The organism is Pseudomonas sp. PDM04 (assembly GCF_014851765.1).
GTDB lineage: Bacteria > Pseudomonadota > Gammaproteobacteria > Pseudomonadales > Pseudomonadaceae > Aquipseudomonas.
This window is the reverse complement of the sequence record NZ_JACVAI010000007.1, coordinates 53,979-275,905: the sequence shown is the minus strand read 5'-3', so window position 1 is coordinate 275,905 and position 221,927 is coordinate 53,979. Positions and strand designations below refer to the sequence as shown.

General features: G+C 60.6%; 237 protein-coding genes, 2 tRNA genes and 3 pseudogenes (2 of these 242 cut by a window edge). 129 read left to right on the top strand and 113 right to left on the bottom strand.

The genetic code is table 11. The annotated features are described in order from the left end of the window. From IB249_RS25940 to IB249_RS25905, 8 genes are all read left to right on the top strand, one after another. Window positions 1–1,084 carry the 3' portion of an ABC transporter ATP-binding protein gene (locus tag IB249_RS25940; protein ID WP_192308669.1) on the top strand. It extends 494 nt beyond the left edge of the window, so 1,084 of the gene's 1,578 nt are visible here — the last part of the coding sequence; the start codon falls outside the window, past its left edge; its stop codon occupies window positions 1,082–1,084. Between the two features lie 217 nt (window positions 1,085–1,301). Continuing rightward, window positions 1,302–2,717, top strand: a complete 1,416-nt coding sequence (locus tag IB249_RS25935; protein WP_192308667.1) for a sigma-54 interaction domain-containing protein — start codon at window positions 1,302–1,304, stop codon at window positions 2,715–2,717. A gap of 262 nt (window positions 2,718–2,979) precedes the next feature. Beyond that, complete coding sequence (locus tag IB249_RS25930) at window positions 2,980–4,371, top strand: GntP family permease (protein WP_192308665.1); 1,392 nt, start codon at window positions 2,980–2,982, stop codon at window positions 4,369–4,371. Window positions 4,372–4,378: 7 nt separating this feature from the next. Next, window positions 4,379–5,152 (top strand): 3-hydroxybutyrate dehydrogenase, encoded by a 774-nt coding sequence (gene hbdH, locus IB249_RS25925; RefSeq protein WP_192308663.1) that lies wholly within the window; start codon window positions 4,379–4,381, stop codon window positions 5,150–5,152. A 196-nt stretch (window positions 5,153–5,348) separates the two neighbouring features. Beyond that, the gene (locus IB249_RS25920; RefSeq protein WP_192308661.1) at window positions 5,349–7,304 is read left to right on the top strand and encodes an acetoacetate--CoA ligase; all 1,956 of its coding nucleotides are present in this window, start codon (window positions 5,349–5,351) and stop codon (window positions 7,302–7,304) included. A 99-nt stretch (window positions 7,305–7,403) separates the two neighbouring features. After that, entirely contained in the window at window positions 7,404–8,459 is a 1,056-nt protein-coding gene (locus IB249_RS25915; RefSeq protein ID WP_192308659.1) for a tetratricopeptide repeat protein, read from the top strand. 203 nt (window positions 8,460–8,662) lie between these two features. After that, window positions 8,663–10,165 carry an ATPase domain-containing protein gene (locus IB249_RS25910; RefSeq protein WP_192308657.1) on the top strand — a complete coding sequence of 501 codons (1,503 nt, stop codon included), beginning with the start codon at window positions 8,663–8,665 and terminating at the stop codon, window positions 10,163–10,165. Continuing rightward, a complete protein-coding gene (locus IB249_RS25905; RefSeq protein ID WP_192308655.1) occupies window positions 10,162–11,832 on the top strand; it encodes a response regulator in 1,671 nt (556 codons plus the stop codon). The genes IB249_RS25910 and IB249_RS25905 overlap by 4 nt, the downstream gene beginning before the upstream one ends. A 44-nt stretch (window positions 11,833–11,876) precedes the next feature. On the opposite strand, the gene IB249_RS25900 is transcribed toward IB249_RS25905, so the two are convergent. The 6 genes from IB249_RS25900 to IB249_RS25875 all read right to left on the bottom strand — a co-directional run bounded on the left by IB249_RS25900 (window position 11,877) and on the right by IB249_RS25875 (window position 21,408). After that, on the bottom strand, window positions 11,877–14,747 hold the full coding sequence (locus IB249_RS25900; protein WP_192308653.1) for an RHS repeat-associated core domain-containing protein: 2,871 nt from the start codon (window positions 14,745–14,747) through the stop codon (window positions 11,877–11,879). Between the two features lie 116 nt (window positions 14,748–14,863). Next, window positions 14,864–15,241: a response regulator gene (locus tag IB249_RS25895; RefSeq protein WP_192308651.1), complete on the bottom strand. Its 378-nt coding sequence runs from the start codon at window positions 15,239–15,241 to the stop codon at window positions 14,864–14,866. Window positions 15,242–15,318: 77 nt separating this feature from the next. Continuing rightward, the gene (locus IB249_RS25890) at window positions 15,319–16,500 is read right to left on the bottom strand and encodes a hybrid sensor histidine kinase/response regulator (protein WP_192308649.1); all 1,182 of its coding nucleotides are present in this window, start codon (window positions 16,498–16,500) and stop codon (window positions 15,319–15,321) included. Then, entirely contained in the window at window positions 16,494–17,087 is a 594-nt protein-coding gene (locus IB249_RS25885) for a chemotaxis protein CheB (RefSeq protein WP_192308647.1), read from the bottom strand. The genes IB249_RS25890 and IB249_RS25885 overlap by 7 nt, the downstream gene beginning before the upstream one ends. Beyond that, window positions 17,084–17,917, bottom strand: coding sequence for a CheR family methyltransferase (locus tag IB249_RS25880; protein ID WP_192308645.1), 834 nt, complete (start codon window positions 17,915–17,917; stop codon window positions 17,084–17,086). The genes IB249_RS25885 and IB249_RS25880 overlap by 4 nt, the downstream gene beginning before the upstream one ends. Then, entirely contained in the window at window positions 17,917–21,408 is a 3,492-nt protein-coding gene (locus IB249_RS25875) for a response regulator (protein ID WP_192308643.1), read from the bottom strand. The genes IB249_RS25880 and IB249_RS25875 overlap by 1 nt, the downstream gene beginning before the upstream one ends. A gap of 259 nt (window positions 21,409–21,667) precedes the next feature. Between IB249_RS25875 and IB249_RS25870 the strand changes: the two genes are divergently transcribed. The 11 genes from IB249_RS25870 (at window position 21,668) to IB249_RS25820 (ending at window position 34,285) form a co-directional block, all read left to right on the top strand. Continuing rightward, complete coding sequence (locus tag IB249_RS25870) at window positions 21,668–22,033, top strand: response regulator (protein ID WP_192308641.1); 366 nt, start codon at window positions 21,668–21,670, stop codon at window positions 22,031–22,033. A gap of 92 nt (window positions 22,034–22,125) precedes the next feature. Next, a complete protein-coding gene (locus IB249_RS25865) occupies window positions 22,126–23,418 on the top strand; it encodes a glycosyltransferase (RefSeq protein WP_192308639.1) in 1,293 nt (430 codons plus the stop codon). A 153-nt stretch (window positions 23,419–23,571) separates the two neighbouring features. Continuing rightward, a complete protein-coding gene (locus IB249_RS25860) occupies window positions 23,572–24,432 on the top strand; it encodes a phospholipase (RefSeq protein ID WP_225607197.1) in 861 nt (286 codons plus the stop codon). A gap of 77 nt (window positions 24,433–24,509) precedes the next feature. Then, a complete protein-coding gene (locus tag IB249_RS25855; protein WP_192308635.1) occupies window positions 24,510–25,415 on the top strand; it encodes an AraC family transcriptional regulator in 906 nt (301 codons plus the stop codon). 360 nt (window positions 25,416–25,775) lie between these two features. Further along, window positions 25,776–27,086 carry an ABC transporter substrate-binding protein gene (locus tag IB249_RS25850; protein WP_192308633.1) on the top strand — a complete coding sequence of 437 codons (1,311 nt, stop codon included), beginning with the start codon at window positions 25,776–25,778 and terminating at the stop codon, window positions 27,084–27,086. Window positions 27,087–27,221: 135 nt separating this feature from the next. Further along, window positions 27,222–28,148: a carbohydrate ABC transporter permease gene (locus IB249_RS25845; protein WP_192308631.1), complete on the top strand. Its 927-nt coding sequence runs from the start codon at window positions 27,222–27,224 to the stop codon at window positions 28,146–28,148. A 10-nt stretch (window positions 28,149–28,158) separates the two neighbouring features. Next, on the top strand, window positions 28,159–28,989 hold the full coding sequence (locus tag IB249_RS25840; protein ID WP_192308629.1) for a carbohydrate ABC transporter permease: 831 nt from the start codon (window positions 28,159–28,161) through the stop codon (window positions 28,987–28,989). A 173-nt stretch (window positions 28,990–29,162) separates the two neighbouring features. Next, window positions 29,163–30,266, top strand: coding sequence for an ABC transporter ATP-binding protein (locus tag IB249_RS25835; RefSeq protein ID WP_192308627.1), 1,104 nt, complete (start codon window positions 29,163–29,165; stop codon window positions 30,264–30,266). 15 nt (window positions 30,267–30,281) lie between these two features. Then, window positions 30,282–31,754, top strand: coding sequence for a mannitol dehydrogenase family protein (locus tag IB249_RS25830; protein WP_192308625.1), 1,473 nt, complete (start codon window positions 30,282–30,284; stop codon window positions 31,752–31,754). Between the two features lie 76 nt (window positions 31,755–31,830). Next, the gene (gene xylB, locus IB249_RS25825; protein ID WP_192308623.1) at window positions 31,831–33,327 is read left to right on the top strand and encodes a xylulokinase; all 1,497 of its coding nucleotides are present in this window, start codon (window positions 31,831–31,833) and stop codon (window positions 33,325–33,327) included. Between the two features lie 13 nt (window positions 33,328–33,340). Then, window positions 33,341–34,285 (top strand): carbohydrate kinase family protein, encoded by a 945-nt coding sequence (locus IB249_RS25820; RefSeq protein ID WP_192308621.1) that lies wholly within the window; start codon window positions 33,341–33,343, stop codon window positions 34,283–34,285. 129 nt (window positions 34,286–34,414) lie between these two features. Here the strand turns inward: IB249_RS25820 and IB249_RS25815 are convergent, their stop codons facing one another. Next, complete coding sequence (locus IB249_RS25815; RefSeq protein WP_192308619.1) at window positions 34,415–35,716, bottom strand: OprD family porin; 1,302 nt, start codon at window positions 35,714–35,716, stop codon at window positions 34,415–34,417. A gap of 330 nt (window positions 35,717–36,046) precedes the next feature. Here IB249_RS25815 and IB249_RS25810 point away from each other — a divergent pair, with 330 nt between their 5' ends. Continuing rightward, on the top strand, window positions 36,047–36,304 hold the full coding sequence (locus tag IB249_RS25810) for a DUF2790 domain-containing protein (RefSeq protein WP_192308618.1): 258 nt from the start codon (window positions 36,047–36,049) through the stop codon (window positions 36,302–36,304). A gap of 61 nt (window positions 36,305–36,365) precedes the next feature. On the opposite strand, the gene IB249_RS25805 is transcribed toward IB249_RS25810, so the two are convergent. The 4 genes and pseudogenes from IB249_RS25805 to IB249_RS25790 all read right to left on the bottom strand — a co-directional run bounded on the left by IB249_RS25805 (window position 36,366) and on the right by IB249_RS25790 (window position 40,720). Further along, window positions 36,366–36,635, bottom strand: coding sequence for a DUF1652 domain-containing protein (locus IB249_RS25805; RefSeq protein ID WP_192308617.1), 270 nt, complete (start codon window positions 36,633–36,635; stop codon window positions 36,366–36,368). 338 nt (window positions 36,636–36,973) lie between these two features. Continuing rightward, a pseudogene (gene ilvA / locus IB249_RS25800) lies at window positions 36,974–37,969 on the bottom strand (threonine ammonia-lyase, biosynthetic); the annotation flags it as partial. 245 nt (window positions 37,970–38,214) lie between these two features. Next, window positions 38,215–39,138 (bottom strand): magnesium transporter CorA family protein, encoded by a 924-nt coding sequence (locus tag IB249_RS25795; protein ID WP_192308615.1) that lies wholly within the window; start codon window positions 39,136–39,138, stop codon window positions 38,215–38,217. Between the two features lie 7 nt (window positions 39,139–39,145). After that, complete coding sequence (locus IB249_RS25790; protein WP_225607196.1) at window positions 39,146–40,720, bottom strand: RimK family protein; 1,575 nt, start codon at window positions 40,718–40,720, stop codon at window positions 39,146–39,148. Between the two features lie 92 nt (window positions 40,721–40,812). On the opposite strand from IB249_RS25790, the gene IB249_RS25785 reads away from it, so the two are divergent. Beyond that, entirely contained in the window at window positions 40,813–41,916 is a 1,104-nt protein-coding gene (locus IB249_RS25785; RefSeq protein ID WP_192308614.1) for a GNAT family N-acetyltransferase/peptidase C39 family protein, read from the top strand. A 55-nt stretch (window positions 41,917–41,971) separates the two neighbouring features. On the opposite strand, the gene IB249_RS25780 is transcribed toward IB249_RS25785, so the two are convergent. Beyond that, on the bottom strand, window positions 41,972–43,123 hold the full coding sequence (locus tag IB249_RS25780; RefSeq protein WP_192308613.1) for a PQQ-dependent sugar dehydrogenase: 1,152 nt from the start codon (window positions 43,121–43,123) through the stop codon (window positions 41,972–41,974). Between the two features lie 51 nt (window positions 43,124–43,174). After that, window positions 43,175–43,525: a hypothetical protein gene (locus tag IB249_RS25775; RefSeq protein WP_192308612.1), complete on the bottom strand. Its 351-nt coding sequence runs from the start codon at window positions 43,523–43,525 to the stop codon at window positions 43,175–43,177. Between the two features lie 185 nt (window positions 43,526–43,710). On the opposite strand from IB249_RS25775, the gene IB249_RS25770 reads away from it, so the two are divergent. Beyond that, window positions 43,711–44,580: a Ku protein gene (locus IB249_RS25770; protein WP_192308610.1), complete on the top strand. Its 870-nt coding sequence runs from the start codon at window positions 43,711–43,713 to the stop codon at window positions 44,578–44,580. Between the two features lie 182 nt (window positions 44,581–44,762). On the opposite strand, the gene lpxO is transcribed toward IB249_RS25770, so the two are convergent. Next, window positions 44,763–45,662 carry a lipid A hydroxylase LpxO gene (gene lpxO, locus IB249_RS25765; RefSeq protein WP_192308607.1) on the bottom strand — a complete coding sequence of 300 codons (900 nt, stop codon included), beginning with the start codon at window positions 45,660–45,662 and terminating at the stop codon, window positions 44,763–44,765. 312 nt (window positions 45,663–45,974) lie between these two features. On the opposite strand from lpxO, the gene IB249_RS25760 reads away from it, so the two are divergent. Continuing rightward, window positions 45,975–47,561, top strand: coding sequence for an ABC-F family ATPase (locus IB249_RS25760; protein WP_192308605.1), 1,587 nt, complete (start codon window positions 45,975–45,977; stop codon window positions 47,559–47,561). A gap of 357 nt (window positions 47,562–47,918) precedes the next feature. Then, window positions 47,919–49,106, top strand: a complete 1,188-nt coding sequence (locus IB249_RS25755) for an MFS transporter (RefSeq protein WP_192308603.1) — start codon at window positions 47,919–47,921, stop codon at window positions 49,104–49,106. A gap of 86 nt (window positions 49,107–49,192) precedes the next feature. On the opposite strand, the gene IB249_RS25750 is transcribed toward IB249_RS25755, so the two are convergent. Beyond that, a complete protein-coding gene (locus IB249_RS25750; protein WP_192308601.1) occupies window positions 49,193–50,230 on the bottom strand; it encodes an alpha/beta hydrolase family protein in 1,038 nt (345 codons plus the stop codon). A 240-nt stretch (window positions 50,231–50,470) separates the two neighbouring features. After that, window positions 50,471–51,082: an FMN-dependent NADH-azoreductase gene (locus tag IB249_RS25745; RefSeq protein WP_192308599.1), complete on the bottom strand. Its 612-nt coding sequence runs from the start codon at window positions 51,080–51,082 to the stop codon at window positions 50,471–50,473. A gap of 128 nt (window positions 51,083–51,210) precedes the next feature. On the opposite strand from IB249_RS25745, the gene IB249_RS25740 reads away from it, so the two are divergent. Both IB249_RS25740 and IB249_RS25735 read left to right on the top strand, forming a co-directional pair. Beyond that, window positions 51,211–52,119: a LysR substrate-binding domain-containing protein gene (locus tag IB249_RS25740; protein ID WP_192308597.1), complete on the top strand. Its 909-nt coding sequence runs from the start codon at window positions 51,211–51,213 to the stop codon at window positions 52,117–52,119. Further along, a complete protein-coding gene (locus tag IB249_RS25735) occupies window positions 52,116–52,475 on the top strand; it encodes an MmcQ/YjbR family DNA-binding protein (protein ID WP_192308595.1) in 360 nt (119 codons plus the stop codon). Before IB249_RS25740 ends, IB249_RS25735 begins: the two co-directional genes overlap by 4 nt. On the opposite strand, the gene IB249_RS25730 is transcribed toward IB249_RS25735, so the two are convergent. From IB249_RS25730 to IB249_RS25720, 3 genes are all read right to left on the bottom strand, one after another. After that, window positions 52,472–53,356: a hypothetical protein gene (locus IB249_RS25730; RefSeq protein WP_192308593.1), complete on the bottom strand. Its 885-nt coding sequence runs from the start codon at window positions 53,354–53,356 to the stop codon at window positions 52,472–52,474. The genes IB249_RS25735 and IB249_RS25730 overlap by 4 nt on opposite strands. A gap of 105 nt (window positions 53,357–53,461) precedes the next feature. Then, window positions 53,462–53,884 (bottom strand): DUF1294 domain-containing protein, encoded by a 423-nt coding sequence (locus IB249_RS25725; protein WP_192308591.1) that lies wholly within the window; start codon window positions 53,882–53,884, stop codon window positions 53,462–53,464. After that, on the bottom strand, window positions 53,881–54,711 hold the full coding sequence (locus tag IB249_RS25720) for an undecaprenyl-diphosphate phosphatase (RefSeq protein WP_192308589.1): 831 nt from the start codon (window positions 54,709–54,711) through the stop codon (window positions 53,881–53,883). The genes IB249_RS25725 and IB249_RS25720 overlap by 4 nt, the downstream gene beginning before the upstream one ends. A gap of 296 nt (window positions 54,712–55,007) precedes the next feature. Here IB249_RS25720 and IB249_RS25715 point away from each other — a divergent pair, with 296 nt between their 5' ends. From IB249_RS25715 to IB249_RS25675, 9 genes are all read left to right on the top strand, one after another. Further along, entirely contained in the window at window positions 55,008–56,642 is a 1,635-nt protein-coding gene (locus IB249_RS25715; protein WP_192308587.1) for a methyl-accepting chemotaxis protein, read from the top strand. Between the two features lie 166 nt (window positions 56,643–56,808). Further along, window positions 56,809–57,372: a nicotinamide riboside transporter PnuC gene (gene pnuC / locus IB249_RS25710; protein WP_192308585.1), complete on the top strand. Its 564-nt coding sequence runs from the start codon at window positions 56,809–56,811 to the stop codon at window positions 57,370–57,372. After that, a complete protein-coding gene (locus tag IB249_RS25705; protein ID WP_192308583.1) occupies window positions 57,369–57,893 on the top strand; it encodes an AAA family ATPase in 525 nt (174 codons plus the stop codon). The genes pnuC and IB249_RS25705 overlap by 4 nt, the downstream gene beginning before the upstream one ends. Before the next feature lie 330 nt (window positions 57,894–58,223). Beyond that, window positions 58,224–58,661, top strand: coding sequence for a hypothetical protein (locus IB249_RS25700; RefSeq protein WP_192308581.1), 438 nt, complete (start codon window positions 58,224–58,226; stop codon window positions 58,659–58,661). Window position 58,662: 1 nt separating this feature from the next. After that, a complete protein-coding gene (locus tag IB249_RS25695) occupies window positions 58,663–59,235 on the top strand; it encodes an adhesin (RefSeq protein WP_192308579.1) in 573 nt (190 codons plus the stop codon). A gap of 51 nt (window positions 59,236–59,286) precedes the next feature. Next, window positions 59,287–60,579: a heme utilization protein gene (locus tag IB249_RS25690; protein ID WP_192308577.1), complete on the top strand. Its 1,293-nt coding sequence runs from the start codon at window positions 59,287–59,289 to the stop codon at window positions 60,577–60,579. A gap of 62 nt (window positions 60,580–60,641) precedes the next feature. Next, window positions 60,642–61,322 (top strand): C39 family peptidase, encoded by a 681-nt coding sequence (locus IB249_RS25685; RefSeq protein ID WP_192308575.1) that lies wholly within the window; start codon window positions 60,642–60,644, stop codon window positions 61,320–61,322. A gap of 33 nt (window positions 61,323–61,355) precedes the next feature. After that, a complete protein-coding gene (locus IB249_RS25680; RefSeq protein ID WP_192308573.1) occupies window positions 61,356–62,096 on the top strand; it encodes a hypothetical protein in 741 nt (246 codons plus the stop codon). Between the two features lie 47 nt (window positions 62,097–62,143). Beyond that, window positions 62,144–63,424, top strand: a complete 1,281-nt coding sequence (locus IB249_RS25675) for a hypothetical protein (protein WP_192308571.1) — start codon at window positions 62,144–62,146, stop codon at window positions 63,422–63,424. A 55-nt stretch (window positions 63,425–63,479) separates the two neighbouring features. Here IB249_RS25675 and IB249_RS25670 read toward each other — a convergent pair whose 3' ends face one another. Then, window positions 63,480–64,805 carry a sigma-54 dependent transcriptional regulator gene (locus IB249_RS25670; RefSeq protein WP_192308569.1) on the bottom strand — a complete coding sequence of 442 codons (1,326 nt, stop codon included), beginning with the start codon at window positions 64,803–64,805 and terminating at the stop codon, window positions 63,480–63,482. Between the two features lie 341 nt (window positions 64,806–65,146). On the opposite strand from IB249_RS25670, the gene IB249_RS25665 reads away from it, so the two are divergent. The 3 genes from IB249_RS25665 (at window position 65,147) to nhaB (ending at window position 68,564) form a co-directional block, all read left to right on the top strand. Continuing rightward, entirely contained in the window at window positions 65,147–65,413 is a 267-nt protein-coding gene (locus IB249_RS25665) for a hypothetical protein (RefSeq protein WP_192308567.1), read from the top strand. Between the two features lie 280 nt (window positions 65,414–65,693). Beyond that, entirely contained in the window at window positions 65,694–66,983 is a 1,290-nt protein-coding gene (locus IB249_RS25660) for a hypothetical protein (RefSeq protein WP_192308565.1), read from the top strand. 78 nt (window positions 66,984–67,061) lie between these two features. Beyond that, the gene (gene nhaB, locus IB249_RS25655) at window positions 67,062–68,564 is read left to right on the top strand and encodes a sodium/proton antiporter NhaB (RefSeq protein ID WP_192308562.1); all 1,503 of its coding nucleotides are present in this window, start codon (window positions 67,062–67,064) and stop codon (window positions 68,562–68,564) included. Between the two features lie 55 nt (window positions 68,565–68,619). On the opposite strand, the gene IB249_RS25650 is transcribed toward nhaB, so the two are convergent. The 3 genes from IB249_RS25650 to gnd are packed head-to-tail and all read right to left on the bottom strand — an operon-like array spanning window position 68,620 to window position 71,938. Then, entirely contained in the window at window positions 68,620–69,441 is an 822-nt protein-coding gene (locus IB249_RS25650; RefSeq protein WP_192308560.1) for an HAD family hydrolase, read from the bottom strand. Continuing rightward, window positions 69,438–70,961: a glucose-6-phosphate dehydrogenase gene (zwf, locus tag IB249_RS25645; protein ID WP_192308558.1), complete on the bottom strand. Its 1,524-nt coding sequence runs from the start codon at window positions 70,959–70,961 to the stop codon at window positions 69,438–69,440. Before zwf ends, IB249_RS25650 begins: the two co-directional genes overlap by 4 nt. Next, the gene (gene gnd / locus IB249_RS25640; protein ID WP_192308556.1) at window positions 70,958–71,938 is read right to left on the bottom strand and encodes a phosphogluconate dehydrogenase (NAD(+)-dependent, decarboxylating); all 981 of its coding nucleotides are present in this window, start codon (window positions 71,936–71,938) and stop codon (window positions 70,958–70,960) included. The genes zwf and gnd overlap by 4 nt, the downstream gene beginning before the upstream one ends. Before the next feature lie 271 nt (window positions 71,939–72,209). Here gnd and IB249_RS25635 point away from each other — a divergent pair, with 271 nt between their 5' ends. From IB249_RS25635 to IB249_RS25625, 3 genes are all read left to right on the top strand, one after another. Next, entirely contained in the window at window positions 72,210–72,389 is a 180-nt protein-coding gene (locus tag IB249_RS25635) for a DUF6026 family protein (RefSeq protein WP_192308554.1), read from the top strand. A gap of 195 nt (window positions 72,390–72,584) precedes the next feature. Further along, window positions 72,585–74,330: a phosphoethanolamine transferase CptA gene (locus tag IB249_RS25630; protein ID WP_192308552.1), complete on the top strand. Its 1,746-nt coding sequence runs from the start codon at window positions 72,585–72,587 to the stop codon at window positions 74,328–74,330. 163 nt (window positions 74,331–74,493) lie between these two features. Next, window positions 74,494–74,694 carry a hypothetical protein gene (locus IB249_RS25625; protein WP_192308550.1) on the top strand — a complete coding sequence of 67 codons (201 nt, stop codon included), beginning with the start codon at window positions 74,494–74,496 and terminating at the stop codon, window positions 74,692–74,694. 246 nt (window positions 74,695–74,940) lie between these two features. Here the strand turns inward: IB249_RS25625 and IB249_RS25620 are convergent, their stop codons facing one another. Together IB249_RS25620 and zapE are read right to left on the bottom strand one after the other, a co-directional pair. Beyond that, window positions 74,941–75,522 (bottom strand): DinB family protein, encoded by a 582-nt coding sequence (locus tag IB249_RS25620; protein ID WP_192308547.1) that lies wholly within the window; start codon window positions 75,520–75,522, stop codon window positions 74,941–74,943. Between the two features lie 16 nt (window positions 75,523–75,538). Next, entirely contained in the window at window positions 75,539–76,660 is a 1,122-nt protein-coding gene (gene zapE / locus IB249_RS25615; protein ID WP_192308545.1) for a cell division protein ZapE, read from the bottom strand. Window positions 76,661–76,821: 161 nt separating this feature from the next. Between zapE and IB249_RS25610 the strand changes: the two genes are divergently transcribed. From IB249_RS25610 to IB249_RS25595, 4 genes are all read left to right on the top strand, one after another. Continuing rightward, complete coding sequence (locus IB249_RS25610) at window positions 76,822–77,874, top strand: aldo/keto reductase (RefSeq protein WP_192308543.1); 1,053 nt, start codon at window positions 76,822–76,824, stop codon at window positions 77,872–77,874. Window positions 77,875–77,991: 117 nt separating this feature from the next. Beyond that, window positions 77,992–79,464, top strand: coding sequence for a nucleobase:cation symporter-2 family protein (locus tag IB249_RS25605; RefSeq protein ID WP_192308541.1), 1,473 nt, complete (start codon window positions 77,992–77,994; stop codon window positions 79,462–79,464). A 54-nt stretch (window positions 79,465–79,518) separates the two neighbouring features. Further along, complete coding sequence (locus tag IB249_RS25600; protein ID WP_192308539.1) at window positions 79,519–79,992, top strand: LEA type 2 family protein; 474 nt, start codon at window positions 79,519–79,521, stop codon at window positions 79,990–79,992. Window positions 79,993–80,020: 28 nt separating this feature from the next. Further along, window positions 80,021–80,566, top strand: a complete 546-nt coding sequence (locus IB249_RS25595; protein WP_192308537.1) for a GNAT family N-acetyltransferase — start codon at window positions 80,021–80,023, stop codon at window positions 80,564–80,566. A gap of 141 nt (window positions 80,567–80,707) precedes the next feature. Here IB249_RS25595 and IB249_RS25590 read toward each other — a convergent pair whose 3' ends face one another. Beyond that, on the bottom strand, window positions 80,708–81,631 hold the full coding sequence (locus tag IB249_RS25590; protein ID WP_192308535.1) for a carbon-nitrogen hydrolase family protein: 924 nt from the start codon (window positions 81,629–81,631) through the stop codon (window positions 80,708–80,710). Between the two features lie 84 nt (window positions 81,632–81,715). Here IB249_RS25590 and IB249_RS25585 point away from each other — a divergent pair, with 84 nt between their 5' ends. After that, on the top strand, window positions 81,716–82,624 hold the full coding sequence (locus IB249_RS25585; protein WP_192308533.1) for a LysR family transcriptional regulator: 909 nt from the start codon (window positions 81,716–81,718) through the stop codon (window positions 82,622–82,624). A gap of 9 nt (window positions 82,625–82,633) precedes the next feature. On the opposite strand, the gene IB249_RS25580 is transcribed toward IB249_RS25585, so the two are convergent. Then, window positions 82,634–82,888 carry a hypothetical protein gene (locus IB249_RS25580; protein ID WP_192308531.1) on the bottom strand — a complete coding sequence of 85 codons (255 nt, stop codon included), beginning with the start codon at window positions 82,886–82,888 and terminating at the stop codon, window positions 82,634–82,636. A gap of 162 nt (window positions 82,889–83,050) precedes the next feature. Between IB249_RS25580 and IB249_RS25575 the strand changes: the two genes are divergently transcribed. Beyond that, window positions 83,051–83,368, top strand: coding sequence for a DUF883 family protein (locus tag IB249_RS25575; RefSeq protein ID WP_192308529.1), 318 nt, complete (start codon window positions 83,051–83,053; stop codon window positions 83,366–83,368). Window positions 83,369–83,440: 72 nt separating this feature from the next. Here IB249_RS25575 and IB249_RS25570 read toward each other — a convergent pair whose 3' ends face one another. After that, a complete protein-coding gene (locus tag IB249_RS25570) occupies window positions 83,441–84,481 on the bottom strand; it encodes an Ldh family oxidoreductase (RefSeq protein ID WP_192308527.1) in 1,041 nt (346 codons plus the stop codon). Window positions 84,482–84,701: 220 nt separating this feature from the next. Between IB249_RS25570 and IB249_RS25565 the strand changes: the two genes are divergently transcribed. Both IB249_RS25565 and IB249_RS25560 read left to right on the top strand, forming a co-directional pair. Continuing rightward, window positions 84,702–89,483, top strand: a complete 4,782-nt coding sequence (locus IB249_RS25565; RefSeq protein WP_192308525.1) for a DUF6543 domain-containing protein — start codon at window positions 84,702–84,704, stop codon at window positions 89,481–89,483. Between the two features lie 208 nt (window positions 89,484–89,691). Continuing rightward, window positions 89,692–90,702, top strand: a complete 1,011-nt coding sequence (locus IB249_RS25560) for a FecR family protein (RefSeq protein ID WP_192308523.1) — start codon at window positions 89,692–89,694, stop codon at window positions 90,700–90,702. A gap of 56 nt (window positions 90,703–90,758) precedes the next feature. On the opposite strand, the gene IB249_RS25555 is transcribed toward IB249_RS25560, so the two are convergent. Next, window positions 90,759–93,104: an acylase gene (locus tag IB249_RS25555; RefSeq protein ID WP_192308522.1), complete on the bottom strand. Its 2,346-nt coding sequence runs from the start codon at window positions 93,102–93,104 to the stop codon at window positions 90,759–90,761. 263 nt (window positions 93,105–93,367) lie between these two features. Between IB249_RS25555 and IB249_RS25550 the strand changes: the two genes are divergently transcribed. Then, the gene (locus IB249_RS25550) at window positions 93,368–93,739 is read left to right on the top strand and encodes a fe2+ zn2+ uptake regulation protein (RefSeq protein WP_192308521.1); all 372 of its coding nucleotides are present in this window, start codon (window positions 93,368–93,370) and stop codon (window positions 93,737–93,739) included. A 19-nt stretch (window positions 93,740–93,758) separates the two neighbouring features. Here the strand turns inward: IB249_RS25550 and IB249_RS25545 are convergent, their stop codons facing one another. Then, on the bottom strand, window positions 93,759–93,947 hold the full coding sequence (locus tag IB249_RS25545) for a hypothetical protein (protein ID WP_192308520.1): 189 nt from the start codon (window positions 93,945–93,947) through the stop codon (window positions 93,759–93,761). A 164-nt stretch (window positions 93,948–94,111) separates the two neighbouring features. Here IB249_RS25545 and IB249_RS29955 point away from each other — a divergent pair, with 164 nt between their 5' ends. After that, window positions 94,112–94,237, top strand: coding sequence for a hypothetical protein (locus tag IB249_RS29955; RefSeq protein ID WP_263864733.1), 126 nt, complete (start codon window positions 94,112–94,114; stop codon window positions 94,235–94,237). A gap of 69 nt (window positions 94,238–94,306) precedes the next feature. On the opposite strand, the gene IB249_RS25540 is transcribed toward IB249_RS29955, so the two are convergent. Continuing rightward, a complete protein-coding gene (locus IB249_RS25540; RefSeq protein ID WP_192308519.1) occupies window positions 94,307–94,837 on the bottom strand; it encodes a hypothetical protein in 531 nt (176 codons plus the stop codon). A 336-nt stretch (window positions 94,838–95,173) separates the two neighbouring features. Here IB249_RS25540 and IB249_RS25535 point away from each other — a divergent pair, with 336 nt between their 5' ends. The 7 genes from IB249_RS25535 to IB249_RS25505 all read left to right on the top strand — a co-directional run bounded on the left by IB249_RS25535 (window position 95,174) and on the right by IB249_RS25505 (window position 100,153). Further along, complete coding sequence (locus tag IB249_RS25535; RefSeq protein ID WP_192308518.1) at window positions 95,174–95,620, top strand: DUF411 domain-containing protein; 447 nt, start codon at window positions 95,174–95,176, stop codon at window positions 95,618–95,620. Next, window positions 95,620–96,054 (top strand): YqaA family protein, encoded by a 435-nt coding sequence (locus tag IB249_RS25530; RefSeq protein WP_192308882.1) that lies wholly within the window; start codon window positions 95,620–95,622, stop codon window positions 96,052–96,054. Before IB249_RS25535 ends, IB249_RS25530 begins: the two co-directional genes overlap by 1 nt. An 85-nt stretch (window positions 96,055–96,139) precedes the next feature. After that, the gene (locus IB249_RS25525) at window positions 96,140–97,162 is read left to right on the top strand and encodes an alpha/beta fold hydrolase (protein WP_192308517.1); all 1,023 of its coding nucleotides are present in this window, start codon (window positions 96,140–96,142) and stop codon (window positions 97,160–97,162) included. A 13-nt stretch (window positions 97,163–97,175) separates the two neighbouring features. Beyond that, window positions 97,176–98,129, top strand: coding sequence for a D-2-hydroxyacid dehydrogenase family protein (locus IB249_RS25520; protein WP_192308516.1), 954 nt, complete (start codon window positions 97,176–97,178; stop codon window positions 98,127–98,129). Between the two features lie 185 nt (window positions 98,130–98,314). Beyond that, on the top strand, window positions 98,315–98,845 hold the full coding sequence (locus IB249_RS25515; RefSeq protein ID WP_192308515.1) for a tetratricopeptide repeat protein: 531 nt from the start codon (window positions 98,315–98,317) through the stop codon (window positions 98,843–98,845). Between the two features lie 46 nt (window positions 98,846–98,891). Continuing rightward, window positions 98,892–99,389 (top strand): RNA polymerase sigma factor, encoded by a 498-nt coding sequence (locus IB249_RS25510; RefSeq protein ID WP_201189824.1) that lies wholly within the window; start codon window positions 98,892–98,894, stop codon window positions 99,387–99,389. Then, entirely contained in the window at window positions 99,386–100,153 is a 768-nt protein-coding gene (locus IB249_RS25505; RefSeq protein WP_192308514.1) for an anti-sigma factor family protein, read from the top strand. Before IB249_RS25510 ends, IB249_RS25505 begins: the two co-directional genes overlap by 4 nt. A gap of 36 nt (window positions 100,154–100,189) precedes the next feature. Here IB249_RS25505 and IB249_RS25500 read toward each other — a convergent pair whose 3' ends face one another. From IB249_RS25500 to IB249_RS25490, 3 genes are all read right to left on the bottom strand, one after another. Beyond that, entirely contained in the window at window positions 100,190–100,465 is a 276-nt protein-coding gene (locus IB249_RS25500; RefSeq protein ID WP_192308513.1) for a hypothetical protein, read from the bottom strand. Between the two features lie 108 nt (window positions 100,466–100,573). After that, window positions 100,574–101,875: an ATP-binding protein gene (locus IB249_RS25495; RefSeq protein ID WP_192308512.1), complete on the bottom strand. Its 1,302-nt coding sequence runs from the start codon at window positions 101,873–101,875 to the stop codon at window positions 100,574–100,576. A gap of 4 nt (window positions 101,876–101,879) precedes the next feature. Then, on the bottom strand, window positions 101,880–102,581 hold the full coding sequence (locus IB249_RS25490) for a response regulator transcription factor (protein ID WP_192308511.1): 702 nt from the start codon (window positions 102,579–102,581) through the stop codon (window positions 101,880–101,882). A 266-nt stretch (window positions 102,582–102,847) separates the two neighbouring features. Here IB249_RS25490 and IB249_RS25485 point away from each other — a divergent pair, with 266 nt between their 5' ends. From IB249_RS25485 to IB249_RS25440, 10 genes are all read left to right on the top strand, one after another. Next, on the top strand, window positions 102,848–104,005 hold the full coding sequence (locus IB249_RS25485; protein WP_192308510.1) for an efflux RND transporter periplasmic adaptor subunit: 1,158 nt from the start codon (window positions 102,848–102,850) through the stop codon (window positions 104,003–104,005). A gap of 15 nt (window positions 104,006–104,020) precedes the next feature. Then, window positions 104,021–107,119 carry an efflux RND transporter permease subunit gene (locus tag IB249_RS25480; protein ID WP_192308509.1) on the top strand — a complete coding sequence of 1,033 codons (3,099 nt, stop codon included), beginning with the start codon at window positions 104,021–104,023 and terminating at the stop codon, window positions 107,117–107,119. Window positions 107,120–107,303: 184 nt separating this feature from the next. Then, window positions 107,304–107,945 (top strand): DUF1345 domain-containing protein, encoded by a 642-nt coding sequence (locus IB249_RS25475; RefSeq protein WP_192308508.1) that lies wholly within the window; start codon window positions 107,304–107,306, stop codon window positions 107,943–107,945. Between the two features lie 76 nt (window positions 107,946–108,021). Further along, the gene (locus IB249_RS25470; RefSeq protein ID WP_192308507.1) at window positions 108,022–108,861 is read left to right on the top strand and encodes an AraC family transcriptional regulator; all 840 of its coding nucleotides are present in this window, start codon (window positions 108,022–108,024) and stop codon (window positions 108,859–108,861) included. A gap of 52 nt (window positions 108,862–108,913) precedes the next feature. Then, window positions 108,914–109,522, top strand: coding sequence for a LysE family translocator (locus tag IB249_RS25465; RefSeq protein ID WP_192308506.1), 609 nt, complete (start codon window positions 108,914–108,916; stop codon window positions 109,520–109,522). A gap of 141 nt (window positions 109,523–109,663) precedes the next feature. Further along, window positions 109,664–110,689, top strand: a complete 1,026-nt coding sequence (locus tag IB249_RS25460; protein ID WP_192308505.1) for a LacI family DNA-binding transcriptional regulator — start codon at window positions 109,664–109,666, stop codon at window positions 110,687–110,689. A 102-nt stretch (window positions 110,690–110,791) separates the two neighbouring features. Next, window positions 110,792–111,574: a sugar phosphate isomerase/epimerase family protein gene (locus IB249_RS25455; protein WP_192308504.1), complete on the top strand. Its 783-nt coding sequence runs from the start codon at window positions 110,792–110,794 to the stop codon at window positions 111,572–111,574. Then, window positions 111,567–112,601 carry a sugar kinase gene (locus IB249_RS25450; protein ID WP_192308503.1) on the top strand — a complete coding sequence of 345 codons (1,035 nt, stop codon included), beginning with the start codon at window positions 111,567–111,569 and terminating at the stop codon, window positions 112,599–112,601. The genes IB249_RS25455 and IB249_RS25450 overlap by 8 nt, the downstream gene beginning before the upstream one ends. Before the next feature lie 46 nt (window positions 112,602–112,647). Beyond that, window positions 112,648–113,940 (top strand): MFS transporter, encoded by a 1,293-nt coding sequence (locus IB249_RS25445; RefSeq protein ID WP_192308502.1) that lies wholly within the window; start codon window positions 112,648–112,650, stop codon window positions 113,938–113,940. Between the two features lie 18 nt (window positions 113,941–113,958). Then, a complete protein-coding gene (locus IB249_RS25440; protein ID WP_192308501.1) occupies window positions 113,959–114,936 on the top strand; it encodes a 2-hydroxyacid dehydrogenase in 978 nt (325 codons plus the stop codon). A 114-nt stretch (window positions 114,937–115,050) separates the two neighbouring features. Here the strand turns inward: IB249_RS25440 and IB249_RS25435 are convergent, their stop codons facing one another. The 4 genes from IB249_RS25435 to IB249_RS25420 all read right to left on the bottom strand — a co-directional run bounded on the left by IB249_RS25435 (window position 115,051) and on the right by IB249_RS25420 (window position 120,803). Then, complete coding sequence (locus tag IB249_RS25435) at window positions 115,051–116,238, bottom strand: pyridoxal phosphate-dependent aminotransferase (RefSeq protein WP_192308500.1); 1,188 nt, start codon at window positions 116,236–116,238, stop codon at window positions 115,051–115,053. A 107-nt stretch (window positions 116,239–116,345) separates the two neighbouring features. Further along, window positions 116,346–117,971, bottom strand: a complete 1,626-nt coding sequence (locus tag IB249_RS25430; protein ID WP_192308499.1) for a methyl-accepting chemotaxis protein — start codon at window positions 117,969–117,971, stop codon at window positions 116,346–116,348. A gap of 446 nt (window positions 117,972–118,417) precedes the next feature. Continuing rightward, entirely contained in the window at window positions 118,418–119,557 is a 1,140-nt protein-coding gene (locus IB249_RS25425) for a glycerate kinase (RefSeq protein ID WP_192308498.1), read from the bottom strand. Window positions 119,558–119,693: 136 nt separating this feature from the next. Further along, window positions 119,694–120,803 (bottom strand): sugar diacid recognition domain-containing protein, encoded by a 1,110-nt coding sequence (locus IB249_RS25420; RefSeq protein WP_192308497.1) that lies wholly within the window; start codon window positions 120,801–120,803, stop codon window positions 119,694–119,696. Between the two features lie 170 nt (window positions 120,804–120,973). On the opposite strand from IB249_RS25420, the gene IB249_RS25415 reads away from it, so the two are divergent. The 3 genes from IB249_RS25415 to rarD all read left to right on the top strand — a co-directional run bounded on the left by IB249_RS25415 (window position 120,974) and on the right by rarD (window position 124,576). Continuing rightward, on the top strand, window positions 120,974–122,284 hold the full coding sequence (locus IB249_RS25415) for an MFS transporter (RefSeq protein WP_192308496.1): 1,311 nt from the start codon (window positions 120,974–120,976) through the stop codon (window positions 122,282–122,284). Window positions 122,285–122,411: 127 nt separating this feature from the next. Further along, the gene (locus IB249_RS25410) at window positions 122,412–123,425 is read left to right on the top strand and encodes an aldo/keto reductase (RefSeq protein WP_192308495.1); all 1,014 of its coding nucleotides are present in this window, start codon (window positions 122,412–122,414) and stop codon (window positions 123,423–123,425) included. 269 nt (window positions 123,426–123,694) lie between these two features. Then, window positions 123,695–124,576, top strand: coding sequence for an EamA family transporter RarD (gene rarD, locus IB249_RS25405; RefSeq protein ID WP_192308494.1), 882 nt, complete (start codon window positions 123,695–123,697; stop codon window positions 124,574–124,576). Window positions 124,577–124,700: 124 nt separating this feature from the next. Here the strand turns inward: rarD and hppD are convergent, their stop codons facing one another. Both hppD and IB249_RS25395 read right to left on the bottom strand, forming a co-directional pair. Beyond that, window positions 124,701–125,777 (bottom strand): 4-hydroxyphenylpyruvate dioxygenase, encoded by a 1,077-nt coding sequence (gene hppD, locus IB249_RS25400; protein ID WP_192308493.1) that lies wholly within the window; start codon window positions 125,775–125,777, stop codon window positions 124,701–124,703. 248 nt (window positions 125,778–126,025) lie between these two features. Next, window positions 126,026–126,967 carry a DMT family transporter gene (locus IB249_RS25395; protein ID WP_192308492.1) on the bottom strand — a complete coding sequence of 314 codons (942 nt, stop codon included), beginning with the start codon at window positions 126,965–126,967 and terminating at the stop codon, window positions 126,026–126,028. 76 nt (window positions 126,968–127,043) lie between these two features. Here IB249_RS25395 and IB249_RS25390 point away from each other — a divergent pair, with 76 nt between their 5' ends. The 3 genes from IB249_RS25390 (at window position 127,044) to IB249_RS25380 (ending at window position 130,153) form a co-directional block, all read left to right on the top strand. Further along, window positions 127,044–127,916: a LysR family transcriptional regulator gene (locus tag IB249_RS25390; protein ID WP_192308491.1), complete on the top strand. Its 873-nt coding sequence runs from the start codon at window positions 127,044–127,046 to the stop codon at window positions 127,914–127,916. 115 nt (window positions 127,917–128,031) lie between these two features. Beyond that, window positions 128,032–129,558 (top strand): EAL domain-containing protein, encoded by a 1,527-nt coding sequence (locus IB249_RS25385; RefSeq protein WP_192308490.1) that lies wholly within the window; start codon window positions 128,032–128,034, stop codon window positions 129,556–129,558. A gap of 235 nt (window positions 129,559–129,793) precedes the next feature. Continuing rightward, on the top strand, window positions 129,794–130,153 hold the full coding sequence (locus tag IB249_RS25380; protein ID WP_192308489.1) for a histone-like nucleoid-structuring protein, MvaT/MvaU family: 360 nt from the start codon (window positions 129,794–129,796) through the stop codon (window positions 130,151–130,153). A 167-nt stretch (window positions 130,154–130,320) separates the two neighbouring features. Here the strand turns inward: IB249_RS25380 and IB249_RS25375 are convergent, their stop codons facing one another. After that, window positions 130,321–130,845 carry a DUF4946 domain-containing protein gene (locus IB249_RS25375; RefSeq protein ID WP_192308878.1) on the bottom strand — a complete coding sequence of 175 codons (525 nt, stop codon included), beginning with the start codon at window positions 130,843–130,845 and terminating at the stop codon, window positions 130,321–130,323. A 144-nt stretch (window positions 130,846–130,989) separates the two neighbouring features. Here IB249_RS25375 and gloA point away from each other — a divergent pair, with 144 nt between their 5' ends. Beyond that, window positions 130,990–131,511, top strand: coding sequence for a lactoylglutathione lyase (gene gloA, locus IB249_RS25370; protein WP_192308488.1), 522 nt, complete (start codon window positions 130,990–130,992; stop codon window positions 131,509–131,511). Between the two features lie 188 nt (window positions 131,512–131,699). On the opposite strand, the gene ahpF is transcribed toward gloA, so the two are convergent. From ahpF to galU, 4 genes are all read right to left on the bottom strand, one after another. Continuing rightward, entirely contained in the window at window positions 131,700–133,265 is a 1,566-nt protein-coding gene (gene ahpF / locus IB249_RS25365; protein ID WP_192308487.1) for an alkyl hydroperoxide reductase subunit F, read from the bottom strand. A 126-nt stretch (window positions 133,266–133,391) separates the two neighbouring features. Continuing rightward, the gene (ahpC, locus tag IB249_RS25360) at window positions 133,392–133,955 is read right to left on the bottom strand and encodes an alkyl hydroperoxide reductase subunit C (RefSeq protein ID WP_007975937.1); all 564 of its coding nucleotides are present in this window, start codon (window positions 133,953–133,955) and stop codon (window positions 133,392–133,394) included. Window positions 133,956–134,225: 270 nt separating this feature from the next. After that, a complete protein-coding gene (gene gorA / locus IB249_RS25355) occupies window positions 134,226–135,578 on the bottom strand; it encodes a glutathione-disulfide reductase (RefSeq protein WP_192308486.1) in 1,353 nt (450 codons plus the stop codon). Window positions 135,579–135,708: 130 nt separating this feature from the next. Then, window positions 135,709–136,548 carry a UTP--glucose-1-phosphate uridylyltransferase GalU gene (galU, locus tag IB249_RS25350; RefSeq protein WP_003182953.1) on the bottom strand — a complete coding sequence of 280 codons (840 nt, stop codon included), beginning with the start codon at window positions 136,546–136,548 and terminating at the stop codon, window positions 135,709–135,711. 259 nt (window positions 136,549–136,807) lie between these two features. Between galU and IB249_RS25345 the strand changes: the two genes are divergently transcribed. Beyond that, window positions 136,808–136,996, top strand: a complete 189-nt coding sequence (locus IB249_RS25345; protein WP_192308485.1) for a hypothetical protein — start codon at window positions 136,808–136,810, stop codon at window positions 136,994–136,996. A 198-nt stretch (window positions 136,997–137,194) separates the two neighbouring features. Next, window positions 137,195–137,476, top strand: coding sequence for a hypothetical protein (locus IB249_RS25340; RefSeq protein ID WP_192308484.1), 282 nt, complete (start codon window positions 137,195–137,197; stop codon window positions 137,474–137,476). Window positions 137,477–137,484: 8 nt separating this feature from the next. On the opposite strand, the gene IB249_RS25335 is transcribed toward IB249_RS25340, so the two are convergent. Both IB249_RS25335 and IB249_RS25330 read right to left on the bottom strand, forming a co-directional pair. Continuing rightward, the gene (locus tag IB249_RS25335) at window positions 137,485–137,715 is read right to left on the bottom strand and encodes a hypothetical protein (RefSeq protein ID WP_192308483.1); all 231 of its coding nucleotides are present in this window, start codon (window positions 137,713–137,715) and stop codon (window positions 137,485–137,487) included. Window positions 137,716–137,787: 72 nt separating this feature from the next. After that, a complete protein-coding gene (locus IB249_RS25330; protein WP_192308482.1) occupies window positions 137,788–138,147 on the bottom strand; it encodes a hypothetical protein in 360 nt (119 codons plus the stop codon). Between the two features lie 212 nt (window positions 138,148–138,359). Between IB249_RS25330 and IB249_RS25325 the strand changes: the two genes are divergently transcribed. The 4 genes from IB249_RS25325 (at window position 138,360) to ada (ending at window position 140,667) form a co-directional block, all read left to right on the top strand. Beyond that, window positions 138,360–138,662 (top strand): DUF1883 domain-containing protein, encoded by a 303-nt coding sequence (locus tag IB249_RS25325; protein WP_057400164.1) that lies wholly within the window; start codon window positions 138,360–138,362, stop codon window positions 138,660–138,662. 24 nt (window positions 138,663–138,686) lie between these two features. Then, on the top strand, window positions 138,687–138,857 hold the full coding sequence (locus tag IB249_RS25320; RefSeq protein ID WP_192308481.1) for a hypothetical protein: 171 nt from the start codon (window positions 138,687–138,689) through the stop codon (window positions 138,855–138,857). 11 nt (window positions 138,858–138,868) lie between these two features. Next, complete coding sequence (gene alkB / locus IB249_RS25315; RefSeq protein ID WP_192308480.1) at window positions 138,869–139,534, top strand: DNA oxidative demethylase AlkB; 666 nt, start codon at window positions 138,869–138,871, stop codon at window positions 139,532–139,534. An 86-nt stretch (window positions 139,535–139,620) separates the two neighbouring features. Beyond that, window positions 139,621–140,667, top strand: a complete 1,047-nt coding sequence (ada, locus tag IB249_RS25310) for a bifunctional DNA-binding transcriptional regulator/O6-methylguanine-DNA methyltransferase Ada (RefSeq protein ID WP_192308479.1) — start codon at window positions 139,621–139,623, stop codon at window positions 140,665–140,667. A 1-nt stretch (window position 140,668) separates the two neighbouring features. Here the strand turns inward: ada and IB249_RS25305 are convergent, their stop codons facing one another. After that, window positions 140,669–141,652, bottom strand: a complete 984-nt coding sequence (locus IB249_RS25305) for an MDR family oxidoreductase (RefSeq protein ID WP_192308478.1) — start codon at window positions 141,650–141,652, stop codon at window positions 140,669–140,671. Between the two features lie 260 nt (window positions 141,653–141,912). Here IB249_RS25305 and IB249_RS25300 point away from each other — a divergent pair, with 260 nt between their 5' ends. The 11 genes from IB249_RS25300 to IB249_RS25250 all read left to right on the top strand — a co-directional run bounded on the left by IB249_RS25300 (window position 141,913) and on the right by IB249_RS25250 (window position 150,146). After that, window positions 141,913–142,977 carry an NAD(P)H-dependent flavin oxidoreductase gene (locus IB249_RS25300; RefSeq protein WP_192308477.1) on the top strand — a complete coding sequence of 355 codons (1,065 nt, stop codon included), beginning with the start codon at window positions 141,913–141,915 and terminating at the stop codon, window positions 142,975–142,977. Window positions 142,978–143,118: 141 nt separating this feature from the next. Further along, window positions 143,119–143,871: a molybdate ABC transporter substrate-binding protein gene (gene modA / locus IB249_RS25295; protein ID WP_192308476.1), complete on the top strand. Its 753-nt coding sequence runs from the start codon at window positions 143,119–143,121 to the stop codon at window positions 143,869–143,871. Beyond that, a complete protein-coding gene (gene modB / locus IB249_RS25290) occupies window positions 143,872–144,552 on the top strand; it encodes a molybdate ABC transporter permease subunit (protein ID WP_192308475.1) in 681 nt (226 codons plus the stop codon). Window positions 144,553–144,555: 3 nt separating this feature from the next. Next, window positions 144,556–145,635 (top strand): molybdenum ABC transporter ATP-binding protein, encoded by a 1,080-nt coding sequence (gene modC / locus IB249_RS25285; protein WP_192308474.1) that lies wholly within the window; start codon window positions 144,556–144,558, stop codon window positions 145,633–145,635. A gap of 75 nt (window positions 145,636–145,710) precedes the next feature. Continuing rightward, the gene (locus IB249_RS25280) at window positions 145,711–146,751 is read left to right on the top strand and encodes a DNA topoisomerase IB (protein ID WP_192308473.1); all 1,041 of its coding nucleotides are present in this window, start codon (window positions 145,711–145,713) and stop codon (window positions 146,749–146,751) included. A 70-nt stretch (window positions 146,752–146,821) separates the two neighbouring features. Beyond that, on the top strand, window positions 146,822–147,043 hold the full coding sequence (locus IB249_RS25275) for a hypothetical protein (RefSeq protein ID WP_192308876.1): 222 nt from the start codon (window positions 146,822–146,824) through the stop codon (window positions 147,041–147,043). Window positions 147,044–147,148: 105 nt separating this feature from the next. Next, window positions 147,149–147,379, top strand: coding sequence for a hypothetical protein (locus tag IB249_RS25270; RefSeq protein ID WP_192308472.1), 231 nt, complete (start codon window positions 147,149–147,151; stop codon window positions 147,377–147,379). A 282-nt stretch (window positions 147,380–147,661) separates the two neighbouring features. Continuing rightward, window positions 147,662–147,946, top strand: a complete 285-nt coding sequence (locus IB249_RS25265; protein ID WP_192308471.1) for a hypothetical protein — start codon at window positions 147,662–147,664, stop codon at window positions 147,944–147,946. A 154-nt stretch (window positions 147,947–148,100) separates the two neighbouring features. Further along, a complete protein-coding gene (locus tag IB249_RS25260; RefSeq protein WP_192308470.1) occupies window positions 148,101–148,289 on the top strand; it encodes a hypothetical protein in 189 nt (62 codons plus the stop codon). A gap of 225 nt (window positions 148,290–148,514) precedes the next feature. Next, window positions 148,515–149,495: an alpha/beta fold hydrolase gene (locus tag IB249_RS25255; protein WP_192308469.1), complete on the top strand. Its 981-nt coding sequence runs from the start codon at window positions 148,515–148,517 to the stop codon at window positions 149,493–149,495. A 432-nt stretch (window positions 149,496–149,927) separates the two neighbouring features. Further along, window positions 149,928–150,146, top strand: coding sequence for a hypothetical protein (locus tag IB249_RS25250; protein WP_192308468.1), 219 nt, complete (start codon window positions 149,928–149,930; stop codon window positions 150,144–150,146). Here IB249_RS25250 and IB249_RS25245 read toward each other — a convergent pair. Continuing rightward, a complete protein-coding gene (locus IB249_RS25245) occupies window positions 150,143–150,373 on the bottom strand; it encodes a hypothetical protein (RefSeq protein WP_192308467.1) in 231 nt (76 codons plus the stop codon). The two genes, IB249_RS25250 and IB249_RS25245, sit on opposite strands and share 4 nt — an antisense overlap. A 261-nt stretch (window positions 150,374–150,634) precedes the next feature. Here IB249_RS25245 and IB249_RS25240 point away from each other — a divergent pair, with 261 nt between their 5' ends. Together IB249_RS25240 and IB249_RS25235 are read left to right on the top strand one after the other, a co-directional pair. Then, the gene (locus IB249_RS25240; RefSeq protein ID WP_192308466.1) at window positions 150,635–151,024 is read left to right on the top strand and encodes a hypothetical protein; all 390 of its coding nucleotides are present in this window, start codon (window positions 150,635–150,637) and stop codon (window positions 151,022–151,024) included. 251 nt (window positions 151,025–151,275) lie between these two features. Then, window positions 151,276–151,725 (top strand): carboxymuconolactone decarboxylase family protein, encoded by a 450-nt coding sequence (locus tag IB249_RS25235; RefSeq protein ID WP_192308465.1) that lies wholly within the window; start codon window positions 151,276–151,278, stop codon window positions 151,723–151,725. An 86-nt stretch (window positions 151,726–151,811) separates the two neighbouring features. On the opposite strand, the gene IB249_RS25230 is transcribed toward IB249_RS25235, so the two are convergent. The 8 genes from IB249_RS25230 to IB249_RS25195 all read right to left on the bottom strand — a co-directional run bounded on the left by IB249_RS25230 (window position 151,812) and on the right by IB249_RS25195 (window position 158,589). Next, a complete protein-coding gene (locus IB249_RS25230; protein ID WP_192308464.1) occupies window positions 151,812–152,324 on the bottom strand; it encodes a lysis system i-spanin subunit Rz in 513 nt (170 codons plus the stop codon). After that, window positions 152,321–152,746 carry a cell wall hydrolase gene (locus IB249_RS25225; RefSeq protein WP_192308463.1) on the bottom strand — a complete coding sequence of 142 codons (426 nt, stop codon included), beginning with the start codon at window positions 152,744–152,746 and terminating at the stop codon, window positions 152,321–152,323. Before IB249_RS25225 ends, IB249_RS25230 begins: the two co-directional genes overlap by 4 nt. Window positions 152,747–152,809: 63 nt before the next feature. Next, window positions 152,810–153,502, bottom strand: coding sequence for a hypothetical protein (locus IB249_RS25220; RefSeq protein WP_192308462.1), 693 nt, complete (start codon window positions 153,500–153,502; stop codon window positions 152,810–152,812). Continuing rightward, window positions 153,502–153,789 (bottom strand): hypothetical protein, encoded by a 288-nt coding sequence (locus IB249_RS25215; RefSeq protein WP_192308461.1) that lies wholly within the window; start codon window positions 153,787–153,789, stop codon window positions 153,502–153,504. Before IB249_RS25215 ends, IB249_RS25220 begins: the two co-directional genes overlap by 1 nt. Next, window positions 153,789–156,875, bottom strand: a complete 3,087-nt coding sequence (locus IB249_RS25210) for a host specificity protein J (protein ID WP_192308460.1) — start codon at window positions 156,873–156,875, stop codon at window positions 153,789–153,791. The genes IB249_RS25215 and IB249_RS25210 overlap by 1 nt, the downstream gene beginning before the upstream one ends. Before the next feature lie 58 nt (window positions 156,876–156,933). Then, window positions 156,934–157,521 carry a tail assembly protein gene (locus IB249_RS25205; protein ID WP_192308459.1) on the bottom strand — a complete coding sequence of 196 codons (588 nt, stop codon included), beginning with the start codon at window positions 157,519–157,521 and terminating at the stop codon, window positions 156,934–156,936. A 51-nt stretch (window positions 157,522–157,572) separates the two neighbouring features. Continuing rightward, complete coding sequence (locus IB249_RS25200) at window positions 157,573–157,917, bottom strand: hypothetical protein (protein ID WP_192308458.1); 345 nt, start codon at window positions 157,915–157,917, stop codon at window positions 157,573–157,575. Between the two features lie 111 nt (window positions 157,918–158,028). Further along, window positions 158,029–158,589 (bottom strand): hypothetical protein, encoded by a 561-nt coding sequence (locus tag IB249_RS25195; protein ID WP_192308457.1) that lies wholly within the window; start codon window positions 158,587–158,589, stop codon window positions 158,029–158,031. 159 nt (window positions 158,590–158,748) lie between these two features. Here IB249_RS25195 and IB249_RS25190 point away from each other — a divergent pair, with 159 nt between their 5' ends. Continuing rightward, complete coding sequence (locus IB249_RS25190; RefSeq protein ID WP_192308456.1) at window positions 158,749–159,291, top strand: hypothetical protein; 543 nt, start codon at window positions 158,749–158,751, stop codon at window positions 159,289–159,291. Window positions 159,292–159,312: 21 nt separating this feature from the next. On the opposite strand, the gene IB249_RS25185 is transcribed toward IB249_RS25190, so the two are convergent. The 17 genes from IB249_RS25185 to IB249_RS25105 form a co-directional block, all read right to left on the bottom strand. Continuing rightward, entirely contained in the window at window positions 159,313–160,107 is a 795-nt protein-coding gene (locus IB249_RS25185) for a C40 family peptidase (RefSeq protein WP_192308455.1), read from the bottom strand. A gap of 4 nt (window positions 160,108–160,111) precedes the next feature. After that, entirely contained in the window at window positions 160,112–160,795 is a 684-nt protein-coding gene (locus IB249_RS25180; RefSeq protein ID WP_192308454.1) for a phage minor tail protein L, read from the bottom strand. Next, a complete protein-coding gene (locus IB249_RS25175) occupies window positions 160,796–161,203 on the bottom strand; it encodes a DUF1353 domain-containing protein (protein ID WP_192308453.1) in 408 nt (135 codons plus the stop codon). Then, on the bottom strand, window positions 161,200–161,676 hold the full coding sequence (locus IB249_RS25170; protein ID WP_192308452.1) for a DUF4376 domain-containing protein: 477 nt from the start codon (window positions 161,674–161,676) through the stop codon (window positions 161,200–161,202). Before IB249_RS25170 ends, IB249_RS25175 begins: the two co-directional genes overlap by 4 nt. Then, window positions 161,673–162,851 (bottom strand): hypothetical protein, encoded by a 1,179-nt coding sequence (locus IB249_RS25165; RefSeq protein ID WP_192308451.1) that lies wholly within the window; start codon window positions 162,849–162,851, stop codon window positions 161,673–161,675. Before IB249_RS25165 ends, IB249_RS25170 begins: the two co-directional genes overlap by 4 nt. Further along, entirely contained in the window at window positions 162,848–163,186 is a 339-nt protein-coding gene (locus IB249_RS25160) for a phage tail protein (RefSeq protein WP_192308450.1), read from the bottom strand. Before IB249_RS25160 ends, IB249_RS25165 begins: the two co-directional genes overlap by 4 nt. Before the next feature lie 41 nt (window positions 163,187–163,227). After that, window positions 163,228–166,278, bottom strand: a complete 3,051-nt coding sequence (locus IB249_RS25155) for a phage tail tape measure protein (protein ID WP_192308449.1) — start codon at window positions 166,276–166,278, stop codon at window positions 163,228–163,230. Window positions 166,279–166,305: 27 nt separating this feature from the next. Then, a complete protein-coding gene (locus IB249_RS25150; RefSeq protein ID WP_192308448.1) occupies window positions 166,306–166,578 on the bottom strand; it encodes a DUF1799 domain-containing protein in 273 nt (90 codons plus the stop codon). Window positions 166,579–166,625: 47 nt separating this feature from the next. Next, entirely contained in the window at window positions 166,626–167,009 is a 384-nt protein-coding gene (locus tag IB249_RS25145; RefSeq protein ID WP_192308447.1) for a phage tail assembly chaperone, read from the bottom strand. A gap of 9 nt (window positions 167,010–167,018) precedes the next feature. Beyond that, the gene (locus IB249_RS25140; protein WP_192308446.1) at window positions 167,019–167,666 is read right to left on the bottom strand and encodes a phage tail protein; all 648 of its coding nucleotides are present in this window, start codon (window positions 167,664–167,666) and stop codon (window positions 167,019–167,021) included. Window positions 167,667–167,737: 71 nt separating this feature from the next. Further along, window positions 167,738–168,154 carry a phage tail terminator-like protein gene (locus tag IB249_RS25135; protein ID WP_192308445.1) on the bottom strand — a complete coding sequence of 139 codons (417 nt, stop codon included), beginning with the start codon at window positions 168,152–168,154 and terminating at the stop codon, window positions 167,738–167,740. Further along, window positions 168,151–168,807, bottom strand: a complete 657-nt coding sequence (locus IB249_RS25130) for a hypothetical protein (RefSeq protein ID WP_192308444.1) — start codon at window positions 168,805–168,807, stop codon at window positions 168,151–168,153. The genes IB249_RS25135 and IB249_RS25130 overlap by 4 nt, the downstream gene beginning before the upstream one ends. Then, entirely contained in the window at window positions 168,804–169,175 is a 372-nt protein-coding gene (locus IB249_RS25125) for a hypothetical protein (RefSeq protein WP_192308443.1), read from the bottom strand. Before IB249_RS25125 ends, IB249_RS25130 begins: the two co-directional genes overlap by 4 nt. Window positions 169,176–169,192: 17 nt before the next feature. After that, window positions 169,193–169,696 (bottom strand): DnaT-like ssDNA-binding protein, encoded by a 504-nt coding sequence (locus tag IB249_RS25120; RefSeq protein WP_192308442.1) that lies wholly within the window; start codon window positions 169,694–169,696, stop codon window positions 169,193–169,195. A gap of 3 nt (window positions 169,697–169,699) precedes the next feature. Continuing rightward, a complete protein-coding gene (locus IB249_RS25115) occupies window positions 169,700–170,002 on the bottom strand; it encodes a HeH/LEM domain-containing protein (RefSeq protein ID WP_192308441.1) in 303 nt (100 codons plus the stop codon). A 52-nt stretch (window positions 170,003–170,054) separates the two neighbouring features. Further along, the gene (locus tag IB249_RS25110; protein ID WP_192308440.1) at window positions 170,055–171,023 is read right to left on the bottom strand and encodes a major capsid protein; all 969 of its coding nucleotides are present in this window, start codon (window positions 171,021–171,023) and stop codon (window positions 170,055–170,057) included. An 11-nt stretch (window positions 171,024–171,034) separates the two neighbouring features. After that, entirely contained in the window at window positions 171,035–171,742 is a 708-nt protein-coding gene (locus IB249_RS25105; RefSeq protein ID WP_192308439.1) for a hypothetical protein, read from the bottom strand. 99 nt (window positions 171,743–171,841) lie between these two features. Between IB249_RS25105 and IB249_RS25100 the strand changes: the two genes are divergently transcribed. Continuing rightward, entirely contained in the window at window positions 171,842–172,354 is a 513-nt protein-coding gene (locus IB249_RS25100; protein WP_192308438.1) for a hypothetical protein, read from the top strand. Here IB249_RS25100 and IB249_RS25095 read toward each other — a convergent pair whose 3' ends face one another. The 4 genes from IB249_RS25095 to IB249_RS25080 are packed head-to-tail and all read right to left on the bottom strand — an operon-like array spanning window position 172,355 to window position 176,964. After that, a complete protein-coding gene (locus tag IB249_RS25095) occupies window positions 172,355–173,440 on the bottom strand; it encodes a minor capsid protein (protein ID WP_192308437.1) in 1,086 nt (361 codons plus the stop codon). After that, window positions 173,415–174,875: a DUF4055 domain-containing protein gene (locus tag IB249_RS25090; protein WP_192308436.1), complete on the bottom strand. Its 1,461-nt coding sequence runs from the start codon at window positions 174,873–174,875 to the stop codon at window positions 173,415–173,417. Before IB249_RS25090 ends, IB249_RS25095 begins: the two co-directional genes overlap by 26 nt. After that, entirely contained in the window at window positions 174,875–176,362 is a 1,488-nt protein-coding gene (locus tag IB249_RS25085; RefSeq protein ID WP_192308435.1) for a terminase, read from the bottom strand. The genes IB249_RS25090 and IB249_RS25085 overlap by 1 nt, the downstream gene beginning before the upstream one ends. Before the next feature lie 2 nt (window positions 176,363–176,364). Further along, window positions 176,365–176,964 (bottom strand): hypothetical protein, encoded by a 600-nt coding sequence (locus tag IB249_RS25080; protein ID WP_192308434.1) that lies wholly within the window; start codon window positions 176,962–176,964, stop codon window positions 176,365–176,367. Between the two features lie 75 nt (window positions 176,965–177,039). Here IB249_RS25080 and IB249_RS25075 point away from each other — a divergent pair, with 75 nt between their 5' ends. Next, window positions 177,040–177,243: a hypothetical protein gene (locus IB249_RS25075; protein WP_192308433.1), complete on the top strand. Its 204-nt coding sequence runs from the start codon at window positions 177,040–177,042 to the stop codon at window positions 177,241–177,243. 297 nt (window positions 177,244–177,540) lie between these two features. Here the strand turns inward: IB249_RS25075 and IB249_RS25070 are convergent, their stop codons facing one another. Continuing rightward, entirely contained in the window at window positions 177,541–177,771 is a 231-nt protein-coding gene (locus IB249_RS25070) for a hypothetical protein (protein WP_192308432.1), read from the bottom strand. A 59-nt stretch (window positions 177,772–177,830) separates the two neighbouring features. Beyond that, window positions 177,831–178,163, bottom strand: coding sequence for a phage holin, lambda family (locus IB249_RS25065; protein WP_192308431.1), 333 nt, complete (start codon window positions 178,161–178,163; stop codon window positions 177,831–177,833). 197 nt (window positions 178,164–178,360) lie between these two features. Between IB249_RS25065 and IB249_RS25060 the strand changes: the two genes are divergently transcribed. Beyond that, window positions 178,361–178,543 (top strand): type II toxin-antitoxin system HicA family toxin, encoded by a 183-nt coding sequence (locus tag IB249_RS25060; protein ID WP_085637950.1) that lies wholly within the window; start codon window positions 178,361–178,363, stop codon window positions 178,541–178,543. Between the two features lie 68 nt (window positions 178,544–178,611). Then, window positions 178,612–179,037 (top strand): type II toxin-antitoxin system HicB family antitoxin, encoded by a 426-nt coding sequence (locus IB249_RS25055; RefSeq protein ID WP_192308430.1) that lies wholly within the window; start codon window positions 178,612–178,614, stop codon window positions 179,035–179,037. 299 nt (window positions 179,038–179,336) lie between these two features. Here the strand turns inward: IB249_RS25055 and IB249_RS25050 are convergent, their stop codons facing one another. From IB249_RS25050 to IB249_RS25000, 11 genes are all read right to left on the bottom strand, one after another. Further along, window positions 179,337–180,173, bottom strand: a complete 837-nt coding sequence (locus IB249_RS25050; protein ID WP_192308429.1) for a hypothetical protein — start codon at window positions 180,171–180,173, stop codon at window positions 179,337–179,339. 14 nt (window positions 180,174–180,187) lie between these two features. Continuing rightward, window positions 180,188–180,733, bottom strand: a complete 546-nt coding sequence (locus tag IB249_RS25045) for a hypothetical protein (RefSeq protein ID WP_192308428.1) — start codon at window positions 180,731–180,733, stop codon at window positions 180,188–180,190. Beyond that, window positions 180,730–181,326, bottom strand: coding sequence for a recombination protein NinG (locus tag IB249_RS25040; protein ID WP_192308427.1), 597 nt, complete (start codon window positions 181,324–181,326; stop codon window positions 180,730–180,732). Before IB249_RS25040 ends, IB249_RS25045 begins: the two co-directional genes overlap by 4 nt. Further along, window positions 181,323–181,592: a hypothetical protein gene (locus IB249_RS25035; RefSeq protein ID WP_192308426.1), complete on the bottom strand. Its 270-nt coding sequence runs from the start codon at window positions 181,590–181,592 to the stop codon at window positions 181,323–181,325. Before IB249_RS25035 ends, IB249_RS25040 begins: the two co-directional genes overlap by 4 nt. Next, complete coding sequence (locus IB249_RS25030) at window positions 181,589–182,059, bottom strand: hypothetical protein (protein WP_192308425.1); 471 nt, start codon at window positions 182,057–182,059, stop codon at window positions 181,589–181,591. Before IB249_RS25030 ends, IB249_RS25035 begins: the two co-directional genes overlap by 4 nt. 70 nt (window positions 182,060–182,129) lie before the next feature. Further along, entirely contained in the window at window positions 182,130–182,417 is a 288-nt protein-coding gene (locus IB249_RS25025) for a hypothetical protein (protein ID WP_192308424.1), read from the bottom strand. Beyond that, window positions 182,414–182,914, bottom strand: a complete 501-nt coding sequence (locus tag IB249_RS25020; protein ID WP_192308423.1) for a hypothetical protein — start codon at window positions 182,912–182,914, stop codon at window positions 182,414–182,416. Before IB249_RS25020 ends, IB249_RS25025 begins: the two co-directional genes overlap by 4 nt. After that, complete coding sequence (locus IB249_RS25015; protein WP_192308422.1) at window positions 182,914–183,702, bottom strand: hypothetical protein; 789 nt, start codon at window positions 183,700–183,702, stop codon at window positions 182,914–182,916. Before IB249_RS25015 ends, IB249_RS25020 begins: the two co-directional genes overlap by 1 nt. Further along, a complete protein-coding gene (locus IB249_RS25010; RefSeq protein ID WP_192308421.1) occupies window positions 183,689–184,660 on the bottom strand; it encodes a phage replication protein in 972 nt (323 codons plus the stop codon). Before IB249_RS25010 ends, IB249_RS25015 begins: the two co-directional genes overlap by 14 nt. Before the next feature lies 1 nt (window position 184,661). After that, window positions 184,662–185,468, bottom strand: a complete 807-nt coding sequence (locus tag IB249_RS25005; RefSeq protein ID WP_412548026.1) for a Rha family transcriptional regulator — start codon at window positions 185,466–185,468, stop codon at window positions 184,662–184,664. A 65-nt stretch (window positions 185,469–185,533) separates the two neighbouring features. Continuing rightward, the gene (locus IB249_RS25000; RefSeq protein ID WP_192308420.1) at window positions 185,534–186,154 is read right to left on the bottom strand and encodes a hypothetical protein; all 621 of its coding nucleotides are present in this window, start codon (window positions 186,152–186,154) and stop codon (window positions 185,534–185,536) included. A 63-nt stretch (window positions 186,155–186,217) separates the two neighbouring features. Here IB249_RS25000 and IB249_RS24995 point away from each other — a divergent pair, with 63 nt between their 5' ends. Then, window positions 186,218–186,424 carry a hypothetical protein gene (locus tag IB249_RS24995; protein ID WP_192308419.1) on the top strand — a complete coding sequence of 69 codons (207 nt, stop codon included), beginning with the start codon at window positions 186,218–186,220 and terminating at the stop codon, window positions 186,422–186,424. Here IB249_RS24995 and IB249_RS24990 read toward each other — a convergent pair. Beyond that, entirely contained in the window at window positions 186,421–186,660 is a 240-nt protein-coding gene (locus IB249_RS24990; protein WP_192308418.1) for a transcriptional regulator, read from the bottom strand. The genes IB249_RS24995 and IB249_RS24990 overlap by 4 nt on opposite strands. Window positions 186,661–186,760: 100 nt before the next feature. On the opposite strand from IB249_RS24990, the gene IB249_RS24985 reads away from it, so the two are divergent. The 14 genes from IB249_RS24985 to IB249_RS24920 all read left to right on the top strand — a co-directional run bounded on the left by IB249_RS24985 (window position 186,761) and on the right by IB249_RS24920 (window position 196,181). Further along, window positions 186,761–187,258, top strand: coding sequence for a hypothetical protein (locus IB249_RS24985; RefSeq protein WP_192308417.1), 498 nt, complete (start codon window positions 186,761–186,763; stop codon window positions 187,256–187,258). Then, complete coding sequence (locus IB249_RS24980; protein ID WP_192308416.1) at window positions 187,236–188,111, top strand: hypothetical protein; 876 nt, start codon at window positions 187,236–187,238, stop codon at window positions 188,109–188,111. Before IB249_RS24985 ends, IB249_RS24980 begins: the two co-directional genes overlap by 23 nt. Window positions 188,112–188,275: 164 nt before the next feature. Continuing rightward, entirely contained in the window at window positions 188,276–188,995 is a 720-nt protein-coding gene (locus IB249_RS24975) for a hypothetical protein (protein ID WP_192308415.1), read from the top strand. 445 nt (window positions 188,996–189,440) lie between these two features. Beyond that, window positions 189,441–190,202, top strand: coding sequence for a class I SAM-dependent methyltransferase (locus IB249_RS24970; protein WP_192308414.1), 762 nt, complete (start codon window positions 189,441–189,443; stop codon window positions 190,200–190,202). Window positions 190,203–190,820: 618 nt separating this feature from the next. Next, window positions 190,821–191,126: a hypothetical protein gene (locus IB249_RS24965; protein WP_192308413.1), complete on the top strand. Its 306-nt coding sequence runs from the start codon at window positions 190,821–190,823 to the stop codon at window positions 191,124–191,126. Window positions 191,127–191,147: 21 nt separating this feature from the next. After that, entirely contained in the window at window positions 191,148–191,345 is a 198-nt protein-coding gene (locus tag IB249_RS24960; protein ID WP_192308412.1) for a hypothetical protein, read from the top strand. A 19-nt stretch (window positions 191,346–191,364) separates the two neighbouring features. Next, window positions 191,365–191,793: a hypothetical protein gene (locus IB249_RS24955; RefSeq protein WP_192308411.1), complete on the top strand. Its 429-nt coding sequence runs from the start codon at window positions 191,365–191,367 to the stop codon at window positions 191,791–191,793. Next, a complete protein-coding gene (locus tag IB249_RS24950) occupies window positions 191,790–192,005 on the top strand; it encodes a hypothetical protein (RefSeq protein ID WP_192308410.1) in 216 nt (71 codons plus the stop codon). Before IB249_RS24955 ends, IB249_RS24950 begins: the two co-directional genes overlap by 4 nt. Further along, on the top strand, window positions 192,002–192,205 hold the full coding sequence (locus IB249_RS24945; RefSeq protein WP_192308409.1) for a hypothetical protein: 204 nt from the start codon (window positions 192,002–192,004) through the stop codon (window positions 192,203–192,205). Before IB249_RS24950 ends, IB249_RS24945 begins: the two co-directional genes overlap by 4 nt. Before the next feature lie 356 nt (window positions 192,206–192,561). After that, entirely contained in the window at window positions 192,562–193,665 is a 1,104-nt protein-coding gene (locus IB249_RS24940; protein ID WP_192308408.1) for a hypothetical protein, read from the top strand. Between the two features lie 10 nt (window positions 193,666–193,675). Beyond that, a complete protein-coding gene (locus IB249_RS24935; protein WP_192308407.1) occupies window positions 193,676–194,434 on the top strand; it encodes an ERF family protein in 759 nt (252 codons plus the stop codon). Then, window positions 194,431–195,198: a lambda exonuclease family protein gene (locus IB249_RS24930; RefSeq protein WP_192308406.1), complete on the top strand. Its 768-nt coding sequence runs from the start codon at window positions 194,431–194,433 to the stop codon at window positions 195,196–195,198. The genes IB249_RS24935 and IB249_RS24930 overlap by 4 nt, the downstream gene beginning before the upstream one ends. After that, window positions 195,195–195,719 carry a hypothetical protein gene (locus IB249_RS24925; RefSeq protein WP_192308405.1) on the top strand — a complete coding sequence of 175 codons (525 nt, stop codon included), beginning with the start codon at window positions 195,195–195,197 and terminating at the stop codon, window positions 195,717–195,719. The genes IB249_RS24930 and IB249_RS24925 overlap by 4 nt, the downstream gene beginning before the upstream one ends. 81 nt (window positions 195,720–195,800) lie before the next feature. Further along, window positions 195,801–196,181 (top strand): hypothetical protein, encoded by a 381-nt coding sequence (locus tag IB249_RS24920; RefSeq protein WP_192308404.1) that lies wholly within the window; start codon window positions 195,801–195,803, stop codon window positions 196,179–196,181. On the opposite strand, the gene IB249_RS24915 is transcribed toward IB249_RS24920, so the two are convergent. Next, window positions 196,141–196,752 carry a hypothetical protein gene (locus tag IB249_RS24915; RefSeq protein ID WP_192308403.1) on the bottom strand — a complete coding sequence of 204 codons (612 nt, stop codon included), beginning with the start codon at window positions 196,750–196,752 and terminating at the stop codon, window positions 196,141–196,143. The two genes, IB249_RS24920 and IB249_RS24915, sit on opposite strands and share 41 nt — an antisense overlap. Before the next feature lie 136 nt (window positions 196,753–196,888). Then, window positions 196,889–197,593 (bottom strand): hypothetical protein, encoded by a 705-nt coding sequence (locus IB249_RS24910; RefSeq protein ID WP_192308402.1) that lies wholly within the window; start codon window positions 197,591–197,593, stop codon window positions 196,889–196,891. A gap of 45 nt (window positions 197,594–197,638) precedes the next feature. On the opposite strand from IB249_RS24910, the gene IB249_RS24905 reads away from it, so the two are divergent. Together IB249_RS24905 and IB249_RS24900 are read left to right on the top strand one after the other, a co-directional pair. Beyond that, window positions 197,639–198,250: a hypothetical protein gene (locus IB249_RS24905; protein WP_192308401.1), complete on the top strand. Its 612-nt coding sequence runs from the start codon at window positions 197,639–197,641 to the stop codon at window positions 198,248–198,250. Then, window positions 198,247–199,125: a hypothetical protein gene (locus IB249_RS24900; RefSeq protein ID WP_192308400.1), complete on the top strand. Its 879-nt coding sequence runs from the start codon at window positions 198,247–198,249 to the stop codon at window positions 199,123–199,125. The genes IB249_RS24905 and IB249_RS24900 overlap by 4 nt, the downstream gene beginning before the upstream one ends. Before the next feature lie 25 nt (window positions 199,126–199,150). Here the strand turns inward: IB249_RS24900 and IB249_RS29865 are convergent, their stop codons facing one another. Next, entirely contained in the window at window positions 199,151–199,450 is a 300-nt protein-coding gene (locus IB249_RS29865) for a hypothetical protein (protein ID WP_225607193.1), read from the bottom strand. A 166-nt stretch (window positions 199,451–199,616) separates the two neighbouring features. Here IB249_RS29865 and IB249_RS24895 point away from each other — a divergent pair, with 166 nt between their 5' ends. Genes IB249_RS24895 through xerC form a run of 6 tightly spaced genes read left to right on the top strand, consistent with a single transcriptional unit; the run spans window position 199,617 to window position 203,378 of the window. Then, window positions 199,617–199,928, top strand: a complete 312-nt coding sequence (locus IB249_RS24895) for a hypothetical protein (protein ID WP_192308399.1) — start codon at window positions 199,617–199,619, stop codon at window positions 199,926–199,928. A gap of 4 nt (window positions 199,929–199,932) precedes the next feature. Then, window positions 199,933–200,289: a hypothetical protein gene (locus tag IB249_RS24890; protein WP_192308398.1), complete on the top strand. Its 357-nt coding sequence runs from the start codon at window positions 199,933–199,935 to the stop codon at window positions 200,287–200,289. A gap of 49 nt (window positions 200,290–200,338) precedes the next feature. Further along, window positions 200,339–201,667 (top strand): DNA-methyltransferase, encoded by a 1,329-nt coding sequence (locus IB249_RS24885; RefSeq protein WP_192308397.1) that lies wholly within the window; start codon window positions 200,339–200,341, stop codon window positions 201,665–201,667. 51 nt (window positions 201,668–201,718) lie between these two features. Further along, window positions 201,719–202,102: a hypothetical protein gene (locus IB249_RS24880; RefSeq protein ID WP_225607192.1), complete on the top strand. Its 384-nt coding sequence runs from the start codon at window positions 201,719–201,721 to the stop codon at window positions 202,100–202,102. Window positions 202,103–202,138: 36 nt separating this feature from the next. Beyond that, window positions 202,139–202,345, top strand: a complete 207-nt coding sequence (locus tag IB249_RS24875; protein ID WP_225607191.1) for a DUF4224 domain-containing protein — start codon at window positions 202,139–202,141, stop codon at window positions 202,343–202,345. A 1-nt stretch (window position 202,346) separates the two neighbouring features. Further along, window positions 202,347–203,378 carry a tyrosine recombinase XerC gene (gene xerC / locus IB249_RS24870; protein ID WP_056785289.1) on the top strand — a complete coding sequence of 344 codons (1,032 nt, stop codon included), beginning with the start codon at window positions 202,347–202,349 and terminating at the stop codon, window positions 203,376–203,378. Between the two features lie 82 nt (window positions 203,379–203,460). Here the strand turns inward: xerC and IB249_RS24865 are convergent. Beyond that, window positions 203,461–203,547, bottom strand: a tRNA-Leu gene (locus IB249_RS24865). A 238-nt stretch (window positions 203,548–203,785) separates the two neighbouring features. Continuing rightward, the gene (locus IB249_RS24860; protein WP_412548027.1) at window positions 203,786–204,940 is read right to left on the bottom strand and encodes a radical SAM protein; all 1,155 of its coding nucleotides are present in this window, start codon (window positions 204,938–204,940) and stop codon (window positions 203,786–203,788) included. Window positions 204,941–205,244: 304 nt separating this feature from the next. On the opposite strand from IB249_RS24860, the pseudogene IB249_RS24855 reads away from it, so the two are divergent. Further along, a pseudogene (locus tag IB249_RS24855) lies at window positions 205,245–205,686 on the top strand (SOS response-associated peptidase family protein); the annotation flags it as partial. Window positions 205,687–205,871: 185 nt separating this feature from the next. Here IB249_RS24855 and IB249_RS24850 read toward each other — a convergent pair. The 4 genes and pseudogenes from IB249_RS24850 to IB249_RS24835 all read right to left on the bottom strand — a co-directional run bounded on the left by IB249_RS24850 (window position 205,872) and on the right by IB249_RS24835 (window position 208,964). After that, window positions 205,872–206,534, bottom strand: coding sequence for a hypothetical protein (locus IB249_RS24850; protein ID WP_192308395.1), 663 nt, complete (start codon window positions 206,532–206,534; stop codon window positions 205,872–205,874). A gap of 374 nt (window positions 206,535–206,908) precedes the next feature. Further along, window positions 206,909–207,346 (bottom strand): hypothetical protein, encoded by a 438-nt coding sequence (locus tag IB249_RS30035; protein ID WP_192308394.1) that lies wholly within the window; start codon window positions 207,344–207,346, stop codon window positions 206,909–206,911. Window positions 207,347–207,494: 148 nt separating this feature from the next. Next, window positions 207,495–207,688: pseudogene (locus IB249_RS24840) on the bottom strand (integrase); the annotation flags it as partial. A 58-nt stretch (window positions 207,689–207,746) separates the two neighbouring features. Further along, window positions 207,747–208,964 carry an MFS transporter gene (locus tag IB249_RS24835; protein ID WP_192308393.1) on the bottom strand — a complete coding sequence of 406 codons (1,218 nt, stop codon included), beginning with the start codon at window positions 208,962–208,964 and terminating at the stop codon, window positions 207,747–207,749. Window positions 208,965–209,115: 151 nt separating this feature from the next. On the opposite strand from IB249_RS24835, the gene IB249_RS24830 reads away from it, so the two are divergent. The 3 genes from IB249_RS24830 (at window position 209,116) to IB249_RS24820 (ending at window position 211,061) form a co-directional block, all read left to right on the top strand. Further along, the gene (locus tag IB249_RS24830) at window positions 209,116–210,039 is read left to right on the top strand and encodes a LysR family transcriptional regulator (RefSeq protein WP_192308392.1); all 924 of its coding nucleotides are present in this window, start codon (window positions 209,116–209,118) and stop codon (window positions 210,037–210,039) included. Between the two features lie 158 nt (window positions 210,040–210,197). After that, complete coding sequence (locus IB249_RS24825) at window positions 210,198–210,455, top strand: hypothetical protein (protein WP_192308391.1); 258 nt, start codon at window positions 210,198–210,200, stop codon at window positions 210,453–210,455. Between the two features lie 42 nt (window positions 210,456–210,497). Next, window positions 210,498–211,061, top strand: coding sequence for a hypothetical protein (locus IB249_RS24820; protein ID WP_192308390.1), 564 nt, complete (start codon window positions 210,498–210,500; stop codon window positions 211,059–211,061). 279 nt (window positions 211,062–211,340) lie between these two features. On the opposite strand, the gene IB249_RS24815 is transcribed toward IB249_RS24820, so the two are convergent. From IB249_RS24815 to IB249_RS24790, 6 genes are all read right to left on the bottom strand, one after another. Then, window positions 211,341–211,706, bottom strand: coding sequence for a hypothetical protein (locus tag IB249_RS24815; protein WP_192308389.1), 366 nt, complete (start codon window positions 211,704–211,706; stop codon window positions 211,341–211,343). Window positions 211,707–211,982: 276 nt separating this feature from the next. Continuing rightward, window positions 211,983–212,056: transfer RNA gene (locus IB249_RS24810), tRNA-Cys, on the bottom strand. A 418-nt stretch (window positions 212,057–212,474) separates the two neighbouring features. Beyond that, window positions 212,475–213,821, bottom strand: a complete 1,347-nt coding sequence (locus IB249_RS24805; RefSeq protein WP_192308388.1) for a glutamine synthetase family protein — start codon at window positions 213,819–213,821, stop codon at window positions 212,475–212,477. Between the two features lie 21 nt (window positions 213,822–213,842). Next, a complete protein-coding gene (locus IB249_RS24800; RefSeq protein WP_192308387.1) occupies window positions 213,843–214,397 on the bottom strand; it encodes a helix-turn-helix domain-containing protein in 555 nt (184 codons plus the stop codon). A gap of 26 nt (window positions 214,398–214,423) precedes the next feature. Beyond that, window positions 214,424–215,713, bottom strand: coding sequence for an NAD(P)/FAD-dependent oxidoreductase (locus IB249_RS24795; protein WP_192308386.1), 1,290 nt, complete (start codon window positions 215,711–215,713; stop codon window positions 214,424–214,426). 183 nt (window positions 215,714–215,896) lie between these two features. Next, window positions 215,897–217,099 (bottom strand): NAD(P)/FAD-dependent oxidoreductase, encoded by a 1,203-nt coding sequence (locus tag IB249_RS24790; protein ID WP_192308385.1) that lies wholly within the window; start codon window positions 217,097–217,099, stop codon window positions 215,897–215,899. A gap of 252 nt (window positions 217,100–217,351) precedes the next feature. Between IB249_RS24790 and IB249_RS24785 the strand changes: the two genes are divergently transcribed. Continuing rightward, the gene (locus tag IB249_RS24785; RefSeq protein WP_192308384.1) at window positions 217,352–217,918 is read left to right on the top strand and encodes an RrF2 family transcriptional regulator; all 567 of its coding nucleotides are present in this window, start codon (window positions 217,352–217,354) and stop codon (window positions 217,916–217,918) included. 3 nt (window positions 217,919–217,921) lie between these two features. Here IB249_RS24785 and IB249_RS24780 read toward each other — a convergent pair whose 3' ends face one another. Further along, a complete protein-coding gene (locus IB249_RS24780; protein ID WP_192308383.1) occupies window positions 217,922–218,257 on the bottom strand; it encodes a hypothetical protein in 336 nt (111 codons plus the stop codon). A 91-nt stretch (window positions 218,258–218,348) separates the two neighbouring features. Here IB249_RS24780 and IB249_RS24775 point away from each other — a divergent pair, with 91 nt between their 5' ends. Then, a complete protein-coding gene (locus IB249_RS24775) occupies window positions 218,349–218,618 on the top strand; it encodes a hypothetical protein (protein ID WP_192308382.1) in 270 nt (89 codons plus the stop codon). A 60-nt stretch (window positions 218,619–218,678) separates the two neighbouring features. On the opposite strand, the gene IB249_RS24770 is transcribed toward IB249_RS24775, so the two are convergent. Beyond that, on the bottom strand, window positions 218,679–218,867 hold the full coding sequence (locus IB249_RS24770; RefSeq protein ID WP_192308381.1) for a DUF2188 domain-containing protein: 189 nt from the start codon (window positions 218,865–218,867) through the stop codon (window positions 218,679–218,681). A 213-nt stretch (window positions 218,868–219,080) separates the two neighbouring features. Between IB249_RS24770 and IB249_RS24765 the strand changes: the two genes are divergently transcribed. Further along, window positions 219,081–219,443 (top strand): NUDIX hydrolase, encoded by a 363-nt coding sequence (locus IB249_RS24765; RefSeq protein WP_192308380.1) that lies wholly within the window; start codon window positions 219,081–219,083, stop codon window positions 219,441–219,443. Here IB249_RS24765 and IB249_RS24760 read toward each other — a convergent pair whose 3' ends face one another. The 4 genes from IB249_RS24760 to benA form a co-directional block, all read right to left on the bottom strand. Then, the gene (locus IB249_RS24760; protein ID WP_192308379.1) at window positions 219,444–220,217 is read right to left on the bottom strand and encodes a 1,6-dihydroxycyclohexa-2,4-diene-1-carboxylate dehydrogenase; all 774 of its coding nucleotides are present in this window, start codon (window positions 220,215–220,217) and stop codon (window positions 219,444–219,446) included. Between the two features lie 150 nt (window positions 220,218–220,367). Continuing rightward, window positions 220,368–221,381, bottom strand: a complete 1,014-nt coding sequence (gene benC, locus IB249_RS24755) for a benzoate 1,2-dioxygenase electron transfer component BenC (protein WP_192308378.1) — start codon at window positions 221,379–221,381, stop codon at window positions 220,368–220,370. Between the two features lie 10 nt (window positions 221,382–221,391). After that, window positions 221,392–221,880 (bottom strand): benzoate 1,2-dioxygenase small subunit, encoded by a 489-nt coding sequence (gene benB / locus IB249_RS24750; protein WP_192308377.1) that lies wholly within the window; start codon window positions 221,878–221,880, stop codon window positions 221,392–221,394. Next, on the bottom strand, window positions 221,877–221,927 hold the end of the coding sequence (gene benA, locus IB249_RS24745) for a benzoate 1,2-dioxygenase large subunit (protein WP_192308376.1). It continues 1,314 nt past the right edge of the window; 51 of the gene's 1,365 nt are visible here — the last part of the coding sequence; its start codon lies beyond the right edge, outside the window; its stop codon occupies window positions 221,877–221,879. The genes benB and benA overlap by 4 nt, the downstream gene beginning before the upstream one ends.

The following is a 221,927-nucleotide window of genomic DNA, read 5'->3' as shown; positions in this document are numbered from 1 at the left end:
GGCCTGCGAACCGGAACTGCTGATCGCCGACGAACCGACCACGGCGCTCGACGTCACGGTGCAACGCAAGATCCTGATCCTGCTCAAATCCCTGCAGCAGCGCCTCGGTATGTCGCTGCTGCTGATCAGCCACGACCTCAACCTGGTGCGCAGCATCGCCCAGCGGGTGTGCGTGATGAAGGCCGGGGAAATCGTCGAGCAGGCGCCTTGCGAGACCCTGTTCACGGAACCGCAACACCCCTACAGCTGCGTCCTGCTCAATGCCGAGCCGGAAGGCGAAGCCCTGCCACGGGACGAACGCGAGAAAGTGCTGGAAGTGGACAACCTGCACGTCAGGTTCCCCCTCGGCGGCGGACTGTTGCGGCGCAAGACCTGGCTGAGTGCGGTGGATGGCATCAGCCTGAACGTCCAGCGCGGCAAGACCCTGGGCATCGTCGGTGAGTCCGGGTCCGGCAAGTCGACGCTGGGCCAGGCGATCCTGCGCCTGCTCGATTCCGAAGGCAGCATTCGCTTCCAGGGCGAAGCGCTGGACGGCCTGACGCAAAAGCAACTACGGCCCTGGCGCAAGAAAATGCAGGTGGTTTTCCAGGACCCCTTCGGCAGCCTCAGCCCGCGGATGTCGGTGGCACAGATCATCAGCGAAGGCCTTGAAGTGCACAGCCACTCCAGCCCCGACGAATGCGAGGCTCAGGTGATCCAGGCGCTGTGCGAGGTTGGCCTGGATCCGCAGAGCCGTCATCGCTACCCCCATGAATTCTCCGGCGGCCAGCGCCAGCGCATCGCCATTGCCCGGGCCCTGGTGTTGAAGCCGGCGCTGATCCTGCTCGACGAACCGACCTCGGCCCTGGACCGCACCGTGCAAAAACAGGTGGTCGCCCTGCTCCGCCAGCTTCAGGAAAAACACGGCCTGACGTACCTGTTCATCAGCCATGACCTGGCGGTGGTCCGCGCCCTCGCCCACGACATGATCGTGATCAAGGACGGCAAAGTGGTGGAAAGCGGCGCGAGCCACGACGTGTTCGACTCGCCGCAGCATCCGTACACCAAGGAACTGTTGGCGGCGGCGCATCCGCGCCCGACGTAAATCCGTACGCCTCCTCTGTAGGAGCGAGCTTGCTCCGGGCGGCGTTCCGACGACGGAGGCCGGACCACCACTGGGTGCCAGCCTGCCAGCGTTATCGTTGGCGACCATCGCGAGCAGGCTCGCTCCCACAGGATCGGCTTCGCACGGTCCAATGTGGGAGCGAGCCTGCTCGCGATAGCGCCGGCAGCTACACCAAACAATCAGGATCAGACCACCCATGAACACCACCGAAAGCCTCAAGGATTACCAGCGCGTGCGCCTGTTGGCGATCCGCTCCCTGTTCGAGATCATCGAGCAATCGAGCGAAGGCACGGTGATTGTCGACCGCGACGCCAACATCGTCTGGATGAACGAGCGCTACGCCCGGCGCTTCGGCCTGGAGTCGGCCGAAGGGGCCATCGGCAAGGCCTGCGAAAGCGTCATCCCCGGCAGCCTGCTGCGTGAAGTGGTGCGCACCGGCCGACCGATCCTGCTGGACATGCAGGACACCCCCAAGGAACCGCTGGTGGTCATGCGCCTGCCGATCCACGACGATGCCGGCGTGGTGATCGGCGCCATCGGCTTCGCCCTGTTCGACGAGCTGCGCAGCCTCTCGCCGATGCTCAAGCGCTACATGAGCATGCAGGAAGAACTGGCGTCCACGCGCTCATTGCTGCGGGCGCGGCAGACCAAGTACAACTTCGCCCATTTCATCGGCACCAGCGCCGCCAGCCTGGAAGTCAAACGCCGCGCCCGACGCAGTGCCAGCGCCGACTCCCCGGTGTTGCTGCTGGGAGAGACCGGTACCGGCAAGGAGCTGCTGGCGCAGGCCATCCACGCGGCGTCGCCTCGAGCGCACAAGGCCTTCGTCAGCATCAACAGCGCGGCGATTCCCGAAGCGCTGCTGGAGGCGGAGTTCTTCGGCACCGCACCCGGCGCCTTTACCGGCGCGGATCGCAAGGCGCGTGCCGGCAAGTTGCAGATCGCTCAGGGCGGCACGCTGTTCCTCGATGAAATCGGCGACATGCCGCTGCCGCTGCAAAGCAAACTATTGCGGGTATTGCAGGAAAAGGAATTCGAACCGGTCGGTTCCAATGAAGTGATCCAGAGCGACGTGCGGGTGATCGCCGCGACATCGACCGACCTTGAAGCGGCGATCAAGCGCGGCGAGTTTCGCGCCGACCTGTATTACCGGCTCAACGTGCTGCCGATCCAGGTGCCGCCGCTGCGTGATCGCCTCGATGACCTGCCGGCCCTGAGCGAGGCCATTCTCGAAGAACTGCGCAGCCAGCACGAAATGAACCCTGAAGCGCTGGCCCTGCTGGCCCGGCACGCCTGGCCGGGCAATATCCGCGAATTGCGCAACGTATTGGAGCGTGCGGCGTTGCTCAGTGATGACTTGCAGCTCAATGCCCAGGACATCCGCGCAGCGATCGGGACGTTTGCCCCCGTGCAGCGCGCGGCGCCCCTGGCCCTGGAGGCGGTTACTCACGAAACGTTCAGCCAGGCACGGGAGCGTTTCGACCGGCAACTGATCGAGTCTGCCCTCGCGCAATGCGGCGGCAAGGTGACCGAAGCGGCGGCACGGCTGGGGCTGGGGAGGTCGACGCTGTACAAGAAGATGGTGGCGTTGGGCATAGCAGAGTCTCAATAAAGAGACATCAGTCTCAATTTGTAGATAAGCCATCGCGAGCAGGCTCGCTCCCACAGGAAAGCGAAATCCAACTGGGGGCGAGCCGGCTCACGATAGGCCGGCATGCCCGAAACGTCTCAAATCAGAGACAAATATCCGGAAACGCCACCCAACCAGACAAAATATCCTTATATTTCAATATGTTGTCGCAATGGCACGAAACTCGCTATAGCCCTTCCCCACAGCTTCACCCCACAAAAATAACAATCCCAGGAGACACACCATGAGTGTGATCATTGCCTTGGCAGCCCTTGCGCTGCTGATGCTCGCTGCCTACCGCGGCTACAGCGTTATCCTCTTCGCACCCATCGCCGCCCTCGGCGCCGTGCTGCTCACCGACCCTTCCGCCGTTGCCCCTGCCTTCACCGGGGTGTTCATGGAAAAAATGGTCGGTTTCATCAAGCTGTACTTCCCGGTGTTCTTGCTCGGTGCGGTATTCGGCAAGCTGATCGAGCTGTCGGGCTTCTCGCGCTCGATCGTGGCTGCAGCCATTCGCCTGCTGGGCACCCGCCAGGCGATGCTGGTGATCGTGCTGGTCTGCGCCCTGCTGACCTACGGCGGTGTCTCGCTGTTCGTGGTGGTGTTCGCGGTCTACCCGTTTGCCGCGGAAATGTTCCGTCAGAGCAACATCCCCAAGCGCCTGATCCCGGCGACCATCGCCCTCGGCGCATTCTCGTTCACCATGGACGCCCTGCCCGGCACCCCACAGATCCAGAACATCATCCCCAGCACCTTCTTCAACACCACGGCCTGGGCGGCGCCGTGGCTGGGGCTGATCGGGACGATCTTCGTGTTCTGCGCCGGCATGCTGTTCCTCCAGCGCCAGCGCAACAAGGCCCAGCGCGCAGGCGAAGGGTATGGCACCGAGCTGCGCAACGAGCCGGAAACCGCGCCTGACATCACGCTGCCCAACCCATGGATCGCTTTGTCGCCCCTGCTGGCGGTGGGCATCATGAACCTGCTGTTCACCCAGTGGATTCCCCAGTGGTATGGCAAGACCCACAGCCTGGCGCTGCCGGGCATGGCCGCGCCGGTGACCACCGAAATCGCCAAGCTCACGGCGATCTGGGCGGTGCAGGCGGCGTTGCTGGTCGGCATCCTCATGGTGCTGCTGTTCGGCTTCAAGGCCATTCGCAGCAAGCTGGCCGAAGGCAGCAAGAGCGCGGTCAGCGGTGCGCTGCTGGCGGCGATGAACACCGCCTCGGAATACGGCTTCGGTGCGGTCATCGCTTCGTTGCCCGGCTTCCTGGTGCTGGCCGACTGGCTCAAGAGCATTCCCAACCCGCTGGTCAATGAAGCCATCACCGTGACCCTGCTGGCCGGCATCACCGGCTCGGCGTCGGGCGGCATGAGCATTGCGCTGGCGGCCATGGCCAACGACTTCATCGCCGCAGCCCATGCCGCCAACATTCCGCTGGAAGTGCTGCACCGGGTGGCCGCGATGGCCAGCGGTGGCATGGACACCCTGCCGCACAACGGCGCGGTGATCACCTTGCTGGCCGTCACCGGCCTGACCCACCGCGAAGCCTACAAAGACATTTTCTGTATTACGCTGATCAAGACCCTGGCTGTTTTTGTCGTGATCGGTGTTTTCTACGCCACTGGCATTGTGTGAGGTATTCATGACGACTCTTTCCGGCAAGACCGCACTGGTTACCGGCTCCACCAGCGGCATCGGCCTGGGGATCGCCCTCAGCCTGGCCAAGGCCGGGGCCAACCTGATTCTCAACGGTTTCGGCGACGCCTCCAAAGTCATCGCCGAGGTCGAGCAATTCGGTGGCAAGGTCGGCCATCACGCCGCCGATGTCAGCGACCCGGCGCAGATCGCCGACATGATCGCCTATGCCGAGCGCGAGTTCGGCGGCGTCGACATCCTGGTCAACAACGCCGGCATCCAGCACGTCGCTGCGGTGGAAGACTTCCCCGTCGAGCGCTGGGATTCGATCATCGCGATCAACCTGTCGTCGGTGTTCCACAGTACCCGCCTGAGCTTGCCGGGCATGCGCAAGAAAAACTGGGGACGAGTCATCAACATCGCCTCGGTGCACGGCCAGGTCGGTTCGGTGGGCAAGGCGGCGTACGTCGCCGCCAAGCACGGGGTGATCGGCTTGACCAAGGTGGTCGGCCTGGAAACCGCCACCAGCAATGTCACCTGCAACGCGATCTGCCCGGGCTGGGTGCTGACACCCCTGGTGCAAAAGCAGATCGACGACCGCATCGCCAACGGCACCGATCCGCAGCAGGCGCAGCACGATCTGCTCGCGGAAAAGCAGCCCTCCCTGGAGTTCGTCACCCCGCCACAGCTGGGTGAACTGGTCCTGTTCCTGTGCAGCGAAGCAGGCAGCCAGGTGCGCGGCGCGGCGTGGAATATCGATGGGGGGTGGTTGGCGCAGTAGCCTGCCACCGGACCGCGCTATCGTTCTTCGCGAGCGGGCTCGCGCCCACCGATTCCGGATTCGACACACCCCCTGCAGGAGCGAGCTTGCTCGCGATGGTCGTGAACGATGACGCTGGCCACCTGAAACCGTGCGGTGCCTTGGCGTTCCTCGCGAGAGGGCTCGCTCCTGCAGAAGAAAAAGAAGAGGCAAAACCATGTCCGACATCCTCTGGCAACCCGACGCCACACGCATCGCCAAGACCCGCCTGGAAGCCTTCCGGCAGTTCATCAATCAGCGTCACACGCTCGACATCAGCGATTTTGCCAGTCTGCACCAATGGTCCATCGATCAACGGGCCGACTTCTGGCAGGCCATCGTCGATGGCTTCGACATCCGTTTCCACACGCAACCGGACGCCGTGCTGCTCGAAGGCGAGCAGATGCCCAGCGCCCAATGGTTTCCCGGCGCCACCCTGAATTTTGCCGAGCATTTGCTGCGCCGTCGCGACGATGCCGTGGCGGTCATCGCCATCGCTGAAAACGGCCAGCGCGAACAGTTCACCTGGGCCGAGCTGGCCGAGCATGTCGCCGGTCTGCAAAACAGCCTCAAAGCCGCCGGCGTCGGCCTCGGCGACCGCGTGGCCGCTTGCATGCCCAATACCTGGCAAACCCTGGCGGCCATGCTCGCGACCACCAGCCTCGGGGCCATCTGGTCCTGTTCCTCGCCGGACTTCGGCACCCAGGGGGTGATCGACCGTTTCGGCCAGATCGAGCCGAAGGTGCTGATCACCTGCGCCGGTTACCGTTACGCCGGCAAGGACATCGACCAGCGGGCCAAGGTCAACGAAATCCTTGAGCGCCTGCCGACGCTGCAACAACTGATCGTGGTCCCCTATGCGCGTCCAGGGGTACGCATCGACGACTTCCAGACCCAGGCCGACGTCGCGCTCTGGGATGACTTCTACGAACCCGGCGGCGAGCCGGATTTCGTCGCCGTGCCCTTCGACCATCCGCTGTACATCCTCTATTCCAGCGGCACTACCGGCGTGCCCAAGTGCATCATTCACAGCACCGGCGGCGTGCTGCTGCAACACGTCAAGGAACATAGCCTGCATTGCGACCTCGGCCCCGGCGACCGCCTGTTCTACTACACCACCTGCGGCTGGATGATGTGGAACTGGCTGGTGTCGGCCCTGGCCGTGGGCAGCGCGGTGGTGTTGTACGACGGTTCACCGTTTCACCCCGGCCCCGAGCGTTTGCTCGAGCTGATCGACGACGAGCGCATCAGCGTCTTCGGCACCAGCCCGAAATTCCTCGCCACGCTGGAAAGCGCAGGCGTGAAACCCCGGCAGAGCCATGACCTGGACAGCCTGAAAACCCTGCTGTGCACCGGCTCCGCGCTGTCGCCGCAAAGCTACGACTACGTCTATCGCGACTTCAAGACCGACCTGTGTCTGGCGTCGATGTCCGGCGGCACCGACATTATCTCGTGCTTCGTCAACGGCAATCCGTGGTTGCCGGTGCGTCGTGGCGAAATCCAGGGCAAGAGCCTGGGCATGGCGGTCGAGGTCTGGAACGATGCCGGCCAAGCGGTGATTGGCGAAAAAGGCGAGCTGGTGTGCACCCGTCACTTCCCGGCAATGCCCGTCGGCCTGTGGGACGACCCCACCGGCGAAAAGCTGCGCGCCTCCTACTTCAGCCAGTTTCCGGGCGTCTGGGCCCAGGGCGATTACGCCGAGCAACTGGCCCATGGGGCGATGATGATTCATGGTCGTTCGGACGCCGTGCTCAACCCGGGCGGTGTGCGCATCGGCACGGCGGAAATCTACCGGCAGGTGGAGAAAATCCCGCAGGTGCTCGACAGTGTCGCCATCGGCCAGCAATGGCAGGACGACGTGCGGGTGGTGCTGTTCGTGCGCCTGCAAGAGGGCGTCGAACTCGACGACGCCTTGCAACAGCAGATTCGCCAGGTGATCCGCGCCAACACCACGCCCCGGCACGTGCCGGCGAAGATCGTCGCGGTCAACGACATTCCGCGCACCATCAGCGGCAAGGTGGTCGAGCTGGCGGTGCGCAACGTGGTGCATGGGCAGCCGGTGAAAAATACCGACGCACTGGCCAATCCCGAGGCACTGGCGCAATTTCGCGACCGCAAGGAGCTGCTCGAATGAACCTGCCGGCGCCCTTTTCAAGGCCGGCAGGTTTGACTCACGACCCTGCCTGAACGAAGCTGGCACCCTTGTAACAGTCTGCCAGCTCCCGGATCCTGCATGCCCCAGTCCCGCCGCTACCTGATCATCGCGCTCTGCGCCCTGCTTGCCATCGGCCTGGCCTGGTGGTTCCTGCGCAGCACCACACCGGTGGTGCCGGAGGCGATCAGGCGTGGCTACAGCGAAGCGCTGACCCAGGCCCGGGCCGGTCAGCCAGGGGCGGCGCGGGTGCTCTATCAGCAATTGGGCCGTCCCGACCTCTCCCCCAAGCGCCGGGTGTGGCTGCACGCCGAACTGCCGAACTATCCCAGCTCCGTGGCCTTGAAGTTGGCGGACGCCGACCTGCAACACAAGGCGCCCGAAGTCCGGATCGCCGCCATCAAGAGCATCAGCGCCCTGGTGCCCAACGGCCAGCGCAGTCTGTTGCTGGGGCCCATGCTAGATGACAGCGAGCAAAGCGTCCGGCTGGCGGCGGTGAACGCCTTGCTCGGGCTGTCTCCGGATGAGCTGGGTTTGTATTTCGGACCGTTGGAACAAGCCATCGACGCATGGGAACAGGTCCTCCTGCAGGCCCCCGAAAGCGCCGACAACCAATACCAACTGGCCCGGCTGCACCTGCACAATGGCGAATACAAAGCGGCGCAACAGGCGCTGGACAACACCCTGCGCCTGGCCCCGGACAATCTGCCGGCGCTGGTGATGCAGATCGAAGTGCTCGACAAGCAGGGCCAGAGCGAAGCGGCGCGCCTGTTGCTGGCCAAACAGCTGAAAGCCCAGCCCGATTCCGCCTACCTGCAACATGCCCTCGGCCTGTGGCTGTTGCACCACGGCCAGAGCGAGTACGCCCTGCTCGGCCTGTCCAAGGCAGTGGAACTGGAGCCGGACAACAAGGACTACCGCTACGACCTGGCAACGACCCTGCACGGCGAGCAGGAACTGGAAGCGGCTCAGAAACAACTGCAGGAGATCGTCCAGCGCCACCCGGCCGATCGCAAGGCGCGGGTGCTGCTGATCAATTACTGGAAGGAAAGCGGGCAACTGCAGAACGTGCAGATCCTGCAGGCGCAGCTGGAACAGCTCAACCCCGACGACCCGGCCTTGCAACAAGGCCTTTGAACCCGCCCTGCGCGATATTCGTGGGCGCGAGCCTGCTGGCGATGAGCGTCACCGCGCAATCCCCGAGACGCCTGCAAAAAAGCCCGCAAGTCCCGCGCAAAACGTTGGAACCCCCGTCACGACCGATGGTCAAGTGATCAGGCAGTCTCTTCAGGCACATCAGACCTGCTGCCTCGCTTCCCCTAGTCATCAGAGGGCGTTTTTTGAATACATCTAACGAGTTGACCAGTGCAAAAGCCGCTACAGGCATCGAAGGCCTGGACGACATCCTGGCCGGTGGCCTGTCACGCGGTCATGTGTTTTTGCTGGAGGGTGAACCCGGTACCGGCAAAACCACCGTCGCTTTGCATTTTCTCCTGGCCGGCGCCCGAGCCGGCGAGCGCTCGTTGTACATCACGCTATCGGAAACCGAGCGCGAATTGCGCCAGGGCGCGTTGTCCCATGGCTGGGATCTGGATGACAACATCCATATTTTCGAGCTGACGCCGCCGGAAAGCCTGCTCAATGCCGAGCATCAGCAAAGCCTGTTGTACTCCTCGGACCTGGAGCTCGGTGAGGCCACAAGGCAGATCTTCGAAGTGGTCGAGCGGGTCAAGCCCACCCGCGTGGTACTCGACAGCCTGTCCGAAATCCGTTTGCTGGCCCAAAGCTCGTTGCGCTACCGCCGGCAGATTCTCGCGATCAAGCACTACTTCGTACGCTATGACGCCACGGTGGTGCTGCTGGATGACCTGACCACCGAGTCCCTCGACAAAACCGTGCACAGCGTTGCCCACGGGGTGATTCGCCTGGAAGAACTGACCCCCGACTACGGCGCGGAACGGCGCCGGCTGCGGGTGGTGAAATATCGCGGGCAAAAGTACCGTGGCGGTTTTCACGACTTCACCATCATGGGCGACGGCGTGCACGTTTTCCCGCGCCTGGTCGCCGCCGAACATCGCGGCAAATACCTGCGCACGCAACTCACCAGCGGCATCAAGGAAATGGACGCGTTGCTGGGCGGCGGTATAGAAACGGGTTCCAGCACGCTGATCCTTGGCCCGGCCGGTACCGGCAAATCGCTGATCTCGATGATTTTCGCCGCCGCCGCCGTGGCCCGTGGGGAAAAGGCTGCGCTGTTCATTTTCGACGAAGAGCTTGGCTTGCTGTTCGAGCGCATGAACAACATCGGCATTGATCTTCAAGCCCTGCAGGCCACTGGCAACCTGCTGATCGAGCAGGTGGACGCAGCGGAGCTGTCCCCCGGCGAATTCTCCCACCGGGTGCGCCGTGCCGTGGACGAACGGGGCATCAAGACGGTTGTCATCGACAGCATCAACGGCTACCAGGCGGCCATGCCCGAAGAGAACGCCCTGGTGCTGCACATGCACGAATTGCTGCTGTACCTCAATCGCCAGGGTGCCGCGACGTTCATGACCGTCGCCCAGCACGGACTGGTCGGTGACATGCAAGCGCCGGTGGACATCACCTACCTGGCCGACACCGTGATCCTGCTGCGTTACTTCGAAGCACTGGGCAAGGTGCGCCGGGCCATCTCGATCATCAAGAAACGCACGGGCAGCCATGAGTCGACCATCCGCGAATACCGCATCAGCTCCCATGGCATGACCATTGGCGAACCCTTGGAAGCCTTCCAGGGCGTATTGCGCGGCGTGCCCACTTACGTCGGTGAAGGGCAGCCCCTGCTCCAGAGTGAAATACCTTGAATGTCCTTGAAGCGACGTCCGAGCGCGCGATCATTCTCGCGCCGCTGGGACGCGACAGCCAGATTGCCCTGATGATGCTCAAAGAGGCCGGGTACGACGGGGTCATCGCCCGCGATCTGGCGGGCCTTTGCACTGAACTGGAAAATGGCGCCGGCCTGCTGTTGATCGCGTCCGAAGCGTTGCTGGGCAGCGACATCGAACCGCTGTTCGGCCTGATCGAACAGCAACCGGCATGGTCCGACCTGCCCATTGTGTTGATGACCCACCACGGTGGTCCCGAACAGAACCCTGCATCGCGCATGGGCCCGCAATTGGGCAACGTTACGTTCCTCGAACGTCCCTTCCATCCTGTCACCCTGATCAGCCTGGTGACCACCGCCTTGCGCGGACGTCGACGACAGTACGAGGCCAGGGACCGGCTGATCGATCTGAGCCAGAGCGAGCTGCGCCTGCAAACCACCCTCGAAACCCTGGAACAGCAGGTCGAGGAGCGCACCACCGAACTTCGCCACAACGAAGAAGCGCTGCGCCAGTCGCAGAAAATGGAAGCGGTCGGCCAACTCACCGGCGGCATTGCCCACGACTTCAACAACATGCTGACCGGGATCATCGGCAGCCTGGAGCTGCTGCGCCGACGCCTGGCCCGTGGGCGCATCGACGACCTGGACAGCCTGATCGACCTGGGAGTGACCTCGGCCAACCGCGCGGCGGGCCTGACCCACCGCCTGCTGGCCTTTTCCCGACGCCAGTCGCTGGACTCCAAACCCGTGGAGATGAACGCTCTGGTGACGTCCATGGGCGAACTGCTGCAACGCAGTATCGACGAAAGCATTCACCTGGACATGCAACTGAGTCCGCAACTGTGGGTGGCCGAAGCCGACCGCAATCAACTGGAAAGCGCCCTGCTCAACCTGGTCATCAATGCACGGGACGCCATGCCCGACGGCGGCAAACTGGTGGTGCGCACCTCCAACCGCCACCTGGACCGCGACTTCACCGAAGCCCACAGCAACCTTGAACCGGGTGACTACGTGGTGCTCAGCGTGACCGACACCGGCTGCGGCATGCCACAGAGCACGATCAACCGCGCCTTCGACCCGTTTTTCACCACCAAGCCGATTGGCCAGGGCACCGGCCTGGGCCTGTCGATGATCTATGGCTTCAGCAAGCAATCTCGCGGGCATGTCGCCATCGACAGCGAGGTGGACAAGGGCACCACCGTCAGCCTGTTCCTGCCGCGTTTTGGCGGGGATGTGCCATTGGACAGCCCGGCAGACGTCACCCACGCCTTGTTCGCACAGGACGGCGAAACTGTGTTGATCGTCGAAGACGATCCGGCGGTACGGGTGCTGGTGAGCACCGTGTTGAGCGACCTGGGTTACGCCTTCGTTGAAGCCGCCGACGCCGATGGCGCGCTGCCGATCCTGAACTCGACGCAGCGGATCGACCTGATGATCAGCGACGTTGGCCTGCCTGGCATGAATGGCCGACAACTGGCGGAGATCGGCCGGCAATACCGGCCCGATCTGAAGGTGCTGTTCATCACCGGCTACGCCGAACACGCGGCAGTCCGGGGCGGCTTCCTCGACTCCGGCATGCAAATGATCACCAAACCCTTCACCTTCGATTTGTTGACGGCGAAGGTGCGGGAGATGATTCGTGTCTGAGTCAAGGGCGCAGCGGTTTGACGAGCGCACTCAGGTTTACTGCGTCAGACCACGATGACTGGTTGAACCAGGGGGTTTCGGGAGGGCGCGGCCAGATCGAGTTTCGGCGTCCTGTAGATGTGTTCACCGATTGCGCCGACCTCGTTTGCCAACTTCATTGTCCCCAGTCCCCCTCGCCATAGCGAGCCGCCCTCATCGGGCCCAATGACTTGTGTCAGACCTTTGTCTATTTCCGCATTAGCCATTTGGTACACCAGGTCCGATGCGGCGTTTTGCGCAAAGGACACTCCCGCACCCATGACATCGCTGGCAGTTGGCAACCTGAGGGTGGAGTGTTTGCTCTCCTTGTACCGAGAGCCCACACCTCCCACCGCGCGAACCATCAAGCCCACTGTGTTTTCCATCACGACACCGGCGACCGTTTGCAGCATCGGAGGAACAACACTCGGCATGATCCTGGGCACGATACCGGTGACCACATTCCCACTTACGTTGGCGAGGGTATTGACTGCCAACGCTCCTCGCGTCTTGATTTTCGCAGGCAGGGACGGTCCGATACCGGAGATCGCGCTCCCTACCACACTTAAGCCAAGGTTTTCCGCAGCCTCGTGAATCATTCCAAGCGGGTCAGATGTTGTGAATCCAGCGGCGGCACCGACACCGAAACCGACGACGGCCACCCCGGCTACCGTCAGTTTTGCCAGGGCTCCGTGCTGCCCGTGACTGGCCAGGACCGCCGCAGCTGTCCTGGCCCCCACATACGCTGTCGCCACACCGGACACCATCGCCAGCGGATACCTGACCGACTGCCCCAACGCACCTTGCAAGACCCTTTTCGCCAGCCGTTTCGCGCCGTCACCGGCGATCGCTGCGACGGAGCCTCGGGCAATGCCGGCCAGGGCCGCTTGAGTACGTTGCCTGAGCGTGGCGCGGACTTTGGCCAACCCATCCAGATCAACGTATCCCACCGGATCCCCCCCTACCATCCGATACAGGTTCAAGCCATCCACCAGCCCGCCCGGGTCTGCATTCAACCAGCGTTGTCGCCACGGCAAGTAATAGCGTTGGCCAAAGTAGTACAGCCCGGTCGCGTCTCGCTCCCGATGGCAGTAGCGACGGGTTTTGTAGCCGGCCTCGACGCCGTCCCTGCCGGCCCACCAGGCTGTACCGCCATAAGGGTAGTAATGCTCCTGACTGACCAGCGCGGCATTCTGGTCGAGTTCCAGCGTTCCCGAGCCCAGATGATCGGTCAGGCTGTAGCGCCACTGATCCTGTGCAATGCCCTCGGGCCGGCCATTGTCCCAATGCAGGAGTTGCACCGTGCATCGGCCGGCCTGGAGGCTGATGACGTGCAAGACGTCTTCCGCGTCCGAACGGATTTCCAGTCCGGGCAGGTAACGGGTTTCATGAATACGGTTCAGCGTCGCCGTGGCCGTCGTGCGGACTTTTCTGAGCCGCTGACCTTCACCATCGTAAACATACCGTTCCACATCGCCAGGCTCGGCGTGTCTGACCACCTGAGTCGCCTCACACAAGCGATTATGGACGTCCCAGGCCAGCTTCTGCCCTCGCTGAAGCGTGCGCAGATTGCCGCAAGCATCATGAGCGGCCTCGATCTCGTCGTCTGACGGTGCTTGCCCCGTCTCGCCCCAAGGCAGGCTGCGGTTGCTCGACATCGAAATCGCCATTCGCTCGGTCCGGTCGCCGCTGCCAGCATGGTGACTCAGGGTGTGCAGGTTGCCACCGGCATCGTAGTCGAACGCCTGCCGATACTGCTCCATCTGGCTCGGGTCCGGCGGCGAGACAAACCCCGGCAATGCCGGTCCATACGCCACGTTGACCCGCTGTCGTCCCGTGGCTTCGATGAGTTGCCCAAGGGTGTCGTATCGATAGGTGCTGGTTGCAGCAACGCGTTGCTGGCGGAAAAAAACTGCGGGTTGGGCGCCGTCGCTGATTCGCAACAGGTTACCCACCGGGTCGTAGGCGTACGCCAGGTCTTGCAAGAGCGCTTCACCCGCCAGGTGGGTTTGCAGGGTTTGCAGCGAACCCGTCTCGGGTTCGAAGGTGGCGTGGGTGATCAATCCGTTGCCGGCCGTTTGCTGCTCAATCTCTGCAAAAACGTTGTAACGAATGCCTGTAACCAGCGGGACTTCGTCACCGCTCGCCGCCCGTTTCAAACAAACTTCGGACACCGCCCCGGCGACCGTCTGACGCTGGATGTGCTGATTGCCCATGGCGTCAACCAGCCCTGTCAGCTCGCCGACAGCGTTGTAGCGCAGGCGGGTGGTGGCCGATTGAGGCTCCAGTAACGCGTTACGCCCGGCTTCACTCTCTGGCCAGTCGGGCACTCCGACCTGCTCGAGGAAGCGCCGGCTCTGCTCAAGGCAAGCACCCAGCAGGCTGAACTGTGTAAAGTGCAAGGTCCCCGCGCTGTCGTCAGCCCGGATCAATTGACCGCAGCGATTGTGCAGGGCGGACTCGACATCGGCACCGGCATATGAAAAGCACGCGGTGCGCCGCTGCTGACCCGGGGTCGCCTCCTCCCCGCTCACGGGGCGCATCAAGGCATCGTAGGTGCTCCACAGATGGTTGAGCTTCTGGTCCCAGTCTTCCAGGCTCTGGCCCGCCGCCCCGGCCAGGGCCAGGCGCCAGCCCGCGTCCACGTTGTCGGAGAGCAACACCCTGGAGGTCAGACTGAACACCGTGTTCTGGTTGGCGAATTGGGAAACCGCACCCCCTTGACGCGCAAAAAACCGCGAATCGCGGCTTTGGACAAGACGATTGAGCGCGTCATGCAGATGATGGTTGACGCGTGGCTGGGGAGCGTCCTGATCCGACCGGCGATGATAGGCAACATCGCGGACCAGGGAGCCACGCGGGTCGATCGCGGCGAGGGTCGGTGTATGTCGGTGCATGGCGCGGTCCCGATGTCGGCATGTGAACACACGCCGCAGACTTCGAACCATTTATTGCCTTTGCACCGCGACCGTCAACTGACAGAAATAACAGGTACAGCAAAACGGCAGGCCGGTTACGACAGCATGTCCTGCATCAATTCCTGCAAAACATCCAGGTCGAACGGCTTGGCCAGGATCGGCGCCTTGCGGGTGATCGGACTGTCGGTCTCACGGATTTCCTGCGGATAACCGCTGATGAAGATCACCTTCAGCTCCGGTCTCAGCTTCACGGCAGGCTCGGCGATCTGTACCCCGGAGATCCCGCCCGGCAGGCGAAAATCGGTGATCATCATGTCCAGGTGCGGTTTGCTCGCCAGAATCTCGAAAGCCTGCTCGCCGTTTTCGGCCTGCAGCACCCGGTACCCCTCACCCGACAGATAGGCCGCCAGCACCATCAGGATCGAGGGGTCATCTTCGACGATCAGTACGACGTCTTGTGCATCTTCACTCATGGGAAGCCTTTGTTCGGTCAATAGCTGCTGATACGACCGTGGGGTCGATCAGAGGTTGCGTTTATCCGGCTGTTTTCCTACAGCGGCAGACAAACGCGAAACAGGGCGCCTTCGCCAATCCGGCTGTCGACGGTTATGGTGCCGCCATGGGCGGTCACAATCTGTTCTGAAATAAACAACCCCAGGCCCAGCCCGGCGACAGCATGCTTGGCCGTCACCCGTTCGAACTGCTGGAAAATGCGCTTCTGGTTCTCCTCGCCGATACCGATTCCTGCATCGCGCACTTCCACCCGTGCCTGGTTCTGCTCACTGTACACCTTCACACTGATCGGGCTCTTGGCACCGTAACGCAAGGCGTTGGTCAGCAGGTTGGAAATCACCTGTTCAATGCGGAATTCGTCCCAGTTGCCCAGCACCGGCTGCTCGGCGTCCAGGGAAACCGTGCATTCGGCGGCGTCGATCTGCGGCGCGAAATTCTGTAACAAGTTACGAACCAGCGCCGACAGATCGAAGCGTGTCGGACGAATCGACAGCTTGCCGGTGCGAATGCGCGACACATCGAGCATGTCTTCGATCAGGCGGATCAGGCTCTTGATCTGCCGTTCGTCGCGATCGACCATCGCCTGCATCTTGTCCAGGGTGAACGCCCCGGCGTTATCCCGAGCCAGGTGCATCTTGCGCAACTGGGTTTCGAGGATCAGGCCATTGAGCGGTGTGCGCACCTCATGGGCGACGATCGACATGAAGTCGTCACGCATGCGCACCGCCTGCTGCAATTCCAGCTGCGTGCTTTGCAGCTGCTTGAGCAGCGCCTCCTGCTCCCGGCGACTCTGCTCCAGCGCTTCGACCTGCTGTTTCATGGCCTTGCGCTGACGATAGAGCTCGACGAACACATTGACCTTGCTCTTGACCGCGTGGATATCCAGCGGCTTGTGCAGGAAATCCACGGCACCGCTTTCGTAGCCCTTGAACGCATAGTTCAGCTCACGGCCGGCGGCACTGACGAACACAATCGGGATGTGCTTGGTTTTCTCCGTGCCGCGCATCAATTCGGCCAGCTCGAAGCCGTTCATGCCGGGCATCTGCACGTCGAGGATGGCCATGGCGAAGTCGTGTTGCAGCAGCAACGACAGGGCCTCGTCGGCGGACAAGGCTTTGTAGACCAGACGGTCCTCGCGCTTGATCAGCGCTTCAAGGGCCAAGAGGTTTTCCGGCAGATCGTCGACGATCAGCAGTTTGGCTTGGATGTCACTTAACATGCGATTCGTTCCAGCTCTGCAAGCAGACGGCCAATGCCGTGGATAGGGAGGACATGGTCAGGCTGATGAGTCTCCAGCGCCGCCAGGGGCATGGTTGCGACCTGGGCTTCGCCAGGGTCCTGCACGACGGTCAGGCCACCGCGCCGCTTGACCTGCGCCAGGCCCCTGGCGCCGTCGCGGTTGGCACCGGTGAGGAGCACCGCCGCCAAGGCCGGCCCATAGGCATCGGCCGCCGACTCGAACAGAAAATCGATGGCCGGGCGGGAGTAGTGCACGCGGTCTTCCTGACTCAGGGAAAAGCTGTGGTCCTGCTCTACCGACAGGTGATAACCCGGTGTGGCGAAATACAGCGTGCCTGACTCGACCGGGGTCTTGTCGCCAGCTTCCTCGACGCGCATCGACACCCGTCGGGAAAACACCTCGGCCAACTGGCTGCGACGCTCGTCCGGCAAGTGCAACACCACGATGATCGGCAACCTGAAACCTTTGCGCAAAGGGCCGAGGATGCCCAGCAAGGCTTCCACGCCGCCGGCTGACGCGCCGATCACGACCGCCTTCACGCGAGGTAAATCCGCTACGCTGCTCATGATTTACGGTAGATCCGTTCTTGTTTCACCAACGGCTCGAACTGGTTGCCGAAGCTGGAAAAGTCCGGGGTCTCCTTGCTGCCCAACACTAGGAACCCGCGATGGCACAGGGATTCGTGAAACAGCCCGAACGCACGATCCTGAAGTTTTTTATTGAAATAAATCAATACATTACGACAAGAAATTAATTGAGTTTCTGAGAATACGCTGTCGGTCGCCAGGCTGTGGTCGGCGAAGGTCACGTTTTCACACAGGCTCTTGTCGAAAATCGCGTAGCCGTAGGCCGCAGTGTAGTACTCGGCGAACGAGCGCTGGCCACCGGCCTGCTGGTAGTTGGCCGTGTAGGCGCGGACATTTTCCATGGAGAAGATCCCCTGCTTGGCCTTCTCCAGCGAGCGCGGATTGATGTCGGTGGCGTAGATGATCGTGCGATCGAGCAGGCCTTCCTCGCGCAGCAGAATCGCCATCGAATAGACCTCTTCGCCGGTGCTGCAACCGGCGATCCAGATCTTGATCGAGGGGTACGTCTTGAGCAACGGCACCACTTCCTGGCGTATGGCCAGAAAGTGCGAAGGATCGCGGAACATTTCGCTGACCGGAATCGTCAGCAATTGCAGCAGCTGCATGAACGCCGTCGAGTCATGCAGCACTTTCTCCTGCAGGGCCGAAATGGTGGCGCATTCGAACTGGCTCAGCGCATGCAGGACGCGACGCTTGATCGACGCCCCGGAGTAGTCGCGAAAGTCGTAGCTGTACTTGAGGTAGATCGCCTCGATCAACAGCCGCAGCTCGATTTCGCTGTTGGGCTCCACTGAGTAAATACGTTCCACTAAATGCGTTCCATTTTCGGTAACCACACGCGAATGAGCGAGAACAGGCGATCCAGGTCGATCGGCTTGGCCAGGTAATCGTTGGCGCCCGCCTGCAGGCAGCGCTCCTGATCGTCCTTCATGGCCTTGGCCGTCACCGCAATGATCGGCAACTTGCGCCAGCGCGGGTCCTGGCGGATCAGGCTGGTCGCCTCGAACCCGTCCATCTCCGGCATCATCACGTCCATCAACACCAGATCGATGTCCTCGACTTCGTTGAGCTTCTCGATCGCCTCGCGACCGTTGCGGCCAATGACCACGACGGCGCCCTTGTGCTCCAGCGCGCTGGTGAGGGCGAAAATGTTGCGCACATCGTCATCCACCAGCAGCACCTTGCGACCCTCGAAGACCTTGTCGCGGCTGCGCGCGGTCTTGAGCATCGTCTGCCGTTCATGGGACAACTTGGATTCGACTTTGTGCAGAAAGAGTGTGACCTCATCGAGCAATCGTTCTGGCGAACGTGCGCCCTTGATGATGATCGAGCGTGAATACTTGCGCAGCTCGGCCTCTTCGTCGCGGGTCAGGTTGCGTCCCGTGTAGACGATGACGGGCGGGAACGAGCAGATTTCCTCGGTGGACATGCGCTTGAGCAGGTCGTTGCCGAGCATGTCCGGCAGTTTCAGGTCGATAACCATGCAGTCGTAGACCGTAGTGCGCAGCAGTTCCAAAGCATCCTGGGCCAGGCCGACCGCGGTGATTTCGATGTCATCGTCGCCGATCAGGCGGGCAATGCTGTCACGTTGCAAGTCGTCGTCCTCCACCAGCAGCACGCGCTTGACCTTCTGGGTCAGCTTGGCTTCCAGGCGACCGAACACGTCCTTGAGCTCTTCGCGAGTGGTGGGTTTGACGGCATAGCCGATGGCGCCCATGTGCATCGCCGCCTCGACCCGGTCCTCGACCGAAATCACGTGCACGGGAATGTGCCGGGTCTGCGGGTTCTCCTTCAGCCGTTGCAGGACGGTCAGGCCGGAATGATCCGGCAGGCGCATGTCGAGCAGGATGGCGTCGGGCACATACCCACTGGCCAGGTCATAGCCTTCATCGGCGCCATGGGCCACCAGGCAGTGATAATCCAGCTCGTGCGCCAGGTCGAAGAGGATGTGCGCGAAGTTCGGCTCATCTTCCACCACCAGGATACAGCGGGTATTGAAGGGGGCCTTGTCGCGATCGTCTTCGAAACGCGGGGTATCGACCTCTGCAATCAGCGGCTCCAGGGTGGCCACAGGGGTCCGCGGCACACTGGCGACCGGCACGGGCAGCAACGGCTCGCGCGGCGTATCGCCCGGTTCGGCGTACTGTTGCGGCAACACCAGGGTAAACACACTGCCCTGCCCCGGTTCGCTGGTGACACTGATGTTGCCACCGAGCAATGCCGCCAGGTCACGGGAAATCGACAAGCCCAGGCCCGTACCGCCGTAGCGGCGATTGGTGGTGCCATCGGCCTGGCGGAACGCTTCGAAAATACTTTCCTGCTGATCGGCGGCAATGCCGATCCCGGAGTCCCGGACGATAAACGCAATCGCGTTGTTCGGCTGGCTGGCCACGGTCATGCTGACCGAACCGCGTTCGGTGAATTTCACCGCGTTCGACAGCAGGTTCTTGATCACTTGTTCCAGACGCTGGCGGTCGGTGAAGATCATCGCTGGCGAACCGGGCTGCAGATCGATCTGGAAGTCCAGCTGCTTATCCGCTGCCAACGGCTGGAACATCCCGCGCAGCCCTTCCAGCAGGCGTGTCACGCTGGTGTTCTCCGGGCGCATTTCCAGCTTGCCGGCCTCGACCTTGGAAATATCGAGAATGTCGTTGATCAGGTTGAGCAAATCGTTGCCGGCCGAGTAGATCGACTCGGCGAACTTGACCTGTTCGGCGCTGAGGTTGTCCTGGGGGTTTTCCGCCAACAGCTTGGCCAGGATCAACGAGCTGTTGAGTGGCGTGCGCAGTTCGTGGGACATGTTGGCGAGGAATTCGGATTTGTACTTGCTCGAGCGCTGCAACTCTTCGGCGCGCTCTTCCAGTTGCGCCTGCGCCTGGTTGAGTTCGGTGTTCTTCAGATCCATGGCGTCGCGCTGGTCGGCCAGCGTCTGCGCCTGCTCGGCGAGCTGTTCGTTGGTCTGTTCCAACTCGACCTGCTGGGTTTCCAGGTGTGCCTGGGATTCCTTGAGAATCCGCGACTGCTCTTCCAGCTCTTCGTTGGCGGTCTTGAGTTCTTCCTGCTGCACCTGCAACTCTTCGTTGAGCTGCTGGGTTTCAGCCAGGACTTCCTGCAACCGCTGGCGATAGCGCGCCGCCTCGATGGAGGTGCCGATGTTGCCGGCAATCAGGTCGAGCAATTCGATGTCGCGCTCGTCCAATGGGCGCAGGAAACCCAGTTCGATCACGCCGTTGACCCGCTGGTCGTCGCTGGTCGGCACCACCAGCACGCTGTGCGGCAGGCCTTCGCCGAGGCCGGAGCTGACTTTGAAATAGTCGTCCGGCACCGAGTCCAGGCGGATCAGCCGGGCCTGTTGGGCCACCTGGCCGACAATCCCTTCGTCGCTGTAGATCTGCTGATCGCGTTCTTCCTGTTCGCGGGATAACCCGTAGGACGCCACGCGCTTGAGTCCGCCGTGTTCCTCACGGACATAGATGGCGCCGACGGCGGTGCCAAGGTATTGCGCACAAAATTGCAGGATGTTGCGACCCAGCGCATTGAGGGACAGTTGCCCCAGCACTTGCTCGGCCAGCTCGGTCTGGCCATTGCGCAGCCACGCCTGCTGTTCCAGGCGACGGGCACTGGCATGTTGGGCGGCGAGGTTGGCTGAGTAGTTCTGCGACAGGCCGATCAGATCCCGCCGGCCAATGTAGGCCAGCAAGGCGCTGATCGCGCTGATGAACAGCAGATAGAGGGTGATGCTCCAGATCGTGGTGCTGCGCACGTCGGCGTTGCGCGTGGCGCGCAATTGCTGCTCGGTGTCGACCACTTCCTCGAACTGCTTGCGGACTTCATCGGTCAGGCGCTTGCCGCGACCCGCCTTCACCGCGTTGCGGTAATCGCCCGATGAACGCTGCAAATCGATCATTTGCTGGGCGTACTCCCTCCACTCCTTCTGCAAGGCCTGGATCTGATGCAGGCGATCCGTCTGCACCGGGTTATCCGCGGTCAGCTCAAGCAGGGTGTCGACCACCACCACGAGCTTCGGCCTGGCCGTTTCATAGGGTTCGAGGAATTTCTCGTCACCACTGAGCAGGAAGCCGCGCATGCCGGTTTCCTGGTCGACCGTCAGCTTCAGCGCCTCATTGGCGTTATTGATCACCCGGTCGGTGTGCTCGACCCACTGGATCACCGACAGCAAATAGGTGATCAGCCCTACGAAGAAGACGGCGCTGAGCACGCCAACGCCCAAGGGCAGGCTGACGTTACGGCTCAGCAGTTTACGGAAGCGTTGTTCATCAACCGAAGACGCTGTGGTCATGGGAAGGCCTTGTCGTCTATTGGAAACCCGTGAGTTTGCCCCAAATGAGCCCTGTGGATCCATTTTTCTGACGTATTTGAGCGCAAAATCCTACATTCAGCTGTTCCAGCGCCACGGAGCGGTTATCCTTTATCACGCACCCGCCACGATTCTTTTCCTGCGCACCCGGGAACTTGTCGGGTTGCTCAACTTACTCATGCTATAGCCCGGCGTTTCTGATCGACCGGACACTGCGAATCCAACTTTTGAGAGCCCCATTATGTCCACCGAAAAATCCACCATCCTGGTCGTCGAAGACGACGACATCGTGCGCATGCTGATCGTCGATGTGCTGGATGAGCTGGAATTCAAGGTGCTGGAGGCCGATGGCAGCGAACAGGCGCTGGAGTTTCTCAACGACAGCGACCAGGTCATCGACCTGATGATGACCGATGTCGGACTGCCGGTGATGGACGGCCGTGAACTGGCCACCCAGGCACGTCTGATACGCCCCGCACTGCCGGTGTTGTTCGCCAGCGGTTATGCCGAAAGCATCGACGTGCCCGCCGACATGCATGTCATTGGCAAGCCGTTCTCCATTGACCAGCTGCGCGACAAGGTCACCGGTATCCTCGTCAACGCTTGATCCGAGTCGAGCAGGGCCGGGGATCCTGCGCGGTTGTGGTTTAATTGCGCCCCTTTTTTCGCCCTGCCCCCACGTTTCAAGGAACCCCCTGCATGAATCAGCCCCGCGCCACCCGCGTTCTGGTCATTGGTTATGTCTGGCCCGAACCCAAGTCGTCGGCGGCCGGCGGGTATGTGATGCAACTGCTCGGGACGTTCCTGCAACAAGGCTGGGACGTGACCTTCAGCAGCCCGGCCGGGCCCGGCGAACATCAGGAAGACCTGACCGCGCTGGGTATCCGTGAAGTGCCGATCGAGTTGAACAACAGCAGCTTCGATGCTTTTGTCAGCCAATTGGCCCCGGATATCGTGCTGTTCGAACAATTCATGATGGAAGAGCAATTCGGCTGGCGCGTGGAAAAGCACTGCCCCGGGGCCTTGCGTGTGCTGGGCACCCAGGACCTGCAAAGCCTGCGGCATGCCCGGCATCAGCGGCTCAAGGATCGCCTGAAGGCCAGCGACGACGACAATGACTTCAGCGACCTGTTTGCACCGGCCCTGCGCGAAGAATTCGAGCTGATGGCCGAAACCGATATGGCCAAGCGCGAAATCGCCGCGCTCTATCGCTGTGACCTGAACCTGATGATTTCCGAAGTGGAAATCGAGTTGCTGGTCGAACAGTTCAAGGTGCCACGCAGCCTGCTGCACTGGTGCCCGCTGACGGTCGAACCGTCCAGCGCGCCATCGGCCCCCTTCGAGACCCGTGCGCACTTCCTCAGCATCGGCAACTTTCGCCACGCACCCAACTGGGATGCGGTGCTCTGGATGAAAACCACCGTCTGGCCGTTGATTCGCCAGCAGTTGCCGACCGCGCAACTGCACATCTACGGGGCCTATACGCCCCCCAAGGCCACCGCCCTGCACAATGCGGCCCAGGGCTTCCACGTGCTGAACTGGGCGCAAGATGCGCTGCAAGTGATGACGGCGGCGCGGGTGCTGCTGGCGCCGCTGCGTTTCGGCGCGGGCATCAAGGGCAAGATTCTCGACGCGATGATCTGCGGTACGCCGAACGTCACCACCCCCATCGGCGCCGAAGGCATGCACGGCGAGGCGGCCTGGCCCGGCGCGGTGACCCGCACGGCGCAAGCGTTCGCCGATCAGGCCGTGCAGTTGTACCGGGATGAAACACGGTGGCGGAACGCCCAGCAACTCGGGCTGGCACTGTTGTCCGAACGTTATCGGCAGACGATCCACGGGCCGGCCCTGATCGAGCGGCTGATGCAGATCCGGCAACACCTGGAACAACTTCGCCGGGACAACTTTACCGGCAGCATGCTGCGTCACCACCAGCACAAAAGTACCCAGTACATGGCGCAATGGATCGAAGCCAAGAATCGCCCGGTGTAAGGGATACTTCCTGTAGCAAGCTGGGGCTTGGCTTTGGCTGTCCCAGTGCTTATACCTGTGCACGCCCCTGTAGGAGCGAGCTCGCGCCTACAGGGCCGGTGCTCTGTCAACACGTGTTCCCAAGGCCGGGAACCTTCGAACAAAGGAATGTATATGCCACTGAACAAACAAGCCTGGATGAGTCACGTCCCCGACATCGACAAGTTGCGACTGACCGACATCATCTGGCCCGGCGCGCACAACGCCGGCATGGACAAAAAAGCTCCCAACCATGAAGTGGTCTTCGGCAACTGGGTGACCTGCCAGAACGATTCCTTCGCCTGGCAGCTGGATAACGGCGCGCGGGCGTTCGATTTGCGCCTGGGTTTCAAGCAGGCCAGGGACCAGCCGATCTTCTATTTCCATCACAGTGGTCACCAGTCCCATCGGGTGCTCGATGATCTGATCGAAGCCGTCCTGAACTTCCTGGACCGCAACAACGACGAATTCATTGTGCTGGACTTCCACCAGCTGGGCGATAACAAACCCTTCGACTCGGTGCAACTGGGCGAGGTCCTGCTGCGCCGGCTCGGGCACCGCGCCCTCTCCTGCTACGATGCAGCAAAAACCGTGGGCGAACTCAAGGAGGCCAGCGCGCTACGTCGCATCGTCATGGCCGCGCCACCGCTGTCTGGCCTCGACGGCGAATTCTTCTGGCCGCGCATCCCGCACAAATGGTCGGGCAAACCATTCACCGATACCGAGCAGTTGCACCGCCATATCAAGGACACCCTGGAAGACGCCTATTACGAGCGGTTCCTGTGGTCGCTGTCGGCGACCAGCTACACGTTCCTCGGCGGGCCGCAACACATCAAGACCCAGATCAACGACTGGTTCAACTCCTCAGGGGAATGGATCATGCGTTGCAGCATCATCAATACCGACTTCTTCGACGAGTCGCAGATCGTGCGCTACTGCTGGAGCGCCACGGCCGAGAAGGCCCTCGAGGCCGAGAGCCTGCACGAAGTGCGCTGAGGTTGCGCGCCTGCACTGGCGTCAGGCGCCGGGAAAGAGGCATGATCGGCAGGCGATAACAAAAAAAGCGCCCCGCCATGACCCGAACCGCCCGAGTGACCGACCCCTCCTACGAACTGATGGACGACCACAACGGCTTGTCCATCATTTATCGCCAGCACGGCTTCCCCTGCCCGCTGGTGCGCTGGCACTTCCACAAGGAATACGAGCTGCACCTGATCGTCGCCAGCTCCGGCAAGGTGTTCATTGGCGACTACATCGGCAACTTCTACCCGCAAACCCTGTTCCTCACCGGCCCCAACCTGCCCCACAACTGGATCAGCCAGGTCGGCGAGGACGAAGTGGTGCCCAAGCGTGACATGCTGGTCAACTTCACCGACGAGCTGTTCGAGAGCGGCCATCAGGTGTTTGCCGAACTCAAGACCCTGGCACCACTGCTGGAGCGCGCCCAGTACGGCATCGAGTTTCGCTGCAAGCACACGATCGGCCAGGCCATGACCTTGATGCAGCGCATCGCCGACACCCAGGGCGTGACCCGGCTCGGGCATTTTTTCATTCTGCTGGAACTGCTTGCCAGTACCGACGATTACCAACTGCTGTCCGGGGCGACGACCGCGCAACTGGCGGACGAACACAACGTCGATCGCACCAACCGCGCGGTGGATTACATCTTCGCCCACTACGCCCGCGAACTGCCGCTGGAGGAAGTCGCCGAGCACCTGGGCATGAAGCCGACCTACTTCAGCCGCGTGTTCAAACAGGCGACGGGCCGCTGTTTCATCGAATTCGTCAACCGGCTGCGCATCAGCAAGTCCTGCGAGTTGCTGGCCGACGGCGACAAACCGGTGACCGACGTGTGCTTCGAGTCCGGCTTCAACAATATTTCCAACTTCAACCGGCGATTCCAGCAGCTCAAGGGCATGACGCCCTCCCACTACCGGCGCCTGGCGGTGCAACGCCTGACCGAGCAGAACCTGGGCTGATTCCCTGCAATCTCCCTGTGAATGAGGTCCCTGTGGTAACGAGCCTGCTCGCGATGAGAGAGTGTCAGCTCACAATCATGCGCCTGACACACTGCTATCGCGAGCAGGCTCGCTCCCACAAGTAGGGCCTCTTGGCCACAAAACCTGTACAGATCCGATACCCCTCAACCGCCACAAAGCCCTTCCCTGCGTCTCCCTCAGCAAACCCCAGTGCAAAATAGTATCGATTCAAGTGCGATGAATGATTTGTTTCATCATCGATTGAAGGCTGTAATCAGCGCAGATTCTTCCTGTCGTCGGAAGACACAAAAACAATAACTGTCCTTCTGCCACCCGCCGGGCGCAGAAAAGGAGTGCACGATGCAACCTTCTGTAAAAGCTCTGCTAGCCCTCACCTGCATGACCCTCAGCAGCGTCAGCCTTGGCGCCCAGACCCTGACCATCGCCACCGTCAACAACAGCGACATGATCCGCATGCAGAAGCTCTCGAAGACCTTCGAGGCCGAGCACCCGGAGATCAAGCTCAATTGGGTGGTGCTGGAAGAAAACGTCCTGCGCCAGCGCCTGACCACCGACATCGCCACCCAGGGCGGGCAGTTCGACGTGCTGACCATCGGCATGTACGAAGCGGCACTGTGGGGTGCCAAGGGTTGGCTGGAGCCGATGAAGGATTTGCCGGCCACGTACGAACTCGACGACGTGTTCCCGTCGGTGCGTGAAGGGCTGTCGGTCAAGGGCTCGCTGTATGCGCTGCCGTTCTACGCCGAAAGTTCCATCACCTATTACCGCACCGACCTGTTCAAGGAAGCCGGCCTGACCATGCCCGAGCGTCCGACCTGGACCCAGATCGCGGAGTTCGCCGGCAAACTCACCCACAAGGACAAGGAACAGTACGGCATCTGCCTGCGCGGCAAGGCCGGCTGGGGCGAGAACATGGCCTTGATCACCACCGTCGCCAACGCCTATGGCGCACGCTGGTTCGATGAAAAATGGCAGCCTGAATTCAACGGCCCCGAGTGGAAAAACGCGCTGAACTTCTACGTCGACACCATGAAGAACGCCGGCCCGCCCGGCGCCTCCAGCAACGGCTTCAACGAAAACCTGGCGCTGTTCAACAGCGGGAAATGCGCGATCTGGGTCGATGCCAGCGTCGCCGGTTCGTTCGTCACCGACAAGACCCAGAGCAAGGTCAGCGACCACGTCGGCTTTACCTACGCCCCCCACGAAACCACCGACAAAGGTTCGGCCTGGCTGTATTCCTGGGCGCTGGCGATCCCCACCAGCTCCAAGGCCAAGGACGCGGCGAAAACCTTCAGCGCCTGGGCCACTTCCAAGGAGTACGGGGCCCTCGTCGCCAAAACCGATGGCATCGCCAACGTACCACCCGGCACACGCGCCTCGACCTACAGCGCCGACTACATGAACGCCGCACCGTTCGCCAAGGTCACGCTGGAGTCGCTCAAGGCCGCCGACCCGAGCAAGCCTGGCGCCCGTCCGGTGCCGTACATCGGCATTCAACTGGTGACCATCCCCGAGTTCCAGGCGGTGGGCACCCAGGTCGGCAAGCTGTTCTCGGCGGCGCTGATCGGTCAGACCACGGTCGACCAGGCCCTGGCCGCCGCCCAGCAAACCACCGAACGCGAGATGAAGCGTGCCGGGTATCCAAAATAACCCGCACTTTTCCCTGAGGGAGCGAGCCTGCTCGCGATGGTCTTGCTGTTGCGGCGGTGTCCACTGACACCTTGTCGCGAGCAGGCTCGCTTCCACGAGGGTTCTCTATAGGTCTGCAGGACTCGGTCAAACGCCATGAATACCTCTACTGCCAAAACCCACATGGACATCCCCCAGCCGGTGCGCAAAAGCCGGCTGGCCAATCCCGGCTGGTTTCTGGTCAGCCCCTCGGTGGCGTTATTGCTGCTGTGGATGATCGTGCCGCTGGGCATGACCCTGTACTTTTCGATGATCCGTTACAACCTGCTCTACCCCGGCGAAAACGAATTCGTGGGGCTGGAGAACTTCACCTATTTCCTGACCGACTCCGGGTTCATGCCCGGCGCCACCAACACCCTGTTGCTGGTGGGCAGCGTGCTGCTGATCAGCGTGGTGTTCGGGGTGCTGATCAGCGCCCTGCTCGAGGCTTCCGCGTTTTTCGGTCGCGGCATCGTGCGGGTGATGCTGATCTCGCCGTTTTTCATCATGCCCACCGTCGGGGCGCTGATCTGGAAAAACCTGATCTTCCATCCGGTGTCGGGGATCCTGGCCTACGTCTGGAAGCTGTTCGGCGCGCAACCGGTGGACTGGCTGGCGCATTACCCACTGCTGTCGATCATCATCATTGTCTCGTGGCAATGGCTGCCTTTCGCGATCCTGATCCTGATGACCGCCATGCAGTCGCTGGACCAGGAACAGAAGGAAGCCGCGCGCCTGGACGGTGCCGGCCCCATCGCGATTTTCTGGCACCTGACCCTGCCGCACCTGGCACGCCCGATTGCCGTGGTGGTGATGATCGAGACCATCTTCCTGCTGTCGGTGTTCGCCGAGATTTTCACCACCACCAACGGCGGCCCCGGCTATGCCTCGACCAACCTCGCCTACCTGATCTACAACCAGGCGCTGGTGCAGTTCGACGTCGGCATGGCCTCCGCTGGCGGGTTGATCGCGGTGGTGATTGCCAACATCGCGGCCATCGTGCTGGTGCGCATGATCGGCAAAAATCTGACAGACAAAGCCTGAGGCCTGCGCCATGACCCTTCAACAATCCCGTCGCCTGCAAAGCCTGCTGCTGGGCACCCTGGCCTGGGCCATCGCGATCCTGATCTTCTTCCCGATCTTCTGGATGGTGCTGACCAGCTTCAAGACCGAGATCGACGCGTTCGCTACCCCGCCGCAGTTCATCTTCATGCCGACCCTGGAGAACTACCTGCACATCAACGAGCGCAGCGATTACTTCAGTTTCGCCTGGAACTCGGTGGTGATTTCGTTCAGCGCCACCGCCCTGTGCCTGCTGATTGCGGTGCCCGCCGCCTACTCCATGGCGTTCTACGAGACCCAGCGCACCAAGGGCACGCTGCTGTGGATGCTCTCGACCAAGATGCTGCCGCCGGTGGGCGTGCTGATGCCGATCTACCTGCTGGCCAAGAGTTTCGGCCTGCTCGATACACGCATTGCGCTGATCGTGATCTACACCCTGATCAACCTGCCGATCGTGGTCTGGATGGTTTACACCTACTTCAAGGACATCCCCAAGGACATCCTCGAAGCCGCCCGCCTGGACGGCGCGACCCTGGCCCAGGAAATGCTCCGGGTGCTGCTGCCGATCGCCAAGGGCGGCCTGGCCTCCACCGTGCTGCTGTCGCTGATCCTGTGCTGGAACGAGGCGTTCTGGTCGCTGAACCTGACCTCGTCGAAAGCCGCGCCCCTGACCGCCCTGATCGCCTCGTACTCCAGCCCCGAAGGGCTGTTCTGGGCCAAGTTATCGGCGGTCTCGACCCTGGCCTGCGCGCCGATCCTGATCTTCGGCTGGATCAGCCAGAAACAACTGGTGCGCGGGCTTTCGTTTGGTGCCGTGAAATGAAGACTTGCCCAATTCCTGATCCAACACAAAACCCTGTGGGAGCGAGCCTGCTCGCGATGACGGCCTGTCATTCAATATTGATGTATCCGACACACCACCATCGCGAGCAGGCTCGCTCCCACAAAAAAATCGCGCCCGATTCAACTGAATAAAAACAAGCGGAGGCCCACCCCATGGCCAACCTGAAAATCAAGAATCTGCAAAAAGGCTTCGAAGGCTTTTCCATCATCAAGGGCATCGACCTGGAAGTGAACGACAAGGAGTTCGTGGTGTTCGTCGGCCCGTCGGGTTGCGGCAAATCCACCCTGCTGCGGCTGATCGCCGGCCTCGAAGAAGTCAGCGGCGGCACCATCGAACTCGATGGCCGCGACATCACCGAAGTCAGCCCGGCCAAACGCGACCTGGCGATGGTGTTCCAGACCTACGCTTTGTACCCGCACATGAGCGTGCGCAAGAACATGTCGTTTGCCCTCGACCTGGCCGGCGTGTCGAAAGCCGAAGTCGAGAAGAAAGTCGGCGAGGCCGCGCGCATCCTGGAACTGGGGCCGATGCTCGAGCGCAAGCCCAAGCAACTGTCCGGCGGTCAGCGTCAGCGGGTGGCCATCGGCCGGGCGATTGTGCGCAACCCGAAAATCTTCCTGTTCGACGAGCCGCTGTCCAACCTCGACGCGGCGCTGCGCGTGCAGATGCGCCTGGAGCTGCTGCGCCTGCACAAGGAACTGCAGGCAACGATGATCTATGTGACCCACGATCAGGTGGAAGCCATGACCATGGCCGACAAGGTCGTGGTGCTCAATGGCGGCAAAATCGAGCAGGTCGGCTCGCCCCTGGACCTCTACCATCATCCGGCCAACCTGTTCGTGGCGGGCTTTCTCGGCACGCCGAAAATGGGCTTCCTCAAGGGCCAGGTGGTCAGCCTCGACAGTCAGCGCTGCGAGGTGGCGCTGGACGCCGGCACCCGCATCACCCTGCCGTTCAGCGGCGCCCACCTGAGTGTCGGCGCGGCGGTAACCCTGGGCATCCGCCCGGAACACCTGGAGCTGGCCAAACCCGGCGATTGCACCCTGCAGGTCACCGCCGACGTCAGCGAACGCCTGGGCAGCGACACCTTCTGCCACGTGCTGACCGCGTCCGGCGAAGCCCTGACGATGCGCGTGCGCGGCGACCTGGCCAGCCGCTACGGCGAAACCCTGAGCCTGCACCTGGACGCCGACCACTGCCATTTATTCGATGCCGACGGCGTTGCGCTGGCCCGTCCGCTGCGCGCGGCGGCCTGAACGAGAGACTTTGCGATGAAACTGAACACACACAACCTGAACCACCTCGCTCCCGAGGTGATCCTGCCGGGCTATGCCCTGAGCGACACCCGCCAGGGCATCGCCCACATCGGCGTCGGCGGTTTCCACCGCGCCCACCAGGCGTATTACACCGACGCCTTGATGAATACTGGCGCCGGGCTGGACTGGGCGATCTGCGGCGTCGGCCTGCGCGCCGAGGACCGCCGTGCCCGCGATGACCTGCGGGAGCAGGACTATCTGTTCACCCTGTTCGAACTGGGCGACACCGATGACACCGAGGTCCGGGTCATCGGCTCGATTCGCGACATGCTGCTGGCCGAGGACGGCCCGCAGGCGTTGATCGACAAACTGGCGAGCCCCGAGATTCGCATCGTTTCGCTGACCATCACCGAGGGCGGTTACTGCATCGACGACAGCAACGGCGAATTCATGGCGCACCTGCCGCAGATCCAGCATGATCTGGCGCACCCGGACGCCCCGACCACCGTGTTCGGCTTCCTCTGCGCCGCCCTGGCCAAACGCCGCGCCGCCGGCACCCCAGCGTTCACCCTGATGTCCTGCGATAACCTGCCACACAACGGCGCGGTCACCCGCAAGGCACTGCTGGCCTTCGCCGCGTTGCGCGATGCCGAGCTGGGCGAGTGGATCGCTGGCCACGTGAGTTTCCCCAATGCCATGGTCGACCGCATCACGCCGATGACCAGCACTGCCCATCGCCTGCAACTGGCCGACAAACATGGCGTCGACGATGCCTGGCCGGTGGTCTGCGAACCGTTCGTGCAATGGGTGCTCGAGGACAAATTCGTCAACGGCCGCCCGGCCTGGGAACAGGTCGGCGTGCAATTCACCGACGACGTCACGCCCTACGAGGAAATGAAGATCAAGCTGCTCAACGGCAGTCACCTGGCGCTGACCTACCTGGGCTTCCTCAAGGGCTACCGCTTTGTCCACGAAACCATGAATGACCCACTGTTCGTGCGCTACATGCGCGCCTACATGGACCTGGACGTGACCCCGCAGCTGTCGCCGGTGCCGGGCATCGACCTGGGCGACTACAAGGACACCCTGGTCGAGCGTTTCTCCAACCAGGCGATTGCCGATCAGCTGGAGCGCGTGTGTTCGGACGGCTCGTCGAAGTTTCCCAAGTTCACCGTCCCGACCCTCAACCGGCTGATTGCCGACGGCCAGGAAACCAAACGGGCGGCGTTGGTGGTGGCAGCCTGGGCCCTGTACCTGAAGGGGGTCGACGAAAACGGCGACACCTATTCGATCCCCGACCCACGGGCGGCGTTCTGCCAGGCCCTGGTGGCCGACGATGCGTTGATCACCCAGCGGTTGCTGGCGGTCGAGGAGATCTTCGGCACGGCGATTCCACGTTCGGCCGAGTTTGTGGCAGCGTTCGAGTGGTGCTGCAACAGTTTGCGGGAGGTGGGGGTTTCGCGGACGCTGGAGCGGGTGTTGGCTTGAGCGAGGCGGTGCGACGATTCGACCTGCTCGCGAAAAGCTTCACCCTGGATCGAACTGACATCCCAAGGATCTTTGCATGCCAACCCAACCACTTTTCCTCGGCATCGACTGCGGCACCCAGGGCACCAAGGCCATCGTCCTCGACGCCGCCAGCGGCCAGGTCCTGGGCGAAGGCGCCGCCGCGCACACCCTGATCAGCGGTGCCAATGGCCGGCGCGAACAGGACACCGCGCAATGGCTCGAGGCTTTTACGCTGGCCACGCGCCGTGCGCTGATCGCCGCCAACGTCGACGGCCAGGCCATCCTCGGCCTCGGTGTGTCCGGCCAGCAACACGGCCTGGTGCTGCTCGACGACGAAGGCCGGGTGCTACGCCCGGCCAAACTGTGGTGCGACACCGAAACCACGGCGGAAAACGATCGCCTGCTCAAGCACCTGGGCGGTGAAAAGGGCTCGCTGGAGCGCCTCGGCGTGGTCATCGCACCGGGCTACACCGTCTCCAAACTGCTCTGGACCAAAGAGCAGCACCCCGAGGTGTTTTCGCGGATCGCCCATGTCCTGCTGCCCCACGATTACCTCAACCACTGGCTGACGGGCCGCCGTTGCAGCGAATACGGCGACGCGTCGGGCACCGGTTATTTCAACGTGCGCACTCGCCAATGGGATGTGCAGCTTCTGCGCGACATCGACCCCAGCGGCCGCTTGCAAGCGGCATTGCCGGAGCTGATCGACGCCCATCAGCCGGTCGGCACGCTCCTGCCGGACATCGCTCGACAACTGGGCCTGAACCCGCAGGCGCTGGTGTCCAGCGGGGGCGGCGACAACATGATGGGGGCCATCGGCACCGGCAACATCCAGCCGGGCGCCATCACCATGAGCCTCGGCTCGTCCGGCACCGTATACGCCTATGCCGATCAGCCACGGGTCAGCCCCGATGCCTCGGTCGCGACCTTCTGCTCCTCCAGCGGCGGCTGGTTGCCGCTGATCTGCACCATGAACCTGACCAACGCCACCGGCGTCATTCGCGAGCTGCTCGACCTCGATGTCGCGCAGTTCAACACGCTGGTTGCGCAGGCGCCCATCGGGGCCGACGGCATCAGCATGCTGCCGTTTCTTAACGGTGAACGCGTCCCCGCCTTGCCCCACGCCACCGGCAGCCTGTCGGGCCTGACCATGACCAACCTGACCCGGGCCAACCTGTGCCGCGCGGTGGTCGAGGGCACCACCTTCGGTTTGCGTTACGGGCTGGACCTGCTGCGTCACAATGGCTTACAAAGCCGCAGCATCCGTTTGATCGGTGGCGGCTCGAAGAGCCCGGTGTGGCGCCAGATTGTCGCCGACATCATGAATACGCCGGTGGTCTGCACCCGGCACAGCGAAGCCGCCGCCCTCGGCGCGGCGATCCAGGCGGCGTGGTGCACGTCGCGGGCAAACGGTGGTGAAGAAAGCCTGGCGGATGTGTGCGAGCGTTGCGTGACACTCGACCCGGCCAGCGAAACCCTGCCGATTGCCGCCAACGTGGCGGCCTCTCAGCAGGCCTATGAACGCTATCAACAGCATGTCGCAACCCTTTAACGAGCGAACAACTATGTATCTGGTGTGTGGCGAAGCGCTGTTCGACTTCTTCAGTGAAGATGACGCCAGCGGCCTGGCTTCAAAAGTGAATTTCAAGGCGATTGCCGGTGGCTCGCCGTTCAACGTCGCGGTCGGCCTGCGCCGCCTGGGCGTGGACGCGGCGCTGTTGGCCGGGCTGTCCACTGACTACCTGGGCCGGCGCTTGCGGCAGGTGTTGCAGGAGGAAGGCGTGCGCGCGGACTACCTGGTGGATGTCGCCGCGCCGACCACCCTGGCCATGGTCGCGCTCGGCGCCAACGGGTCGCCGCAATACAGCTTCCGTGGCGAAGGCTGCGCAGACCGGCAGTTGCGCATCGAGCACCTGCCAGACCTCGGTGCCGAGGTGCATGGCTTGCACATCGGCTCGTATTCGCTGGTGGTACAGCCCATTGCCGACACCCTGCTGGCCCTGGTGCAGCGCGAAAGCGGCCAGCGCCTGATCAGCCTCGACCCGAACGTGCGGCTCAACCCCGAGCCCGATATCGAGCGCTGGCGTTCACGGGTGGCGACCCTGGTGGAGTTGGCCGACCTGATCAAGGTCAGCGACGAGGATTTGCACCTGCTGTATCCGCAGCAGGACCCGGCGCAGGTCATCGACGGCTGGTTGCAGCATCGTTGTCAGTTGGTGTTCCTGACCCGGGGCGGCGACGGCGCGACGGTGTTCAGCCGCCGACATGGCACCTGGTCGGTCCCCGCCGCTGCGGTGAAGATCGCCGACACCGTGGGCGCGGGCGACACCTTCCAGGCGGCGCTGATTACCTGGTTGACCGAACACGGGCTGGATTCGATCGAGGGTGTGCGTTCGCTTGAGCGCGAACACATCCACGGCATGTTGAAATTTGCCGTGCAGGCCGCAGCCTTGACCTGCAGCAAGACCGGGCCGGACCTGCCGTATCGGCAGCAGCTGGGTCTTCGCTGAGCCAGAGGGCTCCCTCGCGAGCAGGCTCGCTCCTACATTTTGACCGAGTTGATTCAGGACGAATACGGTCGAAATGTGAGAGCGGGCTTGCTCGCGAAAGCGGCCAGCATCACACCTTCAACTTTGCAGTCACAACACCGAAAAGTTATAGCTGACGATCAACCGCGTCTCATCCACATCCCGGGCAAACTGCTCGTAGTTGGTCCGGTATGTCGCATTGCGCAGGCGCAGGCTGACGTCCTTGAACGTCCCGCTCTGCACCACGTACTTGAGCTCGGTGTCGCGTTCCCATTCCTTGCCTTCCTGATCGCTGCCCAGCACCTTGATGTGGTCGCCGTTGACGTAGCGGGCCAGGAAACTCAGGCCGCTGAGGCCGACTGCCTTGAAGTCATAGTCATAACGCACCTGCCACGAACGCTCCTGCGCGGCGGCGAAGTCGTTGACCTGCACATAGTTGACCAGGTACGGGTTGGTGCCATCCAGGTACGGCATCGAATTGTCGCCGTTCATGCGCTGCCAACCGGCGCTGAAAGTGTGCCCGCTGAGGGCATAGGCGAGCATGCCGCTGAGCGCGCGGTTATCGATGGACCCGGCGCGCTCGGCACCGCTGTCGGCACTTTTGAGCAGGCGCACATCGGCCTTGAGCACGCCGTCACCCAACGGCTGGCTGGCCAGCAGGCCGACAAAGTGCTGACGGTAAATGTCCTCCAGTTCCGCGTAGTGATACTGGGCCGTCAGGCGTTCGTTGATCTTGTAGTCAACGCCATACATGTCGAAATGATCGGCGGTGATGTTGCACGCATAGCGCTTGTTCTTGCAGTGCACGCGGATGTCCTGGGCATCGGTGGAATCCCGCGCGGTGTACTGGTCCAGCCGCGCGGCCATGAAGGTCAGGTTCTTGATTTCCTTCGAGGTCAATTGCGCACCGTTGAACATCGTCGGCAGCAGCCGGCCATCGTTGTACTTGAGCAGCGGCACATCCGGCAGCAACGCGCCGTACTTCAGCACACTCTCGGACACCCGCACCTTGGCGGTCAGGCCGAGCTTGGCGTACTGGTCCACCGAACCGCGCGGATCGTGCCCCGTGGACGGCAGCAAACCGCTGTTGCTGCTGTCGGCGCTGGAGTCGAGCTTGATCCCGAGCATGCCCAATGCATCGATACCGAAACCCACCGTGCCTTCGGTGTAACCCGATTGCAGGTTGAGAATGAAGCCCTGCGCCGACTCTTCACGCTTGGACGCGCCCTGCTCCGTGGACGTGTGCCCATCGCGAAAATCACGATTGAAATACACCGTGCGCGATTCGACTTTCGCCGTGGTGTCCTCGAAAAACCCGCTGGCTCGCGTCTGGACGGAAAAACTGGCGCACAGGGCCAGGGCGCCAAGGCCGAATGCCTGGCGGGCGGTGATCAATTGAAAGGGGGGACGCATGAAAAAGCTCCAACAGTGCAGCGTTTGCGCAAGGCGCAACAAGCCAAAAAAAGCGTCATCCCGGACAGAAACTGGCCAGGATGAGAAGAACACGCGGGGTGTAGGGCAATGATGGCAGAGGGCTTTTATGCGCTACAGACGACTTTAGTCGGAACGCGTCTGGCAAAATCGCCCTGCGCGACAGGCGGCATTCAGCCGGTTTAACCATCGCTTAACGCTGCGGTCCAATACTTCACTGGACCGCACGCCCTCAGGTCCCCCCTGACGCCCAGTGCGGCTGGCTCGACGCCTTGGCATCGAGTTGACTCGCCTCTGCACTGGAGAACACCCATGAACACCCGCACATTGCTGATCACCACCGCTCTCGCCTGCAGCGCCTTCGCCGGGCTGGCCCAGGCCAACGACACCCAGGCGGTGCCTTATCAATACGGCATGCCGCTGCACGTGGCCAAAGTGGTTTCGCTCAGCGAACCCGAAACCGTGGAATGCAAAGTGGTGACAGCGGACATGAAGTACATCGATGCGGCGGGCAAGCCTGCAGAGATCACCTACCGCAAACTGTCGCAAGCCTGCAGTCAACAAAACTGACGGTGTGATGGGAACGACAACGGGTCTGGCGTGTGCCAGACCCAGCAGGAACGACCGCGCGTTACAACGCCTGGCGATCGGGGTGCAGCGGTTGCATCTCGGCACGCTGTTGCATGTCCGTACGCAGCCCGGCAATCAGGTTGTTGATTTCCCGAGAACTGGTGAGCGACTTGGCATCGATGCCGGTGGCCAACAGGTCCACTTGATCGGTCTGACCGTCGGCGAATACTTTCACGGACATCAACAGATCGGGCGACAGCGAGCATTGGCAACGTTTGGGCAGGAAGCTGCTTTCAATGATATTGCGAAGTTCCAAGGCAGACAGAAACATGACGACCCTCTCCTGAGTGTGCGACAGCCAGCTAATAATTGGGTACTGACTCTGTAAGACCCGGCCAGTTTTTACAGACAGGTACAGCATAAAACATGCCCTGAATTTCGCCGTGCAGCTCATCGGTAAATCAAGGGGTTAGCCAACTGATCCGTTATTGAGCCCATGCAATTTGCAATAACGCCGGTTTTTACGCCTGCAAATTGCAACGCACGGAGTCCAATGTGGGAGCGAGCCCGCTCGCGATGAACGCAGGGTCGCCGTGATTATCGTTGGCGACCATCGCCAGCAAGCCGGTCGCTTCCATGGGAAATTCCGGATCGTGATTACACGGCCTGCAGCGCCGCGCGCTCGGCCACATGCCGCAAGCTGTCGAAATTGATGTTGGCGCCGGAATCGATGGCGATCAGGGTCTTGCCCTTGGCGCCCATTTGCGCCACGTACTTCTTGATTCCGGCCACCGCCAGCGCGCCGGAAGGCTCGGTGATCGAGCGGGTATCGTCGTAGATGTTCTTGATCGCGGAGCACAGTTCGTCGTTGCTGACGGTCAGGACCTCATCGACGCAGAAGCGGCAGATTTCAAAACCATAGGCGCCGATCTGGGCGACGGCGACACCGTCGGCGAATGTGCCGACGCTGGGCAGGATGGTCCTTTCGCCCACCGCCATCGCCGCTTGCAGGCAGGCGGAATGCTCCGACTCGACGCCGATGATGCGCACCTCCGGCCGCAGGTACTTGACGTAAGCGGCGATGCCCGCGATCAAGCCGCCACCGCCCACCGGAACAAAGATCGCCTCCAGCTCCCCCGGGTGCTGGCGCAGGATTTCCATGGCCACGGTGCCTTGCCCGGCAATCACGTCCGGGTCGTCGAACGGCGAGACGAAGGTGCGACCGCTGCGCTCGGCCAGTTCCAGGGCGTGGGCCAGTGCAAAGGGGAAGCTGTCACCGTGCAACACCGCTTCGGCACCGCGACTGCGAACCCCGAGCACCTTGAGTTCCGGGCTCGTCGAGGGCATGACGATGGTTGCGCCAATTCCCAGCTCCCGTGCCGCCAACGCCACCCCTTGAGCGTGATTGCCGGCGGACGCGGTGATCACGCCACGGGCCTTCTGCTCATCACTGAGTTGCACCAGCTTGTTGTACGCGCCACGGATCTTGAAGGAAAAGGTCGGCTGCAAATCCTCGCGCTTGAGCAACACCCGGTTGCCCAGCGCTTCGGACAACGCCGGTGCAGCCTGCAACGGCGTACGCACCGCCAGCTCGTACACCGGCGCGGCGAGGATCTTTTTGACGTAATGCTCAAGCAAGGTCTGCTGGGCGGGCGAGTGGTTCATGGTCGTCTCCTGACGCTGATCAAAACCCCGGAGACAGAAAGTGAAAACCCGCCTCTAGGGCGGGTTGGGTGCTGCAGTCGTGAGCTAGCCCGCCAAATGAGGAATGGCGGTAATAATGCTTGGCTGGCAGCGCAGTACGGTGAAAGTCATGGCTGGAAATTAGCCGGGCGCGCCGGGCAAGTCAATGATCAATTGCAGATCGCCTTCGCGAGCAAGCCTGCTCCCACAGGAGATTGGCAGGCAGATCACTTCGCCAGCCTCCGCAGCCCCAGCACCATCACTCCGGCGCCTGCCATCATCGCGCTGAGGAACAACGGGTACGACACCCACCACGGCGTGCCGGCGGTCATCATGCTGAATTCGGACATGCCGCCGATGCTCGCGATCAGGTTCAGCGGCAGGAACACCACGTTGATCAGGGTCAGTTTGCGCAGCAGGTTGTTCATGCTGTTGTTCATCAGGTTGCCACGGGCCTCGATCAACCCGGAGAACACCGTGGAATAGATTTCCGCCTGCTTGTAACACTGGTTGTTTTCGATGATCAGGTCGTCGATCAGGCTGATGGCCTCGGCGCTGAAGCGCTGTTTTTCCGCGTGGTTGCGCAAACGGGTCAGGACCGCGCCGTTGCTGTGGATCGCATTGATGTAATAGATCAGGCTCTCGCTGAGATTGAACATCTGGATCAGGTGCTGGTTCTGCATCGAGCGGTTGAATTTCTGCTGCAACTCGCGCGCAACCAGCTTGATCACCTTGAGGTGGCCCAGGTAGTGATGGATGTTGTTGAACAGCAGGTCCAGCAGCACATCCAGTGGCGTATTCAGACGTTGCCGGGTGCCGAGACCGTGCAGCGGCGAATCGTCGGTGGCGATCACCAACAGACGCTGGGCACAGAACAGCAGGCCGCAGGACGACACTTCAAAGGCCAGGCTATCGGCACCGGAATAGTTTTCCGGGCGCTTCCAGATCAGAAACAGATTGTCGGGATGAAACTCGATACGCGACACCTCGTCCGGGTCCAGGGCCGAGGCCAACGCGTGTTCATCGAGCTTGAAATGGCTGTGCAGCAGGTCACGCTCGGCGGCATCGGGATTGCTGAACAGCATGACTTCAGCGTCCAGCCGCTCGACCGCCTGCAACACCCCGTTGTTCAGTTGAAAGCTCTTGATCATCGGCCGCTTACCAGGCCTGGCCGCGACGTTTGAGTTCCAGCCGACGCACGAACTCCTCAAGCACCAGCGAGTACAAGTCGTCCTGCAAATAGGCGTCCTCGATGCCGGCGTCCATGTTCGGGTTGTCGTTGACTTCGATCACCACCACCTTGTCGCCGGACTGTTTGAGGTCCACGCCATAGAGGCCGTCGCCGATGAGATTCGCGGTCTTCACCGCCAGCTCCACCACGGCCCGCGGTGCTTCGTGGACCGCCAGGGTGCGGCATTCGCCGTTGATGTCCTGACCCTTGGCCTTGTGGTTGTAGATTTGCCAATGGCCCTTGGACATGAAGTACTGACAGGCAAAGATCGGTTTGCGATTGAGCACGCCAATCCGCCAGTCGTATTCGGTGTAGAAAAACTCCTGAGCCAGCAACAGCACCGAGTGTTCGAACAATTCGGCGGTCGCCTCAAGCAGGGCCTGCTGGCTTTCCACCTTGATCACTCCCCGGGAGAAACAGCCGTCGGGGATCTTCAACACCAATGGGAAACCCAGGCGCTCGCCCACACGTTCAAAGTCCTGCGGTCGTTCCTTGTAGAGGATTTCGGTGGCCGGCATGCCCAACTGATGGCTCTTGAGCAGGTCGGTGAGGTAGACCTTGTTGGTACAGCGCAGGATCGAGGTCGGATCATCCATCACCACCAGCCCTTCGCTCTCGGCTTTCTTGGCAAATCGGTAGGTGTGGTTGTCGACACTGGTCGTCTCACGGATCAGCAGACCGTCGTATTCGGCGATGCGCGCATAGTCCTTGCGCTCGATCAGCTCGACATCAATGCCCAGTGTCTTGCCGACACGAACGAAATTGTCCAACGCTGCGGGGTTGGAAGGCGGCAGCGCTTCCTGCGGGTCGTGCAGGATCGCCAGGTCGTAACGGGCCACCCGTCGTGAACGCGGCAGGCGCCAGATCTTGCGACTGAAACTGTCGAGCGAGTGGGCGAACTGATCTTCCTGATCTTCCCTCAACTTATGCAGGGCGCCTGACTTTATGCCCTCGATGTGCCAACCGTTAGTTCGACGAAAGTCAACCAGCAATATCGGACAGGCGAACACTTCAAATAACTGCCGCGCCAGATCCTGCAGCGGTTCTATATGGGTCTGGCCAAAGTAAAGCGTCAGGGTAAAGCCTTCGGTGTCACTGTAAAGATGATGACTGAGGGCCTTTTCCAGGGTTTTGTCCAGGTCGTCCAGGGCGAGGCCGTACAACGACTTGCGGGTCAATTCACTGATGGTACGCACCGACGGAATGACCTTGTGCCCTCGCGCTTCGGCCAGCAGCGAGCAGTAATAGCCGTGCCCCAGGTACTTGTAGCTGCGGCACAGGTTGATGACCTGAACCCGCTTGCCCTGCTCGTTCCCGCGTGTTTGCTCAAGGTATTCCTGGGCGCTGACGATGTCTTCGCTGGGAAAATAGGACGCCCAATCTTCCTTGCGTTCGACGATGATTATCAACTGACTGGAAGTTCTGACACCCGCATTTAAATAAGTTGCCGCCGCTAAACTTTGCTCGGATACTTCGCGCCAATGACCCTGTACCGCTGACATAGAGATTGATCCGTTGGAGAACAAGACCTTTTCTATTAAGCACGAACTTTTTCGAAAGTCCCGTTTCGTTACGCAACTTTTACGGCGGTCATATGAATACTGTCTTTCGCCTGGCGGTAGTTGAGGATTTACCTGAACTGCTGGCCCTTGAACAGCAATGCTTCACCACGGACCGGCTCACCAGTCGCAGCTTTCAGTGGATGATCAACCGCGCCCATGGGCAGCTCTGGGTGGCTGACCGGCACGGGCAATTGCTGGGTTACGCCGTGGTGCTGTTTCATCGCGGCACATCGCTGGCCCGCCTGTACTCGCTGGCTATCGCCGAACAGGCCCGCGGCAGCGGGTTGGGCAAACAGTTGCTCGAACGCATCGAAGCCTGCGCCCTGGCCCATGACTGCGCGTACTTGCGACTGGAAGTGCGCATCGATAACCCGGCGGCGATTGCCCTGTATGAACGCAATGGGTATCGACGCTTCGCCCTGATCCACGACTACTACCAGGACCACGCCGACGCGTTGCGCCTGGAGAAGCGCATCCTTGAGCACCGCGATTCGCGCAACATCAAGGTGCCCTGGTACGGGCAGACCACCGATTTCACCTGTGGCCCGGCATGCCTGTTGATGGCCATGGGCGCATTGCAGGCTGCCCGCGTGCTGGAGCGACGAGAAGAGCTGCAGATCTGGCGCGAGGCAACCACCGTGTTCATGACCTCGGGCCATGGCGGGTGCAGCCCGCAGGGCCTGGCGCTTGCAGCCGCGCGGCGTGGCTTCCGGGTGCAGCTGCAAGTCAGCATGGCCGGGCCGTTGTTTCTCGAAGGTGTGCGCGACGCGCATAAAAAAGACGTCATGCGCCTGGTGCACGATGAGTTCATGGCCCAGTTGAACGTGACACCTGTCGAACAGTTGATAGGCGTCCCGCTGGACCTGCCACGCCTGCTCGCCGATGGCGGCCAGCCGCTGGTGCTGATCAGCAGCTACCGGCTGACCCGCTCGAAATCGCCCCACTGGGTGGTCGTTACCGATTGCGACGAAGAATTCGTCTACCTGCACGACCCCGATGTGGATCATAGCCAGCATCGTCAGCCCATGGATTGCCAGCATTTGCCGGTCAGCCAGGCCGAGTTCCAGAAGATGTGCAGCTTCGGACGCGGCAAATTGCGGGCGGCGGTGGTGCTCTACCGCACTGAGAACGATTGACCGCCCCCCTGTCGCCGCAGGCCTGCCTGCGGCGACAGGGCTCGGGTCGGGACGATTACTTCAGACCGACCTTGTACAACACGCCGTCGCTCTCATCAGTCAGCACGTACAGGTAGCCATCCGGCCCCTGCCGCACATCGCGAACGCGCTTGTTCAGCTCTCCCATCAGGCGCTCTTCGTGAACCACGCGGTCACCGTCGAACTGCAAGCGAATCAGTTCCTGCGTCGCCAGCGCTCCGATAAAGACGTTGTGCTGCCAGGGCTTGAAACGGTCTGCATCGTAGAACGCCATGCCGCTCAAACCGGGGGATTTTTCCCAGACGTGGTGCGGCGCAAGGGTGCCTTCGGCTTTCTTGCCCTTGGCCTCGGGGATCGGTTGCCCGGAATAGTTGATGCCATGGGTCGCCAGCGGCCAGCCGTAATTCTTGCCGCGTTCGATGATATTGAGTTCATCACCCCCCTGGGGGCCGTGCTCGTTTTCCCAGAGCACGCCGGTCCACGGATTGAGCGCCATGCCCTGCGGATTGCGCTGGCCATAGGACCAGATTTCCGGGCGCACGCCGGACTGGCCGACGAAGGGGTTGTCGTCCGGCACTTTGCCGTCAGGGTAGATCCGCACGATCTTGCCCTGCAGTTTGTCCAGGTCCTGGGCCGTGGGTCGGTCGTTGTTTTCACCGAGCGAGATAAACAGGTAGCCATCGCGGTCGAACACCAGCCGCGAGCCGAAGTGATTGCCGGTCGACAGTTTCGGCTCCTGGCGGAAGATCACCTTGAAATTGCGCAGGGCGGTCAAGTCTTCCGACAGTTGCCCGCGACCGACCGCCGTGCCGGCCTTGCCCCCTTCTCCCCCGCCTTCGGCGTAGGACAGGTACACGGTGCGATCCTCCTGGAAGTCGGGCGACAGCACCACGTCCAGCAATCCGCCCTGACTTCTGGCCCAGACCTGCGGCACACCGCTGATCGGCGCCGACAGCTTGCCCTCGGTGCTGACCACGCGCAGGTTGCCGGACTTCTCGGTGATCAGCATGCCCTTCTGATCCGGCAGAAACGCCAAGGCCCAGGGATGGTCCAGACCCTTGACCACCGGGGTGACTTCGAGGGTGCCCTGCTCGCTTTTCAGTTCCTGAGCGGGTGCGGCGAACGCTGGCATGACGGCGCCAATCAATGCGCTGGCACAGAAGGTGGCCAGGAGGGTTTTACGCAACATGCACGATTCCTTATGTCGTTTGGACGGCTGACTGCCGGGGCGTACCACCGCTTAACGGGTGTTCGCATCGCGGGACGGAGGGTTGGGGATGAACTTGGGTGGGCTGGCAGGCGCCGTCCGATCCTGGGGATAGCGGTTGCCAATGCCACCATTGTCCAGCGTCGGTGGCCTTGGCACCGGCACGGTATTGGGTCCGCGAATCGCCGGAGCGCTGGGCTGCGTGCCTTGCATGCTGTTGGGATTGGCCCGGCGAATCGGGCTGTTGTAAGGATTGCTGGCGGCACCGGTCGGGCTTTGCGCCAGCAGCAAGGGGTTGGCGGGCGACGGGGTTTCAGCCAGAGCGAGATGGCTCAGCACGCCACTCAATGCCATCGTAAAAATGCCTAGCGCCAATCGTTTCATAGGCTGCCTCTCCAGGTGATAGAGCCTTCGATTGCACGCTACGCCCAGGGTTCGGATTTGTTAATCAAAACCGCTCCGCCAAGATGTAACACGAAGTTGAGCCCACGGCCGGAGCGGGCTGCACGCCGCTGAAACTTTTGCGTCGCAAGGCAGGTCACCTGATCATCACTCGCGAGTAGACGACCATGGCACGGGCAATCTGGAAAGGCGCAATCAGTTTCGGGCTGGTGCATATCCCTGTGGCGCTGGTCTCGGCGACGTCTTCCCAAGGGGTGGATTTCGACTGGCTCGACAGCCGCAGCATGGACCCGGTGGGCTACAAGCGGGTCAACAAGGTGACCGGAAAGGAAGTGACCAAGGAACACATCGTTAAAGGCGTGCAGTACGAGAAGGGTCGCTACGTGGTGCTCAGCGAAGAGGAAATCAAATCAGCGCATCCGCTGTCGACGCAGACCATCGACATTTTTTCCTTCGTCGACAGTGAACAGATCCCGCTGCAGAACATCGACACACCCTACTACCTCGCGCCGGATAAACGCGGCGGCAAGGTGTACGCGCTGTTGCGTGAAACCCTGACCAAGACCAACAAGGTCGCCCTCGCCCATGTGGTCCTGCATACCCGTCAGCACCTGGCCGCGCTGATGCCACTGGAGTCGGCGATGGTCCTGGTGATGCTGCGCTGGCCGGCGGAAGTGCGCAGCCTCGACACGCTCGAACTGGGCAGCGAGGTGACCAAGCCGACGCTGGCCAAGGGTGAACTGGACATGGCCAAGCGTCTGGTGCAGGACATGAGCGGTGACTGGAGCCCCGAGGACTACCGCGACAGCTTCGAAGACAAGATCATGGCGCTGGTCGAGAAGAAGGCCCATGAAGGCAAGATCGAGGACGTGGAGACGGCGACCGGCGAGGAAGAGCGCAAGACGGCGGACGTGATCGACTTGACCGAGTTGCTCAAACGCAGCCTGGGGGGCAAGGCGCCGGGCAAAGCGGCGGCGAAACCAAAAGCCGCGACCAAGCCGGCCGCCAAAAAAACCGGCAAACGGTCAAGCGGTTGAAGGGTGCTGCTTTTCTGTAGGAGCGAGCTTGCTCGCGAAAGGCGCCCAGACGACGCAGGCATCCTGACACCCCGCGTCATCGTTGATGACCATCGCGAGCAAGCTCGCTCCTACAGCGGTAGACCATCTTCCCCTGTGGGAGCGAGCCCGCTCGCGATAGCGCATTCAGCCACAACGCACAATCAGATCAGTACAAACACCGCCAGCAAGCCAGCAAAAATCGCCCACTTCTCCAGGTAATACAGCTTGCGGTTTCGTTTCTTCAACGCCTTGCCGCGCAGGCGGACCTTGTAGATCCGGGCAAACAGGCGGTTGAGGGCACCGGTGCGGTCCCCCACATCGTTGGGCGCACCGGCGGCCGACATCACGTTGCGGCTGAACCAGCTGTTGAATGCCGCCGCCCAGCGGTACTTCATCGGCCGCTCGATGTCGCAGAACAGGATGATACGGTTCTGGTCGGTGGTGTTTTCCGCGTAATGAATGAAGGTTTCGTCGAACATCACCGCTTCGCCATCGCGCCAGTGATAGCTCTCGCCATCGACGTTGATGTAGCAACCCGCGTCGTTCGGCGTCTCCAGGCCCAGGTGATAACGGTACGAACCGGCATACGGATCGCGATGACGCACCAGTTTGGAACCGGGCGGCAACTCGGCAAACATCGCAGCCTTGATCGAACCGATGCCCTGCACCAGTTCAGTGGTGCGCGGGCAGAGCTTCATCGCCGAAGGATGGCTGTCGCCGTACCACTTGAGGTAGAAACGCTTCCAGCCGGTCTTGAAGAACGAGTTGAAGCCGACATCGTCGTACTGGTTCGACCGCTTGATCTCCCCGGCCCGCAGCAGGTTCTGGCCCTCGGCGCGGATTTCTTCCCAATGCGCCTGCAACGGACTCAGGTCCGGAAAATCGGCCGGATCGAGGTACGGCTGGTTGGGCTTTTTCGAGAACAGATAAAGGAAACAGTTGATCGGCGCCAGGAACGACGAGTGATCACTCAACTGTCGGCCCAATTTGTGACGCACGCGACCACGCAGGTGGACGTAGACAATGGAGACAACATAAATAGCGGCAATGATGAGTTTCACGGAATCGTCACACGTCAAAAGTGAACAAAATGCGTCCGCGCCTGTCGGCATCAGTCGAAGACGGCATTTTAGCCACTATTTGTAACCAATAGTTAACCTGCAAATGCGAAAAACGCTCCGCTGATAGCGCCAACGCATCGGCGGGCCTCAATGCCCTATCGTTTAAAGAGCCAGACCAGTACAATCGCCGCCAAACTTTACGCGCCCCTTGGTTGATGACGGGAATGTCCCCCCGCTTCAGCGCAATTCGACTCGGGCCAAGCGCGGTACTGCCGCACCCTGGCCACTCTGAATGCTTCGCAGGAAAAACCTTTGATCTCTACAGCTAACATCACCATGCAGTTCGGCGCCAAGCCGCTTTTCGAAAACGTTTCGGTCAAGTTCAACGGTGGCAACCGTTATGGCTTGATCGGCGCCAACGGTTGCGGCAAGTCGACCTTCATGAAGATTCTCGGCGGCGACCTCGAGCCATCCGGCGGCCAGGTCATGCTCGAGCCGAACGTGCGTCTGGGTAAATTGCGCCAGGACCAGTTCGCCTACGAAGAATTCACCGTGATCGACACCGTGATCATGGGTCACGAAGAGCTGTGGAAGGTCAAGGCCGAGCGCGATCGCATCTACTCGCTGCCGGAAATGAGCGAAGCGGACGGCATGGCCGTGGCCGAGCTGGAAACCGAGTTCGCCGAAATGGACGGTTACACCGCCGAATCACGCGCCGGTGAACTGCTGCTGGGCCTGGGTATTCCCCTGGAACAGCATTTCGGCCCGATGACCGAGGTCGCGCCAGGCTGGAAACTGCGGGTGTTGCTGGCCCAGGCACTGTTTTCCGATCCGGAAGTGCTGTTGCTCGACGAACCGACCAACCACCTGGACATCAACACCATTCGCTGGCTGGAAACCATTCTCACGGCGCGTAACAGCACCATGATTATCATTTCCCACGACCGTCACTTCCTCAACAGCGTCTGCACCCACATGGCCGACCTGGACTACGGCGAATTGCGCCTGTTCCCGGGCAACTACGACGAGTACATGACCGCGGCGACTCAGTCCCGCGAGCAACTGCTGTCGGACAACGCCAAGAAAAAAGCCCAGATTGCCGAGCTGCAGACCTTCGTCAGCCGCTTCTCGGCCAACGCCTCGAAAGCCAAGCAGGCCACTTCCCGCGCCAAGCAAATCGACAAGATCCAGCTGGCCGAGGTCAAGCCATCGAGCCGCGTCAGCCCGTTCATCCGTTTCGAACAGACCAAGAAACTGCACCGCCAGGCCGTGACCATCGAGCAGATGTCCAAGGGCTTCGACGGCAAGACCCTGTTCAAGAACTTCAGCTTCACCGTCGAAGCCGGCGAACGCGTGGCGATCATCGGCCCGAACGGTATCGGCAAGACCACCCTGCTGCGCACCCTGATGGGTGAGCTGACTCCGGATGCCGGCACCGTCAAGTGGACCGAAAGCGCGGAGCTGGGCTACTACGCCCAGGACCACGCCCACGACTTCGAAGACGATGTCAGCCTGTTCGACTGGATGGGCCAGTGGACCCAGGGCGAACAGGTGATTCGCGGCACCCTGGGCCGGATGCTGTTCTCCAACGACGAGATCCTCAAGTCGGTCAAAGTGATCTCCGGCGGTGAGCAGGGTCGTATGCTGTTCGGCAAGCTGATCCTGCAAAAGCCCAACGTCCTGGTGATGGACGAACCGACCAACCACCTGGACATGGAATCCATCGAGGCACTGAACCTGGCGCTGGAAAACTACCCGGGCACGCTGATCTTCGTCAGCCACGACCGTGAGTTCGTATCGTCCCTGGCCACCCGCATCATCGAGTTGAGCCCCAACGGCGTGACCGACTTCAGCGGCACCTATGACGACTACCTGCGCAGCCAGGGTGTGGTGTTCTAAAAGCCGCGACGAGGTTTTTGCCGCGCGCTGCCAATCGAAAGCCCTGTCCGTTGTGACGGGGCTTTTTGCATTTCATGACCGGTGCCAACGCCCTTTGAGGGCAACCCTACCCCACAGGTGTCCGCGCCTTTTCTGTGGGGAGCGAGCCTGCTCGCGACGGGCATCAACGAAAACGCGGACGGCCTGAATGAACCCGTTGCCGGGGCGCTTTTCGCGAGAAGGCTCGCTCCCACAGACGTTCCCGCCACAGGAGGCAGGGTGAGCCCCGGACCAGAGAAATATAGTTAGCCTGCTTTCATTTATTGCACACCCGCGCCATGATGCAGGTCTCCCACCGCCGCCCGCGAACGAGCCCCCATGTCTGCGCAGCAACTGCCACCGCAAAGCTCCATGGCGATCACCCTGCAGATCGTCTCCATCGTTTTCTATACCTTCATTGCCTTCCTCTGCATCGGCCTGCCGATTGCGGTGTTGCCGGGTTATGTCCATGGGCAATTGGGTTTCAGTGCGGTCGTGGCGGGGTTGACCATCGGTTCGCAGTACCTGGCCACCCTGCTCAGCCGCCCGATGGCCGGGCGCATGTCAGACAGCGTCGGGACCAAGCGGGCGATTGTCTACGGACTGAGCGGGATCGTCCTCAGCGGCGTCCTGACGTTGCTGTCCACATTGTTGCAGAGCTTTGCGCTGACCAGCCTGTTGATCCTGATTGCCGGCCGCCTGTTGCTGGGGATCGCCCAGGGGCTGATCGGTGTCGGCACCATCAGTTGGTGCATGGGCCAGGTGGGCGCCGAGCACACGGCGCGGTCGATTTCATGGAACGGCATCGCGTCCTATGGCGCCATCGCCATTGGCGCACCGCTGGGTGTGGTGATGGTGGCTGAATATGGCTTTGCCAGCCTCGGCATCGCGTTGTCGTTGCTCGCCGCGCTGGCGCTGCTGCTGATCCGCAACAAACCCTCGGTGCCGGTGGTTCGCGGCGAGCGCCTGCCGTTCTGGGCGGTCTTCGGGCGCATTGCACCGTTTGGCGCCAGCCTGAGCCTGGCGTCGATCGGCTACGGCACCTTGACCACCTTTATTACCCTGTATTACGTCAGCCGCGGCTGGACCGGCGCCGCCTACTGCCTGACGGTATTCGGGATCTGCTTCATCCTGGCGCGCCTGCTGTTCATTTCCAGCATCAGCCGCTTCGGCGGGTTCACCTCGGCCATTGCCTGCATGAGCATTGAAACCGCGGGCCTTGTGCTGCTGTGGCTGGCCCCTTCTACGGGCTACGCATTGTTCGGCGCGGCCCTCGCCGGGTTCGGCCTGTCGCTGGTCTACCCGGCTCTGGGCGTGGAGGCGATCAAGCAAGTGCCCAATTCCAGCCGTGGCGCCGGGCTGAGTGCCTACGCCGTGTTCTTCGACCTGGCGCTGGCGATCGCCGGGCCACTGATGGGCGCGGTGGCGTTGAACCTTGGGTATTCGTGGATTTTCTTCAGTGCGGCGATGCTGTCCGTGACCGGACTGGCCCTGACCCTGTTGCTCAAGCTTCGCGCGATGGCCTAGCAACGCGGCACTCCGTCGGCCTGTTGATGCAGAGGTTGGCTGACAGGACGCCTTCGCGAGCGAGCCCGCTTCCACAGGGTGTCTGATTACTGATCGGCCGTCTGCATGCCGGCGCGGGTCGGCTTGCCCAGGGTCCGGGAGAAGAACCGCCCGGCCTCCGAGATCATGTTGCGGTGGATGTCTTCCCGATCGACGCCATCAGCATCGGTGCACAACGCCGGCATGGCGGCGATCTGTTCTTCGTTGCAGGGTGCCATGAAGACAAAATGCCCTGCCCCGGCCAGCAACTTGAAGTCAGGCGCGGTCGGCAGTTTGCGCGCCAGCGCCGCCGCGTTTTTGTCGAACGCCACCAGCTTGTCGCCATCACCGCTGTACAGCAGCACCGGCACATGCACATCGGCCAGGGTATGACGGCCGAACTTCAGGCTCAGCGGCGCCATCAGCAACAGCGCATGCACCCGAGGGTCCGCGACCGGTTGCAGGTCATCGCGATCGACAATCAACTCACCCTGGGTGTTGCACGCGTCGTGGTCGTCCGGACGCTCCTGGCAATAGCGGCGCAGGCGATCCAGGTCCGGCGTCGCCCCGGACAGGATCAACGCCGTCTCCCCGCCCGCCGAATAGCCGATCACCCCGACCTGATCGGCGTTGACGAATGGCGAGAGCATGCGGTCGCCCAAGGTGGCGGTAATGGCTTCGGAAATCTGGATCGGGCGACCGTACAGGTTGCTCATGGTGCCGAGGCGGCTGTGGTCCCTGGAGTTGTCGCCGGGATGAATCACCGCCACCACCACGAACCCTTTGCGTGCCAGCGAGGTGGCCAGGTCATGCAAGGCCAGCGGGGTGCCGGTATTGCCGTGGGACAGCATCAGCATCGGGAACCGCCCGATGGCGACTCGGGTGTCCTCCCCCGCCTCCACGGTGTAGCCCTCGAGTTTGCTGACGTGCTCGCGGTCGCTGGAAGGATAGAAGGCGATGGCGCGCATCGGTTGCAGGTCCAGCGGATCGAGAAAGCTCAGCTCGTGGAAGCCGACGCTCCAGTGAGGGTGCGGCGCAGGCGCGGCGTGCACTGAATTCAGGCTGCTGAGCAGGCAAATCAGTAACGTTGCACAAAGACGCACCATCGGATGCCCCACCTCTGTTACTTTTCCGGAAAGCCCGTTCTCCTGCATAACCATGAGGAAGCGGCCTTGTACCGCGATTGCGGCCACCTTGCAGAACGGGGACGTTAACCCTCGACTGCATAACCTGGGCCACAATACGAAGTATTCAGAAACAAAAAACTCCGTACCTGATACTTGCGCAATCAGAATACAGAGTTTTTTGAGGTGTTGCCCGAGCGGATTTACATCTTTACGCAGGCCTTACGCAGCCGCGAACAGTTGCTCGCTGATCTGTGTGTGGGCGTCGCTCATCGCTTTGTTGCGCACTTCGTCACCGTAGGCCAGGCCGTGTGCGCGGACGAATTCGATGTCGGTAATGCCGAGGAAACCGAACATCACCTTCAAGTATTCTTCATGGGCAACGCCGGTGGCCTGACCGGCATGCAGGCCGCCGGACGTCGACACGATCACCACCTTCTTGTTACCGCACAGGCCTTCAGGGCCGGCTTCGGTGTAGCGGAAAGTCTGGCCGGCGACGGCAATGCGGTCGATCCAGGCCTTGAGCTGGGTCGGGATGGTGAAGTTGTACATCGGTGCGGCAATCACCACGGCATCAGCGGCGAGGAATTCAGCCAGGGTCGAGGCGCTCAGCTCGGCTTCGTGCTGTTGGGCGGCATCGCGCAGCTCGGCGGTGGTGCCGGCGGCGACCAGGGTAGTGGCCGAGAAGTGGCTGATGGCGTCGCTGGCCAGGTCGCGGTAGGTCACCACGGCGCTCGGATCGGCGGCTTGCCAGGCTTTGACGACTTCGCCGCTGAGCAGGCGGGAAGCCGAGTTGTCGCCAAGAATGCTCGAATCGATATGCAGCAGTTTCATGTGGAGTCTCCAGTTGAGGACCGCGACGGGGCGATCTGATGGAGAGGATCCTACAAGCGAAACCAATAGCTGATTAGAGGGCAACAATGCGATAGTTTGTCTCACTGATAGAACAATCGAGCGATCACATGCAGGACCTCAACGATCTCTTCTACTTTGCCAAGGTGGTCGAAGCCGGCGGTTTCGCGGCAGCGGGCCGTCTGCTGGGCATTCCAAAATCGCGGCTGTCGCGACGCATTGCCGAGCTGGAAGAACGCCTGGGCGCGCGCCTGCTGCAGCGCACCACACGCCAACTGAAGTTGACCGCCGTGGGCGAACGCTACCTGCGTCATTGCCAGGCAATGCTGCTGGAAGCCGAAATGGCCGACGAGGCGGTGGCCAGCATGTCCAGCGAACCCCGAGGACGCTTGCGGGTCTCGAGTCCCGTCGGCCTGGCCCATGAAATGCTGCCTTCGGTGATCAGCCGGTTTCTCGACAAATACCCGCAGGTTCAGTTGGAAGTGATGCTGGTCAACCGACGCGTCGACCTGGTGACCGAAGGCGTCGATGTCGCTCTGCGGGTTCGCGAACCCGGCGACGAGGACCCGTTGCTGGTCACCCGACGCCTGCGTCAGGCACAGATGCTGCTGGTGGCCAGCGCGGACTTCCTCCAGGGCCGACAAGTCAATCATCCCGAAGACCTCAAGCGCCTGCCGGTGCTCGGTGCTCTCGAGGCCGATCGCATGGTGCACATCCGCCTACTCGATCAACAGGGTAAAAGCCAGGAGCTCTCGCTTGAGGCGCGACTGGGCATCGACGACTTTATCGTGCGCAAGGCGTGCACGCTGGCGGGCCAGGGCTTCACCCTGCTGCCGATGATGTACTGCGAGGAGGAACTGCAAAGCGGCGCGCTGGTGCAGTTGTTACCCGACTGGTCGCTGCCCGGTGGCTGGTTGCAGGCGGTGTACCCTCATCGACGCGGGGTGATGCCCGCCGTGCGCGCCTGGCTCGACCATTTGATCGAATCATTCAATGCCTGCGGAGACCGATTGATATGAAGGCTGGACGCATGAGCGAAGAAGACGTCGCGCAATTCTGCCTGGCTCTGCCGGGCGCGCGGGAAGATTACAAATGGGGCGGCGTGCGGGTGTTTTCGATTGCCGGAAACAAGATGTTTGCCCTACAGAACCTGCGGGGCGAATCCCTGGCCTTCAAGGTCGACAAGGACCTGTTCCTCGGCCATTGCGATCGCCCCGGCATTCATCCCGCGCCTTATCTGGCGCGGGCACAGTGGGTGATCATGCAGACGCCCTACCCGCTCGGTGCCCAGGAGTTGCAAGCCCTGTTGCAGCGCTCCCACCAATTGGTGGTGAGCAAATTGCCCAAGCGCACCCAGGTCGGGCTGTTGCTTTAGAACTGACGCAGGTCGAGGCGCCCTTGCGTGTGCAGAAGGGACAAGGCGTTAAAGATCAGCACGGTATAGTTGTCGGCATTATGGGTATCGTTGGCTGACAGACTGGCCATTGAATAGACGTCGAATTCACTCACACCCTTCATGCCGGCAAACACATAAGCGGTGTCATTGGTGTAACGCAGCAAGTGCGTTAGTTCATGCAGCACCAGATACATGAAAAACTCATGGGTAAAACCTTTGACCCTGGGTGTGTAAGTTTCATTAACCCTCAGGCCCGCAGAATGAATCAACAAACATGACTCTACCCCCATGAACATCGGAAACGCGAGAGCGAATGGCGCCTCCAAACCTTTGACGAACGTGTCAAGTACTGGAAAATAGAGCTGTTTATAAGTCTTGGCATCCGTGCGAATGACTTCACAGACCAGTGCCGGGTTCCTGATCGCCGCACAAATGAGTTCCAGCTGCTCGCGCAAGTAGACCCTGTCGGCGAACAATGCATCGATGGCTTTGTTCAACGCCTGGTCATAAAGGGACGTCAGATCAGCGCCGGGCTGAAGTGCCCGCAGAATCGACTCGATACCTGTCGGAACAGCGACATTGAAAAATTCATTGGTTTTTGCCACAAGGTCACGATCGAGGATCAGTCCCGGTGTGACCGCGCACTTCACTTGTTCAAATCGATCAATATATTGCTGCATACGGCGCTCAACCGACTTCAGGGAGTCAAGTAGAACGTGATCGGAAAAACCACTCAAATCTTCGCCTCTAACGACCAGAGAGCGCTTCCTGATATAAGCTAATTTTTCCGCAGGTGCATAAGCCATGAATACCGCCAACTTGCTCATGGCACTTTCAGTGGTGATCGTTTTAAATTTCATTGTCAGGCTCCAGACCGTTAGTTTGTCGAAAACTAACACGCCCGGAATTCAGACACGATCGCACAGTTGTAAGCCGATCTTCCGGCAATAACCGTTAACAATCCGTCAATCAAACCACTGAGTTTGGACAAACAACTGATCGATCCAGAATACTTGGTGCAACAACACAATGACCCAGAACAATACCTGGAACGACACTTTGCGCGTCTTGTGCCGAAACACCTGCTGGGCCAGCAAGGCGCCGGGCCAGCCGCCGGCGAGTTCCACGGCGTGCAGGACATTTTCCGGTGTACGCCAGCGGTCGCTGCGGGCCTTGCGCTTGTCACTCCAGTAAAGGAAGAACGCGAGGACGCTGACGAGGCCGTAGGCCGCCAGCGGTATCCACGAAATGCCCTTCAGCCCGAAGGACAACGAGCCGAACAGCGGCAGCGCGCACACCACCGCGAACACCAGCAGCTTCAACCGCAGGTGCTGCAGCGGACCTGCCGAGGGGCGTCCGGGCGGGCGGCGCGCGCGGCCATCACTCATGACTGGGCAGCGCTCCAATCGACCCAACCGAACTGCCAGGTGGCCAGGATCACCAGGCCAAAGGCGATGCGGTACCAGGCGAACACGGCGTAGCTGTGGCTGGCGATGAACTTGAGCAAGCCCCTGACGGCAATCATCGCGAAGATGAACGCGGTGACGAAACCGATGGCGAACACCGGCAAGTCAGCTGGCTCGAACAGATGACGGTACTTGAAGCCCGAATACACGGCGGCCGCGACCATGGTCGGCATGGCCAGGAAAAACGAGAACTCGGTGGCGGTCTTGCGCGACAGGCCGAACAGCAAGCCACCAATGATGGTGGCGCCGGACCGCGAAGTACCGGGAATCATCGCCAGGCATTGGGCAAACCCGACTTTCAAGGCGTCTTGCCAGGTGATCTCGTCGACGGTGTCGGCGTGCACCTGGTGCTGACGCTTTTCTGCCCACAACATGATGATCCCGCCCACGACCAGCGCCGCCGCCACCGTAATCGGGTTGAACAGGTAATGGTGGATCAGATCGGAAAAGATCACCCCCAGCACCACCGCAGGCATGAAGGCCACCAGCAGGTTGACAGTAAACCGTCGGGCGCCGGGTTGCGTCGGCAGGCCGGTGACCACATCCAGAATCTTGCGGCGAAACTCCCACACCACCGCCAGGATCGCGCCCAACTGGATAATGATGTTGAACGCGATGGCCCGCTCTCCCCCGAAATCGAGCAGGTCGGCCACGATGATCTGGTGGCCGGTGCTGGATATCGGCAAGAACTCCGTCAGCCCTTCCACAACCCCAAGTATCAATGCCTGCAAGGCGGTCCAGAAATCCATCAATCCCCCAGGAAGCGATGCGCGACGGCATGCTTCGATAGTATTTATTGCAAAACGTTGACTGTAATCAGCGCGGTTGGAAGTCCGCGCGCACAGAATCGCGACGGAGCCGTAAAAAATCCGTGAAAAATCAGCTTGAATTCAGGTTTTTCCGTGCGGGGCCGAAATCCTATCAGACAAGCCTCGATAACGCTGCCACGTTATTGGACTTGGGTCGGATATGCCCGATCGACAAAGTGTGATGAGATTCTGGCGATCATTTATTACAAGAAGAAAAACACCGGAGTGACAGTGCTATGAACAGCTTGCGCAGTATGTCGATCAGCCGCCGCTTGTGGCTCATCTTGGTCGTAGCCGTCATGATGCTCTTGACGCTCGGCGTGTTGATGCTCAAGCAGATTCACGATGACCTCTATCACGCCAAGGCGCAGAAAACCCAACACGTCGTGCAAACCGCAAGCGGTATTCTGACGTACTACCACGGCCTGGAAACCGCCGGCACACTCACCCGCGAAGCCGCACAGAAGCAAGCGTTGAGCGCCGTTCGTGGCCTGCGTTATGACCAGAACGAGTATTTCTGGATCAACGACCTCACGCCCGTGATGATCATGCACCCGGTCAACCAGAAGCTCGATGGCCAGAACCTTTCTGCCATCCGCGATCCCGACGGGTTTGCCGTCTTCAATGAAATGGTGGCTTTGGCCAAGGCCAAGGGCGCCGGTGCGATCGACTATCGCTGGCCGAAGCCCGGCGCCAGCGATCCCGTGGAGAAAACCTCCTACGTCAAACTGTTCGAACCCTGGGGCTGGGTGATCGGTTCGGGCGTGTACATCGACGACACCCAGGCCGAATTCATGGCCCAGGTGTGGAAAGCTTCGGGCGTTGGCCTGGGGATTGCCGCCATCATGGCGTTGCTGGTGATCCTGATCGCCCGCAGCATCGTGCGGCCCCTTCAGGAAACCGTGAATGCCATGGCCAACATTGCCAGCGGCGAAAGCGACCTGACCCGCAGCCTCGACACCCACGGCCAGGACGAAGTCACGCAACTGGCCCATCACTTCAACGCCTTTACCGCCAAACTGCGCGGCGTGATCAGTCAGTTGCAAGTTTCCGCCAGTGCCCTGGGCCAGTCGTCCAGCGAACTGGGCAACGATGCCGCCCAGGCCCAGCAACGCAGCCAGCAGCAGTCCCAGCAGATGGAGCTGGTGGCCACCGCGATCAATGAAGTCACCTACGGCGTACAGGATGTGGCGAAGAACGCCGAGCAGGCCGCGAGCGAAATGCGCGATGCCGAATCCCAGGCGCAACAGGGCCAGGTCAACATCGACAGCAGCCTGGAACAGATCGACAAGTTGTCGTCCACCATTGATCAGGCCGTGGAGGTCATCCGCACCCTGGCGACCGAGAGCACCCAGATCGGCAGCGTGCTGGAGGTGATCCGCTCCATTGCCGAGCAGACCAACCTGCTGGCGCTCAACGCCGCCATCGAGGCTGCCCGGGCGGGCGAACAGGGGCGCGGATTTGCCGTCGTGGCTGACGAAGTACGCCTGCTGGCTCAGCGCACGCAGAAGTCCACTGCTGAAATCCAGTCGATGATCGAACGTCTGCAAAGCCATTCCGAAGCAGCGGTCAAAGTCATTGGCGACAGCAGCCGTGCCTCCCAGCTAACCATCGAGCAAGCCGGCCTGGCCGGTGCGAGCCTGAACGCCATCGGTCAGGCATTGCGCAATCTCAACGGCCTGAACACTTCCATCGCCAGCGCGACCCTGCAACAGGCCCACGTGGTCGAGGACATCAATCAGAACGTCACCCAGGCAGCCGGCTTGTCCCACAGCACTGCAGTGGCGGCAGAACAGTCGAGCGTGGCCAGCGTTCGACTCAAGGACCTGAGCGAGCAACTGAACGGGCTGCTCAAGCAGTTCCGGGTGTAAACAGCGCACGGCAACGGCACGTTCAACAGTGGGAGCAGGCCTGCTCGCGATGAGGCAGGCACCGGCAGCATAGGCGCCTGACCCTCCGCCATCGCGAGCAGGCTCGCTCCCACCTGCCGCTGCCGGTACAATCCGCCTCCCTCTCTTTTGCCTCCAGGGTTCCTACATGTCCGGGCTTGAACTGTTTGCCGCCACCCTCGGCGTGATCGCCGTCTGGCTGACGGTCAGACAGAACCCCTGGTGCTGGCCGATCGGCCTGATCATGGTGCTGCTCTACAGCTGGATCTTTTTCGAGGTGAAGCTGTATTCGGACATGCTGCTGCAAGTGATCTACGCCGCGCTGCAACTCTACGGCTGGTGGCAGTGGACCCGCGCCGGCCACGAGCATCAGGGGCGTGATGTCAGCCGGCTGGGCGCGCGGGCGCTGGCGACCGGCCTGACCCTCGGCGCGATGGGCAGTCTGTTGCTGGGAGCGGCCATGGCCCACTGGACCGACGCCGCCCAACCCTGGCTCGATGCCGCCCTCACCGCCTTCAGCCTGGTGGCGCAATTCTGGATGGCGCAAAAGCGCTTGCAGTGCTGGCCGCTGTGGATCGTCCTGGATTGTATTTTCGTCGGTCTGTTCATCTATAAGGGGATGTACCTGACGGCCGCCCTGTATGGCGTTTTCACCGTGCTGGCCATTCAAGGCTGGCGCACCTGGCGCAGCGACCCGCTGCTGTGCCCATGAAAGTCTTGGTGCTGACAGGGCCGGAATCGAGCGGCAAAAGCTGGCTTGCGGGTGAGATTCACGCCAATTTTGGCGGCATAGTGGTCGAAGAGTACGTTCGGTATTTTATCGAGAGACACGCCCGCGAAACCTGCTACGATGATATTGCATCAATAGCACATGGCCAGCTGGCCTGGGAGGATGAGGCACGGGCCAAACGACCGTCACTGCTGATTCTCGACACCCATCTGCTGAGCAACATCCTGTGGAGCCGCACGCTGTTCGGCGACTGCCCCGACTGGATCGAGCAAGCCTTGCGAGAGCGGCATTATGACCTGCATCTGCTGTTGAGCCCTGAAACCGTGGACTGGCATGACGACGGGCAGCGCTGCCAACCGCAACTGGCCGAACGCCAGGCATTTTTCCAGGCCGGCCGCCAATGGCTGGACCTTCACCGGCAGCCCTTTCAGGTGCTGCAAGGCGACTGGAAAGAGCGCAAGGACGCAGCCTTCGATGCTGTGCAGCGCTTGCTCAAGACCTGAGCCGGACGCCCGATCCGCGCAAAAGCGTCCATTCCTGTAACACACGACCCCACGCAAACCCGCGAATCAGAGCGGTCAAGGCGTTCCACAGAAGATTTGTTGCGCCACTGATACAACCTGCCTGCTTTGACCTTGACGAGCAATACCGCCCGTATTGACGAGGTCTCCCCGCACCTTTGTCTCAACGACGTTACATACGTTCCTCCCTCTCTCGAATTACTAAATCCAACCTCTTGTTTTGAAAAGAAAAACCAAACTCGGCACAGCTTCTGCTCTCTCCTTCGCAACGCTCGTTCGGGCCAGCGATCCAACTACAGAAGGAATTGCGCCGTGGGGAAGTTTGATAGAGGCATCTTCAGCCTGCTGCTGGCCGGATGCGCACTGGGCTCTACCCTCAGCCTGACTGCCCAGGCTGACAACGGCATCATCGTGATCAAACGTGACGTGCAACCACGCATGGCCACCCGGGCACCGGTGGCTCCCGACCCGAACCCCACGACCGTCAACGCTAACCCTTCCCAGTATGTTCTTCAGCAAACCAACGAATTGAGTGACGGCGACTTCGCCAACGTCGCCAGCGGTGCAGGCATCACCCGCCTGGTCAATCTGGGCGCCAACAACATGGGCGGCAATATCAGCACGCAGAACCAGTTGGCCAATCAACCCGCCGGACGTTCGACCGGGGCTGGCAACGGCATCGCCAACATGGTCAATTCCAGCGTCCAGCAAGGCATGGGTGCTCTGAAAATCATCACGGGAGACCGTTGAGATGAATCGCACGCTGCTGATCCTGTCCCTGCTTTGCAGTGCATCGACCTTTGCCCAATCCCCGGTCGTCGACGACGCCAGCATCGACAATTCGGGGACGCGCTACCAGGGCAACTTCGCGGTCAACCAGGCGGCCGGTGATCTACAGCAACAGGCCAATGCCCGGGCCATTGCCATTGGCCACGACGCCAACGCCACGACGCAGATTCGCCAACGGCTGCAATCGCAAATGAACCCCGGGATCGACGCCCGGGCCAGCATCCAGGGCAACTCCTTCAGCAACGGCAACGGCGTACTGGGCGTCAACCAGAGCGCCGGGGCCAGCACTCAACAAGCCAACGCACTGCACATCACCCTCAGTGCCCAGCCACAAAGTCTCGACGACAGCGTCCTCATGCAACAGAACGTGGCGCTGCTCAACAACTCCGGTCCAACTGACTCCACACCAGGCTCTCGCCAGGTCGCTACCAGCGACCAGGCTTTCACCGGGAGCCGCGGAGTCATTCAGTTGAACCAGAGCGCAGGGGTGGGAAACCGAATGGCCAACACCTTCAGCGTACGGGTCGCGGATTGACCCCAACAGGTAAAAACAACACTTAACCTAAAACAAGTACGGAGAATCACCATGAAACCTTCGATGGCACTCAAGCCTCTGGTTTTCGCAATTGCTGCGCTCATGGCTGTTGCTGTACAAGCTGGGCAGGACGATCGCCGTGGGCACCACAACGGCAATAACCACACCCCTCCACCTACGAAAATTCCTGTCTACGCCACTGCCAATGCCAACGACAGCCAATCCAGCACCGGCAACCGCATCCTCAACCAAGGCACTCAAAACTCAGCCGAGATGAGCAGTTCGGCCTCGGGCGCCAGCGGTAACGTCGGTGTCAACGTGGCTGCAGGTAACGGCAACCAGCAGGATAATGCCGCGGCCATTGCCAACGCCTCTTCGGACTCGAGCCTGGATAACAGCTTCGTGTTCGGCACGGCTTCTGCCACTGCCAACGTCACGCAATACAGCAACAACAACCGGGTCGACAACTACTCCACCACCAACTCTGCCGTGATGAGTGGCTCGGGTAACGGTGGCAGCGGCAACATGGGGATCAACATTGCCGGTGGCGACCTGAACCAACAGAAAAACACCATGGCGATTGCCAACTCCAACTCGCCACTGGGCAGTGCAACCGCAACCGCCTCGGCCAATCAAAACGGCCCTGGCCTGGTCGTGAACAACAACGCCGACCGGACTTACAGCCTGGATACGGTGACGTTGACCACCACGCTCAGCGGTACGTCCTCTCGCAGTCACGACTCCAACCTGAGCGTAGACAAGAGCGCTTCGAGCAACTGGGCTGCCAGCGGCTCCAACGCCTTTGATGCCAGTGGATCAAAAAGCCACGATTCCAGCGGTTCCGCCAGCACCGATTCGAGTGCCAGCAGCGCTGCTTCCATTACGGCTGACCTGACCGCTGCCGCGAATGCTGCCAGTTCTGTCACCTGGAACAACGGCAATGGCGATCGGACCCGTAGCCGCAGCGCCGAAGGTTCGCTGACCGCCTCGCTTGATGCTTCAGTGGAAACCTCGAACCAAAACTCCACCGACTCTTCGTACACGAACTCGCACGACTCCTCCTTCACCAAGTCGTTTGAATCTTCGTACGCCAAAGCTGGCGAGAAATCGTCCGCCTCGACGAAAGACATCACGAAGAGCTACAGCGAAAGCAGCGCGTTCGAGCTGAGCAACACCGTGTCCTATCAGGTGCTGACTCCAATCGGCTGGGCTAACCCTGTGACCAACACCGCAACCCTGAGCGGTTCGGTCAATGGTGGCAGCGGCAACCTCGGTGTCAACGTGGCGGCGGGTGTAGGCAACCAACAAAGCAACTCGTTGGCCATCTCCAACCAATCGTTCTAATGGCTGTCTCCGGAGGCCCCCTGACGGGGGCCTTCTTCAACGCAACCGGAAGGCGTCCCACCATGCGCATTATCGCCTTGGCATTATTGCTATGCGTGGCCAGTGTGATCGAGGCTGCCCAAATGCCGCTGTCCGTCCTGCCGGGCGGCGCTGTCGTTTACAAGCCGATCCAGAGCGTACGCGAGCGTAAATTTGCCGACCTGGTGCAACAGAAAACCGACTTCAGTTGCGGCGCCGCTGCGCTGGCAACCATCCTGCGTCAGGCCTACTGGCTGGACGTGAATGAAGATCAGATCATCGAGGGCATGCTGGCCCACGCAGACCAGGACCTGGTCCGGACCCAGGGCTTCTCCATGCTCGACATGAAGCGTTACGTGGAAAGTCTCGGCATGCGCGCCCGTGGCTACCGGGTCGCCCAGGAAACCTTGAACGACATCAAGATTCCGGTGGTGGTGCTCATGGACGTGCGTGGCTACAAGCATTTTGTAGTCCTGCAAAAAGTCCACAAGAACTGGGTGTACATCGGAGATCCGGTACTGGGTCACAAACGCTACAAAGTCGAAGACTTTGTCAAAGGCTGGAACGGCATCATCTTTGCCATCATCGGCCAGGGTTATGACAAAGCCAACGCGTTGCTCGACCCGCCACTGCCTTTGACTGCCAAAAGAAGCATCGACAGCTTCCACCCTGTGCAAGACGCAGAGCTGTTGGATTTCGGCTTCATCCGAAGTGACTTCTTCTAATAATAAGGGAGCACGAGGCTCCGGGAGCATCCAATGAAAACGCCCACCTGGCTAGCAGTGGTCTGCATGGCCGCCAGCCTGCCGATCCAGGCAGAGATATTCAAACCCATCGAACTGAAGGATCAGGAACTGGCGACCCTGCGTGGCCGCTACGTGATGCCGGGACGAATCGTCAGTTTCGGCATTGTCATGACCAGCACCTGGCAAAATGCCAATGGCTCGGTAATCGGCGCCACCTCCTCGCTGATCGTCCAGCAAAACACCATCAAGCCTCAGTTCTATGTGTCAATGATCAACGAAAACGGCACTGGCACATCGAACGCGCAAGGCACCGGCAGCGTGACCGGCGGCGGCGGCCTCAACAGCACCGGCGGCGTCACTCAGGTGGTGCGTGCCGCCGGCGACAACAACACCGCCTATAACGATGTCGGCATCAACGTCACCCGGGGCAACCAGGCACCCGTGACGCAACAACAGGGCGAGGTACTGGCCTCGGGCTCGACGTTGTCGGGCGCCAATGAAGCGGGTTCGCTGAGCGTTTCCTCGACCGGCAGTGGCGTGCAGCTCAACATCGTGGCCAACCACAACCAGGGCAGCACCATGCAACGCCTGGCCCAGGGTGGCCTGATGCAGAACACCACGCTGCTGGGTGGTGGCAACCAGGTCCGCAACATCACGTCGCTCAATGTCGTGATGCGTGACAACGTGCCCACGGGCGCGGCGCTGAACGGAAATCTGGACCAGCTCAAAGGTCTTCGCACTATCGGATTTTGATCTACGCTCAGTCTCATCAGATGTAGTCAGAAGGGACGGCTAAACCCATGCACCGATCTACAACGTTCAAAGTTGTCGTTTGTCTGAGTAGCCTGGCCCCGGCCACCTTTTTGTACGCAGCACCGGACCCCCAGGTAGAAGCACTAAAACAAGAACTCATGGAGCTCAAGCAACGTTACGAAGCACAACAGAACGCGTTGATGGTCCTCGAGCAGCGCGTCCGCCAGGTGGAAGAGACACCGGCGACGCCTGCTCCCAAACGCCTGACCAAATCCCCCGCCGAAACCACCCGCAGTGGCCAGACGGTGGCCGCTGGCGCACCCGGCACCACAGGCAGTTCATACGGCGAGTCACTCAAGGATGATTCCGAGCCGGCGCAAAGCGTTTCCAACCTCTACGACGAAGCCAGCGGCTTCTTCGGCGGCGGCAAGTTCAGCGTCGAGACCGGCCTGACCTACACCCACTACGATACCCGCGCATTGACGCTCAATGGCTTCCTGGCACTGGATTCGATTTTCCTCGGCAACATCAACCTCGACCGGATCAAGGCGGACAACTGGACCCTGGACCTCACCGCCCGCTACAACCTGGCACAGCGCTGGCAATTCGATATCAACGTCCCCGTGGTCTATCGCGAATCGACGTACTCCTCCGGTGGCGCCGGTGGCGCAGGCCCGGTGACGTCGGACGCCACCGTCACCCGCGACCCGACCATTGGCGACGTGAACGTTGGCGTGGCCTACAAGTTTCTGGATGAGACCGCCGACCTGCCGGACGCAGTCTTTACCCTGCGGGTCAAGGCCCCCACCGGCAAGGACCCCTACGGCATCAAGCTGGTCGAAGACCCGAACAACGACAACCTCGCCGTTCCCGAGGACCTGCCCACCGGCAACGGTGTCTGGTCGATCACCCCGGGCATCTCGCTGGTCAAGACGTTCGACCCGGCCGTGCTGTTCGGCACCCTGGCCTACACCTACAACGTGCAGGATTCCTTCAGCGACATCAGCCCTCAGGTCGGCTCCAAGGTCAAGGGCGACGTGAAGCTGGGGGACTCCTGGCAAATCGGCGCCGGCATCGCCTTCGCTCTGAACGAGAAGATGAGCATGTCGTTCTCGTTCACCGACCAGTTCGCCAGCAAGAGCAAGATCAAACCGGACGGCGGCGATTGGCAATCGATCACCAACAGCGACTACAACTCCGCCAACTTCAACATCGGCATGACCCTGGCGGCCACCGACAACCTGACGATCGTTCCCCAACTCGCCATTGGCCTGACCGAGGACGCGCCAGACTTCTCCTTCAGCCTGAAATTCCCGTATTACTTCTGAAACGCCCCCCCCACAAAAAAACCGCCGTCCTGGCGGTTTTTTTGTGGCCGGTGGATCAGCGGATCTGATGCTTGTGCAACAAGCGGTAGAAGGTCGGCCTGGAAATCCCCAGGACCTTGGCGGCAATGCTCAGGTTATCGCTGTGACGGTTGAGTACATCGCACAAAGCCTGGCGCTCTGCCCGCAACTTGTAGTCCTCCAGCGTGCTCATCGGTGTCGCAACCCCTTGGTGACTGATCAGCCCCAGGTCCCGCGCTTCGATCTGCCGGCCTTCAGCCAGTACCAGGCCGCGCCGAACCCGGTTGGCCAGCTCGCGCACATTGCCTGGCCAGTCGTGGTTACCCATGGCAATCAGGGCGTCTTCACTGAAACTGCGAGGACGGCGGCCGGTTTCATGGCTGTAGAAATGGGAAAAGTGGTTGGCCAGCATCGCCAGGTCGCCATTGCGTTCACGCAGCGGCGCGGTCACGACCTGCAACACGTTCAGGCGGTAATACAGGTCTTCGCGAAAACGCTGCTTGGCGATCGCGGCCTCCAGATCGACGTGGGTGGCGGCCAGCACCCGCACATCCACTGGAATCGGCTGGCTGCCGCCCACCCGCTCGATGTGTTTCTCCTGGAGAAAGCGCAACAGGTTGGCCTGCAGCTCCAGGGGCAAATCACCGACCTCGTCAAGAAACAGCGTGCCGCCGTTGGCAGCCTCGATCCGTCCGATCTTGCGCTGGTGGGCACCGGTAAATGCCCCCTTCTCGTGGCCAAACAGCTCGGACTGGATCAATTGTTCCGGAATCGCACCGCAATTGATCGCGATGAAAGGCTTGCTGTGACGCTGGGATTGCCGGTGCAGGGTGCGGGCGACCAGCTCCTTGCCGGTGCCGCTTTCCCCGCGAATCAGTACGGGCGACTCGGTGGGCGCCAGTTTGCTCAACAGTTTGCGCAGCTCGCGAATCGACTTGCTGTCACCGAGCAACTCGTGTTCGGGCTGTTCGATGTGCACCGTGCCCTGCCCGCGCAAGCGCGCCATGCCGAACGCCCGGCCCAGCGTCACCTGAACCCTGGACACATCGAATGGCAGGGTGTGGAAGTCGAAAAACCACTCGCAGACGAAATCCCCGACATTCTGCAGCCGCAGGACTTCCTGATTGAGCACGGCGATCCACTCCGCACCGCTGCGGCTGATCAATTCCTTGACGGCTTCGGGGCGTTCCAGATGAAACGGCTGCAGACGGAGCAGGCCGACGTCACAGGGTCGGTCGAGGGCATTGTCGAGGCTGCAGCTGTCGACGTCCCAACCTATGGCGCGCAAACCTGGCAACAAACGATGGCAGTCGTCACAGGGATCCACCACTAATAGGCGTCTTGATGCGGGCGCTTCAATCATGACTATTCCTTGGCGCCAAATCATAGGATTTTTATTAAAAACAGCCATTTGGCAAGCCCGACTGTAACGTTAGCAAGAATTTGACGCGGGCCTGGACCGTTGGTCTAAAGGTCTTGGATTCAACACTTATAAAAGGAGAGTTCATTAGTTGGCGAACGAGTTGAACCTTTCACCCGGCTTTCAAAAACCGCCTGAATAGACGACCCGGGAAAAAAAGTTGAAATTTCGTTTAATTATATGTGACCCACCCCCGGGTAACGGGCATCAGTACAAGTAACCAGCCGAACGGTAAGCCCAACCGACGGCACATCACTTGATTGGGCACACAGAGAGAAGACCCCATGACAGCCCCGCTCCGTATCAACGAAGCTCTTTTGATTGCCGACCGCGCGTTCAAGCCATTTCAATGCGTGGCCTGGGCCCCACAAGACGGCAACGGTGAGCTCAGCCTGACCGTCATCGACCGCACCAATACTCGCATCGGCCGCACGCAGATCCCCTGCAGCGCCTACACCGACCCTGCGCAACTTGAGCATGTTCTGGAAGAGGCGCGCAAAGAGCTGAGCCAGGAAGGTTACGCACTGCAATCGTGGTCCATGCCGCACTAAGTGTTTTGCGGATTACTTCAAAGTAATCCGCACCCTCCTGCCGATCGTTAGTTGCCCGGCGTTATCCGCCGGCGGTGACTTCGATTGCCATTCATTCGAACTTTTACACGCCCGTTTGTTTACCTGGCTTAGCACTGGTTCGAAAAGACATCGTTCTGGCACACAGCGACCCTCCGCCTGTTATTTCTGCCAGTTGTGCATCTGGCCATTCAGGGGTTGAATGTTTCCCCAGTCGCCACACCCAGTCCTGGATAACGACGACTCGCAAGGAGATGCGTGCATGTCAGTCCAGACCGCTATGGATTTACCCCCGACGCAGACCGATGCCGGCGAACTCGATAAGACCTTTGCCGGCACAGGCGTCACCCAGGTCTATTTCGCCGGCAGTCTCAGCAGCATGACCAACGGCGTCGCGCTCGATTCGGCAGGACGCTTGCTGATTGCGGCGAAGGTCGGCACGCCGGGCGGCAGCCGTTTTGGCCTGGCCCGACTGCTGGCCGACGGCTCGGCGGACCTGGCGTTCGGCCAACAGGGCAGCGTCATCAGTCAATTCGAACCGGGCTTCGAGGCCATGGCCGGCAACGTCCGGGTACTTGCCGATGGCTGCATTTTGCTGGCCGGCCTGCACTATGAAGACGCCAACCACACACTCCCGGCCCTGGCGCTGTTCGATCAGCACGGCAAACCGGTGCGATCATTTGCCGACAATGGACGTTGCGTGGTCCGTCTGCCCGGCCATCTTTCCCGTGGCGCACGCGATGCCTGGTTGCCGCCAGGCGTGCCCGGAGCCGAAGTCTGTGGTCTCCAGGTACAGCCAGACGGCAAGATCCTGCTGCTGGCCAACCATCATTTCGAACAGGCCGATCACGTTGGCCTGCTGATCCGGCTCACGGCTGACGGCGCGCCGGATGAGAGCTTCAACGGTCGCGGCTTCGTGCTGGTCCGGCACCTGCTGATGAACACCTGGCTCGGCAGCCTGCTGCTGCAACGCGATGGGCGGATACTGGTGGGCGGCTCGATCAACTTTCCTGAAGAAGGCCTGCTCGCGCGCTATCACAGCGACGGTTCGCTCGACGACCGCTTTGCCGTGGACGGCTTCATGAGTTTCATGGCCCAGGGGCGTCGGGCCCAGGTCAGCCAGATCGTCCAGCAGAACAACGGTGACGTGCGCTGCTTCGGCAGCAGCCGCGACCCGATGCATTGCATGGCCCTGACGCTCCACAGCAACGGCCGCCCGGACATTCACGACAACGGCGGTCAGCCGCGATTACTGGAGATTGGCCGCAGTGGCTGCCAGTGGACCGCCGCCCACGCCCTGGCGGACGGCAGCGTGCTCACCGCCGGAGCCACGATCGGGGGTGTCGAAGCGGATTTCATCCTGGCTCGACACTTGCCCGACGGGCAACTCGACAAGCATTTTGGCAATGGCGTGGGCTGGGTCCGCACCCGCCTGAGCCGCAGCCCCGATACCGCGACATCGCTCGCCGTGCAGGCCGATGGCAACATTGTCGTGGGCGGCTTTTCGCTGGATGGCAATTACCGGGCGATGGTCGCGCGGTATCTCGGGTAATCACTCCGATTCTTCCTACGCTTGATCTTACCTTCGGCTTACGGCAACTTGCGCGCTTCTAACGATAAGGAGTCGCCAATGTCCGCTTCAATGGCCCAGGCGTTCGCGCATAATTTTCTCGGGCAATCACCTCGCTGGTACAAGATCACCCTCATCGGCTTTCTGGTGCTCAATGCCTTGGTGTGCTGGACCGTGGGCCCGGTCGCTGCCGGTTGGCTGCTGGTGCTGGAATTCATCTTTACCCTGGCCATGGCGCTCAAGTGTTACCCGCTGATGCCCGGCGGTTTGCTGCTGGTCGAAGCCCTGCTGCTGAAGATGACCACACCCCAGGCGCTCTACGACGAACTGCTGCACAACTTCCCGGTGATCCTGCTCCTGATGTTCATGGTGGCGGGCATTTACTTCATGAAGGACCTGCTGCTGTTTCTGTTTTCCCGTCTGCTGCTCGGCGTTCGTTCCAAGGCGATGCTGGCCCTGATGTTCTGTTTCCTGTCGGCGTTCTTGTCGGCGTTTCTCGATGCGCTGACGGTGACCGCCGTGATCATCAGCGCGGCCGTGGGGTTTTATTCGGTGTATCACCGGGTCGCTTCGGGCAATGACCCGCGCCAGGACAGCGAATTCAGCGATGACCGGCATCTGCCCAGGCTGCACCATGACGACCTCGAACAGTTCCGCGCCTTCCTGCGCAGCCTGCTGATGCACGGCGCCGTCGGCACCGCACTGGGCGGCGTCTGCACCCTGGTCGGCGAGCCGCAGAACCTGCTGATCGGTCACGAGATGGGCTGGCATTTTTCCGAGTTCTTCCTGAAGGTCGCGCCGGTTTCCCTGCCGGTACTGGTGGCTGGCCTGGTGACCTGCGTGCTGTTGGAAAAATGGCGCTGGTTCGGTTACGGCACGCTGTTGCCAGATAACGTGCGCGCCGTGCTGGCCAATTACGCCGCCGAAGACAACGCCGAACGCACCTCGCGCCAACGCGCGGCGCTGATCGTTCAGGGCCTGGCCGCACTGATCCTGATTGCCGGCCTGGCCTTCCACATTGCCGAGGTCGGCCTCATCGGCCTGATGGTGATCGTGCTGATCACCGCCTTCACGGGCATCACCGATGAGCACCGCCTCGGTAACGCCTTCAAGGACGCCATGCCGTTCACCGCGTTGCTGGTGGTGTTCTTTGCCGTGGTGGCGGTGATTCACGATCAGCAGTTGTTCAGGCCGCTGATCCAGTGGGTGCTGGCTCTGCCGACGGATCAGCAACCGGGCATGCTGTTTATCGCCAACGGTTTGCTGTCAGCCATCAGTGACAACGTGTTCGTCGCCACCATCTACATCACGGAAGTCAAACAGGCATTCCTGTCCGGTCACATCAGCCGCGAGCATTTCGACACCCTGGCGATTGCCATCAACACCGGCACCAATCTGCCGAGCGTGGCGACCCCCAACGGCCAGGCGGCGTTTCTCTTCCTGCTGACGTCGGCGATTGCACCGCTGATTCGCCTGTCCTATGGGCGCATGGTGTGGATGGCGTTGCCCTACACCGTGGTGATGGGAGGACTGGGGTGGTATGCGGTGAGTTACTGGTTGTAGGCCCGAAGAAAAAGGTGGGAGCGAGCCTGCTCGCTCCCACCTTTTGTTTGCGTGTTTATCGGGGCAGGATGTACCGCTCGATCGCCTGCGCCGCGCCCTCTTCGGTATTGGCGCCGGTGACCACGTCGGCCTGGCGCTTGACCGCCTCCTCCGCCTGCCCCATGGCAATCGACAGCCCGGCACGCTGAAACATCGCCGGGTCGTTGCCGCCATCGCCCATGGCCGCCGTCTGTGCCAGCGCGACGCCGAGGAACGTGGCCAGCGTTTCCAGCGCCTCGCCTTTGTTGGCTTGCATCGCGGTCACGTCCAGGTACACCGGTTGCGAGCGCGACACCTGCGCCTGACCCTCGACCTTCGGCAGCAATTGCGCCTCCAGTTCGATCAACAGCTGCGTGTTGTTGCTCGCCGCGACGATCTTGTCGATGCGCTGCAGGTACGGCTCGAAACTGTCCACCACCACTGGCGGATACCCCAGACCGTGCTGTTCCCGAGGCACCATTGGCCCCTTCGGGTCCTTGACCAGCCAGTCGCCACCGCTGAACACCCAGACCTCGATGTCCGCCAGGTCGGCGAACTGCGTCAGCGTGGTCAACGCCACCGTGGCGGGCAGGTAATGCGCGACCAGCAGGCTGCCATCGGGATGCACGATCGTGCCGCCATTGAACGCCGCCGTCGGCAAATCGACGCCCAGGGCTTCGATTTGCTGCAACATGGCCTTGGGGGGACGCCCGGTCGCCAGGCTGAACAGGACGCCCGCCTCGCGCAACGAACGCACGGCGTCGAGGGTCTTTTGGCTGAGACTGTGGTCGGGCAGCAACAACGTACCGTCCATGTCACTGAGCAGAAACCGGATGGGTCGTGGCGTGGCGTCACTCATCCGAGGCCATGCCAGACGCGGCCATCGCGGGTCAGCAGGTCTTCGGCGGCGCTCGGCCCGTCTTCGCCGGCAGCGTAGCTCTGCACACTCGCGTCCTGTTGCCAGGCATCGAGGAATGGCTGCACCGCGCGCCAGCCGTTTTCAATGTTGTCGGCGCGCTGGAACAGCGTCTGATCGCCCGTCAGGCAATCGTAGATCAGGGTTTCGTAGCCGGTGGACGGCTGCATTTCGAAGAAATCCTTGTAGGCAAAACCCAGTTCGATATTGGCCATTTTCAACGCCGGTCCAGGGCGTTTGGCCAGCAGGTCGAACCACATGCCCTCATTCGGCTGAATCTGGATCCGCAGATAGGTCGGCTGCAGCTCATCGACCTCGGTGTCGCGGAACTGCGCGTAGGGCGCCGGTTTGAAGCAGATGACGATCTCGGTGTCGCGCACGCTCATGCGTTTGCCGGTGCGCAGGTAGAACGGTACGCCGACCCAGCGCCAGTTGTCGATCATGACCTTGAGGGCCACGTAGGTTTCGGTGGTGCTGTCGGGCGCGACGTTGTTTTCCTGGCGATAACCCGGCAACGACTTGCCCTCGACCTCGCCAGCGACATATTGGCCGCGCACCGAGTTGGCCCGCGCCTCTTCGGTGGACCAGGGACGAATGGCCCCCACCACCTTGGCTTTCTCGCCCCGAACCGCATCGGCGCCAAAGGCTGCCGGCGGCTCCATGGCCACCATGGCCAGCAACTGGAACAGGTGATTGGGCACCATGTCCCGCAACGCGCCCGTGTGCTCGTAAAAACTGCCACGGGTCTCCACGCCGACGGTTTCGGCGGCGGTGATCTGCACGTGGTCGATGTAATGATTGTTCCAGAACGCTTCGAACAGGCTGTTGGAGAACCGGCTGATCAGAATGTTCTGCACGGTCTCCTTGCCCAGGTAATGGTCGATCCGGTAGATCTGGTTTTCCGTCATCACCTTGAGCAGGCAGGCATTCAACGCTTCGGCGGTGCGCAGGTCGGAACCGAACGGTTTTTCGATCACCACCCGCCTGAAGGCTTCCGGGGTTTCCTGCAGCAAACCGGCAGCGCCGAGGCGGCGCACCACTTCGCTGAAGAAGCGCGGCGCGGTGGCCAGGTAAAACACCGCATTGCCGGTGCCGCTGGCGGCGATTTTCTCCGCCAGCGCCTGATAGGTGCTGTCGTCCAGGAAGTCGCCCTGGACATAGCTGATGCCCTTGGCCAGTTGGGCCCACAGTTGCGGATCGAGGGCCTGGTCGCCCTTGCCGACCTTGCTGGCCACTTCGGCGCGAATGAAATCCTCGAGCTTTTGCGCAAAGGCCTCATCGGTGATGGCGTTGTGGTCAACGCCGACGATCCGCAACCCATCCCCCAGCAGGCCGTCGCGACTCAGGTTGTACAGCGCCGGCATCAGCAGGCGCTTGACCAGGTCACCGTGGGCACCGAACAGGAACAGCGTGGTCGGTGGTGCAGGTTCTGCCTTGGATTTGTTGCGGATCAGTCGGGTCATTTTTTCGCCGTCTCCACGTGACCACCGAAGCCGAAGCGCTGGGCCGAGAGGATCTTGTCACCGAAGGTGCCCTGCCCGCGCGAACGATAGCGGGCAAACAGCGAGTTCGACAGCACCGGCACCGGCACCGCCTGTTCCATGGCCGCCTCGATGGTCCATTGACCTTCGCCGCTGTCCGCCACGGAGCCGGAGAAATTATCCAGCTGCGGATCGGCCGCCAGGGCATCGGCGGTCAGGTCGAGCAACCACGACGAGACCACGCTGCCACGGCGCCAGACTTCGGCGATGTCGCCGACGTTCAGGTCGAAGCGCTGGTCTTCCGGCAGTTGGGTGCTGGACTTGGTCTTGAGAATGTCGAAGCCTTCGGCGAAGGCCTGCATCATGCCGTACTCGATGCCGTTGTGGATCATCTTGACGAAGTGCCCGGCGCCCGCAGGGCCGGCGTGGATGTAGCCGCGCTCGGCACGGTCGTCTTCGGATTTGCGGTCCCGGGTGCGAGGAATATCGCCCATGCCCGGCGCCAGGCTGGCGAACAGCGGGTCAAGGCGCAGCACGGTCTCGGCGTCGCCACCGATCATCATGCAATAGCCGCGCTCCAGGCCCCAGACACCGCCCGAAGTGCCTACGTCGATGTAGTGCAGGCCTTTTTCCGACAGCGTCTTGGCACGACGGATGTCATCCTTATAGAAGGTGTTGCCGCCGTCGATGATGGTATCGCCCGGTTCGAGCAAGGTGCTCAGGGTGTCGATGGTGTCTTCGGTCGGTGCGCCTGCTGGCAGCATGACCCAGATCGCTCGTGGCTTGGACAGACCGGCAACCAGGGCCGGCAGGTCGGCCACGCCGCTGGCGCCTTCGGCGGCGAGCGTATCGACAAAGGCGGTATTGCGATCGTAAACAACGGTGGTGTGCCCGTTGAGCATCAGGCGCCGCGCGATATTGCCGCCCATGCGGCCCAGTCCAATAATCCCGAGTTGCATGTGCTGATGCTCCCTACTACAAATAAAGTGTGTCAATGGTTATAGCCCAACGCGACTAATGGGGGTTAGTCCAGAGCGTCGGCATGAAGTTTCCGGGCATTGTGCCCGATCCCGATGGATAACGTCGGGAATCGTTGCAAAGACACAACGACCGTGAAAAATAAAAAAGTTCCCTTCCCGGGCAAAAGAAATCAAAATTGGCGCCGATAGTAGATCTGTACCCGATGTCGGGGCAGTTTTACAGTTGAGGCAGCCATTTGCGAGGTGAGCAATGGGCACAGTACAAGCAGCACGGCCAGCACAAACCCTTTACGTCACGATCCGCCGCGATGAATTGCGCCAGTTGAAAGACGAACGCGACCAGTTGAAGCAGGAAGTTGAACAATTGCGCCTGCTGACGCAAGGTCTCCAGGCTCCGAAGCCGGTCACCCTGCGCGCTCCCCACGCCTGATCCCCGCCTGACTCGGAAACAGCCCCGGCGCTGTTTCCGAACGCCATCACGATTCACCCACGCAAAGCTCACGAAACTTTCACAAGCGCTTGTCGATACTCCGCCCCTTTAGGGTCGCCCGGTATCCGAGCGGCACCCGTTCGTCGGCGACTTTGCGGTCCCGGCGGTGGAACGTGATTTCGGCTGGAGCACGCAATGGCTTTGTTTCAACGCAGCAGTTCGACTGAGAAAGGATTCGATTGGCCAGGGTTTCTCTGGCTGTTCCTGTTCTTCTGGTATTTCTCGGGCATCACTCAACTGCTGATCCAGTTGACCGGCACCTCGGGCTTCACCGGGTTTCGCCAAGCCTTCGTGATGAGCGCCGTCTGGCTGGCGCCAATGCTGCTGTTCCCGAAACAGACCCGGGTCATGGCGGCGGTGATCGGCGTGGTGCTGTGGGCCTGCTCCATGGCCAGCCTCGGCTACTTCTTCATCTATCAGCAGGAATTTTCCCAAAGCGTCATCTTCATCATGTTCGAGTCGAACGTCGCTGAAGCCGGCGAGTACATGACCCAGTATTTCGCCTGGTGGATGGTGCCGGCGTTCCTGGCCCATACGCTGTTCGCCTACTTCCTCTGGACCCGGTTGCGCCCGGTGTACCTGCCACGCGGTCGCGCACTGGTGGCGGCGACGGCCATCGTGGTCGCCGTGGTCGGTTATCCCTTGATCAAGCAAACTCTGCGCACCGGCAGCCTGGCCGACGGCTTCGAAAAATTCGAAACCCGCATCGAACCCGCTGTGCCGTGGCAGATGGCCGTGGCCTATCACCGCTATCTCGATACCCTGGCCGGCATGCAGGACATGCTTACCAGCGCCAGCCAGGTTCCCCCTTTGCGCAACCTGAAGGACTCAACGGCCAACCAGCCGGCCACCCTGGTGCTGGTGATCGGTGAATCCACCAACCGCCAGCGCATGAGCCTCTACGGCTACCCGCGCCAAACCACGCCGGAACTGGACAAGCTCAAGGACCAACTGGCGGTCTTCGATAACGTCATTACCCCGCGCCCCTACACGATCGAGGCGTTGCAGCAGGTGCTGACCTTCGCCGACGAGGAAAACCCCGACCTGTACCTGTCGACCCCGTCGCTGGTGCGCATGATGAAACAGGCCGGCTACAAAACCTTCTGGATCACCAACCAGCAGACCATGACCAAGCGCAACACCATGCTCACGACCTTCTCCGAACAGGCCGACGAACAGGTGTACCTGAACAACAACCGCAACCAGAATGCCGCCCAGTACGATGGCGATGTGATCGAGCCGTTCAACAAGGCCCTGGCCGATGCGGCGCCACGCAAGCTGATCGTCGTGCACCTGCTGGGCACGCACATGAGCTACCAGTACCGCTATCCGTCGAACTTCGACAAGTTCCAGGACCGCAACGGCGTACCGGCCGGCGTACGTGACGATCAGTTGCCGACCTACAACAGCTACGACAACGCGGTGCTGTACAACGACTTCGTGGTCTCGAGCCTGATCAAGGATTACGCCAAGTCCGACCCGAACGGCTTCCTGCTGTACCTTTCCGACCATGGCGAGGATGTTTTCGACTCGGCGGGTCACAACACCCTGGGACGCAACGAAGCCAAGCCGACGGCGCCGATGTACACCATCCCGTTCATCGCCTGGGCCTCACCGAAATGGCGTGAAAGCCACGACTGGAACTTCGTCGACGACCTGGACCGTCCCTACAGCAGCTCGCACCTGATTCATACCTGGGCCGATCTGGCGGGGCTGAGTTTCGATGGCCTGGACCGCAGCAAGAGCCTGGTCAGTGCCGACTTCAAGGCACGCCCCTTGATGATCGGCGACCCTTATGCACGCGAGCAGAAGGCATTGATCGACTTCAGCCTGATCAAGCCCAAGGTGAAGCCGGACCCGGCGGAAGTGGTGGTGAAGTAATCCTGTCAGGGGCCGGTTCCGGCCCCTTTTTTCTGCGTCTGCCGCGCCGAATGTCCGAACATGGGTGCCGTTAATTCCCGTTTAACGAAGTCGGGCGGACAATTGCCTTTCGACATGGCTTCATGGATGGAAGGCACCCGTTATCCGTTATGGGAGACGCACCATGAAACGCACACCCGTGATCATGGCCGGCCTGATGACCTTCGTTTCGGTCGGCGCATCGGCCGAAGGCGGCGCTGAACGCATGCGCTACTACTACGAAAGCCTGAGGGCCGGCCAACAGGCCCAACACACCCGGCAAACCACCGAGCTCAAGGTTCCAGACGATCAAACCGCGCAGGTGACCGAGCGCTACAAACCCTGATGCAAACCGCCTTGACGTGGGAGCGCGCCCCGCTTGCCGGCGCCGCTCCCACCGACCTACGGCGGTCCAGAACAGCAACCGGCCGTGCGCCGGGTCGGATTGCATTTCCATCCTCAACTGTGGGAGCGAGCCTGCTCGCGATGAGCCTGAGAGCACCGCGCTCGAAAAGCAAGCCTGCACCACCACTGCCGTCGATTGCCGGCAGCCGGTCTCGCGCCCCCATCAAAAAAGCAAGCGACGCGCAGGTCAATGCCCCCAGATCAACGCTTCGGTCCATCCCAGTTCGGCAAAATCCGCCGCACGCAGGCCTGACTCGCCGGCACAGAAAAACTCGTCCAGTTGTGGCGGCGCGATCGAGGTTCCACTGAGCATCGCGTGCACCTGGCCGCGATGGTGAATCTGATGTTCGAACAGGTGCGACAGCAGGCGCAAGCGACTGTCGTGTTGCGGGGTTTCGCGGGCGATGGTCACGATCCTGCCCAGGTCAGCATCACGCAGTTGCTCGCAATAGGCGATCAGCCGGCGATCCACCTGGACCTGTTCGCGCGCAAGGTCTGTGGCGTCGGTACAGGGTTCGTCGACGGTGAAAAACACCAGGCAGTCCGGATGGGGCACGTCCGCGCGCAACTCTCGCTCCAGCGCATCCACATAAAACCAGTCAACGGTCAGGATATGGTTGAGCGTCGCGCGCAGGCTGGGGAAGAAACTCACCCGCGGTGCCGCCAGATCGTCAGGGCTCAACTGGCGCCAGGCCTTGGCCAGCCGATGATTGGCCCAGGCGTTCTGATACGCCATGGTCAGTAAGTGATGGGACAAGGGCTGATTCATGTCGCGCTCCCTGAGTTCAAGCGTCGGCGAAACGTTGCAGCTGCATTTCCTGTAGTCGGCTAAGGGTGCGGCGGAAAGGAAACTCCAGATAACCTTCGGTGTAGAGCGATTCCATTGGCACCTGCGCTTCGAGGTACAACGGCACTTTGCGGTCGTAGCATTCGTCCACCAGCGCGATGAAGCGCCGGACACCGTCGTCATGCACCGACAGCTGGGGCAATTCGCGATCACCCGCCGCCACCCGTTCGGCACCGTCTTCCGTGCCGCGGGCAATGCGCCCTTCGCGCTTTTGCGCGCTGAGGTTGGGCACATCACTCAACAGAATAGCCTTGTAGGTGTCGCACAGCGCCATGAAATCCATGGCCGCCAGAGGCTGTTCGCACAGATCGGCGTAACGGCTCCAGAGCACGCTGTCGCTGGCCTGCACCACGTCCAGTGAACGGTAGCCGACCTTGATCGGCTCGCGGGACACCGACTGGCCGGCGGTCAGGGTCTTGAACACCTCGGCCAGCGCGCCGGGCTGTCCGGGCTCGGCGACCCAATAGCGCTGCAAACCGGTGCCGGGATGCAGGCGATGATCTTCGCCGCCATCCACCGCAATCACCTGCATGTGCCGCTTGATCGCCTCGATGGCCGGCATGAAGCGCTCCCGGTTGAAGCCATCGGCATACAACAGATCGGGCGGCTGGTTGGAGGTGCAGACCACCACCACACCCTGGTCGAACATTTCCTGGAACAAGCGCCCGAGGATGATCGCGTCGCCAATGTCATTGACGAACAATTCATCGAAACACAGCACGCGCACGGCTTCGCTCAATTCCCGGGCCAGCGCTTTGAGCGGGTCGGCGGTGCCTGTCAGCTGAAACGAACGCTGATGCACCCAGCCCATGAAGTGATGGAAATGCTGGCGCCTGGCCGGGACGTGCAGGCCTTGATGGAACTGATCCATCAACCAGGTCTTGCCACGCCCGACCGGCCCCCACAGGTACACGCCCTGCACCGGCGAAGGGCCGCCTGCGTGCAGCGCTTCGTAACACTTTTGCAGGGCCCAGACAGCGTGTTCCTGGGCTTCGTCCTGGACGAAGCCCTTCTGTTCGATGGCGTGTTGCCAGGCGCTTAAGGGAGAGTCGGCATTCATGCGCGGCAGTATGCCATCGCCGCACCACGACGACAGGGAAAATATCCAGCCCCTGATTCGGAGCCCAAAGCACCTTGACCTAATAAATTACAAACATCATATTAATACATGTCGAGTGAAATTTATAACGCACCGCGTCTTTTCTTCCAGGAGTCTTCCCCATGCATTACAAAGTATTCGGCCGCAAAACCGGCCTGCGTGTCTCGGAACTGGCGCTGGGCGCCGGCAACTTCGGTACCGGCTGGGGCCATGGCGCCGAGCGTGATGAAGCCCGGCGCATCTTCGAAGGCTACCTGGAAGCCGGGGGCAACTTCATCGACACCGCCAACGGTTATCAGGGCGGACAGTCGGAAGCCATGCTGGGCGAACTCATCGGCCCGGAGCGCGATCGCCTGGTCGTCGCCACGAAATACAGCCTCGGGACCACGCCGGCAGCGAGCATTTCCCACACCGGCAACAGTCGCAAGAACATGGTGCGTGCCGTGGAGGAAAGCCTGAAACGGCTCAAGACCGATCACATCGACCTGTTCTGGGCCCACATGAGCGACGGCGTGACACCGATGGAAGAAATCCTCCGGGGTTTTGACGACCTGGTGCGCGCCGGCAAGATTCATTACGCCGGGCTGTCGAACTTCCCGGCGTGGCGCATCGCCCGCGCCGACGTACTGGCCGAACTGCGTGGCTTTGCGCCGATTGCCGCGATTCAGGTCGAGTACAGCCTGGTGGAGCGCAGCGCCGATCGGGAAATGCTGCCGATGGCCGAAGCCCTGGGGCTGGCCGCCACGCTGTGGTCGCCGCTGGGTGGCGGCTTCCTCACGGGCAAATATCGCCAAAACGACGGCGACAACCGCGCGAGTAAACTCGGCATGCTGGTTCACGCCGAAAAAAGCGCCCGGGAGACCGCCCTGCTCGACACCCTGCTCGCGGTCGCCAAAGAATCGGACGCCAGCCCGACCCACGTGGCCATCGCCTGGCTCCTGGAAAAAGCCCGGCGCTCGACGACAGCGCTGATCCCGATCCTGGGCTCTCGTTCCCGTGAACAACTGGACGGGACGCTGGGGGCGTTGAACCTGCGGTTGAGTGCCGAGCAGTTGTCGCGACTGGATTCGGTCAGCGCCGTGGAAGCGGGAGTGCCCCATGGCACCATCGTCGGATCGCAGCCACGCTACTCCGGGACTGAGACCCTGGACCTGCCGATCATTCCAGTGGCCTGACCCGCTACCCTACGTGGGAGCGAGCCGGCTCGCTCCCACAGGTTTGTGTCACACGGGTTTTCTGGCATCCTTCGCCTCCCTTTTCCGACCCGGCCACCTTTCGGCACGCAAACCACCATGATCGCCTCTGAAAAAGCCCCCGCTCCGCGCCACAGCGACCTGCTCTACGGCCTCGACGACCGCCCGCACCTGACCGCCACGGTGTTCGCTGCGCTGCAACATGTCCTGGCCAGTTTCGTCGGGATCATCACCCCGACCCTGATCATGGGCAGTGCCCTTGGCCTGCAAAGCGAAATTCCCTACCTGATCAGCATGGCGCTGTTCGTGTCCGGGCTGGGAACCTTCGTCCAGGCGCGGCGGATCGGCCCCATCGGCTCGGGGCTGCTGTGCCTGCAAGGCACCAGTTTTTCCTTTATCAGCGTCATCCTCAGCGCCGGTTTCATGGTCAAGGCCCGGGGTGGCGGCACGGATGAAATTCTCTCGACGATCTTCGGCGTGTGCTTTTTCGCGGCATTCATCGAGGTCGCGTTGAGCCAGTTCATCGGCAAGCTGCGGATGCTGATCACGCCGGTGGTGACCGGGACGATCATCACCCTGATGGGGTTGTCGCTGATCAAGGTCGCCATGACCGACATCGCCGGCGGCTTCGGCGCAACCGACCTGGGCGCAGCCAGCCATCTGGGGCTGGCGGCCCTGGTGCTGGGCACCATCGTGGTTTTGAACCGGGTGGATGTGCCGTTCCTGCGCCTCGGCGCCATCGTCATCGCCCTCACCCTCGGCTACTTCGTCGCCTGGCTCATGGGCCGCGTGGATTTCGCCAGCCTGCCCGAGGTGCCACTGATGAGCGTGCCGGTGCCGTTCAAGTACGGGTTCAACTTCGACTGGGTGGCGTTCGTGCCGGTGGCCGTGATTTTCCTGGTGTCACCGCTGGAAGCCGCCGGTGACCTGACGGCCAACTCGATGATTTCCCGGCAGCCGGTCAAAGGCCCGGTGTACATCCGCCGGATCAAGTCCGGCCTGCTGGCCGACGGGCTCAACTCGGCCATGGCTGCGGTGTTCAACAGCATGCCGATGGTCACCTTCGCGCAGAACAACGGCGTGATCCAGCTGACCGGCGTCGCCAGCCGCTACGTGGCGTTTTTCATCGCCGGCCTGCTGGTGCTGCTGGGGCTGTTCCCGATGATCGGCGCGGTGCTGCAACTGATGCCCAAACCGGTGCTCGGCGGTGCTGAACTGGTGATGTTCGGCACGGTGGCGGTGGCCGGTGTGAAGATCCTCGCCGAAGCCGGCCTGCACCGGCGCAACATGCTGATCGTGGCCATTTCCATCGGCATGGGCCTGGGTGTAGCGGCCGTGCCGGAGGTGCTGCGCGAACTGCCCAAGGCGTTGCACAACATCTTCGAATCGCCGATCACCGTCGGTGCGTTGTGCGCTATCGTGCTGAATATCTTCCTGCCCGAGGAGTTCATCGAGCTGGAAGAAGACGATTTCGACCCGGAAGCCTCGATTCTCCAGGTCATGGAAAACCCGGATGTCCCGGCCAAGGGTGAACCCGCTCCGCCAGAGGTTGTCGCACAGTTGAACCGCTAGGCAAGCTCTAGGCCGAGCCCCGGTGGTTCGGCCTTTTCTTCAAGAGAGCTTGCCATGCGCCGCATTCACGCCATTGTCCTTTCCCTTCTTCTGCTGTCCCTCAGCGCCTGCGCGCTGCTGCCCGATCGCGACCCGTTGAACATCAACGTGGTGGGCTTCGACCCGCTGCCCAGCCAGGACATGGAAGTGCGTTTTGCCGTGAAAATCCGCGTGCAGAACCCCAACGACACTGCCATCGACTACAACGGCGTGGCCCTGGACCTGTCCGTCAACGGCCAGCCCCTGGCCTCCGGTGTCAGCGATCAGTCCGGCTCGATTGCGCGCTTTTCCGAGACGGTGCTGAGCGTGCCGGTCAGCGTTTCGGCGTTCTCGGTGCTGCGTCAGACCCTGGGCCTGAGCCAGACCCAAACCCTGAACAACCTGCCTTACGTCTTGCGCGGCAAACTGGCGGGAGGCTTGTTCGGCACCAAGCGTTTCACCGATAGTGGCAAGCTCAGCCTGCCGGGGTCGACGGCGGGCACCTGGTAACCACATCCGCCAAGGAGCCACACCGCGCATGGACGCCCTGCCCACGCTCTACACCGAACGCCTGATCCTGCGCCCGCTGGAGTTGGCCGATGCCGATGGCATTCAGCAACAGTTTGCGCACTGGGAAGTGGTGCAGTACTTGAACGCACTGGTCCCCTGGCCCTATCCCCCGGACGGCGCCCTGACCTACCTGCGTGACATCGCCCTGCCGGCGATTGCCCGCGGCGAGGAATGGCACTGGTCGATCCGCTTGAAATCCGCGCCAGCGCAATTGATTGGCAATGTCAGCCTGATGAATGAACAGGACAACAACCGGGGCTTCTGGCTGGGCCCGGCCTGGCAAGGCCGGGGATTGATGACCGAAGCCTGTGCCGCCGTGACCCGATACTGGTTCGAAACCCTGGGCCGCTCCGTTCTGCGTGTGCCCAAAGCGGCGGCCAACACCGGCTCGCGCAAGCTCTCGGAGCGTACCGGCATGCGCCTGATCCGCACCGGGGAAGACGATTTCGTCAGCGGTCGGTTACCCAAGGAAATCTGGGAAATCACTCGGCAGGAGTGGCTGGCGCAGGGTTGAGCCACTCACACCGTTGAGGCCCCTGTGGGGGTGGGCCTGCTCGCGAGGCGGCAGATCAGGCGACCCAATGTTCCTGAACGTCCGCTATCGCGAGCAGGCTCGCTCCCACAGAGAGTGATGTGTCGACTAAGGACAACAGGTTCAACCGGTGAACTTGACCCCTGGCCTGGCCCGCTCATCCACCGTCAACTCGAACACGTCCGGCCGCGCATAGTGGCCCACTACGTCGTAGTCATACCGCGCGCGGACCAACTCGTCGGTGTCGATTTCAGCGCTGATCAATCCAGCGCCGCCCCGCAGCGGTCCGGCGAGGACGTCGCCCATCGGTCCGACGATCACGCTGCCGCCGGCTATCAACGGGCGGTCCGCCGGCCAGTTGGCGATTTCCACCCCCAGCGCTTGCGGGGAGTCCTGAACCTGGCAGGCACTGACCACGAAACACCGGCCCTCATGGGCAATATGGCGCATGCTGACCTGCCACATGTCGCGCTCGTCCACCGTTGGCGCGCACCACACCTCGATCCCCTTGGCGTACATCGCGGTGCGCAGCAGCGGCATCATGTTTTCCCAACACACCACCGCGCCGAGGCGTCCGACCTGGCTGTCGATCACCGGCAGGGTCGAACCATCGCCCTTGCCCCAGATCAAGCGTTCCGTACCGGTCGGCATCAATTTGCGATGCTTGGCCACCAACCCGGCCTGCGGATCGAAATACAACGCGGTGCAATACAGGGTGCTGCCGGCACGTTCGATCACACCGATCACCAGGTTCGCCCCGGTCCGCGTCGCGAGCCCGGCCAGCGCGTCGGTTTCCGCGCCGGGCACATCGATGGCGTTGGCAAAATAGCGGGCGAAGGCTTCACGACCTTCGGGCAGTCGATAACCCAGTTGAGTGCCAAACCCCTCGCCTTTCGGGTAGCCGCCCAACAGCGCTTCGGGCATGACCACCAGCGCGGCGCCCGATTCAACGATGGCGCTTTCATACGAGAGAATCTGTTCCAGGGTTTGCGCCTTGCCGCCGGGCAAAGCGCCGATCTGCAGCGCAGCAACGATTGATTTGGGCATTGCGATCTCTCCATTCACTTCAGGTGTTGCTCATTCTCCGGCGCCACGGGATCATGAATAAAGCCCGCCTCACTGCTGAATGATATGAATCAAATGAATATCGCAACACTCGACCTCAACTTGCTCAAAGTCTTCGAAGCCTTGCATGAAGAATCCAGCGCCAGCCGTGCGGCCCTGCGCCTGGGCGTGACGCAGTCAGCCGTCAGCGCGGCCTTGCGCCGGTTGCGCGAGGTGTATGGTGATCAGCTGTTCGTGCGCACGGGCCGCGGGCTGGCGCCCACGCTCCAGGCCAACCAATTGAAACCGGTGGTCAGCGAAGCCTTGAACAAATGTCGGCAGAGCCTGGCGATGGTCGATCCGGCGGCGCATCAATACGACGGCCGTTCGGTGACGGTCGGGTTGTCGGATGATTTCGAAATTGCCTACGGCCGTCGCCTGATCGAAGAAATTGCCCGCTGCGCGCCGAAGTTGCGCCTGATCTTTCGCCAGACCCACAGCCAGATCGTCGCTCAGGCGCTGATGGAGCGCAGCATCGACCTGGCGATCACCGCCGGCGGATTTGCCGAACGCCTGCTCAGCCGGCAGGTACTGGGCGAAGGCGATTACCAGTGCCTGGTCGATCCGATCAGCCTGGACGAAGGGCAACAGCAACTGAGCCTGGAGGAGTTTGTCGCGCGCGAGCACATTCTGGTGTCCTCGGGCGGTTTTATCGGGATCACCGATGAGGGCCTGGCGGCGTTGGGCCTGAGCCGGCGCGTTTGCGCTTCGACCACGCATTTCGCGGCGCTGCCGCACTTGCTCAAGGGCAGCCAGGCGGTGGCGACCATTCCGGCGCATGCCGCCCGCAGCATCGCGGCGTTGAGCGGCCTGGCCTTGCTGCCCTGCCCTTTGGCGCTGCCGCGCTATCCGGTCGAACTGGGCTGGCGCACCAGCACACAGCTGGATCCGGTGGTGTTAAAGGTCCGCGAGGCGATTGTCGCCTGTTTCGCCTGAGGCCCGGCCTTACTTGCTGGCCGCCATCAAACGGTTGACTTCACTGCGCACCATGTTGGCGTATTCCGGGGGCGACATGCCGTCGAGTTCGGCCCGAACCCACTCGGCCCATTTGCCTTTACGCTTGGCCCGTTCGCCGAACAGCCGTGCCGCCTCGCCCTTGGCTTTGCCGAGGTTGTTCTGCCAGAGTTCGAACAGGCGCGACTTCTCGTCTTCCAGCGCCGCACGTTCGGCAAGGGGTTTATTGGCCAGATTGAAGCTCATGGGAATTACCTGCTGCGTAAATAGCCGTCATCTTACACTGTAGGAAGAAATCCCCCGCGCTGGATTTCTTCTGGATCGAGCCCGTACGCAAAATCGCTGCAACTTTTACCGTCACCACAGACTCCATTGTTCACTGCCCATTCATCCTCAAGGAGTAACCCAATGGCCCGGAAAACCGTCGCACAAGCTGCCGAAGATCAAATCAAGGATCAGGCCTTCAGCGAGCTTCAGGCGTTGATCGAAGAATCGGAAAAATTGCTCAAGAGCAGCGCTTCGCTGGTCGGTGAAGAAGCCGACACGCTGCGCGGGCAGATTGCCCAGAAACTGCAGCAGGCACGCGACTCGGTGACCAGCGTTCGCGACCGCACCTTGCCCGCGGTCGAAGCCACCGAGACCTACATTGGTGGCCATCCATGGCAGACCGTGGCGATTTCCGCCGGGTTCGGGCTGGTGGTGGGTCTGCTGCTGGGCCGCAAGTAAGACGAACCTCTCCGTGGAACGAGCCCGCTCGGTTCCACGGGGAGTGCCCCCAGTCAGCGGATTTGCAGCCTGTCAGTCGCCCGCCAATTCACGCAAATTCGCTAACGTCGCTTCATCCAGCGCAATCCCCTGTGCCACGGATTTCGCCCGCTGGTGATGCCGACGATCGCCCGGCAATCGCTTGAGCCCCACACCATGCATCTGCCGCACCAGTTCCTGGCTGCGCTCGGCGAAGCTCTGCCCTGCCGCCTTGCTCGGGTCGATCACGATCAACAGTTGTCCGGTCCATGGCGTCCTGGCACCAGGGTGGTTAGACCAGTCGAACTCGAAAGAAAAATGGCCGCCGGTCAACGCCGCCGCCAGCAACTCCACCATCATCGACAGCGCCGAGCCTTTGTGCCCGCCAAACGGCAGCAACGCGCCGCCCTCGAGGATCGCCTTCGGGTCCTGAGTCGGCTGGCCGAGGCCGTCCACCCCCATGCCCGCCGGCAGGCGTTCGCCCTTGCGCGCGGCGATCTGCACATCGCCATGGGCGATGGCGCTGGTCGCCAGGTCGAAGACGATCGGGTCGCCGTCGGCCCGTGGCGCGGCGAAGGCAATCGGGTTGGTGCCGAACAGCGGACGATCGGCGCCGTGCGGCACCACGCAGGTCATGCTGTTGACCACGCTCAACGCCACCAGCCCTTCATAGGCGAACGGTTCGACGTCCGGCCACAACGCCGCGAAATGGTGTGAATTACGAATCGCCAGTACCGCGATACCGGCACTGCGGGCCTTTTCCACCAGCAAGCCGCGCGCGGCCGCCAGGGCTGGCTGGGCGAAACCGTTGCCGGCATCGACACGGACGAACCCGGATGCCACGTCCTCGACCACCGGTACGGCCTGGCCGTTGACCCAGCCGCTCTTGAGGGTCGACACGTAACCGGGGATGCGGAAAACACCATGGCTGTGCGCACCGTCGCGCTCGGCGCCGGCACAGTTTTGCGCCAGCACCCGGGCGACCTCCGGCGAGGTGCCATGGCGCAGAAAGATCTTCTCAAGCAACCCCGTCAGCTCGTCGAGGCCCAGGTTGTGCGAGACAGCAGTAGACACTTGATCGTGTGGCGCAGACATCTGAAGCTCCAGACTGATTATTGGAGGGGGCAACAGCGTGTGAAGACCCGCTGATTTACCACGCGAGACCGGCAGCCTGTCAACCTCTGCCCGCAACCGGCGCACAGCGCCAGCCATCGACGGTGCGTTAACTATCTACCGCCTGCGCGGCGGCGGCAGCTTTTAGTCTCGAGGCTCACCTCAACGGCGCACCCAGCGGCGCCCTGCACGAGACTCGACCATGCCTACACCTGCCACCCCCCTGCTCTTTCCCCAAGCCTTGCAATCGCCCGGCCACTGGACTGACCTGGGCAAAATCCACGGACTGACGCGCAAGGACTTCCAGTGGTTCAGCCACCTGAAGCTGGCCAGTCACACGCTGCGCAGCCAGCAGACGCCCCCGATGCTCGCCGAGCGCATCCGGGTCAGCACCGGCACCCTGTCGCTCCCCCTCGCGGGCTGCTTCGTGTTGAGTTCGACGCCCGACGAGAAGGGCGAAATTCTCTACACCCCCTACGGCGGTATCCGCAAGTTCGACAGCCGCACCCGCCTGACCGAGCACCTCAAGCGCCAGCTCGACAGCGCCGGTGAAGACGATGACCTGCTGGCCTTCATGAGCTTGTCCGCGCGCAAGACGCTGGCGGCGTCCAATGAGATCAAGGTCGGTTTCGAGACCATCGACGGGGACGTTTTCAGCGACCAACAGGCCCTTGTCACGAGCCACCAGCACAGCAACGACCAGGCGCTGCTCGACGAACTGCAACAACTGCCGAGCCTGGCCACGATGCTCGATACGGTACTCGATGAAGCGTTGAAAGCGGCATTCCCCGGCCTGGACCAGCGTCGCACCCGGGTCGATTTCTACGCTGAAGCCACCCCGCGCCATGTCCCCACCCGGCGCTGGATCGGCTCCCGGTCGTTGAGCGAGGCGCTGCTCTCGTATTACCGCCATCGGCGCTGGCCGATCGGGCAGCGCCCTGAGTTCTACCATCCGCAAAGAAAACCCCTGACCACCGACCAGCAGCAATGGGAATCCCTGATCACTGGCACCGCCGACAACCTGACCCGCCATTTGGCTGCGCACCTGCAGCGCTTCTGGAATGACGTGAGCTTCGACGGCGCCACCCGGCGGGCATTCTTCAGCCGGGCCCTGCGCGAAAAGGCACGGGCGCAACTGCTGCTCAAGCGCGAAGCGCAGATCATTACCGCCGAACAGGCCCGTGCCCTGCAACCGCTGATCGACGGCACTGCCGGAACGGCTTCGGCACTCACACTCGAAACGGTGCGCCTCTGGGAATACCCGGCCAACCACGTCGAACTCGCCGGTTCGCTGATGATCAGCCAGGACAGTGCCAACGCGTTTCTCTATACCCCTGCGCAAGGCTTGCAGGTGCTCAAGGACTATCAGGACCTGAAAAACACCTTGCAGGAAAAGTCCACGTCGGCCGGGCACGACGATGAGCTGTATGACCTCCTGAGCCTGGAAGAACGCGCGCGGTTCATCGGTTTCGAACAGGCGCAAGTGTCTGGCGCGGCCCTGACCGGCTCGGTGTTCACCAGCCTCTTCGAAGCGATCATCGACAAACAGCTGCAAAACCTGGAGTACGCTTTTCAGGTGTTCCGCCACAGCGACGGCATCGTCGATATCCAGGCCTTTTTCGACAAGGCGCTGGATATCCGCGCCATGCTCAGCGAACACTTGCTGGCGCTGGACGCCAAGGGGCGCTGGAGCACCCGCCCGGTGCTGTCGGGTGAGCAACCCTCCAGGGTACTGGCGGATACGGCGGCAGCTCATGCCAAGACCTATCGCGATGTCGAGTTACCGGTGCGCAGCGAATTTGCCGCACAGCCAGTGGCGGCGCCGGCACCGCAACGGGCGTACCTGGAAAACATGAAGCAACGCCTGGCCCATGTGCTGTCCGTCGGCCTGCGGGGCGAAGCCGCTCTTCGTGAACTCAGCGCCCACCTGCGCAACCCTGACTGGTTCCTCGTCGATACAGTGTTCAACCCGGACCGGCCAGACCGAAAAAGCCGTCCCGCCCTCCGTGGTTTCTACCCGGACGTCTTTTCGCCGGTCCTTGAATGTTCCGGCGAGCACAGGCTGCTGCCTCTGGCCCAATGCGTGCTGCTGACCGAGCGCGGCGGCCTCGATGTCCAGCACTCCGGACGTGCCATTCTGTGGACGCCGGCAGCGGGGCTGGAAGTATTCGAGTCGCTAGCCATCGCACGCCAGCAACTGAACCTGCGCCTGCTGGACTCCGACCAGCGCCTGGTTTTGCTGGAAAACCTCGCCCCTGACCAGCGCCTGTTCCATCGACGCTACTCGCTCCACTCGTTTCAACTGATCTCGGGCAATGTCCTGCACCACATCATGCAATCGGCCATCGACCTGTACCTGGCGCGCTGCGAGCAACTGCGGTCGTTGAAGCTGAGCGCCGCCCGGCAAAACAAGGCGTTCTACGCGCTGACCCAGACACTCATCGACACCAACCTGCACCGCGCCAAGTGGATCGCCGACGCCATCAGCCACCAGCAATCCCTGCCGGCCTGGCTGGGCCTGGCACCGGTCGACGAACAGCAACTGCACATCGAGTTGCTGGAGCAGTACCGCCACAGCGTGGCCGATGACAAGGACTACCTGCACAATCTGCAGACACTCGAGGATTATGTTCGCCAGACCCTCAAGGGGTTGCTGGCGAAGCGGTTCCCCGGACACTCGCTGGATCCGGACGAGATCGATATCGCCCCCAACCTGGCACTCGCCGGGCCGGCGCAGACCCTGACCGAATTCGCCCTGAACCACATCAATATCGCTCAAGGCACCGGTTTCCGGGTCACTTCCAATACCACACGGACACTGCCGGAAGGTCTGAACCCGGCCGCTGTCAGTCAATTGCTGCTGTCACTGAGCATCCCCGGCGACTATGGAAAGAAAATCACCGAAGCCCTCTGCGGCGCCCAGGCCGCCCCCCGCCAGTTGCGTTTCGTTCGACAACTGCCCTGGCAACTGCTGCACCACGCCCACAGCCTGAAACTGCAGCAACACCTGTCCTCCAACGCCTTCGACCTGATCACCCAGGTGCTGGACATGCCGGATGCCATCGCCCGTGCCACAGTGGCGGGCGCCACCGCGATGGTACGCCCCCTGGAGCTGATCAAGACCGCCGGGGCCAAAGCCGTCCAGGCCCTGGGCCTGTACCTGATCGGCCCCGGTGCCGGAAAAACCGGGCCGCACATCCTGTATGTGCCCTACCACAGCGGCCCGCTGTTCAGCGAATTCGCCACTGAGGCCGCCGTGGTGGCGGCGATCAACACCCCGGGCGCGCTCCAGGACCTGGTGCTTCGCCGCCTGCCGGACACCGACCAGGCATCGTTCCGCAACCTGCTGGCGTCCAGCGTCGATGAGGTGAGCGAGATGACCCTGGGCAGCACGCCCATAGACGGTCATCTGCTGACCCACTGGTTCGGCGACAACACCCGCCTGCTGACCCATCTGCTTGGCAGTCAGTCCCGGGCTTCCGGCCAGTCGGACTGGGAGGCTGCCAAGCACCTGTTCAGCGCCGGTATCAAACTGATCGCCGGCATACTGCCCGGCAAGTTGGCCTACCTGCGGTTTTTATGGGGCGCCTACAAAGACTTCAAGGATTCGGCCGAGGCCCTGCAGAATCGTCACTGGAGGCGCGCCCTCAAGTCATTCATCGGCGGTGGCGCGCAAATGGTATCGCTGGGGAAACTGTCGCTGGATGCGCCACTGCTCAACCCGCCGACGACGCCCACCCCGCCGGTTGAAACGCCCCAGGTCGACCCACAGTGGTCGGACGTGCACCCCACCGCACCGGCTCGCACCACGCTGCAGCCCTTCGAAGTGACGACCGTGGCGTTGAAAGACCTGAAAAAAGACGCGCGCGATGGCACCTATGTCGAATCCGCGACTAAACACCGCTACGCCGCCATTGCCGGAAAGGTGTATCGCGTCGCTAAACCGGGTGTCGCCTGGCGCATCCTCAACGAAGAGGCGAACGGACCTTTCCTGACGAACACCTCGAGCCGGCAACTGGCGATTGACCTGGACTCGCACACCGTGCACTACGGCAAAGCCTTGTCGACCCTGCGCAATCGCTATGCGTACGACTATCAGGCCCGCCGGGTATTGAACGTTGAAGCCCGGGGCATGGATGAGATTCGCACCCTGCACCCGAACAAGGCCCGGCTGATCGTGCAGGCCATCGACATGGCGCGCTATTACGCGTTCAACAGCCTGCACAACCTGGTGCAGCTGCGCAAATTGCGTCCGGGCACACGCCTGGATACCTTCCTCAAAGGTTTTTTCGATGTCACCGGTGTCGATCTCGACCTGCTCGACAAGATCAAGCAAGCCATCGTGCCGATCTGCAATGCCCTGGTGGACCCCGGCGAAGACCTGCTGAATTCCGAGCGGTTCGTGGTCGGTTCGACCAGACACCTGGACACCAACCTGATTGCCTTCGTGCTGGACGATGACGCCCGCAGGTTCGTGCATTTCACCGAGCGGTTTTTCGATCAGGGGCTCGACTGGTACAAGTCGTGCCTGACCGAGCCCTTCAACGTCGAGGGGCATAGCCAGGCCGCCACCCTCATCCATGAGTTTGCCCATATCTACTCGAAGGCATTGGATATCGCGACACTGGAGGCCAGGCGCCCATTCAGCGATCTCATTGCCCCCATCACCGGCTACGGCGCCGCGATGAAACAGTCACAGCTGGACTTCCAGCGCACCGCGCTGTCGCTGGCCTCGCCCCGCGAAGCGTTGTTCGCGCAGTGGAACAGCACGCTGAACGCGTGGATCAGCCTGGACGCGATACCGGGGCTGGAACATGTGGGCAAGCAAATTCTGACCCTGACCCGGAGCAAGACCATGGATGATGCACGCAGCGCGTTCTTGAACCGGGTCGACCCGGCTTCCCGAATCGACGTCATTTTGCGCAATGCCGACTCGCTGGCGTTTTTGATCTGCGCCATGGGACGGCAGCTCGACCCGGCCTGACCCTCTCTTTAAACACCCTCGACAAAAATGCGCAGACCCGACGGTCTGCGCATGACTTTTTTTTCACCCTGTTTATGCATACTGCCTGGAAAGCCCGGTTTTCAGGGCTTGCAGTAAAAATAAACAGCTGTTTGATGGGTAAATGCCATGACGGCAGTTCTCGCCGACTTCCTCTCAAGGTTAGAATGCAGGAAATCAGGATGAGTCAATGACCGACAGCCCTATCTCCGAAGCCGAATACGACGCCATTACCGATGCCGCTGCGCATTGGTGCATGCGTTTGCACGCATCCGACTGTACCGAGCAAGAGCGCCAGGCCTTCGAGCAGTGGCGTGATGCCCACCCGCTGCATGCGTTCGAATACGAGGCCATGCTGGAGATCTGGGTGGTGGCCGAAGACTTGCCGCGCACGGACACCGTCGCGCCTGTCACGCCCGTCGCGCACCGCCAGCCCACCTCGTCCTGGCGTCCACTCGCCATGGCCGCCGCCGTCTGTGCCCTGGCCTTGCCCCTGGCGGCCTACACCGGCTGGAACCTGGGCTGGCTGCCCAATGCCTACGAGCATTTCGAGGCGAGCAACTCAACGCGTCAGGTCACCCTGGGCGATGGCAGCCAGGTCGAACTCAACCTGGGCACCGAGCTGACCTACAGCAATTACAAGGATCAGCGCCGGGTCACGCTGAAGAAAGGCGAAGCATTCTTCCGTGTCAGCCACGACGCCAACCATCCGTTCATCGTCAGGGCGGCCGAAGGCAAGATCCGCGTCACCGGGACCCAGTTCAACGTCTGGATGTATGAAGACCAGGTGCGGGTGAACCTGATCGAGGGCTCGGTCCTGGTCAGCAGCAACGATGACCTGCCGGGCGACGGTCTGCGCCTGGAGCCGTCGATGCAGGCGCGCTACAAACACGGTGATTTCATCCCGCAAATCAGCCAGACCTACGCCAATGACACGTCACTGGCCTGGCGCCAGGGCAAACTGGTACTCGATGACCTGGCGTTGTCCGACGCCCTGCCGCTGATCAATCGCTACCTGAGCAAACCGTTGATACTGGCCGACAACAACACCGGCACGATCCGCCTCGGCGGCATCTACAACATCAAGGAACTCGACAGCCTGGTGGGCACGCTGCCCAAGGTGTTGCCGGTGTACCTGACCCGCAACAAGGACGGCAACCCGGTCCTCAACTCCATCCCGCAGCAAACCCCTAGAAGCTGAAAGGCCGCCACCCATATGGGGTGCGGCCTTCCTGTGTCACACCATCACAGGTCGCCTTACTGCCGGGCCACCTTCGCCGCCTGATCGTCCTGCTCGCGGATCGTCTGCACCTGATAGTGTGGGTCCGACGTGATCTGCCGTTCGGTGAATGGCAACACACTCAGTTGTTTTCTGGAAAAGGCCTGGGTCTGGTCATTGGCATGTTTCGACGCCGGGTCGCTGGACAGCGAGAACGCCAGCAGCCCTTTGGCCTGTGGGCCCTGGTCATCGAAAGTGACGATCTGCAGGTAACTGGTGCCACTGACCACCTCGCGTTTGCCGTCGCTCCTCGGCACGCTCTGAATCGCGTTGTATACGCCCAGGGTGCCCGGCCCACCATGGATCGGCGTCTGCACGCCGCCGCTGCTGGCCACCTGGATGTCACCCCAGCGACTGTCCGCCTGTAGTCCCGACGACTTGACCAGCTCCACCGACGCCAGCATCGCCTCGCGCAAAGCCTTCACCACTTCCGGGCGATCGATCGCCAGGCCGCGCGGGGTACGTTGCGGGTCCTGCGGATCGAACGCCACCCGCCAGACATCCGGCACTTCCTGCAGCGCAGCCATGAGGTTCTGGAAATGCACGAAGCCCAGCCCGCTGTCGAGATTGGCATGGCGATCCCAGCGTTTCAGACTGGCGCACACCGCACTCAGCGTCGATGCATCGGCGCCCAGGCCCTTGGCACAGAATTGCAGCAGGTCGGGCATGACCTGCCCGGCCTGATACACCTGATCGTCCATCACCATGTTTTGCAGATCCGCCGCCGCCAGCTTGCCAGCCGTGTTCAACGAGCCCAGTCGCTCCAGCGCAAAGCGTGAACGCAGGCCCAGCGGCTGGCTGTCCTGGCTGATCAGCGGCGAGAAACCGGTGAGCGGTTGCGCCGGGTTGGCCATCCAGGCCGAATCGTTGGAGTGCTGCACGAAATCCCTGCGCAGCAGTTGCGGCATCCGGTCGGCCGCGTAAATGCCCTTCTGCGCGGCGTTCGGGTCGATGTCCCAGGCGCAGGCGCTGTTGGAACCGTCGAGCACGATCATCTGCAACCCGGCTCGCGGATCGCTGCATTGCGCCAGTTTGGCAGCACTGACGTTCGGCACCACCGACAGGTTCATGTACAGCGTCTGCCCCTGGTCGTCCGCCGCCAGAGTGTTGACCCACGGAATGCCCTGGATCTTGTGGACCGACGCCTGCAATGCTTCAAGGCTGCCCGCACGGTTCATCGCGTACCACTGCTGCAACACCCGGTCGTTATCGAGGTTGGCGTCGCGCAGGCTGTAGGCGAACTGATTGTCCCAATCCAGTTTCCCCGGCCACTGCACGATCGGGCCGAACAGCGAACTGTAGACCACGCGCGATACCGCCCGGGTCTGCCCGTCAGGTTGTTTGACATTCACCGTGACGGTCTGCCGTTGCATCGGCAGGGATTTGCCGTCGAGCAGATAACGGGTCGAATCCTTCGGATCGAGTTGCAGGCGATACAGGGTGAAGTGCTTGGACGAATCCACGGTGTGGGTCCAGGCCAGGTGCTGATTGAAGCCGATGTTGATCATCGGCAGGCCGGGCAACGCGGCGCCCATCACGTCCAGTTTGCCCGGAATGGTCAGGTGCATCTGATAGAAACGCATGCCGCCGACCCACGGGAAATGCGGGTTGGCCAGCAACATGCCGCGCCCGTTGAACGAACGTTCGCTGCCCACGGCGACGGCGTTGCTGCCGCGATCGAGGGCAAAGCGCTGAATGCGTTGATCGGCGACCTGAAAGGACGCGGAGTTCCCTGCGTTGCTCGCAGCGGCCTTGGGGGGCATGGCGCCGGCCAACGCCTCGGCAAACTGCCCCACGCCGCCTTCGACCAGCAGGCGACGGGTCAACCTGACCAGGTCCTGGACGTTGATCTCCCGCACCCAGTCGCCCTGGCACTGCTGTGGCAGCCCTTGCGCGCGACGCTCTGTCAGCGAGCGGTTGTAGCCCGCCACATACCCTTGCATCAGGTCACGGATCTCGGCGGTTTGCGCCTGCCAGAAAGCGTCGACGGCCTGTGGTGTGTTCAGCCAGTTGAAAAACACATCGCTGACCTGGTTTTCGCGTTCTTCGACCGTGAACTGTTCCGGGCCGAAATACCGTGAACGCTCGCCGTTCACCGTCACCACTTCATTGGCCAGCAGGCACAGGTTGTCCTGGGCATAGGCATAGCCGATGCCGTAGCCGAGACCGCGCTCGTTGTCGGCGCGAATATGCGGCACACCGAAGCTGGTCCGGCGGATATCGGCCGTTGCCTGTTCCGGCTGGCTGCGCGCGGTTGCCGCGAGACTCAAGCCCGCCAACAAGGCGGCAAGGCTCAATCGGGTGAATTGCCTGGTAATGATCACGCTCGCTCCTGATTCAGATGCACGGCAAATCTGCTGTTGTGCAGGCGCGAACAAGCGCGCTCCGGCATTAGGAGAGGAACGAAATCGGCAAGAAAAATTTAAGGCGCCGCAGGTCGATTCTGCGGGGACTTCACAGGTTTGCGACGTGGCGGCAACGAAATTTCTACACTTCAGTCTTCATGATTTGAGTGGCTCGTACGTCTTATTGGATAAGAGCACCCAAACACTCAATCCGGTTCAGGCTCTGATAAAGGAGTTTTTGCATGTACAACTCGCAACTGCCAACGGACGGTGGCGCTGCACTTATCGGCACATCCCTGGCGCCGCGCCTGTTCGACTCGCGCACTGAGCGTAACGGCAATGAGCGCATCCGCGTATTGCTCAAGCACTTTGGCCTGCGCACCAGCCTGATCCGCCTTAAGGTCATCGACGCCTTGCTGACTGCCGCTGAAAACGATCGCAGCCTGGGTGTACGCGGCGTGCACAGCCAACTGCTGGACCTGGATATCCCCCTGTCCTTTCTCAGCGTGCGCGAAGTGTTGAAACGCCTGTGCAGCGAGGGCGTGATTGTCCTCAATCCGGACAAGAGCTACAGCCTGCACCCGCAGGCCGCCGCTCTGCTGCACGGCGAGTAGTTTTCTCTGCGGGCGTCGTTCAGGGCTTGACCTTGCGACGCATCACGCCATTGATCACCACCACGACCACCGCCACGCCAATGGCGATGTATTGAAACAGCTTTTCGCTGATGACCCCGGCATTCTGCAAATACGACAGGCCAAACATGATCGCCAGGACCGCCAGGGAGATCAGAATCGAGTATTTCAAGCGTTGCGACTGGGTCATTGCCTTTCCTCAAACCAGAACATGCAGCGGAAATGTATCCGCCGTGTATCCGAATGCATGCCAAACCCCTACCTTTTTCCGGGGATGGAGTGCTGCAAACGAGGTCTCATGTTACAGCCGATGAGGCGATTTGGCTTCACGGCGTTAACCATGAGGATCTTCAAATGCTGCGTCGAATCACACTGCTGATTCCCCTGCTTGCCGTTCTGACCCTGAGCGGCTGCATCGTATTCCCCCACGGCGGCTGGCACGGCGGCCACCATTACGACGAACGCAGCTGGCATCGATAGGATGCCTGATGCCGGGTAGGTGAAAGCCTGCAGCGAGCGCCAGGGAGCGCTCGCTGCCACGCAAAAGCGTCACGCTTTGGTGGAGAGGTTCTTGTCGGTGGGGGTCGACCCGTTGCCCTTGCCATACTCGGCCAGGTTCTGCAGAACGTAGATGGCCTTCTTGTACTCGGGAATCAGGTAGTTGGCGTACTTGTTACCCTTGAGGTTGTTGGTCTGGATGGTGTCCAGTTGCGTGGCAAAGTACTCGAGAGCATTGAACGTGGCTTCCGAGTCGTTCGGAACGCCAAAGCGATCGAACTTTTCACCGGCATTGGACAGGGTCAAGGCCGTCACATCGCTGATCAACCCCCGCTCTTTCAAAAAGGAAGACAGGTTGCCCAACGATCGGGCCGAAACACTTTCCGGATTGAATCCCTTGAGTTGCTTGTGAATCTGCAACTTGTCCATCTTCGCCCTGTCGAGGACGTTCGGATCGTTGCCCACCAACGCCAGCATCTGCTTGACCTTGGTGCTTCGGGACACGGGTTTGCCGGTCGAACCGGTGTCTTGAACCAGCAAGCCTGCCTTGGAGGTCCAGGCACCGGTATAGCCGATAGTCATGACCAGGATCCTTGTGAGACGACCATAAAAACTCCTTGTTTAAACAAGTTGGGTGCGCGGAGTATCCCGGCGCGATTAACACTACACAAACAAGTATTTCAGGTTTTTACAATTTTTGTACATTTCAGATACAAACCTTTAACCCCCGTATTCATTGGCCTATAACACTTTTGTATAATTGGTATAAACCAAGGTTCAGGTGTTTGTACGAGACAGTTAGTTGATGTGTATCAAACCGGACACCTTTCCGGGCCGCATCACTTCGATACAATTTCGCCGGTTAACTTCGAGCAAAAGCGTCAGAATATTTCCCCCGCAATCCGAGACGAATCCTCCATGCGAACCTCACTGCGCCTGCTCGCCCTGAGCACCCTGTTCATCTCTTCCCTGGCCCAGGCCGCCGACCTGATCCCCATCGAGGTCCATCGCGACGCCAACTGCGGTTGCTGCAAAAAATGGATCAGCCATTTGCAAGCCAATGGCTTCAAGGTCGAGGACCACGTCGAATCCGACATGAGCGCCTTCAAGCAACAGCACGGCGTGCCTGCGCGCCTGGCGTCCTGCCACACCGGTTTGATCAACGGCAAATTCGTCGAAGGGCATGTCCCGGCCGATCAGGTGTTGGCCCTGAGCAAGCGCGACGACCTGCTGGGTGTTGCGGCGCCCGGCATGCCGATGGGTTCTCCCGGCATGGAAATGGACGGCATGAGCGACGCCTATCAGGTGATCGGCCTGAAAAAGGACAGTTCTGATGTGGTGGTGGCGGACTACCCCGCCCGTTGATATCCGGCGCGTACATCGGGCTGTTCTTCGCGGCATTCGGCGCGGCGACGCTGCTGCCGTTGCAGTCCGAGGCGGTGCTGGTGGGGTTGCTGCTCAGCGAACGCTATGGGCTCTGGGGGTTGTGGGCAGTCGCCACCCTGGGCAATGTCCTGGGCTCGTTGCTGAACTGGTGGTTGGGCCGCGGGATCGAGCGCTTGCGCCACCGTCGCTGGTTTCCGGTCAGCCCGTCGCACCTGGAAAAAGCCCGCTCCCATTACCAGCGCTATGGCCACTGGTCGCTGCTGCTGAGCTGGGTGCCCGTCATCGGTGACCCCCTGACCCTGGTGGCCGGGGTGATGCGCGAACCCCTCGGCCGCTTTCTGCTGATCGTGACCCTGGCCAAAGGTGCGCGCTACGGCGTGCTGGCCCTGGCGACGCTGGGCTGGACCGGTTGAACGATCCTCCGCGACGGTTGCCTGTGTTTAATGTCGCCCTAATCGCGCCGATCCAGCATCGGCTGATTTCTTTCGGAGTTTACCCATGCCCCTGACCCTCTCCCGCTGGCTGCCCGGCCTGCTGCTGACCGCCACCCTGCCCGCTCTCGCGGCCGAAGGTCCGGCCTACGGGCCCGAGTTGCAAGGTTTCCAGTACCCCTACACGGTCAAGCACTTCGCCTTCGAATCCCAGGGCAAATCCCTGCAAATGGGCTACATGGACGTCGCCGCCAACGGCAAGGCCAATGGACGCAGCGTCGTGCTCATGCACGGCAAGAATTTCTGCGGCGCGACCTGGGACACCTCGATCAAGGCGTTGAGCGACGCCGGTTACCGGGTCATCGCCCCGGACCAGATCGGTTTCTGCACCTCCAGCAAACCGGATCACTATCAGTACAGCTTCCAGCAACTGGCCGCCAATACCCAGCAACTGCTCAAGGCCCTGGGCATCCAGAAGGCCAGCGTGCTGGGGCATTCCACCGGCGGCATGCTCGCCACCCGCTACGCGTTGCAGTACCCCGACCAGGTCGAACAACTGGCACTGGTCAACCCGATTGGCCTGGAAGACTGGAAAGCCCTCGGCGTACCGTATCGGACCGTGGACCAGTGGTATCAGCGCGAGCAGAAGGTGACGGCCCAGGGCATTCGCGAGTATGAACGCAACACTTATTACGATGGCCGCTGGAAGCCCGAGTTCGACCGCTGGGTGGACATGCTCGCGGGCCTGAGCAAAGGTCCGGGCAAAACCCAGGTCGCATGGAATTCGGCGCTGATCTACGACATGATCTTCACCCAGCCGGTGTACTACGAGTTCAAGGACCTGAAGATGCCGACGCTGTTGCTGATCGGCACCTCCGACACCACTGCGATTGGCAAGGACATTGCGCCGCCCGAGGTCAAGGCGAAAATCGGCCACTATGAGGTCCTCGGCCAGCAGGTGGCGAAGCTGATCCCGCAGTCCACGCTGATCGAGTTCCCCGGCATGGGCCACGCGCCACAGATGGAAGAACCGGCGAAATTCCACCAGGCCCTGCTCGCCTGGCTGGACAAGACCCACCCTGTTCGTTGATGAGGTAAGGCAGATGGCTGTGCAGATTGCGGTGCTCGATGACTGGCAGGATGTGGCGCGTAACGTGGTGGACTGGTCGGTGCTGGAGCCGATTGGCCAGGTCAGTTTCATCCATGATTATCCCGCCGATACCGACACCCTGGCCCAGCGCCTGGGCGGGTTCGAAGTGATCTGCGTGATGCGCGAGCGCACCCGCTTCGACGAAGCGCTGCTGCGGCGCTTGCCCAACCTCAAGCTGCTGGTCACCGGCGGCATGCGCAATGCCGCCCTCGACCTGAAAGCGGCAGCCGCCCTCGGCATCCAGGTCAGCGGCACCGACAGCTACAAACACGCCGCGCCGGAATTGACCTGGGCCCTGATCATGGCCGCGACCCGCAACCTGGTGGTGGAAGCCAACGCCCTGCGGGCCGGGAAATGGCAGCAAGGCCTGGGCGGCGACCTGCACGGCAAGACCCTGGCGATACTCGGCCTGGGCAGCATCGGTCAGCGGGTCGCCCAGTTCGGCCAGGTGTTCGGCATGCGGGTGATCGCCTGGAGCGAAAACCTCACCGCCGAGCGCGCCGCCGAGGCCGGCGTGACCTACGTCAGCAAGCAGCAGCTGTTCGAGCAGGCCGATGTGTTGTCGGTGCATCTGGTGCTCAGCGACCGCAGCCGTGGATTGGTCGATGCCCAGGCGTTGAGCTGGATGAAGCCGACGGCCCTGCTGGTCAACACCGCCCGCGGCCCCATCGTCGATGAGGCGGCGCTGATCAAGGCGCTGCAGAAACAGCGCCTGGCCGGAGCGGCACTGGATGTGTTCGAGCAGGAACCCTTGCCCGAACATCACCCGTTCCGCACGCTGGACAGGGTACTGGCGACCCCCCATGTCGGTTACGTCAGCCAGCAGAACTACCACCAGTTCTTTTCGCAGATGATCGAGGACATCCAGGCGTGGTCGGCGGGGACACCGATCCGGTTGCTGGGCTGAGACTTCAGTTGTTCATGAGGCACTTGCGGGAGCGAGCCTGCTCCCGATTGCCTGACACCCTCCAAACCAGGCAATGAATAAAAGTCTCCCTTGCGGTGTTCACCATTGAGAACCACGAGGCTCTCCGGGAATTACCCTCGCCTCGGCAGGTCAACCGGTTACGACCCGCAGCGGAGACCACTGCCATGAACGTCCGTTTTGCCGTTTTCGCCACCCAACTGCTGCTCGCCGCAGCCCTGTGCAGCACCCTCGCGCTGGCCAACGGCGACGAGGACGAGCCCGCCAAACCCAACTGCCCCAAAGGCCAGGTCTGGGACAGCAAGTCGCAACGCTGCGTGCTGCAGACCAGCCGCCTCGTGCCGGACGCCGACCGCACCGATTACGCCTGGCGCCTGGCGAAGGACGGGCGTTATGAAGAAGCCCTGGCGTTGCTCGACACGCTTGAAAAGCCTAACACCGCCAAGGCACTCAACTATCGCGGCTACGCCACGCGTAAGCTGGGGCGCACCGACGAAGGCATCGATTATTACCTACAATCGGTGAAACTCGATCCGCAGTACGCGCAAGTGCGCGAGTACCTCGGCGAAGCGTATGTGATCAAGGGTCGGCTGGACCTGGCGCGGGAGCAGTTGCAGCGCATCGAATCGATCTGCGGCAGCACCTGCGAGGAATATCGGGACCTGGCCGAAGCGATTCAGGGCTCATCGAACAGTTGAACCAACGGAGGTTGCCATCGCCACCGATCAGGCTATACGTGCGGAACTGGGCCAGCACCTGGCGCGTTTATGGCGTTACGGCCTGTTGCTGTCCCGACAAAGGCATGTCGCCGAGGACCTGGTGCAGGCCACCTGCGTGCGGGCGCTTGAACGTGCCGGGCAATTTGTCCCCGGTACCCGCATGGATCGCTGGCTGTTGAGTATCCTGCATTCGATCTGGCTCAACGAAGTGCGTTCACGCCGGGTCCGCCAGGGCCAGGGACAGGTGGATGCCGATCACGCCCTGGCGTTCGACGGCGAGCACGCCGCGCAGACCCATGTGCTGGCCGCTCAGGTGATCCGGCGCGTCGATGCCCTGCCCGAAGCGCAGCGCGAAACGGTGTTCCTGGCCTACGTCGAAGGCTTGTCCTACCGCGAAGTCGCCGAGGTACTGGACGTGCCCATTGGCACGGTGATGAGCCGCCTGGCGAACGCACGGGCAAAACTGGCCGAGTATCCGCCCCTGCAGGCGGTGCCGAACCCGTCCACCGGAGAACGTCGATGAACGAGCACGCAAGACCATCGGACGAGCAACTGGTGGCCTACCTCGATGACCAACTCGACAACGACCAGCGCCGGCGTGTCGATGCCGCCATCGCCGAAGACTCCACCCTGAACCTGCGCCTGCAATGGCTGGCCCGCAGCAGCCTGCCGTTTCGCCAAGCCTATGACGAGCTGACGCAACAGGCGCCCGTGGACCGCTTGCAGGCCATGCTCGACACCTTGCCCGCACCTGCCCGGCCGGCCCTGAACCGGCGCTGGTTTCTCGCGGCGGCCGCAGGCCTGGTACTCGGCGGCGTACTGGCGGACCGCCTTTATCTCGGCTGGCGCGCCAGCCAGGTCAAGCACAACTGGCGCGGCCTGGTGGCCGAATACATGGCGTTGTACGTCCCGCAAACCCTCGAACACCTGCCGGCGGACGACGCCACCCACAGCGCCCAACTGCGCACCCTCGATGCGCGCCTGGGGGTGAACCTGGTGCCCGCGCAACTGGCCCTGCCACGGGTGGAGCTCAAGCGCGCGCAGATCCTCGAATACGACGGCGTGCCCATCGCCCAGATTACCTACCTGGACCCGGCCCACGGCGCCATGGCCCTGTGCATCACCCTGTCCAATACCGGCAGCCGACACTTCGCGCACGAGCGGCGCCACGGCATGAACGTGGTGTATTGGGCGGACTTGGAGCATGCCTGGATGCTGATCGGGCATAACCCGGCAGCCGAACTGGAAGAGATGGCGAAACTGTTGAAGAGCCGGCTCAGTGCATGAGGGCCGGCGCTGCTGGCGAAATCGCTCGGACGGCAATCAGCTGCGCTGGCCCTCGTCGACGAATTTCTGCAGGTCCAGAGCCGTGGGAAACGCACCTGCCCCGTCCATCAGGACCGTGTACCTGACCCGGTCGCCGACCAGGAAATAGTCGTCGCCTTCGGCCGTGATGTTGAGCCCGATGCGTACCGCCATCTTGGGATAGCCATCACTGGGCATGACCATGGCGAACTTGGTCGGCATGTCATCCACCCTGACATGCCGGATCGCGCTGATCGTACCTTCGGCGTGTCGTTTCACTATCCGTGCGCTCATTTCTACCCTCCTGCCGTCCATGGCCTCAAGGCACGACGGCGAGGGTTCATGAAACGCCGAAATGGTCAGCGTGACTACTGTCAGGTTTGACAGGTCGGGCAAAAAAAATCAGGCCGGCGTCGGCAACCACAAACGGAATCGCGCACCGCCCAATGGCGAGGGTTCGACCGTGAGCGTGCCGCCTTGCGCTTCCAGCGCGCGACGACTGATCGCCAGGCCAAGGCCGAAGCCGCCCGTTGACCGGTCGCGGCTGCGATCCAGACGGTAGAACGGCTCGAAGATGCGTTCGCGCTCATCGTCGGGAATGCCGATGCCGTCGTCGTCGACCCAGATCTCACAGCCTTTTGGGCACACCTGAACGCCGACCTGGATGCGTTTCTCACAATACCGCATGGCATTGCGCAGCAGATTCTGGATCGCCCGGGCGGTCAGGCGCGGGTCGAGGATGAAACGTTCGAGCTGACCGTGGAGCATGACGTCGATGACGATCTGCGGAGACTCCAGTTCCTCGTCGAGGCTGCCCAGGATGCTGTCGATGAATTCATCCAGCGACACCTCGACCCGCTCCGGCAGGCGCGCCGGGTTTTGCAGGCGGCTGTAGGACAGCAACTCCAGCACCAGCTCATCCAGCTCGCGGATGTGCGCGATCAACCCCTGCAAGCGTTCGCGACTGGCGCGGGGCAGGTCGTCCGACAGCGCCAGGGCCAGGCCGAAATCCAGGCGGGTCAGGGGCGTGCGCAATTCATGGGAAACCGCGTTGAGCAAGTCGCGCTGCTGGTTGAGCAGGTTCTCGATGTCGCCGGCCATGGTGTCGAAGACGTTGGCCAGGCTGCCGATGTTGGAGCTGGGTGCAATCTGCGTGCGTTCGTCCAAGTGGCCCTTGCCGAAGCGTTCCGCCGTCGCCTTGAGACGTTCCAGGTCACGCCAGTGCGGGCGCAGCCACACCAGCAGGCAGGCGAGCATGGTCGCGCCAATCAGCACGTTGATGCTCCAGTACAGAAGGCTGACATCCATCGGGTCCGGTGGCACCACCATTTGCACCACCGTGTGTTCGTTCAGCGGCGCCACCGCCAATGTGCGCCAGCCCCAGTCGCCGATCCGCACCACGTTTTCGCCGCGCTGCAGACGCTTTTGTTCGGCCAGGGTCAGACCGTCGTCGTCATTGCGGCTGAGGACGATATGCAGCGGCTGGAACTGCTTGTCCATCTGCGCCGCCAACGCCGGCCATTCGGCCTCTGGCACGGCCTTGAACTGCTTGACCATGAGCGTTTGCAGGCCACGGGAGTAATCGAGGTTGTAGGTGACAAAGCGTTCCTGGAAGACCTTGACCACCACGTCCGGCACCAGGTAAATCGCCGCGCTGTAGGAAACGATGGTGACCAGGTACAGGCGAAACAGGATTCTGAACATCGCTTCAGCATTCCCATTCGGATCGGCTGAACAGGTAGCCTTTGCCCCACACCGTCTTGATCTTGCGCGCTTCGCCGGCGTGGTCGTCGAACTTGCGCCGCAGCTTGGAGATCGCCACGTCCACCGAGCGGTCGGTGCCGTTGAATTCGATGCCGCGCAGGCGTTGCAGGATCTGGTCGCGGCTCAGCACTTCGCCGGCATGCCGGGCCAGCACCACCAGCAGGTTGTATTCACCGCTGGACAACTCCACCAGTTGTCCGCGCCAGGTCACGGTGCGCTCCGACAGGTCGATGCACAGGTTGCCCATCAGGATGCGGTCGTTGGCGGTCTGCGGCTCGCTGAGGCTGCTGCGGCGCAACAAGGTGCGCACACGGGCCAGCAAGACGCGGGGCTCGCAGGGTTTGGTGACGTAGTCGTCGGCCCCCATTTCCAGGCCCAGCACCTGATCGTGGCTATCATCGCGGGCGGTGAGCATCAGAATCGGCAGCGTCGCGGAATCGGCCCGCAGCAGGCGACACACCTGCAAGCCGTCGAGCCCCGGCAACATCAGGTCGAGGATCACCAGGTCCGGTGGACTGACCCGCGCCCGCTCGCGCACCGCGTCGCCACGGCTGATGACACTGACGCTGTAACCGTTGCGTTCCAGGTAGCTGGCAATCAGTTCGGACAGCGCGCTGTCGTCTTCGACCAGGAGGATGTTGGGCATGGGTGTTTCCAGAGAGTGCTGTGGCGTCGGTGAGACCGCCATCGCGAGCATGCTCGCGCCCACAAGGGATCGCAAATCCACTGTGGGAGCGAGCCTGCTCGCGATAGCGACCGCAAGGGCGCAATAAATTCCAAGCCGTGAAGGATATACGCCCTCACCCGCTCCTGAGCAAAACCCTTACACAATTTCACACAGCACCTACAAAGCTTCACCGCTAACCTCGCGGGCTCCCCGTAGGATGCGGGGTTCATCAATGGGGTATTTCCATGTCAAAGAACCTGCTAGCCAAGCTCGGCCTGCTGGCCGTGGCCTTGACCCTGGGCGCATGCGACCGGGCATCGACCGCCGAGGAAGCCGCGCCATTGGCCACCGTGCGCATCGAGACCCTCGAAGCCCGACCGCTGTCGATCACCAGCGAGTTGAGCGGGCGCATCGCCGCACCGCGGGTCGCCGAGGTCCGCGCACGGGTCGCCGGTGTGGTCCTGCAACGGGTGTTCCGCGAAGGCAGCGATGTGAACAAGGGCGACATGCTGTTTCGCATCGACCCGGCCCCTTTCAAGGCCGACCTGGATAGCGCCGAGGCGGACCTGCGCAAGGCCGAGGCCAATGCTTTCCAGGCGCGCCTGCAAGAGCAACGCTACGCCCAATTGACCGAAGGCAACGCCATCAGCGCCCAGGACTACGACAACGCCCGCGCCAGCGCACGGCAAACCGCTGCCGAAGTCGCCGCGAGGAAGGCCGCCGTGGACCGGGCTCGACTCAACCTCGGCTACGCCACCGTCACCGCACCGATTTCCGGGCGCATCGGCCGCGCGCTGGTCACCGAAGGCGCATTGGTGGGGCAGAACGAAACCACGCCGTTGGCCCTGATCCAGCAACTGAACCCGATCCATGCCGACCTCACCCAGTCGACCCGCGAGCTCAACGACCTGCGCCGCGCCTTCCGCTCCGGGCAGTTGCAAGCCGTCGGCCAGGGCGAGGCCAAAGCCACGCTGATCGAGGATGACGGCAGCCTTTATCCGCTGCCGGGCAAACTGCTGTTCACCGACATCACCGTCGACCCGGGCACGGGCCAGATCATCCTGCGCAGCGAGTTTCCCAACCCGGACCTCGACCTGCTGCCCGGCAGTTTTGTCCGGGTACGCCTGGAACAGGCGGTGAACCAGCAAGGCATCAGCGTGCCGCAGCGGGCTGTGCAGCGCGACAGCGCCGGAATTGCCCAGGTGCTGCTGCTCGACGCCGAGCAACGGGTCGGCCAGCAACCGGTCGAACTGGGTGCCGTGCAAAACGATCGCTGGATCGTGACCGCCGGCCTCAAGCCCGGGGACCGCATCGTCATCGAAGGCCTGCAACACGCCAAGCCGGGCGAGAAAGTCCAGATCGACAACACCGCTCTTCCACTCGCCCAGGCCACTGGCCAGTAAGCAGGACGCTTTTCCATGCCGCAGTTCTTTATCGACCGCCCGGTGTTCGCCTGGGTGGTTGCCCTGTTCATCCTGCTGGCCGGCGCCCTGGCCATTCCGCAATTGCCGGTGGCGCAGTATCCCGACGTCGCGCCGCCGCAAATCGAAATCTATGCCGTGTACCCCGGCGCTTCGGCGCAGACCGTGGACGAGAGCGTGGTCAGCCTGATCGAGGAAGAGCTCAACGGCGCCGATCACCTGCTGTATTTCGAGTCCCAGAGCAGCCTGGGCAGCGCCACGATCAAGGCCACCTTCCAACCGGGCACGAACCCGGAAATGGCGCAGGTCGATGTGCAGAACCGCCTGAAGGTCGTCGAGTCGCGCCTGCCGCAAGCGGTCAACCAGCAAGGTCTGCAGGTCGAGAAAGTCTCCGCCGGCTTCCTGCTGCTGATCACCCTGACCTCCACCGACGGCAAGCTCGACGACGTGGCGCTCAGCGATTACCTGGCGCGTAACGTGATGAACGAGATCAAGCGCCTGGACGGCGTCGGCAAGGCCCAGCTCTACGGCGCCGAGCGGGCGATGCGGATCTGGATCGACCCGCAGAAACTGCTCGCCTTCAACCTGACCCCGGCGGACGTCAACGCCGCCATCGTTGCGCAGAACGCCCAGGTCTCGGCGGGCAGCATCGGCGATCTGCCGACCCGCACCACCCAGGAAATCACCGCGACGATTCTGGTCAAGGGTCAGCTGTCGACCCCGGAGGAATTTGCCGACATCGTGCTCAAGGCCAACCCCGACGGCTCCACGGTGCGCATCGGCGATGTGGCACGGGTGGAAATCGGCAGCCAGGAATATCAGTTCGGCACCCGCCTGAACGGCAAGCCGTCCACCGCCGTGGGCGTGCAGTTGTCGCCGGGGGCCAACGCCTTGAGCACCGCGACCCTGGTGCGGGCGAAAATGGACGAACTGGCGCGCTATTTCCCGGCCAACGTCGAATACAAGATCCCCTACGACACCTCGCCGTTCGTCAAGGTCTCGATCACCAAGGTGGTCTACACCCTGCTGGAAGCGATGGTGCTGGTGTTCGCGGTGATGTTCCTGTTCCTGCAGAACCTGCGCTACACGCTGATCCCGACCCTCGTCGTGCCGGTGGCGCTGATGGGCACCTTCGCCACCATGCTCGCGCTGGGGTACTCGATCAACGTGCTGACCATGTTCGGCATGGTCCTGGCCATCGGCATCCTGGTGGACGACGCCATCGTGGTGGTAGAGAACGTCGAGCGGATCATGGTCAGCGAAGGCCTGTCGCCGAAGGAGGCGACACGCAAGGCGATGCAGCAGATCACCGGCGCGATCGTCGGCATCACCCTGGTGCTGGTGGCGGTGTTCATTCCGATGGCGTTCATGCAGGGTTCGGTGGGGGTGATCTACCGGCAGTTCTCGTTGTCCATGGCCACCTCGATCCTGTTCTCGGCCTTCCTTGCGCTGACCCTGACCCCGGCGCTGTGCGCCACGCTGCTCAAGCCGATTGCCAAGGGCGAGCATCACGCCAGGGGCGGTTTCTTCGGTGCATTCAACCGCCGCTTCGAGCAACTGACCGAAGGTTATCAAGGCTGGGTCGCTCATGCGCTCAAGCGCAGCGGCCGCTACCTGTCGATCTACGTCGTGCTGCTGGTCGGCCTGGGGCTGTGCTTCAGTCGCCTGCCCTCCTCGTTCCTGCCGGTAGAAGACCAAGGCTACACCATCACCGACATTCAGCTGCCGCCCGGCGCCAGCAAGAACCGCACGGTGCAGGTGGTCGAACAGATCGAAGCGCACAACGCCACCGAACCCGGCGTTGGCGACAGTACGGTGATCCTCGGTTTCAGCTTCTCCGGCAGCGGGCAGAACGCCGCGCTGGCCTTTACCACGCTCAAGGACTGGTCGGAGCGCGGCAGCGACGACACCGCCAGTTCGATCGCCGACCGCGCCAACATTGCCTTGAGCCAGATCAAGGACGCCATGGCGTTCTCGGTCCTGCCGCCGCCGGTGGACGGCCTCGGCACCTCCAGCGGCTTCGAGTTCCGCTTGCAGGACCGGGGCGGCCTCGGCCATGCCACGTTGATGCAGGCGCGCACCGAGTTGCTGGCCGCCGCCGAAAAAAGCCCGATCCTGATGAACGTGCGCGAGAGCGCCCTGGCCGAGGCGCCGCAGGTGCAACTGATCGTCGATCGCAAGCAGGCCAATGCGCTGGGGGTTTCCTTTGCCGACATCGGCGGCGTGCTGTCCACGGCGGTCGGGTCGGCCTACATCAACGACTTCCCCAACCAGGGACGGATGCAACGGGTGGTGGTGCAGGCGGAAGGCGATCAACGCAGCCAGGTCGCCGACCTGCTGAAGATCCACGTGCGCAACAACAGCGGCAACATGGTGCCGCTGTCCGCATTCGTCCAGGCCAGATGGACCCAGGGCCCGGCGCAATTGACCCGCTACAACGGCTACCCGGCGATCAGTATTTCCGGTGAACCCAAACCGGGGCACAGCACCGGTGAAGCCATGGCGGAAATCGAACGCCTGGTCGCACTGGGCCCCGCCGGCCTGGGCCAGGAATGGACCGGGTTGTCGTTGCAGGAGCGGCTGTCGGGCAGCCAGGCGCCGATCCTGCTGGGGTTGTCGTTGCTGATCGTGTTCCTGTGCCTGGCGGCGCTGTACGAGAGCTGGTCGATCCCGACCTCGGTGCTGCTGGTGGTGCCGCTCGGCGTGCTCGGGGCCGTCCTGGCGGTGACCCTGCGCGGCATGCCCAACGACGTGTTCTTCAAGGTCGGCCTGATCACCATCATCGGCCTGTCGGCGAAGAACGCGATCCTGATCATCGAGTTTGCCAAGAGCCTGTACGACGACGGCCACGACCTGATCGACGCCACGCTGCAGGCCGCGCGCCTGCGCCTGCGTCCCATCGTCATGACCTCCCTGGCCTTCATCCTCGGCGTGGTCCCGCTGGCCATCGCCACGGGCGCCAGCTCGGCAAGCCAACAGGCCATTGGCACCGGGGTGATCGGCGGGATGATCACGGCGACCCTGGCGGTGGTGTTCGTGCCGGTGTTTTTTGTGGTGGTGATGAAGTGGGTGCGCAGGGGTCATGAAACCCCCTGACGCCATCCTCTTCCATTGTGGGCGCGAGCCAGCTCGCGATGGGCGTGAACGATGACACCGGGCACCTGCCACCCCGTGGTGTTCTTTCAGCCATCGCGAGCAGGCTCGCTCCCACAGAGGGATTGTGGTCATCCATGACCTCGCTGGGCTAAGGTGTCTGCACAGCCCTGATCATCGAGCCTCCATGCCCTTCCTCGCCCGCACCCATCCGCGCCTGTCCGCCGCCGCCACCCTCGGTCTCGCGGTGGGCATTCTGGCTCCAGCCGATTCGATCATCAGCAAAATCCTCATCGGCTGGAACGCCGGGGTTTGGACGTATCTGTTGCTGATGATCTGGCTCGCCGCCCGCGCCAAGGCACCGGATGTCAAACGCATCGCCGAGATCGAAGACGAGAACGCCGGGCTGGTGTTGCTGGTGGTGTGCATCGCCGCGATGGCCAGCCTGGCGACCATCACTTTCGAACTGGCCGGCAGCAAGGATCTGGAGAGCACCGGCAAGCTGCTGCATTACGGTTTCACCGCGCTGACCGTCATCGGTTCCTGGCTGCTGATCGGGGTGATTTTCAGCGTGCATTACGCCCGCCTGTTCTACACCTGGAACGGCAAGGACCCGGCCCTGCGTTTTGCCGAAGGCTTGACCACCCCCAATTATTGGGACTTCCTGTACTTCTCGTTCACTATCGGCGTGGCGGTGCAGACCTCCGACGTCGGCGTGGCAACGCGGGAGCTGCGCAAGATCGTGCTGGCGCAATCGCTGATCGGGTTTCTGTTCAACACGGCGATTCTCGGTTTTTCGATCAACATTGCTGCCGGGCTGTTCAATTGAAACCTGCACAAACGTTCTAGGCATCGCCGGCGCCACGGGCGTTAAATAACCCGGCAATCCGTCTCACAGGTGCAGCATGACGAGTCGAAACTGGATCGACCTGGCCCAGGACGCCGACACCGGCATCGAGACCCTGCGCGCGCATTTCGAGGGGCACGCCTACGATCCGCACTGGCACGACAGCTACCTGGTGGGCGTCACCGAGCAAGGGGTGCAGCAGTTCAACTGTCGCCGGGCCAGGCACCAGAGCACGCCGGGCAAGGTGTTCCTGCTGGAGCCGGGCGACATTCATGACGGCGAGGCCCCCACCGCCGACGGCTTCACCTACCGCATGCTGTACCTCGATCCCCAGTGGCTGACCCGGGAAATCAGCGCGATGTTCGACAAGGCGCCCGACCATGGCGAACTGGGTTTCGCCCACACCCTGACCACCGACGACGCACTGGCCCGGGCCACCACGCTGGCCTTTGCAACCCTGCATCACGGCGAACTGAAGATCGTGCGCCAGACCGCCCTCGACGGATTGCTCGAACGCCTCACCACCCATCTGCACTGGCGCACCCGCTATGGCGAAGACCCGCGCCTGCCACTGGTGGCGCAGAAGGCCCGGGAGTACCTGCATGCCCACGCCCACGAAGACATCGGCCTCGACCAGCTTGCACTGGCAACCGGGGTGGATCGCTTTCGCCTGACCCGCGCCTTCAAGGCCGCCTTCGGCATCGCGCCGCATGCCTATCTGGTGCAATTGCGCCTGGCCACCGCGCGCCGGTTACTGGCCCGTGGCGAGCAACCGGCAACGGTGGCCATGGCCCTGGGCTTCGCCGACCAGAGTCACCTGGGTCGCTGGTTTGTCCGAGCCTACGGCCTGACGCCGGCGCTGTACCGCAAGCGCTGCTCAAATCTTCCAGACAGTTGAACCCTGGGCTTGTGAAGATCGACCTCACAGATCTTCACCGGAGTGACCCGCGATGTTCGCTGCCTTCCCGACGTTCCTGCCCTTCCTGTTGTTTGCATTCGTGGCTTCGATCACACCGGGCCCGACCAACATTCTGGTGTTGAGCAACAGTGCCCGCTATGGCCTGGCCGCAGCCGTGCCGATCATTTTCGGTGCCTGCGCCAGCGCCGCGACCATCGTCCTGCTGGTCGGCACCGGGGCCGGTTCCTCGCTGACCGCCTGGCCCGCCGTGCAAACCGCGATGCAGTGGATGGGCGTGGCCTGGCTGAGTTACCTGTCCTGGCAGATTTTCAGCGCGCCCGCCGAGGCGCTGGATGCCCAGGATCCCAACGGCCGACTGGGCCTGGTCGGCGCGGCGGGCCTGCAACTGATCAACCCGAAAACCTGGATGATGGCGTTGGCGGTGGTCAGCGTGTTTGCCGTCGGCGGCGAACAGCGCCTGAGCCATGTGCTGTACCTGTCACTGGCGTTCTTCCTGATTTCCCTGCCATGCCTCGGGGTCTGGGCGCTGCTCGGCGCGGGCTCCGTGCGCTGGTTGCGTTCACCCCGCGCCGTGCAACGCTTCAACCGCTGCATGGCCCTGTTGCTGCTCGGCTCGGCCTGGTTGAGCATGCTGGCGTGAGCGCCCACTCGTCGGTCATTGTCTGACAATGTACAAGCGGGGGCTTGACGGCCAATCCCCTTCTGGTGTCTTCTGAAACCGGTTTCAGTGCACCTCACATTGCTTGCAAACCCCATAAATCCAAGAACAAGGTTTCAGCCCGTGAACGATTTTTCCGCCGCCCAGCGCAGCCGCGTCACCATGCTCGATGTCGCCGAACACGCCAGGGTGTCCAAGGCCAGCGTCTCGCGTTTCATCGGTGACGACCGCGCCCTGCTCTCCGAAGCCACCGCCTTGCGCATCGAGCAGGCCATCGCCGAATTGGGCTATCGCCCGAACCAGATGGCCCGTGGCCTGAAACGCGGGCGCACCCGCCTGATCGGCATGCTGGTGGCCGACATCCGCAACCCTTATTCAATTGCCGTGATGCACGGGGTGGAAACCGCCTGCCGCCAGCACGGCTACAGCCTGGTGGTGTGCAACACCGACCGCGATGACGAACAGGAACGCCAGCACCTGGCGCTGCTGCGCTCGTACAACATCGAAGGCCTGATCGTGAACACCCTGGGTCACCACCGCGACGAGTTGCACGAATTGCATCGGGAAATGCCAATGGTGCTGGTGGACCGCAAGGTCGAACACCTGGACAGCGACCTCGTCGGGCTGGACAACCCGGCCGCGGTGGAACTCGCGCTCAGCCATCTCGAGGAGCGCGGCTACCGGGATGTGCTGCTGGTCACCGAACCCTTCGACGGCACCAGCTCGCGGATCGAGCGGGTCGACAGCTTCAAGGCCGGGATCGCGCAACGCAAGGCCCTGCGCGGCACACTGATCGAAACCGGCAGCGACCTGGCGGCCCACCTGAAAACATTCCTCGACACCCCGGGCCCCGGCCCGAAAGCGCTGTTCTGCGCCAATGGGATCGCGGCGCTCGTCAGCACCCAGGCGTTGCGCGATTTGAACTGCACCCTGTTCGATGACATCGGCCTGATCGCCCTGGATGACCTGGATTGGTATCCGCTGGTGGGCAGCGGAATCACCGCGCTGGCACAACCGACGGCGGAAATCGGCGCGAGTGCGTTCGAGTGTCTGCTCAAGCGGTTGCGCGGGGATGTCGGGCCGGTGCGAACCCTGGATTTTACGGCGCGGTTGATGGTCAGGGGCTCGACCCTCGGGAATCTTCAGTGAACACAGGACCTCTTCGCGGGCTAGCTCGCGAAAAGGCTCGCAGGATCACCCCCATCCTTTTTTTTGCACAAAAATGAAACCGGTTTCAGAGGTACAAAAACAATGAACAAACCACCCGTTGCCATCAGCCTTTCCAGTTACGGCGCCGACCTTGTACGCCAGCGCGGCCAGGGCAGTTTCATCGACATTCTGGCCGCCGCCGGCGCCGATCGCATCGAATGGCGCGAGGAACTGCTGACCCGTGAAGACCCTGAGCAACTGGCCAGCGCCACCCGGGCACAGGGTCTGCAAAGCATCTACTCGTCGCCCATGGAACTGTGGCTGGCCGGTCAGTCGAAACCCAATCCAGAATTGATCACCGCCCTGCAACGCGCCCAGGCTTTCGGTAGCCAATGGCTGAAAGTCTCGCTGGGCTATTTCACCGACAACAACGACCTGCAAGCCCTCGCCCAGGTCTTGAGAGAAAGCCCGGTGCAGTTGCTGGTGGAAAACGACCAGACCCTGCACGGTGGTCGCATCGAACCGTTCCAGCGTTTTTTCGCGGCGGTCGAACAACACGCGCTGCCGATCAGCATGACCTTCGACATCGGCAACTGGCACTGGCAGGACCAGTCCGCCAGCAGCGCCGCGCGCCTGCTCGGCCGTTACGTCGGCTACGTGCACTGCAAGGCCGTCTCGCGCCGTGCCGACGGCAAGCTGGTGGCCATCCCGCCTGCGGTCAGCGACCTGCACCTGTGGGAACAACTGCTGCGGCACATGGCCCAAGGCGTGATGCGAGCTGCGGAATATCCATTGCAGGGCGACGACTTGCTGCTGCTCACCCGTGCACACGTCAGTGACCTGGCCCGTCTCGGTCACACCCGTCTGGAGAACGCTCATGCCTGAGTTCGATATCCTCTCGTTCGGCGAGACCATGGCGATGTTCGTTGCCGATCACACGGGCGACCTGGCCAGCGTCGAGCACTTTCACAAGCGCATTGCCGGCGCCGACAGCAACGTGGCCATCGGCTTGTCGCGCCTGGGTTTCAAGGTGGCGTGGCTGAGCCGCGTCGGCGATGACTCCCTGGGTCGATTCGTCGTCGACACGCTGCAAAAGGAAGGCCTGGATTGCCGTCATGTCGCCATCGACCGCGCCCACCCGACCGGTTTTCAACTCAAGTCCCGTTGCGACGACGGCGACGATCCGCGAGTGGAGTATTTCCGTCGCGGCTCGGCGGCCAGTCATCTGGCGCCGCCCTCGATCGTCCCCGAGCTGCTTCAGGCCCGGCATCTGCACGCCACCGGGATTCCCCCCGCGCTGTCGGACAGCGCGCGGCAGATGTCATTCGAACTGATGACCCGCATGCGCGAGGCCGGACGAAGTGTGTCCTTCGACCCGAACCTGCGCCCGAGCCTGTGGGCCAGCGAACAGCAGATGATCGGCGAAATCAACCGCCTCGCCGCCCTCGCCCACTGGGTGCTGCCGGGGCTGAGCGAGGGTCGCCTGCTGACCGGCTTCGACGATCCGGCCGACATCGCCGCGTTCTACCTCGACCTGGGTGTCGAAGCGGTGGCGATCAAGCTCGGGCCGCATGGCGCGTATTACCGCACTCAACTGGACCAGGGGTTCGTCGCGGGTGTGCCGGTGCCCACGGTGGTGGACACCGTGGGGGCCGGCGATGGCTTTGCCGTCGGCATGATCAGCGCCCTCCTGGAAAACCAAAGCTTCGCCGACGCGGTGAAGCGCGCCAATTGGGTGGGCAGCCGAGCGGTGCAGAGCCGGGGGGATATGGAGGGATTGCCGACCCGGACTGAAATGTCGGTCGAATTCGAGGCCGCCTGTCGCGAGCAGGCTGGCTCCCACAGGGACGGCGCCGCGCTTGTGGGAGCCAGCCTGCTCGCGATGGAGCCCGCACCGTCACTCGAGATTTAAACCGTTACCTGCTGCGACAAAAACAACAAGCTCAGGAGCACCACTGATGAAAACCGCAACCCTCGCCACCCGCCGCTGGTGGTACATCATGCCTATCGTGTTCATCACCTACAGCCTGGCGTACCTGGACCGCGCCAACTACGGTTTCGCCGCCGCCTCCGGCATGGCCGCCGACCTGATGATCACCCCTGGCCTGTCGTCGATGCTCGGCGCGCTGTTCTTCCTCGGCTACTTTTTCTTCCAGGTGCCCGGCGCGATCTATGCGCAAAAGCACAGCGTGAAGAAGCTGATCTTCGTCAGTCTGATCCTCTGGGGCAGTCTGGCGACCCTGACCGGGATCGTCTCCAATGCCTACTGGCTGATCGTCATCCGCTTCATGCTCGGCGTGGTCGAGGCGGCGGTGATGCCGGCGATGCTGATCTACCTGTGCCACTGGTTCACCCGCGCCGAACGCTCGCGGGCCAATACCTTCCTGATCCTCGGCAACCCGGTGACCATGCTCTGGATGTCGGTGGTGTCGGGCTACCTGGTGCAGCATTACAGCTGGCGCTGGATGTTCATCATCGAAGGCCTGCCGGCGGTGCTCTGGGCGTTTATCTGGTGGCGTCTGGCCGATGACCGTCCGTCCCAGGCCAAGTGGCTGAGCGACGCCGAAAAGCACGACCTGGAAAGCGCGCTGGCCGCCGAGCAGGTCGGCATCAAGGCGGTGAAGAACTACGCCGAAGCCTTCCGCTCGCCGAAAGTGATCCTCCTGGCGCTGCAGTTTTTCTGCTGGAGCATTGGCGTCTATGGCTTCGTGCTGTGGTTGCCGTCGATCCTCAAGGCCGGTGCGCAAATGGACATGGTCGAGGCCGGCTGGCTGTCGGCACTGCCCTATCTGGCGGCGGTGATCGGCATGCTGTTGGTGTCCTGGGGGTCGGACAAATTGCAGAAGCGCAAACGCTTCGTCTGGCCGCCGCTGCTGATCGCTTCGATTGCGTTCTACGGTTCCTACGCGCTGGGCGCCGAACACTTCTGGTGGTCCTACACGCTGCTGGTGATCGCCGGCGCCTGCATGTACGCACCTTACGGGCCTTTCTTCGCCATCATCCCGGAAATCCTTCCGGCCAACGTGGCGGGCGGCGCCATGGCGCTGATCAACAGCATGGGCGCGCTGGGGTCGTTCGGCGGCTCCTACCTGGTCGGTTACCTGAACAGCGCCACCGGTTCGCCAGGGGCGTCGTACCTGTTGATGAGCGGCGCGCTGATGATCTCGGTGCTGCTGACCATTGCCCTCAAGCCCGGCGCCAGTGATCGCGAGCGTCCTTCGGTCGCCCTGAACCGCCCCGCCCACCCTTGAATTGAACAGAGGCTGACGATGAAAAAGCAGGTTGTGCTGTACAAGAAACTCTCGCCGTATTTGATGGCCCGCCTGCAGGCGCAGGCCGAGGTGACCCTGATCGACAAGCTCGACGCCGATGGCCTGGCGCAACTGCGCGCAGCCCTGCCCCGCGCCCACGGGTTGCTCGGCGCCAGCCTGAAACTGGATGCCGGGCTGCTCGACCTGGCGCCCCACCTGCACGCCATCGCCAGCGTCTCGGTGGGCGTCGACAACTACGACATCGACTACCTGACCGAGCGGCGCATCCTGCTCAGCAACACCCCGGACGTGCTCACCGAAACCACCGCCGACACCGGTTTTGCATTGATCCTCGCCGCCGCCCGGCGCGTCGTCGAGCTGGCGAACGTGGTGCGTAACGGCCAATGGACAAGCAACGTCGGCCCCGCGCAGTTCGGCACCGATGTGCACGGCAAGACCCTGGGCATCATCGGCATGGGGCGCATTGGCGAGGCGGTGGCCCAGCGCGGGCATTTCGGCTTCGGCATGCCGGTGATCTACCACAGCCAATCGCCGAAACCGGCGGTGGAACAGCGCTTCGATGCGCAGTACTGCAGCCTGCCCGACCTGTTTCAGCAGGCCGACTTCGTTTGCCTGACGCTACCGCTGACGGCACACACCGAGGGGCTGATCGGCGCCGAACAGTTCGCCTTGATGCGCCCGCAAACCATCTTCATCAATATTTCCCGGGGCAAGGTCGTGGATGAAGCGGCGATGATCGAGGCGTTGCGTTCAGGACAGATTCGCGCAGCGGGGCTGGATGTGTTCGAGCGCGAGCCGCTGGATGCGGACTCGCCGTTGCTGCGGCTGGACAATGTGGTGGCAACCCCGCATATCGGCTCGGCGACCCACGAGACGCGGGAGGCGATGGCCGCGTGTGCCGTGGACAACCTGCTGGCGGCGCTGGCGGGACAGCGGCCGAAGAATCTGGTGAATATCGGGGCGTTCAGAGCCTGAGGCTTTCGTGCCTGCCCTTCAGCCATCGCGAGCAGGCTCGCTCTCACAGGGACGGCGCCGCACTTGGGGAGCGAGCCTGCTCGCGATAAGGGCTTCACAGACGATACAAACCCTTCAGGCCCGCCGCGCCTCCAGCCTGTCCATCGTACACAGCACAATCCGCCGACAGGCATCCGCCAGTTGTGGCAGATCGACCACCAGCCCGAGGCGGATATGCCCCGCCGCACTCGGCCCGAAGGCTTCACCGGCCAGCACCGACACCCCATAACCTTCGAGCAGCCGTTCGGCAAAGTGCTGCGCCGACCAGCCGGTCGGGCGCACATCGACCATCACGAACATCCCGCCATCGGGCCGAATCGCCCGCAACCCCGGGCATTGGTTCAGGCTGGCGCACACCAGGTCGCGGCGCTGGCGATACGCTTCACGCATCTGCGCCACTTCCGGCAGGTCCTCGTCCAGCGCCCGCTGTGCCGCGTTCTGGATGAATTCGGGAATGCCGAACAGCATGCACAACGACAGATGCTCCAGATGATCGACCAGGCGCTTCGGCCCGACCACCCACCCTACCCGCCAACCGCTCATGGCATGGGACTTGGACAGGCTGTTGATCGTCGCGGTCCGCTCGGCCATGCCGGGCAGGCTGGCCGGGCTGACATGCTGGCCCTCGTATACCAAGTCGCTGTAGACCTCGTCACTGATCAGCCACAGCTCATGGCGCACACAGAGCGACGCCAGCTCCTGCCAGACCAGCAACGGCAGGCAGGCGCCGGAAGGATTGTTCGGGCTGTTGAGCAACAGGGCACGGGTTTTCGGCGTGATAAGCGCCGCGACGTCGGCCGGATCGACGCGAAAACCGTTCTCCGGACGGACCGCCACCGGCAACACCTTCGCGCCAATGGCACCGAACACGCCTTCATAGGTGACGTACATCGGTTCGGCGACAATCACTTCATCGCCGGGGTCGAGCAGGCATTGCGCCACGGAGTACACCGCGCACTGGGCGCCGGGCATGACGATGACTTGTTCGGCGCTCACCGCCTGGCCACTGCGCTGTCGATGACGACGGGCAATGCTGTCGCGCAGGCCTTGGGTGCCACGGACCGGCGGGTAGTGGGTGTCGCCCGCCTCCAGGCTGTCGATGGCTGCCTGGACGATGGGGCGAGGGGTGTCGAAGTCAGGATCGCCAATCGACAGCAACAGGACATCGACACCCTGCTCGCGCAAGGCCAGCGCTCGATCATGGATGCGCCAGGCTGCCGCGCCGTCACCGGCAATTCGTTGGGTCAAGGCCGAGTAACGCATGGCACCTCCTTACGCGCGGTCGCTCCTAGCCTCAACCCTATCTCAATTCTGCAAACACGCCAGCCGGGCGAGTCAATTCCCTCGCCCGTTCAACCGTGGTGTGGGGCTCAGATGACGAACCGCGCCACCATCGCGTTCAGATCCACCGCCAGGCGCGAAAGTTCATGGGTCGCCGCGCTGGTCTGGTTGGCACCGGCCGCAGACTGGGTGGCCAGGTCGCGGATGTTCACCAGGTTGCGATCCACCTCGCGGGACACCTGCGCCTGCTCTTCCGAGGCACTGGCGATCACCAGGTTGCGCTCGTTGATCTGGTGGATCGACTGGGTGATCTGCTCCAGCGCAATGCCCGCCGCCCGCGCCATTTCCAGGGTGCTTTGGGTGCGCTGATTGCTCTGCTGCATCGACGACACCGCCTCGCCCGTGCCGTTCTGAATCCCGGCGACCATCTTCTCGATTTCCTGGGTCGATTGCGCCGTGCGATGGGCCAACGCGCGAACCTCATCCGCCACCACGGCAAACCCGCGTCCGGCTTCACCGGCACGCGCCGCTTCGATCGCGGCGTTCAGTGCCAGCAGGTTGGTCTGTTCGGCAATGGCGCGAATCACGTCCAGCACCTTGCCGATGTCCCGTCCCTGCGCCGCCAGACCTTCGATCATCACCGAGGTGTTCTGCACGTCGTGGGTCATGGTCTGGATCGCATCGACGGTTTCCACCACCCGGTCGCGGCCTTCGCGGGCGGCCTGGGTCGACTGGTTCGAGGCTTCGGACGTCGAGACGGCGTTGCGCGCCACTTCTTCCACGGCGGCGGTCATCTCGTTGACGGCAGTGGCCGCCTGTTCGATTTCGTCGTTCTGCTGCTGCATGCCGCGCGAGGCTTCTTCGGTCACCGCGCTCAGTTCTTCGGCGGCGGCGCCCAGTTGCGTGGCGGAGCCGGCGATCTGCTCGATGGTCTTGCGCAGGTTGCCCTGCATGGTCGACAAGGCACTCAGCAGACGAGCCGGTTCATCCTTGCCATCGACTTCGACGGGTTTGCTCAGGTCGCCGCTGGCAATGGTTTCGGCTGCCTTCACCGCGCGGGCCAATGGCGTGACGATACTGCGGGTCAGCAGCCACGCCAGCAGCACGGTCATGAGGGCCGCCAGGACCGCCACCGCAATGATGCCGTTGATGGCACCGCTGTAGTTGTCGGCGGCGGAGACCCCGGCCGCCTTGGCGGCTTCGGCATTGAACGCCACCAGCTTGCCGAGCTGCTCGCCCATCAGGTCGGTGCCGTCCTTGATCCGGGTGTTGATCAGGCTGCGCAGCTCGTCGATCTTGTTCTGGCGCGACAGCTCGATCATTTCGCGCTGGGCCTGCATGTAGTTGTCCAGGGTCGTGCTGAACACCTTGTACAACGCGGCTTCATCCGGGCCGGCCGGCAACGCGGCGTAGCTGGCCTGAGCCTTGCGCACCTTGTCGCTGAGCACGACGATGCGGGCGTCGGCTTCCTGCAGACTGGCCGGCTCACGATTGACCAGGATGCGGAACGACAGGATGCGCATGCGCAAAACGTTCTCGGTGATGGTGCCCAGGTAGCCGACGCTGGGCAGTTGGGTATTGCCCATATCGACCGACGCCTGGCGGATGACCGTCATGCGGTTGACCGCGAACACGCCCAGCACAATCACCAGCAAGGCAATGAAGGCGAACCCCAGAAAGGCTCGCGGTGCGATATTCAGATTACGCAAGGACATAGGACGATACTCGGGTGATTGAGGCTTCGAGCATCCTTGCCGTGAGCGTAGTTGGGCGATTTTGTTTGGCGCACAAGTGTCTGCCCGCCTGATACCTGTATCGGCGGGAGTTGAGGTTTTTTGCGAGAATTTATGAAATATTTTTCATGGGCTTACGAGTGTTTCACCGATGAAACACTCGAGGTGTCTAGCTCGGGGTGTGCACCTGCAAGAGCATGTTTGCTCGGGACGGCGGTTGGTCAGGCGCAGGGTGATGTTGGCTGTGCTGGCCCCATCGCGGGCAAGCCCGCTCCCACAGGTTTGGCGGCGTTTGCAAATACTGTGAACACCCCAAATCACTGTGGGAGCGAGCCTGCTCGCGATGGCGGTGAGTCAGGCAACCGGGATGTTGGCTGTGCTGGCCCCATCGCGAGCAGGCTCGCTCCCACAGCGATACAGGCATTCATTCAGGCGCGCGCGGCGATCCGCCAGACCCGGGCAATATCACTCGCCCGTTCTGCCAGCAATCGCGGCGCTTCACTGCACGCCTGTTCCAGCGTCATCGGCCCGCTGGTCAACGCAAACGCGGCATCGATGCCATGCTCGTACAACGCCTGGTAACCCTCGCCCAGGGTGCCGGCGATCACGATCACCGGCACACCGTGTTGCCGGGCAATGCGCGCCACGCCGAACGGGGTTTTACCGCGCAGCGTCTGCGCATCGAAGCGGCCTTCCCCAGTGATCACCAGGTCAGCGCCCTTCACCGCCTCGGAGAGCCCCACCAGTTCCGCGACCACTTCGACCCCGGCCTTGAACTGCGCGCCGAGAAACGCCTTGGCCGCAAACCCAAGGCCGCCCGCCGCGCCGCTGCCCGGCTCGTCGCGGACATCGGATTTGAGGACCTGCGCGCATTGATCGGCAAAATGCCCAAGCGCGCGGTCCAGTTGTTCGACCTGGGCCGCAGACGCACCCTTCTGCGGGCCAAAAATCACCGAAGCCCCATGCGGGCCGCACAGCGGGTTGTTGACGTCAGCGGCGATGTCGAAACGCACCCGGACCAGGCGCGGGTCCAGCTCGCTCAGGTCGATGCGGGCCAGTTGCGCCAGCGCCAGTCCGCCCGGTGCCAGGGTTTGCTCCCTGGCGTCCAGCAACTTCACGCCCAGTGCCTGCATTGCCCCCGCGCCGCCATCGTTGGTGGCGCTGCCGCCAATCGCCAGGATCACCCGCTGCGCCCCGGCATCCAATGCAGCGCGAATCAACTCACCCGTGCCGTAGGTGCTGCTGACACAGGCGTCACGTTGACCGGGCGCGACCAATTGCAAGCCACTGGCCTCGGCCATCTCGATGATCGCGGTGAGGCTCTGGGGCAACCAGCCCCACGCCGCGTCGACCGGGGTGCCCAGCGGCCCGCGCACGCTGGTGCGGCGCAACTGGCCTTCGCAGGCAGCGAGAATCGATTCGACCGTGCCTTCGCCGCCGTCAGCCATCGGGCATTTGACCAATTGCGCATCGGGCCAGACACCCGTCAGGCCGAGCGCGATGGCGTCGGCCACGCCCTGGGCACTCAGGCTGTCCTTGAACGAATCGGGGGCGATGACAATCTTCATGCGAATTCTCCTGTTCCAAGGCTTTCATGCTGCCAGCAGCCTTGAACAATAACGCCGGGCCGTTGCACAAGGGGCGATGGCGTTTATTGTTCATTTCCACAATGGCGTTGTCCCTCCCACAAAGGCTTTGAAGACTTCAGGTCTGCGGCAACAACTGGATGCCCAGGTACAACGCCAGCATCCCGTCGAGTCGCAACGGATCCACCCCGCTGATCTCGGCAATCCGCTCCATCCGATAGCGCAGACTGTTGCGGTGGATGCCCAGTGCATCGGCGCAGGCCTGGCTCTGCCCGTCGTGGTCGCACCAGCTGCGCAGAGTCGCCAGCAGTTGGCCGTTGCCGTCCTTGGCGATGATGTCGCGCAGCGGTTTGAGCAGTTCGTCCAGCGCATCATCGCCACGATGACGCCAGAGCATCACCGGCAGGCGATAGCGGGCCAGGGTCAACAGTCGCTCATGGGGCAGCACGTCGCGGCCGTAGGCCAGCAAGTCGCCGACCCTGCGATAACAGCGGCGCAAGCCGGATACGCCCTCGGCCTGCCCGCCCACGGCCACGCGCACAATGTTCCAACCGAGCTTGTCGAGTTTTTCCAGCAGGCGGTCGTTCTCGATGGACTGGCTCGCTGCCCGACACCACAGCAACGACGACTTCGCCGAACTGACGCTCCAGCTGTCCGGGTAGCGGGACGTCAGCCAGGCGCTCAGGGCCTCGACCGTCTGCCCCGGACCGTGCTCCAGGCCCAGCTCGAACAGGTACGGCACCCTTGTCAGCTGTGGCTTGAGCCCCAGTTGCTGCGCTTCATCGATCAGCCGCGGCGATTCCCCCGCCTCGCTCAGCAGCAAGGCCAGCAGATCGTCACAGCGCTGGCGCCGCCATTGCTGTTCGGCCTGCTGATTGCGTTGGCCCACCAGCATCTCTGCGGTCATGCGCACCAGTTCGGCATAAGTGCGCAATTGCTCGGGCTCGCCGGAGATGCCCAGCACGCCGATCAAGCGCTGGTCGAGCCACAGCGGCAGGTTGATCCCCGGCTGCACGCCCTTGAGATGAATGGCGGTTTGCGCATCGATTTCCACCACCCGTCCGTTGGCCAGCACCAATTGCGCGCCTTCGTGCCGGGTATTGACCCGCTCCGGCTCGCCGCTGCCGAGGATCAAGCCCTGGCTGTCCATGACATTGACGTTGTACGGCAGGATTGCCATTGCCCGGTCGACGATGTCCTGGGCCAGGTCGTGATCGAGTTCGAACATGGGTGGAATCCTTGCAAGCGTGATGAATGGGCAGTTGTTCAGCCGCACAGGGCCGGGCGGCAATCGCTGTGCTCAGGCACAAAGACAGCACCCTCGCCGTGGCCGAGACTCTCATGGCGATCAACGTTACCCGTTGCCTCGCAAAAAATCATAAAAAGAGAGATCCCGCCATGTCACAGAGCGCCGCCGCTACCCAGGCAGTCGTTGACGAAAAAAATGCCGTCTACAAACGCATCACCCTGCGTTTGATCCCCTTCATTTTCATCTGCTACCTGTTCAACTACCTCGACCGGGTGAACGTTGGATTCGCCAAGCTGCAGATGCTCGATGCGCTGAAATTCAGCGAAACCGTGTACGGCCTCGGGGCCGGGATCTTTTTTATCGGCTACGTGCTGTGCGGCGTGCCCAGCAACCTGGCATTGACCCGATTCGGCCCGCGGCGCTGGATCGCGCTGATGATGATCACCTGGGGCACGCTGTCCACCTGCCTGCTGTTCGTCACCACCCCCACCGAGTTCTACACCTTGCGCCTGTTCACCGGCGCGGCCGAAGCCGGATTCTTTCCCGGCGTGGTGCTCTACCTCTCGCAATGGTTTCCGACCTTCCGCCGTGGACGCATCATGGCGCTGTTCATGTCGGCGATCCCGGTCTCCGGCCTGCTCGGCAGCCCGTTTTCCGGCTGGATTCTCAACCACTTCGCCGCCGGCCAGGGCGGTTTGGCCGGCTGGCAGTGGATGTTCCTGCTGCAAGGCATTCCGACCGTGATCCTGGGCGCCCTCGCCTACTTCCTGCTCAGCGACAGCTACGCCAACGCCAAATGGCTCACGCCATTCGAGCGCTCGGTGCTGGAGGCGGACCACGCCGAAGACCTGGCCAACCAACCGAAAACCACCACCGACTCGCTGCTGGCCGTGTTCCGCAACCCGGCCATCTGGGCATTCGGTCTGATCTATTTCTGCATCCAGAGCGGCGTCTACGCGATCAACTTCTGGCTGCCCTCGATCATCAAGAACCTCGGTTTCAGCGATAACCTGGTGATCGGCTGGTTGAGCGCCATTCCGTACCTGCTGGCGGCGGTATTCATGCTGATCGTCGGCCGCTCGGCGGACTTGCGCAAGGAACGTCGCTGGCACCTGGTGGTGCCGATGTTGATGGGTGCCGCGGGCCTGCTGATCGCCGTGAACTTTGCCACCACACCCGCCATTGCGATTCTCGGCCTGACCATCGCCACCATGGGCGCCCTCACCGGCCTGCCGATGTTCTGGCCGGTGCCGACCGCCCTGCTCAGTGCCGGCGCGGCGGCCGGGGGCCTGGCTTTGATCAACTCCATGGGCCAGATGGCCGGTTTCCTCAGCCCGTACCTGGTCGGCTGGGTCAAGGACAGCACCGGTTCGACCGATGCCGCGCTGTACCTGCTGGCGGGCGTGATCGTCTGCGGAAGTCTGCTGGCACTGCGCATGACGCGCACGTTGCGCGTCTGACCAACCGCCATGCCCTGTGGGAGCGGACCCGCTCCCACATTGTGCCGCGCACTGGCGGTATTTCCATCTGATCCACGCGATTGTTCTAGTATCTGATGAGCCTTCCACCTCGCAAAAGGACTTCATCATGAGCTACCGCACCTTGGGTCATTCCGGCCTGCAAGTGTCCACCCTGACCCTGGGCACCATGATGTTCGGCGAACAGACCAGCACCGAGGATTCCCTGCGAATCATCGACAAGGCCTGGGATCAGGGCATCAACTTCATCGACACCGCGGACGTCTACAGCGGTGGTCGTTCCGAGGAAATCGTCGGCGAGGCGATTGCCGGCAACCGCCATGAATGGGTCCTCGCGACCAAGGTCGGTTTCGGACCGGTCGACGGCGTGCCGAATCGAACGGGCCTGAGCCGCAAGCACCTGTTCAACGGCATCGACGCCAGCCTGACGCGCCTGGACACGGATTACCTCGACATCTACTACCTGCACCGCGAGGACCACAACACGCCGCTGGAGGTCACGGTGTCGGCCATCGGCGACCTGATCCGCCAAGGCAAGGTTCGTTACTGGGGCTTGTCGAACTACCGCGGCTGGCGAATCGCCGAAGTGATCCGGGTGGCCGATCGACTGGGTGTCGACCGCCCCATCGTCAGCCAGCCGCTGTACAACATCGTCAACCGCCAGGCCGAACCGGAACAGATCACCGCCGCGCAGAATTACGGCCTGGGCGTGGTGCCCTTCAGCCCGCTGGCCCGCGGCGTGCTCAGCGGCAAGTACGCCCCGGATGCCAAGCCCGATGCCAACAGCCGTGCCGGCCGCGCCGACAAGCGCATCATGGAAGTCGAGTGGCGCGTGGAATCGCTGCGCATCGCCCAACAGATCCAGCAATACACCCAGGAGCGTGGCGTGGGCATCGTCGAGTTCGCGATTGCCTGGGTGCTGAACAACAGCGCCGTCGCCTCCGCCATTGTCGGACCGCGCACCGAAGAACAATGGGACGCCTACACCAAGGCGCAAGCGGTGAAGATCACGGCTGAGGATGAAGCGTTCATCGATTCGCTGGTGACGCCGGGGCACGCATCGACGCCGGGGTTCAATGATGTGGGGCACTTTGTGTCGGGGCGCAAGCCGCGCACGGTGTGAGCGGTATCGCGAGCATGTCGGGCCCGTCGCTCCCGCAGGTATGACTGTCGTATCCACATACCCATGGGCGCGCAGCATTTGTCAGCATGGATTCCGGTGCGCGCCTGCAACTCTTGTTCAGGGCAGGCGTCTGCCAGTTGGCTACGCTCTGTTGGAGCGCGGAGGCGGGAACGGGCCGCTGTAGTAAATCTTGATCATCCGGCCAATATTCAGAACAAAAACCACGTATCCTCCGCATCCCGTTCAACGTTCAAATCCGCGAGGACAGATTGTCTAAAGGTATCGCTCTATCGGTTTCGGCCTCGGTGCTGTTTGCCGTCATGTACTACTACACCTCACTGCTCACCCCGCTGAACGGTGTGGAGATTTTCGGTTGGCGCATGCTGCTGACGGCGCCGTGCATGACTCTGTTCATCGTGCTGTCCGGCGAATGGAAGCGCGCGCTGGAGATTGTCCGGCGCGTGGCCGCCCAGCCCAGGCTGATGGCCGCCCTGGTGCTGTCGTCGGCCCTGCTGGGCGCGCAGTTGTGGCTGTTCATGTGGGCGCCGCTCAACGGCTACAGCCTCGATGTGTCCCTAGGTTATTTCCTGTTGCCACTGGCCATGGTGGTGACCGGACGCCTGGCCTACGGCGAGCGCCTGTCGTACCTGCAGAAAATCGCGGTGTTCTTCGCCAGCCTGGGTGTGGTCAACGAGCTGTACCAGGTCGGTGGATTTTCCTGGGCGACGCTGGTGGTGGTCGTGGGCTATCCGCTGTACTTCGTGCTGCGTAAATGGCTGAAATCCGACAACCTCGGCGGACTCTGGCTGGACATGACCTTGATGCTGCCGGTCGCGTATGCGTTCGTGCATGGCGGCGCACAGGGGTTCGGCGTGTTCGATCAGTACCCTGCCCTGGCGTGGCTGATTCCGCTGCTCGGCCTGATCAGCGCCTCGGCGCTGGTGGTCTACATCATCGCCAGTCGATTGCTGCCGTTCAGTCTGTTTGGTTTGTTGAGCTACGTGGAGCCGGTGTTGTTGCTGGGCGTCGCGCTGTTGCTGGGAGAAAGCATCAAGCCCGGGGAATGGCTGACCTACATTCCGATCTGGATGGCGGTGCTGGTGCTGGTGTTCGAGGGGTTCAAGCATTTGATGCGGCAGCGTCGTCCTTGACCACACACCCAAATAATGTGGGAGCGGGCTTGCTCGCGAAGGCGGTGTGTCAGACGCTATTGACGTCGACTGACACACCGCCTTCGCGAGCAAGCCCGCTCCCACAATTTTACGGTGGTATCAGTTACTCCGCGTTCAACACCCCACGCCGGACCTGATCCCGCTCGATCGACTCGAACAACGCCTTGAAGTTGCCTTCGCCGAAACCATCGTCACCCTTGCGCTGGATGAATTCGAAGAACACCGGCCCCATCAGGGTTTCCGAGAAAATCTGCAACAACAGGCGCTTGTCGCCCGCCTCGGAGGAACCGTCGAGCAGGATGCCCCGCGATTGCAACTCGCCCACCGGCTCGCCGTGGTTCGGCAGACGGCCTTCGAGCATTTCGTAATAGGTCTCCGGCGGCGCGGTCATGAAGCGCATGCCGATGTTCTTCAGGCGATCCCAGGTGCTGATCAGGTCGTCGGTGAGGAACGCCACGTGCTGGATGCCTTCACCATTGAACTGCATCAGGAATTCTTCGATCTGCCCCGCGCCCTTGGACGACTCTTCATTCAACGGAATGCGGATCATGCCGTCCGGTGCAGTCATCGCCTTGGAGGTCAGGCCGGTGTATTCGCCCTTGATGTCGAAGTAGCGGATTTCGCGGAAGTTGAACAGCTTCTCGTAGAAGTTCGCCCAGTACGCCATGCGACCGCGATACACGTTGTGGGTCAGGTGGTCGATGATTTTCAGGCCGGCGCCGACCGGATTGCGATCGACCCCTTCGAGGAACACGAAGTCGATGTCATAGATCGAACTGCCCTCGCCGAAACGGTCGATCAGGTACAGCGGCGCGCCGCCGATGCCCTTGATCGCCGGCAGGTGCAGCTCCATCGGGCCGGTTTCGATGTGGATCGGTTGCGCGCCGAGTTCCAGTGCACGCTTGTAGGCTTTCTGCGAATCCTTGACGCGGAAGGCCATGCCGCACACCGAAGGACCGTGCTCGGCGGCAAAGTACGAAGCGACGCTGTGGGGTTCGTTGTTGAGGATCAGGTTGATCGCACCCTGGCGATACAGGTGCACGTCCTTGGAACGGTGGGTCGCGACCTTGGTGAAGCCCATGATCTCGAAGATCGGCTCCAGGGTGTTGGGCGTTGGCGATGCGAATTCGATGAACTCGAAGCCCATCAGGCCCATTGGGTTTTCGTATAAATCAGCCATGGTTGGCGCCTCATCATTCTGGTCAATTAACAAACGTTAGCTGCTGAAATGCTGAGGCCGGCCGGTGGCGCACAGGAGATGCCCCGCACGCTGCGGGCGAGGAAGTCACCGTAGATCAGTTGAAACCCGAAGCTGTTCATGGTCGACCCAAGGCTCTGGCAGGCAAGGCTTCTGCTGCCAGAAGACGATTATTATTGTATGCGTAAACCGATTCTACACAGCGTAAATCGGTTTGTCCGCCTCCTGTATCAAATCCCCTTTTTCGCCACCCGCGCAAGGGGTTTGTTGCACAGGAAAATCCCTGCCAGGATCAGCCCGCCGCCCAGGCACATCACCAGGGTCAACTGCTCGTCCAGCAGGAGCGCACCGAGTATGACCGCTGTCAGCGGGTTCAGGGCGATGAACACGCCAGAGCGTGTCGCACCGATTTTGCGCAAGCCGTCGTAGTAGCCGATATAGGCCAGCGCCGAGCCCAGGACACCGAGGTAAATCAGGCTCAACCATTGCGGCGAACCCAGCCCCACCAGCGCCGAAACGCTCAATTCACCTCTGACCGCGCAGGCCACCCAGAGCATCGCCGTGCCCAGCCAGATCGAATACGTCACGGTCCGCACTGGCCCCAGCGCCTGGTTCAACTCCTTGCAGAACAGCGAGTAAATCCCCCAGCCCAGCACGCAACCGAAAATCAGCAGGTCGCCGATCCATGCATCGGCATGGCCGGCCAGCAGCGTCGGGTGACGGCTGACAATCACCAGGCTCGCTCCTGCGATGCAGATGGCGATGCCCAGGACCTTCGTCGGGCCCAGGCGCTCCTTGAACAATAGCCACGAAGCCAGCCCGATCACCGCCGGGTTCAGCGCCACAATCAGCGACGCTCGGGACGCGTTGATGTACTGCAGGCCATAAAAGAAGCACAAGTTGTAGAAAAAGATACCGAAAAAGCCGAGCAGCGCCAGTTGCAGCCACTGCCTGGCGCTGGGCCGCAGCCAAGGCACCCGGGCCACCAGCAGGAACAGCCACAACGCGGCACTGGCCAGCAGGAATCGCAGGCTGGCGGCGAACAAAGGGCTGAGACTGTCCGCCAGAAATCGCCCGGCGACAAAAGTGCCGCCCCAGATCATGGTCACGGCAGCCAGTGTGCAGTACACCGCCACGGAGCGGGTTGCGAGGGGGTATTCATACGTCTTCATAGGTTGGCGGATCCGAAACTCAACGATGACGTATAATTTGACTAATACTTGATAATCGTAAAATGAGTAAAAACTCATGACCCTCACCCAACTCGAGATCTTCTCGCTGGTGGCCGAGCTCCACGGCTTCACGGCGGCGGCTCATCGCCTGGGGATTTCCCAATCAGCGGTGTCACACGCCCTCAAATCGCTGGAGCAGGAGCTGGGGGTCGAACTGTTGCGCCGGCACCAGTCCCAGGTGGAACTCAGCGACATCGGCCAACAGCTGCTGCTGCGTGCCCGGGCGATGCTCGGCCTGGCCAACACCCTGCGCCAGGAAGCGGCAGACGCCCGCGGCATGAAACGCGGCACCCTGCGCATCGGCTCATTCGGCCCGACATCGTCGATCAAGTTGCTGCCGATGATCCTGCAACACTATCGCGCCGCTCATCCGGGTATCGAGGTGCACATCGATGAAGGCCCTGACCGCCAGGTCCTGCAATGGCTGGAAGAACGCCGCATCGACATCGGTTTCGTGGTGCTGCCGCAGGAGCGCTTCGACACCTTTGCGCTGATCCAGGACCAGATGGTCGCGTTGCTCCCCACCGGGCATCCCCTGTCAGTTCGCGACAGCGTAAGCCTTAGCGACCTGTGCAACGACCCGTTCGTGCTGACCGAAGCCGGCTCTTCGGAACTGGTTTCGCGGTTGTTCAGCGCGGCGCAACTGACCCCCAACATTCGTTACCGGTGCTCGCAACTGCTCAGCACACTGGATACCGTGGCGCGCGGCGACGCCGTGACCCTGGTCGCTGAAGGATCATTGCCCGACACCGCTGACAGCCACTACGTGAAAAAACCGCTGACGCCGGTCGTTACCCGTCAGGTCGGCCTGGCCGTGCTGGACCGGCGCCAGTCGTCACCGGCGACGCTGGCCTTCATCAAACTCGCCTGCAGCCTGCAATACCGTTGAACCACACAGGCGTCGAAGGCCAACTATCATGGCCATGGACCGCACGCTTCCCGGGAGGCGCGCCGCTGCCCTTCGAGCATGACAGGGCCCTCCTCCATCGTGACAGGTTTCGCGAATGCCATTGACCATCAAAACCCGCCGTAGCCGCCTGCTCGTGACCGTATTGTGCGGCTTGCTTCCAATAGGCCTGGGGTTCGCCATTCTTTGCCTGCAAGCGCAGCGTGCGCTCGAGCAAAGCACCCGTGTGACCGCCGAAGAAGCCATTCGCCAGTTCGACCTGATGCTCGACAACACCGCCCAGGCCGCCCGTGAGTTGTTGCCGCTGGCTGGCCAGCCTTGCGAAGCGGTGAAACTGGCCTTGCGCGAACAGGTCACCCGCCGTCCGTTCGTGCGTTCGACCAACCTGGTCTGGGAAGACAACCTCTATTGCAGCTCGTTGTTCGGCGAGCACCAGGAGAAGGTCAATGCCGATGACTATAACCAGGGCACCTTGTGGCTGATGAACGGCAACCCCGTCACGCCGGACACCGCCTTGCTGGTGTACCGCCTCAACCAAGGAAAACAGGGCGCGCTGACCACCCTCGACGGTTATCACCTGGCTAACGTGCTGCGCCTGATCGGCCGTAACACCGTGCTGTTGTTGCGTGTTGGCCCACATTGGCTATCGGCAGACGGCAAGGTTCATCAGGGCGATTCTCCCGCACTGCCCGTGGCCGAAAACCAACGGGCTTCCCAGCGATATGGCTATTGGGTCACGGCAGGTTTCCCCGAAGGCGAGACTTGGCGCTACATGCGCAGCCATTACCCGTCGCTGTTCAGTCTGCTGATCTTTTTTGGCGCCGTGTCCGCGCTGATTGCACAGAGCGTGCAACAGCGTACCTCGTCGCCCAGCCACGAGCTCCAGCGTGCACTGGATGCCGGGGAGTTCGTGCCTTACTTCCAGCCCGTGGTGCATGGCATCAGCAAACAGTGGTCGGGAGCAGAAGTGTTGATGCGCTGGAACCATCCCAAGGAAGGCCTGGTGCGGCCGGACCTGTTCATCCCGTTTGCCGAGCACTCCGGCCTGATCGTACCGATGACGCGCTCATTGATGCAGCAAACAGCACAGCTGCTGGGCCCCCTTTCCCCTGCATTCAAGGAACCGTTCCACATAGGCATCAACATCTCGGCCAGCCATTGCCAGAGCCTGGCACTGGTCGAAGATTGCCGGACATTTCTCGGCGCATTTGCACCAGGCTCCATTCACCTGGTGCTGGAGTTGACCGAACGCCAGCTTATCGAGCCAACAGCCATGACCCTGCAACTGTTCGAGCAGCTTCACCAACTGGGCGTGATGATCGCCCTCGACGACTTTGGCACCGGTCATTCCAGCCTGGTCTACTTGCGCCAGTTCAACGTGGACTTCCTGAAGATCGACCAGAGTTTCGTTGCCATGATCGGCGCCGACGCCCTGTCGCGACACATTCTGGACAGCGTCATCGAACTGTCGGCCAAGCTCGACCTGGGCATCGTTGCCGAGGGCGTGGAGACCACCGAACAAAGCGAGTACCTGAGTGCCCATGGCGTCAACTTCCTGCAAGGTTATCTGTTCGGCCGGCCGATGCCCGGGGCAGACTTCATTTACGCATTAACTCATCATTAACTAGCGACTTTATGCGACAGAACAACGAAACCACGCACCGTCTTGAATCAAAACAGCCCTTCTTGTTACATGAAGAAAAAGTCAGGATTTACTCTTCGGCCATTAACTACTACAATTTTTCCTGCCTGCGCTAGATTGGCAGGTGAGCCACTTATCACCGAGTCGCTTCAAGGCTCTTGGCTTATAGCTTTGTTTGCGGTTGGTATCAGCCAAACACACTATTGGAGTAAAGATATTGTCCAGACTCGCTGAATTTCGTGCAGCTGAAAAAGCCCTTCAAGAACAGCTCAAACAGCTGGAATCCCTGAAGAACGATGCCGGGCTCAAGAAAGAAATCGAATTCGAAGAAAAGCTCCAGGCGCTGATGAAAACCTACGGCAAGACCCTGCGTGACATCGTCGCCATTCTCGATCCGAACCCGAAGTCCGGCTTGCAGCAGGCCACCGCACCGAAAACCCGCCGCGCTCGCGTGGTCAAGGTCTATCAGAACCCGCACACCGGTGAACTGATTGAAACCAAGGGCGGCAACCACCGTGGGCTGAAAGCCTGGAAGGAAAAATACGGCGCGTCCACCGTTGATTCCTGGGTGCGCTAAGCACGCCCGGTAAACACACAAAGCCCTGCTTGATGCAGGGCTTTTTCTTGGATACTCAACAAATGCAACGATTTGAATCGATCAATAGACTACTTGCCGATTAACTTTGTGCTTAATCCTTTTGGGCCTGTAAAACTGCCCAATGCTCGATGACACACCCGTGCCAACTAAAGTTTCAGACTGTTGCGAGCGAGTGCTATTTCGTCCTCGCTGGCCTTATAAGCTTCGGCTTGCCCCGCGTAGGAAAAAACATACGCCTTATCGGCATCCACCGCCGCGACCAATGTTTGCGAAAGCACATGTCGGCCATTCTGGGTAATCGTACAGGTGGTTTCCAGCGCCGTTAGCCGGCTCAGGGTCGCCGGATGAATTTTATTGCACACGCTTTGATAGCCGCCCTGAAAGAAGTCCTTTTGCACGGATTTGCGCATCTCCAGCAACACGCCCTGCAAATTGACCTGGTGCCCGCTGTCCACGGGGGTGGTAGTCAACTCCATGACCATGACCGGCGTACCGCCCTGATCGTGTTTCACTGCGCGCTGCCGGAACACCTGGGGCCTGGCATCATCCTGCGGGACCGCTTCGATCTCCCAGCCCTGCGGCCAGCTGACGACGGGGGCATCGGCCTGCGCAACGCTGATGCCTGACAGCAGCCCAACCAGAACCAACAGCGATTTACAGGATCGGATCATTGCAATGAACACTCGCGGATTGAACCGCAAAGTCTGAGCCCAGGCTGCGGCCCAGGCAATAGCCGACGCATTGGGTTTGGTGATGCCAGCCCCCTTGCGTATCATTGGCACCATTCGTTAGCCCCACTTGTTTACGGAGGGCCCATGAGCCTGCACGAATTGAACACCTTTCCCGGCGTGACTGCCCAGCCGGATACCGCGACCCACAAGTTCGTCTTCAACCACACCATGCTGCGGGTCAAGGACATCACCAAGTCCCTGGACTTCTACACGCGCATTCTGGGTTTCTCGCTGGTGGAAAAACGCGACTTTCCGGAAGCCGAATTCAGCCTGTACTTCCTGGCGCTGGTCGACAAGGACCAGATCCCGGCCGATGCTGCTGCCCGTACCGAATGGATGAAATCGATTCCCGGCATCCTGGAACTGACCCACAACCACGGCACCGAAAACGACCCGGACTTCGCCTACCACAACGGCAACACCGACCCGCGCGGATTCGGCCATATCTGCATCTCGGTACCGGACATCGTCGCGGCGTGCGAGCGATTCGAGGCCCTGGGCTGCGATTTCCAGAAACGCCTGAGCGACGGTCGCATGAAAAGCCTGGCCTTCATCAAGGACCCGGATGCATATTGGGTTGAAATCATTCAGCCGGCGCCGTTGTAAGGCCCGGTTCGAAACACCTGCGGACCTTCTTTTGTGGGAGCGAGCCTGCTCGCGATTGCGGAATATCATTCACGACCTCGTTGACTGACGTACCGATATCGCGAGCAGGCTCGCTCCCACAGTTGAAATGTGCGAAGCAAAAAAAACCCCATGATCGCTCATGGGGTTTTGTGTTTCAGGCCTTGGCGTCAAGCCGGGGCCGAAGTGCGGATCAGGTGGTCGAACGCGCTCAGGGAAGCCTTGGCACCCTCGCCCACGGCGATCACGATCTGCTTGTACGGCACGGTGGTCACGTCACCGGCGGCGAACACACCCGGCAGCGAAGTCTCGCCACGGGCATCGACGATGATTTCGCCACGGGGCGACAACTCGACAGTGCCTTTGAGCCAGTCGGTGTTGGGCAGCAAACCGATCTGCACGAAGATACCTTCGAGGTTGACCGTATTGAACTCACCTGAATCACGGTCCTTGTAGACCAGGCCGGTGACCTTCTCGCCGTCACCCTTCACTTCGCTGGTCAGCGCGCTGGTGATGACATCGACGTTGGGCAGGCTGAACAGCTTGCGTTGCAGCACGGCATCGGCGCGCAGCTTGCTGTCGAACTCCAGCAACGTGACATGGCTGACAATACCCGCCAGGTCAATCGCCGCTTCAACGCCGGAGTTGCCGCCGCCGATGACCGCCACACGCTTGCCCTTGAACAGCGGGCCGTCGCAGTGCGGGCAGAAACACACGCCTTTGGCTTTGTATTCCTGCTCGCCCGGCACGCCCATTTCACGCCAGCGTGCACCGGTGGCCAGGATCAGCGCCTTGGTTTTCAGGCTGGCACCGCTTTCGAAGCGCACTTCGTGCAGCTCGCCGGGGTTTTTCGCCGGGATCAGCGCGCTGGCCCGCTGCAGGTTCATGATGTCGACGTCGTACTGCTTGACGTGTTCTTCCAGGGCGCTGGCCAGTTTCGGACCTTCGGTCTCCTGCACGGAGATGAAGTTTTCGATGGCCATGGTGTCGAGCACCTGACCGCCAAAACGCTCGGCCGCGACACCGGTACGGATGCCTTTACGGGCCGCGTAGATCGCCGCCGACGCACCGGCCGGGCCACCGCCGACCACCAGCACGTCAAAGGCGTCCTTGGCGCTGATTTTCTCGGCCTGGCGCTCGGCACCGCTGGTGTCGATCTTGGCGAGGATCTCTTCCAGGCCCATGCGGCCCTGGCCGAACACTTCGCCGTTGAGGTAGATGCTGGGCACGGCCATGATCTTGCGATCATCGACTTCGGCCTGGAACAACGCGCCGTCGATGGCGACGTGGCGGATGTTCGGGTTCAGTACCGCCATCAGGTTCAACGCCTGGACCACGTCCGGGCAGTTCTGGCAGGACAGCGAGAAGTAAGTCTCGAAGTTGAACTCACCCTTGAGCGAGCGGATCTGTTCGATCACTTCGGCACTGGCTTTCGAAGGGTGGCCGCCGACTTGCAGCAGGGCCAGCACCAACGAGGTGAATTCGTGACCCATCGGGATGCCGGCGAAACGCAGGCTGATGTCCTGACCGGGTCGATTGATCGAGAACGATGGCTTGCGTGCATCGTCACCGTTGTCGAGCAAGGTAATTTGAGTGGAAAGACTGGCAACGTCTTTCAGCAGTTCGAGCATTTCCTGGGATTTCGCACCGTCGTCGAGAGAAGCAACGATCTCGATCGGTTGGGTGACCCGTTCCAGGTACGATTTCAACTGGGCTTTAAGATTGGCGTCCAACATACGGGCGATTTCCTTTGATTGCGTGCATAAAAAAACGCCCGAGCGAATCTCGCCCGGGCGTCTTTACTGGGCGGTGCAGCTTACTGAAGAGGTGCGGAGTACCGCCCTGTGAAGCGTGTCATGGACTTAGATCTTGCCGACCAGGTCCAGGGACGGAGCCAGAGTGGCCTCGCCTTCTTTCCACTTGGCTGGGCAGACCTGGCCTGGGTGAGCAGCGACGTATTGAGCAGCCTTGATTTTGCGCAGCAGCTCGGAAGCGTCACGGCCAACGCCGCCGTCGTTCAGTTCAACGATCTTGATCTGGCCTTCAGGGTTGATCACGAAAGTGCCACGGTCAGCCAGACCAGCTTCTTCGATCAGCACGTCGAAGTTGCGGGAGATGGCGTGGGTCGGGTCGCCGATCATGGTGTACTGGATTTTGCCGATGGCTGGCGAAGTGTTGTGCCAGGCAGCGTGGGCAAAGTGGGTGTCAGTGGAAACGCTGTAGATTTCGACGCCCAGCTTCTGGAACGCGTCGTAGTTGTCAGCCAGGTCTTCCAGTTCGGTTGGGCACACGAAGGTGAAGTCGGCTGGGTAGAAGAACACGACAGACCACTTGCCTTTCAGGTCGGCGTCCGAGACTTTTACGAAGTCGCCATTTTTGAATGCGTCAGCTTTGAACGGTTTAACTTGGCTGTTGATGATAGGCATCGTTGACTCTCCGTCAGGGGTTGTGAAGTTGATGGAGAGAACTTTACCGGGTCGACGGGCGGTTGGCTCATTGGCAAACCTGATGCTGCTGATCGGTTTTCGCTATTAGCTGACGTTATTAATAGAAGAAAGGAATCTGAGAAATGTTCCCCCCAATGTTCCTGTGGGAGCGAGCCTGCTCGCGATGCGGTGTGTCAGATACAGAAATCTCACTGACAGACCGCATCGCGAGCAGGCTCGCTCCCACAAGATCAAGATCGTGGTGGTGCTCTAGACCGGCGTGCGCAGGGTCACGAACTCTTCGGCAGCCGTCGGGTGCACGCCGATGGTGTCGTCGAAGTCGCGCTTGGTGGCCCCGGCCTTCAGGGCAATCGCCAAGCCTTGCACGATCTCTCCGGCATCCGGTCCGACCATGTGACAGCCCAGCACCTTGTCGGTCTTGCCGTCTACCACGAGCTTCATCAAAGTGCGCTCCTGGCAATCGGTCAGGGTCAGTTTCATCGGCCGGAAACGGCTTTCGAAAATCACCACCTCGTGCCCGGCTTTGCGGGCCTCTTCTTCGGTCAGGCCGACGGTGCCGATGTTCGGCAGGCTGAACACCGCCGTCGGGATCATGGTGTAATCCACCGGGCGATACTGCTCAGGCTTGAACAGGCGACGCGCGACGGCCATGCCTTCGGCCAGTGCCACCGGGGTGAGCTGGACCCGACCGATCACATCGCCCAAGGCCAGGATCGACGGCTCGGCGGTCTGGTATTGCTCATCGACCTCGATGAAACCTTTTTCGTTGAGCTTTACCCCGGTGTTTTCCAACCCGAGGTTGTCCAGCATCGGACGCCGTCCCGTGGCGTAGAACACGCAATCGGCCTCCAGCACACGACCGTCCTTGAGGGTCGCCTTGAGGCTGCCGTCGGCCAGTTTTTCGATGCGTTCGATGTCTGCGTTGAACTGCAGGTCCAGGCCACGCTTGGTCAATTCTTCCTGCAGATGCTTGCGCACCGAGCCATCGAAGCCACGCAGGAACAGGTCACCGCGATACAACAACGTGGTCTCGGCGCCCAGACCGTGGAAGATCCCGGCGAATTCCACGGCAATGTAGCCGCCGCCCACCACCAGCACCCGCTTCGGCAACGCCTTGAGGAAAAACGCCTGGTTGGAACTGATCGCATGCTCGTGCCCCGGAATCTCCGGAACCTGCGGCCAGCCGCCGGTGGCAATCAGGATGTTCTTCGCGGTAAACCGCTCACCCTTGATTTCGACCGTGTGCGGATCGACGATTTTGGCGTGGCCTTCATGCAGGGTCACGCCGCTGTTGACCAGCAGGTTGCGGTAAATGCCGTTCAGGCGATTGATCTCGCGATCCTTGTTGGCGATCAGCGTTGCCCAGTCGAACCCGGCCTCGCCCAGCGTCCAGCCAAAACCCGAGGCCTGCTCGAAGTCTTCGGCGAAGTGCGCACCGTAGACCAGCAGTTTTTTCGGTACGCAGCCAACGTTGACACAGGTCCCGCCCAGGTAGCGGCTCTCGGCCACGGCCACCTTGGCGCCAAAACCCGCCGCGAACCGCGCAGCCCGCACACCACCGGAACCGGCACCAATCACATAAAGGTCAAAATCAAAGGCCATTTTCATTCTCCTCGGCAGGCCATCAGCATACCCGCCGCCGTTCGTTGGGCAAGCGCTGCGAACTATTTGGGGGCAGAAAACGAAAAAGCCACCCGAAGGTGGCTTTTCAGTACAAGCAGGTCAGGCGCTATCAGTAAGCCTTGCCGGTCTTGTAGAAGTTCTCGAAGCAGAAGTTGGTCGCGTCGATGTAGCCTTCGGCGCCGCCGCAGTCAAAACGCTTGCCTTTGAACTTGTAGGCCATGACGCAGCCGTTCTGGGCCTGCTTCATCAGGGCGTCGGTGATCTGGATTTCACCGCCCTTGCCTGGCTCGGTCTGTTCGATCAGGTCGAAAATGTCCGGGGTCAGGATGTAGCGACCGATGATGGCCAGGTTCGACGGCGCATCTTCCGGCTTTGGTTTCTCGACCATGCTGTGAACGCGGTAGATGTCGTCGCGGATCATCTCGCCGGCGATCACGCCGTACTTGTTGGTTTCCTGCGGATCGACTTCCTGGATGGCCACGATCGAGCAGCGGAACTGCTTGTACAGCTTGACCATCTGGGTCAGTACGCCGTCGCCTTCGAGGTTGACGCACAGGTCGTCTGCCAGTACCACGGCAAACGGTTCGTCACCGATCAGCGGACGGCCGGTCAGGATGGCATGGCCCAGGCCTTTCATTTCGGTCTGGCGGGTGTACGAGAACGAGCACTCGTCAAGCAACTTGCGGATGCCGACCAGGTACTTTTCCTTGTCGGTGCCCTTGATCTGGTTTTCCAGCTCGTAGCTGATGTCGAAGTGGTCTTCCAGGGCGCGCTTGCCGCGACCGGTCACGATGGAGATTTCGGTCAATCCGGCATCCAGTGCCTCTTCGACGCCGTACTGGATCAGTGGCTTGTTTACCACCGGCAGCATTTCCTTGGGCATGGCCTTAGTCGCTGGCAGGAAGCGAGTACCGTAACCGGCTGCTGGGAACAAGCATTTCTTGATCATAAAAGTCCTTGAAAAGGCTGTGTGTACGAGTTTCGGCGCAGTCTAATCAGGCGGCGTGCACCTTACAATGCCCCGCACTGGCTAACCGATGCCAACATACGAGAAATATTCCAGCGGATAGTTCCGCAGGATTGCTGGCGTGCCATTAGGCATAGCAGAAATTCACGCCGACGCCGATCTATCTGCCCGGCCCTGACGCACCGGTTGCGGCCATTTGACGCTATCATTGCGCACTTGAACCAGCCAACGAGGCAGATAGATGTCGGTAGCAAAGAGCGTCAACGGGTACCTGATCAACAAGGCGAAAGACGGCCAGTGGTGGGTCGACAGCGCCAGCGGCGAGCGGATCGCCGGCCCTTTCCCGACCGAGGCGCTGGCCATCGAGGTCGCCTCCGTGCTGGAGCTGGAACACCCGACTGTCCAACGTCGCGGCAAGGACAAGGCCTGATCTGAACGGCCTGCGCCATGTGGGAGCGATCCTGCTCGCGATGACAGTGTGTCAGTGACTGAACGGTTGACTGATGCGCCGCCATCGCGAGCAGGCTCGCTCCCACGATCTTTGGGGGCAGACAAAGAAGTGGCCTTTGGCTATAACCTTTTGCTTGCGGTGCTGTCACAGCCTCATCATCCCCACGACGAACCCACCATGAAAAGACTTCTACCCTTGCTTGCACTGCTGGCCCTGAGCGGTTGTGCCACCACCGAAACCACTTACCTGAACAATGGTGAACAAGGCCTGGCCATCGACTGCTCCGGTGAGGCCAATTCCTGGGCGGCCTGCTATGAAAAAGCCGATGCCTCCTGCGCGGGCACCGGTTATCGAATCGTCGGCACCAATGGCACCCCGTCTCCCGCCGAAAGCGACAAGACCCTGGGGGTCGACGTCGGCAACTACAAGAACCGCAGCGTCGTGGTGGTCTGCAAGTAAGACCTGGCCTACATGTGGATCTCGGCGAACTTGATCCCCAGGCCTCGAATGGTTTCGATCAGGTCGTCAAGGCGGGCGAAGGATTCGACTTCGTCGTTGTCATCCACCAGAAAATAACTGCGTCCGGCGCTTTTCTTGAAAAACACGATCCATTCGGCCGGGTCCGCCGGGTTCTGAATCACATGGGTGGCAGAGATATGACCCTCTGCATGCCGCTCCCTTACTTGCTCTCGCTTCATGCTCGACTCCAGAAATGACAATGCCGCCAAAGCGTTGCTTTGGCGGCATCGGTGCTGACGGTCGGTATTCTATCAGCCGGAAATGCAAGCGGTGGCGGCGTTGCGAACATCCATGGGGCGCAGGGGCACGTTGGAGATACGCTCGTGCAGCTTGATGCTGCTGCCGTTGGAGCGCTCTTCAATATCGAACACCGCAGCCGGGCCCGAAGAAAACTTCTGCGGCACGATCACCCGCACAGCGTCTTTCGCCTGTGGTTCGACTTGCAGGGCGCCACGGCTGCTGGCCAGTTTTTCGGTCAGGCATTGCGCGTATTCATTGGGTTTCTTACCGGAAATCACGTTCATGGTGGGCAGCGACTCGTTGATTTCCTCGACGCTCGCACAACCACTGATCGCCAACGCAAACGGCAAGACCCATACACCCCACTTCATACAAAACCTCCGACAAAGATCCTCCGACAGCACAATCGCTGGTTTTCTCCGAGGCTCATTGCTTTTATCGTTCATTGAATTTCGAATAACCGTTTTTAATTGCCAAAGCGCAGCCCGGCAACCGGATAATAACCCGTCCGGGCTGATAAACTGCGCCAATCGCCCATGCTATCGTTTTGATTTTGTAGAAAAAGCCCTTCTGGAGGCGCCTCATGAAATTTATCCACCAGCGCGAGCACCTCAATGAAGACGATATCGTCGTCATCCAATGCTCCCAAATGTGCAACATCCGTTTGATGAACGACGCCAACTTCCGCAGCTTCAAGAATGGCGGCCGCCACACCTACCATGGCGGCGCGTTCGACACCTTCCCGGCGCGCATCACCGCACCGAGCACCGGTTTCTGGAACATCACCATCGACACCGTCAACCGTCGGGCAATCAGCGTCACCCGCAAGCCGACCCTGACCCACTCGATCAAGATCATCCGCCGTTCCAGCTCGAAACTGAGCTGAACAGCCCGACACGCAGGCACGACCATGGCCCAAACCACCAAATACGTCATCAAGTACAAGCTCAACGGTGAGCGTCGCTTCGAATTTGCCCAGCTTGAACACGGCACCGAAGCCGAAGCCAGGGCAGCGCTGGACGCCCTGCATGGCGCCGGTGAAGATGTCATCAGCGAGATCAGCGTCAGCAAGGCGCTGTAACACGTGGATTCATGAGCCCGATGAACTTCGATCTGTTTGCCGACGCGGAGCCCGAACAGGTCCCGCGGCGCGAGCAGATCGGCCAACAGTCCTTCGTCCTGCGGGGCTTCGCCCTGCCCTGGCTGGAGCGATTGCTGCCGGCGCTGGAGACGGTGCTGGCGGCGGCGCCGTTTCGGCAAATGGTCACGCCCGGTGGCTTCACCATGTCGGCGGCCCTGAGCAGTTGCGGCACCTGGGGCTGGACCACCGACCGCAACGGTTATCGCTATTCACGCCTGGATCCTCACACCCAGGCGCCCTGGCCGCCGATGCCCGAGGTGTTTTTCGCCCTCGCCCAGGCGGCGGCTCTGGACGCGGGTTTTGCCGACTTCGTGCCCGATTCATGCCTGATCAACCGCTACATTCCCGGCGCAAAGATGTCATTGCATCAGGACAAGAACGAAGCGTCCTACGCAGCGCCCATTGTTTCCGTGTCCCTGGGGCTGCCGGCGATGTTCCTGTTCGGTGGTTTCGAGCGCAACGACAAAAGCCAGCGGGTGCCGCTGTTTCACGGCGATATCGTGGTCTGGGGCGGGGTCGATCGCCTGCGTTATCACGGCATCTTGCCAATCAAGGCAGGCCAGCATCCACGCCTGGGCGAGCAACGGATCAACTTCACGTTCCGCACCTCACACTGAACCCCGGAATTTGACCGCAAGCCCCGGAGTGCGGCGACCTCGCCGTCTGGTTAATCTGACTCAAACGGATCAACGGACAGAACGCCATGACCACCACCGAGAACGATCCCCGCTGGGCCGCCGTCGTCGCCCGCGACCCCCAGGCTGACGGGCAGTTTGTGTATGCGGTGAAAACCACCGGCATCTATTGTCGACCCAGCAGCCTCGCACGCTTGCCCAAGCCGCAGAACGTCGTATTCTTCGACTCGGCCGAGCAAGCCCAGGCAGCGGGTTATCGTCCGAGCAAACGAGCGGCAAAGGATCACTCCGAGGTCGCCACGCAACACGCCGCGACCGTCGCCGCGGCGTGCCGGCAGATCGAAACCGCCGAGCACCTGCCGACGCTGGGCGAGCTGGCCGATGCCGCCGGCCTGAGCAGCTTTCACTTTCATCGGGTATTCAAAACCGTGACCGGCCTGACACCCAGGGGCTATGCCACGGCCCACCGCTCGCGCAAGCTGCGTCAGCGTCTGGCCGATGCGGGTTCGGTGACCGAAGCGCTGTATGACGCGGGCTTCAACTCCAACAGCCGTTTTTATGAAGCGGCGGATCAGGTTTTGGGAATGAAACCCGGCGATTACCGCGCCGAGGGACAGAACAACGACATTCGCTTTGCCGTCGGCCAGTGTTCCCTCGGGGCGATTCTGGTGGCGCAGAGCGCGCGCGGCGTTTGCGCCATCCTGCTGGGGGACGATCCGCACCAATTGGTGTGCGATCTGCAGGACAAGTTTCGACGGGCCAACCTGATCGGCGCCGACCCCGCGTTCGAGCAACTGATCGCCAGGGTCGTCGGTTTCATCGAAGCCCCGGCCATCGGCCTGGATTTACCGCTGGACGTGCGCGGCACGGCATTCCAGGAACGTGTCTGGCAGGCACTGCGCGACATCCCCGCTGGCAGTACCGCCAGTTACGCCGATATCGCCCGGCGCATCGGTGCCCCCAAAGCCGTGCGCGCCGTGGCCCAGGCCTGCGGCGCGAACAGTCTGGCGGTGGCGATTCCCTGCCATCGCGTGGTGCGCAGCGACGGCAACCTGTCAGGTTATCGCTGGGGCGTGGAGCGCAAACGTCAGTTGCTGGAGCGGGAGTCGCGCTGAATCAGCGGTTCACATCCACCACCACCCGGCCACGCAACTGGCCGGCGAGCAGGCGCGGTGCCGCCTCGATCGCTTCGCTCAGGCCGATTTCGTGACTGATCAGTGGCAGCAGTGCAAAATCCAGGTCCTTGGCCAGTCGGTTCCACGCCACTATCCGCTTGGCCTTGGGCTGGGTCACGCTGTTGATCCCGGCGAGCGTCACGCCACGCAGGATGAACGGGGCGACCGACGCCGGAAAATCCATGCCCTGGGCCAGGCCGCACGCGGCGACCGTGCCGTTGGCCTTGGTGCTGGCGCAGGCGTTGGCCAGGGTATGGCTGCCCACCGAGTCGATCACCGCCGCCCAGCGTTCCTTGGCCAAAGGTTTGCCGGGCTCGGACAGGGTCGCACGGTCGATGATGTCGCTGGCACCCAGGCGTTTCAGGTAGTCGTGTTCCGAAGTACGCCCCGTGGACGCCACCACCCGGTAACCGAGCTTGTTGAGCAAGGCGATGGCAAAACTGCCGACACCACCATTGGCGCCCGTCACCAGGACCTCACCCTGCTCCGGCGTCACGCCGTTATGTTCCAGCGCCAGAATGCTCAGCATCGCCGTGTAACCGGCGGTGCCGATGGCCATGGCCTGGGCGGGGGTGAATTCCCGGGGCAAGGGAATCAGCCAGTCGCCATTGAGGCGCGCCTTTTGCGCCAGTCCGCCCCAGTGCCCTTCGCCGACGCCCCAGCCATTGAGTACGACCTGATCACCGACCTTGTAGTCCGGATGGCCGCTGACTTCGACGGTGCCCGCCAGATCGATGCCCGGCACCATCGGGAATTTTCGCACCACCGGGCTGCTGCCCGTGATGGCCAGGCCGTCCTTGAAGTTCAGCGTGCTGTACGCCACACGCACTGTCACATCGCCCTCGGGCAGTTGATCGTCATTGATCTGTTGCAGCTCGGCCCGGTAACCGCTGTCGTCCTTGTCGATCAAAATACCTTGGAACATGGCTGTCTCCCGCTGTTTTCTGGTTGTCGTGCAGTGGAATAACACATTGAAACCGCTTTCCGGAACCCGACTTTTGGCAGGGGATCCCCAAATGAACCCAGTAATTGGCTGAGCTCACCCACCATGAGATGGATGGCAAGACACCCTCACACCCCAAAAAACAGCCCATACAAAAACTCGATTAGTCTTCACCTCATCATTGCTGTTAAAAAACCCGCTCTACCGTCCCTGCCCCGTTTTGACCTCGGAGAACCCTGCACATGAGCCAATGGCCAGACACCCGAATCATTGATTTGCTGGGGATCGAACTGCCGATCATCCAGGCCCCCATGGCCGGCGCCACGGGCACGGCCATGGTGATTGCGACGAGCGAGGCTGGCGGCCTGGGTTCGTTGCCCGCAGCCATGCTGACCACCGAGCAGTTGCGCGAGGACCTCAAGACCATTCGCCAGCAGACCCGACGACCGATCAACGTCAATTTTTTCTGCCACCAGCCCCCGGCAGCCGATGAGCAACGCGCCCGGGATTGGAAAAACCTGCTGGAGCCCTACTACCGCGAACTGGGCGTTGATTTCGATGCGCCGACACCGGTGTCCAACCGCGCGCCCTTCGATCATGCGACCTGCGAAGTCGTCGAAGAGCTGCGGCCCGAAGTGGTGAGTTTTCACTTTGGCCTACCGGAAAAATCACTGCTGGATCGGGTCAAGGCGACCGGGGCCAAGGTCCTGTCTTCGGCCACGACTGTCGAGGAAGCCATCTGGCTGGAGCAGCATGGCTGCGACGCGATCATCGCCATGGGTAACGAGGCCGGCGGTCATCGCGGCATGTTTCTCAGCGACGACATCAGCGGCCAGGTCGGCCTGTTTGCCCTGCTGCCGCAAATCGTCGACGCGGTGAAGGTGCCGGTGATCGCCGCTGGCGGCATTGCCGATGCACGGGGTGTGGCGGCGGCGTTCGTGCTGGGCGCCTCGGCGGTGCAAGTGGGCACGGCGTATCTGTTCACACCGGAAGCCAAGGTCAGCGCCTCCCATCACCAGGCGTTGCGGACTGCCAGGGAAAGCGACACCGCACTCACCAACCTGTTCACCGGCCGCCCGGCGCGGGGCATTTTCAATCGGGTGATGCGCGAAATCGGCCCCATGAGCGACAAGGCCCCGGCCTTTCCGCTGGCCGGTGGCGCATTGCTGCCCTTGCGCGCCAAGGGCGAGGCACAGTTCAGCAACCTGTGGGCCGGACAGGCGTTTCCGTTATCGGTGGAAATGACCACGGCCGAACTGACCCGGCGCCTGGCGGAAGAGGGCCTGGCCAAGCTGATGCGAACCTGAGAGTGGTCCTGTAGCCACTGTCGCAGCGGCTACTGGGTCAATTGGACGCACCCGACGGATTCCGTTTGCAGGCATTTCGCTATATAGTTTTTTACATAGCGATTACCCCCCTCGCTTCACTGCCTACAACGGAGCCGTTTCATGACCATTCGTGCCTTGCGTTTTGCCCCGCTGCTCGCCGTATTCGCCATTGCCGGCGCCCATGCAGACGAAGTGCAGGTGGCCGTCGCCGCCAACTTCACTGCGCCGATCCAGGCCATCGCCGCCGACTTCGAGAAAGACACCGGGCACAAACTGGTCACCTCCTTCGGTGCAACGGGCCAGTTCTATACGCAGATCAAGAACGGCGCGCCGTTCGAAGTGTTCCTTTCCGCCGATGACACCACCCCGGCAAAACTCGAAACCGAAGGCGACACGGTCAAGGGGTCGCGCTTCACCTACGCCGTCGGCACCCTGGCGCTGTGGTCGGCCAAGGAAGGTTACGTCGATGGCAAAGGCAAAGTGTTGAGCGACAACCAGTACAATCACCTGTCGATTGCCAACCCGAAAACCGCACCTTATGGCCTCGCCGCGACTCAGGTACTGGCCAAACAGGGGCTGACCGACAAGGTCAAGGACAAGATCGTCGAAGGCCAGAACATCACCCAGGCGTTCCAATTCGTGTCCACCGGCAACGCCGAACTGGGCTTCGTGGCCTTGTCGCAGATCTATAAAGACGGCAAAGTCACCAGCGGTTCGGCCTGGATCGTTCCCGCCAGCCTGCACGACCCGATCAAACAGGATGCGGTGATCCTCAACAAAGGCAAGGACAACCCGGCCGCCAAGGCGCTGGTTGACTACCTCAAGGGACCGAAAGCCGCTGCTGTCATCAAGTCCTATGGCTACGAGCTTTAAATGACCCTGACGAGTGCCGATTTTTCCGCAATCTGGTTGACCCTGAAGCTGGCCTCACTGACCACGGTCATCCTGCTGATCATCGGCACTCCGATTGCGTTGTGGCTGTCGCGCACCCGGTCCTGGCTGCGCGGCCCGGTCGGGGCGATCGTCGCCCTGCCCCTGGTGCTGCCGCCCACGGTGATTGGTTTTTATCTATTGCTGGCACTGGGCCCCAACGGTTTTGTCGGCCAGTTCACCCAATCGCTGGGGCTGGGCACCCTGAGTTTCAGTTTTGCCGGCCTGGTGATCGGCTCGGTGCTCTACTCGATGCCGTTCGTGGTCCAGCCGCTGCAAAACGCATTTTCCGCCATCGGCACCCGCCCGCTGGAAGTGGCCGCGACCCTGCGCGCCAATCCCTGGGACGTGTTCTTCAGCGTCATCCTGCCCCTGGCCCGACCGGGTTTCATCACTGCGGCGATTCTCGGCTTCGCCCACACCGTCGGCGAGTTCGGTGTGGTGCTGATGATCGGCGGCAACATACCGGACAAGACCCGGGTGGTCTCGGTGCAAATCTACGATCACGTCGAAGCCATGGAATACGCCCAGGCTCACTGGTTGGCCGGCGCCATGCTGGTGTTCTCGTTCGCCGTGTTGCTGGCGCTCTACTCCAGCCGCAAAACCAAAGCCGGCTGGAGCTGATCGATGATTCACACGCGTTTGAAGTTGAGTTACCCGGGGTTTGCCCTGGATGTGGATTTGCAATTGCCGGGGCGTGGCGTCACCGCACTGTTCGGTCATTCCGGTTCGGGCAAGACCACCTGCCTGCGCTGCATCGCCGGCCTGGAACGTGCCGAACAGGGATTCATCCAGGTCAACGATGAAGTCTGGCAGGATAGCGAGCGCAAGGTGTTCGTCCCACCCTACAAGCGTGCACTCGGCTACGTGTTCCAGGAAGCCAGCCTGTTCCCGCACCTGTCGGTGCTGGCCAACCTGGAGTTCGGTCTCAAGCGCATTGCGAAACAGCAGCGCCGGGTCGACATGGCGCATGCCACCCGGTTGCTGGGCATCGGCCACCTGCTCGACCGGCATCCCCAGCACCTGTCCGGTGGCGAACGCCAGCGCGTCGGCATCGCCCGCGCCCTGCTCACCAGCCCGCAGTTGCTGTTGATGGACGAACCGCTGGCGGCGCTGGATGCGCAACGCAAGGGCGAGATCCTGCCGTACCTGCAGCGTCTGCACGATGAACTCGACATCCCGGTGCTGTACGTCAGCCACTCCCAGGATGAAGTGGCGCGCCTGGCCGATCACATCGTGCTGCTCAGCGAAGGCAGGGCCCTGGCCAGCGGCCCGATTGGCGATACCCTGGCGCGCCTCGACTTGCCGCTGGCACTGGGGGACGACGCCGGCGTGGTGATCGAGGGACAGGTCAGCGCCTATGACGTCGATTATCAATTGCTGACCCTGCAGCTGCCGGACAGCGCGTTGAACATTCGCGTCGCACACACCTCGATGGCGGTCGGCCAGACGCTTCGCTGCAAGGTCCAGGCGCGGGACGTCAGCCTGAGCCTGCACAGCGCCGAACACAGCAGCATCCTCAATCGCCTGCCGGTGACCGTGGTCAGCGAAATGGGCGCGGACAACGCGGCTCACGTGCTGATCCGCCTGGACGCAGCCGGCACGCCGTTGCTGGCACGGATCACCCGCTACTCCCGGGATCACTTGAAGGTACACCCCGGCCAGCAGCTCTGGGCACAAATCAAGGCCGTGGCGGTACTGGCGTAAATCCGCTGGCACGACGGCAACGGCACGCGGTCAATGGCTGTAACGGCCCCTGATTCGTAGCCAAGGATTACCGCCATGTCCGATGCCGCAATGCCCGATGTACTGCCGCCCGACCTGCATTATGTCGATGACACTCAACCTGGCCTGACGCGCAGGAAACTGCGTGGCAAGTTCTGCTATTTCGATGCCTCGGGCCAGCGCATCACCGATCCAGACGAAATCAAGCGCATCAACGCCCTGGCCGTGCCCCCGGCGTATACCGATGTGTGGATCTGTGCCGACCCGCGCGGACACCTGCAAGCCACCGGGCGAGATGCCCGGGGGCGCAAGCAATACCGGTATCATGCGCGTTGGCGCGAAGTGCGCGACGCCGACAAATACTCGCGCCTGCGCGACTTCGGGCTCGCCCTGCCAAAGCTGCGCCGACAACTGGAAACGTTGCTGGATGCCCCGGGCTTCAGTCGCGACAAAGTCATGGCCACGGTCATTTCCCTGCTCGATGCGACGTTGATTCGCGTCGGCAACGCGCAATACGCGCGGGACAACCGCTCCTACGGGCTGACCACCCTGCGCAACCGCCACGTGGAGGTCAATGGCACGGCGATCCGCTTCCAGTTTCGCGGCAAGAGCGGCATCGAACACCAGATCACCGTGAAGGACCGGCGCCTGGCGCGGATCATCAAGCGCTGCCAGGAGATTCCCGGGCAAAACCTGTTTCAATACCTGGATGAAAACGGCGAGCGCCACACCGTCAGTTCGTCCGACGTGAATGCCTACCTGCAACACCTCACCGGCGCCGACTTTACCGCCAAGGACTACCGCACCTGGGCCGGCAGCGCCCTGGCGCTGGCGCTGCTGCGAGAGCTGCAATGGGAGCCGGAGTCGGACGCCAAGCGTCATGTGGTGGAGATGGTCAAGAACGTCGCCCGGCAGCTGGGTAATACCCCGGCGGTGTGTCGCAAGTGCTATATCCACCCGGCCGTGCTCGATGGCTTTCTGCTCGGGGCCCTGGCGGCACTGCCGCGCCCGAGAACGCGCAAGGGCCTGCGGGCCGAGGAAGTCGGATTGGCGATGTACCTGGAGCAGATGATCGAAGCGAGCCAACCGACGAACTGAGCGTGCATTTTTTGCACGATCAGCCAAGGCTTCTATAGTCGTTGTGACTGAAATCAGCGCCGGTGAGGCCATGGAAGACATTTTCGTTGTGAAGCGCTGCAACAAGATCATCATTCATGGCCGCCGGGCCGGGGAAACCCATCATCAACCCCCTGACGCGGCCGTCTGGTATCGCATCGCCGATACCCGTACCCAAGGCTTCATCGGTGACGGTTATGACCGCGAAGAGGACGCCCAGCGCGCGTGCGTGCAGCTCAACGCCCGATCCCGCGTGACCGCCCGGCAAGGTTGAAGCCCCGGTCTATACTCAAATGGCTGAGGGACCAGCAACGGCGAAGGCCCGCCTCGAACGGGCTTTTCGATGCCATCTGCGAGGTTCCTTGAACGGAGGTTTGCCATGTCCGAAAAAGAGTCCATCACTACCCTGCTCACCCTGCTCGACTCGCGCCAGGTGCGCCTTGCTGCCGCCTGCAAGGAAATCGCCGACTGGGTCGATCATCAAGGCGGGCACCCGACCGCCCTGAGAATTCGTGATCGCCTGAACGACATCGAGAAGGACACGCCACTGATCCGCAACACCTTGTCCTCCCTCAAACCTGTCGACCGGCCGCTGCCCCGGTTCAAATGACAGCTGGGCCCGGTGATGCGAGGTGCGTGAACGGCGACATTGGAGTCGCCGAGTACGCCATCGCCTGACCGTTTGTCGTAAACCCCCGCCCGGCCGGAGCCGGGATTTTTTTTATGCGCCCATTTCACATCGCATTCACATTCGCCCTTCTACAGTGATCCCACTCCTTTGCAATACCCCATGACCCGCCCGCATGCGGGTCTCTTTTTGCCTGTTGCTTGCTCGCCGAACGTCCCGTGTCGAAAAAGGTCCAACGATTACACGTCACGAAGGAGGCGTCCGATGGTTACTCACTTCAAAACTGGCGGCCACCTGGCCTGCGGCCACAAAGGCAGCAAACTCACCTCGAGCACTGAACTGACCCGGGTGAAATGCAGAAGCTGCCGTAACACCGAAGCATTCAAGACTGCACGCAAAGACCAGCGCAACGCTGCCCGACGTGCCGCACGCAAAGCCAAAGCCACTCATACCGCCAATGACTGGCGCACCGCGTGGATCGAACGACTCACCGCGATGGACGGATTGCAACGCTTGCCTCGTGGTTTTCATGGACAAGCCTTCGTTTAGCGGACCGCTCTGCACCTGCGCAGTTGCACGCGACTGCGCAGGGCCGCCATAGACCTGCGTTCAATCAAGGCGACATCCCCTTTCCTCGACTAGGATTCATAGCGCGTCGGCACGGCGTGCGTTTGTCGTGTGAGCGACTGTTCAAGGAGGGAACATGACACCGATTCATAAAGCGGAGAAAACCTACCGACTCTGGTCCAACCCGATCCTGCTGGAACTCAAGGAACGGGAACATCAACTGGACCCCGCCGCCCGCCAGGCGCTGCAGAACATTCTGCTGGAGAGGCGACTGGTGAACACCGGCAACCCTGCGGGCATCGAGCGACGCCAGGCAGAAGATTAGCCGAGTCGAAAAGCCGCCCTCGTTTCCGCAGCCGAGGCGATGCCCCCGGCTGTCAACCCGGGCGCCCTGAAACCTAAGTATGGCAACGTGATACCCATGGACGATGGTTCAGGTTTCTGCCTGGGACTAGTGTTTGCGGACCGGTAATGCGACTTCATCGCGAAATGCCTCTGCGCATCCGGCCCTCCTTCGCCGCACAAGCGGTCCCAGACGAGAGCTTTCACCATGACCGACGAAATCAAAGGAACCACCCGCCGAGCCCTGATGAGCGCGAGTGTGGCGATCGCTGCGCTGGCAGCGGCCGCACCTGCCCTGGCGAGTCAATCGAGCAACGTGCAAGCGCCCGCGAGCGGCGGCTCCCGCGGCAAGGGCCAGGGCTCGGGCTACCTCACACTCAAGGACGGCACGACGCTGTTTTACAAGGACTGGGGCACCGGCCAACCCATCGTGTTCCATCATGGCTGGCCGCTGTCCGGCGATGACTGGGATAACCAGATGCTGTTCTTCCTCGGCAAAGGCTATCGCGTGATCGCCCATGACCGGCGCGGGCATGGCCGCTCCACCCAGACCGCCACCGGCAATGACATGGACACCTATGCCGCCGACCTTGCGGAACTGGCGGCGCACCTCGATCTCAAGGGCGCCGTGCACGTGGGCCACTCCACCGGCGGCGGCGAGGTGGCCCGGTACGTCGCGCGCCATGGTGGCGGTGGTCGTGTCGCCAAGGCGGTACTGATCGGTGCCGTCCCGCCGCTCATGTTGCGCACCGACAAAAACCCCGGCGGCGTGCCACTGAAAGTGCTCGATGGTTTCCGCGAAGCCCTGGCGGCGAACCGCGCGGAGTTTTACCGGGAAGTGGCCGCGGGCCCCTTCTACGGCTTCAACCGGCCAGGTGCCAAGGTCTCCGAGTCGGTGATCGACAACTGGTGGCGCCAGGGCATGGAGGGCGGTGCCAAGGCGCACTATGACTGCATCAAAGCCTTTTCGGAAACCGACTTCACCGAGGATCTCAAAAGAATCGACGTGCCTACGCTGGTCCTGCACGGCGAAGACGACCAGATGGTCCCGGTCGACGACTCGGCCCGACTGACAATCAAGCTGCTCAAGCGCGGCACACTGAAAACCTACCCCGGCCTGCCCCATGGCATGTGCACCACCCATGCAGCGACGATCAATGCGGACCTGTTGGCGTTCATCCAGGGGTGAGACAGCGACTGTCGTGACAGGCTCGAAAGAACAGCGAGCCAGAAACAAACAAGGGTTTGCGTGCTTTCGCTCGCAAACCCTTGTTTTTTCTCAAGATGGTGCCCGAAGCCGGAATCGAACCGGCACGCCCTTACGAGCGGGGGATTTTAAGTCCCAAGGGGAAATCAATCAGGCTGCACCTTCTGATAGGTTTTCTGGTCCGCAATCAGGAGCAAATCACGGCCACGAAGACCAATGTTTGCGCATGTAAGAAAATAATTGCGGACCGGAAAAATCCGCAGGGAGCAGCCAGTTTTCAAACACGCCCAACAAATTTCCGCGCTTCGGCTTATGCCGATAGTGCATATCGTCACTACTCCTTCCACGGCGTTCTGCCGACCGAACACCCCCCCCCAAACTGCTACGCTTTCCTCTATCCACGGAGGAATCCCAATGCCCAATTCTGATCTGCTCCCCACCCTGCTCTTCAAGATCAACGAAAACCAGCTCGCCCTGGAAGCGGCCATCATGGAGCTTTCGAACTGGGTCGAGGCCAGCGGCTCAGCCGATGTCGCTGACAACGTGCGCGGCGCCCTGGACACGATCGACAGGAATGAGGAGTTCATCAAACTGACACTGGCGGTTCTGATGACGCCAGAAGACGTGGGCTAGGCCCCAGCCAGTTCCTTCAGCCGGGCCTCGGTCGCGGCTTCGAAGATGACGTACATCTTTTCGATGGTCTCGGCATTCAATACCCGCCCGGCCTCAAGACCGAGCACGAACCCCTCCGCCCGGGCTCCAGCCTTCGCTGCGACCAGCATCGAGTCCGAGCGGGCGATCTGGGCAAGCAGCCTGTCAGCCTCGCGCTCAATCTTGTCACCCAGGGTCAAACCTTCCATTCCATTACCTTCACTACGACATCCAATACATCACCAGCAGAACCACTGAAACCCAGGCGACCGTCAACACAATCGAGTAGCCGATCAACTGCTTATCCATCAGTACCGCCTCTCCTACGTGAGGAGGGAGGATGGCCCTTGGGCGCCCAGCCACAAGACTGGCGAGCGGCCACCATGGTTGGCGCAATTCGTCGCCCTGCCCTCGCCCAATAGCCTCGCCTCGATTACTGTATATGCAAACAGTATCGATAAGGCTTCACCATGGACCCGCACGAAATCGAAGACACCAGCGACTGGCTCGGCTGTCCGACCGAACTTGAAACTTGCCGGCACTTCTTGCGCATTTATGAGAACGAAGTCTTGGAGCTGACGCTGCAGGCCCGCAAAGCACGCGAGGACGTTTTCGGCTTGGTGCAGATGCACGCCGAGGTCTGCAAGGAGAGAGACAAACTCAGGGCTGAACTGATCAAGGCTCGCTCCGACCTGGCGGACGCCAAGCGCAAGGCAACCGATATCGAAACGAAGACTGCCTGGGAGTTGATGGCCAATGGCAAACACATCAGCGAGCTGGCGGCACAGATCAAAATCCTCAAAGGTGAAGAGACATTTTCTGCTCCACTGCCGCGCCGCAGGGAAGGTTCCGAGATGTGAAGTCAGCCTCAAGGCTGGGTAATGAGCCCCGGCCCGTGGCTGATCAGCCGCAAGAATAGCCGTCAGCCATTAATCATTGGCAACGGCAGCGGTCTTTTACAGTTCGCTGTGAATCGCAGCCTTTTTCAAATTGGACCAATCAAAGACAAGAGCATTGGATCTAGACCCGATGCATCATTGTCTTTAGAGTCAATAAAACAAGCAACTTCATCAGCTTAGCCTATACAACCATCCACTACCGAGGAGTCCTCATGTCGCGCGAAAATTGGTTCGAAGTATCTCCTGGTGCAGCAAAAGCTATGACCGGTTTGCATCATTACGTGACCACGGGTACTGATCTACCGCCATCGATAATTCATCTGGTATTTCTTCGGGTATCGCAGCTCAACGGCTGTGCTTATTGCATCGATTTGCATTCCCGCGATCTCATCAAAGAGTACATGTCTGTAGACAAGGTGCTCATGGTGCCGGTCTGGCACGAAGCGGAATATTTGTTTTCCGATCAGGAGCGTGCTGCGTTGGCGTGGGCAGAAGAAGTTACCCGGGTCGGAGAAACTCACGTATCCGACGACGCATACGCTGCTGCATCCGCCGTATTTGCGCCCAAAGATCTAGTCGATCTGACCGCAACGATTGCCGCCATGAACGCATTCAACCGTATGGGTGTCACTTTCAGGTTGAAACCTGCAGCCAAGGCCTAACCCCTTCTCGAACGCAATCACGAGTGCCCGGCAACCCGCTCGCCAGTGGCACTCCCCCTCGATTCCAGATCGAGAACAACTCCCAGCTATTCAAGTAGATCCCGCACGTAAGCCTGACAAGCCTTCAGCGCAATCACCGCCCGGTCGCCTTCATCGGTGATGCCGATAATTCGTTGAGCATGCGCTGGGTCAAGTTCGGCTCGTACTCCTGCATGAACCATGCTGCCGGCGACGGTGGCGGCAGGCACTGAACAGCCACCGGCTGAACCCTGGGCGAGGATGACTGACAGCCGTAGATCAGAAGTAGCAAGGCGATCGCGCAGGCGAGCCTGATTGGCTTGAGCATCGCTCAGTTCCTTGTGGTGGGTTTGGTCGCTGGCCGTCAGGCGCTGCTCGAGCGCGAGCCGCTTGTCCTGCTCGCTCTTCTGTGCGGCGGCGCCGACCATGGCCAGCTGATTGAGGGTGTCGGTGTGGGAGCGGGCCAGCTCGGCGAGCTGCCGCCCGTAGCGCCAGTCCTGCACCTGCCAGGTGCCGCCGGCGGCGATCAGCACGAGCAGCACTACGCCGGCCAGTGCAAGCTTCATCGAGGCCGGGCTCATGGCACGTCCTTGAAGAAGACGTGGCCGCCCAACTTAAGTGTCTGCCGCGCCTTCGCCGCCCAGGCCGGGGGCTTCTTCATGGCGATCGCGTAATAGTGCGTGGCGCCGCTGGTTGGGTCCGGCACCTTCCCGTCGATTATCTGATCAGCGACGACCCGGCACTGCGCCAGCTCGCGGAACGGGATCTGCTTCACCGCGATGAGGAACGGGTAGTTCGGATCAGTCTTGTTCCAGCAGCTGAACTGCCACGGGGCCTGGCACACGCCGGCATAGCCCTCCCCCCACCACGATTTCTCTTTTCCGTCGAACACGCGGTTGCGGATCGTCCAGGCCACGGCGACTTTTCCTGCCGACGATTCACCCCGGGCCTCGCCCCATATTGTGCGGGCGAGGATGTCGCGGTCCTTTTCGGTGATGGTCATACTTTTCTCCAGGCAAAAAAAATCCCGCTCGCTGGCGGGTTGTTGAGTTGGGAGTCGATCAGTTCACTGCCCAGTCACGTCGACGATCAGGGCCTGGAACTTGCCGAATTTGTAGGCGGGGTTGGCCGGGGCTGAGGTCACCATCTGTGAGCGTGTCCAATATCTTGAGTTCAACGAGAAGCGCAGGCCCCCGGCAATGGCTGTAGCTGACGGCGAACTGCGCCAGTACTCGATCAAAAGCTGGGTGCCGACCGGCGTAACGTCCATCCCGATGCTTCCCGACCAGGCCCCATACGCCACGGCATATTGCTTAGAGGCGTTCCACACCCAATCGCCGAAGAACGCCGCGTAGTCCGGACCATTGAGGATGGTTTCAATCCGCATCGATGGGCACATGGCGTCGAAGACCAAGGCGCCGGCGGCGTTGAACACCTGAAGCCCATAGGGCTGCGCGGAGTTGACCCCGAGCGCGTACCGGTAATACGTGACGCTCGACCCAAACGGAGCGGCGAACACGTACCGCAAGCCCGCACCACTCGGCAGGATGGAGTGAAGTGCCACCCGGTCAGATCCGCGCACCGCAACAAATTCCGTAACCGAGGACGTGAACACCTGCACACCGTTGATCGGCAGGCCGGCATCATCCAGCAGAGAGCCTGAAGTAACAGTGCCCTTCGCCAGCAGCATGTAGTTCTGGTAGTTCTCGTCGATCTGGATGGTTCCGGAGGTGTTGAATATCTGCAATCCGGCCGGCATCAGAAAACTCCGTAGAAAATTGTTGCCGCGAGAGGCGTTCGCCCTGGTGCGAAAGTCCAGCTCATGGTCGTGCCGGAAAAGGTCACCTCAGGGCCGAAGCTGCCCACCGGAACGGCCCCACCGGAAATGATCACGAAATAGAAAGGCGTGCCCTGCACCAAGTCCGGCACAGAAATTGATCCCGCGCTCGTGCCGCTGTTGACGCTACCCAGGAAGCGCGAAAGCCTGGTGGTGATATCCACCACCAGATTCCCGGCCGGGTCCCAAACCTGAAGTCCTGCTGGCATTACCACATCCCCAATCGAACGCGCCGCGTTCCCGCGCCGTCGTAGACGTTGATCACCGTGTTGTTCATCGTCAGCCGGCCTGTGCCTGGAACAGATCCATTCATTTCCCAGCCAGTCGCCTTGCCGAGCCTCCAACCGGAAGTGCCGGCAACGTAATCGTTTGACTGGATGGTGTTACCGATCTTCGCGTTCGTGATCGACCCGTCCTCGATGAACGCCGCCTTGAGGAATGCGGTGTTGTTCTCGACCACGAACGGATAGAAGATCTCGGAAGCATTGGGATCAATGATCGCGAACCGGCTCGCCGCGATAAGCACCTGGCTGGTGATGATCCCTTCGTCGTTCTCGACGCCAATACCGATGCCGGCCAGGTACGGTTTCCCGTCAACAGTGAGCTGGGTCTTGATGCTGTACATCGCCGCCAGCTCGGTTTTCACCTGCTCGATCAGCACCAGCGACCCGTCACCCGCCTCGATTTTGTCCAGCAGCAGTTGGCTCAGCTGAGTTTCAGTGATCTTGCCGTTCAGGTAATCCAGGATGGGGCCGGCGTCCGCAGACGATTGGCCGAAGACCGGCCCAAAGAACGCGCCGACGTTGCCGATCCGGTCCACCAGGCGGGCCCAGAAAAAGAACGTCTTCCCCGCGGCCAGCCCCATGACGGTGAGGTCGGTTTGCGGATAGGCGTAGTCACCAAACTTGATGGCCTCGGCGATCTGGTTGGTTTCGCTGTACCAGATCTCCGTGCGCTGCAGGTCGGCGGTGCTCACGTCCTGGGGAATACCCCACTTGAGCTTGATGCCGAATACGATCGATTCTGCGGTAAACGAAGACACCACCGGTGGCGGCGTGGTCTTCCCATTCAGCACCGTCTCGATAGACGTCGCGAACACCGAGCCGATGTCGAGCGAGTTGATCGCCCGGACCTTGGCCACGTAGCGCCCGGCGTAGATCCCGCTCACGTCGACCGACGTTGTGCCGGTGCGGCCCGCGAAGATCCAGTCGCCGTCGTTCTTGCGCCAGTACACTTCGAAGGCGATCGCGTTCGGCGGCCGATCCCACTCGATGGTCATCACACTGATGGCGCTGCCCTGGTCGACGAAGTGGTCGTTGCTGACGGTCACGGTCGCCGGCGGCTGTTGCACGCTTGGCGGAATCACGGTGATCGGTGGCCGTTCGATGCGCGTGCCGTTATCGATGGCGCCGAATTTGCTCGAGTTGTGGCGGACGGCGGTGATGGGGAACTTGATCTCAGAGTTTGAGAAGTCCTCCGCCACGGACATCACGCGGAACTGCTGCACTGCCAGGGTCGGCGAATCGATCGCCCACATCGAGTGGCGCGGCGGCAGGTCGTCGAGATCTTCGGCAAGCACCACCTGCTGCACCTCGGCAGGAAAGCCCGTGGTGTCGAACGTGACATTGCCGTTGTCCCAGGTAATGCCGGTGCTGTCCCACGTCAGCGGGTAGCCCACAGACTTGATCGCGCGCGACACTGCTTTGCCGTTGGGCATGATCAGCGTGATGGTGTCGCCCGGGAAGGCGGTCACATCGGCATCGAGCACCAGCGTGTCGAGCGTCGACGAGCGCAAGCGGCCACCAATACGGCGCCCTGCCCGGTCATTGTCGGCGATGCGAATGATCTGCCCGGGGCGCGCCAGCGTGCCGTCCAGGCCCACCGAGAAGCCGACACTTTCCGTCTCCAGGCGGTTGGTGAGTAGCGCCCACTTACCGATGCGATGTGCCTGGGCCTGAGACGTACAGCCGGTGGCCGTGATTTCGGTCTGCTGGATGCCGTAGCGGGTAATACCGGCCTGGTCGTCGACGTACTCGACCTTCTGCCGATAGAAGTCGGTCGGATTGTTCCAGCTCACCAGGGCTACCGTGTAGCGAGTCTTCTTGGCCGACCCCGAGTAGTTAAACTTGCCGTCGATGACATTGGCGTTCGAGTAGGTGTAGACCGGGTCCTCGGGAATGTCGGCCACGGCCATGACCGAGCCAGCAGCCCAGTACGCCATGCCCCGGAACGTGGTGGCCAGATCCTGCAACACCTTCAGGGCGTCTGCGCGCACTGAGAGATACAGGCTGCAGGTGAAACGCGGCTCCATGCCGCCCTTCCCGTCCGGGACCAACTGATCGCAGTACTGGCCGATGCGATACAACTCCCACCTATCGATCTGACTGGCGTTGAGCAGGTGACCCAGGCCGTATCGGAAGTGCAGCAACAGGTCGTAGAAGATCCAGGCAGGGTTGTCGGTCCAAGCGTTCTGGAAACCGCCATCCCAGACACCGGTGTAGGTCCGAGTTTCGGCGTTGTAATTGTTCGGTACCCGGATAATCCGGCCGTACAGGTCAAACGACCGGGTGGGAATTGACTGAAATTGCGAGGCATCGAACTGCAGGCCGATTAGCGCAGACCCTGGGTAGCGCAGCTTCGCGTCGATGATTTCAGTGATGGCGTCGACGCTAGTGGTGTCCGCGATCGCGCCGCTGGTGGAGTTAGGGGTCAGCCTGACCACGCGCACGGTCCAACCGCTGACTGCATCAGGCAGGTCGACACGGTGCGAGCGCTCGTATTTCGTCGAGGTCTTGCCGCTGAAGGCCGAAGACAGGACCGTGATGAACGGCCCGCCATCGGTTGAAAGGTCGATCCGGTAGGCGACGGTGTAGCCGTTGGTGTCACCGTTTGTGGTGTTGGTCTGCGCCAGGCGCGGCGTGGACAACCGAATACGGACGGCCGACAGTTGCACGTTGCTGACAGAACGCACCCAGGCCTGGGCCGAGGTCAGTTCCACTCCGATAGCGGTTTCGTTCTCCACGGCTGGAAAGCCGGCGATGTGGGTCTGATCTTGGCTGCCGGTACGAGCATCGAGCGTCACGCCACTGAAGTTGATCCCGCCGTTTGCGTTCGCGAGCGGCGTTTCATCCAGGAACACCGACTGCATGCCGTTGGCCAGGCCACGGATCTCGCCCTCGCTCACCAGATCCAGGATGCGTGCGTATGCGGTGCTTTGTAGGCTGTCGGGCGCCTCAACAGACGGACGCGGCTTCGATTCTCCGCCCTTGCGGCCGGTAATTGGGAGATCGGTCATGGCTTTCCTTCAGGCGAAAAAAAGCCCGCTCATGGCGGGCCGTCTGGCGGGGTTCGGGTTACATCTGGTCTTCGGAGTAGATCCCGGCGCTGATCACCGCGCTGCCGACAATCATCCGACCGTAGAGCAGCGGCACACAGCCGCCCTGGACGCTGGTGTTGACGGCGCCGTTGAATGAGTAGCTTGGTCGGTTGTTTGGGCTGTCCTGCGTCCCCAGGCCCTTCGCCTGCGGGCTGAGCATTTGGATGGCGCCGCCGGCGACCAATGCGATACCGACCGGGAGTAAGGCTTGAAAGCCAGGAATGAATGACGCTGCGATCAATACCGCTCCGACAATGGTCTGGAGTAGCCCGGCCCGCTTGGAACCAGCAATCACCGGAACAATCCGAATCACGTCGCGCCCGGTCGGTTTCTCCAAGTCATCCTCTGCGAGGTTTTGCGAGCCGTTGAATATGGCGAACCTTAGCCCCTTCCCACCGCTCTCCATCATGTACCGTTCAAACCCCGGAAACTGCGATTTGAAGTACCCCATAATGTCGCGGAATCCACCTGAGGTGGTCAGGCGATGCGTCCGCCCAAAGAGGCGAGCAAGTGATCCGGACAAAATCACGGTCTGCATTTTTTCGGTGGTGGCGCGGGAATACATATTTTCTCCAGGCATAAAAAAACCGCCCGGAGGCGGCGTTGTTCTGTTCGTTCAGAGGCAGTCCCGGACCGCTTCCTCAAGTGCTGCACGGCCCAGCATCTTTGCCCAAGGCATTCGCTGATAGTGCACAACCTTGCTTCCGTGGCCCGCCTCAGTTATTTCAAGAACCTCGTCTGTCATCATCTCAGTAGCTACGATCAATCGGTAACCACTTTCAGTTTCTGACATGGTGGCAATCGATCGCGCCTCTTGCCATTTCGGAAACACGCAGAGCGCATATTGCTTCGGCGTTTTTTTACTCAACGCACTGACGGTTGGATCATTTTTTCTGAGGTCGTTCGGAGTTGAACAACCAGCCAGCAGTGCCAACGAAACCGCCGCAATCAAAATCCGCATAGCTACCACTCCTTGTGCGATCAGCAGACGATAGCATTCAACCGCCGTAAACGGAAAAGCCCTGCATGAGACTGGAACTGCCGTATCGCTCAAGGCTTTCAAAGACCGAGGTTACTTCGAGTTTTTGAACCACATCTGTGCCGTACCCAGCATCATCCTGGCGTTATGTCGGTCCAATGCATAGGCTGGAACTTTAGTCAGAGGCAGTGAGCTTCCCGTAAAAACCAGCAGTGGCTCATCCGTCCCGCGCTCAAACACCAATCGCGCATTGATCGATGTTAACTCTGGTTTGGCATTCAATACATCGAGCTTAAGCAGGCGCTGCATTGAAGGAAGCTCACTCCAGGCTACAAACAGAAAGATTGGCTCCAATCCCGCTGGAAACGTTTCACGCTGTATTCGATTTCCCAGCGTTATAAAATTGCTTCCAAGGTCATCAGTGAAGTCTATCCATTGATCGCTGTCAGCAATCCGCATAGGAAGCATTTTGTCGCGGGAATGGGGTTTGGATCGGATGCCCAATTCCTCATCGAAGTAGCTGTACTTGATCTCCGTCCGATCCATCTCAAAAAAACGCAATGTTGCATGTTTATCAAACGTCGACACCGCTTCGCAGCCCGGCAAAAGGAATGCGAAAATAGTGAGAGGCAAAGCTGAAAGCAATTTTCGCATGAGCTTCCTTGCGATTCAGACGGAGATGGAGATGGGAATTCTGAGCGCAAGCACTCTACACTACCTTGGCAAAGCATCCACCGAAAATGGAACCCCGATAGCGGGCTGCGACATCCGCAAATGGGAGCAGGCACTAGTTTCAAAAAAGTGGAGAGTATTATGGAACCGCTTGTCACAACGCTGACCAGTGCCACCCTTCTAGCCGCGCTGGTAGGCGGCATATTCGGAGGACTAAAGCTCTGGTTAGAAGATTCGCGGAGAAAGGCTGCGACTCAAGCGGCGCTGTTTGCCGAGCTAGTTCACATCCAGCGACACTATGACATCACAGCCCAAGAGCTAGGCAATCCCTCGAACAATGCCCCCATACGTAGACAGCTTCGATGGGCGCTTTACGGTAACTCGATCGGCGCCGCCAACATAAAAGAAAATGCCATTTTGGGGGCAAACGAGATGGCGCGCTTTCTACAGCTGGCATTTTTCATTCGCAACACTGACATTCTTATCAACGAACTGCTAACTGATCAAGAAGACCCTCCGACTGCACAGCTAACAATCCTTGCTGATCGCTTAAGGTTTGGGGCTGACCTAGCAGATTACCTGATCACATACATGACACATAAGCGTCGCAGCCTTGCCATCGCCTCCAAGAGGGGATTTCAACCTGTCAGGAGATCTCGGCCTGACACGACGAACAACACTTAGTCCGATGAGTTTGCCTGCTATTCAGCCGCACCAGGTTGAACAGTTACTTTTCGGGACGGCACGGTGCCGCCAGTAGCTGACCGTGACCTCGGACCAGTACCCGCCATACACGTCGCGCTTGCTGTCCCGGTTGTACAGGTGATGCAGGATCGACCCGGGCGCCGGGTAGTGCTCGGGCTCGGTCCTCAGCACGCCATCGGCCAGGAAGATCGCGGCATGGTTTGGCACCGGCGAGCGGATCTGCATCAGCACCAGGTCGCCGTGCTGTAGGTTCGATACCTTCTCGAAGCCGGCGGCGGGCAGGTTCTCCAAATACAGGTTGCCGCCCTTGTCCCACCAGCCATCCTCGCGCTCATAGTTACCCAGTTCGATGCCCATCTCGCGGCGGTAGAAGTCCAAGATGATGCTCAGGCAGTCGTGCACACCATGGGCGAACTTGCGCCCGAGCAGTGGCGCCTCGTAGCCCTTGGGCAGGAAGCTGACCAGATCACCGGTGCGCACCTGGTCGTCGTCACCCTTCCGGACCTCGATGATGTGCCAGGGCAGACCCGAGGCCTCACACGAAACGCGATCGGCTTCGCTTGGTGTCGCCGGATAATCCGGGTGACTGTGCACGACGGCCAGCACCCGGCCGCGATCCTCGGCGGCGGCATAGTCCTCCGGCGCCAGTCGGAAGTGCTCGCTGGGCGTCGATGCAGTGTTGCGACAGGGCACGTAGATTTCCTTCCGGCCCTCCCGCACCAGCAGCCCGCAACACTCCCTTGGGTACTCGGCTACGGCATGGCGCTCGATCGCAGCGCGATTTGCTTTGTTCATGGGGTCAGGTCCGAATCAGGCCGGCGGCAGGGAATGAGCCGTACGGCAGGGGGTTGTTCTCACCAAAGCGCAATTTGCAGCTGGTCAGGCGCCCGCCGCATTTGTCCTTGGCCGCATCGGTGACGATGATGTCGTTCTCATCGGCCACGGGCGGCCCGTTGTAACCGCAGTACGGCCCACGATACCCGCCGCAGCTGAGCCACCAGCAGACGTTCGCCACGATCTGCCGGCGCGGCAGCTGTACGCCGGCGAAGTCCAGTGCTGTGGCCAGCTCGAACTGCACAGTTTCGTTGTCCTCGGCGGCCTTGCGCTCGACGTACCAGATGTCCGGCGGCAGCTCTTCTTCGGGATCCGCCTCGGGCTGGCCATCGAGATACTTGCCCAGCGTGCGGTGCCGTATCAGCTTCGCGCCCACCAGGTCCTCGAAATACAGGACCAGCGCCGTGATGAAGCCCCCGACGTTGCCTACCGACAGCGTCGGCGTCGGCTGGGTGCCCTGTCCGGTCATCTCGAAGCCCTCGGCCTTGATCGGCCAGGGCGAGTACTCCACGCCCTGCCAGAAGATCGACGACTGTTGGGGGTAGCCGTGGAAGCGGTACAGCTCGGCACCCAGCACCGTGGCGTCGAGCTCGAAAAGCTCCACCCACGCGCCAGGCTCCAGGGTCTGGATGTCGGCCGTGATCGGCATTTACTGCCCCTTAGAAACAGAAGACCCCGAACTTGTCGGGGTCTTGGTGAAAGAAGCTGATCCGCCTATGCGGACTCCTGCCCAGAACAGCCAGGCCCGCCATCGGGCTACACCCTCTGCTCTCAAGGCGCGGTAGAGCACCGCATCCGCACGCTTCCGGCTCATTTGCCCGGTGGCGTACAGCCAGTCGTGAACCGTAGCGGCGTAATTGCCGTACCCCGAGACCAGGGCAAACAACACGAACAGGAAGGTGTTGTGCAGTACCTTGATGCTGGCGAGGTCGGTACTGAAGCCGGCAAGCACGGTGATCACCTGCTCATCGTCGTCAGCCAGCACCAAGTCGGCGAGAAGAATGTGCGTCCACTTGCCGATCTGCTCGGTCTTCAGTGTCGTGATAAATCGACTCATGCGGGCCAGCCCTCCTCGAGCATGGCTTCCGTGTAGGAGCCGTCATTGAATGCGGCCACGAGCTCGCCCTCGCGGGTGTAACAGGCTTGCACGTAATCGCCGACGGCGTCGGCAATGGCGGTGATCTGCTCCGCATTCAACGTGATGAAGCTGCCATTCGTGCACTTCCAGTCAACGGTGTATTCCGGGTCGCGGAGCGCCCTGAAGGCTGCGGCAGTCAGCTTGTTCTGCGTGGTGCGGTCGGTATAAACCGGCACTCCCGCAACGGTGATCCCGGCTACCTCGGCGGTGAAACGTCGGGCAGCGATAGCAGCTAAGACATCGACGACCACCGAGCCCCAGCCGGGGAACTGCCAAATTTGCCGAACATCTTCGGGCGGTTCATCAACTACAACGAAGCTTTCGTTCGGTTCGCAGTCAACAAAATAACCAAGTTGCTTACCTTCTGGCGTTACACAAAAAATAGTACTCATGGTCGGTACTCGATGATCACCCGCCAACTTGTGAGCGTCAGAGCGAACCCTGCTCCGGTGCTTTTGTTCATCAACCCATAAGCTGCCGGCTGGCGAACGGTGATGGTGGTGGCGTCGGTTGAGTATTGCATCCCGATGTCGGCATTCTGCGCAGTCAGAAGCCGCAGCGAATACTTGACCAGGTCACCCACTGCGAAGCCGCCTTCGGCAACCTTGCACACCACGTAACCGTTAAAATCTGTCGGCGGCGGCGTCATTCCATGCGCAATGGTGAATGCACCGCCGGTGGTGAGCGCGAGCTCCCCGGTCCTCGTCGGCTTCGTCTGCTTTGCATCCAACGCGGCCTGCAAATCGGTTTGCGCCGAAAGTGATCCTGTGATCCCGCCCCAGGCCACGGAAGACGACAGCGTTACCCACGTGCCGTCGCCGCGTAGAAATCTGAGCCGATCTGCTACCAGTGGAGCAGGCACAAGTCCTTTCATGCCGTCGACGCTGGCCGTGGCACCGGTCATCGTTGCTGTATAGAACGACGCCACCTGCCCGTTGAGCTTGTCCGAGTCGGCGGCCTTCTCAGTTTTTCCCAGCTTTTCGTTGATTTGGCCCTGCAGCTTTGCGAATGCTTGAAGAATGCTGTCGGTGGCCGTGATAGCGGAATCGGTGAGTGCTCCAAGACCCGCCAGCACAACAGCCCGGACGCGCGCAGCGGTGTGGTAAAGATTGGTCGCGCCCTCCGGCACTTGATCGGTAGAGCCCGGTGAAGAAGGGATCATCACGTAGGCGGTGCCGCTCCAGCGATACTGCCGGGTAGGATTGCTCGGGCTGTCGCCGTCGTTGATCGCGATGTAGATTTTGCCGGTCTCGCCCGGGTCCGGGAAGGCGGCCAATGTCGCGAACTCCAGGACATCGTCGACGAAGCTGGGCAATTGGGAGGCTGGCACGGTACCGGCAACCAGCTGCGCCACGGTGCTGCCAAGGGCGCTGGCGGGAATCGCCTCATCAGCTTTCGCCTGTGCAGTTGCTGCATCAGCAACGCCCTGCTCTGCCGTCTCCTGCGCCGTGGCGGTGCGGAGATCGAGCTCGGCAAAGTTGGCATTGATGAGCGCACCGCCAGACCTCAGCGACTGGCCACTGCTGTCGTTCGCCTGCCCGCCAATGTTGATTGGGTCAATGCTCATGGGTGGAATGCCTGTTCGAAGGTTGCGGTCAACATGTAGACGTCACCGCCTGCGTGCCTGGGTTGGTATTCGGAGCACTTGAACAGCGCTGTTTCGCCCAGAGGCTCAGTCCAGAAAAATGGATTTGCACCCTTCTGCCTATCGAGGAAATCGGCGATTTCCTTGATCCTGGCCTTGGGGCCGGAGAAGGTGAGCGGCCACGACTGGGTTTTGTTGTTGATGCCATCCTCGGCCGTCTGCTCGTAGCCGTCCCCGAATTTGGCCGACTTGGTGCGAAAGCTCACCGTGCCGGCTGGCTCTTTGTTTGGCACCCAGGTAAAGGTTTCCGTTGCCATGCTCTTCCCCGGCAAAAAAAACCCCGCCGAAGCGGGGCTGGTTATCCACGACCGTTGATGGCCGACCAGATTTGGCCGCCCGGCTTGAGGTCCCTGGCAATTTGCTCCTGCGCGCCTTGCTTGGCTGCTCGCGCGTATGCCTGCGCAACGGCCTGGCCACCATCGGCAGTACCTCCGCCCTGCCCTTCAGGCACAGGGAACGTCTGTTGAATGACGACCTGGTTGTTGCTCGATCCCTGGCTGCCGCCAACCGACATGACGCCGAGGCGACCGCTCGAAGTGCGGGTCAGCGGCATGATTGCCTCATCGCCCGCCTCACCCATCACGCCGGTCTTACCGTTGGCCATGCCAAAAGCAGTGGGCTTGCTGACGATGGAGTTGGTGAATGCACCGCCCTCGGCGAACATCTGCACGCCAGCAGACCAGGCGCCACCATTCGCCTGGATGCTGCCCGGGGTGAAACCTGAGAGATCCCCGGAGTACCCGGCCTGGGTAGAGCCAGCAGATGAACCGCCACCGAAGTAGCTCACGGCAGCGCCGAACAAGCTGCTCAATATCGCGGAGCTAGCCTGCCGGGTTGCAATCCGCGCCATATCCGCCAAGATCGACTTCGCGAAATCGGCAAACGACAACTTCCCTGTCATGGCGAAGTTGACGATCGCGTCCTCCATGGAGCTGAAGGCGTTGGTGAACAGGCTTTTCGTCTGCCCGGCGACATCCCGGGCGGATTCCAGGTAGTTCTGCCATGCCGACGATGCGCCGGCGCTCCAGTCACCTTGGGCCGCCGTCATGTCGTCGTAGTTGGCCTGCACGGTGTCGCGCAGATCCTGCTGCGTGGCTTTCAGCGCGGCCAGCTTTTGGTTGTGCTCGTCGAGGCTCATACCCCGCGAACCGTCGCCGTACTGATTGGCCAGCTCCAGGCGCTGCTGATTGAATCGGTCGTCGATGCCGTTCTGCTGGTCCGTCAGACTGCGCTGCCGATCACCCTGCCCCAGGCTGGACGCCGCCCGCAGGCCCTGTTGACGTAACGTGTCGACCTGCTGTTTCAGCGCGCTGGTGTAGGTGTTGACGGCCAGGGTCTGCTTGCGTAGCCGGCCTTCTTCATTGGTCGCGATGATCGCCAGTTCGCTGTCGCTGTCCTGCTGAGCCTTGACCATGGCGGTCCGGGCGTCGGCGATCTTCTGATCCAGCTGGATGATCTGAGCGGCGCTCGTTCCTTTTTTCGCCTTGGCAGCTTCGAGCGCGTCGATCTCGGCTTGGTATCCCTGGGCAACTTCGTCGGCCTGCTGCTTCAGCAAGCTGATGCGCTGCTCTGTGTAGCTGGCTTGCGAGATCACCCCGGCCCGCTGCGACGCCTCCAGCTCCTTGTCGGCGTTTTTGTAGTAGGCCAGGGTTTCGGCCAGGGCGTTCTTCGCGTTGTTGAAGCCGGTGGTGTCGACGCTGCCGGCGGGCGTTTTCGGGTCCTTGAACTTGTCGTTGATGTTCGACAGGTTTTTGTCGATCGCCGCCTGAGCCAGGCGCGGGTCGTTCGGACTGGTCTTGCGGATATCATCAAGGCTTTTCTTGTAATCCTTGATCGCTTCAGCGCGCTTTTGCTCGTTGGTCAGCGATGATTTCGTCAGCGCATCGACCTTGATCATGGCCTGCTGAGAGGCAAGCTGAGCCTTAGCTTCGTCGCCTGCTGCCTTGGCTCCTGCCTCCTCTGCCGCTGCTTTGACCTCAAGCCCGCGAATGTAATCCTTAAGGCTCTGCTTACCCTTCTCTCCAATGTATACCGGATCCTCACCGGGAATCCGTTCGCTACCGCCTCGAGTTTCGAGTCGCTCAAGTGCGTCTTTTGCAGTCTGAATGCGGTCAGCGTTTGAGGGCGCGCGCCCAATGTTTTTCAGATTGTCGGCTGCACGCGCGACCGCGTTGTACCCCCTCTCCCAAAAACTCAGGTTCTCGAGGATTCTCGGCGTGCGCTCGTTGATGGCATCCGCGTACTGCTCAGTCGCCAGCTTCACCGCGCCCGCATGGTCACCCTGCTCTTCCAGGGCGGCGATCTGCGAGTAGACCGAAGCCGTCAGGTAGTGATACTGCTCGTTGAGCGCGGCAGACGCCTTGACGGGGTCGTCGGCGAGCTTGGAGAACTCGGCAACCGTCTCACTGACAGCCTTGCCGGTGGCTTCCTGCATCGACACAGCAGCCTGGGTGATGCTGGTGAAGCTCTCGCCAGCGATTTTCCCATTGCCAGCCAGCAGGGCCAGAACCTCGGCAGCCTGCCCAGTGGTGCCGACCGTGGCGCTCACCTGGCGCGCCATGTCGCCGAGCTGTGCAGCGCTCACCCCGGCGTAGTTGCCGGTGAGGATCAGTGACTTGTTGTAGGTGTCCTGCTCTTTGCTGCCTTGGTAGTAGGCGACAGCCAGCGTGCCGACAGCAGCAGTGGCCAGCGCCAGCGGCGCGAGAATGGCCAACAGCCCAGCAGCGCCCGCACCAGCCCCGGCGCCCAGTTGGGCAACGGCGCGAACACCGCTACCCCAATCGCCAGACGACAGCGCGTTGCCGAGCTGCACAACGTTTTCCTGTGCCTGGCGGGTACCGAGGCGCAGTTTGTCGAAGCCAGTGACGGTTTTGTTGAGCTTGTCGTAGTCCTTGTCGATCTTGCTCAGGGCAGTGTTGTACTGGTCCTGGCTGATCCGACCGGCATCCAAGTGCTTGCCCAGTTGCTCGACCTGCGTGTCCAGCTTGGACATGGCCGCGCGGGCCGGGTCGATGGCACCCAGCAGGCTGTTCAGCGCCTTCTGCTCGTCCATGGTGGACTTGGCCAGGGCGACCTGCTGCTTGTCGAGCTGCGCACTGATTTTGGTGAATTCAGCTTCACCGTATGCGCCGGTTTGAGTGAGTTTCGCCAGGCTCTCGCGCTGCTTGGCCAGCTCCTGCGTGGAGGTCGCGCCTTTCGACAGCGACTTCTCCAGCGCCTCCATCTCCTTCATCAGGCCGACAGCGGACTGCTCAGCGCGATCGCCAGCCTTGGTCAGCTTGTCGAGATCGGTCGCAGCGTTGGCGGCATCAGCCGAATCGACCTTGATGCCGAGTTCTGCAATGTTCATCGACTCACCTTGAAAAAGTGCCCGTTTTTACGGGCTGTTATCGCGCGCCTCAGCCATGACCGCGATGGCTTCCGACTCCATGGCCCGGATGTCCTGGAACACGCGGGGGCGATCCTTCGCCGGGACGCCGACGAGCCGCATCACACTGAGCAGCACGCCGTAATCAAGACCTGTTGCGCCGCACGCACCAGTGCGCCATTGAGTTCCCATGGCATCCATGACGAGGAAGGATGGCCAGTTATCCGGCCAGACTTCGAACGTTTCGTCATAGTCATCGGGCGAGAAGCCGAACACCGCCATTTGCTCGGCGGAACTGTCGCCTTCATACAGCGCACGGGCGGCGGCGGTCAGTTTCCCAGGCGGGCTTTGCCGAAGGCGTCGCTGTAAGCCTTAACGACTGCGTCCGAAACGCCAACGCAGCTTTTCACCAATGCGGTGATCGACTCATCGTTGAGTTTGTCGCCAAAGCCCCACGACACCACCAGGTCCTTGATCTGCGCGACACCTTGCTCGACCTCGGCAGCAGTGACCTCAGACATGGTCGACTCGGTACCGTTGAAGCGCTCGCCGAGGGCCTCAGCTTTCTCCTTCCAGGAGTCGAACAGCTCAGCCAGTTCGGTGCGGTCCCGATACTTGAACGTGAACGGGACCATGGCCGGCTTGCCGCCCACCTGGGGGATGGCCACATCAACGGTGAACGTCGGTTTCGGCGCGATGGAAAACTTTGCCATGGGAACCCCTTAGGCGTTGTAACGGGTTGGGCGGGAGGCGAACGACAAGGTGATGGTCCGCGTCATGATGTTGTTACGGCTCAGTGTCGGGGTCGCGGTGATCGACACATAGGCGTAGTAATAGATGGTCGCGCCGCCCGGCAGGTTTGCGCGGATCAGGCGGGGCTCCTTGTCCTCGTCTGCCGCTTCGACAATCGAAACATAGGCCTGGGCGGGATCATCGGCCACAGGCAGCGTCATGCTGCTGGCCGACTTGTTCGTTGGCAGCTGACGGTCATCGTCATCTTCAAGGAAGCCGTAAGTCAGGAACTGCTGCTCGCCGCCGTTTGCGGTGGGCTCGGTGATTTGGGAGATCTGCGTCCAGCCAGTGGCCTCCCGGACAGTGCCCGCGCCAGACCCCACCGGGTAACTCTTCACACTGGTGGTGTCCACGCCCTCAGCGGAGAACTCACCAGTATCCGAATCGATAACTCGGGCAGGTCTGCCATTCAGCTTCGCCCAGGCGGAATCGATCACGATCACGTCGCCATCAGTCAGCCCGTGTGCCGCCGCAGTGAGCACCGCCGGCTTGGCATTGCTGATCGCGGTGAATGCTTTCGGAGCGCTCAGGGTTGCCGCGATCTCGAATGTGGTGCCGTTGGGAATTTTGACACTCATGGGGTTTCCTCTTTGCAGAAATGACAAAACCCGCTCAATGGCGGGTTCTGGGGTTCGCCCAACGGGCTAAATCAGTTGGTGTCGGCGCGGTACAAGAACGAGACCGGTACCGTGTAGGTGGCGTCTACCGATATCCCAGGCCCGGGATCAACCGGGCTCATGGTCACCACGGTCAAAGCTCCTTTCGTGTTGCGCTCATACAGTGGGAACAGAACGGCGATCTGGTCTGCCAGCGCACCGGCCGCGCCGCGGTACTTGCCGGACGGCGTCACGATGCTGACCTGGAACACGCCGGTGTACAGCTTGTGGTCGCCGGCAAGCGTGTTGCTCGCGGTGTCGGCTGGCAGCGTGTAGGCCTTCAGGTAGGTTTCCCCGTCCTTCGGTGCGTAGGCCTCATTTTCGACCACCACTTTCAGCGGCACCGGCAAGGCTTTCGCCCAGGCGATCAGCCTGGCCTCGTAGATCGAAGCGATGATGTTGTGGCTCATACCTGGTTGTTCCTGATGGCCTCCAGCACGATCTGCTGGAAGCGGGCCACAGTGATGCGGACCATGCCGCCGGGTGCCTGGGTCGAATGGCCGAACTCGAGCGGAATCGCGTAGGGCAAGTTGTTCACGATGAAGGCCGTTTCGCCAGCCTTGAACTCAATCGCTCCGTTGACCAGCCGAGCGGTGGCTGCCTCTCCCGTAGGGTCCGGATGAATCCGGAAGCTGTTGTCGGGATAGCCGATCGAGAAGTTCCAGTTTCCCCGGAACCTCCCGCCGACGTAATCCTTGCCGGCGACCAACCCATTCACATTGAAGTTTTGGTCGCGCTCCGTTTTGGTCAGGGGCTTAGCGTACTTCACGCCGCGCTTGAGCTTGCCGGACTTGGTGAAGTTGCTGTCGGTCAGATTGATGACGGTGTTTCGCACCGCGACCTTGAAGTCATAGCCATCGGCCGCTCGGTTGTTGGCAGCCCTGTGTGCGACGTTGGCCGCCCAGATTTCGGGATTCCCCACCGGCGACATGCGAATGACGCTGCTGCCCAGCTCGATGATGATCTCGCGCAGGCTGGCATCAATAGCTTCCGTGGCCTGGGCGGCGAACTCCGCAAGACTCAGCGCGAAGCTTCCGGACTGGCCGGCGCCCGCGCGGCTCACGATCTCACCTGCAGCTCGTACAGAATCGGCGTGCCGGCTGGATTGATCTCTTTCAGCGGCGGGACAATGGACCAGGTGCGCCCCTGGACGATCACCTTGTTCAGCAGATCAGGCGCCCATGCCAGCCCCTGCGCGGCAATCTTGAGTTTCTTGTCGCCCTGCTTGATGAGGCTGTTGTTCTGGAACTCCTGACCGCTGAAGTCGAGCAGGATGCCTTGGGCAGTTTGTTCGGTGATGGTGTCCGGCGGTGCGGTACCAGTGTCTGGGTCGTATTCGCCGACGGTGATTGCCCGAATGGTAACCGGCTGGCCGAACTCTGTGATCATCTCCAGAGCCATCACGGCCATTTCGTCGTAGAAGGTGGCCATGGTTGTCTCCAGTTCGGCTATGCGCGCACCGCGAACAGCCCGCGCTTCTGTAGGTAGTCAGCAAACTGCGTAGCACTCGGCCGATCAGGCGCTGCCGGCAGCAGTCGGCCGCTAGTGTTCGGGATCGTCGCGTACTCGCGATCGACAGCGCCTTCCACGCGCTCGCGGGTAATCGCGCCCTTCCGCTTCTCCACCGGGTCGATATCGTCCTGATGGATCTCGGCGGCCAGGGCCATCTGCCCATACTGAATGCGCGCGGGCAGGTAGTTGTCGGGCTTGATCTCCTGATCCAGCAAGACACCTCGACGTGGCCAGGCCAGCGCCTGGTCGCTCGACATCTTTTTGCCCTTCCAGGTCATGCCGTCCATCGCCAAGGCGGACCGGCGAAGCAGCGCTTCCTGCGCCAGCACTTCCGCCGGGATGACCACGCCGAACTTCACGGCGTACATGGCCAGGTCCTCGGCGGATGCATAGCTTTCGGCGTCAGGTTTGCCGGTACCGTCCTCGATGATGAGTGCCATGAGTTATTCCGCTGGGATGAGTTTGACGAGGTCAGCCTTCGGTGCTTTCGGGTCGAATTCAACCCCTTGAGCGGACAGCCATTCGCGCAATTCTGCCACACCCATCTTCGCAGGATTGGTTTCGGCTTCGCCCTCAGCGTATTCAGGCTTCAGCTTCGCCTTGGGCGGGCTCTCCGCTTCATTGTCGCGGCTTTCCGTCACGTTCGCGTCGATGATGCGCAAGCCGGCCTTTTTGGCCAAGGCCTTCACATCATCCTTGTAGCGGTGAAATGGGCCCGGAAGATACCAGACATTTTTATCAGTCATCTTTGCCACTCCGCTGGGCCAGGGCATTGTGCCCCGGCGCAGTCATTGAAGGTTACTTGGAGGCATCACCGATCAGCGCCACACCGGCGGTGTGCTTGATGCTGGTGGCGGTCTTGTCCCAGTTGGTACCGGTCGCCAGTTCGGCGTCGGTTGGCGACTTGCCACCGGTGGTGGTGTCCCAGGTGTAACCCTTCAAGCCCAGACCGAAGGTGTAATCGGTCTGAACGGTGGTTTCGATACGCTCTTTGCCGTTGGTGGTGCTGACGTTCGAGATCTGGTCACGGTTGTCATGCACCAGCGCAGCGCCGGACACGAGCGACAGGATGATTTCCTTGTTCGGCGTGCCGGCCTGCATCAGCGCTGGGGCATCGGTCACCACGCTGATCTTGCCCAGGATATCGACCACGCGGACGTTGCCGGCGACGAACAGGTTGGTCGAGTTGGCAATGGCCTGGCCAACCAACTTGTGCCAGGTAGTGCCCTGCATCACCTGGGCGACCAGCGACTGACTCGCGTCACCGAACTTCGCGTGTGCGTTGTTCAAGCCTGCCTGAGTGATGCCAGCGGTAGCCGACACGTCGTTCACCGCTGCGGACTGGGCAGTAATCGCGGCAACCAGGGCGGCGATCGCGGTGTTCAGCTCATCCTTGAGCAGAATTTCCGCGAAGGCCCGGGACGCGACTTCCACACCTTGAGTGGTTGGGCGCTCCAGCCAGGTCATCTGCGACGGCTCGTAGCGAACCGGACCGAAGCCGCCGGCAATCTTGACGGACGAGTTTTTCAGCTCGGTCAGATCAGTGATCGGCGCGGCGCCGTTGGCGGCGTAGCGGTCAACACGACGCTGCGCGGCGCCCAGAGTCTGGAAGAAGGACTCCTGCAGGAAATCACCCGTGAAGCCTTCGGCGGAGATGATGATCGCGCCATTGCTGGCAGCGTTGAACGCAGCAGTCATCTGGTCCAGCGTCTCGAGAGTCGCCGGCATGATGTACTGGTTGAAAACCTGCATTTGAGACAGGGACATGGATTATTTCCTTACGATTGAGGGAGATCTGGGAACCGGCTGGCGATCGCCGCCGTACGTTCCGCCTTGGTGCCGCCGATGTTTCCTTTCGGGGCCCCGCCCCCACCACCTGCACCGCCGGCCCCGCCGCCCGATGCCTTGCTACCTGCAATGAGCGGCGCGAACGCCACGTCATTTGCGAATTCTGCTTTCAGCTCGTCCAGCGTTGCCGCCGAGAGCTTGCCCTGTGCGTCGAGGACGACCACAACAGGCTTCCCGTCGCGCTGCTCGACGCCAAGGCGGCGCTCGATGTGCGGCAACAGGGCTTTGGCGCTGCCTGGAATTGCCAGGGCAGACGCGATGTCAGTAGCGGTACGGCCGACGGTCAGATCCCGGATCTGTCCGCTCAGCGTTCCGCGCTCCTGCTCCAGCATGCCGTTCAGCTCAGCTTCGCGACGGTTGTATTTTTCAGTCCATGATCGTTCGAGCTCTTCGACGTTACCGGATTTGCGAGCGGCCTCCTCGCGATCGAGGCGGGCCTGCTCTTCAGCATCCTTGCGTGCCTTGTCGGCGGCCTTCTTCTCGTCCAGCAGTTCCTGGACCTTGGATTTCAAGCCCGAGACATCTTCAGGCTGCGGCAGACCTTCAATGCCGAGCACGAACTTGCCGTCCTTCTCGGTGTAAAGAGCGCGCACGGCTTCATCTACCCCTTCCAGGGTATCCAGTTGGAATTTCAGCATTGATTGTCTCCCAGAGACGTAGGTGCAGGCCCTGCCTGCGTTAGAAGTGCTTTACTGCTATGCGTTGTTGCCAATTTTCTTTTAAGAAGGAGTTACGTAATGACAACAAACACGAATAAAAAACCGAATAACGAGCTCCGCGTAGGGCTGTATACGGGTTTATTCACCCTTTTTGGTGCGTTATTGTCCGCAGGAACTGGTTGGATAATTGCTATCCAAACTTCATCCGCTAGCAATCACCAATCCTGCCTAGTCAGGATCGATGCGAAGGAGGCAATGATACGTAATAAGGTCGACGCATTTTTTGCAGCTCAAGGCAACCTGTATTCGATAGGGTCCCACAGAGTTAAGCCAGATAATGATTTGGAGCAGCGTATTGATGCAGTCGCAACTGCTGCATTTTCATTGAGCTCTTTTTTAGATGACGACATGAACCGGACCCCCAGAATTATCGCCTTACAACTTATAGAAAAGTTCTCCACTGAAAAAACAGAGGAGGAAAAGAAAAACATCGAAAAAAACAATGAAGCCATTGGCGACAACATGGACAAGTGGAACGCGCAATACAAAGCTCTAATGGATAAATTTGAGTCCATGAGGAAAAATTGCTAATCAGATTCCTGCTCTTTCGAATGCCAGCGGTTCAAGAGCTTTCATCTGCACCAGGGTGAGCGGTGCAAAATTGCGATCAAGCTGCAGCTCGGCGAAACGCTCGATGCTCAGGCCGCCTTCACGGAACAACTTCGCCCGAACCGGGCCAATAGCTTTGTCCTGAAACGCCGCCGGTTGTTGTTTAAGCCAGTCGTAATAGCTCAGGTCTGCCCTCACCTGCTGGGCACCTCGGTCACCGATGGATGCCCTGGTGGCGCCCTCGGCGAACAGCGCACTGAAGCGCGTCACCGCCACCACCGTCGAGCGACAGTTGATGTGGATCGGCGGCCTAGGCCCCTCAGTCAGCTTGAACCGGCGCTTGTCAAGCGTCCGGCACTGGCTGGTGGTCTTCGAATCCAGGGTGCTGACCCACTCCACCGACTGCACAACATCGGAGTTCGCCTTCAGCGTCTCCATGCGCGCCTGGGTGGCGACGTGCTGCACCGCCGTCCGTACGATGGCGCTGGCGTTGCGGTTCGTCGTGGCCAGGATGCCGTCGTTGTACTGAAGCGCCTTGGTCCCGCGAATGTTCTTGATGATCTGGAAGTTTGTCTGACCTTCGAAGAAGCCCTGCCTGATCGCGCCTGTGAGGCGTTGTCGCTCTGTAGCAGTGAAGCCATCAATGAAGGTCTTGAGCAGCTTGCCGCCGTCAGCACCGCGCACGCTGAGCGGGTTAGTGAGGATGGCTGCCCTGATTGCAGCAGCACCTGGCACCGCAGCGTCGAACGACACACCGACCGGCGCCGCCCGGGTTAGACTGGTCGCCTCAAACTCGGCCTCGTAGTTGGCGATGTCCACTAGGTCGAGGTTCAGCTTCTCGCTGTACCGTTCGAAGATGCCCAGGAGCATGCTGTCGACTTCGCTCAGCAGCCGCTCCAAGCGGGCGACGGTGTAATCCGTCAGGTCAGCCCGGGTCAGCCGCTCGCGAATCGAGCGATCGATCTCCTTGAGGAAAGGCGCGAACTTCGCGACCTCCCCCGACTTCAACTGCTCGAGGAACACCGCGTGCCGAATCGTGGCATCAAGGATCGCTTGGTTTACCGCCATCCTCGTCTACCTCGTCATCATCCAGATCAGGCCCAGGGTTTTCGGTTTCCAGCTCGTCGCGGATCTGTTCGTCGGTCTTTTCAGGGTCGATAACCCCACGGTCACGCAGGTACTGCCAGAAGTCTCCCGCCGGCAGCTTGCCGCCCTGCACCGCGTTGAACAGCGCTGCAAGGATCGTGGCGTCCAGGGCGATTTGGCTGAAGTCCTGATTGAGCTTGTAGAGCGCTTCGCCCGGGGCATTCACGAACTCGGCCATCCAGACCAGGCATTGGCTGTAGGCCTCGCTGACGTTGCTCACCACCAACGACAGGACGCTGTGCTCAGCGGCGCTGTCGTTGTCGGCTTGGGTCGCGGTCTTCACCGCGCTGCCCCGCTCGATCAATCGGGCGCCGAGAGAAACCATATCCTCTTTCTTGGCATCCATGGCCTCTTTGACGAGAGTGTTCGGCTCAGGCTGAGCAAAGCCGCACGAACCGTTGGCCGGGAGCGTCAGTGGTGCCCGAGAGCCGACATAAATGCCGTTCTCTTCCAAGTGATCGCGCCAGTCCTCATCAAGCCCGGAAATCCAAAACTGTGGCTGTCCGGAGAACCACACCGAATCCTCATAGTCCGCACTGTTGCAGTAGTGGCCGATGTTGAGCACGGCCATGTCGTACAGCGGCGAATCGTCGATGCTGGTGTCGTTGTTCTCGCTGCCCAGGAACTGGAACGGGATCAACTTCCATGGTTGCCCAAGGCCATTCAGTGGCGTGAAAGGCGGAATGATTAACGATGTCTCGCTGCTGCCCTCTTGCCAGACCTCCTGCGTGTAGACGCCGGCGTCGTCCAGGCGCAGCACTCGATACTGCACAACACGCTCACTGCCGAAGCCGTCATCGGTATCGATGTCCACCTCTTCGCGCAAGACAATCAGGCTCAGCAGGTGCTGACCACCGACCTTGCGAGTTTTCCAGTTCCTGATGGCCTCTGCTGGGTAGCTGGCAACGTTCGCCCTGGCGCGTCCGGCCTGCTCATCCGCCTTACTCACCGTGCCTGCTTCGACGGCTGCGTAATCCACCAGCAGCCCGTGGCGACCAACCTCAAGCAAATGCCCGATGACCGATTGCGACTGTTGATAGATGCTCACGCCCTGTCCGTCGATGTCCTTTGACACGTAGTCGAGAGCGCCGGGAACGGTCAGAGTTGGCCAAGTGCGAAACACTGCGCCAACCAGGCTGTGTTTTGTCCGGCCGGTGGCGTTGTAAAACACCGCGCGCTGCTTGTAAGCCTTGTACCGCTCCCGGTTCTCTTTGCTGGTGTCGTGCTCATTGGGCTTCGGGAGATAGACATCGCCACGAGCCTTTATGGTTTCGGACCCTTTGCACACGTCGCGCACCAGCCGCCAACGGGACTGTGCCGCGTCGTACTCCGGGCGGGTGTATGTGACGTCTGCCATTAGCGTGCGAATCCCATTTTGATTGATTTGACCGGCTTCCTGGCGCTCTTGGAGACTGCGAAGTACCGGAAGGCGTCTGCCGGGTGAGAGGACCAGTCATGCAAGGGCTTGTCCTTCCAGCACCCTCGCTTGTCGTCCCATTCCTTGCGGTAGCTCTCCAACGCGGTGATGCCTTCCTCGCACTTGGATTCGTCGAACGCGCATTTGGGGAGGATTTCCCGGGCCTGCTCGATGCCTTCATCGATGCCCAGCTTCGGAACAACCTGGAACGTCATCGAATAGCGCTGGCCGTCGATCTCGTAGCCCTCTCGGGCGAGTTCGCGGCGGGTCTTGCCATCGCTGCCGAATTCCCGGTTGTCGATGTCGTGCGGCCCCCAGTGCTCGCCGTAGGTGTAGCCACGGTCCTTCAGCACCTTCATGTAGTGCCGCAGGCCTTCACCGCTGTTCTGGTAGAAGTCGATGACGTGGTATTCGTCGCCAACGATCCGGACGAACCAGATCGCTGTGGAATCGCCGACGCCGATGTCCCAGAACGTGTGGACCGGTAGGTGGCTGTTGTCCGGCAGCTTCCCGATGCGCTGGGCCGCGTAGAGCTTGGTGAACTGTTTGGCGTAGTAGGCACCCTCTATCGTCTGCTGGAATGCTTCGGCAGGAATCGACGGGTACTCGCGCTTCATGTCGTCGCCGAGGGTCTTCTCCTTGGCGCTGTACCAGGCGCGCTGTCCTGGGTTGGTAACGATCCCGTGCTTGGCGCTCAAGTCGTCGAAGTACTTGGTCAGCCGGTCCGGAATCACCACACCGGCCGGTTCCAACCAGTACAGCGGGTTCCGCCACCAACTGAAAAAGAAGAACTTCCAGTCCAGCAGGCCCAGGGGCACGCCGGCCAATTGCTGCTTCTCGGCAGACTGGCTGTAATCGAAGAAATACCCGGCCCGGCCTTCAGCCGTGGACTCGATGGTGACGAAGCACTCAGCGGCCACAGCCTCGAAGGCACCGGTGACGATCTCACGAGCCTTGTGCGGGAACTTGGCGCAGATCTTCCCGAACTCGGAAACGTGAAGGTAACGCAGCGTGCCGCCCCGGAACGAGGTCGAGACGTAGAGCGAACCGCCCTTGCTGAACACTAGCTCACCGGCAGCATCATTCCGCGCCGGGTTGGCCGCCTTGATCTCTTTCGGCAGGTTGTCGTAGGCGTACTTGACCTTCTCCCGGAACAGGCGCTTGGCATCGTTCAGGGTGTGAGCGATAAGTGCGCACTTCGCTGCTTCGAACAGCGCCGCATCCAACTGGACGATGCACACCAGCGTCGTGAAACCCAGTTGCCGCGCCTTGAGGATGATGTTCCTGGTGTGCATCCCTTGGAAGTAATCGATCTGCTCCTGCGTCATGCGGAAGCGGACCTTCTTCCCTTGCTTGTCAGTGATGAAGTAGAGGTTGTTCAAGCGCCAGTATCGGTCCCGGAGCAGCTTCATGTGCTCGGGCTTCATGGTCAGGCGTCCTTCGATAGTTCGTCCATCAATTGCGAAAGTTCGTCGGCGTCTTTCGACTGCTCCTTGTCATCAAGGCCGAAGGCGGTGCGTTCGAGCACCTGCAGGTTCTTCATGGCCGAGGACAACTGGAAAAGGGTTTTGGCGTTGCTGGGCAACGACACGGCAGCAAGCATTGAAGCCCGGCGCATACCGTTGCTGTCTTCGGAGGTTTCCGCCTCGATGTCTTCTTCGATCTCTTCGCGCCGCTGAATAGTGGAAAGCAGATCATCCATCAGCAGGTTCGCAAGGTTCGTGGCTTTGCGAATGTCACGGCGATGACTGCGAACAACCGTCGCGCCCTCTTCCGCCGCTTCTTCGATGATCTCGGCGTCACGCTCGGGGTTCGCACATTGATCATCGCGAACCTCGCCGCGAACCAGCTTGTTGCGAACCTCTTTGCGCACCTGGTCAGAAAGGTCTCTCGCCCATCCCAGGGCCTTGGCCTTCTTGCGAATCGCGGTATCGCTGACGCCGTTACGCTCTGCGATAGTTCGGATGGAAAGCACACCAGCCCGGTAGGCTCGTTCGATCGCCTCCCAGTCGGGTTGCTTGGCTGTCATATAAGTTCTCGGGGTCTTGAAATAGTGGCTGGTTGCCGGTATTGGTAAGGATCAATTAATAGCAAGGAGAGCCACATGTCCGAGACAATCCACAGCGCAATTTTAGCCGCCGCAGGACCACGAAGTACCCCAGATGCTGCTCGTGCACATGCCGTAGCGGTCGCCTTAGAACTGATTGCAAGCAAGGCCTCAGGCGGAGAAGGCCTCAATATCCCAAGAGAGCTTGATAACCTCTCCAACTACGCAGACCAGATCCAAGAAGCACTGAAAGTTAAGTGATCCACCCGTGCCGCACTCACCTGCGGCACACCTACCCGCTTGAACTCGCAGAGGCGAACAATGCATAGATACGAACTGAGCTACGAGTATGCCAAGGCCCCACAAACAAAAATTGGCGAGGCGCCTGAGCAAATAGATGCTCACGAGCTGCTTCTGGAGGTCCTCGGCCTCGGCAAAGGCGGTCAAATCATCGGCTCCACGTCTCTTCAACACTCACTCGAACTGATGCGATTCACTAACGTCAGCGTTAAATGGCAGTAAGGACGCCACCAAAAACCAATGGTCGTCGTGTGGGCCTCAGCTGAATGGATCGGCAGGCTTGGCAATCGAGCGCACGAACCACATAAAGCCCTGCTGCAAGTTGGTCTTGGCCAACGCAAGCAAGCGCGGATCGACACCTTCAATCTGACCGATCTGCTTGAACAGTTTGCCGGCGTCGGCTTCCAGAGCCTTGATCGAGTTCATGCCGTCGATTTCGGACTGGGTCAGGTCGCGATAGCCGGTAATCTTCTTGTGCTGGTTGTCCATGCTGCTCTCCTCGTCGCGTGTCGCGACACAATTTGCTGATTCGCGAAACGTGTCGCGGATTACTCAGGCTTGCGGCTCGGCAACTTGAAGTCAGTCACTCGGTCAGCAATGGCGCGGATCTTCTCCACACCCAGGAAGCCAACCCAGCCGCCGGCGAATGTGGCCATGCTCTGGGGCAAGCCGAAGAAGTCCAAGCCGCTGATGATTGTCAGGGTTAGCCCGCCACAGATCGCGCCTTCCACCAACATCTGGCGACGCGTGCCACCGCCATAGGTGATGCGCAGGATAGCCATGACGCAGGAAAGCCCAGCCGCGAAGAGAATCGGCGAGTGCTGGCTCAACCACGCAAGCGCTATCGCCCAAGTGTCCGGTTTGTCTGGCATGTTGTGCATCCGGGTATCCCTCCCTTTCGGGAAGCGAAGTAGATCCGGCCCCAGCAGCACTCCCAGCTCGGAGCAATGGGTGTGGTGGAGCCGAAAACGAGAAAACCTCACAGGTGGCGAGGCCGATATTTCATAAACACCACAAAAACGTTGTATTACCACAAAATTGTGGTAATCTGGACTTATCCAAACAACGAGGCGAGGTGATGAAGTACAGCGAGTTCAGGCGATGGTTGAAGGCCCGAGGGGTGATCTTCGAAGCAGGCAAAGGTGGTAGCCACTTCAAGATCTACTACAACGGCAAGCAAACGGTCTTTGCGGATCACGGCTCAAAAGAAATGAAAGAACCGACCCGCAAAGGAATCATCAAACAGCTGGGGCTTGAATGAGCCCCAGCTCACTCGCATTCATCACCCACCAAACATTCAACAGAGAGCCGCCGATTGGAGGGCTAGAAATGTTTGACTACCCAGTAACGATTCACGAAGACGAAAACCCAGGTGTCGCTGTTACCTGCGATGACCTTCCAGAGCTCAACAGCGCAGGTGACGATATCGCCGACGCTTTGCGGGAGTCGGTGGACGGTATCGAGACCGCCCTGTCCATCTATGTGGATCAGCGTCGGTCGATTCCGGAAGCCTCCGTACCCGCTCCAGGACAGCATGTCGTCCGGCTGCCGGCGGTCACCGTGGCCAAGATTATTCTATGGAACGAGATGATGGCTCGCGATATGCGTAAGGCCGATCTGTGCCGACTTCTCGGGGTTTCGCAGACTCAAGGTGATCGCCTGGTCGATTTCCTGCATACATCAAAAATGGAAGCAATCGAGAAGGCGCTTGGCGCTCTCGGCAAACGCATTGCTCTGTCTGTCGAGGCTGCCTGAATAGGTGTGCGCGTCTTTCCGCGCTGTCCGCCAAAGACTGTCTCCGCGTCGACGCCCCAATGCATCGATCTCACAGAACCAGTCTCGCGCCACCCTGCAAGCGTGTGATGGAACAGGGTGCGCGGGCTGCCGGTGTTGATTCCGTACGTCGCACTATCCGGCTATCGACGTCCAGGTTGTCCCGAAGGCTGCCCTGGCTACAGGTAAAATCCAGGCAATAAAAAACCCGCTTTTGGCGGGCTGTGTTGTTCGTTTAAATAGATCGCTGGGCGACTGGTGAAACGTCTGATTGCTGGATTTTATCTGCCGAGAGCAGGCTTCCAAAGCGGAGCGACTTTAAGTGGCCCAATTTTTTGATAACTCAGCTCAGTTAACGTCTTAACGTCGCGAATTGAGAAAGTATGACCAATATCACCGTTCTGCAATTTGGACGTGAGCGCCTTATCTCCGTAGAACCCGAGGACAACCTCATCCTTGGTGCACCAGTAGAAAGCCTCAAGCTCGGCATTTTTTGCACCGTAAGCAGATACCATCCAACCAAAGATAAAGACGATAAACGCCAGTGGAGGACACAACCGAGCGATTCGCCAAAACCTCTGATCTCTTGTCTCTACTGGCCTCGCGTTATCTTGAGGCTCATTGCCCATCTCCGGCGGTGCAGGCGGACTTTTGATTAATAAAAACAGCACAGCAACGGCAGCTACGCAAATCCAAAATATCTTCCAGCCCGCGCTATTAACAAGAGTGATAAGTAAAAGAGCGAACAGCCCAACAATGTGCAAAGCCGCATATGCTCGGTGGATGCCTTTCAGCCATAAAAATCTCAGGGAAAGAGCTACCACTGCAGCCATCGGAATCACCGATGGGTACGCCTTGAGAATTACATCAGCGAAGCCAAACGACCCCAACTGCAGGAAATCAACTGGGGCGTTGAAATATCCCAATCTTCCGATTTCATAGAGTGCAAGGACCCCATAAGAGAAAGGGCCCAGGACCGCAACCAGTGAGACCAAAGTTGTAAATACTGGTGTTTCGAATTTTTTCACGCTCACAAAAAAGCCCAACTTTGGCGGTTGGGCTTTTACTGCACTCCTCAACACGCGCAGGAATGACAGGATGGGTGGATAATGGCTCATTGGCTCACTGCCAGTCAAGCAGCTTTTGTCTCAATGAGTTCCTCTGCATCCAGTAACGTTTGAGCGCACTCCAAAGCCTCATCGACTTCGCGCTCCAGAGCCTTACGGATGTCGCGACGCCAGCGCTCCTGAGTCTTGATCGGGTGCGGCTCGTCCGACCAGTTGTCCATCTCATACCAGCCGGCGGGCAGTACGTTGGTCGAGCGTTTTCCGTCGACGCCGGCGAGCTTCGGGAGAGCCCAGGTCACGATCGCGCAATGCAGAAACCGCTCCGGCGCCGGTGAGCGCATAACCTTCGTCAGCTCCGCGATCGCTGCATGCTTGCGTTCGGTGTGCGTGGAGTACTTCGCCACCAGCGCCCGCCAGTGCGCCGCCGACAGCGACTTGTGCAGCCGGCCGAACACCCAGCAGTCGGTGAGGAATGCAGCCTCCTTTCCGACGATCTCCCCCTTCTGCTTGGCGCATTGAACCTTGGGCTCAAAGTCGCAGCCGCCGGCAGAGTTGATGGTTTCGGCGGCCAGCGCCCGAACAACTGCGGATACCACGTTGCGATAGGTCATGCTGCTCTCCCCTTCAGCTCTCTGGTCTTTGCCCGGTATCGAGCCTTGATTTCTTTCAATTCATCGACGGTGTACTTCTTCACCGACTGATCCGACTCCAATTCATCCACGGCGGCCTGGCCGATGCGCGCGATCAGGCCAATACGGTAGTCCACGGCGTTGCCGGACAGAAACCGGTTGTCTTGCTTGCTTTGTGCATGGCAGTTGCGCTCATCAAAGCGCAGGTGCGGCGCTGATCCAACGCTGCGGTAATGGCCGGCATCTACTGCGTTACCGCTCCAGTCCAATGGCTTGCCGCTGGAGATGCAGAGATGGCCGGCGGCCTTGTCCCGGGCGCGGATGTATGCGTTGAATGCCTGCTGAGCCTCACGCATATGGTCGCCACGGGACTTCAGAACCTCCTTGCGAACCTTGATCTCGCGGCGCTCGACCTGGTCCAGCGACTTGCGCGCTCTCTCCTGGTGGCGCGGTGCGTCTATGAGTGCGCATGCCGGGCTGCATACCGCCTGACCCAGACGCCGGGGCACGAATGAGGCCTTGCACGTTGCAACGCGGCATTTCTTCGGCTTGGCTGGCTTCCGTTCGATGGTCATACAGCCTCCTTGGCTTTATGCAGCTCTGGGGTAAAGTCGCCCCTTAATGGCATCAGGTCTGTCGCCCTGAAGAATCCGTAGCCGTCTTCATCATCACGCCCAACGACCCAGCCCGCGTGCGGAGCGAACCACAAACAGCCATCGGGCTCGATAGCCCCCTCCCCGGCAGGAATGAACACGACCAGCGAAACAGTAGCCATGGCCGGAATCTGATATTTCGAAACCAGCGTCAGTGCCAGGTCGCCCGGCTTGAAGTTATGGTTCATGCGGCCTCCTGGCTCAGCAGGTCATCGAAATACACGCCCTGTGGAGCGAAGCGCGCGACGATCCGGTCGGTGTAGGCGATGCCCTGGGCACGGTTGAACAGGCTGGTCACCGGGAACCCGTCGGGGCCGAACAGCTTGCAGCCGCCCATCATGGACAGCTTCGTTTCGTACGGCAGGTGGCGCATGACGCGGTACCACTCAGCCTGAAATCCGGCGTCCTCGTTCAGCAGGATCTGCACGCCGATGTGCAGCTTGCAGTAGTGGCGAGCGTCGGAGGCGTCACCGAGCTGCGTCATCTCGGCAATGCGCTTGTACATCGCGAACCACAGCCGGTTTTGGTCGAGCGTACGGTCCTTGCCCGGGCGCAGTGACACCACGACGAACTTCTCGTCGCGGTACATGGCGCTGAGCGCGGTGATCGCCTGGGAAAGCCTGGCGGTGCTGTTGACGCTGATCTTCTCGCTCATGGCAGCACCGCCACAGCGATGAGAAATGGGATCAGGCCGATGGCGAACCCCAGCAGAATTGGAGGCAGAGTCATCGGGCACCTCCAGCAGTGGCAGTGACGTGCCCAAGCTCACCGACCACCTCGCAAGCAATCGAGAAAGCTGGGTCACCCAAATGGGTGGTGCGCATGATTCTCGTCATTCCGCCAATCAGCGCCTGGTTCTCTGCCAGCAGTTCCAGCGCCACCTCCTCAACGGTTTTCTCGCCGAGGAATTCCTGCAGCAACTCGGTGTTGTGCTTCCAGTCTGCGCAGTCGGTGCGGTACGAGGCTGCTTCGGCCCAGAGCAGTTTGTGGAGTTTCTGTTTGTCGATGGTCATTGCGAGATACCCTTCAGCAGCTCTTGCAGTTGCTTCAGTTTGCCCACAGCCTCGGCATTGCCTTCACGCTCCTGCTCGACTACAAGCGCGACATCCTCAACTCGACCAGCCAAGCGCTTGAGGTTATTGGCCATCCCAGCGATTTCTCCGGCCAACTCGCTCAACATCTCCAATGGGGTGCCCTGGGCTTTCTTCTCGGAAACGACTTCGAGTTTCAATTCTGCTTTGGCCATGCTCGACTCCTGATTCTTCTGCTTTGCGTCTACGGCGATGCGCTGGAACTGGTCGCGCCCTGATTTTTTAACGAGGCCGGAATCCACCAGGCTGACCAAGCAGCCCGAGACAATCCGGTTGTCCGGCGTGCTTCCGGTCAGGTTGCGCATGGCCGTCATGACCTGGGACGAGGTCCAAGGCTCATTGATCGGCACGCACTCGTAGACCTTCTTCGCTACGCCGGTCTGGCCCTGCATGAGGATTTCTTGTTTGGCGGGAGTCATCAGAAGCGCTCCCTGAATTGCGCAATGGCCTGCCGGGCTTTGCGTTTGCGCAGATACGTATCGACTCGACCGGCCTGGGCCTTCTTGAGGCGCTGGCTGTCCAGTCGGGCTTTGGCTGCATCGACGACCCGGCGGACTTCGGCGAGCTTTTCGCGAAGGTGTGGCGAAGCCTCGAAGGCCGCACCGGTCAGAAGCCCGGCGATGGCCTGGCCGTCGGTGGTGATTGGCGCGATGCGCAGGTCTGCCAAGTACTGGGTGCCGGCCTCTTGCGTGATCAGCTGCATGCGCACCGCCGACTCAATCGCCGTCACTCGTCGCACTGGGTCATGGCCAAGCGAAACACTCCAAGACACCGGAACCGCCTCGGCGCGAGCCTGAGTTACCAGGCGTTCGTAAGCACTCATGAACGCCATACGGGCCCCAACCTTGTCACCCAGCCGAAGGATCGGCGCGGCGGCGGTCATGGCTTGCTGGATCTCGGCGGTCAGCACCACAGTTTCGCTTTCGTCGTGTCCGCACAAAGCAATCGACCATGCCTCGTCCTTGCCCGGGCGACCGTCGGCCACCTGGACGCGCTGAAGGATGTCGGCCATGGCCAGCTTGCCCTTCACCTCGAAGCGGCAGGCTTTCAGCGCAGCCTTCACCACCGGCACCGGATAGGAGCACAGGTCCTCGGCCATCATCGCCGCAGTGCCTGGGTTCATTTCCTGACCCATGGCCTCGGCGGTGGCGCAGATGGCAGCAGCGAGCCCGGCAACCTGCTGGTCGTTCATTTCAGAGGTATTCATTGCGGTCACCTGCTTGGCGCTTGGCCAGAACCATCTGGGCGGCCTGCTCCGCTGCGGAGTGGTTTGCCTCGGTCCGCTCCATCTGGCGTGCGGTTGTCCCGTTGATGCGTTGCCCGGTCACCCACTGGGTGTGGTAGCTCTCGGCGTTGGCCAGCAGCTCGTTGAGGCTGTGGCACTTGCGCAGAACGGCGGCGTCGCTGGTCTTCAGGAAGTGAGCGGCGACGTGATGGGCGACATCGGCGCCGAGGCGGTCGACCAACTGGCCGAGCTGGCCACCGACTTTGGCGTTCCACACCGGCCAAGCGCTGTAGCGTTTGCGGTAGGCCATGGCGTAGTTCGCCCAGACCTTGAAGGTTTTGCAGGTCTGGTCTTTGGGTCCGGGCATGTCGGCGGGAATCTCGACGCGGGGAGCATCGGTGCGATCAACCACCAGCACCAGATTGCGGGCCGGCTTGTCCGGGCCGTCTTGCAAGTCCTGACTGGTATCCTGATTGGTACCCTGATGATTGGTATCCTGATTTGTCGGAGATTTTTCCGACCCTGGCTCGGATTTTTCTCCGACCTTGCTCGGATTTTTTTCCGAGGTAGGTCGGATTTTTTTCCGACCTTCGTTCTTCGGTGGGGTCGGATATTTTTCCGACCCATCAAGTTTCTGGTTCCACTCAATCGCCTTATCGGTCAGGCGAAACAACGTGATGTTCGAGGTGCTGGAAAGCTCAATCAAACCGGCCTCTTCCAGGGCCTTCAGCATGCGGTAAGCGGTGTCCGGCTTGTCAGTTAGGAGGGGCAGCTCCTCGATGATCTTGGCCTTGCTCAGCGCGAAGAAGATCCCAACGTCCGTCTTGATTGGCTTGGTCCAGCTTGGGCAGCCATAGACGAAGGCGAACAGCAGGGCCTGCTGGGAGTTCAGCCCCCACTCCAGCGCCTTCACCTGGTTGATCGTTACGGTGAATTGCATATCAGGCCTTCCCGACCAATTTGGCCAGTTCAAGGAAGCGGTCGACGTACCAGTGAGGCTGCGTCTCGCGTGGAGATTGAGGACTGGTAAGATTTTTGCCGTAGGCCAGGCCCTTCTCGGTCACAGACCAGAAGTCGACCATTTCCTGTTTGGAGTTTTTGCGCTGCAGTTGCTTGAGAAATCCCTTGGCTGCGAGGGCGCGATTGAACGCCGCCGGCGCGTAGCGAATCCCATGGTCTTTCAAGAGGGCCGTGGCCGACTTGGTGGGCATCGAGGAGCCGCCGGCAGCATCCGGCGCGGCGTCGACGGCGTAGCCTGGTAGAAACTTCGGGTCCAGGCCGTTGTTCTGGGCAATCTTCGTGAGCATTGCCATCTGGCAAGACGCCGCCGGCTTCAGCAGCCGCGTGAAGCACTCCATGATGGCGATCTCGCCGACAACCTTGGTGCCGTTGAGCAGCACTTGTTCGCGGGCGCCCTGCTGCTGTTCCAGCTCCCGCCAACGGCGAATCACCTTCATGCGCAATGGGGCGCTGTAGCCCGTGAGAAGGCAGTCGGTGTGTTCACGATCGAGCAGGTATTGCACCTGTTCGCGGTTGCGGCCGTCCAGATAGATGTCCTCAAAACTGAGTGCATCTACTTTCAGGTCTTTGAGCATTGCAATGATGTCCCGCTTCACGTTGTCGTGACGTTTGCCGGTGACGTTTGCGATCTCACGGGAAGACATGGTGGTACGCGACACGTTTTCAGAATTTGCAAATCGTGTCGCGACATCGGTTGGGGGATTGCTGAAATTTGGCTGGCTCTGCATAATCGGCCTCATCAAGTTGTAATGAATCAGCCGGGGCGCAATCCCGGCTTTTTTGTGCCTGGGTTTTAGGCGATAGATTTCAAACTTGGGCGATGCTTCGCCAAAAGCGACTCGGCCTTCCGGCCCAGCTCCCCTGCCCGCGCTTCTACTTGGCGGCACTGAGTCACGAAAGCCGGCAGATGCGGCAGATCGGCTTCGCACATCACTTGGTCATCGAACACTTCGCTGCCGGTGTCGATGACATCACCGAGCGCCCGGATCAGCGCGCCAAAGCTCTTGTTCGCACACTGCTCGCTCTGCATTTGGCGGGCGCCGGTAAGGCCGTGGCGGCCCGCCAGCTCGTTGATGCAGTGATCGCGAAATTCTGGCTCAAGGGCGTTCACCCAAGACTCTTCAAGCCACGACGGCATTTCCTGATCGCCGGTCAGCCAGCGCTGAACACGCTTGAGCCAGCGACCGGTCGCTTTCACGAATGCGCTTACGTCGTTCTGGCGGGCCAATTCGTCGAAGTCAGGCACCTTGGCCATTTCGATCTTCAAGGCCGGAACGCGCAGGTAAATTTCCCGGCTCAGCGCCTGGGCGAAATCGTCCTGGCTCAAGCTGGTGCGGGCGATCTGGTTTTGAGCATGAGCGACCAGCACCTGGTCACGGGTTTGAACGCTTTGTCTTGAACTGGACGTATTCATGGGGCTCTCTCGTTCGTATTCTGGGTTCATGCCAAATCGCTACTACTGATCAGGGACGCATCCATGACCGACTCTTCAGAACTGCAGGGCGAGATAACCGCCCTTTGCTGCTTTGTGGCTGCCCTGGCATCCACCCTGCCCTTGTCTTCTCAGCTCAGGCTTTGGCCTGCGTTTGAATCGAAGGCCGATCTGTTGCGTACCCAGCTGGGCCGAGATGCCCTCCGAGGCTTCGAGCAGGCGACGATCTCGCTCAGCTCGAAGCGGGTTTAAGCGGCGGTTTTGGCTGGCTCAGTGCTTCGCAGGTAGGCCCAATCAATGTCGGGTCGAAGCTCTTCGCAGGTCACAAGCCCTTTTGATTCGCGGTCGATGTTGATGGCTAGGGATGCGCTTGGCCGGCGATTGCCATAGGCAACCTGCTTCAGCTGACCTGCAGTCGTAAGACAGGCGACTGCGAAGGCATCCAAAGCGGCCTTTCCCAACGGCTTGATAAATTCGTGCAGATTCATATGCACCTCCAATGTCTAGCGACAGATTAGCGTTTGCTAATGCAACACGCAATAGCAAACAGTAATTTACTGTTTGCTAACGGAAGGCGATTATTTGCAGATGGAAACCAACGAAAAACGGATAGTCGTGCTAAAGCGGATCATCGGCGATATGCAGCTGAAGGATTTTGCGAACCGGTACGACATAGATCCGTCCTATTTATCGCAAGTCCTAAATGGTCATCGAAACCTAGGGGAGCGGGCTGCCCGCAATATGGAGGCCAAGATTTCCCTCCTGCCAGGGACTCTTGAGAATCCAATCATCGATCCAGATGGGTCATCGGTGGCCACTCTTTCGGATCATATGCCGCGTGCCGCAGTAGCCAATGAGGCTGCTCAGTTTGCGGAGATAGCTACCCCAAGATCTCGAGAGATACTTCTAAAAATCGCTAATGCTGCCGCCCAGGGGCGGCTAAGCGATTCCGATATTGAACTGCTCGATCAAATTGCCAGTCGATTTGAGACAGGAGCTTCCAAACAACCGGCATTGGCATCGGCACGGAGCCATAAGCGCCTCAGGGAGCGGCTAGCAAGCGATGATTCACTACCTAAAGCGTGACGCATTTTCTGGTCACTTGAGAGCCCCTGCCAGCAAAGGCATAAGCCCGATTCTGCGCGCAAAAATTCGTATAAATGGCGAATCAGAGCGCTGTTATCTAAAGCCGCTCACAGACTTCATTGCTTGTCCTGACACCGGGAAGCCAGTTGTAAATCAGGAGATCGTAAGCGAGGCTCTGGGCTATGTGCTGGCATCTACGTGCGGGCTTTCAACTCCAAGCATCGCCGGCATTATTGCTTTAGGTAAGGATCAACTTCCGCAAGATTTGCTTTCTGAGCTCGAAGAGATTGGCGGCTCTATTCAACCAAGCTATCTCTGTTGGTTCAGCAAGGATATGGAGCACCCAAACCTTAAGCAGCGGCACTTGTCTGGCATCAACCTTCCATCCCTCGAGGAGCGCAGACTTCGGCGCCTTGCACAGTTCCTTGCAAAGCATGCCGACGCTGCGAAGATTGTGGCGTTCGATGATTGGTTGCTTAACTCAGATCGGAATATGGGAAATATTCTCCAAGCCAGCCTTGGAGCTCTCATGCTGATAGATCATGGTCGCATCCTGGCTTACCCAAATTGGACGCCAGGGTCTGTAGGGTCTATGCCGTGGCGAGCTCAGAACGTACTTGAGAGTTTTATCAATCGATTCACGCCGCGGTGGAGTGAGCTGTTGCCCATCTCAAGCGGCAAACTGATGGCCCTTAATTCTTACGCTTCGAGCTATAGATCTGCTGGAGCAATAGCTTCAAAAAGCGTGCTGTCGAATTTTTTCGAACCGACTGACGTTGAGGCTATCATAGCTCTAATTGATGGCCGACTGGATCCGGCCCCATATGCCAAGGCAGCAGGGTTAATGTTATGAACTCAGTCGCAGGGCTTCGCGCCCGATTAAGCGAACCATCCGAACCCTCAAGCAGGATGCTTGAGGGCGAGTGGCGCCCTATATCTGCCTGTCTTGATGAGGACACTGGTGAGTTCCTAAACGTCGGGGTTCTTTTTGCATATCAAGGCAGGGTCGAGGTTCGGATGCTTGATTCGTTTGATCGAATCAAGTGCCTATACGGAGGCAGGATTGACCCTCATGATTTGACCTACCTATTGAATGACATCGAAGAAACTATCGTGGAGGTGGGCCCTCAGAACCTACCTGAAATGCTCAGCGATTCGATTCGAATTGGCAAAGCCCTGTACGCGTCCGGAGCGACTGCCGAAGCCGTAGTCGACGAGTTTTTCTTCGATGTCGTTACTCTTGGCAAGCCTCATGAAAGGCAGAAGGACGCTGGTTTCCGCTATCGATCAAATAGCAAGGTGCGCGAAACCGTTTTCGAAATCATGAAAGAGAAAATGCATCTTGATGCATCCAAAATCATTCAGGATTCACGGTTCAACCTAAAAATGCATTCTGGTCATCGTATTGAGGTGGATGTCCCCCTGCTCAGTGATACTGCCGCCGGCGGCATAGTTTCCGCTTGGTACAAAAGCCCTCTAGTAGTGGAAAACAATCTTCTTCAAGCCTCCGCCGATCTGTTGTTGGTTAATAGCAACACGAATCGGCAGAAAGCATCGATGTCGGTTCTTGTTCCGACGGCGGAGTCAGGGTTGGATGCGAAGGAGTTCAGCAAACATTACGAGACGACGCACCGTCAGCTTGACCGCCTATCGAAATCAGGGATTGAAATCATCCAAGCTGCATCGGTAGATGTCCTAGCAAACCTAACCATAGACTGGTGGAGAAACGTGGCTTAAAGCCTTTTCGACGACCAATCAGCAAAAAGCAGCCCGCCTTCCAGCGGGCTTTTTTTCGCCCGCAGAAAAATAATTTAGCATTTGCTATTGCGATATGAATTAGCACTTGCTAATTTAAGTCCATCGCAGCGACGAACGCAGCGTAGGGACTCAACAGACCCGCCGCTCTTTAACAATCAGGAATCTTCGCGGATCGATCCCCGGCAACGGGCACAGCGCGAAACACAAATTTCGATCTCCATGCAGGCTCTGGAACCTGCCGGACTCCCCATATGGGAGGACGCCAAACCATGCAAGCCAGCCGGCGAAGAACACCGAACACGAAATGTGTGACGCCGGCCAGGTGGGGAAACCGAGGCGCCGCGCATGGAGCGGAGAGCAACACGGAATTTTTCACTGATGCACCTGGTGACGGGTGCATTGGGAAAACAACCGGGAGTCACAAATGAAAGTCGACAACGAAGTGATGGCGCTGCTCAGCGCCTCGCGCACCGAAGGCAACAAGCTTTTCATCACCGGCGGTCAGCTCGACAAGAACCTTTACCAGCGCCTCGACAAGACCCTGAAAGCCGCTGGCGGTAAGTGGAACACCAAGGCAAAAGCTCACCTGTTCGCCAGTGACGCCGCCGACGCGATCGAAAACATCTTGATGACAGGTGAAGTCACCGTACCGCAGGACTTCGGGTTCTTCCCTACCCCGCCGCACATTGCAAAACAGGCTGCGGATCTCGCCATGATTGGGGACGGGATGATGGTGCTGGAGCCAAGCGCAGGACGCGGCGCCCTGGCGGTGGCCGCAAACTCTGCGGCGGTAGGCGTGATTGTCGATATGCACGAACTGCTCCCTGACAACCATAAGGCGCTGGTTGAACTGAAGCTACCACTGTCGGGCGTTTCAGAGCCGGGCGACTTCCTACAGCTCGAGCCGAAGCCAATCTATGACCGCGTTCTGATGAATCCGCCCTTCGACAAGAAACGCAGCGACATCCACCACGTTGTCCACGCACTGAAGTTCTTGAAGCCAGGGGGCCGGCTGGTGGCGATCATGCCTTCCGGTGTGACCTTCCGCGACGACGCACTGACCCGAGACTTTCGCGGGATCGTAGAGCGGCGCGGCGGAAGTATCGAAACGTTGCCGGAGGCCTCATTCAAGCAAGCCGGGACCATGGTCAACACCGTGCTGGTCGTGATTCCAGCAGCAGCCTAACAACCAGCGCCACGTCAGCCTGACGAAAACTGCCCTTATGCAGCGATGGTTGAGAGCGTGGGTGGTCACGCTGAAAGCTGCCTTGAACCCACCCGATCCTCTCTGTGAGAGCGCATCGGGGTGTGATCTGAATGCGCAGGCTGATGCGCTGTTTACTAGGTACAAGCGGCCACATGCAGAAATGCAGTGAATTGAGCAGCTGGATGGCTCCGCTTCCAAGCCAGCAAAGCCGGAGATCAGCGCCGGCCAGATCACACCCCGATGCGGACGAAACTGCGGCCTATAACCGCCCACCTGCATCACCGCAACAAGCAGATGAATGCCCGGGCTGACGGGCTCACGTACGGGAAAACACCCCTGATGTAGTTCAGGGATCGGATGCGCAAGCATAGTCCGCCGGAGACGGCAGAACGGTCAGACCCGCTTGATGCTGGCGAATCGACGCGCTCGAAATCGTTAAACGTAGACTGGTTTGAGTCCAGCCATGCCGGGATCAGCTCCGGCCATCTGCACCCACCCTTCCCCGCCTCTACCCGTCAGCACTCACCCCGCGCCCATCGGCAACCAGCGGGAAGAAAGAGTGTTGACGAATACAGGTGAACCCGCCCGGAGAGAGTCATGAGCGATTCATTCCAAAGCAAAAACATCATCAAAGCCAGGAGCCCGCACAACTGCGAGTGCTGCCGGCGGACCATCGTCCCAGGTGAGCGCTACATCAATATTGCCGGGAAGTGGGACGGTGATTTTTACGCCGTCAAGACCTGCATGGGCTGCGACAGCCTCGTGGATTTGATCTGGCAGTTCGACGCAGAGCGCGACGGCTTGCTCGCTGATGACGGGCTTCCGTTCCGAGAAGTTATCGAAATCGGCGAAGAGTTCGGCCTTATCTGCAGGGTTCCAGCCCAAGCAATACACCCCGCCTAACCCCAAACACTGGAGGTCGCCATGAGCGATTGGATCAAGGTTGAAGATCTGCCAGACGCCAAACCGGGTGCCTCGTACCTGATGATTTTGGATGGCGTTGAGCAAGCGTGCGTCGAGGTCACCGAGCTGAACGACAGCAAGCGCTGGTTTTACGGCGAGCAAAACGGCGCTTACCCAATCGACGAGATCGAGCTGTTCAAGCTGATTCCCGCCGAATAACGCCACCCTGGAGGCGACCATGAACGCAGCACTGAATATCTGTCAGGCGATGCATGACGCCAAGTCGCCGCCTCCGGTGAGCGAGAGCCCGCAGGAACTGGCCCGGGCTGAATGGCTGTACAACGCCACCGAGCAGTTGGTCCGCTACGGCCGCGACGTGAAGTTCCAGCGCCGCATGTGCTCGCCTCAGGGCGTGAAGGCCGAAGAGTTCGCCCTGGCGGTGGATGAGTACGCAAACAAGCGCCTTGCTGACTGTGAGGTGCACACCTCCGCCCTGGGCTGGCTGTTGATCACCACGGCCTACGGCAAGGGCGACAAGGTGGCCGTGAACGAGCTACTGGGTCACAGCGACCACCCATTCGGCAAGCTGGGAGAGATTGCGGAATCGCTTCTCGCACCGCTGGCTGATGACGCACTGATCGCCCAGGCAGAGGACGACGAGCTATGAGCAACCATGTCGCCATGGCCCGCCTGGGCCTTGAAATCGCCAAGATCCGGCGGTCCTGCACTCCTGTGCCCGACCGCACCTTCGTCATGGGCATGATCGAAATGGCGGAGTTCGCCGAGATCATCGACGCCCCGACTGCCAACCGCTACCGCAATGTGCTGGATGCCAAGTTCGTCGAGCGCAATGCGGAGATCAGGAGTGCTGCAGCATGATCACGCCTATCGTGAAAACGCTGATCGATGAGCAGATTGAAGAGTTGGCCGCCGACCGCATGATCTTGGCCTTCACCCACGCAAAGTGGCTGGGCGCCCTGTCGCTGGCCCATGACGCCGGCATTCCGAACGTCCACGCATGGAGCGGCCGGGCCTGTCTGTGCGGTGAGTGGACCGTGGCATATGAGGTGAAGGCATGACCATGATCTGCGGCCAATGCAACAGGATTGGGATCCACTGGGTCGGCCCCTATGGAAATCTCACCGGGACCAGGTGCCCACATTGTGGCGGCGAGAATTGCCAGCGCGATGTGCAAGCCGAAGATCAGTGCCGTGAGTGCGGCAGCGAAGTGTGCAACGGCGAGTGCTTCGGTGACGACATGATGGGCGCTTCGTCGTGACCGCCCACCAGCGCACCCGGCGCCTCCTCATCTGGCGCGGCTCATTCTCCGCCCTATCCCTCTGCACCTTCCTGATGCTGCTCAGCGCTCTCGCTGATCGCGTAACTCAATAACCCACACCTTCAAGCGCTGCGCATGTCGCGGCAAGGATTTCCCGTGTCCGCACAACAGCAAGTCATCACGATTGACGACATCAGCGCCGACAACGCGCCAGCCATCTACGTGGCAGGCGGCCTGGGCCAGTTCTTCGAGGCGGTAAAGGCAGAAGTCACCGGCGAGGTTCCGGACCTCAAGACCGCCAAGGGCCGCGCGCGCATTGCCAGCCTGGCAGCGACCGTCAGCAAGTCCAAGACAGCGGTCGAGAAGCCTGGTCGCGACTACCTGAAGCGCCTGAAGGAAATGCCAAAGGTCGTCGAGGCTGAGCTGCGCGAGTTCGTCACCAAGATGGACGCCCTGCGCGACGCCACCCGCCAGCCTCTGACCGAGTGGGAAGAGGCTGAGCAGGCCCGCAAAGACAAGCACGTCGATGGCATCCAGGCCATGAAAGACTTTCTGATTTTCGAGGGCGCGCCGAGCGCCGGCCAAGTCGGCCACATCATCGCCATCCTCGAATTGGTTGCGGTAAACGATACCTGGGAAGAGTTCTTGGCCGAAGCCGCCCAGGTGAAGGACGAGACACTGGCAAAGCTGCGCGCCCTGCACGCAGAGCGTGCGCGGTACGAAGCCGAGCAGGCAGAGCTGGCCCGGCTGCGCGCTGAGGCAGAAGCCCGCGCCCTGGCCGACCGAGAAGCAGCGATCGCCCGTGAAGCAGCCGAGCGCGCCCAGCAAGAAGCGGAAGAACGGGTCCGGGCTGAGCGGGAAGCAGCTGCCCAGCGTGAACAGGCCCTGATCGATGCCGCCGAGCGGGAGAAGCGGGAGGCCGAGAACCAGCGCCTGCAATTACAGCTTCAGGCCGAGCAGGCGGAACGCCAGCGCGTTGAAGCAGAGCAGCGCGCCGAGCAAGAGCGGATCGCCGCCGAACAGCGCCAAGCTGAAGCCGTAAAGCAAGCCCGTCTTGCCGAAGTTGCCCGCCAGCAAGCGGAAGCGAATGAAGCCGCTCGCCAGCAGCAGGAGCGCGAAGCCGATCAGGCCCACAAGGTGAAGATCATGGGCGCCGCCAAAGAGGCGCTGATGTCGATGAACATCACCGAAGAACTGGCCAAGGCCATCGTTCTGAAAATCGCCCGCCGGGAAATTCCGAACATCACCATCCATTTCTGAGGAGGCCGTCATGTCCACCGAAATCATCATGCCGGAGCAACGCCGGCAAGCCGTCGTGCCGATCTCGACGGACAACAGCATCATGGCCGTCATCAGCCGGGCGGCCGCCGACCCGAGCTGCGACATCGAAAAGATGGAGCGCCTGCTGGCGATGCACGAACGGATGCAAGCCAAAACGGCTGAAGCCGCCTTCAACGCGGGGATGGCTCAAATGCAGTGCGAGATACCGACGGTGTTCGAAGCCGCGGTGAACCTGCACACCGGCAACGCCTACGCGACGCTGGACGATATCACTCGCATCATCAAGCCGATCATGCAACGACACGGCTTCGCGATCACCTTCAAGGTTGAAAACCTCGAAAAGGCAATCAGCGTCACCGGCATCCTGATGCACCGTGACGGGCATCGCGAGCAGACCACGATGACCTTGCCGGCCGACATCGGCAAAGGGCGTAACGAGGTCCAGGCAGTTGGTTCCTCCACCACCTACGGCAAGCGCTACGTCATGTGCGCGCTGCTGAACATAACCACCAGCGAGACTCGAGACGATGACGCGCAAACGGCGGACGGATCGGACACCGATGACATGCGCGCCCAGGTGGTCGAGGACATCCTTGAACGGGTCGGGCAAGTGACCTCTCCTGACGAATTGAAGGATGTCTGGCAAGCAGCTCTGAAGGTGCTTCAGGCCAGCGGCGACAAGACCGGCTACGACACGGTGAAGATCGCCGTCACCAAGCGGAAAGAGACTCTGGAGGCAAAACCATGATCATCATCAATTGCGCCCAGGGCAGCGACATCTGGCTTAAGGAGCGCGCCGGCTGCATAACCGCGAGTATGTTCAGCACCGCTCGCTCCAAGGTAAATGGTCTGACCGCCCAGCAACGCACCTACGTCGACGCCATTCTGGCCGGACACAGCGAGGCGCGTGCGCGCGATCTTGCTGGATACAAGGCTGGCCCCAAGGCTGAGGTAGTCCAGAAGGCGCTGGATGGGGAAAAGGTGGGCGAGCCGTCGAATGCCGCCCTCACCTACGCCTTCGAGCTGGCGGTTGAGCGGATCGGGGGCGCCCCGCTGGATGGCGGCTTTGAAACGTGGCAGATGCGCCGCGGTCACGAACTAGAGCCGGACGCCCGAATGGAGCATGAGCTGCAGACAGGCCTGATCGTCACTCAAGTTGGACTGGTCAAAACTGACGATGGCTTCTTCGGCGCCAGCGCAGACGGCTTCATCGGAGAAGATGGCGGCAGCGAGTACAAATGCTTCCTGGCCCCCGACAAGCTCCGATCCTTCCACATCGACAACGACGCCAGCGACGTGATTGACCAGGTGCAAGGCTGCATGTGGATCACTGACCGCAAGTGGTGGCATATCGGGATGTACTGCCCCCTTCTGAAACCCGTCGGCCGCCAGCTCTGGTGGCGCGAATTCAAGCGCGACGACGACTACATCGAGAAGATGGAAGAAGACCTCTGGGAATTCAAGCTGCTGGTCGATGACTACGAAAAGGCTCTCAGGAGTAAAGCAGCATGAGTGCATACATCAGCAACGAACTCAGCGCGATCAAGGCGCACGACCCGGCCCGCCACCAACTGGCGGCGCAGGTCGCCCAGTACCTGGCCATGGGCGGCAAAATCACAGGGCCTGAAACGGCCCCGCCGAAAACCGTTGAGCAGAGACGACAAACCCCAAACTTCCAGGGGTCGGCGGCGAAGCTTGAAACCGACCAGCAGGCGGCGCGCATCAGGGTATTGGCGAGGACGCTCAACGCCGTCGAGATCTGCGAGAAGGAAGGGATAACACGGGGAGTCTTGCGCGGGATCGCCCGGCGCTACGGGATCGAGTTCACCGTCGGCGTGAAGCATGCGGTGGCGCCGAACAAAATCACCCCAGAATCCGAAGCGCTGATGGTCATCCAGATCAAGGAGTGCATGGCCAAGGGCATGAACCGGAAGAACTGCCACGAAGCCATCGGCATCAGCTCGACGCTGCTCCTGCGGCTTCTCAAGGACTACGCCATCGATTACCCGAAGATGAAGCCAGCTTTTCGATGAGACGCATCAGCCACCAGGTGCGCCAGCGCCGACGACAGACATGGCTGGATATACCGGCCCACGGAATTGAAGAGGCAGGCCATGGCCGAGGAACAGCAGGAGCCGACGGCGGAAGCGCTCAAGCAGCGCCGGAAGCGCGAGAAGGCAGCAGCGAAGGACGCCGCCTTGGGCATCGAGAAGTTCACGGTGGAGGTTGCAGGGGTGTTTAAACCTGACCTCAAGCAGGTCATGAAGGCCCACGGCATCAACAGCCAGCAGGAGGTTCACCAACTGCTGCTGATGAACCTCATCGCCGCCGACTTCGAGACGCAAGCTTGGATGCTGCGCTGTGTCACGACACCTTATGAGATAACAGAAAAGGTGTCGCGTGAGCTTTACGAGAAGAGCATGGCTGAGATTGCGAGAGATCCCGGCGACGATGTCATTCGGCCAAGCGCCGAAGATTCAATGATGCAGCATTGATAAGAATACGAGCAGCGACCAATGACTCCCATGCGCTATGGGCGGCTTTCGTATCAATGAGATTATGCGCGAGTTCCATCTGCTGGGCTGAATACTCCAACATGCTGCGAATTTGCAGGACATGTTCAACCATCTTCGCATCCGGCAGATTGAGTATATCCACTGCCATGAATGATCTTTCCATGCTCCGAACACGCTCCAAATGCATCGGGCTTCTATTGTTTGGCGATGCATTCAAATACAGCTGATTTACTTCAACCCCTGCAACTTCCGCCATCTTTACCAAAGCAGCTAAGGCAACTTTCTTTTTGTTTTTTTCCGTAGAGGCATCACGTCGTAGTTGAGAGTTGGCAATGAAGATAGCGGCACCAACCCCTGTTAGTGAAGCGGCGGCTTGCACCCAATCGCCACCTTTGAGCTCCATGCCATAGTACTTGCAGATGCCCACAACCATCCACAGCAGAGACGTCCCGAGCAGGGCAATCCAAACGCTCAGCAGTGTCATACCTGCAAATAATGCCCCGCGCTCCTTAAGTTTCACCGGCGAACCCTTCTCTGGTTGAGCTTCCATCAAATACCACTCGTACTCAAATTGCCACCACCGGTTACGGAGGGCGGCGCCTACACGAGGTAATCGCAATGCCTGTTACCGAACAACTCAAGTGCGCCGCAGTGTGACATACCGCGCGAGCGATTTTTTTTTCGACCTATGTCGACCTAAACAATCTTCTCTGAAGATCCATATCTGCTTCTTTTGTAAGCTCATCAAACTCTGGGACCTGGGTAGCAGTTTTTATCAACCATTCATTTTTGAGAAATTCATCATAATGACGTTGGAGCATCGTTGAATAAACCTCTGCATTGTGGTCGCCGTCATTAGTTCTAACCCACCTAAAAAATGACCGCAAACAACTATTGAAGTTTTCAGTTAAGTTTAAGAGTTCGTTGTATTTGTTTGAAAAATCTGCCCCCCAGATAGCCCGGGCCTCCAACAAAATCGCGAGAAATTCGGCTTTAGAATCTTGGTTCTTTTGCAAGCGTCTTTCCATGGGGACAATAAATCGCTCTACCAATCCCTCTGGAAGTTCTGCTATCCCGAAGTGGAACTGTGTAACAGCAAACTGAGCGTCATTGTAGGCAGTGCGTGAGGTTTCTTTGTACCTCAGTGCTGCTACAGCGACTCTATGTGCTAGAGCATGATCAGCTTCACCGCTGACTTGATGTCTCCAAGCATTGACACCAATCATCGCAACTCCAACCGCGAGAATGGTCGCTACCGATGAAAAAATCTCAAAAAGATCATGGATGTCCTTCACCTTAAAGAAATCGGTGCCTATAGGAATCGCGCCCCAAATCGCCCCCACGCAAAGCAGTAGTGCGCACCCGAGCCAAACAACCCAATCATGCTTCATAAAACCCTCCATGCAATGATCAAACTATGCCATTGAGGCTTACCTATGCCCACAGAAAACAAACAGGCCGAGCCGCTGAAGGTTGAGCGCTCGACAATCACGAAGCTGATGATCACCGGCGCGCCGCGGCTCGACCCGATCACCGTTTTCCTCGAGGACCTGGCGCCTGACCGAGGCAAGATCACCGTCAGCTGCTGGGGCAAAAGCTGGACGGCCTATTGGGGCGGGATGTGGGAAGGCCACACAATCGCTCAGTTCTTCTGCGAGCTGAACACCAGCTACATCATCGGCTACTTCGACCAGAACCTGCGGGCAAGACGGTTCAGCGGTGAAGCGCTGGCAAACGAGGCGCGGCGCCTGGTGCTGAAAGAGCGCCGCCAGTTCATTCACGACGCTTACTGCGCCCGCGAGCTGTTCGATGCCGCCGAAGATCTCCGCGACTCGCCGTCGATTGATCACCTGCATGGAGCGCACAGCGAACTGATGACCACGCTGTTCGGGGATGAGTGGTGGCACATGACCAGCGGCGCCACGGAGCCAAATCCGGACTGGACCTACCTGGAGCGGATCATCCTGGCAGTTCAGCAAGCTCTTCGCCAAGAACCGCAGCCGGTAGTGAATGCCCATGATCTGGTATCGATGGAGATTTCAGGATGAACAATCAGTGGAAGCTGGTGCCGGTCGAACCGACCGAAACCATGGTGATCAACGGATTCGAGTCGGTGCCGAACGAGTGCTTCACCGATGAGGAAGTCTGGGAGCAGTACCAAGAGATGAGCGGCTGCCAGCAAGCGGCGTTCCGCGCGAAGCTGTGCTGGGCTGCAATGATCGGCGCAGCTCCTGCATTGCCGGAAGAGGATGCGCAGCCGGTGGCGTGGGCAAACTGGAAAGTCGACACCCGATCATATGTGCCATACCGCACCAAAGAGGAGGCACAAAGAAGCGTAGAAGCGTCTGAAATTTCGGCTACTCAATTGGGGCCATACAGAGTTGTTCCGCTCTTCAGCCACCCAGGCGCGGGCAATCTAGCCGAGCACTGCCACTTACAACGGGCAAAGCTGGCTGAGAGCAACGTCGAGCGCCTCACCGCCGAGCGTGACGCCCTGCAGGAGCGCCTGACCACCGCCGACCAACGCATCGACGATCTCGAAACACAGCTCGCCTCTACCGAACAATCACGCAGGGCATGGTTTGACAGTAGCCAAGCAGCGGATAAGCGGATTGATGGGCTGACCGGTGCTTCCTCGCGGGCGGCTGCTGACATTGTCGCCGAGCGCCAGCGCCAGATAACGGCAGAGGGATACAAGCCGGACCGTGACGACTGTTACAGCTTCGGCGAGCTTGCTCTTGCCGCAGCCGGATATGCTGCCAGCGCAGGCGGGGCGCGCTCAATCGGGCGCCAGCTCTTCCGGTGGGACGATGTGCACTGGAAACCATCGACTCCACGCCGTGATCTGGTCAAGTCAGGCGCCCTGATCCTCGCCGAGATCGAGCGTATCGACCGCGCGGCAATCACCAACACCCCGCAGTAACTCCCTCCCCCTTCAAAGTCAGCCGCTACTTCGAAGATGCTGATTGGCGAGTGTTCGAACCTGCATCCGCTGCCAGCTGACGAGCGCGACCGACCCCCCAAGCCAAAACCCTGGTCATCGATTCGCCTGGGTGTGAGTCATCACTTTCTTCGTGCAACGCTATGCCGTCGGGAGCATAAATGCCGATGAACATTTCAGTCTTTCCGGTGCGCGATAACCTGACCTGCACGTCGATGTAAGTCCCATCATTAAGAGTTTCATCGTGTGTTCTGTTGTGGAGTTCGGGGTCTGCCCACGCCCAGAAGATCTCGCCTCGAAGTCTCATAGAGCCCTCCCGCCCACTCCTTGTGATGGTCAGTAGAGTCTAAAACTAGACCCGTGCAAATGAAGTGCAACCGTGTCGAAACGATATCTGACAACTGGTTGTAACAGCTGTACGGATTCAAATTCCCTGTACAACTTTCAGCCGCTATAGCGGCAAGGACGAAGTCATGCCTGAAGAAAACCAAACTCAAGCATTCGAACTCGATGGCAGCCAGCCGGCTCGCCCCGATCTGCGCTGCTACAGCGTCGGCGATCAAGACTGGGTCGCCGCTACAAGCGAAGACGAGGCGCGTCGCGTACTGGCTGAAATGAACGGGGACGATCCAGCCGAATATGCGGATTGGGATGTGGCGCTGACCACCGACAAAACGCTCGATATGCAGTGGACCGACGAAGATCCGCCGCACGCCGAATGCGGCTGTCTTCGTGATTGGCTGGCAGAAGCAACTGAACCCACTTACCTGATGGGTACGGAGTAACGCCATGAAGCTGACAGACAAACAGCAGAGCGTCTTCGGGGAGTTGCGCAAGATCGGCCGGGAAAACGCTTACCACTATCGTGGCGTCACACCTCACCTGCACCAGGATGACTGCGCAAGGCTGGCAAAGGGTGACCAGGCGTGTGTGTTCGGCATGGGCGGTCTGACCTATCAGGTTGGGCACCGCCTCGGAGTTGCTGCCCCATCCGTGCTGAGCATCTTCAAGGCGCTTCGGCAGAAAGGGCTGGTGATTCGTGAGGAGTCCTATCCGGACTACCAACGTGCGCGGTACTGGTGGCCTGTTGGCTTGGCTGCCGAGCTCTCCGCCGAACTCCTGCCTGCCAGCGAGGTGACGCCATGATCGCCCTCGCCTGGTTCACCTACGTGTACTGCTACAAGGGACCGCGGTGATGAGTGAGTATCAAATCATGGTCGGCGATTGCCTGGAGCTTCTGCGACGAATGCCGGACAGCAGCGTCGACAGCATCGTCACTGACCCGCCGTACGGCCTTTCCTTCATGGGAAAGAAATGGGACTACGACGTTCCAGCAACCGAGGTTTGGGTAGAGTGTTTGCGCGTACTCAAGCCCGGCGGACACTTGCTGGCATTCGCCGGGACTCGCACTCAGCACCGCATGGCGGTGCGCATTGAAGACGCCGGTTTCGAGATCCGCGACATGATTGCGTGGGTCTATGGATCTGGATTTCCCAAGTCAATGGATGTGAGCAAGGCGATCGACAAGGCTGCCGGTGTTGAGCGTGAAACTGTTGGCCGGAAGAGCGGCAGAGCCGCAACACCGGTTGCGGACATGCGCGGCGGAAACTACGCAAACAACCCTTCCAGTCGCATTGATACATCCGCTATCACCGCGCCAGCCACCGACGAGGCCGCCCAATGGGAAGGCTGGGGCACTGCTCTGAAACCAGCAATGGAGCCTATTACCGTGGCGCGGAAACCTTTCGCCGGCACAGTCGCGGCGAACGTCCTCAACCATGGCACAGGGGCGCTGAACATTGAGGCCTGCCGTGTCGGCGTGGTCGACGCAGATTACGCGCGTAACTGCTCTGGTGATCGCATGGCCGCGGGTACTCGACCAGCTGATGCTCAGGGTGTAACCAGTCTTCGCGCTGGTGGTGGATCAGCGGCATCTGGGCGGTGGCCTGCCAACCTGATCCATGACGGCAGCGCGGAGGTGGTCGCGCTGTTCCCTGCTCAAGCTGGCGCAGCGGCGCCCGTGACTGGCAACGAACCGACAGCCAACGGATTCAGCGGATCCGTGAAGTACAGCGGTATGCGAGCCCGGGCACCTGGTGCATTCCACGCCGATATCGGCAGTGCCGCGCGGTTTTTCTACTGCGCCAAGACCAGTCGCAAAGATCGAAACGAAGGTCTGCTCAGCTCGAACGCTCCCGCTGTCGCCAAGGATGCAACCATGCGCGACTGCGAAACCGCTGAGTGGAGTACTCGCAACGGCAACAGCCATCCCACGGTGAAGCCGACTGACCTGATGGCCTACCTGCTGCGCCTGGTGACACCGGCCGGCGGCGTTGCGCTCGATCCCTTCATGGGCAGCGGAAGCACAGGCAAGGCCGCTGTGCGCGAAGGTTTCCAGTTCATTGGGTGCGAGATCGACGAGCAGTACGCGGCGATCGCCCGGGCGCGTATCGATCACGAAGTCACCCGACAGCAAGAGCTGCAAGCGGAATCTGATCAGCTCGATCTATTCGGCACCGCCTAACCCCTCCCCCAACTCAACAGCCTGCCGGTGTACGGCGGGCGAGGAATTCGTATGCCTGAACTCAAATGCGAATACGGCCACACCATGCGGGTCGGCACCGATGAATGGATCAACCAGCTATCGCTGGATCAGCTCCGTTATGCCCGCCAGCAGATGGCCGACAAGATCGAAAAGGCAGAGCAAGGCCCGCGACGCACGGTCTGGCTGGTAGATGACGGCATCACCATTGATGGCTTCTATCGCGAGGAAGCGTTCGCCGATGCCGCCGACCACCTTCTTCGGATCTACAAAGACACGTTTTTGAAAGAGGCGAAGCACTTCAGCGGCGGGCCCGGCTCCGTCCACGACTTCAAACAGTCGATCCCGCACATCGAACCTCGGCGCGTGACTCAGCATGAATACGACACCGAGTGGTTCCCAGCCAACCCCGAATAACCATCTTCTGCCGCCACGCGCGGCATGGAGCATCACATGATCATCCAGTTTTTATCTCACGAGGAGGTTTGCGAGCTCACCGGCGCGCGGACCAAGGCGGGACAGATCCTCAACCTGAAAAAGAACGGCGTCCGCCATACGATTAAAGTGAACGGCTGGCCGAGCGTCACCGCGATGGCGGTCACCGCCGTCGGCGCATTTGAATCTGAAAAGCCCGTATGGAAATCACGTAAGGCCAGCTGACATGGGAAGACGACCAAGTAAACCCGGCTCGATCGCCAGGCTGCGGGAACGCAAGAAAGCCAGCGGCCGGGTGTTCTACTACTACGACACGGGCGGCAAAGACCGCAAGGAAATTCCCCTGGGCAGCGACTACGGCTTGGCGATCATGGAGTACGCGAAGCTTGAGCGTGATCGCACCGCAACCGATCTGGTCGCCAAGGTCATCACGTTCCGCTACGTCGCCGAAAAATACATGGTCGACGTCGTCCCCACCAAAGGCACGGCGACCCAGGCTGACAACAAGCGCGAGCTGAAGAATCTGATCGCTTTCTTCGACGATCCTCCCGCGCCGCTGGAAACGATCGAGCCGTTGCACGTACGCCAGTACCTGACATGGCGCAAGGCCGCGCCGGTGCGCGCGAACCGCGAGAAGGCACTGCTCAGCGCCATCTGGAATTACGCCAGGGATAAAGGCTACACATCCCTTGCCAACCCGTGCGCGGGCATCAAGGGCAACAAGGAAACCGGGCGGGACACGTATGTCGAAGATGCGCTGTTCAAGCGTGTGCATGACAAGGCAGACGTGGGCCTACAGGACGCAATGGACCTCGCCTATCTGACTGGGCAACGGGTGACCGATACCCGGCTGATGGACGAGCGCGACGTGCGCGACGGGCAGATTTGGGTGCTGCAGGGCAAGACAAAGGCGAAGCGTCGGATCGAGATAACGGGAGAGCTGAAGGTTTTGATTGATCGAATCATGTCCCGGAAGTCAGAACACAAGGTCCGCTCGACGCGGCTGATCGTTACAGAGGACGGCACACCGATGACGGTGGCGATGTTGCGAAGGAGGTTTGACTTGGCCAGGGAGGCGGCCGGCGTGCCGAAAGCTGAATTTCAGATGCGCGACTTGCGCGCCAAGGCGGGTACCGATAAGGCTGAATCCAGTGGCGATATCTTGCAAGCCAGAGATCAACTTGGGCATACGACGGTGGTTATGACCGAGCAGTACATCCGCAATCGAAAAGGCAAAAAGGTCATGCCTACCAAGTGAATTGCGGACCAACTCCAAAATTGCGGACCAGAAATAAACAAGGGCTTGCATCAGCTTTCGCCCGCAAACCCTTGATTTAAGATGGTGCCCGAAGCCGGAATCGAACCGGCACGCCCTTACGAGCGGGGGATTTTAAGTCCCATGCGTCTACCAGTTTCGCCATTCGGGCGGTAGCGCGGCAAGCAGTCGAGGCTGACCGATGGATGTGTCAGTTCTGACGCCTGCAAAACAGTGGACGGAATATATACATCCCGTCCCGGTGAAGCAAGTTCGCAAATGCCCTTTTCAAGACAAAATCCTGCCCGCCAGGCACGTAAAAAAGCTCGGTAAATCATTGATCTACTGATTTTCCCGGAGAAGCGGCGTGTCCATCTCCTGCCGCTCCGTGCCTGTGGGAGACTGATCGTCTACGGCATCAGGGCAGCACTGGCGCCCGCCCTGTTCTCGAAGCGACCAAAGAGCAGATAGTGATGATAGCCGCTGGGGAAACTGCCATTGGCAATCGCCTGCCTGACATCATGATTCACGGCAAGGTACAGTTGTTCATCGAACTCTTCAGGGCCGGCCACGCCATCCAGTCCCAGCTTCTTGCTATCGATGGGCAGGCCAAGAATGCTTCGGCGCTGGTAGTCCATAATGCGCTTCACGGCATGGTTTTCCATCGGACCCAGGTTGGGTGACGAAGCGTAGGAGTGCATACCCTTTTTTACGCACCGATTGCACAGGTCGACACAATGCGGCTGGGTGTTCTTGGCTCGGGTCAGTTCCTCGATGGAAAGATCCAGGTACCTGCCGACGTGATACTCGGACTGATTGAAAATGGAACAGCACAAGATCGCATTGCCGTTGCAGTCGAGTACCAGCATATTGTCTTTCAGACTGCACTCGTGCTTTGGGTAGTGCTGAAGCATGTTCACCAGATCGTCGAAAGGCGGCAATGCCAATCTTTCGAGGGTTTCAAGGTCGGTTGGCGTGACGGAAGGATCACGCTCGATGATCGCCAGCGCTTTCTCGAGCGGCATCATCACCGAATATCCGGTGCTGAACCTGAAGCCCAGTTGCTCGCAAAACTCACGCATCAACCCTTCTTCTTCCAGGTTATCCAGATAACGGTGGTAGTAGACATCCACGGCTGTATCGAGGTTATGGTGCAGCTTGAGGTCACGCAGCCTGATCATGTTCTGCTTGACCACTTCGATATCACCGCCGACATGCCCCAACTTGTAGGTGTCCTGATAGAAGCCGGACAGCGAAACCCGGAAGAACGACGGCTCGGCCATCAAGGCCTTTTCCATGTTCTTGACCAGGTTCAGGTTGGAACTGATGCCGCTGTGCATCCCGGCCTCGTTGATGACCTGGATGAACTCGCCAATGCGCGGGTGGATCAGGGGCTCGGTCCAGTTATAGAGGTGAATCGAGGTAATCCCTTCCCTCTTGGCTTTGTGGACGATGTCGCGAAACATCTCAAGCTGCATGGACTTCTTGAAATTGTGATTTTCAGAATTGCCCATGGGGCACGAAGGGCAGCTGAGATTACAAGCCCCGACGATATCGATGTACATATGCATTGTTGGAAGCACCCTTAGCTTGACGCCGCGACGAGGAACAGATTTCCGAATCCGCTTACGCGCTGCTGGCAGTCCATTTTTTGACGGCAATATGCGGACTGAGCAAGATACGAGCCAGAACTGGCGAATCGCCGTAACTCTGAAAGCTGTCAAGCTTAGGTGCCACGCTGCTGCCCTCTCAACGTGGAGTCCCAGGCGGATATAACTACAAACACGGCGGCATCCCTGTACATCTGTAGCGCAAGGACAAATATCGATGAAGGGTGACTGACGAGACTCAACAGCCAGGAGGCCTAGGAACCGGGCGATCTTCGCCATCAACAATTGGTTTGAGTGGGTGGACGAAGGTGGACCCGACAAGAGCCCTACCTCATCCGTCACAAGGACCGCACGCCGATTTTGTGCGCGGCGATCGGCCAATCCCCGAACGCAGTCCACGAACCCAATGAGCACGATGGGTTCGTCATTATCGCTGCCGACAGCGCGGGCGGCATGGTGGACGTCCACGATCGACGCCCTGTGGTCTTGTCTCCCAAGCTGGCCCGCGAGTGGTTAGACCCGGCCACACCGAAGGAGCGCGCCAACAGATGGTGTTATTAGAGGGTGAACCGAGCGAGGCCTTCGAATGGTTCAAGGTCGACCGTGCTGTGGGGAATGTTCGCAACCAGGGAGCCTCAGAGGAAGGCGCAGATGGCGCGATCCTGGCAGTGTTCTCAGGAGAATCTGAAAATCTGGATTAAGCGTGCGCCGTAGCTCGGAAGCGAAGAGTGCAACGGCAGCGAACAGGCAATGATGGTCCTTCTCCGTTATCCAAACCGAGGCGATTAAGTTGCCCTGTCAACTCGAAATTCTGGAGTCAGGATACAGCCCTACAAATACCAGAAGCCCCGCTATTGCGGGGCCCAACACAAATGGACGCGCGAGGTCAGAACGACTCGACTGGCTTCTTGGCTTGCTGAACAAGCTTGTTTTCGTCCAGTTTCGGGAAAGAAAACTTGATGAGGATGCTGGACTCGTCACCCTCGCCAGAGACAACCAAATCAGCCCCCCTGATGTTGTCAGGCGCTGAATTCATCAAACTATGGGCGTTAGTGGACCCCTTGGTCGGGGTGAGCCCTTCAACAAAGGAGTAGGTCACATTGTTGGCGGTCAACGCCACACTCTCATAGTTTGTGAGTGTGGCTGTGTATTCATCATTGTTTTTAGCTTTACCCGCCAACTCAATAAGATCCAGCACGGATTTCCCGTCAGCGAGCGACACCAGAGTAAATGTCTTTGCAAGAGCGCCAGCGGCGCGAGCGAACAGGTCACGATCATAGGGTGCAAACAGCGAGACCAACATCAGTTTGTCACCACTGAAAACCAGGGCTGCTGTGAACTTCTGATCCAGAAAATCCACATCGTCCAGGCATCGTGCGGTAGCACCTATTTCGGCTGAACAGTCGTAGTAGCCTGCTGCCTCGGTGTATTTGGCTATCGGCGAGTCGTAAGCATATTTTTTGAACAGGTTGTCTTCAGCCACCGCATTCTGCATGCCGGTCAATATCCCCATGGCGGCCAGCGCTGCAGCAAGAACTTTCTTTGACATGGATTCCCTTCCTGAAAATGAGCATTGAGATTGATAGCTAGATGCTATCAGTCAGAGATGCACCGCTCAATCCCGTCATGTCACATGCTAGTGGACAGAGGGGCAGATTCGCCAAATCCATTCGGTGACGCCGCTGGCAATCGCTTATTCTCGCGACAGGGAAACCGCGCAATCTCACTGCATGTGCACTTAAGATCGAGAACCGTCCCTCGCGACCTGCGGCTCTCGGCTAGGAGCGGTCACTCCGCGCGCCTACGAAGCCGGGGGCGATTCGGGTCGAAGAAAACATAAAAAACTGTATGCCCGAAAGTCACATCCCCATGGAACTTCCGTAAAAAATGATGTCAATTTGATTGCTCATTACAGCAAAAAGATCATTTTGGATCAGTCAGCGTCAGGCTATTTCCTGACACCCCATGGAGAGAGTGATGAGAGTCATCATTGCGATGTTGTTGATGTTGAGTTCTTACGCTCATGCTGGTTGCGGCGACATCAGTGACAGCGATCAACGCGCTTACTGCAATGCCAGAGTCAACGGTCAAAGCTGCAGCAACATCAGTGACAACGACCTTCGGGCCAGTTGCTGGGCGGAAATGAATGGCCAAAGCTGCGGCAACATCAGTAACAGTGATCAGCGCGCTTACTGCAATGCCAAAGTCAACGGTCAAAGCTGCAGCAACATCAGTGACAACGACCTTCGGGCCAGTTGCTGGGCGGAAATGAATGGCCAAAGCTGCGGCAATATCAGTAACAGTGATCAACGCGCTTACTGCAATGCCAAAATCAACGGTCAAAGCTGCGGCAACATTCAAGACAGCAACTTGCGTAACGAGTGTAGTGCCATGAAGCGTTGATCTCCGAATCGGATGCCAAGCAAGAGGATGAGCAGTCCTGCGATTGAGCTCTTAGCCTCCTTGGGTCGGAAAGCGACGGTCTGGCCCAGACCGTCGCAGTGCAAGATTACACGTCTGTCTGCTCTGCCATTTCTAGAGCATCGTCTACCTCAATGCCCAAGTACCTACAGTGCTTTCGAGTTTCGTATGACAAAGCAAGAGTTGAACTGCCCTTAAGTTCTTGGTCCTGCGATAGATCAACGAAGCCTTGGTTCGCCGTAGCGTGTGGGTACCGCACACCGTCGGGTCAAGTCCGATGGCTGTTGCCCCTAGATCGCCAGTTCTCTGAGCAACAACTTTTTATGCCTCATTGACGTCCTCATTGCGGTTCATCAATCAGCCCCTTACCCGTTGCAACTCTCAAATTGGAAGCTCCTGCCAGGTAAAACAATCCACCCGCAACGATGAAGAGTGCCAGCATGTAGAAGATGTAATGAGGATGCTGGGTTGCCAATACTATTCCGCAAAGAACCGGGCCCAGTGCAGCACCAAGATTGGACAGGTTTTGCGCTCCGTAATACATGCCGCGCAGGTTGTCCGGCGCAATTCTGTCGATGAACATGTACTCGGCGGGCAATACGATGATCTCGCCGATCGTAAAGATGGCCATGGAAATGACCCAGTGTGGAACGGAAGTCGACAGTGCAAAACCGGCCAACCCCATCATGAACATGCCCAGCCCCGCCGCAAGCCACAGGTTCAGGTGTCGGTTGGTGATCTTTCTGCCTATGGAATACTGCAATCCGATCACCATCAGCGCATTGGTAGCCACAATGGTACTGATGATGCGGTATGTAGATTCTGGTGTGGTAGTAACCATCAGATACTGTGAGAGATAGGCCGTGAACTGGCCAAAGACCACTGCGCTGAAAAGCCCGCCAAGGGTGAAACACACCAATCGATAATCCCGGAGCAGTAATTTTCCTACGGAGAGAAACGGCGAGGGTTTCCGAGCTTCATCGGTGGCGCCCAAATTCCTATCACCCCAGACGAAATAGATGAAAAAGAATCCTGCTCCAAGCCCTGCGGAAAACAGGAATGGCAAGCTGATATCTATCTTGGCCACGCTAGCGCCAAGAAAGGGACCGATGGCATATCCGATATTGGTCAGCGTGTATTTGATCGAGAACACTTCGCTGCGGCCAGTGACAGGGAGCAGGCTGCCGAATCCTGATTTGACCGCGATATCAATCACCGCATAGGTCAGATTGATTAATACCAGACAGCTGTAGAAGAGCCAGAGATCGCGAGCAAGAAACGTCCCGAGGAAACCTAGCGTAAACAGGCAACTGAGCCACAGGATCAGCCGGTAACTGGATGTTTTATCAACCAGAAAGCCCCCATACAGACTCAATAACGAGCCGATAATCAGTGTACTGCCAATGACCAGGCCGATATCGGCGATGCTCAAACCGAAACTGCCGGACAGGTAGATGACCAGATAGGGCAAAGTGATTGCTCGCGACAAGGTCAATATCAAGGACGCTGAAAGCAGCAAATTTACCGTTGTCGGATAGTTTTTCAGTTTGGTTAGCATCCTTGCCTCAATGTTCAGCAGGTTGGTTTATGGCAAACGCCGGTCGCATCGTGAACGATGCATTGAAATCAAGCTTACTGGTGAATTTGGTTCTGATTTATGATGTTTGTTATCGAATTTTAAGAATAGAATTCATCAATAGAGAGATGCCATGTTTTCCTCAGAGCGCTTGAAGGGAATTGATGTGTTCGTCTGTGTGGCGGACTGCGGCAGTTTCACAGCCGCTGCCGATCGGATGAGTCTGACGGGATCTGCAATCAGCAAAGCCATCGCTCGATTGGAAAGCAGGCTCGGAGTTCGGTTGTTCCATCGCACCACTCGTCGCCTGGCCCTGACTGACGCGGGGGTGGCGTTCTATCGCACGTGTACCGGTGTGTTGGCAGACCTGGAGGAGGCAGAGCTGTCTCTGCACGCCGAAAACACTGAGCCTCGTGGCAGGATTCGCATAGACCTTCCAGGTGCGTTTGGCCGCCTGCTGGCCCTTCCGATCATTTTGCAGTTTGCTCAGGAACATGCGCTGTTGCATCCACACATTTCATTCTCCGACCGCCTCATTGATCCTGTCGAGGAAGGTGTCGATATTGCTGTGCGGATCGGGGGTTCGGACGTCTGGCCCGCTGCGCTGGGGCATCGCTACCTGGGCAGCGAGTGGCATATCTTCTGTGCGTCGCCCGCTTACTTGAGCAAACACGGCACGCCTGTGACCGATCGTGATCTGGAACAGCATCAGTGCATCGTTTACGGCTGGGCGGATGGAACGGTCAGCCCTTGGAGTTTTGCGGGAAAGCACCCTGGCGAAATTGAACGCAGGTCGATCGCTGCGAAGTTCGTTGTGGGAGATGGTGAAGGTCTGGTGATCGCGGTAACGGCGGGATGCGGGATCGCACAACTACCTTCATGGCTGATCAAACGTCAGCTTGAAGAGGGAACCTTGGTTGAGGTGCTTCCCCACTTGGCAACCACTGGCATGGCCATCAATCTGGTTTGGATCAAAAATCGACAAACACTTCCGAAAGTCAATGCATTACTGGAAAAGCTTGGAGCTCATTTACTGCCCTCTGCTAGTAACATCTAATGACCACATCTGTCCGGTAGCTGCCGCTCTTGACCGTCCGCTTCCGGCCAGAAGCGGACATCGTCTAAAGGAAGCCTTCGGACTAAAAGAAAGGACTTTGCCTTAAAAAGCCGATAGGCTTATGTACTTGTTATCAGTAAAAATCCAGGCGAAGGGACATGGCACTGTCTAAAGGCGATCTCATAAAACTAATCAGCGCTGACCAAGCAAAAATAGTTTTAACTGATTGGATTAACTCTCGCGAGACAGCGCCAGGAGATATCGCTTTGGTGGAAGAAGTCTATATCGGAGAGGATGGGCAGATCGTTCGTCTTCTGTGCGAATACCGTCCGGGTTTTCTAGAGTGGCGAACGGTGTTTTATGAGGCAGGGTTGACTTATGAGTTTCTTCCTCCCCCCGCTGACGTCACCACTTAAATTTTTGCCTCCGACAATTACTGCTTCCCCCAAGAGCTGCTTATGGAACCTAGTTCACCCGAAAGCAAATCAAAAAAAATAGTTATAACAGTGGTATTTTTGCTTTTTGGCGCATGGCTTTATTATGTAGGCTGGGCTTCTAAAATTTCAGCAAGAACAGTTTTGATGCCTGAAATCCCCGAATGGGGTACATACCTGCTGATCAGCTCGATTACTGGATTTATTGCAGCAATTCGAACACTCTACAAGCGGCCCGGGCGCAAGACAGCAATACAGGCTTTAAATTCTTTTACTGGAGGGTTCTGCTTAGGATTTATTCTATCTCTGAATGGTTATGCCACCGCGGCCTATCTTTTGCCTGGCAAGATTATTAGTTATAAATCTTCATATGAGCTGAGATACCCCGGACCTTCCAGGGGGAAGTTTGGTCGTTGCGAGGCAGGTCTATGGATCGAAGATCAAAGTACAAACCGCTGGATTGAGCTTTGCACGAACAAAATGGATTTGGATAAAAATATACAACAGGGAATGCAGCTCGTATGGGTGAGTGCCCGCACGAATAAAATAGGTAGCTACATTATGAGCTATACTTTTATCTATAATTAAACCCACCACAATAAAATCTTGCTTTCGTGAGCAGTAGATTAAGCGGAAGTTATTCTTTAACACCAAGAACAGCAAAAGCTTGATACTCGATGGTGTACTCTGGACACTCTGCTCTGGCGCTGCGCGGCGAGATATGCCGGACGTTTCGGCCGACTCGTGGCCGGAAGCGGACGGACAGGAGCGGCAGCCACAGCCAAAAGCGGACGTTCATGACGACCGCTTCCGCCCCATAGCAGTCATCTGAACCGCATTGATCGACAGAAATGTCCACCGCCAATCCTAAAATCGTGAAGGTGGCTCATTTCCGGTCTTGATATTCGAAAAGACCTCATCTGGATCTGCCTGACACCAATATCTAAACAGAAGGCGAGGTTCGGTATTTCCGAAATATTGATCAACGGTGCTGTCGGGCGGCACGGTCAATTTAGGTGCTGGCCATTGCTGCGCTAAAACACCTATTGGTTTGCCAGACGACCAAATAATCCAAGTAGCCTTGCCTCCATTGATACCCGGTAAGTAGCCGGCATCTTGTATCACTTCGATTAAGGCGCGCAGCGTTGCTGATGGATCGAGTGTGATCGACGTCGCATGGCTTCCCAGATCATCTCCTGCATGAACGCTATCTCGATCAATGGCAACTTCCAACGTGACTACTCCTTTTTTACCGCTGTGCTGTCACTAGATCGTCCAGCGTAGAGACATCAACGGCTACCTGTCCAGAATCTGCTTTTGGCCGAAACCGGCCTGTCATGAAGAGACCTGACCACCCCTTCGGCACCCACCTGTGCCACGCAAATGGGAGCGGGATCTCGCATATTAATGAAAGGGTTGCGGAACCCCTCCCAATCATTGCGGAACACCTTGCTTTATCGAAGGCATAAAAAAACCCCGTAGACCATTGATCTACGGGGTTTCTAAGAGTGGAGGCCGAGGTCGGAATCGAACCGGCGTAGGCGGATTTGCAATCCGCTGCATAACCATTTTGCTACTCGGCCCCAATGCATTCGATGTCATTTGAACAACATCAAAGGCGTACAAACCTGGAGTAGATTCTAGATCTAACTCCTTGAAAACATTGAGCTTTTTCAGCAGTCAGTGCTTTCGATGGCGTGAATTATGGACTGAATTGCCGGGGCTGACAACCCCTTGATTTCAAAAAAAATTCTGTCACGGCCCGGAACGCTGGATGAGGTTTGCGCCCTCTCCCGCCAATAGCAGGCAAAAAAAATCCCGGGCAGCTGATGGAAGCCCGGGATCTAAAAATGCATAAACCGTGGTGGTGAACGCGGGCCGAATGTTACGGTGATTTTCACCATGTAACAATATGTTTTCGTTCACCATGTGGTTAAAAAGACCGTTAACCCCTTCAATATCCACACATTTTTTAAGGCTGTGCCGCGACAAATGGTCTGTTTACAGGAACCAGCGGTACTCACGGGCACTGATGTCCTGCAGAAATGCCAAATGATCCTGGCGCTTGTTTTCGCAGTAGACCTTCACGAATTCTGCGCCCAACCCCTCCCGCAGCGGTTCATGGTTTTGCATCGAGCGCACCGCCTCCAGCATCTCCAACGGGAAGTCGACCCCGCTGCTGCGATCCTGGTTGAGCGGCGCGATCGGTTCCTGCTTCGCCTCGAGGCCGTGCTCCAACCCCACCAGGATCGCGGCCAGCACCAGGTACGGATTGGCATCGGCACCGGCCAGGCGGTGTTCGATCCGCAGATTGTCAGGGTCCGATTCGGGCACCCGCACACACGCATCCCGGTCTTCGAAGCCCCAGCTGGCACGGGTCGCGACGTTGGTGGTGCCGCTCAGGCGACGCATGGCGTTGTGGTTGGGCGCGAAGATCGGCATGCAATGGGGCAACAGTTGCAGGCAACCGGCCACTGCATGGCGCAGCGGCTGCTGGCCGTTCGCCGCCAGCAGGTTGTTGCCGGCCTTGTCGTACAGGCTCACGTGCACATGCATGCCGCTGCCGGGATGCTGCAAATAGGGCTTAGCCATGAAGCTGGCGCGGTAATTGTGCTTCATCGCCACGCCCCGGGTGCTGCGGCAAAAAAGTGCGGCCCAGTCGGCGGCCCGCAGCCCGTCATCGAGATGGCCGAAGTTGATTTCAAACTGGCCAGGGCCCAGTTCGGCGGTGATCACAGTGGTGTCGATGCCTTGTGCACGAGCGGTCTCGACCATCTCATCCAGCACCGGCGAGAAGCGTGTCAACCGTTCGATGTGCATGTTCGGCTGGTCATCCGCATCGTCGGTCAGCGAATCCCGTGCAAACTGGGGCAAGCCGTCACGCAACTGGCGATCGAACAAATAGAATTCCAGCTCGAAGGCCACCACCGGGAAAATCCCTTTGCGCGCCAGGCGCTCCAGGACTTGCGCCAACACTTCCCGTGGCTCGAAGACAATCGGTTTCTCGGTGCCGCTGGAGGTGATCAACATCTGGCCCAGGGGCTGTTTTTCCCAATCGACGATTTTCAGCGTGCCCGGCACCAGACGCCGCGGTGCATCGGGGTCACCGTCGTTGAAGCAGTAATCGCCAATCTTGAACAAACCGCCCTGGGCGCCCAGCAAGACGCAGTTCTGCGGCAGCTTGAGCGCGCTGCCGGCGGCGACTTTTTCGAGCATCTCGATTGGATAGCGCTTGCCGTAGAAATGCCCGGGAATGTCCAGGGAAATCAGGTCGACGTAGCGCACGTCCGGGTGGCGCTGGCGAAACGTGCGCACTTCAGCAACCAGTTCAGAACAGACAGCATCCATCATTGCGTTCCTTGTTTTTTGTCACGTGTAAACCCAGAGCACCCGGGTGAGTTGATCGGAGAGGTTGCCGTAGCGGCAATGGGCATGGCTGGCGAGCTGGAAACTGTCCCCGGCCTCGAGGGTGACCGGCTGATCGTCATCCAGCCACACCGTCAGTTGCCCTTCGAGCACGTACCCGCCCTGCTCCGAGCTGTCTTTCATGTGCCGGTCGCCGCTGCTGGCCCCTGGCTCGAGCTGGCTTTCGAGCATCGAGAACGATGCGCGCATTTTCGGTGACACCAGGATGTCGGTGATGCCGTCGGCGTAATACAGCGTGCGGCGCTCGTCCGGGCGGGTGACCCACGGCAGGGCCATGGGCTTGGGCAGGCTGTAGAAATAAGTGGTCGGCACACCGAGGGTTTCGCTGATGGCGGTCAAGTCCGCCACCGTCGGCCGTGAGAGCCCACGTTCGACCTGGGAAAGAAAACCCACCGAGCGGCCGATTTTGTCCGCCAGCTCCTTGAGCGTGTACTTTTTGTGTTTGCGCAGGTCCTGGATCAGGATTGCCAGCGCCGAGATTTCTTCTTGCCTGTCCATCGAAAAGCTTCCAGAAAATGTACGGTTCAAAGGCTGTCGCGCAACCGATACCAGGCCTTGCCAATGGCTTCCAGCGGCGCCGCCATGTACTTGCCACCCGGAAAACGGCCGTTGACCAGGCCCTGATACAACGCGAGCTCATCCGGCTGGCCGAGTATTGCGTCGGCGACAGCACGGGCGCCAGCCAGGGTCGGCAGCACGCCGTGCCCCGAGTAACCCTGAAGCCAGTAGAGATCGCCGCGTCGACCGATATCCGGCGTACGCTTGAGCGTGAGATCGATATGCCCGCCCCAGGCGAATTCCAGCTCCACCCCCTTGAGCTGAGGAAACACCCGCTCCAGGAAAGGTCGCGTTGCCGCAGCGATGTCTCTCGGCATGCCGCCCAGGTAGGTGCAGCCACCGCCAAATAGCAAGCGGTGGTCCGGCGTGCGGCGGAAATAATCGAGGACGAACTGGTTGTCGGTGACGCAGGCATTGTTCGGCAGCAGCGCGGCGGCCTGTGCGGGCGGCAGTGGCGCAGTCGCCACCTGATAGGTGCCGACGGGCAACACGCAACTCGACAACTGCGGGTCGAGCCGGTCCAGGTAGGCGTTGCAGGCCAGCACCAGTACATCGGCGCGAATACACCCATGCTCGGTGGTGACCACGTACCGCCCGCCCTCTTCGCGATAGCCCAGCGCCTTGCTCTGCTCATGAATGCGCCCACCCGCGCCCTCGATGGCGGCGGCCAGGCCGAGCGCCAGCTTCAGGGGATTGAGGTGCCCGCCTTCGGGATCGAACAGGCCGGCCTGGTAACGATCACTGGCGACCCATTCGGACAATTGCTCGCGAGGAATGAACCGCAAACCGTCGTGCCCCCACTTGTGGGCGGCCTCGTGCTGCCACTCCGTCAGCAGACCCACCCGGCGCGGTAACACTGACGTCCAGAGATGACCGGGACGGTAGTCACAATCGAATTCATGCCGTGAAGGCAAAGCGCGCAGTTCCTGTGCGGCCCAACGCATGCCGTCCCACAGCCGACGCGCCCGCTCGTAACCCAGCGCCGCCTCAAGTGGCGGCATGTCGCACGACCATCCGAGGATCGCCTGACCGCCGTTACGCCCCGATGCAGCCCAAGCCACGCGACTGGCCTCCAGCAGCGTCACGCGCTTCCCGGCCTTGACCAGTCGCAGCGCCGTATGCAGGCCGCTGAAACCGGCACCGATGATCAGCACCTCGGTGTCGTGCTCGCCCTCGAGGGCATCACGTTCGACCAAGTGATCGGCACAGGCGTGGGCGTAGTAGCTGGCGACATGCCGGGAGGATTGCTCAAACATGTAGAGGGCTCATGAAATTTTGTTATTTAAATTTCATGAAAAAATACAGGTGATATTTCACAGAAGCAAGCACCTGTTGGAACGAGCTCGCTCGCGAGGGGCGCAAGGACAACGCGGACATCCAGGCAGTCAGCGTCATCGTTAACGTCCATCGCGAGCAGGCTCGCTCCTGCAGGGGGGATATCAGGCGATCGGGATCAGCGGATCGGCAGCGGCCCACGCGGCTTCACGGTTGGCCGCTGGCGGGTAGATCCACACGGTGTTGATCTGGGTTTTCAGGTTCTTGCCCTCCTGCCTGACCAGCTTGACCTGGCGGTCCCAGCCCTCGGTGTACACCGCGCCCCAGGCGCCCAGGTCCAGGCAAGTGACGTACTTGGGCTGGCTGTAGGGGAGCGCATCCACGCCCAGGATCTGGGCGGCAACGTTATTGCCCGCGTAGCGACCCAGCATGATCGCGTGCTGGCAGGTCATCAGCGCGTGGTTGCCAATATCGTCCGAGGCGGCGTAGGCCACGTCGCCAGTGGCGAAGATGTCGTCCTGACCGATGACCTTCAAATGGCTGTCGACGTGCAGGCGGCCGAGGTGATCGCGCTCTGCCGGAATCTGCTCTGTCAGCGAGCTGGCGCGCACGCCGGTGGTCCAGACCACTGTCTGGGCCTCGATGCGCTGGCCATCGCTGAGATTGACGCCGTTGGCATCCACGGATTCCACCGACGCCTTCAAGTGCCACTTCACACCTGTCTCGATACTGGCTTCTTCGATCGACTTGGCAATTTCTTCCCCCATCGAGCCGCCAATCCGGTCACCGCGATCAACGATGATCACGTCGATGTCGGCCTGCTCACCGAGAATTGTCCGCAGACGTGCGGTCATTTCGGTCGCCGTTTCAATCCCGGTGAAACCGCCACCGGCGACGACGACGGTGTTGCGCGATTTGCTCTCCGGCAGGCTGGCCAGAGATTTCAGGTGGTTTTCCAGGCGCACGGCCTGCTCGATCTGGTCGACGTCGAACGCATGCTCGACCACACCGCTGGTGGGCGGAATGGCAAGGCGGCTACCGGTGGCCAGAACGAGTTTGTCGTAGCTGCACACCTGTTTGGCACCCGATGCATCGATGTAGCCCACACGTTTTTGCGCAACGTCGATGCTGTCGGCAGTGCCCTTGACGAACTTCACGCCAACGGCATCGAGCAGGTCGCCAATCGGCGCAGCCAACTGGTGGGCATTCGGCTCGTAGAAACGCGGACGCACGCGCAGCTCGGCCTGCGGGGCCAGGACGGTGACTTCCACATCGTTGCGGTCATGGATATTGAACAGGCGAGTGGCGCTCACCGCCGTCCACATGCCACCAAAACCTGCACCGATTACCAGGATGTGCTGTTTCATCTTTAACGCTCCGAGAAGGCCGATCAATGATTGTTAGAAGGTCGGGCATTGCCAGCGTCGACCGAACAACTACGACTGTATTGATCCTAGTTTGTTAAAGCAATCGGTTTTTCTCGATAGTGACTATCAAACCCTTCGATGCCAAGACACAGAACAAGATCAAGGCATATTGGGTTTCGGCAGAAAAAGGCGATCGTTGCCTACTGAGCGAGCGGCTGCTAACATTTGCGACAACATTAGTCGGAGATTGACATGTCTCTTTACAGCGCGGGCGTTGAGTACGGCATTCACTGCCTGATTTTCCTGGTGGGCAATTGCGGCGACACCCGTGAGGCGAGCGTGCGCGATCTGGCGGAGCTGCAAGGCGTGCCGCTGGACTATCTGGCGAAAATCTTCACCAAACTGGCCAAGGCAAAACTGGTGGTGGCGACCGAGGGTGTGCGAGGCGGGTTCAAGCTGGCGCGGCCTTCCGACGAGATCAGTGTGCTCGACATCGTCAATGCCATCGACGGACAGAAACAGATCTTCGAATGCCGCGAGATCCGTGGACGTTGCGCCCTGTTCGAAGGCTGCACGCCCGATTGGGCCACAGCGGGCCACTGCGCCATCCATGCCGTGATGCTGACTGCGCAAAAACGCATGGAGGAGGCACTCGCCCAGCAGACGATTCTCGATCTGGCCAGGAGAGTGGGACGCAAGGCGCCCGCTGAGTTCAATGGCAAGGTCGATGAGTGGCTCAACGACCGGCGGGACAGGAAAAGCAGTGCCGGCCCGGCCAAGGACGATCAGTTGATCCCGGCGACCGAAGTCACCGATTGATCCTCACAGGCAATCGCGAACGGCTTCGCGCAACGCACCGGACTTGGCCCACGGCGGCCCCTGATACAGCGACACCCGGCTGCCGTCTTTCGACTTCACGATCTCGAGAATCTCATCGGCCGTGATGATGCCGGGCGCCTTGATCCGGTAGCCGTTGGATATCCCGGTTTGCGTGGCCTTGGGCACTTCCTTCTGCCAGGCCGGCAACACACAGGCGGCGTACTCTTTGGGTGGCTTTTCACTGTATTTGCTGAGGTTTGGCTCACCCGGCACCACAGAGGCGGGCAAGGAGCATCCCGTCAACAACCCCGCTACGATTCCCGCCATCAAAGTCCGCATCGTGCTTCCTTATCTGAAAAAAGAAAATGTAGCTCGTTGCCCAGGAAATCGGGACTAAAATTTCGTAGCTGGGAATGTTCAGGAGACCGTCATGTGGCTCAACGAATCTGAAAACGAACTCCGACGAGACTTGCAAGGCATCGCGTCCGACCTGAGATGGTCGGCGGTCGAGCTGTTGCGCCTGGCGGAACAGCTGCGCCAGGCGGGCAACGATGTGGATGCGCAGGCCGTACACAGGTTATGCGACCTGTTTCAGGGCGACGAACAACGACTGGCGGGGTACGCCGAGGAAGTGAAGGCCAAGACGATCAGCCGCAACAAACACGGCGTGACGGGTGACGACAAGGGTTCACCCTCATAAAAACCGGTCGTGCTGAAACACTGTGGGAGCGAGCAGGTTCGCTCCCACAAAAGCGACCGTTCAGCGGGCCGCGGGCTTTTTGGCTCGAGCCTTGTAGCCTGGCAGGGACGCCGCGAACGCCAACGCCTCCTCCCGGCTGGCAAAGGCTGCCAGGCGATCGCCCTGGGTGCAGACCCGCCAGGGGCCGTTGTTCACGCTGACCACGTCATACCCGTTCATGTGCATCTTGTTCAGCATCGGAACGCTCATGAGCTACCTCCATTTCGGTACGGTTTCGTCACGCCTACCTTACACCCACTTTTCGCACCATTGCGGACCAGACGTCGCGACAAAATACCAACATCCAACCGCACTTTAGGTCCAGACCCCACCTCCAACCCTGCAGAACCCCCGAAAAACGGGCCCCGGCCTGAATATTGCATTTTTATGACAGTATTGTGGCAATGAGCTATTAGGTAACACATGAAAGTACGTGCAACCGTCATCTGCGAGCAGGACCGGCACATTCTCCTGGTGCGCAAGCCCAGGTGTCGCTGGACGCTGCCCGGGGGAAAGGTCGAACCCGGCGAGACCATCGCTGGCGCGGCCATGCGCGAACTGCAGGAAGAAACCGGGCTGGATGTCGACGATGTGCTGTACCTGATGCAACTGGAAACAGGCAACACCCGACACCACGTCTATGAGGCGTCGGTGCTGAACCAGGACGAGGCGCGTCCGCTGAATGAAATCTTCGATTGCCAGTGGTATCCGTTGAATGCGGTGCAGAACCTGGACACCAGCGAAGCGACCCTCAAGATCCTCAGGGCGTTTCAGCGTCGTCTGTAGTCAACCCAGGTCACCACCCCCCACCGGCAGGGTCACGCCCGTGATGTAGGACGCCTCGTCGCTGGCCAGGAACAGGATCGCCCCCGCCTGCTCATCCAGCGTGCCGTAGCGCTTCATCAAACTGCTGTCGAGGGTCTGGTCGACGATTTGCTGGTACCAGACTTTTTCCTCCTCGCTCTGCGGCGCGCTGTTGCGCGCAATCACCCGGGGCGGTGCTTCAGTGCCGCCCGGTGCCGTCGCATTGACCCGCACCCCGCGCCCGGCCGTCTCGAACGCCAGGCACGCGGTCAATGCATTGACCCCGCCTTTCGCCGCACCGTAGGGCACACGATTGACACTGCGGGTGGCGATGGACGACACGTTGACGATCGAGCCACTGCCCTGCTCCAGCATGTACGGCAATGCGGCATGGCAGCACCAGAGTGTCGGAAACAGTGAACGGCGAACCTCGGCCTCGATCTGCGACGCCTGGTAATGCTCGAACGGCTTGGCCCAGATTGTGCCGCCGACATTATTGACCAGCACATCGAGCCGACCGAAGCGCTCGATGGCGGTTTGCATCACCCGGCTGCACTCCTCGTACTGCTCGAGATCGGCAGTCAGCGCCAACACCTGGCAGCTCACCGCCAGTTGCTGCTGCACCTCGAACACCCGTTCGGAGCGATCCACCACTATCAGCTTCGCCCCTTCCGCCGCCAGACGCTCGGCCACGCGCTGGCCGATACCCTGGGCAGCGCCCGTGACCAGCGCGACTTTTTCGTGAAATCGGTTCATGTGTACCTCAAGAATTCTCGGACGAAACAAGCCCCCTGTGGAAGCGAGCCTGCTCGTGATGGGTTCACAGGCATCCCCATGCTGACTGACGCGCCCTTATCGCGAGCAGGCTCGCTCCCACAGTGGCGATACCGTTGCTTGGCGCGCGGCTCACGCGGCGCTGGCTGCGAATTTCTCGTAGTAGAAATTCGCCGGCCGGATGCCCTGCTCGCCGAGGTAACGGCTCACCGCTTCGACCATCGGCGGCGGGCCGCACAGGTAGACGTCGACGTCGCCATCGTTCAGGTGCCGTGGCTCGATGTGCTGGGTCACATAGCCCTTGAGCGGATGCTGGCTGTCGGGGCTGGCCACGCAGGCGCTGTAGGTGAAGTGAGGGATGCGTGCGGCAAGGGCTTCCAGACGATCCAGTTCCACCAGGTCGAAATCGTGGGTCACGCCGTAGATCAAATGCAGCGGATGCGCACTGCCCTGCTCGGCGATTTTCTCCAGCATCGCGGTGAACGGTGCGAGCCCGGTGCCACCGGCCAGCAGCAACAAGGGCCGACGGATCTCCCGCAGGTAGAAACTGCCCAGGGGGCCGGCCAGGCTCATGCTGTCGCCAGCCTTGGCCATGCCGGTGAGAAACCGGCTCATCAGGCCACCCGGCACGTTGCGAATCAGAAAACTGACTTCGCCGTCGCGCTGCAACGAGCTGAACGAATAGGCGCGGGTCTGCTCGCTGCCGGGAATCCCCAGATTGACGTACTGCCCCGGCAGAAACGCCAGCTTGCTCAAGGACTCGCCCTTGATCGACAGCGCAATGGTGCTGTCGGACAACTGGCGCACCGCACTGATGGTCGCCTCGTAGCTGGCCTGGCGGGTGCGGCACACCTCGGAGGACGTCGGAACCCGCACCACGCAATCGCTCTGCGCGCGCATCTGGCAGGTCAGGACAAAGCCCTGTTCCGCCTCTTCCGGGCTGAGGGCATCTTCGATGTACTCCTCGCCCAGGTCGTACTGGCCGGCCTCGGCGAAACACTTGCAGGTGCCGCAGGCGCCGTCGCGACAGTCCAGCGGGATATTGATGCCCTGGCGATACGCGGCGTCGGCCACGGTTTCGCCCACGTTGGCGTCGATGAAACGGGTGACGCCGTCTTCGAAATTGAATGCAATGGAATGAGTCATGACGCCGGCCTCACAAGTGATAGACATCGATGACCTGCCGAACGTAGTCGTTCTTCAGGATCACTTTCTTGGTCTTGATCAGCGGGTTCTCGCCACGCACGTCCAGGGTGTAGAAACTGCTGCCGAAGTAGCTGTCGACGGTCTTGTAGCGAAAGCTCAGGGTGTGCCAGTTGAAGCGCACCTTGCACAGTCCGTCGGCCTGCTCCAGCAACTCGATGTTGCTGATGTTGTGCGAGGTGCGGGTGTCCGGCACGCTGGCGCTGGAACGCTCGGTCTTGATGCGGAAGATGCGGTCTTCCAGGCCGGTGCGGTCGCCGTACCAGATCAGCGAGATTTCCCGCTGCGGGTCTTCGGTCAGCTCGTCGTTATCGTCCCAGGACGGCATCCAGAAGGTCGCGTCGGGGGCGTACAGCTCCAGCCATTCATCCCATTGCCGGTCATCGAGGTAACGTGCTTCGCGATAGAGAAAGTCGCGCACGCGGTCATGGTCAATGTTCATTGCACATCCTCCACCGCGATCAACTTCGCCTGTTCGCTGGCCAGGGC

Excerpts from the sequence above, each read along its gene's own strand:
- IB249_RS25625 (WP_192308550.1), top strand. The coding sequence starts at position 74,494 with ATGAAACGCACACCCGTGATCATGGCCGGCCTGATGACCTTCGTTTCG.
- IB249_RS25330 (WP_192308482.1), bottom strand. The coding sequence starts at position 138,147 with ATGAAGTGGGGTGTATGGGTCTTGCCGTTTGCGTTGGCGATCAGTGGT.
- IB249_RS25535 (WP_192308518.1), top strand. The coding sequence starts at position 95,174 with ATGCGAACCTCACTGCGCCTGCTCGCCCTGAGCACCCTGTTCATCTCT.
- ada (WP_192308479.1), top strand. The coding sequence starts at position 139,621 with ATGACCACCACCGAGAACGATCCCCGCTGGGCCGCCGTCGTCGCCCGC.
- IB249_RS25545 (WP_192308520.1), bottom strand. The coding sequence starts at position 93,947 with ATGACCCAGTCGCAACGCTTGAAATACTCGATTCTGATCTCCCTGGCG.
- IB249_RS25090 (WP_192308436.1), bottom strand. The coding sequence starts at position 174,875 with ATGGCAGACGTCACATACACCCGCCCGGAGTACGACGCGGCACAGTCC.
- IB249_RS25795 (WP_192308615.1), bottom strand. The coding sequence starts at position 39,138 with ATGATCAAGAGCTTTCAACTGAACAACGGGGTGTTGCAGGCGGTCGAG.
- IB249_RS24910 (WP_192308402.1), bottom strand. The coding sequence starts at position 197,593 with ATGAAGCATGATTGGGTTGTTTGGCTCGGGTGCGCACTACTGCTTTGC.
- IB249_RS24975 (WP_192308415.1), top strand. The coding sequence starts at position 188,276 with ATGCTTGATTCGTTTGATCGAATCAAGTGCCTATACGGAGGCAGGATT.
- IB249_RS25065 (WP_192308431.1), bottom strand. The coding sequence starts at position 178,163 with ATGCACAACATGCCAGACAAACCGGACACTTGGGCGATAGCGCTTGCG.
- IB249_RS25125 (WP_192308443.1), bottom strand. The coding sequence starts at position 169,175 with ATGGCCACCTTCTACGACGAAATGGCCGTGATGGCTCTGGAGATGATC.
- IB249_RS25920 (WP_192308661.1), top strand. The coding sequence starts at position 5,349 with ATGTCCGACATCCTCTGGCAACCCGACGCCACACGCATCGCCAAGACC.
- IB249_RS25145 (WP_192308447.1), bottom strand. The coding sequence starts at position 167,009 with ATGGCAAAGTTTTCCATCGCGCCGAAACCGACGTTCACCGTTGATGTG.
- IB249_RS25395 (WP_192308492.1), bottom strand. The coding sequence starts at position 126,967 with ATGAAGACGTATGAATACCCCCTCGCAACCCGCTCCGTGGCGGTGTAC.
- IB249_RS25080 (WP_192308434.1), bottom strand. The coding sequence starts at position 176,964 with ATGACAGCCAAGCAACCCGACTGGGAGGCGATCGAACGAGCCTACCGG.
- IB249_RS25260 (WP_192308470.1), top strand. The coding sequence starts at position 148,101 with ATGACACCGATTCATAAAGCGGAGAAAACCTACCGACTCTGGTCCAAC.
- IB249_RS25565 (WP_192308525.1), top strand. The coding sequence starts at position 84,702 with ATGCCTACACCTGCCACCCCCCTGCTCTTTCCCCAAGCCTTGCAATCG.
- IB249_RS25745 (WP_192308599.1), bottom strand. The coding sequence starts at position 51,082 with ATGAAACTGCTGCATATCGATTCGAGCATTCTTGGCGACAACTCGGCT.
- IB249_RS25520 (WP_192308516.1), top strand. The coding sequence starts at position 97,176 with ATGGCTGTGCAGATTGCGGTGCTCGATGACTGGCAGGATGTGGCGCGT.
- IB249_RS25570 (WP_192308527.1), bottom strand. The coding sequence starts at position 84,481 with ATGTCTGCGCCACACGATCAAGTGTCTACTGCTGTCTCGCACAACCTG.
- hbdH (WP_192308663.1), top strand. The coding sequence starts at position 4,379 with ATGACGACTCTTTCCGGCAAGACCGCACTGGTTACCGGCTCCACCAGC.
- IB249_RS24955 (WP_192308411.1), top strand. The coding sequence starts at position 191,365 with ATGAACGCAGCACTGAATATCTGTCAGGCGATGCATGACGCCAAGTCG.
- IB249_RS24885 (WP_192308397.1), top strand. The coding sequence starts at position 200,339 with ATGAGTGAGTATCAAATCATGGTCGGCGATTGCCTGGAGCTTCTGCGA.
- IB249_RS25840 (WP_192308629.1), top strand. The coding sequence starts at position 28,159 with ATGACCCTTCAACAATCCCGTCGCCTGCAAAGCCTGCTGCTGGGCACC.
- IB249_RS25045 (WP_192308428.1), bottom strand. The coding sequence starts at position 180,733 with ATGACCTATCGCAACGTGGTATCCGCAGTTGTTCGGGCGCTGGCCGCC.
- IB249_RS25095 (WP_192308437.1), bottom strand. The coding sequence starts at position 173,440 with ATGGCGGTAAACCAAGCGATCCTTGATGCCACGATTCGGCACGCGGTG.
- IB249_RS25860 (WP_225607197.1), top strand. The coding sequence starts at position 23,572 with ATGCCACTGAACAAACAAGCCTGGATGAGTCACGTCCCCGACATCGAC.
- IB249_RS25790 (WP_225607196.1), bottom strand. The coding sequence starts at position 40,720 with ATGTCAGCGGTACAGGGTCATTGGCGCGAAGTATCCGAGCAAAGTTTA.
- IB249_RS25855 (WP_192308635.1), top strand. The coding sequence starts at position 24,510 with ATGACCCGAACCGCCCGAGTGACCGACCCCTCCTACGAACTGATGGAC.
- IB249_RS25010 (WP_192308421.1), bottom strand. The coding sequence starts at position 184,660 with ATGCAATTCACCGTAACGATCAACCAGGTGAAGGCGCTGGAGTGGGGG.
- IB249_RS24970 (WP_192308414.1), top strand. The coding sequence starts at position 189,441 with ATGAAAGTCGACAACGAAGTGATGGCGCTGCTCAGCGCCTCGCGCACC.
- IB249_RS25635 (WP_192308554.1), top strand. The coding sequence starts at position 72,210 with ATGGGCACAGTACAAGCAGCACGGCCAGCACAAACCCTTTACGTCACG.
- IB249_RS25135 (WP_192308445.1), bottom strand. The coding sequence starts at position 168,154 with ATGAGCCACAACATCATCGCTTCGATCTACGAGGCCAGGCTGATCGCC.
- IB249_RS25885 (WP_192308647.1), bottom strand. The coding sequence starts at position 17,087 with ATGAGCAGCGTAGCGGATTTACCTCGCGTGAAGGCGGTCGTGATCGGC.
- IB249_RS25505 (WP_192308514.1), top strand. The coding sequence starts at position 99,386 with ATGAACGAGCACGCAAGACCATCGGACGAGCAACTGGTGGCCTACCTC.
- IB249_RS25240 (WP_192308466.1), top strand. The coding sequence starts at position 150,635 with ATGGACCCGCACGAAATCGAAGACACCAGCGACTGGCTCGGCTGTCCG.
- IB249_RS24895 (WP_192308399.1), top strand. The coding sequence starts at position 199,617 with ATGCCTGAAGAAAACCAAACTCAAGCATTCGAACTCGATGGCAGCCAG.
- IB249_RS25740 (WP_192308597.1), top strand. The coding sequence starts at position 51,211 with ATGCAGGACCTCAACGATCTCTTCTACTTTGCCAAGGTGGTCGAAGCC.
- IB249_RS29955 (WP_263864733.1), top strand. The coding sequence starts at position 94,112 with ATGCTGCGTCGAATCACACTGCTGATTCCCCTGCTTGCCGTTCTGACC.
- IB249_RS25440 (WP_192308501.1), top strand. The coding sequence starts at position 113,959 with ATGAAAAAGCAGGTTGTGCTGTACAAGAAACTCTCGCCGTATTTGATG.
- nhaB (WP_192308562.1), top strand. The coding sequence starts at position 67,062 with ATGTCCGCTTCAATGGCCCAGGCGTTCGCGCATAATTTTCTCGGGCAA.
- IB249_RS24835 (WP_192308393.1), bottom strand. The coding sequence starts at position 208,964 with ATGCTAACCAAACTGAAAAACTATCCGACAACGGTAAATTTGCTGCTT.
- IB249_RS25720 (WP_192308589.1), bottom strand. The coding sequence starts at position 54,711 with ATGGATTTCTGGACCGCCTTGCAGGCATTGATACTTGGGGTTGTGGAA.
- IB249_RS25585 (WP_192308533.1), top strand. The coding sequence starts at position 81,716 with ATGAATCAAATGAATATCGCAACACTCGACCTCAACTTGCTCAAAGTC.
- IB249_RS24820 (WP_192308390.1), top strand. The coding sequence starts at position 210,498 with ATGGAACCTAGTTCACCCGAAAGCAAATCAAAAAAAATAGTTATAACA.
- hppD (WP_192308493.1), bottom strand. The coding sequence starts at position 125,777 with ATGGCTGATTTATACGAAAACCCAATGGGCCTGATGGGCTTCGAGTTC.
- IB249_RS25890 (WP_192308649.1), bottom strand. The coding sequence starts at position 16,500 with ATGTTAAGTGACATCCAAGCCAAACTGCTGATCGTCGACGATCTGCCG.
- IB249_RS25450 (WP_192308503.1), top strand. The coding sequence starts at position 111,567 with ATGCCTGAGTTCGATATCCTCTCGTTCGGCGAGACCATGGCGATGTTC.
- IB249_RS25610 (WP_192308543.1), top strand. The coding sequence starts at position 76,822 with ATGCATTACAAAGTATTCGGCCGCAAAACCGGCCTGCGTGTCTCGGAA.
- IB249_RS24930 (WP_192308406.1), top strand. The coding sequence starts at position 194,431 with ATGATCATCATCAATTGCGCCCAGGGCAGCGACATCTGGCTTAAGGAG.
- IB249_RS25325 (WP_057400164.1), top strand. The coding sequence starts at position 138,360 with ATGAAATTTATCCACCAGCGCGAGCACCTCAATGAAGACGATATCGTC.
- IB249_RS25230 (WP_192308464.1), bottom strand. The coding sequence starts at position 152,324 with ATGAGCCCGGCCTCGATGAAGCTTGCACTGGCCGGCGTAGTGCTGCTC.
- IB249_RS25870 (WP_192308641.1), top strand. The coding sequence starts at position 21,668 with ATGTCCACCGAAAAATCCACCATCCTGGTCGTCGAAGACGACGACATC.
- modA (WP_192308476.1), top strand. The coding sequence starts at position 143,119 with ATGACCATTCGTGCCTTGCGTTTTGCCCCGCTGCTCGCCGTATTCGCC.
- IB249_RS25540 (WP_192308519.1), bottom strand. The coding sequence starts at position 94,837 with ATGACTATCGGCTATACCGGTGCCTGGACCTCCAAGGCAGGCTTGCTG.
- IB249_RS25075 (WP_192308433.1), top strand. The coding sequence starts at position 177,040 with ATGTCCGAGACAATCCACAGCGCAATTTTAGCCGCCGCAGGACCACGA.
- IB249_RS25140 (WP_192308446.1), bottom strand. The coding sequence starts at position 167,666 with ATGAGTGTCAAAATTCCCAACGGCACCACATTCGAGATCGCGGCAACC.
- IB249_RS25425 (WP_192308498.1), bottom strand. The coding sequence starts at position 119,557 with ATGAAGATTGTCATCGCCCCCGATTCGTTCAAGGACAGCCTGAGTGCC.
- IB249_RS25115 (WP_192308441.1), bottom strand. The coding sequence starts at position 170,002 with ATGACTGATAAAAATGTCTGGTATCTTCCGGGCCCATTTCACCGCTAC.
- IB249_RS25590 (WP_192308535.1), bottom strand. The coding sequence starts at position 81,631 with ATGCCCAAATCAATCGTTGCTGCGCTGCAGATCGGCGCTTTGCCCGGC.
- IB249_RS25215 (WP_192308461.1), bottom strand. The coding sequence starts at position 153,789 with ATGCCAGCAGGACTTCAGGTTTGGGACCCGGCCGGGAATCTGGTGGTG.
- IB249_RS25250 (WP_192308468.1), top strand. The coding sequence starts at position 149,928 with ATGCCCAATTCTGATCTGCTCCCCACCCTGCTCTTCAAGATCAACGAA.
- IB249_RS25515 (WP_192308515.1), top strand. The coding sequence starts at position 98,315 with ATGAACGTCCGTTTTGCCGTTTTCGCCACCCAACTGCTGCTCGCCGCA.
- IB249_RS25205 (WP_192308459.1), bottom strand. The coding sequence starts at position 157,521 with ATGTATTCCCGCGCCACCACCGAAAAAATGCAGACCGTGATTTTGTCC.
- IB249_RS25015 (WP_192308422.1), bottom strand. The coding sequence starts at position 183,702 with ATGAATACCTCTGAAATGAACGACCAGCAGGTTGCCGGGCTCGCTGCT.
- IB249_RS24900 (WP_192308400.1), top strand. The coding sequence starts at position 198,247 with ATGAACAATCAGTGGAAGCTGGTGCCGGTCGAACCGACCGAAACCATG.
- IB249_RS25385 (WP_192308490.1), top strand. The coding sequence starts at position 128,032 with ATGCCATTGACCATCAAAACCCGCCGTAGCCGCCTGCTCGTGACCGTA.
- IB249_RS25050 (WP_192308429.1), bottom strand. The coding sequence starts at position 180,173 with ATGAGCCATTATCCACCCATCCTGTCATTCCTGCGCGTGTTGAGGAGT.
- IB249_RS25630 (WP_192308552.1), top strand. The coding sequence starts at position 72,585 with ATGGCTTTGTTTCAACGCAGCAGTTCGACTGAGAAAGGATTCGATTGG.
- IB249_RS25305 (WP_192308478.1), bottom strand. The coding sequence starts at position 141,652 with ATGTTCCAAGGTATTTTGATCGACAAGGACGACAGCGGTTACCGGGCC.
- IB249_RS24935 (WP_192308407.1), top strand. The coding sequence starts at position 193,676 with ATGTCCACCGAAATCATCATGCCGGAGCAACGCCGGCAAGCCGTCGTG.
- IB249_RS25605 (WP_192308541.1), top strand. The coding sequence starts at position 77,992 with ATGATCGCCTCTGAAAAAGCCCCCGCTCCGCGCCACAGCGACCTGCTC.
- IB249_RS25220 (WP_192308462.1), bottom strand. The coding sequence starts at position 153,502 with ATGCCGGCCGGATTGCAGATATTCAACACCTCCGGAACCATCCAGATC.
- gorA (WP_192308486.1), bottom strand. The coding sequence starts at position 135,578 with ATGGCCTTTGATTTTGACCTTTATGTGATTGGTGCCGGTTCCGGTGGT.
- gloA (WP_192308488.1), top strand. The coding sequence starts at position 130,990 with ATGAGCCTGCACGAATTGAACACCTTTCCCGGCGTGACTGCCCAGCCG.
- benB (WP_192308377.1), bottom strand. The coding sequence starts at position 221,880 with ATGAACATTGACCATGACCGCGTGCGCGACTTTCTCTATCGCGAAGCA.
- IB249_RS24960 (WP_192308412.1), top strand. The coding sequence starts at position 191,148 with ATGAGCGATTGGATCAAGGTTGAAGATCTGCCAGACGCCAAACCGGGT.
- IB249_RS24915 (WP_192308403.1), bottom strand. The coding sequence starts at position 196,752 with ATGGAAGCTCAACCAGAGAAGGGTTCGCCGGTGAAACTTAAGGAGCGC.
- IB249_RS25680 (WP_192308573.1), top strand. The coding sequence starts at position 61,356 with ATGAAAACGCCCACCTGGCTAGCAGTGGTCTGCATGGCCGCCAGCCTG.
- IB249_RS25900 (WP_192308653.1), bottom strand. The coding sequence starts at position 14,747 with ATGCACCGACATACACCGACCCTCGCCGCGATCGACCCGCGTGGCTCC.
- IB249_RS25850 (WP_192308633.1), top strand. The coding sequence starts at position 25,776 with ATGCAACCTTCTGTAAAAGCTCTGCTAGCCCTCACCTGCATGACCCTC.
- IB249_RS24765 (WP_192308380.1), top strand. The coding sequence starts at position 219,081 with ATGAAAGTACGTGCAACCGTCATCTGCGAGCAGGACCGGCACATTCTC.
- IB249_RS25245 (WP_192308467.1), bottom strand. The coding sequence starts at position 150,373 with ATGGAAGGTTTGACCCTGGGTGACAAGATTGAGCGCGAGGCTGACAGG.
- IB249_RS25650 (WP_192308560.1), bottom strand. The coding sequence starts at position 69,441 with ATGAGTGACGCCACGCCACGACCCATCCGGTTTCTGCTCAGTGACATG.
- IB249_RS25470 (WP_192308507.1), top strand. The coding sequence starts at position 108,022 with ATGACGAGTCGAAACTGGATCGACCTGGCCCAGGACGCCGACACCGGC.
- IB249_RS24995 (WP_192308419.1), top strand. The coding sequence starts at position 186,218 with ATGACCGACTCTTCAGAACTGCAGGGCGAGATAACCGCCCTTTGCTGC.
- IB249_RS25110 (WP_192308440.1), bottom strand. The coding sequence starts at position 171,023 with ATGTCCCTGTCTCAAATGCAGGTTTTCAACCAGTACATCATGCCGGCG.
- IB249_RS24800 (WP_192308387.1), bottom strand. The coding sequence starts at position 214,397 with ATGGACAGGCAAGAAGAAATCTCGGCGCTGGCAATCCTGATCCAGGAC.
- IB249_RS25020 (WP_192308423.1), bottom strand. The coding sequence starts at position 182,914 with ATGACTCCCGCCAAACAAGAAATCCTCATGCAGGGCCAGACCGGCGTA.
- IB249_RS24920 (WP_192308404.1), top strand. The coding sequence starts at position 195,801 with ATGGCCGAGGAACAGCAGGAGCCGACGGCGGAAGCGCTCAAGCAGCGC.
- IB249_RS24980 (WP_192308416.1), top strand. The coding sequence starts at position 187,236 with ATGATTCACTACCTAAAGCGTGACGCATTTTCTGGTCACTTGAGAGCC.
- pnuC (WP_192308585.1), top strand. The coding sequence starts at position 56,809 with ATGTCCGGGCTTGAACTGTTTGCCGCCACCCTCGGCGTGATCGCCGTC.
- IB249_RS25575 (WP_192308529.1), top strand. The coding sequence starts at position 83,051 with ATGGCCCGGAAAACCGTCGCACAAGCTGCCGAAGATCAAATCAAGGAT.
- IB249_RS25730 (WP_192308593.1), bottom strand. The coding sequence starts at position 53,356 with ATGAAATTTAAAACGATCACCACTGAAAGTGCCATGAGCAAGTTGGCG.
- IB249_RS29865 (WP_225607193.1), bottom strand. The coding sequence starts at position 199,450 with ATGAGACTTCGAGGCGAGATCTTCTGGGCGTGGGCAGACCCCGAACTC.
- IB249_RS25415 (WP_192308496.1), top strand. The coding sequence starts at position 120,974 with ATGTCACAGAGCGCCGCCGCTACCCAGGCAGTCGTTGACGAAAAAAAT.
- IB249_RS25100 (WP_192308438.1), top strand. The coding sequence starts at position 171,842 with ATGACAACAAACACGAATAAAAAACCGAATAACGAGCTCCGCGTAGGG.
- IB249_RS25865 (WP_192308639.1), top strand. The coding sequence starts at position 22,126 with ATGAATCAGCCCCGCGCCACCCGCGTTCTGGTCATTGGTTATGTCTGG.
- ahpF (WP_192308487.1), bottom strand. The coding sequence starts at position 133,265 with ATGTTGGACGCCAATCTTAAAGCCCAGTTGAAATCGTACCTGGAACGG.
- galU (WP_003182953.1), bottom strand. The coding sequence starts at position 136,548 with ATGATCAAGAAATGCTTGTTCCCAGCAGCCGGTTACGGTACTCGCTTC.
- IB249_RS25055 (WP_192308430.1), top strand. The coding sequence starts at position 178,612 with ATGTTTGACTACCCAGTAACGATTCACGAAGACGAAAACCCAGGTGTC.
- zapE (WP_192308545.1), bottom strand. The coding sequence starts at position 76,660 with ATGAATGCCGACTCTCCCTTAAGCGCCTGGCAACACGCCATCGAACAG.
- IB249_RS25895 (WP_192308651.1), bottom strand. The coding sequence starts at position 15,241 with ATGAGTGAAGATGCACAAGACGTCGTACTGATCGTCGAAGATGACCCC.
- IB249_RS25165 (WP_192308451.1), bottom strand. The coding sequence starts at position 162,851 with ATGAGCATTGACCCAATCAACATTGGCGGGCAGGCGAACGACAGCAGT.
- IB249_RS25835 (WP_192308627.1), top strand. The coding sequence starts at position 29,163 with ATGGCCAACCTGAAAATCAAGAATCTGCAAAAAGGCTTCGAAGGCTTT.
- IB249_RS24805 (WP_192308388.1), bottom strand. The coding sequence starts at position 213,821 with ATGGATGCTGTCTGTTCTGAACTGGTTGCTGAAGTGCGCACGTTTCGC.
- IB249_RS25200 (WP_192308458.1), bottom strand. The coding sequence starts at position 157,917 with ATGCGGATTTTGATTGCGGCGGTTTCGTTGGCACTGCTGGCTGGTTGT.
- ahpC (WP_007975937.1), bottom strand. The coding sequence starts at position 133,955 with ATGCCTATCATCAACAGCCAAGTTAAACCGTTCAAAGCTGACGCATTC.
- IB249_RS24860 (WP_412548027.1), bottom strand. The coding sequence starts at position 204,940 with ATGTACATCGATATCGTCGGGGCTTGTAATCTCAGCTGCCCTTCGTGC.
- IB249_RS25340 (WP_192308484.1), top strand. The coding sequence starts at position 137,195 with ATGAAAAGACTTCTACCCTTGCTTGCACTGCTGGCCCTGAGCGGTTGT.
- IB249_RS25705 (WP_192308583.1), top strand. The coding sequence starts at position 57,369 with ATGAAAGTCTTGGTGCTGACAGGGCCGGAATCGAGCGGCAAAAGCTGG.
- alkB (WP_192308480.1), top strand. The coding sequence starts at position 138,869 with ATGAGCCCGATGAACTTCGATCTGTTTGCCGACGCGGAGCCCGAACAG.
- IB249_RS25715 (WP_192308587.1), top strand. The coding sequence starts at position 55,008 with ATGAACAGCTTGCGCAGTATGTCGATCAGCCGCCGCTTGTGGCTCATC.
- IB249_RS25120 (WP_192308442.1), bottom strand. The coding sequence starts at position 169,696 with ATGGCACTCATCATCGAGGACGGTACCGGCAAACCTGACGCCGAAAGC.
- IB249_RS25300 (WP_192308477.1), top strand. The coding sequence starts at position 141,913 with ATGAGCCAATGGCCAGACACCCGAATCATTGATTTGCTGGGGATCGAA.
- IB249_RS24880 (WP_225607192.1), top strand. The coding sequence starts at position 201,719 with ATGCCTGAACTCAAATGCGAATACGGCCACACCATGCGGGTCGGCACC.
- IB249_RS25105 (WP_192308439.1), bottom strand. The coding sequence starts at position 171,742 with ATGCTGAAATTCCAACTGGATACCCTGGAAGGGGTAGATGAAGCCGTG.
- IB249_RS25845 (WP_192308631.1), top strand. The coding sequence starts at position 27,222 with ATGAATACCTCTACTGCCAAAACCCACATGGACATCCCCCAGCCGGTG.
- IB249_RS24790 (WP_192308385.1), bottom strand. The coding sequence starts at position 217,099 with ATGAAACAGCACATCCTGGTAATCGGTGCAGGTTTTGGTGGCATGTGG.
- IB249_RS24795 (WP_192308386.1), bottom strand. The coding sequence starts at position 215,713 with ATGTTTGAGCAATCCTCCCGGCATGTCGCCAGCTACTACGCCCACGCC.
- IB249_RS25150 (WP_192308448.1), bottom strand. The coding sequence starts at position 166,578 with ATGGCGGTGTTCGGCTTCTCGCCCGATGACTATGACGAAACGTTCGAA.
- IB249_RS25345 (WP_192308485.1), top strand. The coding sequence starts at position 136,808 with ATGTCGGTAGCAAAGAGCGTCAACGGGTACCTGATCAACAAGGCGAAA.
- xylB (WP_192308623.1), top strand. The coding sequence starts at position 31,831 with ATGCCAACCCAACCACTTTTCCTCGGCATCGACTGCGGCACCCAGGGC.
- IB249_RS25660 (WP_192308565.1), top strand. The coding sequence starts at position 65,694 with ATGTCAGTCCAGACCGCTATGGATTTACCCCCGACGCAGACCGATGCC.
- IB249_RS25915 (WP_192308659.1), top strand. The coding sequence starts at position 7,404 with ATGCCCCAGTCCCGCCGCTACCTGATCATCGCGCTCTGCGCCCTGCTT.
- IB249_RS25070 (WP_192308432.1), bottom strand. The coding sequence starts at position 177,771 with ATGGACAACCAGCACAAGAAGATTACCGGCTATCGCGACCTGACCCAG.
- IB249_RS25485 (WP_192308510.1), top strand. The coding sequence starts at position 102,848 with ATGTCAAAGAACCTGCTAGCCAAGCTCGGCCTGCTGGCCGTGGCCTTG.
- IB249_RS25690 (WP_192308577.1), top strand. The coding sequence starts at position 59,287 with ATGAAACCTTCGATGGCACTCAAGCCTCTGGTTTTCGCAATTGCTGCG.
- IB249_RS25275 (WP_192308876.1), top strand. The coding sequence starts at position 146,822 with ATGGAAGACATTTTCGTTGTGAAGCGCTGCAACAAGATCATCATTCAT.
- IB249_RS25580 (WP_192308531.1), bottom strand. The coding sequence starts at position 82,888 with ATGAGCTTCAATCTGGCCAATAAACCCCTTGCCGAACGTGCGGCGCTG.
- IB249_RS25160 (WP_192308450.1), bottom strand. The coding sequence starts at position 163,186 with ATGGCAACGGAAACCTTTACCTGGGTGCCAAACAAAGAGCCAGCCGGC.
- IB249_RS24905 (WP_192308401.1), top strand. The coding sequence starts at position 197,639 with ATGCCCACAGAAAACAAACAGGCCGAGCCGCTGAAGGTTGAGCGCTCG.
- IB249_RS25810 (WP_192308618.1), top strand. The coding sequence starts at position 36,047 with ATGAACACCCGCACATTGCTGATCACCACCGCTCTCGCCTGCAGCGCC.
- IB249_RS25620 (WP_192308547.1), bottom strand. The coding sequence starts at position 75,522 with ATGAATCAGCCCTTGTCCCATCACTTACTGACCATGGCGTATCAGAAC.
- IB249_RS25320 (WP_192308481.1), top strand. The coding sequence starts at position 138,687 with ATGGCCCAAACCACCAAATACGTCATCAAGTACAAGCTCAACGGTGAG.
- IB249_RS25495 (WP_192308512.1), bottom strand. The coding sequence starts at position 101,875 with ATGTTCAGAATCCTGTTTCGCCTGTACCTGGTCACCATCGTTTCCTAC.
- IB249_RS25270 (WP_192308472.1), top strand. The coding sequence starts at position 147,149 with ATGTCCGAAAAAGAGTCCATCACTACCCTGCTCACCCTGCTCGACTCG.
- IB249_RS25815 (WP_192308619.1), bottom strand. The coding sequence starts at position 35,716 with ATGCGTCCCCCCTTTCAATTGATCACCGCCCGCCAGGCATTCGGCCTT.
- IB249_RS25465 (WP_192308506.1), top strand. The coding sequence starts at position 108,914 with ATGTTCGCTGCCTTCCCGACGTTCCTGCCCTTCCTGTTGTTTGCATTC.
- IB249_RS25550 (WP_192308521.1), top strand. The coding sequence starts at position 93,368 with ATGTACAACTCGCAACTGCCAACGGACGGTGGCGCTGCACTTATCGGC.
- IB249_RS24780 (WP_192308383.1), bottom strand. The coding sequence starts at position 218,257 with ATGCGGACTTTGATGGCGGGAATCGTAGCGGGGTTGTTGACGGGATGC.
- IB249_RS25410 (WP_192308495.1), top strand. The coding sequence starts at position 122,412 with ATGAGCTACCGCACCTTGGGTCATTCCGGCCTGCAAGTGTCCACCCTG.
- IB249_RS25060 (WP_085637950.1), top strand. The coding sequence starts at position 178,361 with ATGAAGTACAGCGAGTTCAGGCGATGGTTGAAGGCCCGAGGGGTGATC.
- IB249_RS25025 (WP_192308424.1), bottom strand. The coding sequence starts at position 182,417 with ATGACCATCGACAAACAGAAACTCCACAAACTGCTCTGGGCCGAAGCA.
- IB249_RS25180 (WP_192308454.1), bottom strand. The coding sequence starts at position 160,795 with ATGCCGATCACGGCCGACATCCAGACCCTGGAGCCTGGCGCGTGGGTG.
- benC (WP_192308378.1), bottom strand. The coding sequence starts at position 221,381 with ATGACTCATTCCATTGCATTCAATTTCGAAGACGGCGTCACCCGTTTC.
- IB249_RS25675 (WP_192308571.1), top strand. The coding sequence starts at position 62,144 with ATGCACCGATCTACAACGTTCAAAGTTGTCGTTTGTCTGAGTAGCCTG.
- IB249_RS24985 (WP_192308417.1), top strand. The coding sequence starts at position 186,761 with ATGGAAACCAACGAAAAACGGATAGTCGTGCTAAAGCGGATCATCGGC.
- IB249_RS25770 (WP_192308610.1), top strand. The coding sequence starts at position 43,711 with ATGGCACGGGCAATCTGGAAAGGCGCAATCAGTTTCGGGCTGGTGCAT.
- IB249_RS24830 (WP_192308392.1), top strand. The coding sequence starts at position 209,116 with ATGTTTTCCTCAGAGCGCTTGAAGGGAATTGATGTGTTCGTCTGTGTG.
- IB249_RS25755 (WP_192308603.1), top strand. The coding sequence starts at position 47,919 with ATGTCTGCGCAGCAACTGCCACCGCAAAGCTCCATGGCGATCACCCTG.
- IB249_RS25600 (WP_192308539.1), top strand. The coding sequence starts at position 79,519 with ATGCGCCGCATTCACGCCATTGTCCTTTCCCTTCTTCTGCTGTCCCTC.
- IB249_RS24785 (WP_192308384.1), top strand. The coding sequence starts at position 217,352 with ATGTCTCTTTACAGCGCGGGCGTTGAGTACGGCATTCACTGCCTGATT.
- IB249_RS25480 (WP_192308509.1), top strand. The coding sequence starts at position 104,021 with ATGCCGCAGTTCTTTATCGACCGCCCGGTGTTCGCCTGGGTGGTTGCC.
- IB249_RS25775 (WP_192308612.1), bottom strand. The coding sequence starts at position 43,525 with ATGAAACGATTGGCGCTAGGCATTTTTACGATGGCATTGAGTGGCGTG.
- IB249_RS25725 (WP_192308591.1), bottom strand. The coding sequence starts at position 53,884 with ATGAGTGATGGCCGCGCGCGCCGCCCGCCCGGACGCCCCTCGGCAGGT.
- IB249_RS25265 (WP_192308471.1), top strand. The coding sequence starts at position 147,662 with ATGGTTACTCACTTCAAAACTGGCGGCCACCTGGCCTGCGGCCACAAA.
- IB249_RS25455 (WP_192308504.1), top strand. The coding sequence starts at position 110,792 with ATGAACAAACCACCCGTTGCCATCAGCCTTTCCAGTTACGGCGCCGAC.
- IB249_RS25170 (WP_192308452.1), bottom strand. The coding sequence starts at position 161,676 with ATGAGTACTATTTTTTGTGTAACGCCAGAAGGTAAGCAACTTGGTTAT.
- IB249_RS24850 (WP_192308395.1), bottom strand. The coding sequence starts at position 206,534 with ATGTCAAAGAAAGTTCTTGCTGCAGCGCTGGCCGCCATGGGGATATTG.
- IB249_RS25695 (WP_192308579.1), top strand. The coding sequence starts at position 58,663 with ATGAATCGCACGCTGCTGATCCTGTCCCTGCTTTGCAGTGCATCGACC.
- IB249_RS25420 (WP_192308497.1), bottom strand. The coding sequence starts at position 120,803 with ATGTTCGAACTCGATCACGACCTGGCCCAGGACATCGTCGACCGGGCA.
- IB249_RS24990 (WP_192308418.1), bottom strand. The coding sequence starts at position 186,660 with ATGAATCTGCACGAATTTATCAAGCCGTTGGGAAAGGCCGCTTTGGAT.
- IB249_RS25665 (WP_192308567.1), top strand. The coding sequence starts at position 65,147 with ATGACAGCCCCGCTCCGTATCAACGAAGCTCTTTTGATTGCCGACCGC.
- IB249_RS25235 (WP_192308465.1), top strand. The coding sequence starts at position 151,276 with ATGTCGCGCGAAAATTGGTTCGAAGTATCTCCTGGTGCAGCAAAAGCT.
- IB249_RS24965 (WP_192308413.1), top strand. The coding sequence starts at position 190,821 with ATGAGCGATTCATTCCAAAGCAAAAACATCATCAAAGCCAGGAGCCCG.
- IB249_RS24925 (WP_192308405.1), top strand. The coding sequence starts at position 195,195 with ATGAGTGCATACATCAGCAACGAACTCAGCGCGATCAAGGCGCACGAC.
- IB249_RS25445 (WP_192308502.1), top strand. The coding sequence starts at position 112,648 with ATGAAAACCGCAACCCTCGCCACCCGCCGCTGGTGGTACATCATGCCT.
- IB249_RS25820 (WP_192308621.1), top strand. The coding sequence starts at position 33,341 with ATGTATCTGGTGTGTGGCGAAGCGCTGTTCGACTTCTTCAGTGAAGAT.
- IB249_RS25225 (WP_192308463.1), bottom strand. The coding sequence starts at position 152,746 with ATGACCATCACCGAAAAGGACCGCGACATCCTCGCCCGCACAATATGG.
- IB249_RS25030 (WP_192308425.1), bottom strand. The coding sequence starts at position 182,059 with ATGAGCGAGAAGATCAGCGTCAACAGCACCGCCAGGCTTTCCCAGGCG.
- IB249_RS25175 (WP_192308453.1), bottom strand. The coding sequence starts at position 161,203 with ATGAGTCGATTTATCACGACACTGAAGACCGAGCAGATCGGCAAGTGG.
- IB249_RS25280 (WP_192308473.1), top strand. The coding sequence starts at position 145,711 with ATGTCCGATGCCGCAATGCCCGATGTACTGCCGCCCGACCTGCATTAT.
- IB249_RS25430 (WP_192308499.1), bottom strand. The coding sequence starts at position 117,971 with ATGTCCTTGCGTAATCTGAATATCGCACCGCGAGCCTTTCTGGGGTTC.
- IB249_RS25560 (WP_192308523.1), top strand. The coding sequence starts at position 89,692 with ATGACCGACAGCCCTATCTCCGAAGCCGAATACGACGCCATTACCGAT.
- IB249_RS24950 (WP_192308410.1), top strand. The coding sequence starts at position 191,790 with ATGAGCAACCATGTCGCCATGGCCCGCCTGGGCCTTGAAATCGCCAAG.
- IB249_RS24760 (WP_192308379.1), bottom strand. The coding sequence starts at position 220,217 with ATGAACCGATTTCACGAAAAAGTCGCGCTGGTCACGGGCGCTGCCCAG.
- gnd (WP_192308556.1), bottom strand. The coding sequence starts at position 71,938 with ATGCAACTCGGGATTATTGGACTGGGCCGCATGGGCGGCAATATCGCG.
- IB249_RS25780 (WP_192308613.1), bottom strand. The coding sequence starts at position 43,123 with ATGTTGCGTAAAACCCTCCTGGCCACCTTCTGTGCCAGCGCATTGATT.
- IB249_RS25500 (WP_192308513.1), bottom strand. The coding sequence starts at position 100,465 with ATGAGCGCACGGATAGTGAAACGACACGCCGAAGGTACGATCAGCGCG.
- IB249_RS25085 (WP_192308435.1), bottom strand. The coding sequence starts at position 176,362 with ATGAAGCCCGAGCACATGAAGCTGCTCCGGGACCGATACTGGCGCTTG.
- IB249_RS25830 (WP_192308625.1), top strand. The coding sequence starts at position 30,282 with ATGAAACTGAACACACACAACCTGAACCACCTCGCTCCCGAGGTGATC.
- IB249_RS25750 (WP_192308601.1), bottom strand. The coding sequence starts at position 50,230 with ATGGTGCGTCTTTGTGCAACGTTACTGATTTGCCTGCTCAGCAGCCTG.
- IB249_RS25930 (WP_192308665.1), top strand. The coding sequence starts at position 2,980 with ATGAGTGTGATCATTGCCTTGGCAGCCCTTGCGCTGCTGATGCTCGCT.
- modC (WP_192308474.1), top strand. The coding sequence starts at position 144,556 with ATGATTCACACGCGTTTGAAGTTGAGTTACCCGGGGTTTGCCCTGGAT.
- IB249_RS25685 (WP_192308575.1), top strand. The coding sequence starts at position 60,642 with ATGCGCATTATCGCCTTGGCATTATTGCTATGCGTGGCCAGTGTGATC.
- IB249_RS25035 (WP_192308426.1), bottom strand. The coding sequence starts at position 181,592 with ATGAACCATAACTTCAAGCCGGGCGACCTGGCACTGACGCTGGTTTCG.
- IB249_RS25525 (WP_192308517.1), top strand. The coding sequence starts at position 96,140 with ATGCCCCTGACCCTCTCCCGCTGGCTGCCCGGCCTGCTGCTGACCGCC.
- IB249_RS25255 (WP_192308469.1), top strand. The coding sequence starts at position 148,515 with ATGACCGACGAAATCAAAGGAACCACCCGCCGAGCCCTGATGAGCGCG.
- IB249_RS25195 (WP_192308457.1), bottom strand. The coding sequence starts at position 158,589 with ATGCGAAAATTGCTTTCAGCTTTGCCTCTCACTATTTTCGCATTCCTT.
- IB249_RS25005 (WP_412548026.1), bottom strand. The coding sequence starts at position 185,468 with ATGCAGAGCCAGCCAAATTTCAGCAATCCCCCAACCGATGTCGCGACA.
- IB249_RS25190 (WP_192308456.1), top strand. The coding sequence starts at position 158,749 with ATGGAACCGCTTGTCACAACGCTGACCAGTGCCACCCTTCTAGCCGCG.
- IB249_RS25595 (WP_192308537.1), top strand. The coding sequence starts at position 80,021 with ATGGACGCCCTGCCCACGCTCTACACCGAACGCCTGATCCTGCGCCCG.
- IB249_RS25335 (WP_192308483.1), bottom strand. The coding sequence starts at position 137,715 with ATGAAGCGAGAGCAAGTAAGGGAGCGGCATGCAGAGGGTCATATCTCT.
- IB249_RS25000 (WP_192308420.1), bottom strand. The coding sequence starts at position 186,154 with ATGAATACGTCCAGTTCAAGACAAAGCGTTCAAACCCGTGACCAGGTG.
- IB249_RS25040 (WP_192308427.1), bottom strand. The coding sequence starts at position 181,326 with ATGACCATCGAACGGAAGCCAGCCAAGCCGAAGAAATGCCGCGTTGCA.
- IB249_RS25155 (WP_192308449.1), bottom strand. The coding sequence starts at position 166,278 with ATGAACATTGCAGAACTCGGCATCAAGGTCGATTCGGCTGATGCCGCC.
- IB249_RS24890 (WP_192308398.1), top strand. The coding sequence starts at position 199,933 with ATGAAGCTGACAGACAAACAGCAGAGCGTCTTCGGGGAGTTGCGCAAG.
- IB249_RS25805 (WP_192308617.1), bottom strand. The coding sequence starts at position 36,635 with ATGTTTCTGTCTGCCTTGGAACTTCGCAATATCATTGAAAGCAGCTTC.
- IB249_RS25435 (WP_192308500.1), bottom strand. The coding sequence starts at position 116,238 with ATGCGTTACTCGGCCTTGACCCAACGAATTGCCGGTGACGGCGCGGCA.
- xerC (WP_056785289.1), top strand. The coding sequence starts at position 202,347 with ATGGGAAGACGACCAAGTAAACCCGGCTCGATCGCCAGGCTGCGGGAA.
- IB249_RS25375 (WP_192308878.1), bottom strand. The coding sequence starts at position 130,845 with ATGATCCGATCCTGTAAATCGCTGTTGGTTCTGGTTGGGCTGCTGTCA.
- zwf (WP_192308558.1), bottom strand. The coding sequence starts at position 70,961 with ATGACCCGACTGATCCGCAACAAATCCAAGGCAGAACCTGCACCACCG.
- IB249_RS25475 (WP_192308508.1), top strand. The coding sequence starts at position 107,304 with ATGCCCTTCCTCGCCCGCACCCATCCGCGCCTGTCCGCCGCCGCCACC.
- IB249_RS24875 (WP_225607191.1), top strand. The coding sequence starts at position 202,139 with ATGATCATCCAGTTTTTATCTCACGAGGAGGTTTGCGAGCTCACCGGC.
- IB249_RS25670 (WP_192308569.1), bottom strand. The coding sequence starts at position 64,805 with ATGATTGAAGCGCCCGCATCAAGACGCCTATTAGTGGTGGATCCCTGT.
- IB249_RS25785 (WP_192308614.1), top strand. The coding sequence starts at position 40,813 with ATGAATACTGTCTTTCGCCTGGCGGTAGTTGAGGATTTACCTGAACTG.
- IB249_RS25185 (WP_192308455.1), bottom strand. The coding sequence starts at position 160,107 with ATGAACAAAGCAAATCGCGCTGCGATCGAGCGCCATGCCGTAGCCGAG.
- modB (WP_192308475.1), top strand. The coding sequence starts at position 143,872 with ATGACCCTGACGAGTGCCGATTTTTCCGCAATCTGGTTGACCCTGAAG.
- IB249_RS24825 (WP_192308391.1), top strand. The coding sequence starts at position 210,198 with ATGGCACTGTCTAAAGGCGATCTCATAAAACTAATCAGCGCTGACCAA.
- IB249_RS25490 (WP_192308511.1), bottom strand. The coding sequence starts at position 102,581 with ATGCCCAACATCCTCCTGGTCGAAGACGACAGCGCGCTGTCCGAACTG.
- IB249_RS25210 (WP_192308460.1), bottom strand. The coding sequence starts at position 156,875 with ATGACCGATCTCCCAATTACCGGCCGCAAGGGCGGAGAATCGAAGCCG.
- IB249_RS24945 (WP_192308409.1), top strand. The coding sequence starts at position 192,002 with ATGATCACGCCTATCGTGAAAACGCTGATCGATGAGCAGATTGAAGAG.
- IB249_RS25735 (WP_192308595.1), top strand. The coding sequence starts at position 52,116 with ATGAAGGCTGGACGCATGAGCGAAGAAGACGTCGCGCAATTCTGCCTG.
- IB249_RS25875 (WP_192308643.1), bottom strand. The coding sequence starts at position 21,408 with ATGACCACAGCGTCTTCGGTTGATGAACAACGCTTCCGTAAACTGCTG.
- IB249_RS25935 (WP_192308667.1), top strand. The coding sequence starts at position 1,302 with ATGAACACCACCGAAAGCCTCAAGGATTACCAGCGCGTGCGCCTGTTG.
- IB249_RS24770 (WP_192308381.1), bottom strand. The coding sequence starts at position 218,867 with ATGAGCGTTCCGATGCTGAACAAGATGCACATGAACGGGTATGACGTG.
- IB249_RS24775 (WP_192308382.1), top strand. The coding sequence starts at position 218,349 with ATGTGGCTCAACGAATCTGAAAACGAACTCCGACGAGACTTGCAAGGC.
- IB249_RS25390 (WP_192308491.1), top strand. The coding sequence starts at position 127,044 with ATGACCCTCACCCAACTCGAGATCTTCTCGCTGGTGGCCGAGCTCCAC.